Here is a 227,678-nt window from a genome sequence, read left to right on the forward strand (position 1 = left end):
GCAGCCAGCTAAGCTTTTCCTCGTGCGCGACATGCAAGGTCGGGCTGAGTACTTCGGGATTTTCCAGTGTCGCGACGTAGAGATGCATCACATCCGACATCACCGTCGACCGGAAGGATATCGGTGTGCCGCAATGGGGACAAAAGCTGCGCTCGACCCCGGGGGAGGAGTTGAAGCGTTTCGGTTCTTCCCCGATCCAGCGCCAATTGCCGTCGCGCACGCCGAAATAGGTGGTCATCGGAGCGGCGCATTGGCGACGGCAGCTGTCACAATGGCAGGTGACACAGGACAGAACCGGAGGATCAACCTCGTATCCAATCTTGCCGCACAGGCAGTGTCCGCGCATGTCACCCCACTTGTTCTTGCTGTCAGATCAGCAGTTCGGCACGTTGACGGCCAACCCGCCCAAAGATGTTTCTTTGTATTTCTCGTGCATATCCTCGCCGGTCTGGCGCATCGTTTCAATGGCCGCGTCCAAAGGCATAAAGTGCTTGCCGTCGCCACGCAGGGCCAGCGAGGCCGCCGAGACGGCCTTAATCGCGCCCAAGCCGTTACGCTCGATACACGGCACCTGCACAAGGCCCGCGACTGGATCGCAGGTCATGCCAAGGTGGTGTTCCAACGCGATCTCGGCGGCATTTTCAACCTGCTCAGGCGTACCGCCCATCACGGCGCACATGCCTGCCGCAGCCATGGCTGACGCGCTGCCAACCTCGGCCTGACAGCCCGCTTCAGCGCCCGAGATCGAAGCGTTGAACTTGACCAGACCACCGATGGCGGCGGCGGTCAGCAGGAAATCCTCGACATGGCTTTCGGACGCGCCGGGCACGTGATCGAGGTAATAGCGCAGAACTGATGGCAGCACGCCCGCCGCGCCATTTGTAGGGGCGGTGACAACCTGCCCACCGGCTGCGTTTTCCTCGTTCACGGCCATGGCGTAGACGCTCATCCAGTCGTTGATCGTATGCGGGGCATTCAGGTTCATGCCGCGTTCTGCCAGCAGGGCATCGTGGATGCCCTTGGCGCGGCGGCGCACGCTGAGGCCGCCGGGTAGGATGCCATCCGTTTTTAGCCCACGCTCGATGCAGTCATTCATGACCTGCCAAAGACGCGCTGTGCCTTTGGCAAAGCTATCCGCGCAACCGCGCGCGATCTCATTTTCACGCTTCATCTGAGCGATGCTTTTACCGTTGTCTTTGGCCATTTGCAGCATTTCGGCGGCGGATTTGAACGGGAAGGGCACAGGCGCACCTTCGTCAGTTGCCTTGCCTTCGGCCAATTCCTCTTCCGTAAGAACAAATCCTCCACCGATGGAGTAGTAGACCTGACGCAGGATGACATCGCCTTGTGCGTCAGTGGCCATCAGGATCATACCATTGGCATGACCGGGCAGATTGTTGTCGTAGTCGAAGATCAGATCGGCTTTGGGATCAAAGCTCAGCGTCGGCAGGCCTTCGGGTGTCACCGTATGGGATTCTGCGATAGCTGCCAGTGTGGCTTCGGCCTTGTCGTTGTCATAGGTGTCAGGCACAAACCCGGCGAGGCCCAGAATGGTAGCGCGGTCGGTGGCGTGGCCGACGCCGGTAAAGGCCAGCGAGCCGTGCAACGAGCCGCGCAGGCCCGAAAACTCGAACGGTGAGGCGCGCATCAGGTCAAGGAATCGTGCGGCGGCCACCATCGGACCCATGGTGTGGGAAGAAGATGGGCCGATGCCCACCTTGAACATATCGAAGACAGAGAGAAACATATCAGGTAGCTGAGCCTTCTGGAGGGTTGGCGTAGGTCGGCGAGGTGAAGGGAGTGACCCCCAGCCCCTCGGCGGCAATAGCTGCGCGGGTCGACGGGTTTGATTCTAGCTGCATCAGGATTTTTTGCAGATAAGGCGTGTCGGCGAGTTGATACCAGCTGCGGTCCGCCTTAGCGGGATAAAGCGCCATCCAGCGCATCATGCAGGCGACATATATCGTCAGGACTGAAGGGTGATCAGCACTGAACCAGTCGGGCGCTTTTTGGGCTTGAGCATCCAGCAGATTCAGGTGCTGCCGCAGCCGCGGGTGGATGCCGGAGCGTAGTGTATCGGCTTGATCTGCCGCGATGTATTTTTCGGCATAGAACAGGATTCGCAGATCGGCATGCAGGGTATTCGAGGCGAAGAACAGCCACTTCAGGAATGCCGCCCGATCAGGGCTGACCTGTGTCGGGGCTAATTGCCCATGCGTATCAGCCAGCCACAGCAGGATTGCGGCGGTCTCGAAGATCGGACCCTGGGGCGTCTCCAGCACCGGGATCAGCCCGTTCGGATTCAACGCCCGATACGCCGCACTATTCTGTGCATCGCGGGCGCGATCGACCAATACGGTCTCATAGGGCAGGCCCATCTCTTCCAGCGCCAGTCGGATCACCAGCGAGGCGTTGTCGGGGGCGTAGTGCAGGCGGTATGGCGATTCCATGGCGACTATCTAGGGGGTCTGGCGATCACAATAGAGGCTGATTGCGACGTTTCCTATCGGAAACGCGTATTTCAGCGACATGTTAGCACAGGTGCGGAGTGTTTTGCCTCTCGCAGTTGCGCGGGGCATTCCGTATAAGTCTGGCAGTATTCTTGGGGGAAGCTGCCATGACCAGAGACTTGTCGCCCATCGACAAAGCGAAATACGTTGCTGCCTGTCGCGCCGCCGATCTTGTTCAGGACGGGATGCGTGTGGGATTGGGGACAGGCTCGACCGCCGCATGGTTGGTGCGCCGCCTGGGTGAACGGGTGCGCGATGGAGGGTTGAAAATCAAGGGCGTTCCGACGTCGACCGCGACGGCGCAATTGGCGCGGGAAGAAGGGATCGAGGTCGTCTCGCTGGACCAGGCCGGCTGGTTGGACCTGACAATCGACGGCGCGGATGAGTTTGATGGCGAGTTCAACCTGATCAAGGGCGGTGGTGCTGCGCTGTTGCAGGAAAAGATTGTGGCCACAGCCAGCGATCAGATGGTGGTGATCGCGGATGCAGGCAAAGAGGTTGAGACGCTGGGCGCATTCCCTTTGCCGGTCGAGGTGATCCCGTTCGGCTGGCAGACCACCCGCACCCTGATTGAAGAAGCGCTGGACACGATGGATGTGCTGGGCACTTCGGTCACGCTGCGGATGAACGGTGAGGCACCCAAGGTTACGGATGAGGGCAATCACATTCTGGACCTGCATCTCAAGCGGATCGGCAATGCCCGCCAACTGGCACTGGTGATGAATCAGATCCCGGGTGTGGTCGAAAATGGGCTGTTCATTGATATCTGCGACAAGGTTGTCATTGGTTATGGCGATGGCCGGGTCGAATTGCGTGATATCAATGAGGGTACAGTCCTGACCGATATGCTGGGCGACGGCGGGGACAACCTGTTTTCTGATCTGGCGGACTAAAGATCAGGCAGGTGGCGCGATAAACTGCAGAAGAAAAATCACTATTTCCCGCGTCAGGGGTTGGCAGTTCAGGATTTGCGCCCAGATATCCAGTGAATTTTGGCCACGCGGAATAAAAGGAACTCGTACATGAGCTTTGACTATGATCTGTTCGTCATCGGAGGCGGCTCGGGCGGAGTTCGCGCGGCACGGGTGGCGGCGGGTGAAAACGGCGCCAAGGTGGCTCTGGCGGAAGAGGATCGTTACGGCGGAACCTGCGTGATCCGTGGCTGTGTACCCAAGAAGCTGATGGTTTTCGCTAGCGAGTTCGCGGATACGGTTGGGGACGCGCAGGCTTATGGCTGGGACATGCAGCCGGGTGCGTTCAACTGGAACACTTTCAAAGTTAAGCTGCACGCAGAGCTCGATCGGTTGGAAGGTATCTACCGCAATATCCTGAAGAACAATGGTGTCGAGAGTTTCGACCAGCGCGCCCATGTCGTTGATCCGCATACGGTGGAACTGGCTGATGGTACCCGCAAGACAGCCAAGCATATTCTTGTCGCAACGGGCGGTCGTCCGGTTGTACCCGAGTTCCCCGGATCTGATCTTGCGATCACCTCGAATGAGATTTTCCACCTGGAGGAACTGCCCGAATCCATGCTGATCGTTGGCGGTGGATATATCGCCTGTGAATTTGCCGGGATCATGAATGGGATGGGGGTCAAAACGACTCAGTTCTATCGCGGGGCGCAAATTCTGCGGGGCTTTGATGATGAGGCGCGCGGGCTGATCAGTGAAGAGATGTGCCAGAACGGCATCGACCTGCATCTGGGCACCAACGTGCTTGAGATGAAAAAGCAAGGCGACAAAATCTGGGTGAAGGCCACAAATGGCTCCGAGCAGCTGTTCGACGTTGTGATGTATGCCACGGGTCGCGCGCCGAATGCGGATGATCTGGGGCTTGAGGCTTTGGGCGTCGCGCGCGGTCGCAAGGGTGAGATCATCGTGGATGAGTACAGCCAGACAGGCGTGCCCTCGATATTTGCCATTGGTGATGTAACCGATCGGGTGAACCTGACCCCTGTGGCGATCCGCGAAGGCATGGCCTTTGTCGAGACCGTCTTTAAAGGCAACCCAACGCCCGTTGATCACGAACTGATCCCGACCGCGATCTTTACCCAGCCGGAAATGGGTACTGTGGGCCTCAGCGAGGAAGCGGCTGCGGAACAGGAACCGATTGAGGTTTATGCGACCTCATTCAAGCCCATGCAGAAGGCGTTTGCCGGAGGCACACAGCGCGTGCTGATGAAGCTGATCGTGTCGCAAGAGACGCGGAAAATACTCGGCTGTCACATCGTTGCGCCGGGCGCGGGTGAGATGATCCAACTTGCCGGAATTGCCGTAAAGATGGGTGCCACCAAAGAAGATTTCGACCGTACGGTTGCAGTTCATCCGGTGATGGCCGAAGAACTGGTGACAATGCGGCAACCTGTGCGCACGGCTTGATTTGCAAGCGCGCGCACACACGTTACAAGGGAACCCGTGATCACACGGTCCAACACAAGGGAAAAGATACATATGGCGGGCAACAGCGGCGGCCCCTGGGGGGGCGGAGGCTCATCCGGAGGCGGAGGAAATCGGGGTAATAACGGGGATGGGCGCAAGCCCCCCGAAGGTGACGGCCCGCAGATCCCCGAGATCGATGAGCTGATGAAAAAGGGCCAGGAACAGCTGCGCGTCCTGATGGGCGGTCGTGGCGGCGGTGGCCGTGGTACAAATGGTTCGGGCGGCGGCGGTGGCCCCGCGTTTACCAAAGGGACCGTTGCGATCGGTCTGTTGGTTGCGGCAGGTCTGTGGGGGCTAGCAAGCTTTTATACAGTCAAACCCGAAGAACAATCTGTCGAACTGTTTCTGGGTGAGTTCTCGGCTGTCGGAAATCCGGGTCTGAACTTTGCGCCTTGGCCGTTTGTGACCGCCGAGGTCATTCCGGTCACCCGCGAACAGAACGAAGACATGGGCGGTGCCCGTGGCAGCGACGATGGTCTGATGCTGACCGGTGACGAGAATGTAGTCGATATCGACTATCAGGTTGTCTGGAACATCAACGACCCGGCGAAATTCCTGTTCAACCTGCGTGATCCGCGCCAGACGATCCGCGCCGTGTCTGAATCGGCGATGCGTGAGATTATTGCCCAAAGCGAGCTGGCGCCGATCCTGAACCGGGATCGTGGTATCATTGCTGATCGCCTTCAGGAGCTGATTCAGGAGACAATGGACAGCTACGATTCGGGTGTGAACATCGTTCGTGTGAACTTTGACAAGGCCGACCCACCGCAGGACGTGATTGCCGCGTTCCGCGACGTTCAGGCCGCCGCGCAGGAGCGTGACAGGTTGCAGAATGTCGCTGACGCCTATGCCAACCGCGTTCTCGCTGAGGCGCGTGGTGAAGCCGCGCAGGTACTGGAAGAGGCTGAAGCTTATCGTGCCCAGCAGATCAACGGTGCACAGGGTGAAGCCAGCCGCTTTAGCGCGGTTTTGGAGGAATATTCCAAAGCACCTGATGTGACCCGCAAACGTCTGTATCTGGAACGCATGGAGCAGGTGCTGGGTGATGTGGACAAGATCATTCTGGATGAAAACTCGACAGGATCGGGGCAGGGCGTTGTGCCTTATCTGCCGCTCAACGAGTTGCGCCGTAACCCTGCAGGGGAGAGCAACTGATGCGTAAGACAACGTTTATTCTGCCGATCATCTTTCTTGCGATAGTCGGTGTTCTGTCCTCGATCTTCATCGTGGACGAGCGTGAGCGCGCTCTGGTTCTGCAATTTGGTCGCGTTGTTGCGGTTAAGGAAGATCCGGGGCTGGCATTCAAAATCCCGCTGATTCAGGAAGTGGTACGGTATGACGACCGTATCCTGTCGATTGACGTTCAGCCGCTGGAAGTGACGCCTCTGGACGATCGTCGTCTGGTGGTCGATGCCTTCGCACGCTACCGGATTTCTGATCTGGAACAGTTCCGTCAGGCCGTTGGTGTCGGCGGTATCCCGGTTGCCGAGGATCGTCTGGACCGCATTCTGCGCGCCGAAACCCGCGAAGTACTGGGTTCGGTTTCGTCCCGTGACATCCTCAGCTCGGATCGTGCCGCACTGATGCTGCGTATCCGCAACAGCGCGATTGCACAGGCACGTGCGCTCGGCGTGAACGTAATCGACGTGCGTCTGAAGGCGACCGATCTGCCGCAGGCCAACCTTGAGGCGACGTTTGACCGGATGAAGGCAGAACGTGAACGTGAAGCGACCGACGAACGCGCCCGCGGTAACGAAGCCGCGCAGCGTGTGCGCGCGCAGGCCGACCGGACCGTGGTTGAACTGGTTTCCGACGCCAACCGTGAGGCCGAGATCATTCGCGGTGAGGCGGATGCCGAACGCAACGCGATCTTTGCCGAAGCCTACGGCGCCGATCCGGAATTCTTTGAATTCTACCGGTCGCTCACTGCTTACGAGAACGCTCTGCAAGGCAGCAACAGCTCGTTGATCCTGAGCCCGGACTCGGAGTTTTTCAACTACCTTGCTTCTCCGACCGGGCGTCGGGCACCGGCAGCTGCGGCCGCTGAGTGATGGGCATGATCCTTCTGGCCTTCGGGCTGGTACTGATTGTCGAGGGGCTGGCCTATGCGCTGGCCCCTTCGCTTATTGAACGCATGCTTGAGGCGCTGCGCGCGTTGCCGGAACAGGCGCGGCGGCTGGTCGGGCTGCTTTGTGTGGTCAGTGGGCTGGTGCTGCTGTGGGGCGCATATCAGGTCGGTTTTTGATGCGATGGTTTCACGCACCGGTGATTTCCCCGCGATCCCGAGTTGCGGGCCGGGACAAACTGACTACATTGGTTGCAAAGAAGGGCATCCGGGTGATGCCAACAGAGAATTAGTCAACAAGGAGACCCCAAGTGCAGGCTAAGGCGCGCAGTGTGTCCGTCCGACGGGACGATTTTGTTATGAAGATGCGGCTGATGTGGCTGACCTTAGTGGGGGTGCTGCTGGTTTTGGCTCAATCGGTGTCCGCGCAGGCGCGGGGTGATAGCCTGGCGCCGCTGGCTGAACAGATTAGCCCTGCGGTAGTCAATATCACCACGTCGACACTGATCGAAGGCCAGACTGGCCCGCAAGGGATCGTGCCAGAGGGCTCACCATTCGAAGACTTTTTCCGAGAGTTTCAGGATCGCAATGGCGGGGACAATGAAAATCGTCCACGTCGCAGCAATGCGCTGGGCTCGGGCTTCGTGATCTCGGAAGACGGCTATATCGTCACCAACAATCACGTGATTGCCGAAGCCGATGAGATATTGGTCGAGTTTTTTCCCGGTGATGGCCAGCCCGCGAAAGATTTGGTTGCCAAGGTAATCGGCCGGGACGAAAAGACCGACATCGCGCTGCTGAAAGTCGAGGCGGAAGGGCCGCTGAAATACGTGCAGTTCGGTGACAGCGACATTGCCCGCGTGGGCGATTGGGTGATCGCGATGGGGAACCCGCTGGGGCAAGGCTTTTCGGTGTCAGCAGGGATTATCTCGGCCCGGAATCGGGCACTGAGCGGGTCATATGATGACTACATCCAGACCGATGCTGCGATCAACCGGGGCAACTCGGGTGGGCCGCTGTTCAACATGAATGGCGAGGTGATCGGCGTAAATACTGCGATCCTGTCGCCCAATGGTGGCTCGATCGGGATTGGTTTCTCGATGGCTTCGAACGTGGTGATCAAGGTCGTTGATCAACTGCGTGAGTTCGGGGAGACCCGCCGCGGTTGGCTGGGCGTGCGCATTCAGGACGTGACCGAGGATATGGCCGAGGCGATGGGGCTGGACAAACCCGGAGGTGCGTTGATCAGCGATGTACCGGACGGCCCGGCAAAAGAAGCGGGCCTGCTGGCCGGAGACGTGATCATCAGCTTTGATGGCGTCGAGGTCGAGGATACACGCGGCCTTGTGCGGCAGGTGGGAGAGACCACCGTTGGCAAATCTGTGCGTGTGGTCGTGCACCGTGATGGAGGCACCCAGACCGTGCTGGTGACGCTGGGCCGCCGCGAAGACGCCGAACGTGCCGAGAACGGCGAAGAGCCGGAAGCCGAAACGCCGACGGAGGAAGACAAGGATATTCTTGGCCTGACCATCGCTCCGCTGGGGGATAGCCAGCGCGAGGAATTGGGTCTGGATGCCGATGCCGAAGGATTGTTGGTGACCAATGTTGATGAATCCTCGGAAGCCTTTGAAAAGGGTCTGCGCGCCGGTGATCTTATCACTGAGGCGGGGCAGCAGAAGGTGACTTCGATCACTGATCTGGAGACGCGGATGGATGAGGCGCGTGAAGCAGGACGCAAATCTCTGTTGCTGCTGGTGCGGCGGGGCGGGGAACCCCGGTTCGTAGCGCTGAGCCTAGAATAATAAACTCAGCGAACAGATCCGAAATTAGAAGGTCGGGATATATTCCCGGCCTTTTTCATACTTCGTTAAGAAAAAAGCCATATGCCGGGGAAGGCATATGGCTCTGTACAGGGAGAGGTCGGTGGACAGATATCGGGGATGATAAAACCGACCTCCTACGGTAACGGGATTGACCTTAGGGCAATGTTAAAGCTGCGTATGTGAAGCGGATCACATCTGTGCCGAAAATTTAGATTAAATCGGATTCGGCCAGTTGCCGCAGCGCGTCAAAGTCGTGGATCTGCAGCCCGCCGCGCGAAGCTTCGACGACATTGTCGCGTTTCCATGTCGAAATGGTCTTTGACACTGCCTCACGCGTCGCACCGACAAATTCGGCCAATTCGCTCTGCGAAAGCGTGATACGTGCCGTTGGGCTGTCCTGTTGTCCTGCCAGGTGCAAAAGCTTGCGCGCCAGTCGGATCGGCATCGGCAGGAATACCTGCTCGTTCAATTGAGCGCCCATATAACGCATGCGAAGACCGGCCAAGCGGATCAGATCCACCGCAAGGTCAGGATGTTCCCGGATCTGCGCCATCATGTCTTTCTGGCGAACGCGCAGGACTTTGGAGGGCTCAGCTGCTGTTACGGTTGCGGTGCGGGGACCGCTATCGAACAACGCGATTTCCCCGAACACCTCACCTGGGCGCATCATGCTGAGAGACAGCTTGCGCCCGCTCGACGCAAGAAATGACACTTCGAGCGCACCGGAAAGAATGGCATAGAGCGCATCGCCTTCATCGTCCTGCTCGAACAGGACATCGCCCCGATCCAATGTGACTTCGGTGGCCTGGGCTGCCAACATGGTGCGCAGCTCTTCAGAGGCTTCGGACAGGAATCCACTGTTGGGAAATGCCATCATTCGGGCGCTGATCTCCGGGGTTGAGTGGTGCGGGTGGTGACCCAACTTTTCACAGCTTCAAGCTTAAGCCAAGAAATTTTGTTAGCTTGTTACGCTTGGGCAAGAACAGTTATTGCTTGTCGGGATCATCCATATAGCTTTGCAGCAGGTTGAACTGCATCATCAGAAACGCCATCAAGGCAATGGGAAAGCCGAAGGTTTCGATCTTGACCCATAGGTCCGTTGACATCGTGCGCCAGACCAATTCATTGGCTGCGGCCAGTACTGCGAAACAGGCACACAGACGCCGGGTGAGGATCATCCAGCCCTCGTGCTGCATGGGTAGCATCTCGTCCAGAACATATGCCAGGTAGGATTTCCCCTGCAAAAGCCCGATCCCGAGGATGGCGGAAAAGAAGCCATAGACCAGCGTTGTTTTCATCTTGAAAAACCGCTCGTCATTGAACCACGCGGTGAGGCCGCCGAAGAAAATCACCATGAATGCGGTGAAAATCTGCATCCGGCTGAGTTTGCCCGTCAGGTACCAGAGGATGCCCATGGCAGCCAGCATCAGCGGCACGAACAGGATGGTGGCGACGATGAACCCAGAATACTCGGTGCCGCCGATCACGAAATTGTCATCACGCAGGCGCAGGTAGATGAAGAAGAAGGCCAGTGGGGGGCCAAGTTCCAGTACCTGTTTGAGGAATGGGTTGATGTCTTTTTTCTCTGCCATGATTCCAACCTGCTGCTTACCCGCCCATTTCAACTATTACTGCGCCGAGTGCAATCAATGCCATCAACGCAATGCGTCTGGGGCCGACAGTTTCTTTCAGCACCAGCCAGCCGATGAGTGCTGCGAAAACGGTGGAGGTTTCGCGCAGGACCGCCGCCTCTCCGACCTTGTCCAGTCGCGTGGCCAGCATGATGGCACCGAAGGACATCGGCGCGATGATGCCGCCCGCGAACCCGCGAAGCATCAGAGGTCCAAGCGCAGGGCGGTGGATCATTGCGCGGTATCTGAGCGCAGCATAGATCGGCATCGCGGCCCCGTCGATCATGAAGAACCACGCAAGGAAGGTGAACGGGTCGGCCGTAGCGCGGATACCGTAGGCATCATAGGTCGTATAGAGCGCCACGAAGAGGCCCGTGACGACCGCCAGCACCAGCGCGATTTGCAGCGTATCTCGATTGGTCTCAAGGTAGCGCAGGTTATAGGCGGCAAGGCCGAAGATACCCGCAAGAAGCGTCGCCACTCCAAGCCATTGGATGGCCGAGAAGGTTTCACCGAACAAAAGATAGGCTCCGATCACAGTGAAGAGCGGGCCAGTACCGCGCACGACCGGATAGACAACGGTATAGGAGCCTTTGGTGTAGGCCATCGCCTGCAGCACCTTATAGCCGATATGTATCAGCCAAACGACGCCAAAGATCGGCCACATGTATGGTTCGGGCCATGGCACGATAAAGAAGGCGAATGGCATCGCCATAAGGCAGTAGCAGGCATCGATCGCCCCGCGCGACATCCACGGGTCGTGGCGACCTTTTTGCAGTGCACCGAAAACCGCATGCAGAAAGGCCGCCATCAGCGCGAGGGCGAGGGCGAGTTGGTGGCCTGCTTCGGTGCCTTCGAGGGAGATCAGCCAGTCGCTCAAATCGGGGCTTTCGCTTGGGCGGAGAGAGTGGGGGGCTGTCTGCCCCCCACGCCCCCCGAAGGTATTTTCGGCCAGATGAAGGGGCGGATCAGGATTGTAGGCCCGTAAGGGCGGCGGCGAATTCTTCGGGATCAAACGGGGCGAGGTCGTCGATTTGCTCACCTACACCAATGGCGTGGATCGGAAGGCCGAACTTGTCGGCGAGGGCGACCAGCACGCCGCCTTTGGCGGTTCCGTCCAGTTTGGTCATCACGAGGCCCGAGACATCGGCCAGTTTGCGGAAGGTTTCGACCTGACTGAGGGCGTTTTGCCCGGTGGTGGCGTCCAGCACCAGCAGAGTGTTGTGCGGTGCGGTGTCGTCAACCTTGCGGATGACGCGGACGATTTTGGCCAGCTCTTCCATCAGGTCGGCGCGGTTTTGCAGGCGGCCTGCTGTGTCGATCATCAGCAGGTCGGCACCTTCGTTCTGCGCTTTGGTCAGCGCATCAAAGGCCAGCGAAGCAGGGTCGGAGCCTTCGGGGGCGGTGAGCACTGGAACGCCTGCGCGGTCGCCCCAGACCTGCAATTGCTCGACGGCGGCGGCGCGGAATGTGTCTCCGGCGGCGATGACGACTTTCTTGCCGGCGGCTTTGAACTGGCTGGCAAGCTTACCGATTGTCGTAGTTTTGCCCGAACCGTTGACGCCAACAACCAGCACCACTTGCGGGCGCTTGGGGTAGATCGGCATTGGTTTGGCCACGGGTTCCATCACGCGGGCAACCTCCTGCGCCAGCAGCTGTTTGATTTCCTGGGTCGAGAGTTTGCGGCCAAAGCGCCCCTCGGCCATGTTGGACGTAACGCGCAAGGCGGTGTCGACGCCCATATCCGAGGCGATCAGAAGCTCTTCGAGTTGCTCCAGCATGTCGTCATCCAGCGTGCGGCGGACAACGGTCTTGGATTCATTTAGGCCGAACAGACGACCCATCAAACCCTTGGATTCTGGAACCTCTGGGGGTGGAGGCGCCGGTGTGGGATCAGCCGGGATCGGAGCGGGAGGCTCGACCGGTTGGGGCGCGGGCGTGGGTTCAGGTACTTCGGGAACCGGTTGCGGTTCGGGCTCTGGTTCGGGGATCACCGGATCAGGATTTGGGGTTTCCTCGCCGCCATCCTCGACAATTGCATCCAGCCCCTCTTCGAGGCGCGATGAGGATTTGAACAGCTTGTCCTTGAGCTTTGAGAAAAACGCCATTTTTGATCTCCGCAGGTGTTCCCCTCACCTAATGTGGATTGAAGGCAGTTGCAAAGGGTCAGGTGAAGGCGATCAGAAACCCGGCTTGGGCAGCCCAGTAAAGCGGCCAGACCAGATAGGGCGTAAGCTTCAGGGTCGGGTGATTGGCAGGTAGCAGGAACTTTTCAGTCGCAAGCGCCAGGTCCGAGGCGATGAAGGCCATCGCGGCGGGAAGGGCCCAGCGTAAGGCTCCAGTTTCGGGAAGGGCAAGAACGGTGATGCCCATGCCCAGGATGATTGGAATATAAGCGAGGACGGGGATTTTGAGGTCTCCGGCGCGGGGGGTGAGCAGCGTGGCCATAACGATGCCCAGGATGATCAGGGACCAGAAGATCGCGGGGTGGTCGAAGATCAGTTCAGGGTTGCTGCTGGGGCTCATCAAAAATAAGGCGATATAGGCCAAATGCCCCGCAGCAAATGCACCGATGCCTGCCATGAATGTGCTGTCGTTTTCGCGTGACAGAAGGGCATCGCCTATCGCGCAGAAGGTGAGGGCGAGGATCAGGAGCCATGGCGCGCTTGCCAGTATGGCGACGCCTGCCAGCAGCACGACCGATGCTGTTTTCAGCGTGCTACGCAGGGTGCTGGCCGGGCGCGTGGTAAGTGGCAGGTAGGTCAGCGCGCAGGCCGCCGCAATCCAGAAAAGAAGTGTCGTCATGGTGCGTCCCCGATGTTTTTGAGGCAATCATCGCCATGATCTCGGCCGTGCATCAAGGCGTGACGTGGAGTTATCTTGCCGATCGTCGCGATGTGGAAAGGTTGAATGGCACTTGTGGGCAGCTTCTGACACAGTGTGGCCATGATCCGAACTTGCTTGATTCTACTGACCCTTGCCTCACAGCCCGTTGCGGCGCAGTCGCCTCTGTCAGGGCCTGAGTTTGATGCGTATACGCGTGGAAAAACCTTGTATTACGGGTTCGATGGGCAGGCCTACGGAGTCGAACGGTATCTGCCAGACCGCCGAGTCATCTGGTCATTTCTGGATGGCAATTGCATGAACGGAGTATGGTACGAGCAGGAAGATCAGATCTGTTTCATCTATGAGGATCAACTGGCGCCGCAATGCTGGGTTTTCTGGCAATCTGGGGGCGGATTGATCGCGCAATTCGAGGGCGATCCGACCGCGACCGAGCTGTACGAGGCCGAGGATATTGGCGAAGAGATGTTGTGCTACGGACCGGATGTCGGGGTCTGAAATGGTCGCAGGTCTTCATAGTCCAGCATGATGTGATGTTGAAACGCGGGCCTTTCGGTTAGCCGTTCATAGTATCGACGCAAATGCGGTAACGGAGCGCGGACGATGTCGATATCGTAGTAGCGGTAAAGGACGTGGCCGAACTGTATATCCGCCAGTGTAAAATGCTCACCCGCAAGGAACGTGTTTTGGTCCAGCTCCTTGTCTGCGATTGCCAGTTTGATTTCCAAATCGCTGACGGCCCGATGGATCGCTGTTTGGTCCTGCTGTTCAACGGGTGTTCGCACAATTTGCCAGAACACCGGAACGGTGAACGCCATCGCCACGTTGAGTTTCGCCCATTCGGCCCATTTGTCGATCGTGGCGCGCCGGGTAGGATCTGAAGGCCAGAATGCCTGATCACCATATTGGGTGGCCAGATATCGCAGGATGGCGCCGGTTTCCCAAAGCGGTGGGTTGTCGCCATCTTGCAGGACGGGGATGGTTTTGTTTGGGTTCAGTGCCCGAAACGCTGCAGTGTCCAGCCCGCCGAAGCGATGGCCAAGATCGTGACGCTGGCATTCTAGGCCAAGCTCACCCACGCACCACATTAGGGCCTGAACGTTCGAGGATGTTTTACGGCCCCAGATCGTCAACATCGGTCAGAACAACGATCCCTGATCAGGAGGTGCCTGTTTGGATTTCTTGGGTGGCGCCTTGCCCGCAGCCCCGGTGCTGAGGCGACCGTCAGCGAATTCGATCTCAAGAACAGCGTGACCGGAGGCTTGAGCTTTGGTTGTGATGACCTCTCCTTCGGCGCGCACGACGGCGTAGCCACGCCCGAGCGTCGCCTTGTAGCTCAGCGTTTCACGTAGGCGGTCGGTGGCGTCCATCTGCTGGCGCAGGCGGTCCAATCGCGTGGATTGCCCGGTGTTCAGGCGTTCGGATAGGCGATTCAGAGCGTCGCGCCGTGTTTCCAGCTCGCGCTGGATCGGGCGCAGTGACAGGCGTGAGGACAGGTTGCGCCAGCGATCGCGGCGGGTTTCGACAAAGCTGCGCAGGGTCGAGGGGCGCAGGCGGGCCGCACTGTCCAGCAGTTTGACGCGGCGGTTCTGAACACCCCGGATCAGCGCGTTGGGCAGGCGTTCCGAGATTTGGTCGAGCCTTTGGCGCGGGCTTTCCAGCAGTGTATCGGGGCGGGGCAGGGCTCGGGACAGGTCGCGCAGACGCTGGCTGCGGCGTTGCACGGCATCCGTGGAGGCGCGCGACAGGCGGGCCCCTTGTTCGTTGGTCCAAGCCAGCAGTTCCATGCGGACCGGTACGGCAAGTTCGGCAGCGGCGGTTGGCGTAGGCGCGCGGCGGTCCGAGACATAGTCGATCAGGGTGGTGTCCGTCTCGTGCCCGACGGCCGAGATCAGCGGGATTTCTGAGGCTGCAGTCGCGCGCGCGACGCTTTCTTCGTTGAAGCCCCAGAGGTCTTCTATGGACCCACCGCCGCGCGCGACGATAATCAGGTCGGGTCGCGGGAGGGCCCCGCCCGGTGTGAGTTGATTGAAGCCTTCGATGGCGCGGGTCACTTCGGGGGCACAGTTTGCCCCCTGAACCGCGACGGGCCAGATCAGTACTTTGCGCGGGAACCGATCACGCAGCCGATGCAAGATGTCTCGGATCACCGCACCGGAGGGCGAAGTGACAACGCCGATGATCTGCGGCAAGTAGGGCAGGGGTTTCTTGCGTTCAGCCGCAAACAAGCCTTCGGATTCGAGCTGCTTTTTGCGCTTTTCCAGCAATGCCATCAGCGCGCCTTGCCCGGCGACGGCGACTTCATCGACATTCAGGTTGTATTTCGACTGGGCTCCAAAAGCTGTCAGGCGCCCGGTGACGACAACCTCGAGGCCTTCTTCGGGAACAACTGAAAGACCAGAAATCTGCCCTTTCCAAGTTGTGCAGGCCAGCACGTTCCGGTCGTCCTTTATGTCGTAATACAGATGACCCGAACGGGCCTTGAACACGCGGCCCACTTCTCCACGCACACGGATTCGGCCAAAGGTGCCCTCGAGCGTGCGCTTCACCTCGCCTGAGATGTCCGAGACAGTGTATTCGGGGGTGTTCTGACCCGGAATCGGGTCATCTAGCAGGTCGGACATTTCAGCGCCTTGTGTCAAATCTCTGCGCAGCTTAGAACGCCGCGCAGGCAAGGCCAAGCAGATCGGAGCGTTTCATGAATATCCTCATTCTCGGCAGCGGTGGACGCGAGCACAGTCTGGCTTGGGCGGTGATGCAAAACCCCAAATGTGATCGCCTGATTGTGGCGCCGGGGAATGCCGGGATCGCCCAGATCGCAGAGTGCGCGGCGGTGGACATTGAGAATGGCGGTGCTGTGGTCAACTTTGCCGAGGAAAACGCGATTGATTTCGTGATCGTTGGCCCCGAAGCGCCTTTGGCCGCAGGGGTCGCTGACCGGCTGCGCGAAGCGGGTGTGCTGGTTTTCGGGCCCTCGGCAGAAGCGGCGCGGTTGGAGGCCTCAAAAAGTTTCACCAAGGAAATCTGTGACGCATCCGGCGCGCCGACGGCGGCTTATGCCCGGTTCGCCGAGGCTGAGCCCGCCAAGGAATACATCCGTGCGCAGGGGACCCCGATCGTGGTCAAGGCCGATGGGCTGGCTGCCGGGAAGGGCGTGATCGTTGCGATGGACGAGCAAACCGCCCTGAACGCGATTGACGACATGTTCGGCGGAGCCTTTGGTGGCGCGGGGGCCGAAGTGGTGATCGAGGAGTTCATGGAGGGCGAGGAGGCGTCTCTGTTCGTGCTCTGTGACGGAGAGGATATCCTGTCGATCGGCACAGCGCAGGATCACAAGCGCGTCGGCGAGGGCGATACCGGGCTGAACACTGGGGGGATGGGCGCCTATTCTCCGGCCCCGGTGCTGAGCGCCGAGATCGAGGCCCTTGCGATGGATCAGATCGTGCGCCCGACGGTGGCCGAGATGAAGCGGCGCGGGACACCGTTTCAGGGTGTGCTCTACGCCGGTTTGATGATCAAGGATGGTCAGCCCAGGTTGGTGGAGTACAACGTGCGGTTCGGAGATCCCGAATGTCAGGTACTGATGATGCGCCTTGGCGCTCAGGCCATGGACCTGATGCACGCGGCGGCCGAGGGTCGCTTGGCTGAGACGCGGGTGAACTGGGCCGACGATCACGCCATCACGGTCGTGATGGCGGCAAAGGGGTATCCTGGTTCTTATGAAAAAGGCACTGTGATCAACGGCCTGGGTGATCTGGCCGAGGATAGTAGCAACATGGTATTCCACGCGGGGACAAAAGCGGCTGAAGGCAAGGTTCAGGCCGCGGGTGGCCGCGTTCTGAATGTGACTGCGCGTGGGGAAACGCTGAAAGACGCACGCGACCGGGCGTATGACATGGTTGAAGGTGTTGATTGGCCTGAAGGGTTCTTCCGTCGCGACATCGGCTGGCGCGCGCTTTAACTCAGTAGTCGGGCTGCGCCCGGCTTGATGATTTCGGGGCGAGGGGCCAGCCCCTCGCGCTCCCCGAGGTATTTATGGCCAGATGAAGATCGGATCAGCACTTTAGTGCGTTGGCCAGATCTTTGAGACTGTTGAGTGGTCCGAGGTCTTTTTGTCGCCAGCCTTTGCTGTACGAGACGCCTATGATCCGCGACCAGTCGGCGCTGGCGAGGATCAGCTCAGGGTGCGTTTCGCATTGGCGCAGACCGCCTGAAATAAAATCTTCTCCGATCCTGTGATTGGTAAGGCCAGGGATTGTCGCGATTTCAATGAGTTCACCGTCTTTGTAACGCCAGATGCGCAGAGTTTTCGCAAGGTGTGGGCGGTCGACATAGGCGATCTCGACATGTCCATCACCATCCAGATCGGCGGCACCGATGGGGGCGAGCCAGCGGTTGCGCGTGCCGATATGGGGGGTGGCGGCGATTTTTTGACCATTGACGTCATAGATCGCCAGTTGAGCACCCGTATGCTGCTGGGTCTCTACAACGATGACTTCGGGCAACCCGTCCTGATCGATATCGGCCAGGCGTGGGGCAAGATCTTCGAATACGCGGTCTTCAGGCAGACGTATTGTAACGGTCGAGCGTTTGGAGCTATCGACTTTTCGCCGCGCCGCCGAGGAAAGACTTGTACCGACGCCGATTTCCAAAGCACCGTATTCGATGGCGTCGCCAAGCACCCCATGGGCGTAGCGTGTTGTTGGTTCCGTGAAGCGAGCAGATACTTTGGTTTCGCCGCTGGCTGCGGGCATATTCCCCGTTAGCCAAATGCAAACCATCAGAACAGCGCCGCGCGCCCGACGCTGCCAAAGGCGGTTGGGCTGGCGCGGCGCATCAGGGTGCATCAGATCTGCTTTTCGGGCATCTGCACAACCAGACCATCCAGCGCGTCGGTGACCTTGATCTGACAGGTCAGGCGCGAGCGGGTCGGGTCGGGTTCATAGGCGAAGTCCAGCATGTCTTCTTCCATGTCGTCCTTGGCGGGGATTCTCTCGACCCAGTCAGGATGAATATAGACGTGGCAGGTCGAGCAGGCGCAGGCGCCACCGCAATCGGCCTCGATGCCGGGAATGTTGTTGTCACGGGCCCCTTCCATGACTGTCAGTCCGTTGGCGACCTCGACTGTGTGTTCGGTACCGCCATGCTCGACATAGGTGATCTTTGCCATTGCGTGCGTCTTCCTTTTGCATGTGTCGGAGTCTTCATTAGTGAAGGGCGCTTGGTCTTTCCAGCATCATCTGCATCTCATGATGCCACGTCTGGACATTCCTGTAGGTTGTTCCCTATATGTTCTCACGCTTGTTGCCTCTATTTTCCCTGCGGATTCAAACTGGGACTGTCCATGCCCACCTGCTTGCCTGCCCATTATCCGGCTGAACAATCCGTCATAGAGGGCGCTGATGGCAGTGGCCGGGCTGTGATCCCGTGGCAAAGGCTTGGGACGACCAAGTTGTGAATTTGTCAAGCTGGAGGATGAGATGGACATCGTAAATGTGTTGGTCTGGAGCGAGATCTGCGAACGCTTCCGCCGTACCTTGAACTCGGGACGCCTACTAAGGATCACGAGCCGGATGCAGCTGGTGAGTTTGGTGACCCATATGATCGCGCATATCTAGGGCAAGCAATATGCTTTAATGCAGGGGCAGGAGGAACAGGCTAGCGGCAAACAGGGCCCTTGCCGCGGCGAGCAGTATCTAAATGAAAATGCCCCTTATGATTGTGGTCCGCGTCGGGGCCAAGCACCGTTCCGAACAATCCGCATGCACCTGTGTGAAGTTCGCGCATAACGTCGCTTGACCCTTCGTCGCCCCAGCCGTCAAGCACGGTAATCACGGTGCCATCCATCAATATGAAGGACGAAATATCAATCGCGCGCCCTCGTGCATGTTCAGAAATCCGTGCGCCCGGTTGATTGTTCTGTGTCTTGCACGCATAATGACCAGCCAAACGTATTCCTTTCAGGCCGCCTCCTTGGTCCGCAAAGGCCGGTTTGGCCGTATTCTCCAACCATGTCTTCAGCGTAATGGCCGTCTTGCAATCCATCAATGCCAATTGGCTGAGAAAGATGTTAGACACCATGCGGATAAGCACTGGATCGGCTATGCCGCACCCCCGAAACTTACCTGTAAAAGGCTTTCGGTTCTCGCCGAGTATGGTCCAGTCGCCACATACCGCACCGCGTTGACGCATACGATCTCGCCCGATTTCAATCTGACGAAATTTGCAGGGGCGCAGTCGTGGTCTGGCGGAAACCGTCAACTCTCGTTCAGGAGGCCCATCGACAGCTTCTTCTATGATCACGTCTAGTTCAACGGGCGGTTCAAGGGCGACAAGTTCGTGAGGTTGCGCCTGCTCGGGTTCCTCGCAATCCGGTGCGGCACTTGCAATACCCGCGCATATGATAAACGAAAGGGCTAAAACTCGCATGCAGTTACTCGTTCCCTTGCAGGTCCGATCAATTGCATCCTTATCTGTCTCGGTGCCCCTGCGTTGGGCGCATCGGATGGGGCTGAATAATATCCTATTTCTGTTCAAGATGACAGTATAGCAGCGAAGTCCTACTGCTTGAACAAATTGCTTTGCGCCTGCTTGTCCCGGTTATCGCCACGCAACTCCGCATGTAGTGCGCGACCTGCCTGAACGCCCGGGCGGGCGCTCATCATGTCCAGCCAGCGGGTAAAATGCGGTTTATCCTCCAGCACTTGTTGCTGACCTTCCCACAGGCTGGCCCAGCCCCAGATCGACATGTCGGCGATGGAGTAGAAATCGCCGGCGACGTATTCGTTTTCGGCCAGCCTGCGGTCGAGCACGCCGTAGAGACGCCCGACCTCACTGCGATAGCGGTCTTTCGGATAGGAATGGTCTTGTGGCGGGTCTAGATGTGGAGCGTATTTCAGGAAGTGATGCGCTTGGCCGGCCATCGGGCCTACGCCGCCCATTTGCCACATCAGCCATTCCTCGACTGCGATCCTGTCACGTTCGGTATTGCCGTAGAACCGCCCGGTCTTGCGGGCGAGGTACATCAGGATCGCGCCGCTTTCGAACACCGAAACAGGCGCGCCGTCAGGGCCGTCCGGGTCGACGATGGCGGGCATACGGTTGTTAGGTGAGATCTTCAGAAATTCAGGGTCGAACTGGTCGCCCTTGCCGATGTTGATTAAGTGGGTTTTGTAGGGCAGCTCCATCTCTTCCAGGGCGATGGACAACTTCCAGCCGTTGGGCGTGGGCCAGAAATAGAGATCAATCATGGGGCCTCCTTGAGTTTGGGCGATCATGAAGCTTTCTGCACAAACGGCAAGAGCGCGCGTGGCCGTGTTACGAAAGCGTGACCGGTGATCAGTCGGGCTTGACGTGTTCCGGGGCGGGGCGTAAACGCATCTTCATTCATGTGGCGATTTGTTACCGGATTGCGGGCCACGTTAAACAACACCGCTAAAAGGTCAGGATGAAAGACCCCTTTCGCTTGGCCGCGTCTGGGGTTTTTTGTTTGCCTCCAATGCGGGGCTGAAAGGAATGAGATGAGCGAGAGCTGGAACAAACGCACCCAAGCCGTCCATGGCGGCATCCGTCGCAGTCAGTACAATGAGGTTTCTGAGTCGATCTTTCTGACGCAGGGGTTTGTCTACGATACCGCCGAGCAGGCCGAGGCCCGGTTTATCGAAAGCGGCCCGGATGAGTTCATCTATGCCCGCTACGGCAACCCCACCGTGTCGATGTTCGAGCAGCGTATCGCAGCTTTGGAAGGCGGCGAGGATGCGTTTGCCACCGCTTCAGGTATGGCCGCTGTGAACGGTGCGCTGACTTCGATGCTGCAGGCGGGCGACCATGTGGTTTCAGCCAAGGCGCTTTTTGGGTCCTGTTTGTATATCCTCGAAAACATCCTGACGCGTTATGGCGTTGAGGTGACCTTTGTAGACGGCACCGATCTGGACGCGTGGGAGGCCGCGATCCGGCCTGACACCAAGGCAGTGTTTTTTGAATCCATGTCGAACCCGACGCTTGAAGTGATCGACATCACGTCCGTGTCGAGGCTGGCCCATGCGGTGGGTGCGGTTGTAATCGTGGACAACGTGTTCTCGACACCCGTGTTCTCGCGCGCGATCGAACAGGGAGCCGACGTGGTGGTCTATTCGGCGACCAAGCATATCGACGGGCAGGGCCGGGCGCTGGGCGGCGTGATCATCGGCACCAAGGAATTCATCCGTGGCACGGTCGAGCCTTACATGAAGCACACCGGCGGTGCGCTTAGCCCGTTCAGCGCTTGGATCATGGTCAAAGGTCTTGAAACCATGGCCCTGCGCGTAAACGCCCAAGCCGACAGCGCGCAGAAGATTGCAGAAGCTTTAGAAGGGCATTCTGCACTGGAGCGGACACTGTATCCCGGGCTGAGAACCCATGCGCAAAACGCGTTGGTGCAAGAGCAGCTGGGCGGCAAGGGCGGCACGGTTCTATCGCTGGACATCAAGGGCGGCAAAGCGGCGGCGTTTGCTTTCCTGAATGCGCTGACGATCCCTGTGATCTCGAATAATTTAGGCGATGCCAAGTCGATCGCAACGCACCCGGCCACCACAACGCACCAGCGTCTGAGCGACGAACAACGCGATGAGTTGGGTATCACGCCGGGCCTGATCCGACTTTCGGTTGGGCTTGAGGATGCCGGTGATTTGCTTGCGGATATCCAGCGCGCGCTAGACGTATCTCAGGGCTAGTGATGCGCCGGGAATGCATCATCAGGCGGATGTGATCCGCCTGATCCGGCGCATTTGGTTGTAAAATGACGATTTCTTGCCTCGAATTTCGATCCGGACTGCTATTCCGCGCGTATCGTTCAGGACTGGTAATTAAACCTCGGTGGTATATAACCGTCGGCCTAGCAAGGGATCCGTGCCAATGAACATTCATCCGCGCGACATCAACGAGACACCCGATCACGATCAGGCCGCAGCAGCGCTCAAGGTGCTGCGCGAATGGGCGAAATCAGCCTCGGCGGCCGAGATCAGTCAACTTGACCCGGCAATTGCGCAGCTTGTCCCGGGGCTGTTGCCGTCAAACTATCCGGCCCTGTCGCGCGAATATCCCCACGAGTTCGAGGCGGATGCAGCCTATAAGGCCACATTGCCGGATCTGCAAAACGGTCCGTCCAGCCTGATCCGGGGTTCGAAGCAGCAGATCCAGCATGTCGGCATCTCGAATTTTCGCCTGCCGATCCGGTTCCATCGCAAAAGTGGTGCCGAGCTGACACTTGAGACCTCGGTCACCGGGTCTGTCAGCCTTGAGGCCGAGAAGAAGGGCATCAACATGTCTCGGATCATGCGGTCCTTCTACAAGCACGCCGAGCGCACCTTTAGTTTTGAGGTGATGGAGGCAGCGCTGAACGACTATCTGACTGATCTGGATAGTTTGGATGCGCGCATACAGATGCGGTTTTCCTATCCCGATCGGATTGAGAGCCTGCGTTCGGGCTTGTCCGGATACCAGTATTACGACATCGCGCTGGAACTGGTTGATCAAGGCGGAGAACGTCTGAAGATTATGCATCTGGACTATGTCTATTCGTCCACATGCCCCTGTTCATTGGAACTGAGCGAACACGCGCGCGCAACCCGCGGGCAGCTGGCGACGCCGCATTCCCAGCGCTCGGTGGCGCGGATTTCGGTGGTTATCGATTGCAACGCCGATTGTCTGTGGTTCGAAGATCTGATCGCGCTGTGCCGCCGCGCGGTGCCAACCGAAACTCAGGTGATGGTCAAGCGCGAAGATGAACAGGCCTTTGCCGAACTGAACGCTGCCAATCCCATATTCGTGGAAGATGCCGCGCGTCTGTTCTGCGCCGAGCTGCAGGCCGATCATCATGTCGGCGATTTCCGTGTGATCGCCAGCCATCAGGAAAGCCTGCACAGCCATGATGCGGTCTCGATTCTGACCGAAGGTCCAACCTTCGAATCCGCGAGCCTGGACCCGCGTTTGTTCACGACGCTGTTTCATGTGGGCTGATTGACCCCGCGGAAGCTGCTGGAAAAACAGTCAAAAATCCTGCATGGGCGCTTTTTTGCCGCAATGCAGCAGGAAATGCTGCATCTGCACCCTGAATTGCGCTAGATTGTCCCCGAGTGCAGCTGCTGCGCATCCGTAAAAACCGGGTCGCGCAGCCCGAAAGGAAACCGGGACGTGCAACGCCTTGGACCGCCAACCTGCAAATCCGCCCGGACGATTGGGGCGGGCGGGGTCCTTTACTCATCTACCCGCTGCCTCGGTTTTATCAGGAGAGACATGCAATGAATCCGATTACTCAACCACTTGAGTTTCAGGCAGCCGCCATCCGGATGGCCGGTTACGCAATGGCCAGTCAGATGGAGATCATGCAGATCATGACCCGCGCGGCTTTTGATCTGCCGATGACACCTCTGCACGGACTGAAGACAGCCGAGGCACCCGCACCGGTTGCCCGCGAAGTGGCGACACCAGCAACGCGAAAGCCAGCCAGACCGGCTGCAAAAGCCAAGGTTGCAGTAAAGCCTAAAGAGGCGCCGAAACCCAAAGCAGCACCAAAGCCGAAGGCGGCGGCTAAGCCTGCGGCGGCACCAGCGCCGAAAACGGCGGCTCCTAAGGTTGCGGCCGCTGCACCCAAGGCGGCCCCGGACGCCAAAACGGCTGTGAAAGCAGCACCGGCGAAGGCCAACGTATCTGCGAAATCCGCCTCGAAAGCGGCCAAGCCAGTATCAACGGCGGCCAAGCCGGTTGCGGAGTTTAAATCTTCCGCACAAGCCAAGGCACAACCGGCAGCCGCAGCGCCGAAAGCATCAGCAAACACGGCAAAAGCGGCGCCCAAGGCACCTGCGGTAGCTAAGCCCGCCCCGGCAAAAGCTGCGCCTCAGGCCAAAGCGGCTCCGAAACCTGCCGCTGCAAAACCTGCGACGAAGAAACCCGCAGCTGCGTCGGCTGAGCAGGCCAAACCGGCACCGCGTCGTGCACGCGCCCCGTCGAAGCCACCCGCGATGCCGGGCGTTGAGATAAAATCCGACAGTTAACACGGATCATCTGCTTGACACCGTCGGGCTGGCGCGCCAACGCTGCCCGTCATGATGGATCTTCGCCCGGTCGGATATGTGATTGGCCTGCTGGTCGCCATTCTAGGGGCGACCATGCTGCTGCCCATGCTTGTCGACATGATCGAGGGGCGGGGCGAGTGGCATGTTTTCTTTGAAAGCGCGGTCATAACACTGCTGACCGGCAGTGTTCTTGCGATGAGTTGTTCCAACGGAGTGGGCGAAGGTCTGACCATCCGTCAGACCTTTTTGCTGACCTCGGGTGTCTGGGTGGCGTTGCCGGTTTTTGGCGCAATTCCGTTTCTGTTCGGCGAAACTGAACTGCGTTTCGTCGATGCCTATTTCGAGGCGATGTCGGGGCTGACCACCACAGGTTCAACCGTGATCTCGGGGCTAGACGAACTGCCACAGGGCTTGTTGCTCTGGCGGGGCGTTTTGCAATGGTTGGGGGGCATCGGAATCATCGTCGTGGCGATGGTGTTCCTACCCGAGCTGCGCGTTGGTGGGATGCAGATTTTCCGCTCGGAAGGGTTTGAAACCATGGGAAAAATTCTGCCCCGCGCGCAAGAGATCGCCGGGCAGATTTCCTTGATCTACGTATTTCTGACGGTGGTCTGTGCATTGGTCTATGCCGGTTTCGGCATGAGCTTTTTTGACGCCGTCGTACATGCCATGACCACAATCGCGACGGGCGGGTTTTCAAACTATGACAGCTCTTTCGCCCGGTTTTCGGGACCTCTGGAATATGCCGCTGCCATCTTCATGATCCTCGCGGCGCTGCCATTTGTGCGGTATGTGCAATTGGCCAATGGTCACACAAGCTCGTTGTGGAAAGACAGCCAGATTCGGGCGTTTCTGGCAACCATCGTGGTTCTGGTTGTGATCATGTCGATCTTCCTGACTTCGGTCTTTCCGCATCATTGGGAGCAGGCGTTCCGCGAGTCGCTGTTCAACATCACATCGATCATTTCGGGCACAGGGTACGCGAGTGTCGACTATATGGGCTGGGGCAGTTTTCCGGTCATGTTGTTCTTCCTGATCGGATTGATTGGCGGTTGCGCGGGGTCCACCGCGTGTTCGATCAAGGTGTTCCGCTATCAATTGCTGTTTGCGTCGATTAAAACCCAGCTCAGCCGAATTCGTTCGCCGCATGGTGTGTTCGTGCCGCGCTATGATGGACGACCGATCAGTCGCGACGTGCTGACCTCGGTCATGAGTTTCTTCATGTTCTTTGCACTATCGATGGGGGTTCTGTCGTGGGCGCTGGCCCTGACGGGGTTGGACTTTATCACCTCGGTATCGGGGGCCGCGACGGCACTGGCTAATGTTGGGCCGGGACTGGGGGAACAGATCGGGCCAGCAGGCAACTTTGCGGGGCTGAATGACGGTGCCAAGTGGCTGCTGACGATCGGGATGCTGGTCGGACGCCTTGAACTGCTAGCTGTCTACGCAATCTTTACCGTTCAATTCTGGAGAGGCTAATGAAACGACCCCTTGGGGCGCAGATCTCGCACATGCTTAAGGATCGTGGCGTTGACGTGATCTTTGGCATACCGGGCGTGCATAATCAGGAGATGTATCGCGGTATCGAAGAGGCCGGGATCACGCATGTTCTGGCCCGACACGAGCAGGGGGCCGGTTTCATGGCCGATGGATTTGCCCGCGCGTCTGGCAAGCCGGGGGTGGCCTATGTGATCACCGGACCGGGCCTGTGCAACATAATGACGCCGATGGGGCAGGCTTATTCGGATTCGGTGCCGATGCTGGTGTTGTCTTCTTGTCTCGAAGAGACACAAGCACTGCGTGGCCAATTGCATCAGATGAAGGATCAACGCGCTGCGGCCGAGACAGTTACAGACTGGTCCTGTCAGGCGAACGATGCCAAGGCTGCCTATGGTCTGATCGAGCGCGCCTTCGAAGAGTTTGAGCTGTCGCGCCCGCGACCGAAACACATTCAGGTACCCATCGCGCAATTGGAGGCCGAGGCAGCGCCTGCACCTTTTCCAAACCAGCCTGCCTTGCGCAACCAGACTGTTCCACCGGATGTGGCACCGGTTCTGTCGCTGCTGAATATCGCGCAGCGGCCGTTGTTCATATTAGGCGGCGGGTGCCGGTCTAACCTTTGGCGACAGATCCTGACCCAGTTGGGGGCGGCGTGCTTCACGACATATGCCGGTCGCGGGCTGGCCGGGTCCGATTATCCGCTGGATTTCGGATCGATGCTGCCACGACCGGGCAGCGCCAAAGTAATTGCCTCGGCTGATCTTGTCGTTGTTGTCGGTGCTGAATTGGGCGAGGTTGATCTGTGGCGCCATGATCTGGGCCACAACGCAACTATGGTGCGTGTTGATCTGGACCCGCAAGTGCTGTCAGACCACCATCGTGCGGCTGTCAAACTGCAGGCAGATGGTGAGAGTTTTGCGCATGCGCTGTGGGCAGTGTCCGATCAGGTAAAACCATCCGCTGGTTGGTCTGCGGACGAGGTGCGCGAGGCGCGCGCGCGCTGGCGGGCCGAGGTAGATGCCGAGCGCCCGGGCATTGTCCCCGTGGTCGATGCACTCAGGGCGGCCATGCCCTTGGATACGATGATTTATTCGGACATGACCCAATTCGCGTATGTCGCGAAAGAAGTCTGGGACATGGGCTTTCCTTATCATTGGCACCACCCGACTGGATTTGGCACGCTGGGTTACGCCCTGCCAGCCGGGATCGGTGGTGCAGTAGCACGGCGGGGCAAACCCACAGCGGTCATCGCGGGTGACTATGGTTTTCACTACACAATGCAAGAGCTTGGGGTTGCTGTCGAACTCGGCCTGCCGCTACCCATCATTCTGTGGGACAATGGTAAACTCAAAGAGATTGAAGAGAGCATGGTGCGCGGACAGATCGCGCCCAATGCGGTGATCGCGCGAAACCCGGATTTCTGCAAACTGGCCGAGGCGTTCGGGGCGCTGTCAGCTGCACCGAAGACGCTGGACGAGATGCAGGACGCAGTGCGCGCCGCCTTTCAGGCCGAGGTTCCCACATTAATACGGGTCACACCGGATATCCTGTAAACCTATGAAAAAAGGCGTGCACCTTCGTGCAGCGCCTTTTCCCTGAACCTGATTGTTCAGTCCCAGCAGTGCACCAGAACGGTCATTCCGTTGGCTCTGCGGCTCAGTTCGTTGGGTGAAATCTGGGCTGAGCCTTGCGCGGGCTGACCTGAGATGCCCGCCTTGGTCAGAACCTCGGTCAGACGTGCCACATTCGCCGCAAGGCTGACCGAGTCGGGCAGGGTACGCCCATCGGAAGGGGCAGGTAGCAACATGCCAACAACGCTGCCGCTATCGTCAAAAACAGGTCCTCCCGCGTCGCCGGGCTGGGCGGACAGTGCAAGGCGTTTGACGCCATCTTCTCCATTCAGGCCGCGGATATCAGCGATTTCGCCAAAGGTCAGAGTAGGGGCACCCAACGCGCCTTCGTAAGAAAAGCCCGAAACAGCGACCTGAGACTGAATACGCGGAACGCCCGCGCGGAACTCGGCAACACTGATCGGGGCAAGGGTCTGGCTAGGACGCAGCACAGCGACACCAAGGTCGGCATCCTGCCAAGCCAGCTGAACCTCTTGGTCACCGTCCAGCGTGATGCGGGTGCAGCTTTCAGCGGCCTCGGTGACCGTCAGAACCGTACCATCAGCGTCGGCGAAGAAGCCCGATCGCGATAGCCGCGGTTTGCGGATTTGCAGTCCAGACATCAAATCGATGCGCTGGTCAGCATCCGCTCCGGCACCGGCATCCAGTACGGCATCGGTCGTGGCAAAGCTTGCACGCATCGCGGCCAAAACTCGAGCGCGGCGAGCCTCATCCCCGGCAGGCCAGACCAGCGTGAAACCTTTGATCTTGCCGTCTTTCAGAGCCGCTTGCGTGAACGAGGTCATGCCATTTCCGCGCCCTTCAATCGTGAAGCTGTTGCCACGCAGGCTGCGCTCACCGTCCAGAGGAACGATTTCAAGCGACTGCATCACTTGATAGAGCGCCCGCAGGGTTGCGGCAGAGCCTTCCTGCGAGATCAGCAGCGCCTTGGTGTCCAGATCAGAAGTGGGGTTGAAATGGGCAAAGGGTGCCTCGTAACGGTCAAAGCCCAAGACGCCCATTGGCATATCCAGTTCGATCCCGGCTTGCGGGTCGGAATAGCGTGCCATCCCGACGCTGATCAGTGGAGCGTTGTAGTCATCCATCAGGGTTTTGCGCTGCAACGTGGTCAGAACGCCAGTCGCGTCGAACCCGTTGGAACGTTGCCAATCGCCCATCGAGCGGCGGGTGCCCTGACCAAAGGCTCCGTCAATTGTTGAATTGTAGAACCCGGCTGCCTGCAACGCGGTTTGCAGATCTCTGCGCTCTTGCGTGGTCAAAAGGCGTTCGCCCTGCAGAGCCTGCGAACGGGTTTCATCTGCGTCCTGCAGGGTAAGACCGGCCAAGGGCTGCTCTGGTTGCGGCTCGGGCTGGATCGGGGCGGTGACGACGCCGCGGTTCAGGATGTTGGCACCGATGGGCCAGAACTGTTGCCCCAGCGCGCTGGAGAATGCGATGAAACTGTCCGATGGGATCTGACGCTCGGCCCGGTAAACGCGCAGCACCTGTTCGGCGTCGTCGCGTAAATAGGGCCCGATAACAATGGCATACCAGCCGGAATTCAGCCGAAACCCGTTCACATCGGGCAGCGCGTTCGCATAAACCTGCGCCCGTTCCTGCGCCTCGCGCAGCGACGGCTGTGCCTCGATCTGAACAAAGACGCCCGCATCTTGCTGGGCAAAAGCGGCGCGCAGGCCGAAGAGGATAAAGAATGTAATAACCGTAAATACGCGTGTCATTGTCTGCCCGTGTTCTGCAGTGTTTTCACTTTGGCGCAGATTACGCGGAATCGCGGTCCGATTGCCATGCCCGGAATACGGGGAATTCTGTGTGTGGCCGCTCAGCGACAGAGTGGCCGATTGGCCCGTTGACGCCCTTGGATGCCTTGCATAGGAAGGGCCGAACTTACCGGAACCGGGCGCCCCGCGCGTCCAAGGGAAATGTCATGACCGAACCCAAAAGCGCACCACGTTCATTTCAAGAGATTATCCTAAGGCTTCAGTCCTATTGGGCGTCGAAAGGTTGTGCGATCCTACAGCCCTATGACATGGAGGTCGGCGCAGGTACGTTCCATCCAGCAACCACGTTGCGCGCTTTGGGGTCCAAGGCTTGGTCAGCGGCCTACGTTCAGCCCTCGCGTCGCCCGACAGACGGACGTTATGGCGAAAACCCGAACCGGTTGCAGCATTACTATCAATACCAGGTGCTGATCAAACCCAGCCCGCCGGATCTGCAAGAGCTGTATCTGGGCAGCCTTGAGGCCATCGGCATCGACATGGATCTGCACGACATCCGCTTTGTCGAGGATGACTGGGAAAGCCCCACTCTGGGTGCTTGGGGTCTGGGATGGGAGGTCTGGTGTGACGGCATGGAAGTCAGCCAGTTCACCTATTTCCAGCAGGTCGGCGGCCATGACTGTGCGCCGGTTTCGGGTGAGCTGACCTATGGTCTGGAACGTCTGGCCATGTATGTGCTGGGCATTGATCATGTGATGGATATGCCGTTCAACGATCCGCAATCACCCAGCCCGCTGACCTATGGCGACATCTTCAAGCAGACCGAAGAGGAATACGCCCGCTGGAACTTCGATATTGCCAATACCGAGGTCCTGCTGCGTCATTTCGAAGAGGCTGAAACCGAATGCGCGACCATTCTGGCGCAGGAACATGACGACCCGAAGACGGGCAAGCGCATCATCATGGCGCATCCCGCATATGATCAGTGCATCAAGGCCAGCCACATCTTCAACTTGCTGGACGCCCGCGGGGTGATTTCGGTTACCGAAAGACAGGCCTATATCGGCCGCGTTCGCGCATTGGCCAAGCAATGCGCCGATGCGTTCGTGCAGACCGAGGCTGCCGGGTTCGAAGCTTGATGCAGCGCCTAGGCCAGTCCGGGCAACAACGCCTTCAGGCCGTCTGCGATCATGCTGATTGCGATAGCCGCAAGGATCATGCCCATGAAGCGGCTCATTATCACTCGGGCATTGTCCGACAGCCGCTTAGCCAACGCCGATGCGTTCCAGAACGTGATCAAAAGCAAGGCCACCACGAACAGAAATACACCTGCATAGACAACGGCTTCGACCGGGGTTTTGATGTGGTGCGCATAAAGGATCAGTGTTGTGATTGTTCCGGGGCCGACCAGAATGGGAAAAGCCAAGGGATAGAACGCAACGGTCTCGGGCGCGGGATAGGATTTCTTTTCTCCGTCGGTTCCGTGATGCGAGCTGCTCTGGTTCCCGTTCAGCATGTTCAGGCCGATCATCAGTACAACAAGGCCACCGGCGACGCGCAGGTCATCGACGCTGATGCCAAAGAGCCCAAGCGCGTGACTGCCGATCGCAGCGAAGGCGCCACCGAGGATCGTGCAATAAAGCGCAGTCTTCACAGCCACTTTGCGTTGATCCGAAATGGGCAGGTCTTGCGTAACACTCAGGAACACAGGCAAGTTGGTAATCGGATTCATGATTGCAAAAAGCGCGCCAAAGAATCCGACGGCAAGAGTGGTTTCCATGCGAGTAGCCTCGTTTCTGACCGTACTGCTTGGGAACCTGTCTTATTTTCTATGAACTTGAAAGAGGTGGCGTAAACGATGACTGGAAAATTGGTTGCGCTAATCCTTCTGATTTCTGGAGTTCTGGCCGGTACTGGCATGTATTACCTGCAGGTTTATGGGTTCTATTATGAGGTAGAACCGCGCCCGGGCCAGGATGTGGTCCTGCTGGCGCAAGGGGCGGAAGCGCCCGAAGCCATCGCCTATACTGGGTTTAAGGCCATTGACGCCGACAGTTCTCCGATCCGGTATCGGGCCTGTTTCGAAACCGAGTTGAGGCCGGATCAAATGGTGGATTTTACCCCTGTCGAGAACCCCGAGCCATTGACCGCGCCAGGGTGGTTTGACTGCTACGACGCAGTTGCGCTGGCCGACGTATTGAAATCGGGTCAAGCACAGGCTTTCTTGGGCACCAAGAACATCCATTATGGTGTCGACCGGATCGTTGCCATTACACAGGATGGTAAAGGCTACGTCTGGCATGCGCTGAACAATTGCGGTGAAAAGGCCTATGACGGCACGGTTGTGGGCGAGGAGTGCCCACCCAGGCCCGAGGGCTGATGCAGATGGGGATGGTCGTTGAGATACCGGAGTTCCTGACAGCAACGCTGGGCTTTGCGGTCTATCTGCTGGGGGCAGAGATCAACGCCCGTGTCGCACAATTGCGCAGCTTCAACATCCCCGAGCCGGTAACCGGGGGCCTTCTGGCCTCGCTCGTGGTATTGGCGCTGTATCTTGGTTTCGGCATTGAGCTATCCTTTGGCTTGACCGCACGAGACTTTCTATTGGTTCTGTTCTTTGCCGGGATTGGTCTAAATGCCCGTCTTTCCGATTTGATTGCGGGCGGCAAGCCTTTGCTTTTGCTTCTGATTTTGACGCTTCTGACCATCGTTGCGCAAAACGTGATCGGCGCTGCGGGGGCCGCGATGTTCGGTTATCCGGCGCAAGCCGGGGTGCTGTTCGGGTCTGCTGCGCTGATCGGGGGGCACGGAACCGCGATCGCCTGGGCCCCCGAAGTTGCGGGCGCCACCGGTTTGAGTGGCGCAACCGAGTTGGGGGTGGCCGTGGCCACATTGGGTCTCGTGCTGGCCGCTCTGGTCGGGGGGCCGATTGCGCGGCTGCTGATCGAGGGGCGCAATCTCAGCCCCGAACGCCCCGGGGAAGAGCATACGGTGGGCCTGCCCAATGAGGTCGACCAGAAATCCGAGATTGATCATCTGACAATCATGCGGGTGCTGCTGTATCTCAACCTCGCGATCATTTCAGGCGCGATCCTGAGCGAAGCAATCAGCGCCGCAGGGCTGAAACTGCCGTTGTTTGTGCCCTGCCTTATCATGGGGATCGTGATTGCCAATCTCCGCGCCATGTTCGCGCCGAATGCCAAGCCGGTCTCACGCACGCCCTCGCTGGCGCTGATCTCGGAATTCGCGCTTGGTGCATTTCTGGCGATGTCGCTGATGAGCCTTCAACTGTGGACCATCGCCGAACTGGGCCTTGCGATTGCGGTGATCATGACCGCCCAGACCCTGTTTGCCGTGGTGTTCGTGATCTGGGTTCTGTTTCCGTTGATGGGATCGAATTACCGCGCCGCCGTTCTGGCCGCCGGGTTCGGGGGGTTCGCTCTGGGTGCTACCCCCACAGCTATCGCAAATATGACCGCCGTAACCAAGCGATATGGCCCGTCGCCTATTGCCTTTATCGTACTGCCCCTTGTATCCGCATTCTTTGTGGACATCGCCAATGCCATCGTCATCCAGACGATTGTAAATTTCTAAGGACCGAAAATGCCCGACCTGCTGATCGAACTGTTTTCCGAGGAAATCCCCGCGCGCATGCAGACTCGCGCCGGTGAAGACCTGAAAAAGCGGATCACCGATGGTCTGGTCGAAGGCGGTCTGACCTATGCCTCTGCCGCTGCACTGACGACGCCGCGTCGCCTGACGCTGGCGGTTGAAGGCCTGCTGGCGGAAAGCCCGACAATCCGCGAAGAACGCAAAGGCCCAAAGGTCGGCGCGCCTGACAAAGCCATCGAAGGCTTTCTACGCGGCGCGGGACTGACCCGAGACCAGTTGGAAGAGCGCGACACGCCCAAAGGCGAAGTGTATTTCGCCACCATTGAAAAGGCGGGTCGTCCAGCAGCTGAAATCATCGCCGAGGTCTTAGAAGCTACCATTCGAAACTTCCCCTGGCCCAAATCCATGCGCTGGGGGGCTGGATCGATGCGGTGGGTACGGCCCTTGCACTCGATCCTGTGCATCCTGACCGATGAAGCAGGCGCGCAGGTCGTGCCGCTTGCGATCGAAGGGATCACGTCCGGTGATACGACTGAGGGCCATCGTTTCATGGCCCCGAACCGGTTTACGGTGACCTCGTTCGAGGATTATGCCGCCAAGCTGAAACGCGCCTTCGTGGTGCTGTCGCCCGAAGAGCGCGCCGAACATATCTGGAACGATGCCCAGAACATGGCCTTCGCCGCCGGTCTGGAAGTGGTCGACGACAAGGGTCTTCTGGCCGAGGTAGCCGGTCTGGTCGAGTGGCCTGTTGTGCTGATGGGGCAGATCGACGAGGAGTTTCTTGAACTGCCGCCCGAGGTACTGCAGACCTCGATGAAAGAGCATCAGAAGTTCTTTTCTGTGAAGAACCCCAAGACGGGGCGGATCGAGCGCTTCATTACCGTCGCCAATCGCGAGACCGCCGATAACGGCGCGACCATTTTGGCGGGGAACCAGAAGGTTTTGTCGGCCCGTCTGGCCGATGCGAAATTCTTCTGGGAGAACGACCTGCGCGTTGCCAAGTCGGACATCGCCCAATGGACCCGCGCGTTGGAGAATGTGACTTTCCACAACAAGCTGGGCACTCAGGCGGAACGCATCGACCGCATTGCCGCGCTGGCCCGAGAACTGGCCCCGGTGGTCGGGGCGGATGCGGATCAGGCCGAGAAAGCCGCGCGTTTGGCCAAGGCTGATCTGAACTCCGAAATGGTCTATGAGTTCCCTGAACTTCAAGGGCTTATGGGGCGATATTACATCGATGCGGCAGGCGAGGATGCCGCAGTGGCCGCCGTTGCGCAGGAACATTACTCGCCGTTGGGGCCGTCGGATGATGTTCCGACCGCACCGTTGTCTGTGACAGTGGCGCTAGCCGACAAGTTGGACACGCTGACCGGGTTCTGGGCGATAGATGAGAAACCCACGGGTTCGAAAGATCCGTTTGCTTTGCGTCGTGCGGCGTTAGGGGTAATTCGACTAATCGTGAATAATGATCTGCGTCTTCGGTTGGACCGTTTTTTCGATAGTCAACTGGTTCGATCAGAACGCGCTATCAATGAGGCTTTGCCCGAAGCGAATGTCCGCGATCTCCTGGAAGAAATCGCAAAACATGGTGTCTATGGTGCTTCATTCCAGACTGTCAAAGAAAAGCTTGAAGGATCGCCCGCAGCAGCATTTCTTGAGCTTGAGAAAAAGGTTCCTGACGCGTCTGACGATCTTCTTTCTTTCTTCCACGACCGCCTCAAAGTCTTCCTCCGAGACGAAGGCATCCGCCATGATGTCATCGACGCTTGTATCGCGATGGAGGGGAATGACGACCTCAACCTCCTGGTCAAACGCGCCCGCGCTCTGAATGCGGTGATTGCGACCGAGGATGGAGAGAACCTCGTGCAGGGGTTCAAGCGTGCGAACAACATCCTGTCTCAGGCGGAAGAGAAGGATGGAGTCGAATACTCTTACGGCGCGGATGTGAAGTTTGCTGAAACTGACAGCGAAAAGGCACTGTTTGCAGCGCTTGACGCGGCAGAGGCCAAGATCGATCCCGCGCTGAAGGCCGAGGATTTCCCGACAGCGATGGCGGCAATGGCCGAACTGCGCGGGCCGGTGGATGCGTTCTTTGAGGACGTGCAGGTCAATACCGATAATGACATTCTGCGCCGCAACCGTCTGAACCTGCTGAGCCAGATCCGTAAGGTCTGCTCTAGCGTTGCTGATCTGACGCGTATCGAGGGATAACGCCCTTGCGCCAAGGGCGCAGGGGCTTATGCTGCGGTGAAACCAAAAGGTGCCGCAGTGCAGAATAATCCGCATACCACGCTTATCACTCCAAAAGCGCCCGTTGCCGCCAATACCCATGGTGGCCGGGCGAAGTGCCTGCAACGACTGGTCAGGCTGGACATGCCGGTGCCGCGGACCGTGGCCCTTTCTTTTGACGCGGTGCAGCGAATTGCCAAGGGCGACATTCCCGACATCGCGGCCATTCTGGAACAGTTCGACGCCGAGTCATTGCTGTGTGTACGGCCCAGTTCGGAAGATCCTGACTGGGGTGGACCGGGGGCGGTGCTGAATATCGGCATGAACGATGCCCGATATCTGGATCGGTCTGCGGAAATGGGGGCGGATGCGGCGGCGGCGCTATATCTGCGGTTTGTGCAGAGCTATGCGCTCCATATTGCGCGTCTGGACCCAGATGTATTCGATACCATCGAGGCGGACGGGCGCGAAGGGCTGAGCTTGTCCCTGCGGGCGTACGAAGACGAGACGGACGAGGCCTTCCCGCAGGATCGTGGAGAGCAGCTGATCGGTGTTTTGCGCTCGATGGCACGTGCCTGGGACGGCACCTCGGCTCGCCTGCTGAGGCAGGCCAAGGGTGCACCTGCGGATGCCGGTTTGGGTCTGGTGATTCAAGAGATGATCCCGGGCGTCGGGCAGGGCGAATGTGGTTCGGGCGTATTGCAACTGATCGATCCAGCGACGGGTATGCCCCAGATCACGGGTCGCTATCTGAGCCAGAGCCAGGGGCGCGATGCGCTGGGAGAAGGTGTCGCCGCGCTGTATCTGGAAAAGGATGAACGCGGTCAATCGCTGGAAGATGTGGCGCCCGAGGCTTTTGCCGATCTCAAGGCCCACGCAGCGTTAATGCGCGAAAAGCTGCGCGAAGAGATGCAGGTCGAATTCGTGGTGCAGAACGGCAAGGTGCATATTCTGGACGGCGTGCGGGTTCCGCGCGGGTCGCGGGCCGGGATGCGGATCGCGGTGCGCTTGGCCGAAGACGGGATCATTCCGCCGCAAGAGGCCGTGATGCGGATCGATCCGCATTCGCTGAATGAACTTCTGCACCGGCAGGTCCATCCTGAGGCCGAGCGTGATGTGCTGACCACAGCCATCGCGGCCAGCCCCGGTGCAGCGACCGGTCGAATTGTCTTTACGGCTGCCGAAGCGCAGGCCAGCGCCGCGCGGGGGGAGCCCTGTATTCTTGTGCGCCGTGAAACCTCGCCCGAAGATGTGCGCGGAATGCATGCCGCAGTAGCTGTTTTGACCGAAAAGGGCGGGATCACCAGCCATGCGGCGGTGATTGGCCGTGGTCTGGGTTTGCCGTGTATCGTCGGCGCGTCCGAGATGCGATTCCAGACCAAGAAAAAGCTGCTAAGCGCACCGGATGGGCGTGTGTTCAAGACAGGCGATATTCTGACCATCGATGGGACTTCTGGTCAGGTATTGGCTGGACAACCCGAGATGCTTGAAGCGGCGCTGGATGATTGCTTTCAGACACTGATGAGCTGGGCCGATGCCGAGCGGGACATCGCCATCCGCGCCAACGCCGATACACCCGCTGACGCGCAAACTGCACGAAACTTTAAAGCAGAAGGGATCGGGTTGTGCCGAACGGAACACATGTTCTTCGATCCCGGTCGTTTGACCGTAATGCGCGAAATGATCTTTGCGCAGACCCCATCTGGACGCGCTGCTGTGTTGGAACGGTTGCTGCCGATGCAACGGCAGGATTTTGTGCAGTTGTTCCGGATTATGGAGGGGCAGCCGGTCTGCATCCGCCTGTTCGATCCGCCCTTGCACGAGTTCCTGCCCACTACGCGCACCGGTCAGCGAGAGCTGGCTGAGGCGCTGGATTTGCCAATCTCGGATGTCGAACGTCGGGTCGAGGCGATGAGCGAGTACAACCCGATGCTGGGATTGCGCGGGGTTCGTCTGGGTGTCACCGTGCCGGAAATCTACGACATGCAGGCACGCGCGATCTTCGAGGCGACGGTTGAGGCCAGCAAAGAAGGTGCCCCTGTCGTGCCCGAGGTCATGATCCCGCTGGTCTCGGCCAAGCGCGAGGTTGAACTGGTCAAAACACGCATCGATACTGTAGCGGCCGAGGTTGCCTCGGAGCAGGGGCAGGAGTTCGACTATCGATTGGGAGTGATGGTGGAAACGCCTCGGGCCTGTCTGCGCGCGAATGAGATTGCGCCACATTCCGCTTTCCTAAGCTTTGGAACAAACGACCTGACCCAGATGACCTACGGATTGTCGCGCGATGACGCGGGGCGGTTCATGTCGGCATATGTCCGCCAAGGCGTGTTTGGCGAAGATCCATTTCACGTTCTGGATGCAGATGGGGTAGGTGAATTGCTGAAGCTGGGGGCCGAGCGCGGGCGCCAAGCCCAACCAGACGTTACGCTTTCTGTCTGTGGCGAACATGGTGGTAACCCCGAATCAATCGCAATCTGCAGGTCACTTGGATTCGACTATGTGTCCTGTTCTCCTTTCCGGGTTCCTGTCGCTCGGCTGTCTGCCGCTCAACTGGCGATTTCGTCCAAACTTGGGGGTTGACTAACTGTCTCCTACCTAGAAATAGTGGCGTAAGAAACGTTCCGCTGTCGATAATAATTGGCGGCGTGAGCGGTTTTTCTCTTGCATTTTTTTCAGAACTGGACGTCTCGCTTCGTCTGGGGTATTAGCCTCGTCGCGCCCGCCGGGGGAGGGTATGGCGCGTTTGTGCCTGTGCGAGGTTATCTGATGAGACGCTACATAGTGGCTGTTGCCGTGGGGGCCGCAGCCTTGCTACCGAGTTTGTCCTTTGCCGATAGGCAAGGCGATACAAAATCTGTTGAGTTGGTCACACGTAACGAGTTGCCAGCACAAAGCTTCCGCGATTACCTGAAACTGTTTAAGCCGCGTAAGGCGCCGGAAAAAGTCGAAATCTCCTACACCAAAGCCTGGCTGGACCAGCAGCCAAAGGCGACCGGAGATGAAAATTTCCGTTGTCTTGCCGAAGCGCTGTATTTCGAGGCTCGCGGTGAAAGCGTACGCGGTCAGTTTGCAGTGGCCGAGGTTATCCTGAACCGGGTTGAAAGCGGTCGCTTTCCGGATTCACTGTGCGGTGTGATCAAGCAAGGAACGGGCAAGAAATATCAGTGCCAGTTCACCTACACCTGTGACGGGCAGAAAGAGATTATCAACGAAAAACGCGCTTATGATCGCGTTTCGAAAGTCGCCCGTGCCGCAATCGATGGTGTAGCTGAAGAGATGACCGCAGGTGCCACGCACTATCACACCAAGGCAGTGCGCCCGTCCTGGTCCCGCGTCTATAAAGAAACGGCGCGTATTGGCGTGCATATCTTCTACAAGCACAATTATCGCACGGCCAGCAACTGATTGACGCACCAGCGCTGGAAGGGTGCTGGCAACAGGCGTTTTACCAACTATGTTGCGAGCCAGGAGGCTCGCAATGACCATAACACGCCGACAGTTTCTGCAATCGACCCTGGCCTTGTCGATGATACCACGCGTGGCGATGGCATCTGCCACCGAACTGGTGGCACAGACTTCCCTCCAGCAGATCGCGCCCCAGGGATATCCGGAAACTCCGGTCTGGAGTTATGGCGGCGGTGTTCCGGGCGCGGAAATCCGTGTTCCGCAGGGGGCTCGGGTACGCCGCAAGCTTGTAAACATGCTGCCGCAACCAACGACCGTTCACTGGCATGGCATCCGGATCGACAATGCGATGGATGGAGTGCCCGGCCTGACGCAGGAAGTTGTGCAGCCAGATTCCAACTTTGAATATGATTTCGTGGTGCCGGATGCGGGAACTTATTGGTATCATGCGCACAACCAATCGATGGAGCAGGTCGCGCGTGGGCTTTATGGCCCTTTGATCGTCGAAGAAGCCAGCGGACCCGATGTTGATCAGGACCTGACCTTAATGCTGGACGATTGGCGCCTTGACACCGAGAGCGCAAAGATATCCAGCGATTTCGACAATGGTCATGATCTGAGCCATGCGGGTCGGCTGGGCAACATTGTAACGGTGAACGGAGAGTTTGACCCTTCTTATCCGGTGCAGGCGTCTGAACGATTGCGATTGCGGGTGATCAATGCCGCGAATGCCCGGGTATTCGACGTAGCGCTCGACGGGCTTGCTGGTTGGATTGTTGCGCTTGACGGTATGCCGCTTGAGGTTCCATTGCGAGTTGAGAGCAGTTTTCCTTTGGCGCCTGCGCAGCGGGTTGACTTGATCGTTGATGTCTCAGCGGAATCCGGCCAGACGGCAAGTATTGTGAGTGTAGAACGGGATGGCGCTTACGGACTCGTCAAATTTGATGTGTTCGGAGTAGCATCGCGTATTGCTGATACAAAAGTTAGACCGTTGCCAGCAAACCGAATGCCCGAAATTGAACTGCAGAATACACCTCTGCATCGTATGACGATGCAGGGGGGTGCAATGCGCTGGCTGGAGAGCGCCAAATTGGGCGATTCCGAGCTGTCGGGGCGCGAGTTGGCTCAGCTTGGACGATTCTGGGCTTTGAACGGATATGCAGAGCGGCCAGATGATCCGTTTCTGGATGCGCGATTGGGATCAGTTCATCGGATTGAATTCGCAAATGAAACGGCGTTTCCACATGCGATGCATCTGCATGGACACCATTTTCGCATTATCCTGCAGGACGGTACACTGGGGCCGTGGCGCGACACTGTTCTAGTCGATCGAGGGCAGGTGCGGCAAGTAGCGTTGGTAGCTGACAATCCGGGCAACTGGCTGTTGCATTGTCACATGCTAGGCCATGCGGCATCGGGTATGATGAGCTGGTTCCGGGTCACGTAACGCCGCATTCCGTAGCTGGAAAGGCGTTTGCTGCGATGCTATACGCCCGCGAAACGCCTAAAGTGGGCTGATCATCAGTCCACCGAGCCCGAAAAGGTCCGCCGCATGAGCTCTGAAATCCGTCTTGCCTTTGCGCACCCGTCCGAACGGTCCGAGGCTACCGCCGCGCGCGGTGCGCTGGACCGCATTTCGCTGCGCGATCACATCGTTGAGGTCGAGATCGGGGCGTTTCAGGCCGAACGCGGTACCACGCAACGGATCTGCTTTAACATCGTGGTCGAGGTGCGCCCGCTGACAGACCCCATCGATGATGACGTGGATCGTATTCTGTCTTACGACCGTGTAACCGAAGCGATTGCGTTCGAGTTGGCTGCTGAACGGCTGAATTTGCTCGAGACACTGGCAGATCGCGTGGCGGAGCGCATTCTGCTTGAGCCTCAGGCTGTAAGAGCTTTTGTCCGCATTGAAAAACTGGATCGTGGACCCGGCGCGCTTGGCGTCGAGATCGTGCGCGGCAAGGATGCGGTACATCATGATGTGGCCGAAGAAGAGCGGCCACATCCACGGTTGGTCTTTCTGTCGAATGCAGCGATTTCATCAGGTAATCTCACCGGCTGGATCGACCAGCTTGAGAATCGCCAGCGCCCGCTGATCCTGTGTGTTGGGGCGTCTGATCTGGATGTGCCGCAGACGGGTCACGCAATGACCCAACGCCGGATAGATCTGTTGGCAATTGAACAGAACGCCTGGGTTCTGGCTGCGCGCGATCACCGTTGCGTGGTCGTTTCAACGCGGACCGAGTTGGATTGGGCGATGAAAAACGGCCAGATTTGTGTTTGGGCACCCTCCAAAATTGTTCTGGATGCGGTCGATGGCCCCTCAGCCGCGCCGTCTGACGCGGTGGCGCTGGCGGCTTGGTTCGCAGCAACCTTTGAAGCCAGCGAGATGCTGGTTATTGGCGGAGACCTGCCCGAAGCCCCCAAAACGCCATTGCGCGCAGTTCCGGTGCAGCAGGCGCAACTGTGACCGTCTATTACCGCCCATTGGTCCAGCATGGGAGCACGCGCGTCGACGGGGCGGTACCACTAGCAGGGCAGGTGCTGTGGTTCTCACAGGCCGAACGGATTGAGCGCGGGCAAAGCACCCAGATCGTCGATGCCGTTGAAATCCCAAAGGAACAGCTGGATCGTCTGACCTGCGCGCGTCCAGCGATTGCCGGACTTGATATGGCACGAACGCAGATCATGGGCATTCTGAATGCCACGCCGGATAGCTTCTCGGATGGGGGGCTGCATAACTCGGTCGAGGCCGCTCGGACCGCTGCCGCCGACATGGTAGCGCATGGTGCAAGTATTCTGGACATTGGCGGCGAATCCACGCGCCCGGGCGCTGATTTTGTGCCTGAAGACGAAGAGATTGCCCGCACACGCCCTTTGATTGAGGCAATTCGGGGCGAGACAGATGTGTTGATCTCGATCGATACTCGCAAGACCGGTGTTGCCAAGGCGGCTCATCTGGCAGGTGCGGGACTGATCAACGATGTGTCGGGATTTACCTTCGATCCTAAACTTGCACCATTTTGCGCGCAGATTGAGGCTCCGGTTTGTGTGATGCATATGCAGGGTGATCCGACCACGATGCAGGATGACCCGCACTATGACAATGTTCTGCTGGATGTTTACGATTTCCTTGAGGGGCAAATCGCGCATCTAGAAGGACTGGGGCTCAGCCGCGATCTGATTGTCATCGATCCGGGCATCGGGTTTGGCAAGAATCTGGACCACAACCTGACGCTTCTGCGCAATCTCAGCCTGTTTCACGGGCTTGGCTGTCCAATCCTTCTGGGCGTTTCGCGCAAGGGATTTATTGGTCAGGTCGGCAAAGAGCCGCGCAAGGATGCCCGCGCGCCGGGGTCAATCGCGGTTGCTCTGGCGGGAATATCACAGGGTGTGCAGATTGTACGGGTACATGACGTGGCCGAGACGGCTCAGGCCTTGCGTCTATGGGCCGCCGTCCGGTAATCCGGGCAAAAGGAATTTTCAGGAGACCGACTTATGCGCAAGCTGTTTGGAACCGACGGGGTGCGGGGCACCGCCAACACGCACCCTATGACGGCGGAAATGGCTTTGCGGATTGGCGCGGCTGTGGGGCGGTATTTCCGCCGCGATGCCTCGGGCGTACACCGTGTTGTTATTGGCAAGGATACGCGGCTGTCGGGCTATATGCTGGAAAATGCGTTGACGGCAGGTTTGACCTCGACCGGTATGAACGTGCTGCTGCTGGGGCCGGTGCCGACGCCTGCGGTGGGGTTGATGACCCGCTCGATGCGCGCGGATCTGGGCGTGATGATCTCGGCTAGCCACAATCCGGCGATCGACAATGGAATTAAATTCTTTGGGCCGGACGGGTTCAAGCTGTCCGATCAGGCCGAGATTGAGATCGAGCGGCTGATCGAAGAAGGCGTAAGCCCCGCACAGGCGCAGAATATTGGTCGTGCGCGTCGGGTTGACGATGCGCGGTTCCGTTATGGCGAGCGCGTGAAATCATCGCTGCCGCGCAATCTGCGCTTGGATGGGCTGAAGGTCGTGATCGACTGCGCCAACGGTGCCGCGCACCGTACTGCGCCGGAAGTTCTTTGGGAGTTGGGAGCAGATGTGATCCCGGTCGGCATCGCGCCGAACGGCAAGAACATCAACCTCGGATGTGGCTCAACCCAGCCTCGTGTTGCGGCCGAAACCGTGGTTTCACACGGCGCCGATGTAGGTATCTGTCTGGATGGGGATGCCGACCGCGTCGTTGTGATCGACGAAACTGGCGCTGTCGCCGATGGGGATCAGTTGATGGCTCTGTTGGCGACCGCGTGGTCCCGCGCGGATCAGTTGAAAGGCGGCGCCTTGGTGGCCACTGTGATGTCGAACCTCGGGTTGGAGCGGCACCTGGCCGGGCAGGGGCTGCGTCTGGAGCGGACTGCCGTTGGCGACCGCTATGTGGTTGAACGGATGCGCGAGGGTGGTTTCAATCTTGGTGGCGAACAGTCAGGTCACATCGTGATGAGCGACTATGCCACAACCGGCGACGGTCTGATGGCGGGGCTGCATTTTCTGGCAGAGATGGTGCAATCCGGCAAGAAAGCCTCGGACCTATCGCGCCAGTTTGAGACGGTGCCGCAATTGCTGAAGAATGTGCGCTTTAGCGCGGGGCAGGCCCCGCTGGAAGCGGCCAGCGTCAAAAGCGCGATTTCCGAGGCCGAGGCGCGTCTGAATGGGCAGGGGCGTTTGCTGATCCGCAAATCGGGCACGGAACCTCTGATCCGGGTGATGGCGGAATGCGAGGATGCCGCACTGCTGACCCAAGTGGTCGATGGGATCGTATCCGAGGTTGAGGCGGTGACGGGTTAACGCCCCAGTAGCATTTTCTGCAGAGTGAACCACTGGCTGATTGCCAGCCCGGTTAGGATCATGGCAAGCGCGATATAGAACCGCAGCGGCAGGGCTTCGGATAGAATCCAGGCCCCGAACACCATCGACCAAACGGGCACCTGATAGTTCACCAGCGTCAGAAAGACGGACCCGGCGCTGCGGGTGATGGATACTCGCAGCAGGGTGGCGAAGGCCGTGGGGACAAGGCCCAGAACGATCAGGGCCAGACTGGGGCGCGTTCCCTGCCACGAGGGAAGCCCCTCGGTTAGCAGCATGATAGGTATCAATAGTACTGCGCCAACCAGCAGCGTCAGGGCTGCCAGAGCCATCGGTTCAATCGGAGGGCAGCGGCGGGTCAGGATCGACGAACTGGCGTAGCACAAGGCTGCCGTGACGCAGGCCATTTGCGCCAGTGGCTGCGTACCCTGACCCAATTGCGCCAGACCGGGCCCGATCAACACAAGCGCGCCAGAGAAGCCAAGGCAAACGCCGACCAGACGCCGTAGGTTCATAGGCTCATCCGAAAAGAAATGTGCCAGCGGCAGAACCATCAGCGGAATCGCCGCCATGGACAGACCCGCAAAGGCCGAAGGGACAAATTGTTGCCCCCAGCTTAACAGCATGAAGGGAACCGCCGTCGACAGAATGCCGATGAAGAAAATCGAACTCAAAAGGGCTGGTGTCAAACTCGGAATACGCCGTCCGGTAAGGCGCATCAGCACCAGCAGCATAACGGCACCCAATGTGGTGCGCGACGTCGCCACGGTGACCGGTCCATAGCCTTCCAGCGCCATGGCAACCACCATGAACGTCCCGCCCCAGATGAGGCCCAGCGTGAAAACACCGCTCCAATCCTGTTTTGTCGGTTGTTGAACCATTCCATCCACTTATCCCGCGAATCTGACGGTGTCACGCGCTGATATTGACATTAGGTAAGTCATTACTTACCGTAAGCTATGGCTTACAAAGAAGTGCTTTCGGCTTTAGGGGATTCGACCCGTCGCAAGGTATTTGAGGAGGTGGCGGAGCGCCCCAGGGCGGTTGGTGATCTGGCTGCGGATTTGCCCGTAAGCCGCCCGGCGGTCTCGCAACATTTAAAGGTCTTGTCCGATGCCGGACTTGTCGTTTGCAGGGCTGAGGGAACGCGCCGCATCTATGCCGCCCGACCCGAGGGGCTGGCAGAACTGCGCGCCTGGCTCGAGCAATACTGGTCGGACGTGTTGGAGAGTTTCGCCGCCGAGGTAAACGAAGGACGAGATGCATGATCGAACCAATCATCAAGACCATTGTTGTGAACGCAGCGCCCGAGCACGCCTTTGATGTTTTTGTAAATCGCATTGCCAAATGGTGGCCATTGGATGGGCACGCTGTCTCAGCGGCGCAAGGCAAGCCTGCGCTGGCAGTTGTGATCGAACCTCATGTCGGCGGTGCGGTTTATGAAACCATGTTCGATGGCACCCGCGCTGATTGGGGCAAAGTGTTGATCTTCGAACAGGGGGCTCGCCTGGCCTTCAGCTGGCACCCCGGCACCAACACCGACCGCCCCACGCGGGTTGAGGTCCGGTTCGCAGCCCACGGAGCCGGGCATACCACGGTCACTCTGACCCATTCGGGCTGGGAAGTCTGGGCATCTGAGGCGTCGGACAAACGCACCGGTTACGACAGTGGCTGGGATTATGTTCTGGGCGAATGCTACGCAAATGCTGTCACCAAATGAAAAGGGCGGCCACCGGGGCCGCCCTTTCGCTGACATTTGTCAGACTTAGTTCTTTTCTTTGTCGACCATTTTACCAGCCGAGATCCAGGGCATCATGGCGCGCAGTTTTGCACCGGTTTCCTCGATCATGTGCTCATCGTTCGCACGGCGCGACGCTTTGATGGTCGGTTGGCCTACAGCGTTCTCCAGCATGAAGTCACGGACGAATTTACCCTGCTGGATGTCGTTCAGAACCTCTTTCATACGCGCTTTGGTCTCGTCGTATTTCAAAATACGCGGGCCGGTGACGTACTGGCCATATTCTGCCGTGTTCGAGATCGAATAATCCATGTTGGCGATGCCGCCTTCATAGATCAGGTCAACGATCAGCTTCACTTCGTGCAGACACTCGAAATATGCCATCTCGGGCGCGTAGCCGGCCTCAACCAGCGTTTCAAAGCCGCAGCGGATCAGTTCAACCAGACCGCCGCACAGAACAGCCTGCTCACCGAACAGGTCGGTTTCGCATTCCTCGCGGAAGTTGGTTTCGATGATGCCCGAACGGCCGCCACCGATGGCCGAGCAGTATGACAGGCCGATTTCCAGCGCTTTGCCGGTCGCGTCGTTGTCGACCGCGACGAGGCAAGGAACGCCGCCGCCTTTGGTGTATTCGCCGCGCACGGTGTGGCCGGGGCCTTTGGGGGCCATCATGATAACGTCCACGCCTTCTTTCGGCTCGATCAGGCCAAAATGGACATTCAGGCCGTGGGCGAACGCGATGGCAGCGCCCGGCTTGATGTTGTCGTGGACGTATTTCTTGTACGTCTCAGCCTGCAGTTCGTCAGGCATGGTGAACATAATAACGTCGCACCAGGCTGCGGCTTCGGCGATGCCCATCACCTGCAGGCCTTCCGCTTCGGCTTTCTTGGCCGAGGGGGAGCCTTCGCGCAGGGCGATGACCAGGTTCTTGGCGCCCGAGTCGCGCAGGTTCAGCGCGTGGGCGTGGCCTTGCGAGCCATAGCCCAGAATCGCCACTTTTTTGTCTTTGATCAGGTTGATGTCGCAATCGCGATCGTAATAGACGCGCATTTCGCCGGTCCTTTCAGTTTCGGTTGATGTGCTTCTATCCTGCGTGATTGCTATTGGCGATAGGGTTTGGATTGGGTATTTGACAAATAGATGAAGAATAATTCTTCTAGTGAACAAAATGTGAAAAAATCATGCTTGATGATGTTGATCGACGTATACTACGCCACTTCCAGGCCGAGCCAAGCCTGACAACGGCAGAATTGGCTGAGCGATGCCGCATCACTTCGGGCGTCTGCTGGCGCCGGATCGAAAAGATGCAAGCGGCAGGAGTGATCGAGGGGCAGGAAGCCGTTATCGACTGGGCCGCCTTGGGCTATGCGGTCGAGGTCTCTTTGCGGATAACGCTGGACAAGACGCAGGCACGGGCGTTCGACGAATTCACGGCGGCGGCGCGGAACGTGGCCGAGGTGATCGAGATCCAGACCTTCCTTGGCCGGGTGGATGTGCGCCTATCGGTGTTGGCGCGAGATATGGCGCATTATCAACAGGTCTATCGCGATCGCATTCTGACCCTACCGCATATCGCCGATATCGAAGCCCTTATGCATATCGCCCGAGTCAAACGGGATGAGGTGTTGCCGGTATGATCGAACTGGATGAGATCGACCGCAGAATTCTGCGCGCGCTGGTGCAGGACGCGACCCAAAGCGCGGGAGCTCTGGGGCGCCGCTTTGGCTTATCGCAGCCCGCGACCTGGCGGCGTATTCGTCGACTGGAAGAAGCAGGCGTGATCAAGGGGCGGCGGCTGCGTCTGAATGCCGAGGCCCTGGGTTTTGGAGTGACCGTCTTTCTCGGCGTGAAACTTGCGCGAAAAGGGCAGGTCAGCCTTGAAGATTTTGAACGTGCCGTCAGCGCCATTCCCGAGGTGCAGACGGTTGAGCATGTGCTGGGTCTTTATGATTATCGCTTGCGCGTCGTGGCGCGGGATCTGGCAGACTTCGAACGGGTTCTGCGCCGAAGGGTGATGACCTTACCAGGGGCCGGAGAGGTCGAAGCCAATGTACTGCTGAGCGAAGAACGCCTGCCCGGGCCGATCGGTTAGTATTTAGTGCGGATGCGGAACCCCGGATGATGGGTCATGCGGGCGAAAGTCATCGGCTGCCCGTCCTTCCACGTGGTCCGTTCCAGCTGAATCATCGAAGTGCCAGTGGTCGTGCCCATGAAATCAGCTAGACGATTGTCCGCCGAGATCGCGCAAAAGGCGATTTCAGCTTCGGTGAACGGGGCAGCATTCAACAACCATTCGTGTGGGCCACTTTTGTTGAGGTCGGCTTGCTCGACCTCGGGCACGGCTTCGATATTGATCCAGCGTTCTTCAAGCTGGAAGGGGCGGTTGTCTGCATAGTGCATGCAGATCACGTGCAGAACGCGCGCGTCCGGTTCGACATTCAGTTGCGAGGTCAGCCAGCCGGGGCTGTAGACCACGTTCCGTTCCACCAGAGCATAGCGATAGGCTGAGTTTTGGTTCTCAACCGCTTGTCTCGCAAGTGAAATTTCAAGCTTGGCTTGTTTGCGTGGTTCTTTCTTGACCCGCGTTCCGCTTTTGCGCTTGCGCTCGACAAAGCCCTGTTCGGCGAGCTCCCTCAGCGCCCGGTTCACCGTGGCGCGGGCACAATTGAACTCTTCCGCTAATTGGGTTTCGGTGGGTAAAAGCGAGCCCTGAGGCCATATGCGGGATTCAATCCGCCGCTTTACCTCGTCTCGAACGACTTGAAAACTAATCCGCTTTTGCGCAGTCACGAGTAAAATTATCCGTTCTTGTTCAAAGTGTGTGTATCTGTTCAGAAACACGCTAGGGTGTAAAGGGGACCTGACTCTGGTTGGCGTCATTTCTGCTAATTGTGGCATGTAAAAACTCAAAATGAAATTTTTGGCTGTGGGTTACTTTGGGTCAACTTCAGGCCGCGTTTGACGCTTTACCGAGCGCGCAAGACAAGGCAGAACAAAAAGGACCCAATAGAAAGGATGCGTCATGCCGGCACTACTGAATACTGTTGACCCGGGCGGGCTGGAGGAGTTCTCGGTGGTTTTTACCGACCGTTCTCTGAACCATATGTCTGCAAGTTTTCAGCGAGTCATGCGCGATATTTCGGCAATGCTGCGTGAAGTTTACAATGCTGAAGGCGTTGCGGTCATTCCCGGCGGAGGCACCTATGGGATGGAAGCCGTCGCGCGACAGTTTGCGCGGGATGCTGATGTGCTTGTCGTACGCAATGGGTGGTTTTCATATCGGTGGAGTCAGATCATCGAGTCAGGTGATCTGACATCGTCGACCACCGTTCTCAAAGCGCGTGAAACCGGCAATTCCAGCCCGTCACCTTTTGCTCCGGCCCCGATTGATGAAGTTGTGGCGACAATCCATGAGAAACGACCGGGTATTGTCTTCGCGCCGCATGTTGAGACCTCGGCCGGAGTGATTCTGCCTGATGATTATGTGACAGCGATGGCCGCTGCTGCGCATGAGGTGGGGGCGTTGATGGTGCTGGACTGCATCGCCTCGGGCTGTGCCTGGGTCGATATGAAGGCCACCGGAGTGGATGTGCTGATCTCGGCTCCGCAGAAGGGGTGGAGCGCAACGCCATGCGCCGGTCTTGTCATGCTATCCGAACGCGCCGAGGCGCGGCTGGCAGAAACCTCATCCGATAGCTTTGCGATAGATTTGAAGAAATGGCGCCAGATCATGCAGGCCTACGAGAATGGCGGCCATGCCTATCACGCCACCATGCCGACGGATTCTCTGCTTTCCTTCCGCGACACAATGGCCGAGACGCGCGCGTACGGCTTCGAAAAGCTGCGCGCGGCGCAATGGGCGCTGGGTGATGGCGTCCGGGCCTATCTTAGGGACAAGGGCGTCATGTCGGTTGCTGCCGAAGGGTTCGGCGCGCCGGGTGTGGTGGTCAGCTATACAGCAGACCCCGAAGTGCAGAACGGCAAGAAGTTCGCGGCCCTGGGCATGCAGATCGCAGCCGGCGTACCGCTGCAATGTGACGAACCCGAAGGGTTCAGCACCTTCCGTCTCGGCCTGTTTGGCTTGGACAAGCTGTATGATGTTGACGACACGATTGCGCGCCTGAAACGGGTTCTGGATCAGGTGCTGTAATAGCGTGGCGGGCAGAAGCCCGCCCTACGGTTCAGCGGACGCCGAGGCCCATTTGCATTAACGTCTTGCGCACGGGTGGTAGGGAATAGAGCGCATTCAGCCCCATCGCTCGTGCGTCGCGCAGCGGACGCGCTTCGATCATCGAGGCGCGGTTCAGCAGGTCGATGCCTTTGACGCGCAGTTCGATCTCGGTATGGCGGGCCTTGTGATAGGAATCCAGCATCTGCGCATCGCCTAAGCCCTCGGGCCGGGCTTGCGTCAATTCCAGCAAGCAGCGCAGATCGCCCAACGACATGTTCAGCCCCTGCGCACCAATAGGTGGCACCACATGCGCGGCCTCGGCCATCAGCGCGATGCGTTCACCCGACAACCGTTCCGCCGACTGGCTGATGATCGGCCAGATCGTCCGGCGCGAGGCCAATTTCAGCGGTCCGAACAGCCCGCAAGAGCGTTCGGTCATGGCGGCTTCGAACTCGTCGGATTCAAGGTTTAGCAGTTCAACGGCACGTGGCCCACGTTCCATCCAGACAATGGCCGAGGACGGCTGGCCTTGCCAGTCGGGCAGGGGCACCAAAGTGAACGGCCCGCCCGAGCGGTGAATCTCGGTCGAGACATTGTCGCGCGGGATAGGATGTGTGACGGCGAAGGCGAGGGCCTTTTGGCCGTAGCGCGTGGTATGAACATTGATCCCGGCAGCTTCGCGCATTGGTGAACTGCGCCCGTCGGCGGCGATTACCAGTTTGCAGCGGATGCGGGTTCCGTCGCTCAGGCCGACCCGCGCCTCATTGGTGCGGGTGAACAGGCTGACCGTGCCGGTGCCCGGGCGGAAATCGACATTTGGCAATTCGGCCAAGCGTACTACCATCTCGCGGCGCAACAGCCAGTTGGGCAGGTTCCATCCGAATGGCTGGTCCGAGATATCGGCGGCGTTGAAATCACGCACGACGCGCGGTTCAGGCACATCTCCGCCCGCATCTACGATGCGCATGATCTGCAGGGGCGCGGCGTGGGCATCCAGTTTGGCCCAAAGCCCGCATTGTTCCAACAGACCGTGGGCAGGCTGCAAAAAAGCGGTGGTACGCAGATCCGATCCGTCCACGTCCCGCTCGGTGATCGGAGGGGTGGGATCGACGCAGACTACGTCGAACCCGGCAGCGCCAAAGGCGGCGGCGGCGGTCAATCCGGCGATTCCGCCGCCGGAAATCAGGATGTCACAGCTGTCAGTCATGAGTATGTCTCCGTTGCCGCAGACACTAGTGCTGTTGCGCGGTGGGCGCCAAGTGACATCCTGTCTCGTGCTTTATCCCCGAGAGATCAAAATCAGGACAAGGAACATCGTCGGCACCAGCATCAGGGCGGGAATATAAAGACCCGGCAGGCCGAACAGAAGGATGGAACAGCCCCACATGCTGACCAGCGCCGCGGCTGTATAATAAAGGTCTTCAGCTTCGGCATTGGCCGCGTCTCGGGCCATCCAGCCAAACACGGGAATTGCAAACAAAAGGCGCTGCCAAAGAGGCAGGCGCTGCGGCATCTCAAGCGCGGTCATTGGGGTCTCCGATTCTGTTCGTCGCTGAGCAGCATATGGGGTCAATTCTGCACCTGCGAAACGAACAGATCGTCGCAGTGTGACAGCCTATCGCAGGCGACCCAGAAACCCGGTCAGATCATCGGTGTGATGGTGAATATGGTCAGCCTCGTGCGGGTCAGGCGCGACGTGCACGGTACGCATTCCCATCTCGTGCGGGGCGGCCAGATTGCGTGGATCATCTTCGAACATGGCGGCTTTCGCTGTATCGATTCCATCCTGCGCAAAGATCGCCTCGAACGCGGCTTTTTGCGGCTTGGGACGATAGCCTGCGTGTTCTACGCCATAGATCGCGTCGAACAGCCCATTCAGACCGCGTGCCGCCAGAACGCGCTCGGCATAAGGTGCAGATCCATTGGTATAGACAATGCGTCGCCCGGGCAAAGCGCGGATATGTTCCGCCAGCGCAACATCGGGTTCCATATGGCTCATGTCCACCTGATGCACGGCGTGAAGATAGGGATCGGGGTCCAGATCGTGCTCTGCCATCAGGCCCGCGAGTGTCGTGCCGTATTCGCGCCAGTAATGCGAACGCAACCGGTCGGCCTCGGGGCGGTCGACGCCGATAGCTTGCACGACGTAATCCGTCATCAGCACTTCGATCTGATCGAACAGGCGCATATGCGGCGGGTAAAGCGTGTTGTCTAGATCGAACACCCATTGGGTGACATGGAAAAAGGCAGGTTTGACCATGCTTTGGGTTTAGGGCGATGGGCTGCGGTTTTCAATGCCGCACTTGATCGGGGGGGCGTGTGGCGGCTAGACAGGTCCGAACGAGGAGACAATTCAGCCGATGCCCCAATCCAAACAGTCCAATACGGACGCCTATAGCCTTATTCTCGAAGCGATAGACGTCGGTGTCTACAAGCCTGGTGATCGGCTGGTGGAAAGCGAACTGGCCGAGCGGTTTGGCGTTTCGCGTACTCCGATCCGCGAGGCGCTGCAGCGGCTGGAAACGCAGTCGTTGCTGGAACGGGACGGGCGGTCGTTGATCGTGGCCTCATTGGACCACAACCAGATGGCCGAGCTTTATGTTGTCCGGCGTGAATTGGAAGGGCTGGCCGCACGTCTGGCCGCAAAACACGCAACCGAAGAGGAAATTCGGGTCCTTCGGGACATGGTGGTGGCTGACAATGAGTTGATCGGAGATCCTGTTGCGCTGTCGCGGGCCAACCGGAGATTTCACGAACAGATTCACCTGGCTTCGCATAACCGCTATCTGGTGCAGCAGCTTGATCTGGTGCATCGGACCATGGCCTTGATGGCGACCACATCGCTGGCCGCAGAAGGGCGTGGCGAGATTGCGCAGAGCGAGCACAAAGGCATCGTGGACGCGATTGCGGCGCGAGACGAGGACGCGGCGGCCAAGGCGTTGCAGGATCACATTTCGGTCGCTTTCATGACGCGGCTGAAACAGGATGCGATCCGGCGCGAGAAATAGCGGCCTCACGTTCCTCGACCGCATGGCCGTGCTGGGTCTTGTCCCAGAAGAACGGATTGACCGCCAGTTCCCACAGGCCTTTGTAGGCCGCCAACACGCCCAGCGGATAGTAAAGCACCATGGTCGGCACCCAGGGTAGCAGGAACCTGCGTTTGCCTGCGATGACACCGCAGATACCCACCAATAGGTTGGCGGCTTCGGCGACGAGAAACAGAACCACGCAGGCAGTCAATAAACCGGGTGTCAGGATTGGTTGATACAGGTGGGGCAGCCCGAAAAAGATGGGCCAGAACGCCCACAAAAGCGGGGCCAGAAGGAATTGGCCCAGTGTTCCCAGAAAAAAGGCCTGTAAGCCCAAAAAGCGCAGCAACCCCAGATCGCGCAGCAATTGGCGTGGTGCGCGCATATGCACCAGATAGGTGACCATGAACCCTTTCAGCCAACGCGAACGCTGCTTTACCCATGGCCAGGCGCGAAAGTTCGCCTCTTCATAGGTCGTGGTGCTGACGATCTCGGTCCGATATCCGGCACGGCTTAGGCGGACACCCAGATCGGCATCTTCGGTGACATTATGGGCATCCCAACCGCCCAGTTCGACCAGCTTGTCGCGGCGAAAAAAGAAGGTTGTGCCGCCCAGCGGAACGACCAGACCAATTCGCGCGATGCCTTTCAGGACGACGCGAAACCAGCCGCTGTATTCGATGCTAAAACAGCGCGACCGCCAATTGGTGCGCGGATTGTAGTAGTCTAGAATACCTTGCAGGCACACCACTTCCTTTGGGGCGTTCGCGAAATGGCGGACAACGGTTTCAATCTGATCGGGTTGCGGGGCGTCTTCGGCATCCCAAACGCCCAAAATCTCTCCACGGCAGAAATCCAGGGCATAGTTCATCGCACGGGGCTTGGTAGTCAGGTCACCCCGATCCGGCACAACAATGGCGCGCATCCAGGTTGGCAGTTCTATTTGCCTGAGCGCCTCATTGGTTACGTCATCCCGCTCTTCCAGCACCAAAATGACATCCAGCAACGCTTTGGGATAGGTCAGGCGGCGCAGCCGGGCGATCAGGTCATCGGCAATCTCGCGTTCCTTATATAGCGGCACAAGGATCGAGACGCGGGGTAGGCGAAGTGACTCAGAGGTCTTTGTTGTTGGCTCAGATTTTTCTCGCCATAGATAAGCAATGAGCCCCGAGAGCCTGAGAGACAAGAACAGCCCCAGAGTCAGCAGTGCAAAGCCCAAAAGAAGGCCGAGGCCAACTATTGGGAAACAAACACAGAGTGCCGCGAACAGGATAAATCCAATGATCGGCCCACGGCGCGTCTGGGTCGACCAATTCCTGCAGCTTTGCCGCGCCTCAACGCGAGTTTCTGCAGCTTGTGCCAGCGGTTGAGCATATTGACAGGCGATGGCGGCATCGATCTGCTCGGGTCCTGCCAGAACCGGGATGATCGTGTAACCGTGGCCTTTCAATGCGTCTGCCACTGCGTCAAATGTATCTGGCCTGGCTGTAGCGATCAGCAGGATTGGCCCCACACGCATCCAGGGCAGTACATTGTGCTTCAACCAAAACTCGACCGGTTCGAGCAAGCAGAGGTCTGCGGCAGGTGGTACCTGCGCAAGATCAGCGATCTGAAGGCCGGTTTGGTCAGACAGCGCCGAGAGGACCTGCGCACGGCTGGCCCATCCTTCACTGACCAGTATTTCCCCCAATGGCGCGTTCTGGAATACTTGCATCCGCAGGGCGCGCGCCAACTGGTCGGATGTGATGATGCCTTGTTCGACGAGACATGTGCCGAGCGGTTTGCGCGAATGCGGCCCGGGCACAGGCTGCGCCAGTGTCTGACGCTGGAGATTCAATTCGACCATAACGAAACCCTGCCGCATGTAACATCCGGCAGGGTTGCTTAGTCAGGGTTAACACACGGTTAACGCTGTTGAATTCGCCTTTAAGCTTGTGTTTTTTGATCCGCCATCGCGGCGGCAAAGCGTTCGAACAGGTAGAAACTGTCCTGCGGGCCGGGTGACGCTTCTGGATGATGCTGCACCGAATAAACCGGGCGACCCGTCATGCGGATACCGCAGTTCGAGCCGTCAAACAGAGAGCGATGCGTTTCGACTACGCCATCGGGCAGTGTTTCCGCGTCCACGGCGAAGCCGTGGTTCATCGAGGTGATCTCGACCTTACCGGTTTCCATATCCTTGACCGGATGATTGGCACCATGGTGGCCGTGGTTCATCTTGATCGTCTGCCCGCCAAGCGCCAGTGCCAGCATCTGATGACCTAGGCAGATGCCAAAGACAGGCAGATCTGTTGTATCCAGCACTTCCTTGATCATGGGAACTGCATATTCGCCGGTAGCCGCCGGATCGCCGGGTCCGTTTGACAGGAACACTCCGTCCGGCTTGTGTGCCAGCACCTCCGCGGCCGTTGCGGTGGCGGGCAATACGGTTACGTCGCAACCCGCCGAGGCGAGGCAGCGCAAGATGTTGCGCTTGGCACCATAGTCGATCGCGACCACCTTGTGCATCGGAGCTTCCTGACGCTGGTAGCCATCGGGCCAAGCCCAACGCATCTCATCCCAGCGATAGCTTTGGGCGCAGGTGACTTCTTTGGCCAGATCCATCCCTTCGAGACCCGCAAAACTACGCGCTGCAGCAATCAGGGCTTCGATATCGAAGTTTCCCTCGGGATCATGAGCCAGCGCCACGTGCGGTGCGCCTTGCTGACGGATCGCCCGGGTCAGGCGGCGGGTATCGACGCCGCCGATTGCGATGCGACCACGGCGGGCCAGCCAGCTTTTTAACTCTTCTACAGCGCGCCAATTCGACGGCTCGGTCGGGTCCCATTTGACGACCATCCCGGCTGCCACCGGGTCGCCGGTTTCGTCATCTTCGGGATTCACTCCGACATTGCCGATATGCGGGAAAGTGAAGGTCACGATCTGGCCCGCATAAGAAGGATCGGTCATGATCTCTTGATAGCCCGTCATGGCGGTGTTGAAACACAACTCGGCCTCGGTTTGACCGGTTGCGCCGAAGCCCACACCGTAAAACAGGGTTCCATCGGCCAACGCCAGACATGCGGTGGGCTTGGACGGGGCGTTCTGGGCCATGGCGCGACTCTCCTGCAAGGTAAACGGGCGCATAACTAAGTGGGTTATACGCTAGGGTCAAGTCTGTTCAAATTTTGGGCTATTGTTAAAAATCAATGAGTTACAATTAATGTCCACTGTTGTACCAACCTTTTTGTTTCGATATGGTCAGGGTTCCTTTGCCATGGGGATGGACAGACCATATGGATATGCGATCACGGGTGAACTCTGCCCTGAAGCAAGCTATGAAAGACAAAGCCGCCGAGCGTCTTTCGACACTGCGCCTGATCAATGCGGCGATCAAGGATCGAGATATTGCTTCGCGCGCCTCTGACAATGAAGAGACCAAAGGCTGCGGCGATGCCGAAGTGCTTGAAATTCTGGGTAAAATGACCAAGCAGCGCAAGGAAAGCGCACGCGCCTACGAAGAGGGTGGACGCCTTGATTTGGCCGAGCGGGAACTGCGCGAGGTTGAGGTGATTGAGGAATTCCTGCCCAAACAGCTGGACGACGACGAAGTTAGCAAGGCCATTCAGACCGCCATCACGTCTACTGGGGCGGGCTCAATCCGCGATATGGGCAAGGTGATGGGCGAGTTGAAGTCGCGCTATACCGGTCAGATGGATTTCGGCAAAGTAGGACCGATGGTCAAAGATCATCTTTGCGCTAACTCGAACGGCGCTTAATCACGTCGATTTGCGCAGTTTCTGACTCAGATCATCAAACAGCGCGATCCGCTCGTCCTCGGACAGGAACGCGCCGATCTCAACTTCGCGCCCATCGCCGATCAGCGTTACGTAATGGGGTACCGGACCACCGCTGGTGTGCATTTCAGGACGGGCCCAATAGCGGTTGCAGGTCCATTCCTGATCGCCCTTGTCTGGGTGGTGGTGCACAAGGTGGGCTTGCGTCTGGCCTAAGGTCAGAACCTCGAACACGCTGCGCGCGCGATAGTTTGTCTGGATTGCCAACCAGAGGCCCAGAACCGTCAGCAGTAGGAACGGCAGCAGACCCCACAGGACGATCGAACCCAACATCGCCAGCAGCGGGATCAGTCCGAACAGGAACACCGACAAGATGACGGTCATTGCACCACGTGGTGGCAAGGAGTTGTGCGGCCAAAGCCGCAGTTCCTGTTCAGCGTCCGAGTTTTCTGTCCATCGATAAGGCATGGCGGGAACCTAGCTCAGACCGGCGCAATGTCGAAGCAAAAATCAGTCAGACAACGTGGCCGACGCGGACCCATGACAGGGCATCGTCAAGCCGGTCATCACCCCAGAACACTTCGTCGCGGACAACAAAGCTGGGTGCGCCGAAAACCCCCAGTTTGATGGCCTTGTTTGTCTCGTCCTCCAAGGCTGCAACAGCGTCCGGGCTGCGGGCACGGGCAAGCATCAGGCGTGGATCTTGTTGGCACCGAAGCAGGGCTTCGGAAATGGCGCTTTCGCTACCGGCCTCAATCCCGTCCTCGAACCAGATCCGATAAAGATTTTGCGTGAACCCGGCGCCCCAGCCGTCCTGCATGCCCAGCAAAGCCACCTGATTTGCCAGCGCCAGGTCAGAAATTGGATAGGGGGCGGGAAGTTTGGCGTGGATGTGATATTTCGCGGCGCGCCGCTCAATATCGCGCCACATATAGGCCGACTTCACCGGTTTGCCCGCGAAGGGTATATTTTGCTGTTCCGACATCACCGTGCGCACGTTGAAGGGGCGCCAGGTTACTGTCGCATCGTTTTCTTCGCACCAGCCATCCAGGCGCGTGATGGTCAGAAAACTGTAAGTGCTGCCGATTGAATACCAAAAGTCGATCTCGGGCATAGCAAGGCTCCTGTCAAAAGGGGCTTTGCCAACCAGAATACCGCAAAACGGAGGTTTTTTCGATCTTTGCCCAATTTAAATGGTCAAAGTAACGCTTTATCGATGGGTTCTGTCGGCTGAGGGGCAGTGCCACAGGAAGTCATCTGGCGCAGGTCGATTTCGATCATGCGGCAGATGGACGAGATCGGAACATCGGTTACGTCGCCTTCGAACGGGTCCTCCATCGAGGCGCTGACCCGTTCAGTCACGAAGAAAATCCAGCAAACCAACGCTCCGATCGGAGCAAAGACTGCCCAGTCAAGCAGAACGGATTTTGTTACCGAGTAGCCCATGCCAGCGGTGATCGAGCGTTGGTCATTCAACGCCAGCAGTAACATGAAGATAAAAATATAGCTGAAGATGCGTCCGACCTCGGCGACCTGCCGTGGGAAGGGGGTATTCTTGATACGTTCGCTTTGGCCTTGCGCGTCTGCTAACCGTGCTAGCCGGTTCATCAGCGCCACATGCCAATAGGGGTCGATCTTGCCGGATTGCGCCAGTGATGAAAGCCGCTCACCCTGAAGAAACAACAGGTACGCGGCACGGTTGGATTTCCCTTCGAGCAGAGGCATATCAGCCGCCAGTTGGGTATCGCGCCAGCATTCGGGTTCCTGATGCAGCGCGATTTTGTCCACGACCGGTTTGTGCCCGAACATCCACGGGCGGCGGGCACGTCCATGCGTTGCGGGCTGGCGCAGCTGAAATGCCAGCATGTTGAGCCAAGCGATATGACGTTCCAGCAATTCACGCCGTATCTCGGGCGCAAGCGGCGTGCCGTCAGCCTGAACCAGATTGCTGATCGTGTTGCCCCAATCGCGACTGGCGTTGACGATGTCCCCCCAGATCTTGCGGGCCTCGACCCAGCGGCCATAGGCCGAGGTGTTCTTGAAACCCAGAAAAAATGCCACTGCCAAACCCAGCATCGTGACCGGTGGGCTGGAGTTCGAGATCAACTCAAGCGGAGTAACTTCATCCACTAGTTCAAGCGGGAGTATCCAGGCCATGACGATGCAAATGAACCCGGCAGAGCCTTTGACCAGTTGCCGAAGTGTGATGCCGTGATGGAGAATCATGTGGCGCGCACCCGTCTTAGATTATGCTGTTTTCGCAAATACTAGCGGCCTGATCTTTGGTGCGTCTACGTGTTGGGTGCAGCAAGTTGCGGACTGGGGGCGTAAAAAACACAAAGCCCCGCACGGGGCGGGGCTTTGCTGAATTTGGTTTGGATGGCGGGATTAGTGCGCGTGGCCCTTGTCCCAGTCTTCCTGCTTGGGCAGCTGCTCGAACGTGTGTTCAGGCGGCGGCGTGGGCAGGGTCCATTCCAACGTATCCGCGTATTCGTTCCACGGGTTCGGGCGTGTCTCTTTCGCACCACGCAGCAGGGCGTAGATCACGATGCCGAAGAACAGCAGGAACGAGGCGAACGAGATGAACGCACCAATCGACGAAACGAAGTTCCACTGAGCAAACGCTTCAGGGTAGTCGATATAGCGGCGTGGCATGCCCTGACGGCCCAGGAAGTGCTGCGGGAAGAAGGTCAGGTTGGCGCCGATGAAGAACAGCCAGAAGTGAACCTTGCCCCAGAACTCGGAATACTGACGGCCCGTCATCTTCGAGAAGTAGAAGTACACGCCAGCGAAGATCGCGAAGACGGCACCCAAGCTCATCACGTAGTGGAAGTGCGCAACGACGTAGTAGGTGTCGTGATAGGCACGGTCCACGCCGGCCTGCGACAGCACAACGCCGGTCACACCACCAACGGTGAACAGGAACAGGAAGCCGAAGGCGAACAGCATCGGGGTTTTGAACTCGATCGAGCCGCCCCACATGGTCGCGATCCACGAGAAGACCTTAACGCCGGTCGGAACCGCGATGACCATCGTGGCCAGCATGAAGTAGGCCTGCTGGCGCAGCGACATGCCAACGGTGTACATGTGGTGCGCCCATACGACGAAGCCCAGCACACCGATCGCGATGATCGCCCAGACCATCGGCAGGTAGCCGAAGATTGGTTTGCGCGCGAAGGTCGCGATCACGTGGCTGATGATGCCAAAGCCGGGCAGGATCACAATGTACACTTCCGGGTGGCCAAAGAACCAAAGGATGTGCTGATACAGGATCGGATCGCCGCCACCGGCCGGATCAAAGAAGGTGAAGCCGAAGTTGCGGTCCATCAGCAGCATGGTGATGGCGCCTGCCAGAACCGGCAGCGACAGCAGAATCAGCCACGAAGTGACGAAGATCGACCAGCTGAACAGAGGCACCTTGAACAGTGTCATGCCCGGGGCACGCATATTCAGGAAGGTGGTGATCATGTTGATCGCGCCGAGGATCGAGGAGGCGCCCGATACGTGCACGGCGAAGATCGCAAGGTCCATGGACATGCCGCCTTCGGTCGTCGACAGCGGTGGATACAGAACCCAGCCAACACCTGAACCAAGCTGGTCATTACCACCGGGGCTGAGCAGCGAGGCGACGCCCAGCGAGGTGCCAGCGACATACAGCCAGAAGGACAGGTTGTTCATCCGCGGGAACGCCATGTCCGGCGCGCCGATCTGCAACGGCATGAAATAGTTACCAAATCCGCCGAACAGGGCAGGGATGACCACGAAGAACATCATCAGAACACCGTGATAGGTGATCATCACGTTCCAGAGGTGACCGTTGGGGGTACATGGATCGGCCATGAAACCTTCGAGGCACATATACTGAACACCGGGGTGCATCAGTTCGAGCCGCATATAGACAGTCATCAGAACCGAGATCAGACCGGCAAGGGCCGAAAAGACCAGGTAGAGAATCCCGATGTCCTTGTGGTTGGTCGACATGAACCAGCGGGTGAAAAAGCCGCGCTGATCTTCATGCTCGTGACCATGAATGGCCGCGTCTGCCATTAGGTGCCTCCTGTTGCAACTGTACCGCGCAGTCGGACCTCTCCAACGCGCGGGATTCCTGCTGGTTTTAGATTGCGAAGGGGCGACCTTCAATGGTCGAGTTTGATCTGGATCAAGATTAATTGTCGCGGGCAGACTTTGCTGCGCGAGAATCTGACCTCGGATGCGAGGGATTTGGGGATTCAGTCCGCGATTACAAGTGGTGACGGGGAAACCCGCTTGACCCGCATCAAGCGGCGGCTCAGAACAACGGGTAAGTCCAACACCGGAGGCCTGTAATGACCGCTTATGATCCCGAAAATGTCTTTGCCAAGATCCTGCGCGGAGAAATCCCGTCAAACCGTGTGTATGAAGACGACGGCACCGTCGCGCTGATGGATATCATGCCCCGGGCGGACGGGCATTTGTTGGTGATCCCCAAAACCCCCTGTCGCAACATGCTGGATGCAACGCCCGAGCAACTGGCAGCGGTGATGGCGACGGTACAGAAGATGGCTCACGCTGTGAAAGAAGCGTTTGACGCTGATGGCGTCACCGTTCAGCAATTCAATGAGGCCGCAGGCGGGCAAGAGGTATTTCACCTTCATGTGCATGTATTGCCGCGCCACGAGGGCGTCTCGATACGCCCGCCCGGTAAAATGGGCGATTTTGACCTGATTGCTCAACACGCCGACAAGATCCGCGCGGCACTGACCTGATCCACCTTCGAAGCGAGCTGTCGCAGGCGTCGTGATCACCAAACGCATGGAGCACGACACTTGCGTAACAGCGCTGCTCGTCGCAGACCTGAGGAATACGGATCAGTCTTGTTCCATTCATTTCAGGCGTGCGATCCGGATTCGTAGATATTCAGGCAACTGTTCGGCGATTTCATTAGCCCGGTTCAAGTTTTTCCATTTGCAGCTTCGAGCGTGAGCAAGGCCTCTAATTGGGTCAGCGGCTGGCCAGATCTTGGCCATGCCTACGCATTGCAACCGCCGCAGCGCGGTTTCGTCATAGCGGCGCCGACTACCCGCGGTAGGTTCGAACGGCGGTAGAAGTCCAGAACCGGATCGTAGGTGCTTTGAATCCAGTGCGAAATGAGGGAGCCCCGATTGCATTCATTTTCGAAAACACCCCCTTGAACCTCTAGTCACTAGAGGAATTATTTAGCATGGTGATTCAGAAAATAGGACTCACTAAAATGGCTCATCAGCATTCCCACAAAGGGCACAGCCACGCGCATGTTGATCCGCAGGCCGGAGATGCGCGCGTTGCCTGGGCCATCGCGGTCAATATGTTCTTGACGCTGGCACAGATTGTGGGCGGGGTTATTTCAGGTTCGCTCGCCTTGATTGCGGACGCCTTGCACAACCTGTCAGATGCGATTGCGCTGGTCATCGCATTCTTTGCCCGTAAGATCGCTCGTCGACCCGCAAACGCGCGTATGAGTTACGGGTATGGCCGGGCCGAGGTTGTAGCGGCGCTGGTTAACTACACAACACTGATCGTTCTGTCGGTCTATCTGCTGTACGAAGGCGTAATGCGGTTTGTCGAGCCCGAGCCGGTTAATGGCTGGATCGTTGTCTGGATCGCTGGGATCGCATTGGTCGTCGACCTTGTCACCGCTATGCTGACCTATTCCATGTCCAAGGACAGCATGAATATTCGTGCGGCATTCCTGCACAATGTGGCCGATGCATTGGGGTCTGTCGCCGTGATTGTCGCAGGTACCGCTGTAATTGTCTTCAACTGGACTTGGGTCGACCCAGCGGTCACCATCATGATCTCACTTTACATCCTTTGGCACGTCAAATCCGAGATCGGTGAAACCATACGCGTTCTGATGTTGGGCGCGCCAACAGAATTGGATCCGGAAGAGGTCGCCACAGCCATTGAAGGCGTATCGGGCGTGGCAGGAGTTCACCACATCCATCTGTGGAGCATGCAGGAGCGTGAGCCCGCGCTGTCGGCGCATCTGGTCATCAAACCCGACGCACAAGATAGTGCCGAGGATATCCGGGTGATGGTCAAGCAGGTTCTGCAGAACAAGTTTGGGCTTGGTCATGTTACGCTTGAAATCGAAGCCAGCGGGCACGCTTGCGTCGGATCAACCCGATTTGGGCATCAACAGATTTAGGGGCCTAAAACGAGAATTGCCGTTCCGATATGGGGTCGGAACGGCAGACTCGTAACCAAACACTTTCACGGATTTCGCAGGGCAGCCCTGAGATCACCGGTTAACACACCACTCACTCATGAACGGTCATTACATACTATGTGGTCAAATGGCGTTTGTAAGGAGAGGATGTGAAGAATCCCTGAATTTGAGGCGAATTGAGGCCATTCAAAGGAATTTTCTGAATGATTTTCGAAACAGAGTGCCCCAAATACTAGCATTGTCTTTTGCGTATTCTGGCCAGATCTGTCCGAATACGTGGAATCACCTATAAACTAGGCGCCTTCGGTGGCGAAGACCTCATCAAAGGTCTTTTTTAGCGCAACATCGACGTCATCCATGGTCACCGGCAACCCAAGATCGACCAGTGAGGTCACCCCGTGTTCCTGAATTCCGCAGGGCACGATACCGGTGAAATGGGACAGGTTCGGCTCGACATTGATTGAGATACCGTGAAAGCTGATCCATTTCCGCAGGCGAATGCCGATGGCCGCGATCTTGTCCTCGGCTGGCTGGCCGGTGATCGTCAGCGGCTTGTCTTGCCGTTGCACCCAGACGCCCACGCGGCCGTCGCGGATCTCACCGGTGACATTGAACTCGGCCAGAGCCGTAATCACCCATGCCTCAAGCTGCTGCACAAAGCGGCGCACATCATGACCGCGTTTGCCCACATCAAGCATGACGTAAACAACGCGCTGACCGGGGCCGTGATAGGTGTACTGTCCACCGCGCTTGCTTTCATAGACCGGAAAGCGATCCGGATCGGTCAGATCTTCACGCTTGGCAGAAGTCCCAGCGGTATAAAGCGGAGGGTGTTCCAACAGCCAAATGCATTCGTCCGCCTCACCCGCTGCAATCGCAGCAACGCGCGCCTCCATGAAGGCAGTGGCCTCGTCGTAGTCGATCAGCCCGTCGGTAGTCTTCCATTCCATGCTCGTTCCTTAGACCGTCTGCGGGGCAGGGGGAAGGGGTCAGGCGGCCTCGGCCAGGCAGCGTTGCAGGACCTGCGCATAAGTGTCCGTGCCCTGTGCGCCGGTCAGCAGATATTTCCCTCCAAACACCATCGAAGGCACGCCCGAGATGCCTCGGCTGGTCCAGAAATCTTGTTTTTCACGCACCGGTTGGGCATGCGCACCTGATTCAAGTGCGGTTCGCGCCGCCTCCGGGTCGAGCCCGGCCGCCTCGACCGCGCCCATCAACACCTCGACGTCAGAGACATCCTGTTGCTTGGTGAAATAGGTTTCGAACAGGGTCAGTTTCAGCGGATGCTGACGCCCCTGTTTTTCCGCCCAGTCAAGCAGTTGATGCGCGGCAAAGGTGTTCACGATTCTGCTGTCATCAGTGAAATTGAAGGTGAACCCAAGTTCAGTGCCCAACGCAGTCAACCGCTCGCGCACCTGCTGGCTTTGTTCGGGCGTCGAGCCATATTTCTCGGCAATATGCTCACTCAGATTCTGTCCCTCTGGCCCCATGTTGGGGTTCAGTTCGAACGGATGCCAGCGCAATCGGGCCAGCACATTCTCTTGCTTCAGTGCGGCATCGAGTTGACGAAAGCCGACAATACACCACGGACAGACCACATCCGAGACGACATCAATCTGCACTGTAGGGCGGGGATCGGGCGAGGGCATGGCTGCTCCAGATTGCATTGTATCGCGGTTAGATATGGCTAAAGCACGTGATTTCAATCGGCTGTGTTTTTGCCTCTTCACATCGCGCGGCTCAGCGTCTATACGCCCCTCTACCAAGTCATTGGCAGTGCGGTCGTGGCGGAATTGGTAGACGCGCAGCGTTGAGGTCGCTGTGGGGTAACACCCGTGGAAGTTCGAGTCTTCTCGACCGCACCAACATCCTGAGATCTTTACCCGAAATTGTCAGGTGAGACGGGCGCCCTGTTGGTTGAAGCGATAGGTTCGATCATGGGCGTAACCGAAATGGACGGATTCACCAGCGTTGACCTGATGCTGGCCGAACAGGCGCGCGGTTATCTGGTGGTCTTGCATCATCGCGATCACGTTTGTGTCTCCACCCAGATGCTCAACATGGGTCACGTTTGCGGTCAGGGGGCCTTCGTCGGATAAGTACAAGTCCTCTGGGCGGATGCCCAATGTTGTGTCCGCGCTGTCGCCGATTACGCTGGCGGGGAAGAAATTCATCGACGGAGCGCCAAGGAAACCCGCGACGAACTGGTTGGCGGGGTTATTATATAGCTCCATCGGGCTGCCAACCTGTTCAACGCGCCCGTCGCGCAGGACGACGATCTTGTCGGCGAGTGTCATCGCCTCGGTCTGGTCGTGGGTGACGTAGATCATCGATGCATCGAGCTGCTGATGCAGGTTGGCGATTTCCAGTCGCGTATTCATACGCAGGGCGGCGTCCAGATTGGATAAAGGTTCGTCAAACAGAAACAGTTTGGGTTCACGCACAATGGCACGCCCGATGGCGACACGTTGGCGCTGGCCGCCTGACAGTTCTGAGGGGTAACGGTCGATATAGGGCTCAAGGTTCAGCATCTTGCTGGCCTTGGCGACGCGTTCTTCGATGACCTGCTTACTCTGGCCTTCCTGTTTCAGTGCCAGCGACATGTTCTTGCGCACATTCAGGTGGGGATAGAGTGCATAGCTTTGGAACACCATCGCGATGCCGCGTTTCGAGGGCGGCGTAAGGTTCATCACCTCTCCGCCAATGCGCACTTCGCCCGAGGTCACGTCCTCCAGCCCCGCGATCACGCGTAGCAGGGTGGACTTGCCGCAGCCGGAGGGGCCGACGAAGACGACGAATTCTCCGTCTTCGACTTCGATGTTAATATCTTTCAGTACCTCGACAGTGCCGAAGGACTTGTTCACGTTTGTCAGCGTCAGGGCGGTCATGTGCGTGCCTCTTTCAGCGAAATGGGTTGGCTAGTGCGGATGCTTTCATCGGCAGCTAGACAGATGGCCAGCGATTGCACGGCGTCGTTCATATGGCGGGTCAGGTCGATGTCCTCGGCGATGGCGCGCAGCATATAGGCTTGTTCGGCATCGCAGAGCTGCTGATGGCCGGGCTCATCGGGCATGTAGATTGTCTGGTCGCCATCGGGGCGATGGACCAGAAGGCCGCCAACCTTGGTGTGTCCGTCGATATCGGCGGATGCGCCCTTGTTTCCATCGGTGATCGAGACCGAGCCGTTGGGCGACACGATGTCTTTCACGAAGAACGCGGTTTCGGACATCATCGGGCCCCAACCGGCCTCATACCAGCCGACCGAGCCATCCTCGAAGACCACCTGAAACTGGCCGTAGTTGTACATGTCTTCGGCGATCTCATCGCTTAGGCGCAGTCCCATGCCGTGGACTCGCACGGGGTCGGAGTCAGTGATCTGACACATCACGTCGACATAATGCACACCGCAATCGACGATGGGCGAGGTGGTCTGCATCAGAGCTTTGTGTGTTTCCCACTCGGCCCCGCTGCTTTGCTGGTTGAGGTTCAGGCGGAACACATACGGCCCGCCGAGGTCGCGCGCCTCGGAAATAAGGCGCATCCATGAAGGGTGATGGCGCAGGATGTAGCCGATGACCAGTTTGCGTTTGGTTTCAATGGCTTTCGCGACGACTCGTTTGGCATCTGCCACAGTGGTCGCTAGCGGCTTTTCGACAAATACATGCGCCCCGGCCTCCATCGCCGCGCAGGCGAAATCGGCGTGGCTGTCGGAGTAGGTCGCCACGACCACCAGATCGGGCTTGGTTTCAGTCAGAGCTGCCTGAAAATCTGAATAAGCCGGATAGCCTGACAGGTCAGGATGATCCACGCGGCCAGACCGGTTCACCAGCCCCACGACTTCAGCGTCCGGGTGGTTGTGGTGGGCCAAAGCGTGGCTCAGCCCCATATTGCCGAGGCCAGCGATCAGAACTTTGGTCATTTGACAGCTCCTGAAGTGATGCCGCGGATCAGTTGGCGCGAGAAGATGACATAGAGCACCAGCACCGGCAGGATCGCCATGCTGAGCGCCGACAGAACCGCGTTCCAGTCGGTGACGAACTGGCCGATAAAGACCTGGCTGCCCAGCGTCAGTGTTTTGGTTTCCTCGGCCGGGGCAAGGATCAGCGGGAACCAGAGGTCGTTCCAGATGGGGATCATGTTGAACACGGCCACGGTCGCCATGGCGGGGCGGACCAGCGGTAGGACCAATCGGAAGAATATGGTGTATTCGGACAGCCCATCGACGCGGCCTGCGTTCTTCAGATCGTCCGAGACTTGCCGCATGAATTCAGACAGGATGAACACCGCCAGCGGCAGACCTTGCGCGGTATAGACAAGGATCAGGGCCCAAAGGGTGTTCACCAAACCGGTTGCCACCATCATCTCAAGTATCGCCACGGTGCCGATGCGGATCGGGATCATAATCCCAAGCGCCAGATAGAGGCCCATCAGAGTGTTGCCCTTGAATTTGTATTCGCTCAGGGCAAAGGCGGCCATGGCGCCGAACAGCAGAACGAAGGCCAGCGACACCACGGTCACGATCAGCGAGTTTTGGAAATAAAGGAAGAAATCCCCTTGTTTCATCACCGTCTGGTAACCGATGAGAGAAAAGCTTTCGGCATCGGGCATGGCGAGCGGCTCGCGGAAGATCGAGCGTCGGGTTTTGAAGCTGTTGATGATGATCACGAAGACCGGGAACAGGGCGATCAGGGTATAGAGGATCAGCGCCCCGTGCATGGCAGCCGTGTTCAGCGGGTTATGGCGTGCTTTGTTCATGCGTTCACCCTCACAGCTGATACCGGCGCATCCGGGTCTGGATGCCGAAGAGGTAGATGCAGACACCCACAAGGATGATCGCGAACATGGCGCCTGCGATAGCGGAGCCCATATGCGGGTCGCCCAGTTGCAGTTGGAAGCCAAAGAAGGTGCGGTACATGAAGGTGCCTAGGATATCGGTTGAGAAATCCGGCCCTGCCAGCGCACCTTGCGAGACGTAGATCAGGTCGAACGCGTTGAAATTGCCGACGAATGTCAGGATCGAGATGATGCCAATCGAGGGAATGATCAACGGCAGCTTGATCTTCCAGAACGCCGAAGCACCGGTGATGCCGTCTATTTCTCCGGCTTCAAGGATCTCTTCAGGGATCGACAGCAGGGCGGCGTAGATCAACATCATCGGGATGCCGACGAATTGCCAGACCGAGACAAGTGCCAGTGTTGTCAGCGCGTATTCTTCCTTGCCCAGCCATGGTGCAAACAGCGACTTCAGACCAATGGCGTCCAGCATTGAAGGTGCGATGCCCCAAAGCGGGGACAATATCAGCTTCCACGCGAAACCGACGATCACAAAGCTCAGAATGGTCGGAATGAAAATTGCGGACCGATAGAGCGCGGCAAACCGCAAGCGTGGATGCGACAAAAGCGCGGCCAAAGCGATACCGATGGGGTTCTGAACCAGCATGTGGATCAGGAAGAACCAGAAGTTGTTGCCCAAAGCGTTCCAGAACTGCTCGGACCAGATCGGATCGAAGAACAGGGTGCGGAAATTCTGCAAGCCCACGTAGATACGTGTCTGATCAACCTCGGTGAACAGTGCGAGGCGCAGTGTGTTAAACAAGGGGAAGATCATCACTGCCGTGTAGACCAGCACCGCAGGGGCGAGGAAAACGGCAATGTGCCAGCGTATGCGGCGGGTCTGCATGGGAATCTCCGGGGGAAAGGTCCGGACGCGACGCGGTAGCCGCGTCCGGTGTGAGTGGCCTAGGTGTTACTGATGCGGTGCGTACCAGCTGGCCAGACCGTCTTGCAGTTGCTGACCCAGCGCTTCGGGTGTCTCGGCACCCTTGATGGCTGCAACGGATGCACCCCAAGTCTCGTTTTCGAGGTTCGGTGTGCCGCGCGACAGGATTTGGTAGGTCGAGCGGATTGTGCTTTCGCACTCATCCCGCCAACCGACGATTTCCTTGGCCAGTGGGTCTTCCAACTCGACCGGAGTGCTGGACAGCGGGAAAAAGCCGGGTAGGGCGTTTCCGAAGATGCTGGCGAACTCTGGGCTGGCGACCCACGCCAGGAAGGTGCGCGCAGCTTCTTGGTTTTCGCTCGCCGCGTTCATGCCTATGCCGATATCGGTGTGGTCCGAAATATAGCAGGTATCGCCCGCGTTCTGGACCGGTGGCTTAAAGGCGCCCATTTCGAAATCGGCCTGCGTGTTGAAGCCCGAGATTTCCCAGCTGCCTGCTGGATAGACCGCTGCACGACCCAGCGTGAACAGGTTCTGGCTGTCGGGATAGGTTTGCGCTTCATACCCGTCGCCGAGATAGTCGGCCCACTTGGCCAGTGTCGCATACGGGGCGACCCACTGGGGGTCGGTCAGCTTCTGCTCGCCTTTGATCAGCGCCTGACGACCTTCTTCACCTTTCCAGTAGTTTGGGCCGATATTGTTATAGCCCATCGTTGCGGCTTCCCACTGGTCATTGGTGCCCATCGCCATCGGGATATAGGTACCGTCTTCCTTGATCTTATCGAGGGCGGCAAAGAACTCAGCTTCGGTAGTTGGAACTTCGATGCCCAACTCATTGAACGCATCTTTGTTGTAGATGAAGCCGTGAATCACAGACGCCATCGGGACGCAGAAACTGGCAGAACCGTCATCGGTTTGCCACGCAGATTTGGCCACGTCCGAGAAGTTTCCCATGGCCTCAAGATCAGACAGATCGGTCAGGTGCCCCGACTCGTATAGCGCAAGCGAGGCATCAAACGGACGGCAGGTAATCAGATCGCCAGCCGATCCGGCCTCGAGCTTTGAGTTTAAGACAGCGTTGTATTCTGCCGGTGCAGAGGGCGAGAATATTACTTTGATGCCGGGATTCTCGGCCTCGAACGCCGGAATGATCTTTTCCTGCCACAACGCCAGATCGTCGTTTCGCCAACTTTCGATGGTCAAAGTGGCCTCTTGCGCATAGGCGCTTGTGACCAGCGCCGTGCTCATCATGGCAAGGCTCAGAACTTTGCGTGTCATTTGATATCTCCCAGGTTGATGGTTTCTTGGTTTTGTTTCATCCGCTCCAGCGCAGGGCGGAGGTGATCGTCGGTGTTGCTTAGCATTGCTTGCGCCGCGTCCAGGGACCCTGCGCCTACAGCCAAAAGGGCCGCGCATTTGAGGTTGCCCTCTGCCGCAGTCAACGCCTTTGTAGCCTGCGCGGAGGAAACACCGGTCAACTGACAGACGATCCCGTTGGCTCGGGCGCGTAGCTTGTCATTGTCAGCGCGCAAATTGATCATCATGCCGTCCTGAATATGCCCCAGTTCCATCGCCATCAGCGTCGAAAGCATGTTCAGTGCGATTTTCTGCGCTGTACCAGCGCCCATGCGGGTAGAGCCCGAGATCAGTTCAGGTGGTGTGGAAAGCAGGATTGGATGGTCAGAAAGCTGCAACAGTTCGGTGCCCCCGTTATTGGCAATGCCGATAACTGTGGCGCCTCTGTCCCGCGCGATCCGCGCTGCTGCGGTTGTGTACGGTGTGGTTCCGCTGGCCGAGACGGTGATCAAGGTGTCTTTGGCAGAAAGATCGGCCAGGTCTCGGGCAAGGCTGTCGGTGGCATCTTCGACATCTCCCGGCATCTCTACCCCTGAGGGCAATCCACCTGCCATGTGGATGCGAATCTGGCGGGCTGGTATCGAAAAAGTTCCCCCCAGTTCCAGCGCATCCGAGGCGGCCATCAAGCCGGAAGAGCCTGCCGCCAAATAGCGCAAAACCCCGCCCGATCGGATGGATTGCGCCATAGCTTTTGCGCCTGCGCAGAGGGTGGGCAGCGAGGAAAGCGGGGCAGCGGCAGCGTCGGCTTGCGAGCGGGCCAGCAGCTCGGCCACTTCAGTCAGCGGTCGGGCGTCAAGTCCGATCGCGTCTTGATGTAGCTGTTCGGTAACTGGCTTGGTCACGTGATTCTCCCCCGAGATTTTGAATATCATACCTTTTAGATACCATTAGTCTACCATTTTATTTTTACGCCCATTATTTTCAAGATTTAGATGAATATTACTGCGTTATAGCGTAATTTGGTCTTCAAAATTAGAAATAGGTATTATAAAGGTATCTCTATGAGTCGTCCTTCTGATACCATTGTGCTGGCCGCTGATGGCGGTGGAACACGCTGCCGTCTTGCTGTTTCAGACGGCTCTGCGGTTCAGTGTGTCGAGGTTGGTGCGGCAAATATATCAACCGATTTTGACGCAGCCTGCGCTGAGTTGATGCAAGGAATTGCTGCTTTGGCCCGACGTGCCGGACTAGAGGCAACTCAAATCGCTCGTGCGCCAGCCTACTTGGGGCTGGCCGGTATCACGGGGCGCGCGCTGGCTGATCGGCTGGCAGAAAAGCTGCCATTTGACCATGTTCTGATTGAAGATGACAGGCCCGCCGCATTACGTGGTGCGTTGGGTTCGAAAGACGGTTTCGTAGCGCATTGCGGAACGGGTTCTTTTCTGGCGGTCCAGAATGGGGATCGCAGGTCATTTGCCGGGGGCTGGGGACCTGTTCTCGGAGATCAGGCCTCGGCGCAATGGGTTGGGCGGCAGGCTTTGGCCCGTACGCTTGACTGTGTGGACGCTCTGAAGCCTGCGTCTGAATTGGCGGACAGCCTGTTGTCGCGTTTTGATGGCGCTGCTGGGATTGTCAGGGCCGCCTCCAAGATGTCGCCTACCGAGTTCGGAGCGCTGGCGCCTGTTGTCACGCAACACGCAAAGCAAGGGGATGCGCTTGCGCTGTCGATCATGGAGGATAGTGCGCAGTATTTGGCGGATCAGATGTTGGCGATGGGCTGGTTGCCCGGCCTTTCGATCTGCCTGACCGGCGGCATCGGCCCGCAATATGCGGAATTTCTGCCTGCGCCAATGCAACTGGAATTGACCGCCCCACTAGGTGATCCGTTATCCGGTGCCATCGCGTTGGCCCACGCCTTTCAAAAGGAGACCCGACATGAGCGTTGCTGACTTCCTGCGGCCCGAGGGTTGGCTGGGTCAGACTGCCGGTCCGCGTTACGTGCAGTTGCGGCAGCGGCTGGAGCAGGGGATCGAAGAGGGTATTCTGGCCCCGAACAGTTCGCTTCCGCCCGAGCGCGAGATTGCCGAACTGACGGACCTGTCGCGGGTGACGGTCCGCAAGGCGATTCAGGAACTTGTGCGCAAAGGCGCGATTGAACAGCGGCAAGGCTCGGGGTCATTCGTGCGTCAAGCGGTTGCACGGGTTGAGCAGTCGCTGTCGCACCTGACCTCGTTTACCGAAGACATGGAGAGGCGCGGTTTTGAAACGACATCAACCTGGTTGGAGCGCGGAATATTCCTGCCGTCACCTGATGAAATGCTGGCGCTGGGCCTATCGGCGAGTGATCAGGTCGCCCGCATTCATCGTCTGCGCGCGGCTGGCGGGCGACCGATGGCGCTGGAACGCGCGGCGTTGCCGCTGGATATATTACCTAACCCGACTGAGGTTACCGGATCGCTCTACGCCTTTCTCGAACACTCGGGCAATCGCCCGGTGCGTGCGATCCAGAAAATCTCGGCCATCAATCTCGAAGCAACCGAGGCTGGATTGCTGGACGTTGCTGAAGGTACGGCGGGGCTGCGCATTCAGCGGACCTCGTATCTAGAAAGCGGGCGCGTTGCTGAACTGACCCGATCCATCTATCACGGCGATGCCTACGATTTCGTAGCAGAGCTGCGTCTGTCAACCTGAAAGGCGGGGCTCATGTCCAGCGATACAACTCAAATGCGGCAGGAAATCAATGAGATACCTTTTGCCGTTGATCGGCTTCTCACTGATGGGACCACGGCGATTACAAAGACCGCAAGCGCGATCCGCGCGCACGATCCCGGCTTCCTGATTTCGGTTGCGCGAGGTTCGTCGGACCATGCCTGCAGCTATCTGAAATACGCTTCGGAACTGCTGCTGGGCCTGCCCATGGCCTCGGTTGGGCCGAGCGTGAAATCGATCTACGGGGTCGATATGCGATGCCCCGGGGCGCTGTGTATTTCGGTATCCCAATCGGGTCAAAGCCCCGATATCGTACAGCTGACGAAGTCCCTGACAGAAGGCGGCGCGTATTCGGTGGCGATCACGAACGATACCACGTCTGCACTGGCCCAGAACGCCACCTCGGCTCTGCCCATCCTTGCAGGCCCCGAGCTTAGCGTGGCTGCCACCAAGACTTTCGTCACCTCTCTGGTCGCCGGGCTTTGGTTGCTGGCCGAGGTCAAGGGCGACGATACCTTGCTGGCTGCAATTCACAAATTGCCGGAAGATTTATCGCGGGCGATCACCTGCGATTGGAGTGCGGTGGTCGAGGCAGTCGATGGCCAATCCCTGTTCACTCTGGGGCGGGGGATGTCCTGGGCGATCTCGAATGAGGCGGCGTTGAAATTCAAGGAAACCTGCCAAATTCATGCGGAAAGCTATTCCTCGGCCGAAGTTCTGCATGGCCCGGTTTCGATCGTGGATCAGGGCTTTCCGGTGATTGCGTTCTCGTCCGGAGACGCGGCTGAGGCCAACATCGCCGAAGTCGCCGATGCGCTCGCAGCTAAGGGCGCAAAAGTCTTCGCAACGACCAATCAGGTGTCTGATGCCGTGAGGCTACCACATGTCCGCACCACGCACTGGATGACAGATCCGGTAGCCTCAATCGCTTCGTTCTACGGTATGGTCGAAACTGTGGCCAAGCGCCGGGGCATCAATCCCGATGCACCGCGTCACCTGCGGAAAGTGACGGAGACGGTATGACCGATGCGACGATCACCTTCGCGGGCGGGCCTATCTTTGATGGTAAAACCCTGAAGGACGGCCACGCCGCCCGTTTCGTCGGCGGGCTGCTCGACAGTATTTTGCCCGAAGCCGAGTTGCCTTCGGATGAGATGGTTCAGGATCTGTCGGGCGATATTTTAAGCCCCGGCTATGTAGATTTGCAGGTGAATGGCGGCGGAGGCGTCATGTTCAACGACGATCCATCGGTCGAGACATTACAGCGTATTGCGGCGGCTCATCGCAAGCTTGGCGCGACGTCGATCCTTCCGACGCTGATCACGGACACGCCCGAAAAGACAACGGCTGCCATTTCTGCTGCTTCTCAGGCCATTCAGCGCGGAGTTCAGGGGATTGTCGGCTTGCATCTTGAGGGGCCGCATCTCTCGGTGCGACGCAAGGGCGCGCATGACGGCGGGCTGATCCGCCGGATGCAGGACGCTGATCTTGCACAGCTGATAGAAGCGGCAGGGGCGTTGCCTGCATTGATGGTTACGCTTGCGCCTGAAAGTGTCACGATTGCTCAGGTCGAAACGCTCAGCAAGGCGGGGGTCATCGTGTCGTTGGGGCACAGTGATGCCGAGTTTCAGACCTGCGTGGCTTACGCACAGGCGGGCGCGCACTGCGCCACCCATTTGTTTAACGCGATGAGTCAGTTGGGCAACCGCGAACCGGGGCTGGTTGGCGCAGTCTTGTCCAGCGGTGCGATGTCTGCCGGGTTGATAGCGGATGCAATCCATGTTCACCCGCAGACGATGCGCGCCGCCTTTGCAGCTAAACAGGGGCCGGGGCATCTGTTTCTGGTGAGCGACGCGATGGCCGTTGCTGGAACGGATCTGCAGGAATTCAAGCTGGAAGGGCGTGTCATCCAACGTGAAAACAGCAGGCTGACCTTACCGGATGGAACCCTGGCCGGGGCCGATCTGAACCTGACCACCGCGCTGCGCGTGTTGACAACGGATGTCGGCGTTTCACTGACGGACGCCTTGGCAGCGGCCACACGCATTCCGGCGGATATCATTTCCCAGCGCTCAATCGCGTGCCTGAACTTGATCTCGCAGGCCATTCGCATTTCTCCGGATTTGTCGCAGGCCCGTCCGGCGGTTGCTTAATTCGTGTTGCAACAAATTGCGAAACAGCGCGTTTTTCACATCTCGCCTCAACTGTAGCGGTTGTGTAAGACCTTAGGCGAACGTGGTTTGGGAATGTCTGTATGTATCAGATAATTGGAATAGTTGGCAGGGCATTGACCACCCGGATCGCGCAATGATCCAAACGCGTGGCGTTTTCATTGGTCAGCGTACGGATTGTTTGGGCGCGCGCCTGCTGATGATCCTGACCTGTATCCGTCTGGCCGAAGACTTTGGGACAGACTACCGGGTGAACTGGTTCCCGCAAGGCGCCGATGCGCCGGAGTTGGATCATCCCGAGGAGTTATTCACCAAAGACTGGATGGATGCGCATTTCCTTGATCAGGCAGAGTTCGACACGATAAGCGCGACCGCTCTGCCAATTTGGGCCTTCCAAAACGATCCATCACCCGAGCGGCTGATCGACCATTTGGCGTCTGGCCGTTCGGTTCTGGTCGAAGAAGCGAGCGAGATATTTGCCTTCCCGTGGGAAGATATCGAAACCATCCGTCCCCGCTATCGCGATTTCATACATAGCGTTGGATTTGTGGATGAGGTTCGTCAGATCATGGATCGCGCGGATCAGAAGCTCTCGGGGCAGGGGGTTTCGGCTTACCACATTCGGCGCGGAGAAATCCTGAACGGATTACCATGGAAGCATTCGATCTGGCCCGCCAAGATCGAACCTGACGAGTTTTACGAGGCCCATCTGGAGAAATCCAAGGGCCAGACGGTGATCATGTTTTCGGATCAGCCAGAGGTGATAGGCCGTTTCAAGCAACGGTTTCCGGAGCTCATGCAGATGTCGGATATCGCTGATCTGTCGGCTCTGACCCGGGCGCAGCGGGACTTTCTGGAGCTTTTTGCGATGTCACGGGCGGATCAGGTGATCGCGCCACACATATCTGGCTTTTCAATGGCTGCAGCCCGGATTTCGGGGCAGCAGCGTAAAGTGTTCCGCGATGTATTGTCCAAGGATGAGATGCAGGCGGCCAATGCGCGGTTCATCGAACGGGTTGCGAAGGGGCCATCGGCCTTTCTGAATCCCTCAGAGGCGGCGCATATCTATTCAAAGGCGGTGCAACATCTGTCAGCGCAGGATCGCTGCGAAGAGGCGTATGATAGTGCGAAACCTATTCTGGACGCCGGGGCCGACAACGCCTTTATGCCACTTCTGCAATCCCTGAACTGTTTTTACCTGTCGAAGTGGCAGGAAAGCGAGGCACATGCCAAAGAGGGATTGCAGAACCCGCATCTCTGGCCCGAAGACTATTCTGTTTTGTGCGCGTTGCGCGGCGCTGTTCTTGGCATGCAGGGCAAGCGCGGTGCGGCGACGCTGCACTTTGCTAAAGCGTTCTGGTCCAAACCCTTACGGCCGGATGTTGTGGTGCTGGGGTCCAGAATGCTCTACCGCGCCCAACTTGCGCTTAGGCTAATGCCGCCTGTGGATTGGTCGTTGCAGAAGGTCGTTCGGCAACGCCGGTTTGCACCGTTCAATAACCTGTATCTGGTTCAGCGTAAGGTTGTCGTCAGGCGTCCTTGCAACTTCGATTTCATACTCTTGGACTGGGCCGAGCTGGCGCTGGATCAACGCGCAAGTCGTATCTTTGATCACCAACAAAGATTGGAAGCGCTTTCAACCTCACTCGATGAGGTTCACGACGTACCAGCAGACGACCCGCGATTGTTGGGCGCGAGGGTGATACTACAGAGGCATCTAGGGGAAATATCCGGAGCTCAGGCGATCGATAAAATCCGCCAGATCGTGGCTGGAGTGCCGGAAAGTGCCTTGTACCAAAAGCGGCTGTCCGAACTTTACGAAGCAGAAGGCGATACCGAAGCTGCGCATCGAACGATGGCTGAGGCGCTGGCTTGTGACCCGGAAAGCCCGTTTCTCATGTTCGCCATGGGTCGCTTGCTTGAGCGGACGGGCAAGATCGGGCAGGGCGAGAAGCTTATTCTGAAAGCTGCCGATCTTGATGACGTGACCGTCGTTATTCAGGGCATGGCGGGCCAGATACACATGCGGCGCGGGAACAAGAACAAGGCACGTCCCTATCTTGAGAAAGCGCGCGATCTCTATCCGCCTCACAAGCGCTTTTCCAATCAGCTGAACCGGCTTTCGGGTCAGGCCTGACGCTAATCCAGCGCGACCTCTTGCCGTAGTTTTCCGGTTGTCTTGTCGAAGATCAGAATCCGATTGTCCTCGGTCACGACCGCATACCAGTTGTTGCCGATGGTCAACGCTTGCGCTTTTGCGCCGTCCGGAAGTTCGATCTGGTCGGGCAGCTTCGGAGTGCGGTCCGATAGGCGGATGACAATCAGGGCGAATGTCACTAGAACCCCGCCAATCATTACCGCGGTCAACAGCATGACCATCCGCCGCAGCAGTCGAAGCTGCGGTGTTTCCTGCGGTTCCTGAGGTTCGGAAGGAACAGTCATGGGCACCCGCCTGATAGAGTTTCATATCGCGGCCGCTCCGCCGCCCCGCCTTGATAAGGCGCTTGCGCGGGATGTGCCAGCGGAAGAGAACCTGTCGCGCACCCGGCTGGCCCGACTGATCAATGAGGGTGCCGTCACCGTTGATGGAGTCGCCGTAGAAGACCCCAAAGCCAAGATAGCCGAAGGTGCGCAGATCGGGATCACCGTGGCCGAGGCCGAGGACAGCCACATCGGTCCCGAAGATATCCCGCTGGAGGTCGTCTATGAGGATGACGATCTGATCGTAATCAACAAACCTGCGGGAATGGTGGTACATCCGGCTCCGGGGTCTCCGAACGGAACGCTGGTCAATGCGTTGCTGCATCACTGTGGCGATGATCTTTCAGGGGTGGGCGGCGTCAAGCGTCCGGGCATCGTGCACCGGATCGATAAGGAGACCAGCGGATTGCTGGTGGTGGCCAAGTCAGATGCGGCGCATCACGGGCTGGCCGCTCAGTTCGAGGCGCATAGTGTCGAGCGTTATTATCGCGCGATTTGCTATGGCTTGCCTGATGCCAATGATCCACGTCTGCGCGGGATCAAGGGTGTCAGCTTTGAGCCGGGCAACATCATGCGTCTGACGACTCAGCTGGCACGGCACAAGACGGATCGGCAAAAACAGGCCGTCCTGTTTCACGGTGGGCGTCATGCGGTGACGCGCGCACGGATTGTCGAGGTTTTTGGATCGCCGGGCAGCCTTTCTCTGATCGAATGCTGGCTTGAGACGGGCCGGACGCATCAGATACGTGTCCACATGGCCCATGCCGGCCATGGACTTGTCGGAGACCCGGTGTACGGCGGAAAGCGCAAACTGGCCGCGCGCGCATTCACGTCTGAGGCCGCCGAGGCGGTGCAGACTTTCCCGCGCCAAGCGCTGCACGCAGCAGTGTTGGGCTTCGAACACCCGGTATCGGGCCGGGCATTGCGGTTTGAGGCTCCACTGCCGCAGGATATGGCGGAGCTGCTGGAAAATCTTAGAAAGCCACTGAAATAAACTGCAAAGGCTTGTGAAAAAGGCCTTTTCAGCTTTCCTTTACATGGGGTTAATCTCAGACTGTTAACAGATCCTCTTGAATACACTGGGTAGCGTACCCATATCCCATGTTAAGGGCTTAAACATTTGTCCAAGGGGCGGAAATAAATGGCAAATTACTCAAATCTTCCGGCGCCGACACCCGAGGGTGGGCTGAACCGCTATATGCAGGAGATTCGCAAGTTTCCTCTGCTGGAGCCGGAGGAAGAATATATGCTGGCCAAGCGCTGGGTCGAGGAACAGGATACCGAGGCCGCGCATAAAATGGTCACGTCGCATCTGCGTCTGGCAGCCAAGATCGCCATGGGATATCGCGGTTATGGCCTGCCGCAGGCCGAGGTGATTTCCGAAGCCAATGTGGGCCTGATGCAGGCGGTCAAGAAATTTGACCCCGAAAAAGGCTTCCGGCTGGCGACCTATGCCATGTGGTGGATCCGCGCTTCGATCCAGGAATACGTCCTTCGGTCGTGGTCGATGGTGAAACTGGGTACAACATCGGCGCAGAAAAAGCTGTTCTTCAACCTGCGTAAAGCAAAGGCACGCATTGGCGCGCTGGAAGAAGGTGATCTGCGTCCTGAAAACGTGGCCAAGATTGCAGAAGACCTCGGAGTGACCGAGGAAGAAGTGATCAGCATGAACCGTCGGATGTCCGGTGGCGATGCTTCGCTGAACGCGACCGTGGGGTCCGAAGGCGAAGGCACCATGCAGTGGCAGGATTGGCTGGAAGATGAAGATGCCGATCAGGCTGGTGACTACGAGGCGCGCGATGAATTGGAAGCCCGGCGCGAATTGCTCGCTGCTGCGCTGGATGTTCTGAACGATCGCGAGAAAGACATCCTGACTCAGCGCCGTCTGATGGACCAGGCTGTTACGCTGGAAGAGCTGAGCACGCAGTACAATGTCAGCCGTGAACGTATTCGTCAGATCGAAGTGCGCGCGTTTGAGAAGCTTCAAAAGAAGATGCGTGAGCTTGCGCGCGAAAAAGGTATGCTGGGTTCAAACTGACCCCAGACAGATATCAGCCCGCCATATGAGCGGGCTGATTTTTTTTGTTATGCGAAAATGAAATCGGACTCGGACAGGTGGCTTGCCCAGACGCCTGATAGATAGATGCTGTCTCCGTCGTCCAATTCGATCTTGGTCCCGAAGAACTTACCGTCGATATCGGCTTCGATGTCCTCAAAGCTGGTAATGCCATCGTATTCGGACAGGTCGATCTTGTCCTTGCCGACGCGGAAATCGACAATCCAGTCGTGACCGTCGCCTTCATCGAACACAAACGTGTCCTTACCGCGCCCACCAAAGAGTTTGTCATTGCCTTCGCCGCCGTCGATGATGTCTTTCCCTCGGCCTCCGAAGATTTTGTCATGGCCTTCATCGCCACGCAGAATATCCTTTCCGCGCCCCCCGAAGATTATGTCGTTCCCGGCACCGCCAAGCGCCACATCATTGCCCGAGCCGGTGTTGATCACGTCATTGCCACCATCACCGTGAACAAAGTCTTTGCCGCGTCCGGTAAAGATGAATTCATCGCTGCTGTCACCCAGGATAAAGTCCGTGTTCTTTTTGCCCAGAATGCCCGACACCGAGACGGGTAGAAGTACGCCGTCAAGTACGTGAATGATACCGTTTGACGCATCCACGTCGAACGCGATCAAGCCGGGATCGTCGATGCCCGGATCGGCATCGCCCAGACTGGGGGGATCGCTTTCAAGGTTCAGTTCGACTGACGACCCAAGCAGAGTTTGGATTTCAGCCCCGTCGCCTAGACCGACCACTGTGGTGCTGTCGAACTCACCATCGACCACGTGATACTTCAAAATGTTGGTTAGCAAAGGGATGGGGTCTCCGCCGCCAAGCAGGGTGAGCGCCTTGATGATGTGGCCTAATGCTCCAGCCTCGTCATCCCCTTTATACCCAAGTGTTTGTGCCAGAGTAATAAAGGCGGCGTCATTTGGGGCAAAGACGGTCAGTTCTGCCTCAGGATTGTCCAGCGTTTCCGCCAGCCCGGCTGCAATCACCGCTTCGCGGAGAATGTCGAAATCCTGATTGTCGCTGTCAAACGTTCCGGGATCACCGCTTTTTAGCACTGTTCCTGTAATCGTATGTGTTGCTGGCATTTCAGTAAGCCTCCCACCCTGTTTGCCGTTGCTCCGGATGTTGCCAGAGCGCCATCCGAGCATGATCCAGTCGATGTTTGAGCTACGGCGGTAGTATCAGACTGGATCAACAAAACTGATTTGCGAGGGCAGGTTTGACGCCGATCGATTTTAGATTATCGATATAAAGTATAAGGTTATCGGGGTTTTTTAAACTCATCAAAAAATTTACAGAGGCGTATGATTTTCAAATAGATAGAGAAAGGACTGACTTATTGGCAGGTGGTTGATAGACAGATCAGGAACTGAATTACATAGAACTCGTCCCGGGCGGGTTACATCAATTTTTAGGGGGCGCGCATGCATAAACCGGTCAATTGGGGTGTTCTGGGTGCAGCCAGATTCGCACGACAACACATGGCGCCCGCCATCCATGCGGCAGAGGGCGCGCGGCTGGCGGGGTTGGCGACCTCGGATCCGGCCAAGGCCGAGCCCTTTGCCAGATATTGCCCTGATTTGAATGTCTACAACAGCTATGAGGCATTGCTAGCCGATCCTGAGATTGAGGCGGTGTACATCCCGCTGCCCAACCATCTTCACGTCGAATGGAGCCTGAAGGCGCTGGATGCGGGCAAGCATGTGCTGTGCGAAAAGCCGATGACCATGCGGGCCGATGAGTTTGACGCGCTGATCGCAAAGAGGGACCAGACGGGTTTGCTGGCTGCCGAAGCATATATGATCGTGCATCACCCTCAGTGGCATCTGACCCGTAAACTGATCGCAGACGGAGCGATCGGCCGGCTGGTCCATGTCACCGGGGCGTTCAGCTATGACAACCGGGCGGACACGGGCAACATCCGCAACCGTGCGGAAACCGGTGGGGGCGGGCTGCGTGACATCGGGGTGTATGTTATCGGCAGCGCTCGGTTTGCGACTGGGCAAGAGCCGGTCTCGGTCAGCGGTGCGATCCGGTGGGAAAATGACGTGGATGTCTTCACCGAAATACGCGCGCAGTTTCCCGAATTTACCTATTCCGCCTACGTCTCAACACGCATGCATCCACATCAGGAAATGGTGTTTCACGGAGAAGGTGGCATGATCCGTTTGACTGCTCCGTTCAATGCCCGTGTGTTCGGCGAGGCGCGGGTTGAACTGCACCGACCGGGCCTTGAAGTTCTGGTGCCCCGGTTTCCTGCGGACAACCACTATCAATTGCAGGTCGAAGCGTTCTGCCAATCGGTTCGCGAAGGGGTTGAATATCCCTGTTCGTTGGAATTCGTGAGGGGCACACAAGAGGTTATCGATCAGGTCTTTGACGCCGCCGTTTCGCTCTAGCTTGCCACTCCTGTGGTGTCTCGCGTATCCTGTCCCGACCGGATCAGGAGGGCTAAATGGCGGGCGGCTGGGCGCGCGATGGCGCGGTGAGTGAACAGATCGAAGCTTCGATTTCCGATGAGCTGGCACGGATGCAGGCGCAAAAGCGACCTGTGGGCGAAAGCCTGACACATTGTGCTGAATGCGAAGAACCGATCCCCGAAAAACGCCGCCTTGCTCTGCCCGGCGTAAAGCTGTGCCTGGACTGTCAGCAAGAGCGTGACAGCAGCTTCAAATCCCGCGGCGGGATCAATCGGCGGGGTTCGAAAGACAGTCAGTTAAAATAACGCGAGGAGCACCCGGTGAAGGATCAGCCGCAGAGATCAGTACTGCAAAACGGGTTGGTTCTTGGGTTCCTAGCCGCGTTTCTATGGGGCACGCACAGCGTTATCGTGCGATATTTGACTAGTGATCTCGGCGGGTTACAGATTGCCGTGTCGCGCCTGTTCATTGCTGCTTTTGCGATTTACTGCATGTTGCGGGTGATGGGCGCACGGGTTTCAATCCAGTACAGGGATTGGAACTTCCGGCTGGCGGTGTTGTCGACGGTCGTGAATTATATCCTGTTCCATATTGGGCTGGAACATACAGGTGCCGCGAATGCGATGGTGCTTGAGAATACCGCGCCGTTTTTTGTGTTGATATTCCTGTATTTCTTCGCGGATACCACCGTTGGCCGGACTGATGTATTGGCAACCCTGCTGGCGATCCTCGGTGTGTTTCTGACCGTCTATCGGGATTTTCAAGGCGGGGGAGAACCCCTGCTGGGCGATCTGATGGAAATCGGGGCGGGACTTAGCTGGGCGGTGTTCCTGATTTCCAGCAGCCGCGCGATGCAGTCATCGGAGACCACTGCCGAAAGGTTGAACTTCCTGTTTGGCATCTTTTTGTGTTCGGGCGTTTTGCTGGTGCCACTGGCGGCTTTTTCTATTCAGATGCCCACCGCAAACGATGTGATCTTCTTGATCCTTCTGGGCGTTTTACCCACCGCGCTTGCCTATTATCTTTGGTACGAGGCCGCCGCCCGCGTGTCGACATTGACGGCAACGTTGCTATTCGCCGCCTCGGTTGTGTTTACCTTTGTCAACTCGGCACTGTTCCTGGGCGCAACGATCACACCGCTTTCGATTGTTGGCGCGGTATTGATTGTCACGGCCATTTTCGTGACGACGATGAAATCAGCCAAAGAGAAATGAGGCAGCCATACAGGCTGCCTTTCAACATTAGCTTTCCATCGCTTCCAGTTCGTCAATAAAGCCCGAGATCATCGACAGGCCTTTGTCCCAGAACTCAGGATCGCTGGCGTCCAGTCCGAACGGGGCCAGAAGCTCTTTATGGTGCTTGGAGCCACCGGCGCGCAGCATTTCGAAATACTTGTCCTCAAACCCGTCCGCACCGCTTTCGTAGACCGAATACAGCGCGTTCACGAGGCCATCACCGAAGGCATAGGCATAGACGTAGAACGGCGAGTGGACGAAGTGCGGGATATAGGCCCAGAAGGTCTCGTACCCCTCCATGAATTCGAATGCGGGGCCAAGGCTTTCAGCCTGAACGCTCATCCAAAGGGCGTTGATGTCGTCTGGTGTCAGCTCACCCTCACGACGGGCGGCGTGCAGTTTGCATTCGAAGTCGTAGAAGGCGATCTGGCGGACGACTGTGTTGATCATGTCCTCGACCTTACCGGCCAAAAGCACCTTGCGCTGCTCCGCTGTCTCGGCCTGATCCAGCATTTTGCGGAAGGTCAGCATTTCGCCGAACACGCTGGCGGTTTCGGCAAGCGTAAGCGGTGTGGACGATAGCATCTCGCCCTGATCTGCGGCCAGAACCTGATGCACGCCGTGGCCCAGCTCATGCGCCAGGGTCATTACGTCGCGTGGTTTGCCCAGATAGTTGAGCATCACGTAAGGATGAACTTCGGTGACTGTGGGGTGGGCGAAGGCGCCGGGTGCTTTGCCGGGCTTCACTGCCGCATCGATCCAACCTTTCGAGAAGAATGGGGCTGCAATTTCACCCATGCGCGGATCGAAGGCGTTGTAGGCGTCCATCACCGTCTTCTCGGCCTCGGACCAATCGACGATGCGGGTGTCCTCCATCGGCAACGGAGCATTACGGTCCCACACTTGCATCACGTCCAGACCAAGCCATTTGCGTTTCAGTTCGTAGTAACGATGGCTCAGCTTGGGGTAGGCGGCCACAACGGCCTCGCGCAGGGCTTCGACCACTTCGGGCTCGACATCGTTCGACAGGTGACGACCGGTCTGGGCAGATGGCATTTTGCGCCAGCGATCAACGATCTCTTTTTCTTTGGCCTGCGTGTTATGAACGCGCGCGAAGGTTTTGATGTTGCTTTGGAAAACGTTGGCGAGTTCGCGCGCTGCGGCTTCACGCTTGGCGCGATCCTGCTCGGTCAGCAGGTTCAGCGTACCTTCGATGTTCAGCTCTTCACCATCGACGGTGAAGGTCAGGCCCGCGATTGTTTCGTCGAATAGGCGTTCCCACGCGTCGCCGACAACGCCAAGGTCGTGCAGGAATTTTTCCAACTCATCAGACAGTTGATAGGGTTTCATCGCGCGAATGCGACGGAACACGGGCTCGTATCGCGCCAGATCGGCATTGGCGGCAAAATGAGCAGCCAGCGCGTCATCGTCGATGCGATTCAGTTCCAGCGTGAAGAACACCAGAGGCGTGGTGAAGACGGTGATCTTCTCCTGCATGTCAGACAGGAACTTGGCGCGATCCGCGTCGGTGGTCAGTTGGTAATAGCGCAATCCGGCAAAGGACATGATCCGCCCGGCGATGGCGTTGATCTTTTCGTTGCGCAGCACGCAGGTCAGTAGGCCAGCTGCGTCCAATTCGGCCAGCTTACCCTCATAATCAGTGGCAAAGGACGCACATTCGCCCTCCAACCAGTCCAGATCGCGGGCCAGTTCGGGTGCATCTTCCGAGGCATAGAGGTCCGTCAGATCCCATTCCGGCAAATTGCCCAGATCATCGGCACCGCCGCCTGCATTTGCATCACGGACGGGAAAGGGAAGGTCGCGCATGGAACACCTCGAATAATCTGCGTTGGCAAACATTTAGGCGCGGCACGTCCGGATCACAAGCAAGCTGTCTGGTCAAACCTTAATGACAGGGCTCGGGTTTTGGTTTCGCCGCGGCTGCCGCGAAATGTGCAGCAAGTTGATCAAAGACCGGCCCGCGCACCTCGGGTGCCTCCATCAGAACTTCGTGTTCGCCGTTGGGAATCTCGACCAGAGTACCGCTAGGCCAGTTGGCCATACGTGCCCGAATGGCCTTGCGGTCCACGATCTGTTCATGGCTACCCAAGAAGGTCAGGGCAGGGATCTCGGGCGCGGCCTGTTCCACCAGCCAGGTGCATTCATCCAGCGCCTCGCGCAGCCAGATGGTAGACGGTGCGCCCAAAGCAAGTTCAGGGTGTGCGGCCAACTGATCCTGCATCATTCGGTACATCGCCGGATCGCGTGTCAGCACGTTTCCTTCGAAGGGCTGTGAGGCCACATAGCTCTCTAGCGTGGTGGTGGGCGGGGTTTTCTCGCCCAAGCCCAAGCGTGGCCCCCAATAGGCAGTTAGCTGGCTGAGTGGCTTCATGATTGGTGTAAAGAAAATCCCCCACATCGGGCCCGTAAAGGCGCAGGCCGCAAAATCAGCCCCCTCCAAAACGGCGCGAAGCCCGATAGCTCCGCCCATGGAATGGCCTATGACGTACCAGGGCTTGGGCAACTCCAGTTGTTCGGCCAGTTTCAGTATTGAGCGAACGTCGTGCTGGTAATCGGTGAATTGTTCGACATGACCGATCCGCGGATCATCCAGCAGGCGATCTGCAAGCCCTTGCCCGCGCCAATCGACCGCGAGACTTGCAAAGCCCCGGTTCACAAATTCCTTGGCGGTATCACCATATTTTTCGATGTATTCCGTGCGACCGGGGAAAAGCATCACCGTGCCGTGCGCATCGCCGTCGGGCAGCCAATGTGCCACGCGGATACGTTTGCCATCTTCGGTGATCAGCCAATGCGCCGCACCATCGGCAGGGCCGCCGGCCACGTCTTCGAATAAGGGGGCCGGCGAAAACTCCATCAGGCCAGCACCGAGGCGAGTTTCATGGCAATTCCCATGTCTCCGTCAACGCTCAGCTTGCCGGACATGAACGCACCGGTTGGGTTCAGGTCGCCGCTGAGAATCTGTTCAAAGGTGTCCGCATCGGCGCTGAGGGTCACATCAGCATCTTCGTCGCTTACCCGCGCACCGCTTGCATCCAGAATGATAGAACCCAGATCGGCAATGGCAAATTTGGCTGACGCATCGAAATCGCCGCCCGACAGTTTCTCATTCAATGCCGCCGCGGCTTTTTCCAGAATATCGCTCATGGTCTTCCTCATATTGTTCATGCGCCGTGAATGGACATCCCCGGTCGCTACGCTACACTGACCATTGTTATGGGTATTGCAATCACCAATCTCAAACGTACCGTCGCGGCACTTGCCGTCATAGTCACGTTTTCCACCAGTTGCATCGCGCAGCAGGCGGATTCTCGGGACGAGGCATCACTGTTGCAGCAACTGGCGCAATCGACGCCCGAACAGGCCATCGGATTGGATCGGCAATTGCAGGCGCTGTGGTCACAATCAGGTTCGGCTTCAGCGGATTTGCTGTTGGAACGCGGACGCGAAGCGCTGGATGACGGGGATGTCGAGGCCGCGCTTGATCATTTGACGGCGCTTACCGATCACGCACCCGAGTTTGCCGAGGGTTGGCATGTGCGCGCTTCGGTTTTCTTCGGCATTGACAGGTTTGGCATGGCTGCGGCGGATCTTGAACAGGCATTGACCCTGAATCCGAACAACTACGACGCTATTTACGGCCTTGGCCTCATCTTTGAGATCGTGGGCAAGCCAGAACAAGCACTTGAGGCCTATTCACGTGCGCTGGCTATACATCCCCATCATGAAGAAGTAACCAATGCCGTGAATCGGCTGAAGCCTCAGGTTGAAGGCAAGGCGCTGTAAGTCTCAGGGCGCAGGGGGCAAAGGTGAGCGGGTCATCCCGAATCGTGGCCGTACTTGGCCCGACGAACACAGGTAAAACTCACTACGCGATTGAACGTATGCTGGGGTACCGGACCGGTGTCATCGGTCTGCCGCTGCGGCTGCTCGCGCGCGAGGTCTATGACAAGATTGTCGCTATTCGCGGTCCGTCTGTTGTGGCGCTGGTGACAGGCGAGGAACGGATCGTACCGCCGCGCACACAATACTGGGTCTGTACAGTTGAGGCGATGCCAGAAGGCATGGGCACTGATTTTGTGGCGATTGACGAAATTCAGCTTTGCGTGGATCCCGAACGCGGCCATGTCTTTACTGATCGCCTGTTGCGGTCGCGCGGCACCAATGAAACGCTATTCCTCGGCTCTGACACCATGCGCGGCCCCATCGCGGCCCTTGTGCCCGAAGCGCAGTTCATCCGGCGTGAACGGATGTCTCAGCTGGTCTATTCTGGTTCGAAAAAGATCAGCCGAATGCCTGCACGCAGTGCGATCGTCGGATTCTCGGTCGACAATGTCTATGCCATCGCCGAGCTGCTTCGTCGCCAAAAGGGCGGGGCGGCGGTCGTCATGGGGGCGCTCAGCCCTCGCACGCGGAATGCGCAGGTTGACCTCTATCAAAACGGTGAGGTTGATTATCTGGTGGCTACGGATGCCATCGGAATGGGGTTGAACCTGGATGTGAACCATGTGGCGTTCTCATCTCTGACCAAGTTTGATGGCCGCCGAATGCGGCCTCTGGCCCCCAACGAGTTGGCCCAGATCGCAGGACGGGCCGGGCGCGGAATGTCGGATGGCACGTTTGGTGTGACGGGCGAGGCTCCGCCGCTGGATGAGGGCGTAGCCCAAGCCATTATGGACAGCCGGTTCACGCCTATGAAAAAGTTGAATTGGCGGAATGCCGCTTTGCGGTTCGGCTCAATCGACGCACTAATCGACTCGCTTGAGATCAGCCCAGACAATGAGCACCTGATCAAAGCGCGGCCAGCTGACGATCTGAACGTCCTGAAATCTCTGTCCCAAGTCACCGAAGTCGTTGCCCGTGCCAGCGATGGACCGTCGATCCGTTTGCTATGGGATGTGTGCAGAATCCCCGATTTTCGCGGCATCAGCCATGCCGAACATGCCAGCCTGCTTGAGGTGATCTATGGCCATCTGCATGAGCGCGGAAGTATCCCCGATGATTTCATGGCGCGGCAAATCCGCCGTATCGACCAAACCCATGGCGACATTGATGCATTGTCCAAAAGGTTGGCATATATTCGCACTTGGACATATGTTGCGCAACGAAACGGTTGGGTGCGTGACGAATCCCATTGGCGCGAGGAAACGCGCACTGTAGAAGACAGGCTGTCGGACGCTCTTCACGACCGTTTGACTCAGCGATTTGTGGACCGGCGCACGTCAGTGTTGCTGCGCCGGCTCAAACAGAAGGAGGCCCTTTTGGCCGAAGTAAATGACAAGGGTGAAGTGACCGTCGAAGGTGAATTCGTCGGTCGTCTGGAAGGGTTCCGGTTTACCCCGGACAAAAGCGCGCAGGGGACTGAAGCGAAAGCCTTGAAGTCAGCCTCTCTGCAAGCACTCGCGCCGCAATTCCATCTGCGTGCCGATCGCTTCTACAATGCGCCCGATACCGAAATTGATTTCACCGATCAGGGTGGCCTGATGTGGGGCGAGTATGCCGTGGGCAAACTTGTTGCCGGTGCCGAGCCTCTCAAGCCCGTGGTCGAGGTTTTTGTCGATGAGGCCGCCGGGCCGGACGTGGAACAGAAGGTTCAGCGCCGCCTGCAGCATTTCATCGACCGCAAAGTGGCAGCCCTGTTCGAGCCGCTGCTGAACCTGTCGCGGGATGAAGAATTGACGGGCCTGGCGAAGGGCTTTGCCTTCCGTATGGTCGAGTCGTTGGGCGTCCTGCCCCGTGTGCAGGTTGCGCAAGAGGTCAAGGATCTGGATCAGGACGCCCGTGGTGCGCTGCGTAAACATGGCATCCGGTTCGGTCAATTCACCATCTTCATGCCGCTGCTGCTGAAACCCGCGCCAACGCGCCTGCGTCTGGTACTTTGGGCATTGTCCGGTGGCTTGCAGGAGTTCCCCGAAGCACCACCTCCGGGTCTGGTTACCGTTCCGGTCGCCAAGGACGCGCCGCAGGGCTATGACATCATGTGCGGCTACCGCGATGCGGGCGAACGCTCAATCCGGATCGATATGCTGGAACGGCTGGCCGACATGCTGCGGTCCGAGGATAGCCGCGGTGGGTTCGAAGCCAAACCCGACATGTTGTCGATTACCGGCATGACCTTGGAACAGTTTGCAGACCTGATGCAGGGACTGGGTTACAAGGCCGAACGCGGCGAACGTGAGAAGGCCAAACCGGTCCCCACGGAGCAGCCTGTGGCGGAAGCCGAGGAACAACCCGTCATCGATGAGACACCGACCGCAAATGCCGAAGCGGATGACGTCGGTATAACCGCCGAGGCGTCAGCCGAAGCCTCCGAAAGCACCGAGGCGGCAGCAGAGGCTACGGCCACTGAGAAATCAGCAGAGTCCAAATTGGATGAGCCCGAAATTGAGGTGTTCTACACCTTCACTTGGGGGCGCCAACGTCAGCAAAACCGTGGTCCGCGTCGCGAGCAGGGGCAGGGCAAGGGCAAGCCGCGTGGTAAACCTCAGGGCAAGCCGCATGGCAAGAAGGGGGGCAAGCCTCAGGGCGCCAAGACCTTCTCGTCACGGCCACCCAAAAAGGAAAAGGCAATCGATCCCGATAACCCATTTGCGGCAGCGTTGATGGGTCTGAAGGACGGCAACTGATCCGCGATGGCCGAGGCCAAGCTGCGGATCGACAAATGGTTGTGGCAGGCGCGGTTCTTCAAGACCCGTAGCCTGGCCGCCAAACAGGTCAGCGGCGGCCATGTGCGTCTGAACGGAAATCGGGTGCTGAAACCGGCGCAAGCCGTGGCACCCGGAGATGTCCTGACCTTTCCGCAGGGGCGTATTGTTCGGGTTGTACGTATCGAAGCGCTTGGCGTGCGTCGCGGCCCGGCCCCCGAGGCGCAAGCTTTGTACTTTGATATGACCGAAAAGCAGGACGTATCGCCCAAGAATCCTGCGTTTGAGGGAAAAGGTCGTCCAACCAAGAAAGAAAGACGCGCGCTTGATCTTTCTCGCATCCCAAAGGGGTGATCTGACCTTGAAGCGGCGGTCAGACTGGATTAGCTAGTCGCCAAAGCGCAAACGGGAAATCCAACATGACCTACGTTGTCACCGAAAACTGCATAGGCTGCAAATACACCGACTGTGTCGAGGTTTGTCCGGTGGATTGTTTCTACGAAGGTGAAAACACATTGGTCATTCACCCCGACGAATGCATTGACTGCGGTGTCTGCGAACCCGAATGCCCCGCCGACGCCATCCGCCCGGACACCGAGCCGGGGATGGAGCAGTGGGTCGAATTCAACCGGAAATACTCGGAAATGTGGCCGGTGATCGTGACCAAAAAAGACCCCTTGCCCGAGGCCGAGGAACGCGACGGCGAAGAAGGCAAGATGGAGAAATATTTCTCGGAAGCCCCCGGCGAGGGCGGTTGACCGATTCGGCAGCCGGTTACCGTTCATTTGGCATCAATCTGTGCATTAATTAGTTGAGGTAGAAAGGGAATTTCCCATTTACCTTGGCGCGGTCTTTTGAGTGTCGCAAATTTGTGATATACTAGGGACCGAATGATGACTGTGATTGGGATGTGCTCCGTAAGTATGCTCGCTTTGGAGTTCTGAATTTATGACAAATAAGCCGCCTGACGGGGCCATGCAGGGCCTCGGCTGTGGTGCTTTTGTCGTCTCATATCCCGATCAGTAATGAAGGATGAATATGAATGTCGAAATCGAAAAAGCTTGAGTTCCGCCCGAACGATTATGTCGTCTACCCGGCTCATGGCGTAGGTCAGATCGTGTCAATCGAAGAGCAGGAAGTTGCAGGCTTCTCGCTTGAGCTGTTCGTGATTTCTTTTGAAAAAGACAAGATGACCCTGCGGGTACCAACCAACAAGGTCACCGAATCCGGTCTGCGGTCGCTTAGCTCGCCGGATGTTATCAGCCAGGCAATGAAGACGCTTAAAGGCAAGGCCAAGGTCAAACGCGCCATGTGGTCGCGCCGGGCGCAGGAATACGAGCAAAAGATCAACTCGGGTGACTTGATCTCGATCGCCGAAGTGGTCCGCGACCTGCACCGCACCGACGACCAGCGCGAGCAGAGTTATTCCGAGCGTCAGCTTTACGAAGCCGCGCTGGAACGTCTGACACGCGAAGTGGCCGCAGTTTCTGGCGCCGATGAGATTTCGGCTGCCAAACAGGTCGATGAGGTTCTGACCTCACGCGCAGCCTGATCGCGTTCAAGCCAATTTAAGGGTCGTCCCGATATCCGGGGCGGCCCTTTTTCGTGACTAGGCGCTTGGTCTTGTGGTGTGTGTCGGGTATTTTTCTGTAACTGCAGGAAGATACGGGGACATGATGAAGCAAACTGTCAAGTTTCTCTACATCAGCCACGAGCCGGTCTCGGTCTGGTTTCGCTATGGGCTGATCCTGTTCGATATCGCCTCGATCATCTTTTTTGTCTCCACGGCGAATATCCCGCACGGGCCTGGGCTGACGGCGGCAAGTTTGGGTGTCGGGCTGATCATCCTAATGGATTTCTCCGCGCGGATGTGGATTTCCAAAGACCGCTGGAAACTGCTGCGCCAGATTTACACGATGGCAGACATCGTTGTGATCGTGTCGCTGCTGCTTGACCCGTTCCTGACCGGCAATCTCGCGTTCCTTCGGATATTGCGCGCGTTGCGGCTGATCCATTCCTATCATCTGCTGCGGGATTTGCGCCGAGATAGTCCTTTCTTTCGAACCCACGAGGACGCGGTGATTGCGGCGATCAATCTGATGGTCTTTGTTTTTGCAACCTCGACTGCAGTACTGGTCTTTTTCGTCCCCGAAGATGCGCAGACCCCCTATATCGACGCGCTTTATTTCACTATGGCGACCCTGACGACAACGGGGTTCGGAGATATCACGCTGGGCACACCAGCGGGAAAGCTGTTTTCCGTTTTCATCATGGTTGTTGGCGTGGCGTTGTTTGTCCGTCTGGCGCAGGCAATCTTCATGCCGCAGAAAGTGCGCTACAAATGCCCAAGCTGCGGCCTGTTCCGGCACGATCCGGATGCTGTGCATTGCAAACACTGTGGCGCGACGCTGCGCATTGAAACCGGTGGGGCGTCTTAGATTGAGGCTGTCAGCGCCAGGAGGAAGGTGATTTCCGAGACCTGCTGCGTGGCCCCCAGAATATCACCGGTTTGGCCACCGATCTTGGTCTTGGCGATGCGAGCGACAAAAGCCGCTGCAAGCAGGGCGCAGAGCATCGGCGTGATGGCTGATCCACCCAGCAGCAATAGCGACAGGACGATAGCCAGCACGATACCGGCCAGCACCGCAGACAAGGGGGGCGCACCAACCGAATGGCTCAGCCCCGATTTGCGAGCGTTGGGTAGCGCGCGCATCAGCACGGGCATCACGGCGCGTGAGAACAGGCAGGCGGCCAATATGCCCGTCAACAGACCCGCACCGATCAGTGCCATGACAGCAGCAATTCGAAGCAGTTGGCCCAGCAACAGGGCCAGTACGCCGTAAGTGCCGATATGGCTGTCCTTCATGATCTCCAGTCGACGTTCGGTTGTGAAGCCGCCCCAAAGCCCGTCGGCCGTATCGGCTAGCCCGTCTTCGTGCATCGCTCCGGTTGCGATGATCAACGTGGCGACCAGCAGGGCGGCGGTGGCAAGGGTTGGCAGCTGCGCCCAGATTGCAATCCAGGCGACGCCGCAAGCCAGCGCCCCCACAACAAGCCCGGCAAGGGGATGGGCCCAAGCCGCACGCGACTGGCGGGTGAACGCTTGATCGGGCAGGGGTGGCAGGGGCAGGCGCGTCAAAAGGACCAGAGCCAGCGGGATATCCCACAGGGAAAACGGGGCGGTGTCGTTTTTGGTCACTCCCAGGCCTTTCCGGGTCTTGTTGCTTTGCCAGCATTGGTTAAACACACACAACCACTCTGATGCAACGAGGCTTTCCATGCTGCCCGAACTCAATGACCTGAACAGTTTCCGCAATGCGCTGACCGGCGCACCCGGTCCGGACACCGCTGCCAAGCAGGGCGCGGAAGAGCGCAACGGTCAACTAACCAAACCGCCCGGCGCGTTGGGGCGGCTTGAGGACCTGGCGATTTGGTATGCAGGTTGGCGCGGGGATGCGCGGCCTCGGATCGATGCGCCGCAGGTCATCGTGTTTGCGGGCAACCATGGCGTAACTGCTCAAGGTGTCTCGGCGTTCCCGCCCGAAGTGACGGTGCAGATGGTCATGAATTTCGAACATGGCGGCGCGGCGATCAACCAGTTGGCAAAGGCTGCGGGCGCGAAGATGGACGTGCACGCGCTGGAGCTGGACCGTCCGACCGCAGATTTTACCCAAACCCCCGCGATGAGCGAAGAGGAATTTCTAAGCGCACTGCGCACAGGATGGCAGGCGGTTGATCCGCAGGCCGATCTGCTGGTTGTTGGAGAGATGGGGATCGGAAATACCACGCCGGCTGCCGCCATCGTTTGCGCGCTATTTGGCGGGGATGCCGCCGACTGGACCGGGCGCGGGACCGGTGTGGATGATGCCGGACTGGCGAATAAAACCCGGGTTGTTGCGGAAGGCGTCGTTCTGCATGGTCAGGGCGATGGACTTCATATTCTAAGGTGCCTCGGCGGACGCGAGATTGCGGCTATGGCTGGTGCGATAGCCGCCGCGCGCGTATTGCGGATACCGGTCATTCTGGATGGATTCATCTGCACCGCAGCTGCAGCCTGTCTGGCGCAGATTTCGGAAACAGCGCTTGATCACACCATCGCGGGCCACCAAAGCGCCGAGGGCGCGCATGCCGCGATGCTGGGCAAGCTCGGCAAGGAGCCATTGCTGACCCTCGGCCTGCGCTTGGGCGAGGGCTCGGGCGGGGCGTTGGCGATCAACATTCTGAAAAGCGCGGTTGCTTGCCATTCCGGCATGGCGACATTCGCTGAAGCGGGTGTGTCGGACGGTTAAGCCGACTTCTTGGCGTGTTCCTCGGCCAGTTCCAGCAGCGCGGTTTCCAGATCTTTTTCCAGTTGCCGCGCACGCTCGATGTATTTCTTGTTTTCGGCTGTGGGCATGCCGGGGATCCACAGTTCTGCAAGCTCGCGCACCGATCCCCGGTCGTGGTGATAAAAGGTTTGTTCAGCTTGTGCGGCCTCGTATTCACTGAGGCCAATGTTCTCCAAAACATAGCGGCCCGCGCGTAGCGATCCGTCGAACATCTCGCGGACAATGTCGTTGGCCCCGGCCTGATACAGTTCATAGACATGGTTGCGGTCGCGGGCGCGGGCGATGATGTGCAGATCGGGCCGCTGGCGGCGGGCATATCCGACGAGACGGGTGACCTGTTTGTAGTCATCCATGGCCGCGACAAGGACCGCTGCCTTTTCGATTCCAGCAGCGCGCAGCAATTCGGGGCGAGTCGGGTCGCCAAGGAAGCCTTTGACACCGAACCGTCGCATCAGCTGGATCGTTTCGATATCGTGGTCCAGAACAACTGTTTTAAACCCACTTGCCTGTACCAGCCGGTTGACGATCTGCCCAAAGCGACCGATCCCGGCGATGATGACAGGGCCTTTTTCGTCGATCTGATCGGGTTCAACCTGCGGATTGCTCTCGCCGAGAAAGCGCGAAAGTACGTCGTAGACGATAAACAGAAGCGGTGTGATCAACATGGTCAGCGCAATGATCATCAACAGTTTTTGCGACAAGCCCGGCGGAATCACGTTCTGCTGCGTAGAAAACGCCAGTAAGACAAAGCCGAATTCGCCGGCCTGGGCCAAACCCAGCGTGAACAGCCAGTGATCGCGCCCGCGCAGCTTGAAGGCGCGCCCGACGATGAACAGGATGATCCCCTTGGCCAGTATGACCAGCAAGGCCAAACCGATCAGGTCAAACGGGTCGGCGAAGAAATACCCGATATCGATCCCAGCGCCCACGGTGATGAAGAACAGGCCCAGCAACAGCCCCTTGAACGGCTCAAGGTCGCTTTCCATTTCGTGTCGGAACTCCGAACTGGCCAGAACCACTCCGGCCAGAAACGCGCCAAGAGCGGGCGACAGGCCCACAAGGGTCATCAGGAACGAGATGCCGACCACGATCATTAGCGCCAGTGCCGTATACATCTCGCGCAGGTGGGTGGCGTGGATGAAACGGAACAGTGGGCGGGTCAGGTAGATGCCGGCCAATACGACAAACGCGACGGCGCCAATGGTGACAAGCGTAACGGCCCAGCCGGGCAGACCTTCGACCAGCGAGAGTTTGGCGTGATAATCCGCGTCTTTGGCTATGCCTACGCCACGGCTGATGGAGCCGTCATCTTCGATGTGGATACTTGCGGGCAGGGCAAGCAGCGGCAGGAAAGCTAGGATCGGGATTACGGCAATGTCCTGCGTCAGCAGGACCGAGAAGGTCGCTCGACCTCCGTTGGTTTGCATCAGGCCCTTTTCGGACAGGGTCTGCAGCACGATTGCCGTGGAAGAAAGCGACAAGGTCAATCCAACCGCCAGCGCCACCGACCATTGATGACCCGCATAGAACGCCACAGCTGCGATTGCTGCGGTCGACAGGCCGACCTGCAGCCCGCCCAAGCCTAACAATTTGTCCCGCATATCCCACAAGGCACGGGGCTCAAGCTCGAGCCCGATCAGGAACAGCATCATCACGACGCCGAATTCGGCCACATGCTGCAGGCTTTCCGTCTCGGCCCCGACAAGGCCCAAAATTGGGCCAATGGCGATGCCCGCAGCTAGGTAACCAAGCACCGATCCCAGACCCAGACGGGCGGAAAGCGGCACCGCGATCACCGCAGCTGCCAGATAGATCGATGCCTGATAAAGGAACTCGTTCATTATTGTCCTCTTAAATCCGCTCAGGTCGGGAGCGGCGCGTCGCGTTTCAATTGGTCCATTACGATCTGGCTTTGCACCCGTGCAACTGCAGGATGCGGCAGGATCACTTCGTGAAGCAAGGTATTGAGTGCGGATAAGTCGTCACAATAGACGTGAAGCAGATAATCTGCCTCACCTGTCATCGTCCAGGCGCTGGTGATCTCGGGGCGGGTGTTGACCATGCGGGCGAAGCCTGCGGATTGTTCGGGACCATGAGTGCCCAGATGCACCTGAATGAACCCCTGAACCTGTAGCCCCAGCCTCAGCGGGTCCAGTCGTGCGGTGTACCCTGTGATGTAACCCTCGGCCTCAAGGCGCTGTCGGCGACGGCCCGCCTGACTGGCGGATAGATTCAGCACATCACCCAATTGCTGCGACGTCAGATGCGCGTCGCGCTGCAAAGCTGCGAGTATTCCGATATCAATCCGATCCAGCACGTGCGGCGTTTCCTCAAGATTTGCAATCAATATGCGGAAAGTACGCATCTAAACTTAGTTTATACGAAAACAATGCGCAGAAACAGCACTCATTAAGGCGTATTTTTGAGTCAGCAAAGAAATTCCTGTTTTCCGAGGAGACGCGCCATGGGTCCTTTCCCGCATAACGCCCCGAAATCTGTCATCAGCGAAGAAAACCCAGCCGGTACCGACGGGTTTGAGTTTGTTGAATTCGCACACCCCGAGCCGCAAGAGCTGCGAGACCTGTTTGCGCGAATGGGCTTCGACTATGTCGGCTATCACCGCGACACCCCCAAGGTCGAGCTTTGGCAACAGGGTGATGTAACCTACATTCTGAACGCGGATCCTGATAGTTTTGCAGCCAAATTCGTGGCCGAGCACGGCCCCTGCGCCCCTGCCATGGGCTGGCGCGTTGTTGATGCTCAGAAGGCTTATGAGCACTCGATCGCCAAAGGGGCTGAGCCCTATGATGGCGCAGACAAGACCATGAACGTTCCGGCGATCAAGGGCATTGGTGGTTCGCTGATCTACTTCATCGATCAGTATTATGACACCTCGCCCTACAATGAGGAATTTGAATGGCTGGAGCAGTCAAAACCGCGCGGCGATGGGTTCTACTATCTCGATCACCTGACCCACAACGTATTCAAGGGCAACATGGACAAGTGGTTCAAATTCTACGGCGACCTGTTCAACTTCCGTGAAATCCGCTTTTTCGACATTCAAGGTAAGTTCACCGGGCTTTACAGTCGCGCGTTGACTTCACCTTGTGGTCGCATCCGCATTCCGATCAATGAAGATCGTGGCGAGACCGGACAGATCGTCTCCTACCTGAAGAAGTACAACGGCGAAGGCATCCAGCATATCGCGGTGGGCAGCGACGACATCTACGCCTCGACCGATGCCATTGCCGAGAAGGGTCTGAAGTTCATGCCCGGTCCGAACGAGGCCTATTATGACATGTCTTACGACCGTGTGTCCGGCCATGATGAGCCCAAGCATCGGATGATGAAGCACGGCATTCTGATCGACGGCGAAGGTGTAGTTGATGGCGGTGAGACCAAGATTCTGCTGCAGATCTTTTCGAAAACAGTCATTGGCCCGATCTTCTTTGAGTTCATTCAGCGTAAAGGGGATGACGGGTTTGGTGAGGGCAACTTCAAAGCCCTGTTTGAATCGATCGAACGCGAGCAGATCGAGTCGGGTGAAATCTCGGCAGCCTAAACATGAATCAATGAAATCAACCGAGCGCCGTGTCTGACCGACATGGCGCTTTTTCTTTACCCGCGCGGCATCTTGAGCGTGATGTTCTTGCCGCGCTTCTGATAGCGCAACTCGCTGTCGCCGATGGCGATGACATTACCTCCGTCGATGCGATCGCCCACCTTCAGCTTTTTGTAGCGTCCGCTGGGCAGGCGGACCAAAGCACGGCGGTTTGCCGGGGTGCCGTACACGCCGATTAGGTTCAATTTGCGCAGGTTAATCGCGTTGTCGATGGTTGCTTGTCTCGCAACTGACGCGGAAGACGGAATTTTGGGATTGACCGTTCTGGGCTGGAACGAACCAACTTCATCGGCATTACTGGCCACATTTGCGGTCGAGGCCAGCGCTGCACTCCCAGAACTAGGTTGCCGTGTCGCGCGCGCCGTGATGCTGGCAGGCCTGATTTTTGGACGGGGTACCCGTACAACAGCCAGCGCAGTCGGGGTTTCATCGACCTGCGGAGGGGTTTGCAGAGACTCGGGCCGCAGCTTAGGCCGGACCGAGGCCAGCTCTTGCCGGGATCGACCGCCAAGTTGCTGGCGTTCGAATTGATCCACCAGATTTTCCGGGCGTGGCCGTGGGCGAAACGCCGCGAGTCTCTCATCGACCTCTTCTATGACAACGGGTTCTGTTTCGAACCTGGTTGGGGGTTCGGGGGGCACGGATGCGGGACGACCCAGATAAACCATCACACCGGCCGGGTTCAGCGTGCCTTCGGCACTTGGCGTCACAAGTCCGCGTTCATCCAGGTTGAACCGCTGCCCCGCTTGGCCTGGCAAAGAGATCGACTCAAAAGACGCATCTGTGTCGAGGCTGGCAAGTTCGGGTAGTGCGACGGAATCGGTCGACAGGTCCGAGCGATCGACCGATGTGAGATATTGATTATCCACGCCAGCCACAGGCGCTGGCTCCAGATCTGAAGGTTCAACGGGGGCGGTGCCGGTAAACTCACGAAACTCGGTTCTGCTCTCTGGCAGATCAGCGATGTCTTCGACCGGCTCCGGTTCAATCTTCAGTGCCTCGAGAATGGCCTCGTCCGTGGGGGTGAGCACCGGTTCTTCCTCTGCCACTTCAGGTTCTTGTGGGAGGCTTGCGATCTCGGTTTCCTGAGGTTCGGGTTGTGCCTGCGGTTCTGCAGTTGCAGTTTCTGGCTCTGGCTGCAGCTCGGGCTCTAACGGTTCGGCCACTTCGACAATTACGGGGTCAGAGCTGTTGTAAGACCAGACACCCAGCAACATTCCAACCACAACCGACGCTGCGATCGCAGGAATTGCAAAGCGTTTCAGATCCGTTCCTGTCTTGGCAGACGAGGGCGGTGCTTTGGTAGCAGGCTCAAATGCAGGGGGGGCAGCATCTTCAGCGATGGCGTGAACCGGTATGTCCGGCGTATCAACGGGTTTGGGGGCCGCAATCACAGCGTCCTCATCCACAATGATCGGCAGTTCCAGAAATGGCGCGTCCAAAGTATCGTTGCCGGTTGCGCTGACCCAGAATGCCTCGGGGATAAAGCCATGATCGGTGGCAAATGCGCTGGCTTCGTCCAGCGTTTGCTGGGCCACAGCGGCAACCGGGGTCTCAGTCCCCACGTCGCCCGCGACATAAGCCAGCTCTGATAGCTCATAGGGCGTGGCTGCGGCCAACGTATCCTTGACATTTTTCGCCGCTGCTTCGGTGTCCAAACCATCGGTGTCGACAACCAAGCGGCGCACCTGATCTGATGGAATCACAAGCTTGCAACTCAGGTCATTTTCCAGCGCGAATCCCTGATCCCGAAGGGCCTGCATCTGGTCCGCGAAATCCGACGCATCTAACGGAACGGTACCAATGCAGTACCAGTCTCCATCCGACTGATGATGCAAGGAAATGCCGTTTTCAGAAAATGACAGCGCAAAGGCGGGTTTCATAATCGCGATGAACCATAATTGTCGGCTTTTATGCAAACGCTTAGATGTCTGCCCGCCGAGATTAGAGCAGGAACTCGCCGAGGGAAAGAAAAAGGCACGTTTCCCCCTTGCCGTGTACGGGCCTGACCACCCATCTTGAGGGCAAGCATCAAGGAGGGATCATCTTGAAGACACTTGCTTTTTTGGCCGCCATGGCCGCTGCCACCGCGACGCTGCCCGCCCATGCGGAAGAACGTCGCATCTCGGTCAGCGGGACCGGTACGGCTCTGGTTGCACCCGATATGGCAACGATAACACTGGGCGTGACCAATCAGGATGCGCAGGCATCGGTAGCGATGCAGGCGACCTCGGACGCGGTGACGCAGATCCTCAAACGACTGGACGAAATGGGATTGGAGGCGCGCGATGTTCAGACGCGCGATCTTTCGCTTTCACCGGTCTGGTCGGGGCGCAGCAATTCCAGCAATGAGCCACCCAAGATCACTGGGTTCACCGCGTCCAACCGCGTTTCGGTACGCGTGCGGGATCTGGATAATCTGGGCCAGATCATGGATGCGGTCATCAAGGACGGTGCCAATGATTTCGGCAGTCTGAGTTTTGGCGTGCAAGAGCCCAAACCGCTTGAGGCTGAAGCACGGGCCAAGGCTGTGGCAGATGCGACCGAGAAGGCGCAGCAACTAGCGCAGGCGTCCGGGGTTACGCTGGGTCCCGTCCTATCGATCAACGACCACGGCGGTGGTGTTCGCCCGATGGCTCAGATGCGCGAGATGGCTATGTCGGACGCCGGTGGCGTGCCGGTCGCAGGCGGAGAGATTTCCGTTTCGGTCAATATCGCGATGGAGTTCGAAATCGCGGAGTAATCTACGATCCAACCCGGGCTTGCAGCGGTTGGCGCTGCCGGCCCGATGCATCGAAATTCCCCGGCGCAAGCCAGTTCTCGAATGCCGCGCGAATGCGCGGCCACTCGCTGTCGATAATCGAAAACCACGCCGTATCCCGGTTGCGTCCTTTGTAATGTGTCGCCTGCCGGAAGACGCCCTCGAACGTGAAACCCAAACGTTCAGCTGCGCGTTTTGATGGCGCGTTCAGGGCGTCGCATTTCCATTCATAGCGGCGATAACCAAGCTCATCGAACACACGGCGCATCATCAGATACATAACCTCGGTCGATTGCGGTTTGCGCTGGAGCAGGGGAGAGAAGTGGATATGGCCTACCTCGATTGAACCCGCTGCTGGTTCGACCCGAAGGTATGAGGCCATCCCCACGGGTACCTCATCCGCGTCGAGCACTGTATGAAACATCGGGTCCGCATCCACGCAGTTTGACTGCGCCCATGCGGTGAAATCAGCCTCAGAGTCGAACGGGCCGTAGGGCAGATAAGTCCAATTGTGGCCGTCCGTATCGTTGGCAAACGCCCGGTACAAGCCGGGCGCGTGCCTGTTTACATCCAGTGGCACAACGGAACAGAACCGGCCCTGCATCGGTGTGTAAGGCGGGGTGGGGCGAGGAAACTCGCCCGCGACCGGCAAACCGATGGGTTGACCCAGTTCATTTGTGTTGTGCCCGGTCATCGGATCAGGCGCTGGCTTTGGACAGAGCCTGATCGAGATCAGCGATCAGATCGTCTGCATCCTCGATCCCGATGGACACGCGCACCACTCCAGGGCCTGCGCCTGCAGCTTCCTGCTGCTCGGGCGTCAACTGACGGTGTGTGGTCGAGGCCGAGTGGATGATCAGCGACCGTGCGTCGCCAAGGTTGGCCACGTGGCTGAAGATCTCAAGCGCGTTCACCAGCTTTACGCAGGCGTCATAGCCGCCCTTGACCGCAAAGGTGAACAGGGCGCCCGCGCCGCGCGGGTAGTGCTTTTTTACCCTGTCGCTATAAGGCGAGGATGGCAGGCCAGCATATGTCACGTAATCCACACGGTCGTCTGCCTCGAGCCACGCTGCTATTTTCTGCGCGTTTTCGACATGGCGCTCCATCCGTAGCGATAGCGTTTCTATCCCCATCAGCGTGTAATGCGCCGCCTGCGGGTTCATCGTCATGCCCAGATCGCGCAGACCGATCGCGATGCCGTGGAAAGTAAAGGCGAGCGGGCCGAAGGTCTCGTGGAATTTCAGGCCGTGATAGGCGGGTTCGGGTTCGCTGAGCGAAGGAAACTTGTCATTTGCCGACCAGTCGAACTTGCCCGAATCCACGATGCAGCCGCCGGTCACGGTGCCGTTTCCGGTCAGGTACTTGGTGGTCGAATGCACGACCAGCGTCGCGCCCTGTTCAATCGGGCGGCACAGGTAGGGTGTGGCCGAGGTGTTGTCGACGATCAGCGGAATGCCTGCTGCATCGGCTAAATCCGCCAGAGCACGGATATCAGTGACATAGCCGCCAGGATTGGCGATGGATTCGCAGAACACCGCGCGGGTGTTTTCGTCGATAGCGGCCTTCACAGCGTCCAGATCATCGGTATCAACGAATTTGGCCGACCAGCCGAAACGTTTGATCGTCTGGCTAAACTGCGTCACCGTCCCACCGTAGAGGCGGGTCGAGGCGACAACATTGCAGCCCGGCCCCATCAGCGGGAACAGCGCCATGATCTGCGCTGCGTGTCCCGAGGAACAGCAGACCGCACCGACACCGCCTTCAAGCGTCGCCACACGTTCCTGCAGCACCGCAACAGTCGGGTTGGTCAGTCGCGAATAGATAAAACCCACTTCCTGCAGGTTGAACAACGCGGCGGCGTGTTCCGCGTCGCGAAATACATATGCCGTGGTCTGGTAGATCGGTGTCTGGCGCGCGCCTGTGGCAGGGTCGGGGCGGGCCCCGGCGTGAATTTGCAGCGTGTCAAAACCGTAGGTGGGTCCATCAGACATCGAGGAAATCTCCTGTTGGAATGTGTGTTGCTGAATCTCTAGGACATTGGCTCGCCCGGCACAATGTCCGCGTCACCGCAGCCAAAGCCCCTTGGACTTGATCGTTTTGCGAATGACCTGTTCGCGTGCGGGCAGGTTGTTTCGGTCGAACAATGCCCGGATCTTCGCACCCTTGCGCTGTATCACCAGCTTCTTCAGTGGATCATAGCCTTTGAGCACTTTTTTGATCTTGTTCGGGGCCACGACGGTTTCCAATACCTCGACCACATGATCGCTTTCGCGGGCGTAGAGCATCGGGAACAGGCGATAGTGGCAGCTGACCGACCCATCCAGCAGGCCCTCGGGCAGGGCATCCCGTCCGCCACCGAAGGAATGGATGACCAGCGGCAAGGCGATCTGATCTAGCCACGGGTTCAGAACTTGCCCGGTCAGTTCGGGGATTTCCTCGTCGCGAATGGTGCGGGCATAGCCCATAAACCGCTCACCAAATTGGCGGGGGCATTTGTAGAAGAAATAACCGGCGTTAAAATACAGGTAGCGCCGCCAATAACCCTCGGGCTGGCTGGGATCGAGAGAGCTTTCGAAATCCAGCCCGAACCGGTCATACAGTGCGCGCCAGATACCCTCATATCCTGGGCCGTAGAGCGTGGGTTTGGGCCATGTTCCCTCGACCCGAAGTGAGGCGCCGGGCTGTTCGAAATCGAACGGGACGTCGGAAATTTCGCCGGTGATCAGAGTGTCGGAGTCGAAGAAGACAAAGGGCTCACCCTCTGGCATCGCCAGCAAAGCTTCGATCTTGTTGCCATTGGGATAGCTCGAGCCAAAAGCATGAGACTCAAAAGGCAGAATCTCGGCACCCAGATGCTGCAGGGCTTCAAGAACTTCGGCATCCTGAATGCTGGGGTTCTGAGGCCAAAGAGGGCCAGGCTGTGGCACCCCCACGAACAGCCGACCTTTGAACCCTGATGAGCTGTGGCGCAGCGAGGCGGCGAAAAGCAATGCCTCGAATTGCAGCCGGTTGTTTTGCCCGATGATGAGGATGTTAAATGTCGCCGGGCTTGCCTGCATCGTGTTGCGCTTTCTGATCGGGCCGGTATTCGGCCGCTGCCTCAACCGGAAGTACAACAAGCTGTGAAGGGCGTCAAAACCCCAAACATGACCGGTTTGCAAATCCGGCTCGTGCTCACATCTAATGTGACAGCAACGCATGAGGATTGCAGATGCGGTTCAATGCAGATTTCACACAGCGGGTCGCCGTTCACTTTGATCAGACCGAATGGGTCGCGTCACCGGCTGCTGGCGTCGAACGCAAGATGCTGGACCGCATTGGCGAGGAAGTGGCGCGTGCCACAACCATCGTGCGCTTTGCCCCCGGCAGCGCGTTTTCGTCGCATACTCATGACGGGGGTGAGGAATATCTGGTGCTGGACGGAGTGTTCCAGGATGAAACCGGAGATTTCCCTGTCGGCAGCTATGTACGCAATCCCCCGACGTCCTCCCATACACCCTCGGCCAGCGAAGGCGCGACTATTCTGGTCAAATTGCATCAGTTCGACCCCGACGACCGCACCGAGGTTCGGCGCTCGATCAACGGGGGCGGAGATATCGATTTGTTCAAGGATGTGCATGAGGATGTCCAGGTGCAAACCTGGGGCGCGGGCGAACATATTGAATTGGACGCCGATAAGGGGTTTGAGGTCTTTGTTATCGAAGGTGGCTTTGCCGAGGCGGGCGAAGAATTTGGCACTTGGGACTGGTTGCGCTTGCCGCCTGGATCACGCTTTGCTGCTGTAGCAGCAGAGGGCGGAGCCCGTGTTTGGATCAAATCCGGCCACCTGGGTGGGATGGTCTGAGCCACCGCTGCCAACAAAATAGGCAATTTCTGACTGAATCCGGGCCATTCCGCCCGGATTTTTCATTTTTTGACCATTTGGCAAATTTTACCAATTGATAAAAAATCAGATTGTGGCAAGCTGGGGTCCATAACAAACATATCTACAGGGAGTAGAGTGATGGCACAGGGCCAGATGGCACCCGGGATCGTCTCCGGGCGGCTTTCCAGCGATGAGCTGACCTCGAATTTCACCGATCTGCATCCGCCACTGGCCCCGCACGAGGCCGCCGTGGCCGCCGATCGATGCTATTTCTGCTATGACGCGCCATGTGTGACGGCATGTCCTACGGATATCGATATTCCGTTGTTCATTCGCCAGATTCAGGCCGGGCAACCGCAAGCGGCAGGGCAGACCATTCTGGAGCAGAACATTCTGGGCGGCATGTGTGCCCGGGTTTGTCCGACGGAGACGCTTTGTGAAGAGGCTTGCGTGCGTGAGACGGCCGAAGGCAAGCCGGTCGAGATCGGACGTCTGCAGCGTTATGCAACCGATGATGTGATGGCCTCGGGTGCGCATCCGTTCGAGCGCGCCGCATCAACCGGCAAGACAATTGCCGTAGTTGGGGCAGGGCCCGCCGGTCTGGCCTGTGCGCATCGTCTGGCGATGCAGGGGCACGATGTGGTGATCCACGAAGGCAAGCCCAAGCCAGGCGGTCTGAACGAGTACGGGATTGCGGCGTATAAATCTACCAATGATTTTGCACAGGCCGAGGTCGATTGGCTGCTTAAAATAGGCGGGATCGCGATTGAGACCGGTTCGATTCTGGGAGAGACGATTTCTCTGGAAGGGTTGCAGGAGAACTATGACGCTGTTTTCCTGTCAATAGGACTTGCGGGGGTGAACGCACTGCGGGCTGATGGGGTCGATAAAGACGGGGTGCGCCCGGCGGTCGACTTTATCTCGGATGTGCGACAGGCCAGCGATCTGGTTGATCTACCTGTGGGTCGCAATGTCGTTGTGATTGGCGGTGGTATGACTGCCGTAGATGCGGCAGTGAAATCGAAACTGCTAGGCGCTGAGCACGTCACCATCGCCTATCGCCGAGGTCGCGACGCGATGGGTGCAAGCCGGTACGAACAGGATTTGGCGTCGTCGCATGGTGTTCGGATTCTCTGCAATGTTCAGCCGGTGGCTATTCACGGAAATGGTGCCGCAGCAGAGATCGAATTGGAGTATACTGCTAGCCATGATGGTCGACTGACCGGAACGGGTGAAACTGTCCGTGTGCCCGCCGATCAGGTTTTTAAGGCCATCGGTCAGACGCTTGACGGTGCGCCGGAAGGCCTAACGCTGGATGGCAATAAGATTGCCGTGACCGGGGCGGGACGCACTTCAATGACCGGTGTGTGGGCTGGCGGAGACTGTGCGGCAGGAGGCGAAGACCTGACCGTGACCGCCGTAGCCGAAGGTCGCGATGCCGCGATGGATATCCACGCTGCTCTGAGCGCGTGAAACTCAAAGACAAAGATGCAGAACTGCATCAGGGAGGCCGGATAAATGGCTGATTTAACATCAAACTTTCTTGGAATATCAAGCCCGAACCCGTATTGGCTGGCCTCCGCGCCACCGACGGATAAGGAGTACAATGTTCGCCGCGCCTTCGAGGCCGGATGGGGCGGCGTAGTGTGGAAGACCTTGGGGGCCGAGGGGCCTCCGGTCGTGAATGTGAACGGCCCACGCTATGGCGCGATTTATGGCGCGGACCGCCGGTTGTTGGGGCTCAACAACATCGAACTGATCACAGATCGGCCGCTTGAGGTGAACCTTGAGGAAATGGCCCGCGTAAAGGCGGATTATCCAGATCGCGCCCTGATCGCCTCGATCATGGTGCCCTGTGAAGAGGCTGCTTGGAAGGCCATTCTGCCGCGTGTGGCTGAAACCGGTGCGGACGGGATCGAGCTGAATTTTGGCTGTCCGCACGGGATGAGCGAGCGGGGTATGGGGTCTGCCGTCGGGCAGGTGCCGGAATACATCGAAATGGTGACCCGTTGGTGCAAACAGTATTACGACCGCCCAGTTATCGTGAAGCTAACGCCGAACATTACGGATATCCGCAAACCTGCGGCGGCGGCGAAGAATGGGGGCGCGGATGCGGTATCGCTGATCAATACGATCAACTCGATCACCAGTGTCAATCTGGACACGTTCAGCCCCGAACCCTCGATTGACGGTAAAGGCAGCCATGGTGGCTACTGCGGACCGGCGGTGAAACCAATCGCGTTGTCGATGGTGTCCGAGATTGCGCGGGCCAAAGCCACGCATGGGCTACCGATCTCAGGCATCGGTGGCGTCACCACTTGGCGCGATGCAGCAGAGTTTATCTCGCTGGGTTGCGGCAATGTTCAGGTCTGCACTGCAGCGATGACCTATGGGTTCAAAATCATCGATGAATTGACGGCTGGCTTATCAGAATGGATGGATGAGAAAGGCTATGCCAATATCGACGAAGTGATCGGACGCGCAGTGCCCAATGTGACGGATTGGCAATATCTGAACCTCAACTACATCGCCAAAGCGAAGATCGATCAGGATCAGTGCATCAAATGCGGTCGCTGTTTTGCAGCCTGTGAAGATACCAGCCATCAGGCGATTTCGATGTCGGCGGATCGGGTGTTCGAGGTTATCGACGAGGAATGCGTGGCCTGCAATCTTTGCGTGGATGTGTGCCCTGTAGAGGGGTGTATTTCCATGGAGCCGATGGCCGCCGGAGCGGTTGATCCGCGCACAGGCAAGGTCGTTGATCCTGAATATGCCAATTGGACGACACACCCCAACAACCCCATGGCGAAAGCGGCGGAGTAGTCAGAGATTTTTCGTCGAAAAATCTTGGCGGAGAAAATTCGACGAATTTACTCAGAACAGAATGTCGATGGGTCCGTTGTGGCAGATGATGACATATTGATTGGCGGTGCGGATCAAATGGTATCCGCGCCGTTTCACTTCTGCCTGAAAAGCCGCGTGACCAACCTCGCGTTCGACCCAAGCAACTGAGCGTCGTACAACAGCTCCCGTTCGAGCAGATCGGGACGAGAAAAGCTGGGTGATCCAAGGCTCGGGATCTGAGCGATACGTCTTCATGCTCCGAGCTTTTCTCAAAAGGGTTAAGTGTCTCTTAAGGTGTAAGCAGTTTTCGATAGAGCGTTTCCACGAACGGAACTGCGCCTTCGAATGGGTCTTCTTCCCCAAGAATTGCCCGGACTTGAACATCGAAATCCGCATAATGCTGTGTCAGTGCCCAGATCGAGAAAATCAGATGATAGGGATGGACTCGTGCAATTTTGCCCTGAGCCATCCAGCTTGTCAGAATCGTGGTTTTTTCATCGACCAGTTTTTTGAGATCGCTGGACAAAGCTTCATGAATGCGCGGCGCGCCCTGAACAAGCTCATTGGCAAAGAGGCGGCTCTCGCGCGGCAGGTCGCGGCTCATCTCAAGCTTGCGTTGGATATAAGACAGTATTTCTTCCAGCGGGTCGCCATCCTCATTCAACGCGTGCAGGGGAGCGAGCCAGACTTCAAGCAGACCCGACAACAGGGCTGTATGGATCGCTTCTTTCGATGGAAAATAATAGAGCAGGTTGGGCTTGCTCAGCCCCGCCTCGGCTGCAATTTGGTCGACGGTTGCGCCGCGAAAACCGTGGGCTGAGAACACATTCAGGGCCGCCTCGAGAATCGCTGCTCGGTTCTTTTGCTGAATCCGGGTTGGGGCGCGGTCTTTGGGCATGTTCACCTGTTGTCCTTTTTTCGGCCAGTTGGGCGTCAATTATGTCGAAAATTCCGGCAGGCCACTGCAATTTCTTGACTGATGTCGAACCCGTGATAGCGTGAGTTTGACCAGATGGTCAAATCAAGACACCAAAAGCGAGCCAAATCGCAAGCAACAGGGAAGAACAAGATGGCAGCTCCGGCGCAGAATCTCAGGATCAATGGCGACAGGTTATGGGACAGCCTGATGGAGATGGCCAAGATCGGCCCAGGCGTCGCGGGTGGGAACAACCGTCAGACGCTAACGGACGAGGACGCCGACGGGCGCGCGCTGTTTCAGAAATGGTGCGAGGATGCCGGTTGCTCGATGGGGCTGGACCAGATGGGCAATATGTTTGCCCGACGAGAGGGAGCGGACCCCGAGGCTCTGCCGGTTTATGTAGGGTCGCATTTGGATACGCAGCCCACAGGTGGCAAGTATGATGGCGTTCTTGGCGTGCTTGGTGGGCTGGAGATCATTCGCACGCTGAATGACTTGGGCATCAAGACCAAGCACCCTATTGTGGCCACCAATTGGACCAACGAAGAAGGAACGCGATATGCCCCGGCGATGTTGTCTTCGGGGGTGTTTGCCGGAATGCACACTCAGGACTGGGCTTATGCACGTGAGGATGCCGAAGGAAAGAAGTTCGGGGATGAACTGAACCGCATCGGTTGGCGCGGCGATGAAGAGGTTGGTGCGCGCAAGATGCACGCTTTCTTTGAGTTGCACATTGAACAGGGCCCGATTCTGGAAGCTGAAGGTAAGGATATTGGCGTTGTAACCCATGGTCAGGGTTTGAGCTGGACCCAGGTTACCGTGACCGGCAAGGATGCGCATACTGGGTCTACACCGATGCCGATGCGCAAGAATGCCGGGCTGGCGATGGCGCGTATTCTTGAGAAAGTGGACGAGATTGCATGGTCGCATGCACCTCATGCCGTGGGTGCGGCGGGGCATATCGATGTCTATCCGAACTCACGCAATGTGATCCCTGGAAAGGCAGTGTTCACGGTCGATTTTCGCTCGCCCGAGTTGGACGTGATCACTGATATGGAGAACCGTCTGCGAGTCGCAGCTGAAGATATCGTCGAAGAGATGGGGCTGCAGATCGAATTCGAGAAAGTGGGCGGTTTCGATCCGGTGAAGTTTGATGAAGGTTGCGTGGCGGCGGTGCGCGATGCGGCTGAGCGGTTGGGGTATTCGCATACGGATATCATCTCGGGCGCCGGGCATGATGCCTGCTGGATCAACCGGGTAGCGCCAACGGCGATGGTGATGTGCCCATGCGTTGATGGGTTGAGCCATAATGAAGCTGAGGAGATCAGCAAGGATTGGGCTGCAGCCGGGGCGGATGTTCTACTGCATGCGGTCGTCGAGACGGCTGGGATCGTGGAATAGGGGGCTCTGCCCCCGTCGCCCGATGGGCGGCTCCCCCGGGGTATTTTTAGCCAGATGAAGCAAGCGGCGCAGACCGCATCAGGGAGTTTAACATGAGCACTGTAATCAAGAACGGAACCGTTGTGACCGCTGATCTGACCTATAAGGCGGATGTAAAGGTCGAAGGTGGTGTGATTACTGAGATTGGGCCGGACCTGCGAGGTGATAAGGAACTTGATGCATCGGGCTGTTATGTCATGCCCGGAGGGATCGACCCGCACACGCATCTGGAAATGCCGTTTATGGGAACCTATTCCAGCGATGATTTCGAAAGCGGAACACGCGCAGCGCTGGCAGGCGGGACCACGATGGTTGTGGATTTCGCGTTGCCTAATCCGGGCGAAAGCCTGTTGGACGCCCTGAAGCGTTGGGACAACAAGTCTACGCGCGCGAACTGTGATTATTCGTTCCATATGGCGGTGACCTGGTGGGGCGAGCAGGTGTTTGACGACATCAAAACCGTCATCGAGACGCGTGGCATCAATACGTTCAAGCATTTCATGGCCTATAAAGGCGCGCTGATGGTGAACGACGATGAGCTGTTTGCTTCGTTCAAGCGTCTGGCCGAGTTGGGTGGCACCGCGATGGTTCATGCCGAGAATGGCGATGTGGTTGCAGAACTGAGTGCGAAGCTATTGGCAGAAGGTAATACCGGGCCAGAGGCGCATGCCTATTCCCGCCCGCCACAGGTGGAAGGTGAGGCAACCAACCGCGCGATCATGATCGCGGATATGGCGGGCGTACCGCTCTATGTGGTGCATACTTCCTGTGAGGAGGCGCATGAGGCTATTCGACGCGCCAAGATGCAGGGCAAACGGGTTTGGGGCGAGCCTTTGATCCAACACCTAACATTGGATGAAAGCGAGTATTTCCATCACGATTGGGAGCATGCGGCACGGCGAGTCATGAGCCCTCCGTTCCGGAATAAGCAGCATCAGGACAGCTTGTGGAACGGTTTGCAATCGGGAACTCTGAGCGTCGTGGCCACGGACCATTGCGCCTTTACGACCGAGCAGAAACGATATGGCGTGGGTGATTTCACCAAAATCCCGAACGGGACCGGAGGGCTGGAGGATCGGATGCCGATGCTTTGGACGCATGGGGTGAATACCGGGCGATTGACGCCGAATGAGTTCGTGGCTGTTACTTCAACTAACATCGCCAAGATATTGAATTGTTATCCGAAAAAAGGTGCGGTTCTCGTGGGAGCGGATGCTGATCTGGTGGTTTGGGATCCGGATAAGGCCAAGGTGATCTCGGCTGATACGCAGCAGTCGTCGATCGACTACAACGTCTTCGAGGGCAAGGAGGTGCGAGGGCTGCCTCGGTTCACGCTGACCCGCGGTGCGGTGGCTGTACATGATGGCGAGATTCAGACTCAGGAAGGGCACGGTAAGTTCGTGGCACGTGAGGCCAATACCCATGTGAACAAGGCGCTGAGCACCTGGAAAGAGTTGACAGCGCCCCGGCCTGTTGAGCGGACAGGTATACCGGCAACGGGAGTATAAACCCCTTGGGTCGCCTTTCTGGCGACTCGGGTCTGAGCTTCTTCAAGGCAATGGAATGAATACAGAAAATACTACTCAGCCCGTTATTGAGGCAAGGCAGCTGGATCTTACATTTCAGACGAATGATGGGCCTATTCATGCGCTGAAAGATGTGAACTTGTCGATTGGCAAGGGGGAGTTCGTTAGTTTTATCGGCCCCTCGGGCTGCGGCAAGACGACGTTCCTGCGCTGTATCGCAGCGCTGGAAACACCGACCGGCGGGACCCTGACCGTGAATGGCATGACGCCTGACGAAGCACGGCGAAAGCGCGCTTATGGGTATGTGTTTCAGGCGGCCGGGCTCTACCCGTGGCGGACCATTGCAAAGAACATCAAGCTGCCGCTTGAGATCATGGGCTATTCCTCCTCCGAGCAGGAGGAACGCGTTAGAAAGGTTCTGGAACTTGTTGATCTTGATGGATTTGGCGGTAAGTTCCCCTGGCAGCTCTCGGGCGGGATGCAACAGCGGGCCAGTATCGCGCGGGCCTTGGCATTTGATGCGGATATTCTGCTGATGGACGAGCCGTTCGGTGCGCTCGATGAGATCGTGCGCGACCATCTGAACGAACAGCTTCTGGCATTATGGGCGCGCACCGAGAAGACCATCGGTTTCGTGACACATTCGATCCCCGAAGCGGTGTATCTCAGCACCAAAATCGTGGTAATGAGCCCTCGGCCCGGCCGGATCACGGATGTGATCGATAGCCCTCTGCCGAAAGAGAGGCCTCTGGATATCCGTGACACGCCCGAGTTTATCGAAGTCGCCCACCGCGTGCGAGAAGGATTGCGAGCGGGTCATGGGGATGATGTGTGATGGCGGATAAAGGCATCAGACGGGCATCCCGCGAAGATGTGGGGGATTGCGCGCGCATCATCGCGACTTGGGCCGCGCAGACCGATTGGATACCCGAGGAATTGCCAGAAGAAAAGCTGGCGGATCTGATCCTTGAGGCGTTTCCGAACAGGGACATCTGGATCGCAGGTGATCCGATTGATTGCTATTTGTCTGTCGATCCGGTCGAACATAAGGTTGGTGCGCTGTATTGTTTGCGCACTGGGCAGGGCATCGGCAAGCAATTGCTGGATAAGGCGAAGGAGGGGCGCGACCATCTTTGGCTGACTACACATGTGCCAAATGTCGACGCGCAACGGTTTTATCGGCGCGAGGGCTTTGTTGAGACGGGAAGAGAGCCTCCGGTACCACCTGACACAGTGCCTGTCATTCGGATGGAGTGGCACGCATGAAGCAGATCATTGCAGTCCTCACCGTGATCGCCGCCATTGTCGTTGTCTGGTACGCGGCCTGTATTCCTATGAATATCAAAGGGGTTCTGACCGAACAGGAGCGCGCGGGTGCTGAAGTCCAGCCACCTTCAGCCAAGGATCGCCGGGACATGGGGGAGATCGGTCTGGCCTTGAACAACGCGTTTGCAGTCCCAGCTACATGGGAGCAGGACCGCCCGCGGCTGCCTGCACCGCATCAAGTTGGGATTGAGCTGTGGGAAACCACGATTGAGAAAAAAATCACCTCGAAACGCTCTCTGATTTATCATGGCTGGGTCACGCTGAGCGCCACGATGCTGGGTTTTGCTATCGGAACCGGGTTGGGCATCCTACTGGCGGTCGGGATCGTGCACAGTCGGGTGATGGATCTGTCGGTGATGCCCTGGGCGATCGTCAGCCAGACCATTCCTATCATTGCGCTGGCTCCGATGATCATTGTCGTTCTGTATTCTGTCGGGGTTCAGGGGATCATTCCTAAGGCGATCATTTCGGCGTATCTGAGTTTCTTCCCCGTCGTCGTAGGCATGGTAAAAGGGTTGCGCAGCCCGGATGCTATGCAGTTGGATTTGCTGCGAACCTACAATGCCAGCCGTTCGCAGGGGTTTTGGAAACTGCGCCTGCCGGCCTCGATGCCCTATCTCTTCACATCGCTGAAAATTGGCGTCGCTGCTTCGCTGGTCGGGGCCATTGTTGGAGAACTGCCGACCGGGGCTGTTGCCGGGTTGGGTGCACGGCTGCTGGCCGGTAGCTACTATGGCCAGACGGTACAGATCTGGTCGGCGCTGTTTGCTGCAGCCATTCTCGCCGCCTGTCTCGTCGGGTTGCTGGGGCTGATCGAGCGGACCGTCCTGAAACGAATGGGGATGGCACAATGATACCTATTCTTGGTGCAATCGCAGTCTGGTTATTGGGCTGGTGGGTGAACAGCCGTCTGGCCAGCGGACCCTATTCTGACACACGGATGGTGCGGATTCTTGCGCCCCTGATCTTCGGTCTGACCGTGATTGGCATCTGGGAACTGGTGGTGCGTGGACTAGAAGTGCCCTTGGTCATCCTGCCCGCACCATCAGTCATCTGGGACCGTTTCTGGGACAGTTTGCCGACACTTTGGGCTGACTTTGTTCAAACGATCATCAAGGGAGCACTCAGCGGCTACATCATCGGCTGCGGTTCGGCCTTTCTCATGGCAATTGCCGTGGATAGATGGGATTTCCTGCGCCTCGGGCTTCTTCCCGTCGGCAACTTCGTTGCAGCGCTGCCTATCGTGGGCACCGCACCCATTCTAGTGATGTGGTTCGGGTTCGACTGGCATTCCAAGGCGGCGGTCGTCGTAGTGATGGTGTTCTTCCCGATGCTGGTGAACACGGTGGCAGGGCTGCGCGAAGCCACAACGATGCAGCGCGATCTGATGGAGACCTATGCCGCCACCTATTGGCAGAGCTTCCTGAAACTTCGCCTCCCCGCCGCGATGCCGTTTATTTTCAACGGGCTAAAGATTTCTACCACTCTGGCGCTGATCGGCGCTATCGTGGCTGAGTTCTTTGGCTCCCCGACATTGGGCATGGGCTTTCGGATATCGACCAGCGTCGGGCAATTGTCGCTGGATATGGTGTGGGCCGAGATCGTAGTGGCCGCGCTGGCGGGGACGGCCTTCTATGGCGTAGTGGCGATGATCGAAAAGGCGGTGACCTTCTGGCATCCGTCGCAGCGAGGATAAAGGAATAATTCAACAGACCCCATAAACGGGGCAAACATAAGCAACTAGGAGATATGAAGATGAAGAAGCTACTCAGTGGGGCGGTTGCGGCCTTTAGCCTGGCAGCCAGTGCGACACTTGCTGCGGATGAGGTGACACTGCAATTGAAGTGGGTCACGCAAGCGCAGTTTGCGGGCTATTATGTGGCAAAAGACAAAGGGTTCTACGAAGAAGAGGGGCTGGACGTCACCATTCTGCCCGGTGGTCCTGATATTGCGCCCACACAGGTGATCGCAGGTGGTGGAGCAGACGTTACGGTGGAATGGATGCCGGCTGCACTTGCTGCGCGCGAAAAGGGTCTGCCTCTGGTGAACATCGCGCAGCCTTTCAAGAGCTCGGGCATGATGCTGACCTGCTGGAAAGATGCGGGGATTGCCTCGCCCGAAGATCTCAAAAATCGCACGCTGGGAGTCTGGTTCTTCGGCAACGAATTCCCGTTCATGAGCTGGATGAGTCAGCTGGGAATCGGCACCGATGGCAAAAGCGACAGCGGTGTCGAAGTGCTGAAACAAGGCTTTAACGTCGACCCGCTGCTGCAGCGTCAGGCCGATTGCATCAGCACCATGACCTACAATGAGTATTGGCAGGTCATTGATGCCGGTGTCACGCCTGAAGAACTGGTAACCTTCAAATACGAAGATCAGGGCGTCGCCACGCTTGAGGATGGTCTATATGTGCTTGAAGAAAATTTGAGCGATGCGGCCTTCACCGACAAGATGGAACGGTTTGTCCGTGCCTCGATGAAGGGTTGGAAGTACGCCGAAGAGAACCCGGATGAAGCCGCCGAGATCGTTCTCGAAAACGATGCGACCGGTGCCCAGACCGAGGAGCATCAAAAGCGCATGATGGGCGAGATTGCCAAGCTGACCGCAGGGTCGAACGGGGCGCTGGATCCAGCCGATTTCGACCGCACGGTTGATACCCTGCTGGCGGGTGGATCTGATCCGGTTATCACCAAAAAGCCTGAAGGGGCATGGACACATCAGATCACCGACGCTGCGCTGAACTGAACCAGCTACAGCAAAAGACGTGCCAATCAAACGCGGCCCTGACGGGGCCGCGTTCTTAGTTTTGAATGTCGAATTTGTGCCTGTACTTGCTGGCCAGAACCTTTAGTATTTCCCTGTAATTTATAGCATTTTGTCACAGCATACGGCATGAATGGTAGGAAATGCAGGGATTTGCATCAGAATTCACTCAGGCGCTCTCGCTGATCCTCGAAGGGGATGCAGAGCTGTGGGCAATTGTGTTGTTGTCGCTGCGTGTTTCGATCTTTGCTGTTCTGATTTCGGCGGTCATCGGGATGCCTATTGGGGCAGCTTTGGCCGTTGCGCGGTTTCCGGGACGGCGGGCGCTGATTATCCTTGTGAACGCTCTGATGGGGTTCCCACCAGTTGTCGTCGGTTTGCTGGCCTACCTGATGTTATCCCGATCCGGTCCTCTGGGGGTGCTGGAACTTCTCTACACTCCCACCGCAATGGTCATAGCGCAGGTGGTGCTGGTGACGCCGATCATGGCCGCACTTACCCGGCAGGTAGTCGAGATGCTGGCCGAAGAGTATTCTGAACAGCTTCGCTCGCTCGGCGTATCGCGGTTGGCTTCGATCCCGGTGCTGTTGTGGGACGCGCGTCTGGCTCTGGTCACCGCATTACTGGCCGGGTTTGGCCGGGCAATCGCCGAGGTAGGCGCAGTGATCATCGTAGGCGGCAATATCAATCACGTGACGCGCGTGATGACGACCACGATTGCGCTTGAGACTTCGAAGGGGAACTTGGCGCTGGCGCTGGCCTTGGGTGTGATCCTGATCGGTTTGGCCGTGGCGGTAAACGCGATGGTCAGCGCATTGACCCTGCGGGCCGAGCGGGAAGGGCTGCGCCATGCGTGATGTCGTGACCGAGGTGCCAGGCATGTTAGAGGTCCAAGGGTTGCACATTGCACGCGAAGGCAAGGTGCTGCTCGATGTCCCGCATTTGTGCCTGGATGGCGCGGGTCCGACCATGATCTTGGGTCCAAACGGCGCTGGCAAAAGTCTGTTGCTGCGTTGTCTGCATGGTCTGATTCAACCCGACAGCGGGCGTGTCTGTCAGGACGGTGTTGTGTTGAATGCAGCCCACAAAGCGCGGCAGGCGATGGTGTTTCAAAGCCCCGTGTTGCTGCGCCGCTCGGTCGCGGCCAATCTGGACTTTGTGCTAAAGCGGAAATCGATGCCCCGTGCCTTGCGCGGGCATCGTATCGAAGCTTTGCTGGCCGAAGGAGGACTGGATGGTAAAGCACGTCAATCCGCGCGCTCGCTGTCTGGTGGCGAGGCGCAAAGGTTGGCGATCCTGCGCGCGTTGGCCTTAGACCCCAAGACCTTGTTCCTGGACGAACCCACCAGCGCATTGGATCCAAGTGCTATGCAGATGATCGAACGGATGGTCTTGCGCGCCTCGGCCCGGGGTGTGCGCATCGTGATGGTGACGCATGACATCGGGCAGGCGCGGCGCCTGGCATCTGACATCGTGATGATGCAGGCAGGGCGTGTGGTGGAACACGGAAGGGCGCAGCAGGTTCTGGAAGCCCCCAAAAGCAACGAGTCGCGCCGGTATCTGGCTGGCGGTCTGGTAACCTGATTAACAGAGATGGAGACTTCGAATGATCCCTGATTTCGTTCGGGCATCAATTGTCGCGCTTGGGCTGACCGCAGGCGCAGGTTTGGCCGAAGAACCCTTTATCGTTGTGCAATCAACGACCTCGACGCAGAATTCGGGTCTGCTGGACTATATCCTGCCGGGGTTCGAGGCTGAAACAGGTATCGATGTACGCGTTGTAGCCGTCGGGACCGGTCAGGCAATCAGGAACGCAATCAACGGGGATGGCGATGTTCTTCTGGTTCATTCCAAGCCCGCCGAAGAGCAGTTTGTGGCAGACGGTTGGGGCATCGAACGGTTCGATGTCATGTACAATGATTTTGTATTGGTTGGCCCGAAATCTGATCCAGCCGAAATTGCCGGTGGCAACGACATTGTAACCGCTTTGACCGCTTTGGCCGAAGCGAAACTGCCGTTTGCCTCGCGCGGTGATGATAGCGGCACTCACAAAGCCGAGATGCGCTATTGGGAGGCGACCGGCATTGACCCGACGGAGGCCTCGGGGACTTGGTATCGCGAGACCGGATCGGGGATGGGGGCAACGCTGAACGTGGCCAGCGGCATGGACGCGTATGCTCTGACCGACCGGGCGACTTGGTTGTCTTTCGGAAACCGGGGCAATCTGGAGGTCTTGGTCGAGGGCGATCCGCGCCTGTTTAACCAATATGGTGTAATCCTCGTGAACCCTGAAAAGCACTCCGGCGTTCGCGCCGCTGCCGGGCAAAGGTTTATCGACTGGCTTATCGGCCCTGATGGACAGGCGGCGATTGCGTCTTACACGCTGGATGGTGAGCAGTTGTTTTTTCCAAACGCACAGTAAGTTCGCCTCGGGTTGGCGCAACAAGGAATGGACGACGGATCAGCCACTGGCGCCGTTGTGGTGGATCCGACCCAGATTTGCGAGATCATAGCCGCCTAGTTCATCAGCGCGTTCGGTAAAACGCTCGGATTTCAAAAACCGGGTCAGCGTCTGCATGGGGGCCTCGAAGAAGGCGCGGCGCCAGATTGCAAGGTCCAGACGCTCGGAATGGGTGGGCACGAAACTCAGCCCGTACGGGCGCGCCAATGCACCGAGGCCAAAACCAACCTCTGCCTTGCCGTCACGCAGGGCGGTGGCCAGCTCTTCTTCGGTGCGGGCGCAAACGGGCAGGGTGTTCAGATCATCACGACCCAGACCGTGGGCGTCGAGCAGTGCATCGAACAGACGCTGGCTGGCGGCGCTGTCTTGCCGCAGAATGATCCGTCTGCCTTTCAGATCCTGAAACCCCGAGATGTCCGAAGTGCCGGGTGCCAGCAACAGGCCGCGCTGCCGGTTGGCAATCTGGTAGAGGATCACAGGTGCCTCGCCCATCGTGTCGCGCAGGGTCTGAGTGTTGAAGCCTTCCGGTTCGTGGATATGCAAGGCCGCCGCCTGTGCGCTGCGCTCCGCAAGACGATTCAGCCCGTCGAAAGACCCATCATAGTAAGTCGCAAGCCCAGAGCCGCTTTCCCGCAAAGCCCAGTCCAGCAGGGGATCGTGGCTACCTGCCACGATCGGCGGCAGGGGTGGTTCGACGACATCGGGGCCAGAGCGTGAGGCGTTGAGCCACGCTATGATCTCGGCTTTTGGGAACAACAGCTTGCCCATGGCGCGTACACAGGGGATTTCGCCCGAGGATGCCAGATCATAGGCCTTCCGCTCACCAATGCGCAGCAGATCCGCCAATTCGCGGGTGGTCAGGTATTGCGGCATTCAGTCGAGGCGTACAGCCGAACCGGACGTCTTGTCGGCGGCGCTGAAACCGAATTGATCCAGCGTGTAAGGAGCGGCGACAGTGATCACGACCATCGCGGCGACGGCGGTCAGAAAGGCTTTCATGTTCTCCTCCGGCTCAATCCTGCGGTGCGGTGGCGCTGCGCAGGAACGCGACCAGATCTAACCGGTCCTGTGCTTGCGTGATCCGCTGCATTGGCATCTTTGACCCCGGAATGTAGTGGTCCGGGCCTTCGTCGAAAAGAGCATTTATTGTCTCTTCATTCCAAATAATATCAGAGTCTTGCAGCGTATCCGAGTACAAATAATCGGGCAATGTGCCCGCCTTCCGCCCAAAGATGTCGTGCAAGGTAGGGCCTGCACGTCGACCCCCATCCGGCGTCAGGCTGTGACAGATCGAACATTTGCGCGCAAATTGCCGTTCTCCGTTGCCCATCTCGCTTGGGTCTTTCAGAAAGCTGGGTTCGGCAGCGGCCATCTGTTCGCGATCGCCCAGTGCTGAAACGGGCCAGCTGTACATTGCCTCATCAATGCCGCCTGCGTGAAGATTTTGACCATCGGCAGAAAAAGCGAGCGCCCAAACCGGACCGCGCAAGGTGGCACGGAAATCTTGTGCAATGCGCCATTCAGCCGTGTCGATGACCATTATAAAGCCCTCACCATCGCCGACAGCCAACAGCTTGCGATCGGGGCTCAATGCCATGGCGAGGATCGGGCGCCGATCCAACGTAAAGTCATGTTCTTCTTCGGTGGTGAGGCTCAGGATGCGTGTCACTCCATCGACGGTACCGTAGGCGATCCAGTTGTCTTGTGCGTTCAGGACCAATTCATTGATGCCAAAACCATGCTCGATCAGGCGATTTGTTTCCTGACCGCTGGCGACATCCCAGATACGCAACGCTCCGTCGACACCTGCCGAATAAAGCTGCTTTCCGTCCGGCGTAAAAACAACTGCATTCACCCCGCTGCCGATTGGCCCAAGCAGGGTCGGCTCGGACCCGTCCACCGGCCACAGGCCGATGGTGCCATCCCAGCTGGCCGTCGCGATATGAGTTTTCGACGCTGCAATGCCGATAATCTTGCCTTTGTGCTGCCCGACTACATCGCCGCCGGGCCAGCGGCGGAGGGTGAAGTCATCCCCGGCAGAATAGATTGCAGTGCCATTGAAAACGACCGAGTTCACTGCCGCTTCGTGCCCCTCCAGCCATTCCGGTGTCTGTCCGGTCCAGAGACCGACCGAATTGTCGAAACTGGCCGTTGCGATACGCCCATCCGGTGCCGAAGCGATCCCCATGATCGGCCCGCCATGGCCTTTGAGCGTGAAAAACTCGGACCAGGCGGGCAGGGGGGTCAAAACAAGCGCAAGAGCGAGCCAGCGCATCTATTCTGCAGGTGAGGCCGCTGCCTTGCCCGCCTCTTTTTCTTGCACCTCTTCCAGCCACAGCGAGTGGTGCTCGCGTGCCCATTGTTCTTCGACTTCACCGGTGCCCATGGCGTCAAACGCACCCTCCATGCCAACCGAGCCAAGGTAGATATGGGCGATGATGATGGCGATGAACACGTAGGCGACCATGACATGCCAGACTTGGGCATATTGCATCTCTTCCTGCGGTGACATCTGCACTGGCAGGTTCAGACCCAACGCCTGCGGAATACCTGTCGAGTTGGCGATTGAGAAGGTTTTGGCGAACATCGGCAGCTCGAACGGGAATAGCAGCGACAGGCCTGACAGGCTGATAGAGACACCCAGTAGAATGCAAGCCCAGAAGATTATCTTTTGACCCGCATTGAATTTCTTGGCTGGTGGATGGCTGTCTTTGGTGAACAAGCCCCCTCCGGCGGCCAACCATTTCAGGTCGGTCTTGTTGGGGATGTTATGGGCAATCCAATTTATGGTGATGATTATCAGTCCCAGCATGAAGGCCCATGCGAGGTTGTTGTGAAGCCACTTGCACCCTTGCGCGATAGTGGCGAACCCTTCTTTGCCAAAGACCGGGATCAAGAAATCGCGGCCATAAAGGGTCAGCAGGCCTGTGATGCCGAGCACAAGGAACGACCCGGCAAAGAGCCAGTGACCGAAACGTTCGAAACTGTTGAAACGAAGGACCGTGCGGCCGGTTTTTTCTCCGTCGATGCGGATTTTTCCTCGGATCAGAAAGAAAAGCACAATGATCGCAAGCATTCCGCCCAGAATGTAGGTTCCATATTCACGCAACAGGCCAGTTCGGAAGTTCAACCACCACATGCCGCCGTCTTGAATCAGCACGCTGTCCGCAGGTCCCTGGGATGAAACGGTGACGTCCGCAGATCCGTAACGCAGCGCGCGGTAGACGTCACTGTCAGAGGCAACACCACGGGTGCCGAACTGTCCCAGCAGGCCTTCAACATTGCCCTGACCGGTGTTTTCAGACCTGTAGCTGTTGTCGACCTTCTCGCCACGCTGGCGGGCCAGAATGTCCTCAAGCGTGGTCGCGCCGCCGGTTGTAGACCGGTCGGTCGAATCCGCAGGGGCGGCCCCCTCACTGGTTTGAGCGCCCGCAACTTGGGTCAGCGTTAGCGAAAGCAGGAAAGCGATGAATAAGCGCAACATCGGAACCTCAATAAAAATCCAATGCAGGATGACCCACATCTGCGGGTCATCCGTTTTGCTTTGGTAGACGGGGTCAGCCGTCTTTCTGATCGTAGGCCGTGCCCCAACCCCAAGCGCCCGAACCAAATCCGCGCGCGACGACACGCTCACGGTAAATAGCCGAGACCACGTCGCCATCGCCGGCGAGCAGGGCCTTGGTAGAACACATCTCGGCGCAGATGGGCAATTTGCCCTCTGCGATCCGGTTGCGACCGTATTTGGCGAACTCTGCGGTCGAGTGCGTTTCCTCGGGGCCGCCAGCACAGAAGGTACATTTGTCCATCTTGCCTCGCGATCCGAAGTTGCCCGCCTGCGGGTATTGCGGCGCGCCGAAGGGGCACGCATAGAAGCAATAGCCGCAGCCAATGCACAGGTCCTTGGAGTGCAGGACGACCCCTTCTTCGTTCTGATAGAAGCAGTCGACCGGGCACACCGCCATGCAGGGCGCATCCGAACAATGCATACAGGCCACCGAGATCGAGCGTTCACCCGGATTGCCGTCATTGATCGTCACCACCCTGCGGCGGTTGATGCCCCACGGCACCTCGTGCTCGTTCTTACACGCGGTTACGCAGGCGTTACACTCGATGCAGCGTTCAGCGTCGCAGAGAAACTTTGCTCTAGCCATTATCGTCCTCCTTACGCTGACCAGATTTTGCAGAGAGTCGCTTTGGTCTCTTGCATCTGGGTCACTGAATCATAGCCATAGGTCTGGGCGGTGTTGGTACTTTCACCCAGCACATAGGGGTCTGCACCAGCAGGATACTTGTGCCGCTGGTCTTCGCCCTGGAAATGGCCGCCAAAGTGGAAGGGCATGAAGGCGACACCGGCACCGACCCTGTTGGTCAGCATCGCCATCACCTTGACCTTGCCGCCTTCCGGACCTTCGACCCAGACCTGCGATCCGTCACGAATACCAAGGTTATTGGCATCGCGCGGATTGATCTCGACGAACATGTCCTGCTGCAGCTCGGCCAGCCACGGGTTCGACCGCGTCTCATCGCCGCCACCTTCATATTCGACCAGACGACCAGACGTGAGGATTATCGGGTAATCCTTAGAAAAGTCGTTCTTTTGAATCGACGCATAAAGGGTAGGTAGACGATAGGCCTGACGGTCATCGTAGGTTGGATAGTCCTCCACCAGATCGCGCCGGTTCGTGTAAAGCGGCTCGCGGTGCAGTGGGATCGGATCCGGGAAGGTCCATACGACCGCGCGTGCCTTTGCGTTCCCGAAGGGCGCACAGCCATGGGCAATCGCGACCCGCTGGATACCGCCGCTAAGGTCGGTTTTCCAGTTGGTCTCTGGTCCCGCTACGGCGTCGATGGCCGCACGTTCCTCAGCCGTCAGGTCACCGTCCCAGCCAAGGTCCATCAGCATCTGCATCGTGAATTCCGGATAACCATCCTGAATTTCCGAACCAACGCTATAGACCCCTTCGGCCAGCAGGTTGTCGCCGTCACGTTCCACTCCGAAACGGGCGCGGAAGGTCAGGCCACCTTCGGCCACCGGTTTGGACATATCATACAGGTTTGGTGTCCCAGTATGACCCATCTCAGCCGTTCCCCAGCAGGGCCAGGGCAGACCGTAATATTCGCCGTCGTTTGGTCCACCGATGGCTTGCAGCGTGGTTCTGTCGAACGTGTGCTGGTTGGCCATATGGCTTTTCAGACGTTCCGGCGACTGACCGGTATAGCCGATGGTCCAGAGGCCCGAGTTGAACTCACGCGTGATGCTTTCAACATTCGGGGTTTCGGGATCTTCCATCTCGATATTGCGGAAGAACCGATCCGCCCAGCCGAACTTGTTGGCGAACTTGGCCATGATGACCTCGTCCGGCAGGCTTTCGAACAGAGGTTCGACCACGCGGTCCCGCCACTGCAGCGATCGGTTCGAGGCCGTGACCGAGCCGCGGGTTTCGAACTGCGTACAGGCGGGCAGCAGATAGACGCCATCGGTGCGGTCATGCAGCACGGCCGAGACGGTGGGATACGGGTCGATCACGACCAGCATGTCCAGCTTCTCCATCGCCGTCTTCATTTCCGTCATCCGGGTCTGCGAGTTGGGCGCGTGGCCCCACAGAACCATGGCGCGGACATTGTTGTCCTGATCCATGTTAGCTGGGTCTTCGAGAACACCGTCGATCCAGCGGGAGACCGGGATGCCGCGCTCATTCTGCAGCGGTTTATCCTTGCCCTCCTTATCCTTGATCGTGGCGAACTGGCCTGCAAGCCACTCGGGCTCTTCACCCCAGACTCGTGCCCAGTGACCCCATGCGCCTTTGGATAAGCCATAGTAGCCGGGCAGGGTGTGGGACAGAACACCAAGGTCCGTCGCGCCTTGCACGTTGTCATGGCCGCGGAAGATGTTGGTGCCACCACCCGAGGTGCCCATGTTGCCAAGCGCAAGCTGAAGCACGCAGTAGGCGCGAGTGTTGTTGTTGCCGTTGGTGTGCTGCGTACCACCCATGCACCATACAACGGTACCGGGGCGGTTGTTCACCATGGTCCTTGCGACGCGGCGCAGCTGCGAGCCGGGCGTGCCGGTGACACGTTCAACCTCATCCGGGTTCCACTTGGCAACCTCTTCACGGATTTGGTCCATCCCCCAGACACGGGTGCGGATAAACTCTTTGTCCTCCCAGCCGTTGTCGAAGATGTGCCACAGGATACCCCAGATCAGAGCGACGTCGGTACCGGGGCGGAAGCGGACATATTCATCCGCATGGGCCGCGGTGCGCGTAAAGCGCGGGTCACAGACGATTAAAGGCGCATTGTTCTGCTCTTTCGCACGCAGGATATGCAGCAGCGAGACGGGGTGCGCCTCGGCCGGGTTACCACCGATGATGAAGATGGCCCGGCTGTTGTGCATGTCGTTGTACGAATTGGTCATGGCGCCGTAGCCCCATGTATTCGCAACACCCGCGACAGTGGTCGAGTGGCAGATACGCGCCTGATGGTCCACGTTGTTCGTGCCCCAATAGGCGGCGAACTTGCGGAACAGATAGGCCTGTTCGTTATTGTGCTTCGCAGACCCCAGCCAGTACACGCTGTCCGGCCCGGATTCTTCGCGGATGCTCATCATGCCATCGCCGATCTCGTTGATCGCCTCTTCCCAGCTGATGCGCTTCCACTCGCCACCTTCCTTTTTCATCGGATATTTCAGGCGGCGCTCGCCATGGGCGTGCTCGCGGACCGAGGCCCCCTTGGCGCAGTGTGCACCCAGATTGAATGGGCTGTCCCAGCCGGGTTCTTGCCCGATCCAGACTCCGTTCTGTACCTCGGCAACGACCGTGCAGCCGACCGAGCAGTGAGTGCATACGGATTTGATATTCTCAACGGCGGTGTTTGCCGCTGTCTGGGCACTGGCGGGTGTCACGGTTCCACCCGTGGCGCTGATCGCGGCAAGGCCGCCGATCGTCAGGCCCGAGCCACGCAAGAATGCGCGGCGATCGACGGTTTTCTCGCCGACCTGGGACAGGATACTTGTCCGCTGGGGGCGTCTCGCAACCCCGTTGGTCTTTTTCCTAAGCATTTCTTTCCTCCCTTGCTGGCCATGTAACCCATGGCTGGCTTGGTACTTCGCGAAACCGACTTCAGGGCCAATCGCAACCGTCAGTCGGGTATGACTACGTCCGGGTCAGAACCGGGCGCTGTCGAGGTATGCGCGCGTGTGCGCGGTGTCCTGCATCCGGGTTTCGTCCGTCGGCAGTTCGGCTGCTTCGGCTTTCCCAGACAGGCTGGCGGCGGCTACAGCAGCGGGCGCTGCGGTTCCGGCCAGTTTCAGGAAGTCGCGGCGGGTTGCGCCTTCTTCCTTGGTCTTGCTCATGGGCTCCTCCTGTCCCAATTGCGGTTTGGTGCCTAAAGGCACCGGCGAGTGGCGGGCTAGGCCGCCGTCATTCGAAAGGCTTCACGTTCGATCTCCATGAACACCCGACCAGCCGTGCCGACCGAGGCGTAGAGAACCGAGTTCTCGGCACCTTCCAAATCCGAATAGAAATGCGCGGCCCATGGCCCGATATGTTTGCTCCAGAACGCCTTTTGATCTTCCAGCGTGGCGGGCGCGCCGAACCGACCGACGATCATGCCCGCCATCATTTCCATTAGCGAGGCGATGTTGTCTTCGGGTTCATATACATTCTGCGCCCGGGTGATGCCCCGCGCGGCCATGTCATTGCGCAGCTGCGCCAGGGGTTTTTCGTTCAGAAATCCCGTCAGGTAGAAAGAGGCATAAGGCAGCAGTTCGCCTCGGCCCAATCCGATGAAAAGTGCGTTGAATTCGCGCTCTGCGGCGGCAGGCTTGGTCACCTTGGCCACCCGTGCCATTGCCTGAATGGCCTGACCTAGATCCGAGTCATCACCGCTTAGCCCGGCCATCTGATCCAAAAGCAACTGATCGGGTGGACCGGCCAATAGCAGGCCAAGAAAATTATAGAAATCCGCACGCAGACGATCCTCAGTTGAGATATCCAATGTTTGCGCGTTGTCTGCGGTCATAGAGTTATCCTTCGAATTCGAATTTCATACGGCGTGGAGCAGGGGTGAGTTCGATTTCCTCTGGCTCTTCCATTTCAACCATCTGTGGGGCTTCCGGTTCTGGTTCGACGGCGTTGATCGGTTCTTCACCTGACTCGATCGCCTCGGGCATGTCAGCTTCTGTTTCTGCTTCGGACATTTCTGCCTCGGCAGCGAGCGCTTCGACATGCGCCAACATACCCTTGCCAACCTGATACGCGGTCTGGATGTTCTCAATCACGCAAGCCGCATCGGTATAATCCTCGCCGTAATCGACCAGCCCGTCGACATTGGCCAGAACAGGATTTAACCGCCATAGGCGCCGCAAGGCGCGGCGGCGCAGACGGTCAGGTACAGCTTTGGCCATGAAGCCCGAGACATCATCGCCGGCTTCCAGTGTATCGGGATCGGGCAGATCAAACTCGACCAGAATTTCAGCGTCGCTTTTTTCCTCCAGCTCAGCTTGCCGCGTTGTGATGATCTGTTCCTCTGCGGCCAGAGCTTCTTCTTCGGTCTCGGCCTGAACGGCGGCCTTGCGGCGGGACCAGAAATCGCGGGCCTGGGTCATTGCAGCACCCGACGCGGAGCCCGGTAGACATCTGAATCCTGCCGGATTCGTGCATCGCCCTTGCCGTCTTCCACCAGATCGGTGCGTTTCTTGTCCCGTTTACGTTTTATGAACACCTCGTCCTGATGATGCTGCAGGGTGAAATCGCGGAGCCATGCAATCAACCCTTCGGTCATCGGAATCTTCTCAACGATCTCTTCGCCGGTATCCGCATAATCCTGCCCCTCGAACGGTGAGGCGGTGATCAATACGGCATTCAGGGGTGTTTCGCCTTTCAGCTCATCCCGCAAAACCAGGTACAGCGAAGGTTGACCGTCCGACAGGTTGACCATGTAGGCTTCGGTTTCATCGGCCCAGAGGGTGAGGGGCAGGGAGGCTGCATGGTATTCGATGGCCTCACCTTCACGTCGCAACTCTTGCCAGTCGGCAGGCTTTGCACCTGGCAAAACAGCAACCGCGCGCCAGTTCCAACGCGCCCAGCGTGTCACCCCGGGTGTTCTGCGCACGACGACGCCAATTGTCATTTCAGTCCGGCTTGCGGCCTTGGCCACTGGCTCCTCCCCGGAAGGCTCTCCCCTGCCTTCCATTGATGTACTATGTTACATAAATTGGCGACCTGCCAAGTCTAGTTTCGCCTAATATGAGACATTCACTTAGAGTTTATTCCCAACTTCAGGTTTTGATGGCGATTTGTGATGAAAAATAATGCACATATCGGGATTTTCTCTGATGCTTCGCATTGCCTCGGCGCGGATTGGGTCTAAGCTGCTGATGGGGCAGAACGCAGCGTCGGGAGGGGAAATGGCCAGCAAGCTCATATTGTGTGATTGCGAGGGGACGCAGTCCCTGAACGCAGATGGTATTTCTGCAGCCTGCGATACGGAGTGCTCGAAGGTGCATACCGCCCTTTGTACGCGCCAGATTCAAACTGCCGCCGAGTTGATGACGGGCGATGAGCAGGTGGTGTTTGCCTGCGCTCAGGAAAGTGCAGTTTTTAGCGAGCTTGCCGAGGAACTGGGTGTTGAAGCGCCCGGATTTGTCGATCTGCGCGACCGAGCTGGCTGGTCCGAACAGGGGACCGATGCAACCCCCAAAATGGCTGCGCTCGCGGCTGAGGCATTACTGCCGCAGCCAGTGACCCCAAGTTTCGATGTCATCAGTGAAGGAACCTGCTGTATTGTCGGGCCTGGAGAGGTTGTCTTTCCGTTGGCCGAACAGCTGTCCGCTGTGTTGGCCGTGACTGTGCTTTTGGTTGACGATGCAGAACCGCTAAGCCGCAACTATGACGTTGCGCGCGCACGAATACGCAGACTGACCGGCGCGCTGGGCGGATTTGTTTGGCATCTGGATCAGGTGCAGCAACTAGATCCCGGTGGACGCGGAGAATTTGGTTGGAGCGCACCCCGTGACGGTGCAACGTCGCGTTGCGACATTGTCGTTGATCTGACCGGAGCAACACCTTTGGTAAACGCCCCCGAAAAGCGCGAGGGGTACTTGCGCGCTGATCCTCGCGATGCGGTGGCCGTCGCGCGTCTTGCTTTTGAAGCGGTGCAACTGGTCGGGACCTTTGAAAAACCGCTCTATGTCCGATTGGATGAGACGCTTTGCGCCCATTCGCGAGCGGAACAAACGGGGTGTTCAAACTGTCTGGACGTCTGCCCGACCGGTGCGATCACACCGGCTGGCGATCATGTAGCCATTGATCCGATGATTTGCGCCGGGTGCGGTGCGTGTTCGGCGTTGTGCCCGTCGACTGCTATCACATATGAAGATCCTCCGGTCTCGGCGGTATTGTCGCGGATGCACATACTGGCCCGGACCTTCCGGCGCGCGGGCGGCGTTGCACCGCGATTACTAGTGCACGATGCCCATGGGGCGCAGATGATCCGGATGGCGGCCCGGTTTGGACGAGGACTGCCAGCGGATGTCATTCCGCTGGAGCTGAACGTGGTTTCGGGCTTTGGACATGCCGAGATGCTCGCAGCGCTGGCGCATGGCTTTGCGCGCGCCGATATCCTGATTAGCCCTAAGACCGAACGGGACGCGCTTGATCGTGAATTAGAGCTGGCTCGGGCTATCGCAGTGCAAGACGCACTGAGTCTGATTGATGAAACCGACCCGGATGCGCTGGCAGATCTGCTTTATGCGCAGAATGTTCCGCAGCCATTGGCCGATCCGGTGCTTCCACTGGGTAATCGTCGTCAAATAGCGCGTCTGGCGGCGCAAGCTTTGAACCCGGAGGTCGAGGTGCCGCTGGCCCTGCCCGAGGGCGCGCCTTATGGCGCGATTGCGGTGAATACCGACACCTGTACACTGTGCCTGAGTTGCGTGTCCCTTTGCCCATCGGGGGCGCTGATCGATAACCCGGACAAGCCGCAGTTGAATTTCCAGCAGGACGCCTGCCTGCAATGCGGGATTTGCCGAACGATCTGCCCAGAACAGGCGATCACACTAGTGCCCCAGCTTGATCTGAGCGACCAAGCGCTGTCACAACAGGTGGTGAATGAAGAGGAACCCTTTGAATGCGTCGAATGCGGCGCAGCGTTTGGCGTTAAATCAACGGTTGAGCGGATCATGGAAAAGTTGTCGGGCACACATCCGATGTTCGCGACCTCGGATCAGGCGCGGATGATCCAGATGTGCGACAATTGCCGGGTGAACGCCCAGTTCCATAGCGCTGACAATCCGTTTCAATCCGCCCCCAGACCACGGGTTGTCACAACGGATGATTACCTTTCAAAGCGCAAGGATCACTGAAGTTGCAGTGGCGCGCCCAGATCGGCGGCGCGCATGGCGGTCACGAAAGCCAGAATTGCTTCGAGGTCATCCAGGCTCATCTCGACCGGATGGATCGGCGAGGGGCGCTCGGGCGGGAAAGGTTCGGTGATGCCCTCGATCTGCGTGAAAGCTGGGTGTGGGTTCAGGGCAAAGAACGCCTGAAACCGTTCCGACCAGTCGGGCATTGCGCGCAGCACTGCGAAAGACGGGGTCGAACCCAGCCCGTTCATCCGATTCTTTGGGCCAATTACGTGGCACCGGCCACAATGGGTCATCGACAGATCTTCGCCAAGCAGCGCGTTTCCGTCGACCACGACCTCTTTGGTAACAGTGGCAGTTTCGAAACTTGCGCTAAAGGGCGTGCCCTCGTCGGGGATGAAGTTTTCAACCGTCCGTCTGCCAATGTCGGAAAGTAGCCATTCACGAAACCTTACCTGCTTGGCGCTGTCGTCGATTCGTAGATGATAGACCACCCCGTCACGGGCAAAGACCGGATCGCCGGGCGAACTCGGGGCCAGTGACATGACGCCGCTTTCATCCGCAACAACACGTATTCCGGTCTTGAGAGAAAAGCGCGGAAGAATATGTTGCAAAAGACCTGAGTTTGTCACCTCATCCGGGGCGGCAAGGCCCAATGCCTCTTGCGACCAAGAGGGGGTGGCGGTGAGCGTCAGGCTCAGGCACAACAGGACAAAGCGCATGGTTAAGCCTAACGGTGGCTGACCCGATGCGTCAAATGTACAAAATGAGACGGAGACACATGCAATGAGCGGCGACTATATTCTGTCGATACGCAAGGCGCCCAGCGCGGGGCGGATCAAGGGGAAGACGGCATGAGCATCCGTGATGCAGTTCTAGCGAACTTAAAGAAGATTACCGATCCTGTTTCTGGTCAGGATATTGTGAGCGCGGGTATCGTGCGTGCATTGAATGTTGAAGGTGATACCGTTCGGTTTGTGCTGGAGATCGATCCCAAACAGGCCGAGAAGATGGAGCCCGTACGCGCCACAGCCGAACAGGCGGCGCAGATGGTTGATGGTGTTTCCAAGGTCTCGGCAATGTTGACCGCGCATTCGGACAAGGCGCCGCCTGATTTGAAGCCCAAGCCCAAGCCCTCACAAACCGGACCGCAGGCCGTTCCCGGTGTGGACCGGATCATCGCGGTTGCGTCGGGCAAGGGTGGCGTGGGCAAGTCCACCGTGTCGGCTAACCTCGCCTGCGCGCTGGCTGCTGAAGGCCGTCGCGTAGGCCTGTTGGACGCAGACGTATATGGCCCTTCACAACCCCGGATGCTGGGTGTGTCGGGGCGACCGGCCAGCCCAGATGGCAAGACGATCCTGCCGCTGCGCAATCACGGTGTCACCATGATGTCGATGGGGTTAATGACCAACGAAGGGCAGGCGGTTGTCTGGCGCGGCCCCATGCTGATGGGCGCCTTGCAGCAGATGATGAGTCAGGTGCAATGGGGCGCATTGGATGTGTTGATCGTTGATCTGCCCCCCGGAACCGGCGATGTGCAACTGACGCTGAGCCAGAAGTTTCAGGTGGATGGAGCCATTGTCGTCTCAACCCCACAGGATGTTGCTTTGATCGACGCCCGCAAGGGGATCGATATGTTCAACCAGCTCAAGACGCCCATTGTTGGGATGATCGAAAATATGTCGACGCATATTTGCTCGAATTGCGGACACGAAGAACATGTCTTTGGCCATGGCGGTGTTGCCTCAGAAGCCGAGGCGCTGGGCGTGCCATTGCTAGGGGAAATTCCGTTGCATCTGGATATCCGAGTTGCCGCCGACGGGGGTGCCCCCATCGTTGTCAGCAAACCTGACAGCCCGCAAGCCGAAGCCTTCCGCAAGATCGCCCGCGACATGATTGCCAAGGGCAACGCGTGACCCAGCCGGTCTTTCCCCCATTGCTCAAAGGGCAACCTGCCAAGGCTGGCGAAGACCCGTTCGAGCGTGCCCAGGCGATGGCAGCGCTGGGCTGTGACGCGGGAACTGTGGTCCACAATATTCAGGCGGATCGTCTGCGCGTTGCGATTGTATTCGCGCCCGAGGTTCCGTTGCAGGATGCTATGGCGATGCTGCCGCTTTGTGCTGTCGGGTTCCAGAATGCGCTGGGAGCGCTGGCCCCGCCCGAGGTCGCGGTGCACTTGGGTTGGGATGGGCTGATCTGTGTAAACGGTGCAAAATGTGGGACAATAAAAGTCTCAGCCTCGTCTGCCGAGGTGGATGAGGTTCCCGATTGGCTGATCGTTGGTTGGGAACTGGCCTTGCTTCAAACCAGCGATGCACCGGGGGAAACACCGGATGTTACCTCGCTCTATGATGAAGGATGCGCCGAGGTTTCTGCGACGCAGTTGGTCGAGAGCTGGTCGCGTCACATGTTGACCTGGTTGAACCGCTGGAGCGAGGACGGTAACGCGCCGCTTCACGCAGAGTGGATGGGGCTGCTGCGCGGTGTCGGAGAACCTATTGGAGAAGGGGGTGTCTTTCTGGGCACGGACGAGCGCTTCGGTATGCTGATCCGCGACGGCGCGGACACACATTTACGCCCGCTGACAGAATTATTGGAGACCGCCAGATGAAACTCGCCCGTGCTATCCATTTTGATGAAAGCGATATGAACGTGTTTCATTCACCCGCAAGAACCGGTGAATGGTGCATCTCGGGCGGATTCGAGTTTTCGAACTGGAGTGAGGCTGATCTGGAAGGCAAGGCGCGTCAGGCCTTTGCCAATGGATGGCTGGGGCTTGAAACCTTCGGGCGCGTTACATTTGTTGCCGTCACACAAGTCGAGCAGGCCGAGATTGACCAGATCACGCAATATCTGGCCGAGCATTTCGTGCAATTCTACGGCGCGCCTTCGGTTGAAGCCGCGTTAGAAGTGGCGCAGGCCGAAGTCTCACATATGTCCGAGCTGTGCGAAGATCATGCCCCGAACACATTGCTGACCGTCGCCCGAGAGCTGACGGGGGCAGGGGTGCACGAGGCATTCCGCGTGATCGCCCCGCAAGAGACGCAACTTGAAGCGTTGGCCGTCCACGGCTCGCTGGACGATTAGATCAGATCGGCGAAGCCGCCGAATTGTCCGCGCTTGAAGATCAGCCCTTGACCTGGGCGATGCATGACCTGTTCAACATGACCAACAAGGATCAGGTGGTCACCTGCCTCATGACGGGCCGACAGGCGGCAATCGAAGCGGGCGAGGCATTCCGCAAGTCGGGGGCGTCCGGCGTCATCCTCCTGCCAATCCGCATGGGAAAAATCGAACCCGTTTCGCGCGAATTGCAATGCTTGGTCGTGCTGGTCCTGCGCCATTACGTGGATCGCGTAATGTTCGCAGTTGTGGAACGCGTCGTACCGGTTCGAATCCCGATCAAGACACCACAGGACCAGCGGCGGGTCCAGCGATACAGACGCAAATGAGTTCACCGTTATTGCTGCGGGGCCCTCGGAGGTATTTGTGGTCACAACGGTGACGCCGGTGCCGAAACAGCCCAGGGCCTCGCGAAAGGCAAGGCTTTGCTCGGGGCTGGGAATGAAAGTTTTTTCCGTCATCGCGCGCTCGTACATGGGCCTGTCTCAGGTGCCACGCGACGCCGGGATTGTCCACGGAAAGCTGCGGTGATTTTAGGAATTTCTGGTCAGTTCAGGTCTTCAAGCAACCGTCCGTGTTTGCGAGTCTCGGCGATGACGTCGCCAAAGGTCACCAAATTACGGGCCGTAAGCATCGGTAGCATCCGAACCAGCACTTCGGCGGTCGCGACGGCATCACCCAAGGCCGTGTGACGCAGGGCTTCGGGAATTGTTATGCCAAGCCGTTCGCAGACAGCGTCCAGCGTATGCGTTTCGCTTGCCCCGAACAGCACCGCCGACAGCAGGACCGTATCCAGAATGGGGTGGCTCCATTCCACCCCCATACGCTCGGCATGGCGGCGCAGGAAAGCCATGTCGAATGGTGCGTTATGGGCAACAATGACGGCATCCCGGGCAAATTGGTGAAAGCTGCGACCGGCCTCGGCAATATCAGGCGCACCCTGAACCATCCGGTCGCTGACCTTATGCACTTTGGTTGAAGCTGGGGGGATCGGGATGCCGGGGTCGACCAGGGTATCAAGCCGTTCGCCTTCGACGATCTTACCCTTTACGACGCGCACCGCACCGATCTGTACGATCTCATCCTTATGCGGGAGCAGGCCCGTGGTTTCGGTGTCAAAGACCACGAAGCAGAGGTCCAAAAGAGGTCTATCTTCAAACGCGTCATCACCGGGTGTGTCGAGAAGTTCGAAATCGTAAACCAGCGGGCGGGCCGCGTCGGGGTCGATCTGCGCAGCACTGTCATCGAAAACCAGCATGTAACCAGGGGCATCGCCCAAGGGTTTCATACGGGCCGAATAGGATTGCCGCCCATCAACACTGGTCAGCGTGCAATGGACGTCTTTCCCGGTCTTGACCAGCTTCGCATAAGAATCCGTCAGGCCCGTCGCTTCGAGGTAGTCAAAAAGCGAGGCGTTTAGCCGAGGATGTGCGATCTGTGCCAACACCTCAGCCGCCTGCGCGTCATATAGAACGATCTGATGCTTCGGTCCGGCCAAAAGCATTGCAACCGGAATCTCGGTCAGCAGCGCCGTTAGACGTTGTTTTTCCGAGGCCAGATGGGCCGTTTCCGCGGCCACGGCCTCAGCCGTGGTCATGGCGTTGGCAGCCAGTTGTTCGGCCAGTCCAGCGGCGGCGGGGGCCAGATCGCCCAAATAGCGCGCCGCCTGAAGGTCCAGATCCGTGCTGACCCCGGCGTGTGCGCGCGCCCGGAGTTGGGCCGAGAGCCGCTCGATCGGTTTTGCAACGTTATCATCAAAAAGAAGCCAGACTCCGGCAACTAGCGCCAACATTCCAAAAGCGATCAGTATCTCTGCGAAGATGAACGCATCCATAAGGGCGGGATCACTTGCCCTCTGATAACCGACCCACAAAGCCAGGGTGCTGATGATCAGCCCTCCTGCCGCAAGTAATAGGAAGAACAGGAACACCCTCAGGCGCAGGCTCAGATGGTTCAACATAGTCAGACCCCGCAGGTTGCCTCGATTACCGGATCTTCAGCGTCGATCTTGATCCAGCTGGCGTTCAGCAAACGTCCGTCATCGGCGAATTCGGCCCCGTCTGCCAGGTTGGCGCGGCTGTTTTCGGCGCAGTTTACAGCGACCGGCATCTTCGAGACCGGTGCCCAGCGACCAAAAAAGTAAAGATCGACCAGACGCTCGTCCGGCAAATTGGCATTGGTGCGTACCGATGTGGCGTCGATCGCAGCAAAGCGATCGACAAAGGGCACGGCGTACGTCCAAGGGCGATAAAAGGCGCGGCTTTCCACCTCCTGCACGATGGTGAGGCTGTCGGGCAGTTGGTCGCGCGTACGGTCATACCAAGAATACTCGCTGGTAATCGTCATACCGATCATCCCCGCACCTGCCGCAACCGGCGCGGCCCATTTGGGCAAGCGGCCCCCGGTCAGCTTGTTCACCACCATCACGACACCCGCAAAGGCAAAGCCTGCAAAAATCGTGCCGATCAGTTCCAGAAACATGTGATTTCTCCGTTCATTTCCAGTTTCTTAACCCAGCATTCCTTTGCCATGGCCAACCGCTGATTGCATGGTTTTTACCACGACAAAGGCATCGCGGAGATGACTTCGCTCAAAGTCCGACAATTCAGTGGGTGGCAGGTAATTGTCCGGTGCACCCCCGGATTTGACCAGACGCACTTGATGTTCCAATCGGGTCTCAGCGATCAGGTCATATGCGTCCAGTAAATCGCGTGCGCCAGACGCGCTGAGCACACCCGCAGCCTCGGCGGCGCTAAGACGGGCGCGGGTGTTCGCTTCGGTTAATTGTCCCTGCAGGCTGTAGATGCGTGCCAGATCCACGACAGGCACCACGCCATTATGCTTGAGGTCGAGCGTATTGCGATGCTCACCCGAACGTATGGTGGCGAATCCACGCAGCAGGCCCAGAGGAGGCGTGTGTTTCAGTGAGTTCGAAATCATATGCGCGACAAAGATCGAATTCGCATTGGCTGCCGCCAGTGTATCGGCCTGCAGGTCGGTGAACAGATCGAAGGACCCTCCGATGGGCCGCAGGTCAAACATCACCGAGGCCAGCATTTGCGCCTCAGGGTTGGGTTTGGCGATCCAGCCATTGAAATACTCGCGCCAGACACGCACGGGCTGGCACCAGCGAGGGTTGGTCGCCATCATGTCACCGGGGCAATAGAAATAACCGCAGGTATCCAGCCCGTCTGAGACGAATTTGGCCAGAGCAGCGAAGTAGGCCATATCACCGTCTGCCACACTGTCATCAAGCATCAGGCAATTGTCCTGATCAGAAACTCCGGTCTGTTCCTGCCGTCCTTGCGAGCCGCAAGCAAGCCACAAGTAGGGCACTGGCGGCGCACCCAGTTCAGCCTCAGCCAGTGCCAGCAACCGCCGCGTCGCAGTGTCTGCGATGTCGGTGATCAGCCGTGTAACGATCTCGTGCCGGTTGCCACCCGCGACGAGTTGGACCAGCAGTTGTGGTATCTCAGCGGTGACTTGAGCCATCTCTTGCGGGCTGTCGGCGCGGGCAATTCGTCCTACCAACTCGGCAGAATTGACCGCCTGATAGCGGGTGAGATCGGTTTGGGTTACGATTCCGACCAGCTTACCGGCCTCGGAAATTGGAATATGACCGATGCCACGTTCCATCATCACGTGTAATACGTCCGAGCCGATATCTGTCGGGGCAAGAATGATTGGATCGGCGGTCATGATCGCCGAAACCGCGGTGTCAGCGGGCATCGCCTCGGCGACGTATTTGCCGGAAATATCGCGGAGGGTTGCGATACCCAACAATCTGTCCCCTTCGGTCACGCAAAGCGATGAGATATGGCGGTCGCGCATGATCTGCGCGGCGTTTTGAACCGGAGTATCGGGCGGGCAGGTGGCAGGGTCACGAGCCATCAGCACATCAATTGCACTGGTAGCCAGGCTTTGCGGTCCGCTCCGCCCACCGCGTGAACGGTTAAAGAACTTGGACACCACATCGTGACCTTCGATCAGGTTTTTCACAAGGTCTGGCGGCAACACGATCAACACTGACGGCGTGTGCGCGCGCGCATGTGTGGCGGCTTTGCCGTCCTTCAGCAATCCGCGCTCACCAAAAGAATTGCGCAATCCCAGATGCGAAACGACAGCGCCGTTCTCATCGGTAATTTCTACCTGTCCTTCATAGATCACAAAGACGCCGGGCAGAGCGTTGCCCAACTGGTAAATGCAGCCATCGGCATCGAATTCGCGCACTTCGATCTGCTTGGCCAGATCGTCCAAAGCATCATGGGGCAACGAGTCATAGGGGTGTACAGACTTCAGAAACCGGGTGATTTCGTCATGGGACAGGGGCATTTACGCTCTCCGGAGTTCCGAATAAAAAATCCCGCCCGGTGGTGTGCCGGGCGGGAACAGTAAGTCGAAAGATGCGATCGAAGACAAGAGCCGCCGACCGCATCACACTCAGTGATCCTGAGCTGCGCCCGCACCACGGGGAATGCGAATGCTTTCGACCATATCTTTGATCTCCTGCGGAGTCTCTTTGGTCATACCGGCAACGACGTAGGCGACGCCGAAGTTGATCATCGCACCGATGGCGCCGAACGAGGTCGACTTGATCGGACCCAGAAGCGGATCAGCATCGGTGAACGAGTTGGTGCCCGGAATGAACAGCCAGCCCTTATGCAGGAAGATGTAGACCAGGGTTACGGTCAGACCAGCCAGCATACCTGCAACCGCGCCGGTGTTGTTGATGCGGGTCGAGAAGATCCCCATCATCAGCGCCGGGAAGATCGAGGCAGCCGCCAGACCAAAGGCCAAGGCCACGGTTTGTGCCGCAAAGCCCGGAGGGTTGAGACCCAGGTAGGTTGCAACAACGATGGCTACAGCCATTGCAATCCGTGCCGCCAGAAGTTCACCCTTTTCAGAGATCGACGGGTTGATTGCACCTTTGACAAGGTCATGGGACACAGCCGACGAGATCGCCAGCAGCAGGCCCGCAGCGGTTGACAGAGCAGCCGCAAGACCACCAGCAGCGACCAGACCAATCACCCAACCTGGCAAGTTGGCAATCTCAGGATTGGCCAGAACCAGGATGTCGCGGTTGAACTTGGTCAGCTCGTTACCGACCCAGCCTTTTTCTTCGGCGATTGCAGTCATCGCCTCGGATTTGTCGTTGTAGTACTGGATCTTGCCGTCGCCGTTCTTGTCTTCCCAATCCAGCAGACCGGTTTTCTGCCAAGTGGCCATCCAGTCGTAACGCGGATCATTGTCGATTTCCTCAACCGAAACAGCGCCACCTTCGATGCCACCATTGGGCCACATCATGTCGGTGATGTTCAGGCGCGCCATTGCACCAACAGCAGGAGCCGTCAGGTACAGCAGAGCGATGAAGACCAGCGCCCAGCCTGCCGACCAACGTGCGTCAGACACTTTGGGAACGGTGAAGAAGCGCATGATGACGTGCGGCAGACCAGCTGTACCGATCATCAGCGACAAGGTGAACAGCACCATGTTCAGCGTGTTCGAGTGGTGGGCCGTGTAGTCGTTGAAGCCCAGCTCGGTCACGATGGCGTCCAGCTTGGTCAGCAGGGGTTCACCGCTGGCGGTGTCACCAAACAGACCCAGCGCCGGAACAGGCGTGCCGGTCAGCTGCAGCGAGATAAAGATGGCCGGGATGGTATAAGCGGTGATCAGCACGCAGTACTGAGCGACCTGAGTGTAGGTCACGCCCTTCATCCCACCAAACACTGCGTAGGCAAACACAACGCCGGCGCCGATCAGCAGACCTGTAGTGTTGGACACTTCGAGGAAGCGGCCAAAGGCCACGCCAACACCGGTCATCTGACCGATCACGTAGGTCACCGACGCAACGATCAGACAGATAACCGCCACGATACGTGCGGTCTGGCTGTAGAAACGATCGCCGATGAATTCCGACACGGTGAACTTGCCGAACTTACGCAGGTAGGGCGCAAGCAGCAGGGCCAGCAGCACGTAGCCACCGGTCCAACCCATCAGGAAGGTCGAGTTGTCGTAGCCGGTAAAGGCAATCAGGCCCGCCATCGAGATGAACGAGGCCGCAGACATCCAGTCCGCCGCTGTCGCCATACCGTTGGTGACCGGGTGAACGCCGCGACCGGCGGCATAGAATTCCGATGTGGAACCCGCACGGGCCCAGATCGCGATGCCGATGTAAAGCGCAAAAGACGCGCCCACAAACAGCAGGTTGATGGTAAACTGATCCATGCCGATTACTCCTCGTCCACGCCGTGCTCAGCGTCGAGCTTGTTCATGCGCCAGGCGTAGTTGAAGATCAGCACCAGAAAGACCAGGATCGATCCTTGCTGAGCGAACCAAAAGCCCAGATCTGTACCGCCAACGGCGATGCCGGACAGCAGCGGACGCAGCAGAATGCCGAATCCAAACGACACCAGCGCCCAAATCGCGAGGCTGATGTAGATGAGGCGCAGGTTGGCCTGCCAATAGCCCTTGTCGGCTTCGGCAGTCTGCGCGGAGTTTGTTGAATGATCCGCCATCGCGGGTTCCTCCTTCGCTTCCCTCATTGGCGGCCCATTGCCCAACTCCTCCAGTGCGGTGGGCCGCTTCTCGGTTGTGCCAAACGCCCCGTGACGTCAGGCATAACTTCTCTGGTCCGCCAAGGCGGGTCCATTGAAGTATTCTGATTTAGGATCAAAGCCCTAGGGCTTATCTCCTCCCCTTATTTCATGACCTCGCCGACAATCCCTTGAAGGTCTTGCGCGATGTCGTCGATCTGACCCATGGCATCGATGCCTTTCAGCACACCTTGGGCTTGATAGTAGTCAATCAGCGGTGCGGTCTGCGCGTGATAGGCCGCCAGACGCGACGCGACCGTCTCGGCATTGTCGTCGGCGCGGCGTTTGAATTCTGTGTGACCGCACTTGTCGCATTTGCCGTCTTCGACGGGCTGCTTGTACGTGTCGTGATAGCCCTCACCGCATCCAGCGCAGGTGTAGCGACCCGAAATCCGCGTCACCATCTCGGCGTCTTCAACTTCAAGGCTGATGGCCGCGTTGATCTTCTGATCTGAAGACGCGAGCAGACCATCAAGCGCCTCGGCCTGGACTGTGGTCCGGGGGAAACCATCCAGTATGACGCCCTTGGCGCAGTCCGGTTCCGCCATGCGGTCGCGAAGGATCGCGATGACGATGCCGTCGCTAACAAGATCGCCCGCCTCCATGACCGCTTTGGCAGCATTACCAGCCTCGGTACCTGCGGCGACCGCGTCGCGCAGCAGATCACCGGTGCTGAGTTGTACAAGCCCGAACTTCTCTTCAAGCATACGAGCCTGCGTACCCTTCCCGGCGCCCGGAGGGCCGAGAAGGATCAGAACAGCGGGGGATATGGTCGTGGCAGCGTCCATCACATCCTCACTTGTTTGCCCGGTTTTCGATCAGGTCTTCGACCACTGACGGATCGGCCAGGGTCGACGTATCGCCAAGCGAACCAAAGTCGTTCTCGGCAATCTTGCGCAGAATTCGGCGCATGATCTTGCCCGAGCGAGTCTTGGGCAGGCCGGGGGCCCACTGGATCACATCAGGCGAGGCAATCGGGCCGATCTCGGTCCGGACCCAGGTGCGCAGCTCTTTCAGCAGCTCATCCGACGGCTCGCGGTCATTCATCAAAGTGACATAGCAATAGATGCCTTGCCCTTTGATTTCATGGGGGTAACCAACCACAGCGGCCTCGGCGACGGCGGCATGGGCGACCAGCGCGCTTTCCACCTCGGCCGTGCCCATCCGGTGGCCGGAGACGTTGATTACATCATCGACGCGGCCAGTGATCCAGTAATCGCCATCCTCATCGCGACGGCAGCCATCGCCGGTGAAGTAGTAGCCTTTGTAGTCCGAGAAATAGGTCTTCTCGAACCGCTCATGATCGCCCCAGACGGTGCGCATCTGACCGGGCCAGCTGTCTTTGATGCACAGAACACCCTCAACGCCATTTCCCTCGATCTCAACACCGGATTGCGGGTCCAGAACCACCGGCTGGATGCCGAAGAACGGTTTCATCGCCGAGCCGGGCTTCATCGCGTGCGCACCGGGCAGGGGGGTCATCAGGTGACCGCCGGTTTCGGTCTGCCACCAGGTGTCAACAATCGGGCATTTACCTTTGCCAACAACTTCATTGTACCAGTTCCAGGCTTCCGGGTTGATCGGCTCGCCGACTGTGCCCAGCGTCCGGAGATCGCTCAGGTCGCATTTCTCGACGAACTCGGTACCCTGACCCATCAGAGCGCGAATTGCCGTCGGAGCGGTGTAGAACTGGTTCACCTTGTGCTTTTCGCACACCTGCCAGAAGCGTGATGCATCCGGATAGGTCGGCACGCCTTCGAACATCAGGGTGGTCGCGCCGTTGGCCAGTGGTCCGTAGACGATATAGCTGTGACCGGTGACCCAGCCGACATCGGCGGTGCACCAGTAGACGTCGCCTTCATGGTAGTCGAATGTGATCTCATGCGTCATCGCGGCATAGACCAGATAACCGCCGGTCGTATGGACGACACCTTTGGGCTGACCAGTCGAACCGGAAGTATAGAGAATGAACAGCGGATCTTCGGCATTCATCTCAGCGGGTGCGCAATAGTCATCCGCTTCAAGCGCCATTTCGTTGTAATCATAGTCGCGGCCATCGATCCAAGTGGTCTGCCCAGCGGTGCGTTTGACCACCAGACATTTCACGCTGTCTTTGCAGTGCAGCAGGGCCGCGTCTGCGTTGGACTTCAGCGGAGTCTTTCGGCCACCACGTGGTGCCTCATCGGCGGTGATGACGACCTTGGCATCACATCCGTTGACTCGGGCTGCCAACGCATCGGGTGAAAACCCAGCAAATACAATCGAATGGATTGCTCCGATCCGTGCACAAGCCAGCATCGCATAGGCTGCTTCAGGGATCATCGGCAGATAAATCACAACGCGGTCACCTTTGCGCACGCCCATCGACTCGAGAATATTGGCCATGCGACAGGTGCGACGGTGCAATTCGGCGTAGGTAATGTGCTGAGCTTCGTCGTTTGGATCATCCGGTTCCCAGATGATCGCTGTCTGATCGCCGCGCGTATTCAAATGACGGTCAAGACAGTTGGCCGAGACGTTTAGCGTGCCGTCCGCATACCAGTTGATACCAACCGAACCAAAATCATAGCTGACGTCTTTGACCTGAGTATAAGGCTTGATCCAGTCAACGCGCTTGCCTTGCTCATCCCAGAATGCTTCGGGGTTGTTGATCGACGCAGCGTACATATCTGCGTATTTGTCGGCGTCGACATGCGCACGGGCGACAGTTTCTGCGGATGGCGGATATGTCTTGGCATCTGCCTGGGCAGCGGTAGTCATCTTTGAGGCTCCTCCCTCTGGACTGGATTACATGGGACCGATTTTGCCAGCCGATTAGGCAATGTCGATCCGGTTCCTCCCCAAGTTGAATAATACGGGGATCAGAAAAGAAATAAATAAATTGCCATAATCCTTGGATTTCTTTGTAAAGAAATTTCATTTTCGGCACTAACATTGTAAATAATTTTGAAATTGTGCGTAATATACACCTTAAATCAGTAAGATAGCTGTAATGACCTAAGTGCTCATTGGCATGTGTCTGGGGCTTTGGCCGATAGCTTCACTTTAATCTCGAAGTCTGGTGGCGATAACACCACTTCTCCTCGCAGGGGTTGGCAGCTTCTAGACTTGGCGCTAGCTTCACAAACAAGCATCCCGATAGGGGGCGCAACTAAGGGAGATACCACTATGAAAAAGATGTTGAGCGGTGCGGCTTTTGCCGCCCTGAGTGTGGCGTTTGTCACCGAAGCAGCCGCGACCGAATGGAATGCCTCGGTCTGGGGTAAGCGCCGCGCATTTACCGAGCATGTTGAGAAACTGGCTGAACTGGTGAACGAAAAAACCGGCGGCGATTTCACCATCAATGTTAGCTATGGCGGATTGTCGAAGCCCAAGGAAAACCTGGATGGAATCGAGATTGGCGCGTTCGAGATGGCGCAGTTCTGTGCGGGCTATCACCGCGATAAGAACCGCGCGATCACCGTTTTGGAACTGCCCTTCCTTGGCGTAAACACATTGGATGAAGAGGTGGCCGTCAGCCACGCAGTCTACGATCATCCAGCAGTCAAGGACGAGATGGCGCAGTGGAACGCGCGCATCATCATGACTTCACCGATGCCTCAATATAATCTTGTTGGTACCGGTAACCCTCGTGATGAGCTTGCCGAGTTCGACGGTATGCGCGTACGCGCAACTGGCGGTTTGGGGCAAGCATTTGAAGCAGTTGGTGGCGTACCTACGTCCGTGCCTGCGACCGAAGCCTACAATGCGATGGAATCTGGCGTGGTCGATACCGTGGCCTTCGCTCAGCATGCGCATTTGTCATTCGGGACGATCAACGAAGCTGACTGGTGGACGGCCAATCTGAATCCTGGAACGGTAAACTGTCCGGTGGTGGTGAATATCGACGCTTATGAAGCGCTGCCAGCCGAACATCGCGAAGCGCTGGACAGCTCGATTAATGAGGCTATCGATCACTATCTGGCCAACTACGGTGGACTGCTTGAAAAGTGGGATGGCGTGCTGGCAGAGAAAGGCGTTGAAAAGGTCGAGATTGACGATGCCGTGCTTGAGGAGTTTCGCGCCAAAGCCGCTGATCCTATTCGCGCGAAGTGGATCGAAGACATGACCGCCCAGGGTCTGCCTGCGCAGGATCTTTATGATCTTGTGCAATCGACGCTGCAACAGCAGCGCGGCGGTAACTGATCGCCACAGCCGGGTGTCATTAGGCACCCGGCATCTCCTTCAATCAAAGGAATGCTGAGATGGCAGGACATGCCACGGTGCTTGAGGATGGCAGTCTTCTAAGCCGGTTGGATCACCGTTTGTTACGTCTAGAGCGTTTTATGGCGCTGATCAGCGGTTTCGCGGTTTTCGGGCTCATGGTGCTAGCTGTTGTGTCAGTCAGCGGCCGAAACGCCTTAAACGCGCCTTTGCCCGGATATGTTGACTGGATTGAACAGGCGATGCCCCTGATCGCGTTTCTGGGTATTTCGTTTGTGCAGCGCGATGGCGGGCACATCCGAATGGATATCGTTATCTCGCGCCTGAAAGGGCGGGCGCTGTGGTTGTTCGAGCTGATCTCGGTTCTGCTGATACTGCTGCTGATGCTGGCGCTGGTTTGGGGTAGTTGGTCCCACTTTGACCGGTCCTTTGACTTCGGCGCTCCGATGTGGAGTCGCGACAGCTCAATTGATATCGGGATTCCTATTTGGCCAGCCAAGCTGCTGGCACCCGTTGCTTTTTCGGTGCTGTGCGCCCGGCTAATCTTGCAGGTCTGGGGCTATGGACGCGCCTTCATGCTGGGGCTCGAGGCACCGGTGGCCGTACCGCTGATACAGGATGCCGCCGCACAGGCTGCAGCCGAGGCCGAACAATTCGAAGGACGTAACTGACCCATGGACACGATTGATATCGGCCTTTGGGTCACTGCCGGACTGTTGGTTCTTGTCGTCACTGGCATGCGGGTGGCATTTGCTGCAGGTCTGGCAGGGTTGGTTGGCCTTGTTTGGATATTCTGGGCAAAGTTTGGGTATGATCCCGAGCGGTTTGGTAAGGCACTGACGGTGGCCGTCAAAACGGCTGGCCAGGTGCCACATTCCAAGGTGGCGTCTCATACGCTGAGCCTGATCCCAACATTCATCCTGATCGGCTATCTAGCCTACTACGCTGGCCTGACCCGCGCCTTGTTTGAGGCGGCAAAACGCTGGGTGGCATGGGTGCCTGGCGGGTTGGCCGTTTCAACGATTTTTGCGACCGCCGGTTTCGCCGCCGTATCAGGTGCATCGGTCGCCACATCAGCCGTCTTTGCGCGCATCGCCATCCCTGAAATGCTGGCCGTCGGGTATAACAAACGTTTCGCCGCCGGTGTGGTTGCCGCTGGCGGAACCTTGGCCTCGCTAATCCCCCCATCCGCGATCCTTGTGATTTACGCCATCATTGTCGAGCAGGATGTGGGAAAACTGCTGCTCGCAGGCTTCATCCCTGGCGCGTTTTCGGCGGTGATCTATGGCTTGCTGATCGTCGGTATCGCCGTGATCTTCAAGTCCGTCGGACCGCCGGTCACCGGGTTTACCTGGAAACAACGATTTGCTGCTCTTCCGGGCGCACTGCCCATTGTGGCGGTGATCCTCATCATTATCTGCTTTGTTTACAACCCTTTCGGCGACAAGGCCTGGGGCACCCCGACCGAGGGCGGGGCCATCGGGGCCTTCATCGTGTTCTGCTTTGCCCTGATCCACGGCATGCGCTGGCCTGAATTCAAATCGGCCTTGCTTGAAACCGCCAAACTGACCGCCATGATTTTCGCGATTATTTGGGGTGTTTTGATCTACGTGCGCTTTCTTGGTTTCGCAGATCTGCCGGGGGCGTTTTCCGACTGGATCACTTCGCTCGAAATGTCGCCTATGTTGATCCTCATTTGCATCCTGCTGGCCTATGCCGTGCTGGGCATGTTCATGGATGCGATCGGTATGCTGCTCTTGACACTTCCGGTTGTGTATCCCGCCGTTATGGCCCTGAACGGAGGCGAGGCTGTCAGCGCAGCAGACAGCGCCTTTGGTATGCCCGGGCCGATGTGTGCGATCTGGTTTGGTATCTTGGTGGTCAAAATGGCCGAGTTCTGCCTGATCACACCTCCTATTGGTCTAAACTGTTTTGTTGTCGCAGGCGTGAGGCCCGATCTTAGTGTTCAGGATGTCTTCAAAGGTGTAACGCCGTTCTTCATTGCCGATGCTCTGACCATCGCACTGCTGGTGGCCTTTCCAGGGATTGTTCTCTACCTGCCATCGCTTGCGGGATAAGAAAAAGCCCCGGCCAAAGGCCGGGGCACAGTTTTAGAAGTGCGGGTTCTTTATCCTGCCCGCATCAACATCCCAAACAGATCCCGCGGGTCGTCAGGGTCTGCCAGCATATCCAATGCCTCATAGAAATCAGTGCCTTCAATCGCGCTTTTGATGTAACGTAGTGCCGAGAAGTCCTCGATCGCGAAGCCGACACTGTCGAACAACGTGATCTGTCGATCATCGGTGCGCCCTGTGGCTTGTCCGGTCATAACTTCCCATATCTCGGTGACAGGGTGATCATTCTCCAGAGCTTGAATTTCACCTTCGATCCGCGTTTGCTCGGGGTATTCTACAAAGATATTCGAGCGCAGAAGGATATCGCGGTGCAGTTCGGTTTTGCCGGGGCAATCACCGCCAATCGCGTTGATGTGCACACCGGGGCCGACCATGTTGTCGGTCAGGATGGTGGCGTATTTCTTGTCAGCGGTGCAGGTCGTTATGATCTGAGCGCCTTCGATCGCGTCCTCCGGCGTTTTGCAGGGCACGACCGTCAGCCCTTTGCCCTGCAGATTGGCTGCACATTTCGCCGTCGCGTTCGGGTCTGTGTCGTAGAGCCGGACCGTATCGATTCCGCACATGGCTTTGAAGGCGAGGCACTGGAACTCGGATTGCGCGCCGTTTCCAATCATCGCCATCGTCGTCGCGGATTTGGGCGCGAGATATTTGCCGACCAGCGCAGAGGTTGCCGCTGTCCGCAAAGCAGTCAACATCGTCATTTCGGTCAACAATGTCGGGTAACCGGTATAGACATCAGCCAGCAGGCCAAACGCGGTCACGGTCTGCAGGCCCTCAGACGTGTTCTTGGGATGCCCATTGACGTATTTGAACCCGTACGCCTCACCATCCGAGGTTGGCATCAGTTCGATCACCCCATGTGGTGAGTGGGCCGGGATGCGGGGCGTTTTGTCAAAGCTCTCCCAGCGTTTAAAATCGGATTCGATCTGCGCGGCAATCTGCGTGATCATCTGTTCGACCCCGATGTGATGGACCAGACGCATCATGTTGTCGACGGATACAAATGGCACGAGGGCCTTATCAGAAGGTTGCATCAAAGACTCCTATCGGCGGGAAAGATGGATACCAGCGATCATACAACGTACGGATCCACCGGCTGTTTCAATTGTGGGAACCGAGAGCGGCAGTGGAGTTGCACTGGCTTCGATGATCGCGACTTGAGCAGGTGTAAGAGCCTGTAGCGCTCGGCTAGACAACGCCAGGACAAGACCATCATTGCCACTAAGCTCAATCGCGTTTCCTGCAAAATCTGCAATCTGCTCATGGGACAGATCGATGACAGTACGGCCAGATTCCTCAAGCCGTGCCCGAACTGTTGCCCGACGTTCTGGGTTGGAAATCATGTCCAAACAGATAAGGGCGTAGTGCGTGCCGATCCCCATCAGGACATTGGTGTGATAGACATCACGGCCTTCAGCGTCCTTTGCATCAAAGGCAATCGGCTCATAGTTGAAATGCGTACAGAAACGCTCCAACAACACCGGATCGGCGCGGTTGGATCGAACAGTGTAGGCAATACGGCCCACGTGATCCAGAACCATTGCGCCAGTGCCCTCAAGCGCGAGGTCGTCCTGTTCGAGGCCGGAATAGTCGATGACGTCTTGCACTCGATATTCCCGCTTCAGTAACTCAATTACATCTGAGCGTCTTTCGCGTCTGCGCGATGGAACGAACATCGGATAAACAGCGACATGACCGCCTGGATGGGTCGAAAACCAGTTGTTTGGGAACACGCTGTCGGGTGTGTCACGTTCGCCTTCGTCGTCAAACACATGAACGGTCACACCAGCAGCGCGAAGCTGTTCTACTGCTTTGTCATGCTCATCCCGCGCGGCAGCAGACGTCGCTGCAGCAGATCGATTTGCCAGTGTTTGAAATGCATTGTCGTCGCGGGTTTCAGGATTCGACGCAAATGCGTGCGGGCGCACCATCACGACAGCTGAAGGAGATTGAAGAGAAATCATCAGAAGCTCCGGGTTGGGCGATCGAAGATGCGACGACCCATCAGCGAGGCTGCAAGATCGACCATCAATTTTGCGGTTCGGCCGCGCTCATCCAGGAACGGGTTCAGCTCGACGAGGTCCAGCGAACAAACGAGACCGCTTTCATGCAACAATTCCATGACCAGATGCGCCTCGCGCTCGGTTGCGCCACCTGGGACAGTGGTTCCAACCGCAGGCGCAATCGAGGGATCAAGGAAGTCCACATCCAGCGAGACATGCAGGATGCCGTTTGCTGCGCGTACTTTGTCAAGGAAGGCCAGTAGGGGTGTCTTGATCCCGTGCTCGTCGATGCTGCGCATATCGGCGAGCATCGCGTGATCTTTTTCCAATGCCGCACGTTCGGCGGGATCGACCGAGCGCAGACCGATCATACCGACGCGATCCGTTGGGATCGGCGATATCAGCGGTGGAAAGGCGTCAAAGCCTGACTGGCCAGTGAAATAAGCGACCGGCGTTCCATGCAAATTGCCGCTGGCCGTGCTGCTGGGCGTATGAAAATCGCTATGTGCATCCAGCCAGAGCACGAAAAGAGGGCGCCCGATACGGTCTGCATGTGCCGCCATTCCTGCCACCGTGCCCATCGACAGGGCGTGATCACCGCCCATGAAAATAGGAAGGCCTTCAAGCGCGGCCTCTTGTGCCGTGCGGCTTAGCGCCTGTGTCCAGCCCACGCATTCCGGTAAAGAGAACAGATGGGTGTCTTCCGAAATGTCGACGGCATCTGGTCGCGTGTCACCGATGTCCGACACAGAATGCCCGAGATCTGACAGCGCTTGGGCGAGACCCGCGACCCGATAGGCATCTGGACCCATCCGACAGCCTTGGCGGTGTTTGCCGGCATCCATAGGCGCTCCGGCGAGAATGATGTTCATTTTGCTCATAAGTCTATCTATCGATACGATATGAGTTGAGAAAAGAGATCAAATTGGTCAAAGTGAATTGGCTAATTCCGATTTGGTAATCACGCATGGACGAACTGGACAATCGCTTATTGAACGCACTGCACAGGGACGCTCGGGCATCGTTGTCGGAACTGGCTGAACTGCTCGGGGTGACCCGAACAACCGTGCGCAGCCGACTAAAGCGGCTTCAGCAGTCTGGCGAAATCGTCGGCTTTACCGTTGTGACACGGCAGGGCGTATCGGAAAGCCCTGTTCGTGGATTGATGATGCTTGAGATCGCAGGCCGCGGGACCGAGCGGATCAGATCGCGAATCGCTGCGATGCGTCAGGTTCGGGCGGTGCACTCAACCAATGGAAGTTGGGATCTGATCGCAGAGATCGGAACCGATACACTGGATGAGCTTGATGAAGTCCTGTTCCAGATCCGTCGGATGGAGGGCGTTACACGATCTGAGACCAATCTGTTGCTCTCGACACGCAAGGGACGCTCGTGACGCGTTGGCCTAGGCCCTTTGCCGGATGGAAAATTCGTGCAAAGCTTTGAATTGACACTGATCTGAGGATCGCGGGGCAGGGGCGAACGGAATGACGACACAGCCGACAACGGAAGAGACACGCGCCGTACGTCTGGCCGAGTATGTGACAGGGCTGTTGGAAAAGCCACTGGTCAAGATTGCGGTTCCGTTGCTGATTACAGGAATCGCGCTTGCGGTTCTGCATGACCTCTCTGCGCATGTGAAATGGTCAGATATCCAAAGCGATATCGCAGCGAAACCATGGAAATTCATGTTTTTTGCGATGTGCTGGACGGCTTTCAGTTTTCTGTCGCTTTCGTTCTACGATGTGCTTGCCGTGCAGAGCGTCGCCGATGGAAAAGTGCCTTTGCCCGTCGCAGGGATGGCCGGAGCAAGCGGCTATGCGGTATCGAACTGCCTGGGATTCTCCTATATCACCGGCACCGCGATCCGATACCGTATCTATGCGTCGCTGGGGCTTGATCTTGGCCGCGTGGCCGGGGTGATCGCGACCTCTTGGGTGGCGTTCTGGATGGGACTGATCCTGCTTTTGGGCCTGTTGCTTACAATACACCCGGATGGCATTTCCAAGGTCCTGCCGATCAGTGAAACGACGGAAACTGTGATCGGTCTGAGCATGTTGGCGGGGCTTGCGGTCTTGTTTGTCTGGCTTTCAAGCGGAGGGCGGCGATTGGCCTATGGCGGGTTTGGGTTCAACCTGCCGGGCGGCAAGCTGGCAAGTCTGCTGACAATCGCGGCGGTAGGCGATCTGTTCGGCGCTTCAATGGCGCTGTATGTGCTCATGCCGGACGATCTGGGGGTTGGCTACCCGTATTTCTTCGCGGTCTATATAGGCGCAATAGCGGTGGGTATCCTTAGCCATGCACCGGGTGGAATCGGTGTGTTCGAAGCCACTCTGATCGCTGGTCTAGGGGCGTCGGGCCGGTCTGATGTGATCGCTGCGCTTCTGCTCTACCGACTGGTCTATACGTTCCTTCCGTTTGCCATCGCCAGCCTGTCGATCGCGGTCGCGTCGGTGCTGACACAGCGCCATCGCATCGGGGGCGCGGTCACTTGGGTCTATCGCGCAATTCGCCCCATTGTCCCGATGGTGGCTGCCGGCGTCGCGGCTGTGGCAGGAGTTATCCTGTTGGTTTCAGGGGCTTTGCCTTCCAGTACGCAGAACCTTGGCGTACTGCGAGAGGTTTTGCCTTTGTCATTTGTCGAGGCATCTCATCTTGCAGGCAGCGCCGTGGGTGTCCTACTGCTACTTGTCTCACGTGGTCTATTCCGCAAGCTCTATCGGGCATGGGTTGTTGCCATGCTTTTGATGGTGGCAGGTTTCTTCGCCTCGCTCGCCAAAGGGCTTGATACGCATGAAGCCCTTTCATTGCTGTTCACGATTGGCCTTTTGGCGATGTTTCGGGGAGCGTTTTACCGGGTAAGCGGTGCATCTATCTTTCGGTTAAATATCCCTTGGCTGGTCAGCGTCGTCGCGTTGCTGGCGGTGATTTTCTGGATTGGATTGTTCGCTTATTCCCATGTCGAATATCAAAACGCGCTGTGGTGGGACTTTGCCTGGAGTGGAGATGCCTCGCGATTCCTGCGGTCCAGCCTCGTGGTGGCCGTGATCGTTGGCATCGTGGCGGTGAACTCGCTGTTCGGCCGTGAAATCCCCGCGCCGGTTAGGACTGAAATCCCCGAAGTTGTCGAACGTCTCGTGATGGAGAGCGAAGACACCGAATCCCAGATTTCGCTGACCGGTGACAAGCAATTCCTGATCTCGCCTGACGAAACCGCATTCCTTGCCTATGCCGATACTGGCAATGCGCTGATCACCAAAGGAGAGCCTGTGGGTGATGAGCAAGCGGGGCAGCAACTGATCTGGCAATTGCGAGAAATGGCCGATCGCGAAGGCAAGCTTTGTGCGTTTTACAGTGTATCGACCAAATATCTGCCGACATTCCTGGACCTCGGCCTATCGATCCTGAAGATCGGAGAAGTGGCCCGCGTACCGCTGCAGAATTTTTCGCTGGACGGAAAATCGCGCAAACGGTTCCGGCAGGCGAAGAACAGGGCCGAGCGTGAGGGGTACAAGTTCGAAATTATCCCCAAGGAACAGCTTGCACCGGTGTTGCCCGAACTTCGTCAGATCTCGGACGATTGGTTGGCGCAAAAGGCAGGTGAGGAAAAGGGTTTTGCCTTGGGCGGCTTTGATGATGCCTACCTTTCTTATTTCGACCATGCGGTTCTGCGGGATGAGACGGGCAAGATCATGGCCTTCGCCAACCTGTTTCAAGGCGGAAATAAATCCGAACTGTCTCTGGATTTGATGCGTTATGAACCGGACAGCCCCAGCTTTGTCATGGATGCGCTGTTTGCTGAGATGATGGTCTGGGGGTCCGAGCAGGGATTCCACTGGTTCTCACTGGGCGCAGCGCCATTTTCAGGGATCGAAAACCGGCAGTTGGCCTCGCTTTGGAATCGGATCGGTGGGTTCGTTTATGAACATGGCGAACAATTCTACCACTTCGAAGGCCTGCGCGCCTTCAAGCAGAAATTCGATCCGGAATGGAGCCCCAACTATCTAGCCAGCCCCGGCGGGTTGGCCGCGCCACGTATCCTCTACGAAGTTAACATCCTGATCTCGGGCGGCCTGCGCGGGTTGACGAAATAGGCCTTAGTTCAAGCTGGCGCGTGTTGGCGTTTTCTCCAACAGATCACCCCAATCGGTGCGATAGGCCATCTCGGCCAGCACCGTCTCGGGTAGGAATTCCTGATTCTGCCGAATCTGCCAACCACCACCCAGACCTTTGTAGATCGCGACCAGATTCGAAGAGACCTCCTGCCGGGCCTCGATCAGGTTCGCCTGCGATCGTAGTAGCGCGGTCTGCGTGTTCAGGATACGCGAATAGCTGGCGATGCCGTCTCGGTACTGATCGACCGCGATTTCAGCCGCCTTGCGCGAAGCTTCGACGCTGCGCTGATAAAAGGTGACCTGTTTGCGCGCCTGTGCGTAAGCAACCATCGCGCTTTCGACCTCGGAATACGCGGTCAGAACGGTATTCTGATAGTTGGCGATCAACGCTTGATAGGCGGCATCCTGCGCGCGGACATTGTTCTTGATGCGGCCATAATTCAGGACGTTCCAGACAACGCCTGCGCTAGCCAATCCTGTGGCGCTGTTGGTGCTGAACAGATCGCGCCCACCCGAGGCTTGCAATCCGATCGATCCGGACAGGATGAATTGTGGATAGAGATCAGCCAACGCGATCCCCACCTGCGCCGATTGGGTGGCTGCCGCCAATTCGGCGGCGCGGACGTCAGGCCGCCGCCGTAGCAATTCGGCAGGGACTCCCACAGCTACGTTGCTGCGCCCTGTTGGAATGCGACCCGAGTTTCCGATCAAGCCAGTCATCTGGGAAGGGGTTTTGCCCAACAGAACCGCCAGTGCGTTCTTGGCTTGTTGGATATCGCTTTCCAACTCGGGCACGAGTGCCTTGGTGTTGTTGAGCAGGGCAGTCGATTCCTGCACATCCAACTCGGTTGTAACGCCGTTGTTGAAGCGCAGCTGAGTGAGATCTGCCGATGCCTGCTGAATCGTGATGTTTTCCCGCGCGATGCGCAGAGCCTCTTGCAACGAACGGATGTTGATATAAAGCGCCGCTACGTCCCCGGTCAGCGTGACCAGTGCGTCGTCATAATTAGCAACCTGCAGTGCCAGGTTCGATCGCGCGGCCTGTACGCCGCGACGTTGCTGGCCCCATACGTCCAGTTCCCATTGCGCATCAAACCCAACTTGCGAAGTCGAGAATTCGGTGTCCAAGGGAATGATTCGCCGGATGTCCGAAATCGGCCCAAGATTGTCGCTGATCTGTCGGCGTTGGAGCGAACCGCCCACGGCCTGCGATTGCGGGTAGAGCTCTCCGAATGCGATACCAAGTTGCGCGCGGGCCTGAAGTACGCGGGCACCTGCAACCTGTAAGGTCAGGTTCTGCGCATAGGCTTCTGCGATCAGTTTGTTCAGCGTCGGGTCGTTGAATGTCTCCCACCAGCGCACAACCGGGGCGCTGCGCGAGGTCAGGCCGCTCTGGCCCGCGCTGGGGTTGTTGACCTCCATCCATTGCTTCACGACCGGAGAGTTGGGGCGCACAAAATCAGGCCCCACCGGCGTACAGGCGGTGAGGGTAGCGGCGCAAAGGGCAGTGCCTAACAACCGGCGGAGTGTCATCGTACGCATCCTCAGATATCCAGTGGCCGGATGAAGTTGGCGAAAGAATAGAGGCGAATGTTGATGCGCCTCAGAAATTCAAAGCTTTTTCCCATGCCGGTGTAAATCGCCACCGCAGCGTGGCCACCTGCAGGAAAAGTATGCCCCTCAGGCACATCGACCGAGATCTGAACAGCGATCCGACCGGGCAGTTTTGGCAGCTCAAAGCCGGGCAGGCGGCCTGAGGGCAAGTATTGGCCCTGACGTGTGGCCCACCAGACCGCCTCAACCTTGCCGGTCAGAATTTCTCCGGGATAGAGGTCCAGAGCAACTTCGACTGGTTGGCCGACCTCGACAAATTTCAGGTTCTGCTGGCGGAAGGTGGCTAGAATATAGGGGTCTTCTTCGGTGACAAAGCTGGCAATGGCACCCAGACGAATTTCCCCCACAACCATCCCCGGGCGGGCCTGTTGCGAAACGATCATGCCATTTTCGGGGGCGTAGATCGTTGTGTTGTCGAGAAAATACTCGGCCTCGGCCAGCTGCGCCTCAGCCTCAATAATGCCCGTATTCACGCCGTCGATCTGCGAATCCAGCGCAAGGTTGGCCTTTTCCAAATTGGCCTGAGCTTCCTTAATCTTCGCCTGATCTTCCGCGACCTGTTCGTTCCAGCGGTCAAGTTCGTCCTGACGGGCACCTCCGGCGGGAACGAGATTCTCGTATCGCGCTTGCTCGGTCAGCGCATAGGCCAACTGCGCGTTTGCGCGTTCGACCGCTTCACCAGCGGCGATGACATCCTGTTCAAGGATCTTCGCGTTTTGCTGCGCCGCCACCAGCTGTGCATTCGCCTTGTCCACGGCCAGCGAAAACACCGTGTCGTCGAACTTATACAGCGGATCGCCCTTAGTGACCCAGGTGTTGGGCTCGACCAAAACCTCGGACAGGATTGTGGGCTGAGTCAGACGCGGGACGATCTGGATGGTGGAGCGCACGACGTGGCTGTCGACGGAAAAGGGTTGAAAGAAGCGCAGCGCGACCAAAAAGATCAGCAGCAGATGAGCGCCGACCCAGAATGAGACGATCCCCCACATGATGTTGAATTTCAGCCATTGCACCTTGAAGAAGATGAACCAGACAAAAATAATGTAGAAAAGCGTGATGCCTAGGGCGACGAACATGAGTGCTGAATTCCTTTGGCCTTAGGCTTGCTTTGTTTCGTCGGTATCAAGTGGGTCCTGGTATTCCGGTTTGACTGTACCGCCCAGACGCTTGATCTCATCCCTGATCGCCTTGCGTTCTTCATCAGGACCGCGGCGCATGTCGACGGTGACGCCGTCGTGAAACGCCCAGATAAAGGCATGCACCCAAGGGACAATCGCCAAAAATCCCATCCATCCCATGATCTTGACCGCTTCGGCATGGGGGTGATTGCGTTTGATCGCGATACGTCCGGGCAGGCCCATTATGAATAGAAACAACGCCATCACCGCTGCCAGCAGCAAGATAAGTGCCACAAATGTCAGATAGTCATAGTAGCCCAGCGGCTGCCCCAAAAGTCCCATGCTCGCGCCTCCTGTTGTTGGAAACTGTTCCATCCTCGGGCGCTGTTGTCCAGCTAATCAATCACTTTCTGGCTGATCGGAAGGATGCATCAGCATTCAATAATTTTGGTGTTCCAGTCTATGCACTTCTGATGGAGGTCGCCGGGCAGCGGTAGATCAGTATAAACCATATCAACATCGGATAATGAGGCGATGCGTGCGGGCGCGGTGCGCTGAAACTTTGAAGCATCCGCTACTAGGCTGATCTGCCGGGCTTGTTCAATGATAGTTTGACTGACCAGTACTTCTTGGAGATCGAAATCCATTAGATCCCCATCCGCATCCAATGCGGAACAGCCGATAATCGCGTGATCGAATTTGAACTGGCGGATGGTCGAGACCGCAAGATTCCCGACCAACCCACTATCTGATCTGCGCAGCACACCGCCTGCAACGACGATCTGGCAATCGGGGTTATCGGCCAGGATATTGGCAACGTTCATATTGTTGGTCACGACCATTAGGTTTTTGTGTTTCAGCAATTGGCGGGCAACGGCCTCGGTCGAGGTGCCTATGTTCATAAAGATCGAGCTGCCCTCGGGGATGTCGGCCGCGCAGCGTTCAGCGATGCGTGTCTTGGCTTCATTGTTCAGGGCGCGCCGGTCTTCGTATCCAATATTAGACACGCCAGAACGCAGAACGGCACCCCCGTGAACCCGATCCAACTTACCAGCTTCTGACAGTTCAGTCAGGTCACGGCGAATGGTTTGAACCGTCACCTGAAAGCGCTCGGCCAGTCCTTCGACAGTAACGCGGCCCTCTTGCTCGGCGACTAAAAGAATGTCCGATTGGCGAAATGATAGTGACATGGGCGGTCCTGAGTTCCGGTGTTTTCGTTTTTGTTCTAATTTTGCGGTTAAGCAAGGGAATTCGTTAGTTGCACTTATTAATACTCGTTGTTTCAGCTAAAAACGAACATTATCGAAAAATAAAGTTGACGATACGAACCATCATACTGCTAATGCGCTTGAAACTGCCACGTTGGGGAATCAATTGGATATGTCATCGGACAGCAGCCAAGTTACCGATCTTTTTGTGATCGGCGGGGGTATAAATGGGTGCGGTATCGCACGTGATGCGGCAGGTCGGGGCCTATCGGTCACCTTGGCGGAAATGAACGATCTGGCCTCGGCGACGTCGTCAGCCTCGACCAAACTGTTTCATGGCGGGCTACGGTACCTGGAATTTTTTGAATTTCGTTTGGTGCGTGAAGCGCTGGTCGAACGCGAGACCTTACTGCGCGCTATGCCCCATATCAGTTGGCCCATGCGTTTCGTGCTGCCCTATCACGCCGATATGCGTTTTGACTCTGAAACGCCGACCTCACGGTTGCTCAGTACGGTGATGCCATGGATGCGCGGGCGTCGTCCTGCCTGGCTAATACGGCTTGGCCTGTTTTTGTATGACAATCTGGGCGGTCGCAAAATCCTGCCGGGTACACGTTCGCTGAACCTGCGCGCGGCACCCGAGGGGGCTCCGCTGCAAGACAAATTTGAAACCGCCTATGAATACTCGGACTGCTGGGTCGAGGATTCGCGGCTGGTGGTTTTGAACGCCCGCGATGCCGAGGCACGCGGGGCCAAGATCATGGTCAGGACCGAGGTTCTTTCGGCTGAGCGGATCGATGAACTGTGGCAGGTTACGATCCGGGATCGGGATAGCAGCAAGACCGAAACCGTCCTTGCGAAGATGTTGATCAATGCGGGCGGACCTTGGGTAGGTGACATCATCCAGACCAAGATCCGGGTCAATTCCAGAGAAGGCGTCCGTCTGGTGCGTGGCAGCCATATCGTGACACCCAAGCTGTTTGACCATGACAAGTGCTATTTCTTTCAGGGCGAAGACGGGCGCATCATCTTTGCGATCCCGTACGAGCAGGATTTTACCTTGATCGGAACCACGGATCAGGATCATTCTGACCCCTCCGAGCCTCCGATTTGTACGGAGGCCGAGCAGGAGTATCTGTGCGCTTTCGCATCGAATTACTTCGCGAAGCCCGTTACCCGTGAAGATATTGTCTGGACCTATTCAGGCGTCCGTCCGCTATATGATGACGGCGCAAGCAGTGCCACGGCGGCTACCCGCGATTACACGCTTAAAGTTGACGCCGAGAGCGGGGCTCCGGTGTTGAATGTCTTTGGTGGTAAAATCACCACCTACAGACGCCTCGCGGAAAGCGCGCTGGAGAAGATTGGAGAGCATTTCCCGGATCTTGGCGGACCATGGACCGCAGGCGTCCCATTGCCCGGCGGGGATTTTCCGGTCGACGGCATGCAGGATTTGATCGGGAAACTGATAGCGGAGTACCCGTTCCTGACCGATTTTTGGGCCCGTCGATTGATCCGGGCCTATGGCACCGAGACCTGGGACCTTCTGGGTCCGGCAAAGGATCAGAGCGATCTGGGTGACGATTTCGGCGCGACGTTGACCGAGGCCGAACTGGTTTGGCTGATGGACAAGGAATACGCGCGCACCGCTCAGGATGTTGTGTGGCGGCGCAATAAGCTGGGTCTAAGGCTCAGCCTCGAGCAGATCAGCCGGATAGACGACTGGATGGCCAAACGGTTAACTGACTAGCGCGGATCAGACGACCCGTACAAAAAAAAGAAACGCCCCGCAGATGTGCGGGGCGTTTTGCGATTTCAATGCCAGCCCTACGCAGCTTCCTCTGACGGTTCCGGATCCTTCTTGCTGCCTTTGACCCACTCGCGCAGGCTCTGCATCACAGCGTACAGGACGGGAACCAGAATGACCCCGAACAGAGTGGCTGCCAGCATACCGCCGAACACGGCAACGCCGATGGCCTTCTGGCTGGCAGCTCCGGCCCCGTTCGCGGCCAGCAGGGGAACCACGCCCAAAAGGAAGGACAGGGCGGTCATCATCACAGCGCGGAAACGCTGATATGCGGCTTCGGCCGCGGCCTCCTTGATTGACAGCCCCTTGGCCCTTTGCTCCATCGCGAATTCGACGATCAGAATCCCGTTCTTTGACGCAAGCCCGACAAGCATGATCATCCCGATCTGCGTGTAGAGGTTGATGTCGCTGCCAACGATTGCCACCGCTGCGACGGCACCGAACAAGGCCACGGTCACCGACATTAGGATCGAAACGGGCATCGTCCAACTTTCATATTGGCCGACAAGGAACAGGTACCCAAACAGGATCGCCAACCCAAGGATCACCACGACCAGACCGCCCGAGGCCAGCTGCTGCTGCGCCGTTCCGGTCCATTCATAGGCATAGCCGGGGGGCAGGGCGGTCGCCGACTCCTCGGTCATGACATTGATGGCGTCACCGGTGGAGAGCCCCGGTGCCGGAACCGCTGTTACAGTGGCCGAGCGGAACAGGTTATGCCGCTTTAGCAGGACCGGACCCAGCACGTTCTCGATATCGATCAGCGTGCCAAGCGGTACCATCTCACCTTTGGTGGAACGTACATAAAGCTCTGAGATATCATCGACCTTATTCCGATACGAGCCTTCGGCCTGGATCATTACGCGGTAGACACGACCAAACAGGTTGAAATCATTTACATAATACGAGCCAAGCTGCGCTTGCATGGTCTGGAAAATCTCGGCCACCGAGACTTGCAGGGTTTTGGCCTTTTCCCGATCCAGATCGACAAACAATTGCGGCACGTTCGCGCGGAAGGTGGTATAGGCTTGCGCAATCTCAGGCCGCTGGTTTGCGGCATAGACATAAGACCCAACGGCCGAGGCCAGATCCTGCGGCGAGCCGCCACCGGTCTGCTGCACTTCCATTTCGACCCCTGCAGACATACCAAGGCCCTGAATGGGTGGCGGGTTGAACGCAACAATCGATGCGGCAGACTCACCATATGCAATTGCCAGAACCTGGTTCAGGATCGCATCCGCACTGAGCTCGGGTTCCTGCCGCTCTTCCCAGTTGGTCAGGTTGACAAAGATGGCTGCGCCATTGGTAGTGGTCCCGTTCAACAGCGAGAACCCATTGACCAGAACGGTACTGGATACGCCGGAGATCTGTTGAATCTGTTCATCGATCCGCGCAGAAACCGCCTCGGTCCGTTCAAGCGTCGCCGCATCGGGAAGCTGGATATCAACGAACAGATATCCGTTGTCTTCCAGCGGAATAAACCCTTTGGACGTGTTGCCCATGATGGTCCCGGTGCCCGCCGCGAAGGCCGCAATGATCCCAAGCGAAATGACCGGCAGGATCAGTAGCTTCCGCACAATGGCGACATAGCCGCTGCGCATGCCGCCGATAAATCCCTCGAACACGGCCAGCAGCCCCTTGGGCGGTCCTGAACGCGCCCGCAGCACCAGCCCGCAAAGGGCCGGTGAAAGCGTCAGAGCGTTGATCGACGAGATCACAACAGCGGTCGAGATCGTGACGGCAAACTGCGAATACAATCGCCCGGATATGCCGGGCATGAACGTCACCGGCACGAACACGGCCAGAAGCACCAGCGTGGTTGCGATGACAGGGCCGGTGATCTGGCCCATGGCCTTGCGGGTTGCCTCGGCAGGGGAAAGGCCTTCGTTGGCGATGATACGCTCGACGTTTTCCACCACAACGATCGCGTCATCCACAACGATCCCGATGGCCAGCACAAGCGCGAACAGAGAGATCGTGTTCAGCGACATGCCAAAAGCCAGCAGGAAGGCAAATGTCCCGATCAATGAAACCGGAATGGCCACCGCTGGAATGATCGTCGCCCGCCAACTGCCAAGGAAGATGAACACAACTGTGATCACCAATATGAATGTCAGGATGAGGGTCGAGACCACGTCATTGAGCGACTGTTCCACGAAATCCGTCGTATTGAATGGAACATCGTATTCGACATCAGTGGGAAAGGATCGTGACAGGCGCTCAAGTTCGGCCTCAACACGTTCGGACACCGCAAGGGCGTTTGCGCCGGGGGCCTGATAGATGCCGATAACGGTCGCAGGAACGCTTTCGAAATAGCCCGAGGCGGAATAGAACTGCGCCCCCAATTCAACCCGCGCAATGTCTTTGACGCGCACAATCGCACCGGCTTCGCCTGTGCGGATTACAATATCTCCGAATTCATCGGCCGAGGTCAGGCGGCCTTTGGTCTTGATCGTGTACTGAAAGGTTTGTCCTTCAGGCACAGGAGGCGACCCGATTGAGCCCGCAGAGACTTCGATATTCTGTTCGCGGATGGCATTGATCACATCACCCGGAGTGATTGACAGCGCGGCCATCTTGTCCGGATCCATCCAGATCCGCATGGCGTATTCCAGATTGGTCAGAACATCCGCTTTACCCACGCCCTGAACCCGCGCCAGAGCGTCTTTCAAGTTGATTGAGGCATAGTTCGACAGGAACACACTGTCATATGTGCCATTGGGCGAGGTCAGCGTGACCAGCAACAACATGTTGGTTGACGCTTTTTGCGTGACAACACCGGATGAAGTCACTTCGGACGGCAGCGATGCCATCGCCTGTGCCACACGGTTCTGTACGTTGACCGAGGCGATATCGGGGTCGGTGCCCACCTCGAACGTAACGTTCAACGAATACGAACCGTTATCCGATGAGGTCGACGTCATGTAGATCATGTCGTCCACACCGTTGACCTGCGCCTCGATCGGGGCGGCCACGGTGTTTTCCACGGTTTCGGCATTTGCACCTGTATAGGTGGCCGTTACGCTGACCACCGGCGGCGTGATATCGGGAAACTGCGCAACCGGCAGAACCAGATAACCGATCCCGCCCAAAATGGTCAGGACCAGCGAAATGACAAGCGCCAGCTTGGGCCGGCTGATAAACAGGGCTGAGAACATCAGTTATTCTCCGGCTGCTCGGACGCAACGACTGCATCAACGGCGACGCCGGGGCGCACGCGTTGCAGGCCTTCGACGATGACGCTTTCGCCTTCGCGCAGGCCATCTGTGACGATAATCGCCGAATCCACGGTATCTCCGGTTGTGATATAGCGTTGTTCAACCATCTGCTTGTCATTGACGACCAGAACGAATTCGCCGCGCTGATCACGCTGCAGCGCTGCTTGAGGGATCAATACCTGCAGCGTCGGCTCAAGCGCTTCGATCTGAACGTTTACGAAGGCACCATCAACGAGCAGACGCTTGGCATTGTCGAATTGAGCTGTGATCGTAATGGCTCCGGTCAGCGGATCAATGCGGTTGTCGACAAAAATGATTTCGCCGGTTTCATCCAGCTCAGTACCGTTCGGCAGAGTCACATGAACATTCGGGCTTTGGCTGCTTTCAGCTAGCGTGGCCGGGTCTTCACCAAATTGTTCAAGAACCGACGTGAACTGCTTCTCATTCAACGAAAAATTCACATAGATGGGGGCTTCGCTGACCAGGGTGACAAGCGGCGGATTGTTGGGGCCCACAACATCACCGACACTGGTTTCCACGCGGCCGATGCGGCCCGAAAACGGGGCGTGGATCTGTGTGTAGCTGAGATCAAGCTCGGCCTGTTGGATCGCTGCATTGGCGGCTTTGACCTCGGCCTCGGCGACCAGTTCATTGGCTCGGGCAATGTCACGTTCTGATTCCGGTGTAGCGTCGCGCTTGTACAGCTCTTCCTTGCGGGCGAGATCGACTTTGGCCAGTTCAAGGTTTGCCTGCGCCCGGTCCAGATCGGCTTTACGCGCCTCAAGCGTGGCTTCGTAAAGATCCGGTTCGATCGTGAACAGCAGGTCATCCTCATTCACCGGAGAGCCATCGTCGACGTTCTGGCTGTCCAGGAAACCACTGACGCGCGCGATAATATCGACCTTGTCGATTGCCTCGGCCCGTCCAATGAAGGTGGCCTGATCGGTGATCTCTTCGGTATAAGCTGCGGCGATCGACACCTTGGGCGCAGGGGCATCGCCCTGATCCTGCGCGACCGCTATCTGAGGCAGGCTGGAACATGCAAACAAAGCGGCAGAAACGCCTAGTGCCCTGAAATAGCCGCGTGGGCGGAGTGCTGGCTTCTTAAATGCAAGGGACATGTTGGCGCCTCGTTCAAAGTAAAGATTGCACAACCGGGCAACAGAAACCCCCGGATGAGTCGATTGATTTTATAGGCAGGATGGCGGGTTTGACGCAGTTTCTCAAGCGTGTTGAGGTAATGCGTTGGCAAGAATCGACCCGAAATTTCTTTCCAATCTGCAGACTTAGCCTGCATCCGCAGGCGTTTATCTGCCCGATGTCAATTGGGGCGGGCGAATTTTCTCTGCCAAAAACCAGCAGCGGAGACGTTTCAGGGCTCCGCTGCGGCATTCATAAATCGAATTTTGTTGTTATTCACGCGTTCCCGCAAACCGATTCTGCCAGTCTTCGCGCTGTTCGTCCGTGATTTTGGCAAACAGCACGTCGGGAACCGAAAATTCATGGCCAGCGGGCAGGGCGCGCAGCGCGGCATCGATATCTTCGGGCCAGCTGGTATCGAGTGTGTTCATCGCGCTAAGCATTTTTGCAGACGCATCGGGAATGAACGGCGCGCTCAGAACTGCATAGAGGCGGATCAGGTTCAGCCCCAGCCGCACCTGCGCCGCAGCCTGTGCAGGATCTTCCTTAAAGGTAGACCATGGTGCGGCAGCCTGCAGATACTCGTTGCCCGCGACCCAGATCGCTCGCAGCTCTTGCGCGGATTTGCGCACTTCCATCGCTTCCATGTGGCCTTCGTAGGCACGTACTCGTCTAGTAAGCTCAGCAATCAGGGTCTGTTCACGTTCGCCATACGCACCACCTTCGGGCACTGCTTCACCGAATTTCGAGCGGCAGAACTTAGTGATCCGGCTGACAAAGTTACCCAGAACATCCGCAAGATCTTTGTTCACCGACTGCTGGAAGTTCTCCCATGTGAACTCGCTGTCGCTGCTTTCCGGCGCATGGCTTAGCAACCACCAGCGCCAGTAGTCGGCGGGCAGAATGTCCAGCGCTTGATCCATGAACACTCCGCGGCCCTGTGAGGTCGAGAATTGGCCACCGTCATAGTTCAGGTAGTTGAATGATTTCAGGTGGTCGACCATCTTCCAGGGCTCGCCCGATCCCAGAATGGTGGCCGGGAAAGACAGGGTGTGGAAGGGCACATTGTCCTTGCCCATGAACTGAACGTAACGCACATCTTCTGCGCCTTTGTCGGTGCGCCACCAACGTTCCCAATCGGCATCAGACTTACCATTGGCGTCGGCCCATTCCTTGGCGCAGGCGATGTATTCAATGGGGGCATCGAACCAGACATAGAAGACTTTCCCTTCCATGCCGGGCCAATCTTGATCACCTTTCTTGACTGGTACACCCCAATCCAGATCGCGGGTAATGCCGCGATCCTGCAGGCCGTCGCCATCATGCAACCATTTCTTGGCGATCGAGGTTGTCAGGATCGGCCAGTCTGTCTTGCTGTCGATCCACGCGTCCAACTGATCTTTCATTGCGGATTGACGCAAATACAGGTGCTTGGTCTCACGCACCTCAAGATCGGTCGAGCCGCTGATCGCGCTGCGAGGCTCAATCAGGTCGGTCGGGTCCAGTTGTTTGGTGCAGTTCTCGCACTGGTCGCCGCGTGCGCGATCATAACCGCAATTGGGGCAGGTGCCTTCGATATAGCGGTCGGGCAGAAAACGGCCATCGGCGTTGGAATAAACCTGCTTTTCGCTGACTTCCCGGATCAGCCCGGCCTCATCCAGTTTGCCAGCGAAATGCTGGGTCAGTTTACGGTTCTGATCGCTGGACGAGCGGCCAAAGTGATCAAAGCTCAGGCCAAAGCGCTTGGCAATATCGGCCTGTACTGCGTACATGTCAGCGCAATATTCAGCCACCGGTTTGCCCGCTTTGGCGGCGGCCAGCTCGGCCGGGGTGCCGTGCTCGTCGGTTGCACACAGGAACATGACCTCGTTGCCCCGGCCGCGCTGATAGCGAGCGTACAGATCGGCAGGCAATTGCGAGCCGATCAGGTTGCCGAGATGTTTGATCCCGTTGATGTAAGGGATCGCCGAGGTGATGAGAATTCGGGCCATAATGCGCTTCCACGTATCTGTCTGCGCGCCCGTCTACCTTATGTGGCCAGTAAGCAAAAGCCCGCATTCATACACGCTTGAATTTAACGGGTATTACTACGCGACTTCGTGCATTCCCTGGAGTTTGTGTCGCGTTCGTCAGCGATTTCGCCCCGTGCGTACCAATGGTGTATGATGATCAGGAGAACCCAGCTTAGGGGGAATTTCATTATGCAGAGTTTATGGTTGGGCTGCTGTGCCGCCGTTGCAGCTATTGTATTTACCGCCAGCGCCATCGCCGACCAGAGCGCCACAGATGATCCGGTGCATGCTTTTGACCACGCTATGCTCTCGATCTTTCACCGTGGCCAGGATGCGCTGACGGCTGAAACCCGGCCCGTCATGATTATCGCACGTGATGTCACAGTCATGACCGAAGACGGAGAGGCGAGCTATCCAAGGGATGCGCCAACCTATCAACATCTGAAGTCCACGTCGCATGTTGTGTTGGGATTGATTGGGGCGGTGACTCCATGGCCTGATGAAAATATCGATGATGAGCGCTGGAAGGCGGAGTTTGCAATTATCATCAATGAGATAGATGTATTTCTTGCGGCATTGGACGAACTGGACATAGCCAAGGACGACTTGGCGAGCCAGCGCAAAATGCTCGAAACAGCCCGGGCATTTGCTCAAGGTGCACTCGACAAGGATCAGATCACACGTGAAGCGGTTTCGCAGGTGATCAACGACATGCGGCCCATCTGGGCAGAGAATATGGAGAAATCTGCACGTGCGGAGTTGAACGCACTTCATTCCGCCGTGTCCGACGCACGCGCAGCCATGAGCGAAGAGGAGTGGACCAAGATGTATGTCGTGCATCACGGCGGCTCAAGCGTCAAAGACGTCAATGTCGTGCTACTGTACCTACAGCGCGTGATGCCGGAAAAGGTTGCTGCCGGGCAGGTTCTGTTCGCTGAGAACGCACACGGGAACGACGCGTTGGCCGGATATGCCGGATACGTTCGAATGCAGAGGCATGTTGGTGCATGGGTGTTCGGGGACCCTGAACGGATGCGGGTTGACCTGCTGGGATATGAGGCGGGATCGATCCTGGATGAAATGATCCCGGCACCACCGCCAAAGCCCACCGATTAGAGAATTACTCCAGCAGGTGTGAACAGGTGATACGTTTCGCACGGGCGAAAGAAATTGAGCTTAATGTCATGGTTGCAGATTGTAACTGACATTTGGATGTAAATAACCTCAGGTTGAAACACAGAATCACAACCTCTTGAAATTGTAGCAATGACTTCCCATTTGTAGTGTATACAAAAGTATACAATAACGAGGGCAATCTGCTGATGTTCGACTTTTTACTAGAGGGCGCATTTGTGCCCTTTACCTTGGCGCTTGCGCTTTTGTTCGGTCTTCTGGGCCTTGAACTGATCGCATTGGTTTTCGGGGGAAGTCTTCTGGCAGGCGAGGGCGAGGTTGATCTGGACATGGTCGACGCGCCCGATCTGGACGTCGCCGACTTTGATCTGGATATCGACGCCGACATCGATCTGGGTGACTTGGAACTGGCCGAAATTGAAACCGATGTGCCTGTGGCTACGCCCGTCGGCCCGTTTGGCTGGTTGGGCATTGGCAAGATGCCATTCATGATCTGGCTCGTTGTGCTGCTGGCTGGTTTCGGCCTGAGTGGCATAGGCCTGCAACTGGCGCTGCGTGATCTGCTGGGCTTTGACTTACCTGCATGGTTGGCCGCGATTCCGGCCGGAGTATTCGGCCTATGGTTCGCACGTGGCTTTGGTGGTGTCTTCGCTCGCCTCCTGCCCAAAACCGAAACCGAAGCGATGTCGGAACGGATGCTGGCCCGCCGCCGTGGCGTGATCACTCAGGGTATCGCATCGCGAGGCCGTCCAGCCGAAGTCCGCGTCATGGATCGCTTTGGCAACACGCACTACCTGCGCGCAGAGCCGTTGCAGGACAAAGATTCGCTGGAGCAGGGAACAGAAGTCCTTGTTCTGCGTGATCGACGGCGCGACCGGTTCGTTCTGGTTCGCATGTCAGTTTAACCAAAAAATCTTAACCCCAATCCGGAGGATATTGCATGGAACTATCATTCCTGGCCATTACAGTTGTGACTATTTTAGCCGTACTCTTGTTCATAGGCCTTGTACTTGGCCGCCTTTATCGACGCGCCACGCGCGAGATCAGCCTGGTGAAAACCGGCGCGGGTGGCAAAAAGGTCATTATGGATGGCGGCGTCATCATCGTACCGTTGCTACACGAAGTCAGCCCGGTCAACATGAAGACTCTGCGCCTTGAGGTGCAGCGCAATGGTGAGGCCGCGCTTATCACCAAAGACCGGATGCGTGTCGACGTGGGTGTCGAATTCTACGTCTCGGTGATGGCGACTGAAGAGGGCATCGCGCGCGCCGCGCAAACGCTGGGTGATCGCACCTTTGACGTTGAGCAACTGCGTGAGATGATCGAAGGCAAGCTGATCGACGGTCTGCGTGCCGTGGCCGCTCAGATGACCATGGATGGTCTTCATGAAAACCGCGCCGACTTTGTGCAGGAAGTGCAGAATGCGGTGTCCGAGGACCTGCTTAAGAACGGTCTTTCGCTGGAGTCCGTCTCGCTGACCGCGCTGGACCAGACCCCGTTCGAGGCTCTGGACGAGAATAACGCCTTTAACGCCGTGGGTATGCGTAAGCTGGCCGAGGTGATCGCCATATCCAAAAAAGAACGCGCGCAGATCGACGCCGAGGCCGAGGTTGAGGTGCGTCGTGCGGCGATGGAAGCGGAGCGTCAGAAGTTGCTGATCGAACAGGACGAACAGCAGGCGCGCATCGAGCAGGCGCAGAAGGTGGAAACTCTTCGTGTGGCGCAAGAGGCGGAGATCGCTGCGCGAACTGAAGACTCGGTACGCGAAACCGAACGCGCCCGGATTGCCCGTGAAGAGGCCATTCGTTCCGCCGAGATTGAGCGCGAGCGCAAAATCCGCGATGCCGAGATCGCCAAAGAGCGTGAGATCGAAGTCGCGGAACAGGAACGCCAGATCATCATCGCGCAGAAATCCGAAGAGGAAAGCCGCGCGCGCGCATCCGCCGATCTGGCTCGAGCCGAGGCGACCAAAGCAACCGAAGCCGTGGCTACGGCGCGCGAAGTGGCCGAGGCCGAGCGTCAGAAGCAGATTGTTCTGATTGAAGCCACCCGTGAGGCCGAACGTCAGGCCACCGCGATCCGTTTGTCAGCACAGGCCGAGAAAGAGGCCGCCGCAGACCGCGCCGAAGCCCGCCGCGAGGAAGCGCAGGCCGAAGCAGACGCGCTGAACATTCGCGCCGAGGCCAAGAAGAACGACATGCTGGCCGAGGCGGAAGGTAAGCGTGCGATCGTAGAGGCGGACAACGCCCTGTCACCTGAGCAGATCCGGATGAAGGTCGACTTGACCCGCATTGAAACCATGCCCTCGATCATCTCGGAAATGGTCAAACCGGCCGAAAAAATCGACTCGATCAAAATCCATCAGGTTGGTGGGATCGGAGCTGCCAATGGTGGTGGTGTTTCAAGCGATGAAAAGCCGGTTGTCAATCAGGCGTTGGATTCGATCATGGGAATGGCCGTGCAGATGCCAGCGCTCAAGAAACTGGGCGAAGAGCTTGGCTTGTCCATGGAGAACGGCGTCGGGGGCGTGGTGAACGGTGCGCTTGAGAGCACCGTGGACCCAGATGAGGTGGTCGACGTGGTCGAGGGCCATGGGCCAGCGGTCCAGCAGTAAAACAGAAGGGCCGGGATTTCCCGGCCCTTTTTCATTGCTTTTCGCGAGAACCCTTGAGCAGCCTGCCGATGGTAAAGGATGTGCGCGGAGCATAGACATAATTCGTCCGTTTCTCGGGCGTCGGGCGCGAGCGCATACGGGCGAGGCCAAAAACAATAAGAAACACATGACCCAATGCAACAAAAGCAAACAGGGCTCCGGGGCCGAATTGCTGGATCAACGTGGATGAGATGTAGGGCGATGCAATCGCCCCCAGCGCGTACCAGAACATCAAGGCCGCTGCCAATTCAACGCGTTGTTCGGTCGTGGCAAAATCATTCGCATGCGCCGAGGAAACCGAGAAAATCGGAAACGTGGTCAGGCCAAAGAACCCGGCGGCCAGCATAACGCCGACCGTTCCAGTTCCGCTAGCCAACATCGTGACACCGCAGCTTAGCACCGCTGCCACGGATAGCCAGATCAGCACCCAGCGTCGATCATACTTGTCTGCGAGCCAACCCAAGGGGTACTGGGCCAGTGCGCCGCCCAGAACGAAAGAGGCCAGAAAGAATGCAATCTGATCTACGCCCAGTCCGACCTCCTGACCGTATACCGGGCCGACCATGCGCAATGATGCCGAACTGAGCGCAGCCACGATAACGCCCGCCACAGCCAGTGGTGAGCTGTGCCAGGCCAGCTTGGGGCGCAGGCGCGGGGTGTCCGGTGTCTTGGGTTGGCTGGCGCGAGTTAGGGCCAGCGGCAAGATCGATGCACAGCATAGGATCGCAAGCAGGTTGTATGAAACGTAAGAGGCGGGTGGCAGAACAGCAATGATAAGCTGTGCACAAAGCGAGGCCCCCATATCGGCGATACGGTAGGTGCCCATCGCGCGGCCACGGGTTTCGTTGGTGACCTTGGCGTTAAGCCAAGCCTCGATCACGGTGTAACACCCAGCGACACAGGTTCCCGACGCGATACGCAGAGCGGCCCAGACATAAGGGTTTTCAGTCAGCGTATGCCCCAGCAACCCCATCGCGCCCAAAGCGGTGCAGACCGCAAATGCGCGCGAGTGCCCGACGCTGCCCATAAGCCGCGGAGCCCACCAGCAACCAACAAAGAACCCAATGAAGTGCGATGACCCCAGCAGACCGATCTGTTCGGTCGAAAAATCAAGCGTCAGCCCCGAGATTGCATCCAGCGGACCAACACCACCCGTTGAGAGCTGCAGCAGAATGACCGAAAGAAAGAGGGCGGCAAATGAAATGATCGTACGCATGATAGGTGCAACTTGACCTTGTCGCCACGAAATGCGCGCGCCTAATCGACGCCCTGACGTCGTTTTTTGCCTTTTTGTGGTTAATCCTGCCGGATGATTTCGGCGTGGATGTCCAGGCCGATCGTGGGTTGTACAAGATCAGGATATCCAGACGCGCCAAACTCATTTCGATTGATCGCCCCCTCTAGCCGGATGGACAGGGTGTCCAAATCATCCACCGCGCTTCCCGGTCTCCGATACAGATTGGCGCTCAAAGTCACCGGACGCGTGATACCGCGCACTGTCAGATCGCCGGTCACGGTTGCACCTTCCGAGATACGGCCAGTGGGTCCCAGCTGAATCTTGGTCGTGATGAAACGGATGGTGGGGTATTGGGCAGCGTTCAACACACTTTTTCCCAACATCGGACCTCGGGCAAATGGTAGGTTCGTCCGCGCCCGGGCCACGTCCAGCACGACATCGACCCGGCTGTTTTGCAAGCGATTGGTATCAATCAGAATTTGGGCCGACTGTACTGGCATCGTGCCCGTCTGAAGCGCGCCGGACAAATCATAGGTGAAGCCAACGGAACTGCGCGATGCTGCCAGCGCATATGGGGTGAGGGCGGCCATCGCTGCCCGTGCCATTGGTAACGCGCAAAGGCTTGCAATCAGGCTGCGTCGGGTAAGGTTCCTCATGCCATCGCCGTGCGACCGCGCGGGCGCGAGCGTTTCATGAGCATCAGCACGATTGCGATGTTCAGCCCGTTCCAAAGGATGCCATTGATGAAAGCAAGCTGATAACTGCCAGTCACGTCGTAGATCCAGCCCGACATCCAACCACCCAGAGCCATGCCGAGGATAGTCATCATCATGACAAAACCCACGCGCGCGCCGGCCTCTTGCGGGGGCATATATTCGCGTACAATCAGCGCGTAGCTGGGGACGATACCACCCTGGGCCAGCCCGAATAGCATGCTGACGACATAAAGCGAAACCATCCCATCATAAGGGAGAAACAGGAACAGAGCGATACATTGCAGGACCGAGCCAATCAGCAGTGTTGAAAGCCCTCCCAACCGGTCCGCGACAAGCCCCGAGATGATGCGGCTAACCACGCCGCCCAACAGCATCAGAGACAGCATCTCGGCCCCAACGGCCGGGCCATAGCCCAAGCCCACACAATAGGAGACAATATGGACCTGAGGCATCGACATGGCCACGCAGCAGCCGATACCAGCCAGCCCGAGGATGTACTGCAGGGCGCGGGGTGAAAAGCCGACGCTTTGTGCTTTGACCTGTGCTGCCGCTGCTGCCGTGCCATGCGCCTCGACGGGGACCTGTCTGCGCAAAAGCAGGGACAGAGGAATGACGGCGACCAGGGTGATGACGGCGAGACTCAGATAAACCTGCTGCCACCCGTCGCGCTGCAGAATGCCCGACAGCAGCGTGGGCCAGATCGCGCCCGACAGGTAGTTGCCACTGGCCACCAGTGCCACGGCAATCCCTCGCCTGCGCATGAACCAATGCGAGATATCGGCGATCAGCGGTCCAAATCCGATTGACGTGCCGAGCCCCAGCAGAAGATGCGCAACCGACAGCAGCGCAATATTCGGCGCAAGGGTTGCCAGCAGATAGCTTACCGCGCTCAGCACAGCGGCGCCGATCAACGCCATTGTCACGCCCAGTCGGTCCACCAGCTTGCCCAGCCACATGTTGCCGAAGGCAAAGCCGATCATGGCGAGCGTATAGGGCATCGACGCCGCGGCTCGGTCTGCGCCAAACTCGGCCTCGATGGCGGGCATGACGACGATCACAGCCCACATGCCCACATTGACCACGGTTGCGATGGCCAGGGTGATCAGCAGGCGAAGCCACGAATATCGGCTGTCATGGATCGGGTGTGTCATGCCGGCACGCTAGGGGGCAAGTCCGGTTTTGGCCAGTCACAAGTTATGTGATCATCGGGGCGTCTTCGGATTTGATCTGCTTTAACTGCAGTCCGCAATGAGGAGCAGCCCGCGTCACGTGCCAACTGGCCGGGGGCAGGGCGCGGGCGCGGCGGCGGGTCAGACACCAACTGCAGGCCTCGTCCCGATAGGTGGGCACCATATGCCAGCGCGTCTCAATCCCCTGTGCGCCACCATCGTCAGGCGTCAGCAATAGCCCCAGCGGAGCCTGTCCCGATATGCCGCCCTGTTCGGCAGCCAGATGCATCCGCCGGACCGGGGTCAGACCCGGCGGGCCGGGCAAATCGCCAATGACCAACGGGGCGGCACCGCTGCGCAAGGCTTCTTCCATGCACCACAACAGGTCTTCGGGTTTGTCAGGGCGGATCAGCAGAAACCGGGACGGATCGGCAAAAGGCAGCATGCCCTCGGGATGTAGCTGCGCCACCTCCCAAGCCGGGGCAATCCACATCACTGGCCCTTGAGTCTGCCCCGCCACCCACAGAGCAAAGCTACGCCGGGCAGGGCCGCAGGCTTCGTGTACACGGGCCAGTTGCAGACTGATCTGTGGGTGCAGGGCCACCCCGGGTGGGGTGCGCGCGGGCTTGCGGCCAAGAAGATTGGTGGACATGCTGATCAAATTAGCATGTTCTCACTTTGTTCTCAATTGAGGAATGCGGTCAACGCGACAGGATTAGACGCCCATCTGCGAACTGGATGTTCGAAAAGCGGTGCAGATACGCCATCCCTAGCAAGGATTGACCCAGATCGCCTTCATTGACTGAGGCCAGGATATCGCGATCGGTGATGGGGCCCAAAGACAGGCTGTCCAGCCGAACCGGCGCTGTACGCACAATGCCATTGGCCGTCGAGGCGCGACCGAGATAGTTCAATTGATCCGTATCGATTCCAATTCGTTCGGCATCTTTCGGGCTGATGACGATATTGCTGGCCCCGGTATCGACCAGAAAGGTCACCGCTGTGCCATTCACCAGCATTGGTAAATAGTAGTGTCCATCATAAGAGCGGGGCACTTCAATCCGCTGATCAGTTACGGTCAGTTGCGGGGTCGGGCTGACGGTTGAACGGATGTCATCCCACAATCCGACAACGGCAATGACACCGATAAAGATAAACACCCAAGCCGCGACCTGCTGCATGGTTTTGCCCAAAGACTGACGGTTCTGAGTGATAAACCACATCAACAGGACCGCACCCAGCAAAACCAGATAGGTCAATCGCCCAATATCGTAGCCGTCCATTCAATCACCCGAAATCAGTTTTCTCATACCAATATGGTGTTTCAAGAGGCGAAACCAAAGGCTTTGAGGCCATCAAGAATGAACTGAACCGACAGTGCAGCCAGCAGCATACCCAGCAGCCGTGTCAGCACGTTCAGCCCGGTTTTACCGAGAATACGGGCGATCATGCCGCCGGCCAGAAAGAACACAAATACAACCAACATGACGGCAAGCATAACAGCGCAGGCCGCTGCGATCCCAGGGACGCCCGGGTTTTGTCCGGCCAAAAGAATGATTGTTGCGATCGATCCAGGGCCCGCGATCAGGGGTATGGCCAGGGGGAAAACCGAAGGGTCAGAATGATCTTCTTCCTCGGCGCGGTCCTCGCGGCGTTTGGTACGGCGGTCGAACAGCATGTCCAGCGCAGTCAGAAACAAAAGCGCGCCACCTGCAACGCGGAAGGCTTCCATCGAGATGCCGACGAATCCAAGAACCGCTTCACCAAAAGCGGCAAAGGCGATCAGGATGAAAACCGCGGTCAGGCAGCTGCGAATGGCAATCTTACGGCGTGTGGCCGCATCCATGTCCTGCGTCAAGGCAACGAAAATTGGCGTGGTTCCGAAAGGGTCGATCACCACAAACATCGTGGTGAAAGCCGTTATGAAAAAGGCCATGTCGATCATGCTGCGCTCTCTGCCTGTTCCAACCGTTCTGCGGCGGCGACCCATAGGGCTTCAGCCTTTTGCATGGCTTCGACCACCTCGGCGAATTTGCGGTTCCAGGTTTCCAGATCGTTGATCCGGTCATCTTCATAAAGCGCAGGATCCGCCAGCTTGGCAGAAAGCTTGTCGTGCATATCGGTCAGTTTCTCGACCCGGTCTTCGCATTTGCGCAGATCCGCACGCAGGGCCAATACGGTCTCGCGTGATGCACGTTTGGGTTTGGGCGCCTGTAGTTTATCTTTGACCGGTTTCTCGCGGGCCAGCAAAAGAGCGCGATAGGCCTCAAGATCGCCATCGAATGGCTTCACGGTGCCATCCGAGACCAGCCATAGCCGATCAGCGACAAGCGACAGTAGATGCATGTCGTGGCTGACCAAGATGACCGCGCCGGAATAGGCAGTCAGTGCCTCGACCAACGCTTCGCGGCTTTCGATGTCCAGATGGTTCGTCGGTTCGTCAAGGATCAGCATATGCGGCGCGTCGATGGTAGCGATCAGCAGCGACAAACGCGCTTTTTGCCCGCCAGAAAGACGCCCGACTAACGTTTCCGCCTGATCCGCGTTCAATCCGAACCCCGCCAGACGCGAGCGCCACTTGCCGGGCGCCTCATTGGGGCGTAGGCGGCGCAGGTGATCCAATGGTGTTTCGTCAACATGCAGCTCATCTACTTGATGCTGCGCGAAATAGCCGACGCGCAGCTTGGAGCTTCGGGTCATTTTACCCGCCATCAGGGGTAGGCGGTCAGATAGCAGTTTCGAAAGGGTCGACTTGCCCTGACCATTCTTGCCTAGCAGAGCGATGCGATCATCCTGATCAATACGCAGGTTCAGTCGTCGCAGAACCTCGGTCTCACCATAACCGGTTACCCCTCCTTCAAGTTGAATGATCGGTGGCGACAGTTCTTCTGGCTCGGGGAATGAAAAGGCGCGCAAAGCCGCCTCTTGCGGAGTTGAAACCAGTTGGATGCGCTCGATCATCTTCAAACGAGACTGGGCCTGTACGGCCTTTGACGCCTTATAGCGGAAACGATCCACGAAACTTTGCAGATGTGCGATGCGGGCCTTGGCCTTGGCGTTTTCCGACTCTGCTTGTGCCAGACGTTCAGCGCGACGTTCGGCAAACTTGTCGTAGGGAACCGCGTAATATGTCAGCTTGCGATCTTCGAGATGCAGAATTGATCCGACGGCGCGGTTCAACAACCCCCGGTCGTGGCTGATGATGATGACGGTGTGAGGGTATTTGGCCAGATAGCTTTCAAGCCACAACGCGCCTTCTAGGTCCAGATAGTTGGTCGGTTCGTCCAGCAGCAGCAGATCAGGCTGTGAAAACAGCACTGCCGCCAGCGCCACGCGCATGCGCCAGCCGCCTGAGAAATCAGAACAGGGTTTCAGCTGATCCTCATCGTCAAAGCCCAGTCCTTTGAGGATCGAGGCTGCCCGAGCCTCAGCTGACCAAGCATCAATATCAGCCAGCCGTGTCTGGATTTCAGCAATGCGGTCCGGATCTATTGCGCTGTCTGCTTCGGCCATCAATGTGCTGCGTTCCACATCCGCGGCCAGAACCGTGTTGATCAGCGAGACATCCGAGGACGGCACTTCCTGCGCCACGCCCCCGATCCGCGCACGTTTGGGCAGGGATATATTGCCTGATTCCAGCGACAGCTCGCCCCGGATCAACCGAAAGAGCGTCGTCTTTCCGGTACCATTGCGCCCGACAAGGCCGACCTTGTGGCCATCGGGAATGGTCGCACTGGCCCCGTCGAACAGAGGACGCCCTTCAACGGCGTATGTGATGTTATCGATCCGTAGCATGAGGCGCTCTTATCAGAGCATCCAAGACGCCGCCAGAGGTCACCATGTTCAAGCCAGAAGCAATGTGTTAGCGCTGTTCCGGTTCGTCTTCCAAACGGTTTCGATATGCGTGCGGCTCAATCTCCTCCGACCCTGATAACTCTGATCTTTGCAACGGCGCTCTCGGTTCTGACACTGAACATGTTCCTGCCGTCGCTGGCGCATATGAGCGAAGATTTCGGCGTGGATTATGGCCTGATGAACGTGGCCGTCGCAGGGTACCTATTTGTCTCGGCGGTCTTGCAGTTGATCGTCGGGCCGCTGTCGGATCGCTACGGGCGAAGACCTGTCTTGTTGATCGCGATGGTCATATTTGTCGCCGCATCAATTGGATGCGTCTTAGCCGAGTCAATCTGGGTTTTCCTTTCGTTTCGGATGATTCAGGCGGCGGTGGTGGCCGGGCCGGTGCTGTCGAGTGCTTCGATCCGCGACCGATATCCACCAAACGAGGCCGCCAGCAAGCTGGGTTATGTCGCAATGGCCATGGCACTGGCACCGATGCTTGGGCCAATGCTAGGCGGCGCGCTGGATATGCTTTTTGGTTGGCGGGCCGGGTTCGTGCTGTATTCGCTGCTTGGGGCAGGGGTGCTGTTGCTGCTTTGGGCTGACATGGGTGAAACCAACACCAACCGCTCGTCGACTTTCGCGGCGCAGATGCGGGAATACCCGCATTTGTTCCGCGCGCGTAGGTTCTGGGGTTACGCCTTATGCGCCGCGTTCTCCATCGGCGGTTTTTTTAGTTTTATCACCGGCGCGCCATTGGTCGCCGCAGCCTGGTTCGACCTGAGCCCAGCAATGCTGGGTCTGGGCATCGGTATCATCACGGGCGGGTTTATGGTCGGCAACTTTGTCACCGGGCGCATCGCAAAGCGCACCCAGCTGACGACAATGATCTTGTTCGGTCGGGTAGTGGCGTCGGTTGGGCCATTTTGCGGGCTGCTGCTGTTCATCGGCAATATGGGCTCGGTCTGGGTGTTTTTTGGATCCGCCATCTGCGTTGGTTTCGGAAATGGTTTGACCAATGCAAATGCCTCGGCTGGGGTGATGTCGGTACGTCCGAAACTGGCCGGCAGTGCGGCTGGATTATCAGGCGCCTTGATCGTGGCACTGGGGGCTGTCTTGACCATGATGACCGGGACGTTTGTAAGCCCTGAAAACGGGCCATATCTGGTGCTGAGCATGATGTGCGGCAGCAGCTTTGCGGGTCTTTTGGCAGTGCTCTATGTCCGCCGGTTGGATCGTACCGACCCGCTGCCTGATGCGATCTGAGTGATAAACGATCATAACGCTTTTCATGAGACAAATACCATGTTAGGCGGCGCGCGATGGATTTCGGCGCGGGTATCGCGCCCTTAAGTCAAGGAGAGGCCAATATGGCACTGGAACGCACATTCTCGATCATCAAACCCGATGCAACCCGCCGCAACCTGACTGGCAAGATCAATGCCAAGTTCGAAGAAGCTGGCCTGCGCATCGTTGCGCAAAAGCGCATCCACATGACCAAAGCTCAAGCTGGCAAGTTCTATGACGTGCACGCCGAGCGTCCATTCTATGACGAACTGTGCGAATTCATGTCGTCGGCCCCTGTTGTTGTTCAGGTTCTGGAAGGCGAAGGTGCCATTGCCAAGAACCGTGAAGTCATGGGTGCAACCAACCCTGCAGACGCAGCACCTGGCACCATCCGCGCCGAGTTCGCTGAATCGGTCGGTGAAAACTCGGTCCACGGTTCGGACGCTCCGGAAACTGCCGCGGTTGAGATCGCCTACTTCTTCTCGGGCATCGAACTGGTCGGTTAATCGGCCGTCAGATCACAGCTTTAGGCCGTACCCCATATCGGGTGCGGCCTTTCTTATGAGGGCAGGGCTCAAGAGTGTTTGTCCGCATTGCTTTAGTCGACAGGAGCGAAATGCCGTCATGAGCACAAACAAACGCATTGTTCTTTCCAGTGATCACGCTGCAATCGACCTCAGGCAGGCTATCTCTGCTTACGTTGAATCCCAAGGTTGGGAGGCCGTAGATATCGGTCCGACCACATCGGAAAGCACTCATTATCCCGAACACGGAGCCGCCGCCGCGCGCCTCGTGGCATCGGGTGATTGTCGCTTTGGTATCATCCTGTGTGGCACCGGGCAGGGCATCATGATAGCGGCCAACAAAATCAACGGCGTCAGATGTGGTGTTTGCAGTGATGTCTTTTCGGCCCAGATGATCCGGCAGCACAATGACGCAAACATGCTCTCGCTGGGGGCGCGGATTCTCGATGAAAAGCAAGCACTGGAAATCACGGCTGCTTTCCTGACATCCGAATTTGAAGGTGGTCGCCACGCAATGCGGGTCGATATGATCGGGGCGCTCGAAGCCTAGTCTGCCGCCAAATCCTTGGCCGATATACGCACGCCCAAAGCATCAAGATCGGCAATCATCTGATGCTTTGGTGCTATGCTGACTCCGGCCTTGATCGCATCGAACCGTTCGCGCAAGGCCTTCTTTTCCTCGCCCTTGCAGTCATTCCAGGGGCGACCTTGCAAGCCCATGACCAATACATAATAGCCGATGAAATGAGGGCGCGTTCCGGCCTGCAATAGGCGCGAATAAGCCTCGTCTGCTCCCAACGCGCGCAACTCCTGAGCTGTCATAATGCCCGCTCGTGCGCAGGCTTGTTCGAATGCCGGGCCAAGATTGCGGATGGAGGAGATCGGATCAGACATGCCTTGTCTTATCCCGCCCGAAGCGGCCTGTCACCCGCTCAAGGTTGTTTGCGGCTTCCCTTTCCGCTACCCAAGCATTGGAGGGGTCAAGAATGAACGATCTAAGCCTAGAGAATGTCGCGCAAAATCTGGACCTGATGAACCCGCCCGAGGGGTTTGTCGACGACCCGTTCCCCTTTTACGATGCACTGCTTGAGCATGCGCCAGTATTGCGACAGCCGGACGGTTCCGTGTTGTTGTCACGCCATGCGGATCTGGATGCCATTTATCGCAACACGACGCTTTATTCCTCGGATAAGGAGGCGGCGTTTGGCCCTAAATTCGGTGTTGGCTCGCCGTTATTCGAACATCATACAACTTCATTGGTGTTCTCCGACCCGCCTTTGCACACGCGTGTGCGCAAGATCATGACCTCAGCCCTGACGCCCCGGGCAATCGCGCGGATGGAGCCAGGTCTGATCGAAACCGTTGATACGCTGCTGGATGATATGGCGGGCAGGGGGCAGGTTGACCTGATCGCGGATTTTGCTTCGACCATTCCGATCCAGATCATCGGCAATCTGCTGGATGTACCGATGAACGAACGCGCGCCTCTGCGCGATTGGTCGTTGGCCATCCTTGGTGCTTTGGAACCCGCTTTGACAGAAGCTCAGCTGGAAAAGGGCCACACTGCTGTTCGCGAATTCAAAACCTATCTTCAGGATCTTGTTGCCCGTCGTCGCGCAAATCCGGGAGATCCGGAAACAGATGTTCTGACACGTCTGATCCGAGGCGAAGGCGCGGACGAGATGCTGAGCGAGATTGAGCTTCTGCAAAACTGTATCTTTATCCTGAATGCGGGTCACGAAACGACCACCAATCTGATCGGCAATGGGCTGGCGCTGCTTCATGACTATCCAGAACAACGCCAAAGACTACTGGAAGATAGCGAATTGATTGCCCCGGCGGTTGAAGAGGTCTTGCGCTTTCGGTCACCCAACCAATTTGGCAACCGGGAAACCACGGAGGACGTTGAAATCCGAGGACATCAGATCGCCAAAGGAACGAACCTGCATCTCTGTATCGGGGCAGCGAACCGTGATCCCGAGGTGTTCGCCGACCCGACCCGATTTGACATCACACGCAAGCCGAACAGGCACCTGGCCTTCGCGGGCGGGCCGCATGTCTGCGTTGGCCTGACTTTGGCGCGCCTTGAAGGTCGTGTTGCACTGGATCGATTGCTGAAGCGATTTCCCGCTTACCAGATTCAAGGAAAACGGGTGCAGGGTGGTCGCATTCGGTTTAACGGATACGCGTCGTTGCCTGCAGTTATGTAATTAGATCAACGCTCTAGTAGATGTTTTTCATGCAATTACGAATTGCGTGACAACTTCAGGGTTGTCTCAAGCCCTGGTTTACGATTGCGCGCCAGAAATGTGCCGCCGTGCATATGTGAAATTGCCGCCACAAGCGCCAGTCCAAGGCCGGCATTCCGCCCGGTCCTTGCAGGATCAAGCGTGACAAACGGCATCTGCAATCGGGGCAGATCGCTTTCTGGTACGCCAGGGCCCCGGTCGCGAACGCTGAGTAACGCATAGTCGCCGTCGTCTCGAATTTCGATGGTGATCGCTGTGCCGGGCGGGGCGTAGCGCATGGCGTTTTCAAGAAGGTTCGACAGTGCTTGAGACAGCAGAGGGCGATGGCCTTGGATTGGGTCCGCGTTTCCAACGACCTCAAGTCGGATGTTCTGATCAGACGCGACAGGTTCGTATAACTCAACCACGTCACCGACCAGTTGCAAAAGCTTTACCGGTTCAAATTGTTCGCGGCCCAGACCGGCCTCGGCGCGCGAAATCTCGGTCAGTTGGCTGAGAACGCGCAGCAGGTGATCAATCTCGCCGGTCGCGCGCGCCATGTCGATCTCGCGATCTTGATCGCTTTTGCCGGGCTCAGCCAGGGATTCGACCCGTTGCCGCAGTCGCGACAGGGGAGAGCGCAGGTCATGAGCAATCGAATTGGAGGTTGTGCGCAGGTTGCTGATCAGTTCTTCAATACGATCCAGCATGTTGTTCAACGTGCCCGCGACCTGATCGAATTCATCGCCCGTGCCACGTAGAGGCATGCGCAGAGCTAAATCGCCGGAAACGATATTGTCGGCTGTATTGGCGATGTCTTTCAGTCGTGAAAACACCAGCCGGGTCAGCAGCCAGCCGGTCAACAAACTCAGCGCCAATGCAGTGGCAAGTGCCAGTGCAACAGACCGGAACAGAACCCGGTCGAATTGCTGTCTGGCCAATGAATCACGCCCGACAAGCAGCCTTTCGCCACCCGGCAGCCGGACCGAAGCGGCAGAGATCGGGACATATTGATCCGTATCTTCTTTGCGAAGCTGAAGGTCGACCCAGCCGCTACCCGGAGTTATCCCTTCCGGCCAATGCGTCAGGTTGCCCGCCAGTTTCGTGCCTTGCCGACCTGTCAGCAGGTACAAGGCATCCCGCTCAGCCGCTGTCGGCAAACGGCGGTCGATGGCAGAGATCAACCCGATCATGCCACGCCGTTCATATTCATCTGCGAGGCCCGTAAGCTCGGCCTGAACGACCGAACGCGTCTCGCCTGAAATCGTGCGATTGGCCGTAAAATACACCATCGTCAGAACGGTCGCCGTCAGCAAAGTGCTAAGCACCATGCTGGCCAGAACCAAGCGAGTACGAGAGTTTTTCAGCGACAGGCGCAGGTTATCCATCCGAAACCATGTATCCGGCGCCTCGGACTGTTTCAATCACCGGGTCAGCTCCGTCTTCATCAAGCTGGCGGCGCAGTTTCGAAATATGGACGTCGACCACGTTGGTGTTCGGGTCAAAGTGGTAATCCCACACACCTTCAAGCAACATCGTGCGCGAGACGACGCGGTTTTTTCGGCGCAGAAAGAACTCCAGAATTTGAAATTCGCGCGGGGTCAGGGTGATTTCACGACCGTTGCGCGTGACCTTGCGGGTCAACAGATCCATTTCGAGATCGCGGCAGGCAAGGGTCGGCGTTTCTTCGGCTTCTTGCGGTCGACGCAACAGGGCTTCGATCCGGGCATGAAGTTCCTGGAATGAAAATGGTTTGACCAGATAATCGTCTGCGCCCGCGCGGAGGCCTTTGACTCGCTCGTCCACTGCACTCATGGCGGTTAACATCAGAACAGGTGTTTTCAACCCAGCCGCACGCATTGACTTAATCAGTGATAACCCGTCCAGCCCGGGAAGCATTCGGTCCAGTACGACCGCATCAAATCCGCCGTCAGTTGCGTGGTACAGGCCTTCGCGGCCATCTGATGCGACTTCGACAACATAGCCTTCTTCACCAAATCCCTTGGCAATGAAGTCCCGTGTGTCTTGGTCATCTTCAACGATCAACAAGCGTCTGCTCATGGTCAGGGCTCCTTCCCAATGGGATTTAAACACACATACTCTTTGAAAAAAACATGCCGGGTGCAAAGGTGCACCCGGCTGTTCCGGCGGCACGTGGACAATCCGTGCCTGCCAGAATAAGCGCTCCAGATTTCCCCATCATGTGGCGCGCTTAGGTGTAGGGTTAGGCGATTTCGACCGCGACGAAGATCTGGTTGCCACCGCGATTGATCAAAACCAGAGCTGGATCCGTCTTTTCGTTCTCCAGCGCTTCTTTCAAAGCGTCTGGCGTAACGGTATCCAGATTGCCCAGTCGAACGATCACATCACCACGCTGCAATCCGGCCTTGGCCGCAGGGCTTTCGGGCTCCAGATCGGTGACAACAACACCATCGACGTTCTCGGCCACGCCAATCTCGGCGCGGGCGGTTTCGGTCAGCGGTGCCACGGTTACGCCCAGCGACGTACCTTCGAACTTGTCTTCAACCACGCTATCGGTCGCCGCCGAGGCTGACTGATGCTGACCGATTGCCAGTTCGATCTGTTCTTCTTTGCCATTTCGAAGAACAGTCAGCGTGCTATCAGTACCTACCTTGGTCGTGCCAACCAGGATCGGAAGATCGCTACTGGAATCAACGGCTTCGTTATTGAAGGTCAGGATCACGTCACCTTGCTGCAGTACGCCATCGGCCGGGCTGTCAGGTACAACATCCGATACCAGTGCACCTGTTGCCGTATCGATACCCATCGCAGCAGCCAGTTCGGGGCTGACATTCTGGATCGACACTCCCAACCAACCGCGGCTGACCTCGCCGTCATCGCGTAGATCAGCCGTGATGTGATCTACAATATTCGAAGTCACCGCAAAGCCGAGTCCGACTGAGCCGCCGCTGGGCGAATAGATCGCCGAGTTCACACCGATCACCTCACCATCCATGTTGAATAGCGGACCACCCGAGTTGCCTTTGTTGATTGCAGCATCGGTCTGGATGAATTCGGCGTAGGGGCCTTCCGAAATATTGCGCCCCTTCGCGGAAACAATACCGGTCGTAACAGTTGCATTCAGGCCAAACGGGTTGCCGATGGCGACGACGTCCTCGCCCACACGAATGACATCGCTGTCACCCATTTGAACGGCTTGCAGGTCTTCTCCTGCGTCGATTTTAAGCACGGCGATGTCCGTAAGCGGATCTGTACCAACGATTTCAGCTTCGAACGTGCGGTTATCGCTCAGACGTACGGTCACTTCGCTGGCGTTGTCGACAACGTGGTGGTTGGTGACGATGTATCCTGCCTTATCCAGCACAAAGCCTGATCCCAAACCCTGGCTGGGGCCTCGCTGCGGCATGTCAAATCCTTCAGGACCGCCGAACCGCTTAAAGAACTCGCCAAAGGGATGGTTTTCGAGGTCGAACTCCTGACCTTGTGTGGGGCGCGGTTTGGCATCTTGCTTGGCGGTGATCGTGACCACCGAAGGCGAGACGGTTTCGACCAGATCGGCCAGAGCCTCGTCTGCCATTGCGGGCAGGGCGGTGGTGGCCATCATGGCCGCACCCAGTGCGGTAGCTCCCATCCAGCTGGATGTGCGTGGAATAAGCAGTGAGGATTTACGGATGCTCATTTTGACTCCTGTCTATTTCGGCGGTTGATCCCGCGCATTGAGACAGGAGATGCACTGGCAACCTTGGGATATCCTGAGAGAAATATTAAGAAACCTTAATTTCGCCACGTTTCGCCGCTTTAATGACTCCGTTCAACGTGCTCGGGTAGCAAGAATCAGCTTGGGTGCTATGTGGCGAATCGGTGGATTGTTGCCGATAAAGTCAATAATTTCGAAAAAGCATTGAATTGATTCATTTTTGTTAACAAAGAAACGACGCTTTTGCGGTCTCAAAAATACTTCTCCTAAAAGTTGCGTGAGATGGAGTGTTCAAATTTCGAACACGCCCGTCGGTGCCTTTGAAATAGGTAAGTTAGCCGTATTCTAAGTGCGCAACTGACGGAAACTTCTGGAAAAAGTATAAGTCGATGCAACCATTGGTAGAATCCAGAGTGTTGCATTGTTGCTCAAAAGCCAGTGCCCCTGCGCTGAAATTTACCATTTCATCCAATTTTACATTGTTTGAACGCATCGGATCAGCGACATTAGAGTTGCCCAAGTGAGGGGGGCCTTAGGCACTAGGGGGTGCCAAAGGCGCATCTCAGTCTCCATAGCGCTGAGCGGCATGTTAACGAGGGGGTCTTGTTTAGGTTCAGCAGCACAACGTCGGGAAGCCTGATTGGCGATCTGACCGCGCTTTAGAGATTGGTGAAAGTGGTAGTCCTGTTTTTGGGCATGCGACCCGGTCATTATTGACCGGGTCGCGTTTATTTGAGGGGCTGCTTTTGCGGTCGGCCCGCATTCCAACGGGTCCAATCGGCGGGTGTATCCAAATCAAGCAGCGCATTCTGGGCGGGCAGGCGATGCAGATGAACCTTGCCCTTGTAGCGTTGGACGACAATCTGCGCGCCGCTGTCACCGTTCAGTTCCGAAAGCTCTGAAAATAGAGAGCGATCAAAGACGACAGGATGGCCGGGAGCGCCTTCGTCAGTAGCCCCACGCCATATCAGATTGTCAGGGTGGGTTTTGACTGATCGGAGAACGCTGTTCAGGTCTTGGGTTGTGAGGTCCGGAAGGTCCGATAACAGGATCATGACCGCAGGTGCATTTGTTGGAACGGAGGCCATTGCGCCCCTCAAACTGGCATTCATGCCTTCTTGCGCATTTGGGATTTCGACCAGTTGAACATCGAGGCCCTCCAGCACCGTATATCGGGGATGTGGGGCCGGGGGCAGGGCGATGATAACGTGACCTGCGGCAAGCGCCCGCTGAGCCACTCGGCGCAGAAGCGGCACGCCTTCAATCGGTTGCATTAACTTATCAGCACCACCCATGCGGCTGGATTGCCCGGCAGCGAGCAGGATGATGGGAATCTGGGTCATTTCGCAAGCATGCCGTCGGTGGATTAATAAGTCATCCCCGCATTCTTGCGCCATCGGGATCGAAAAGTGGGGTCGTGATGACACGCGCTTTGTGCATCTGACCTAGAATTTCAATTTCAACCGCACGTCCCTCGGTGGCCTGTTCAGTCGGGAGGAACCCCATGGCAATCGACTTGCCCGCAAAGTGCGAATACCCACCAGATGTACAGAAGCCGACAACAACGCCGTCTAACCAGATCGGTTCGTACGCGTTTACATCTGCATCTGCCGCGTCGACCTCAAAAGCCACCAAGCGGCGATCAGCGCCAGATGCGCGCTCGGCCTCGGCCGCTGCTCGGCCTATGAAATCGCTGCTCTTGGAGAATGAGATTAACCGATCCAACCCGGTTTCTGCCGCTGTATAGTCGGGTGAAAATTCTCGCATCCACGAGCCAAAGAACTTGTCCAGACGCAGACTCATCATTGCGCGCATGCCAAATGGGGTCATGTCATGAGCTTGACCCGCTTGCCACAAACTCCACCAGAGTTGCCGTTGGGCCATTGGGTCGCAATAAATCTCATAACCCAGATCGCCGGTATAGCTGACACGCTGAACGATGCAGTCGGTCATGCCAATTGTCATCTCGCGCAGGTCGAGGAACCTGAGCGAGGTGACTGCTTCTCGGGTGCAGGCCGACAAAACCTCGGTGGCCTTGGGGCCTGCGATCTGAAACCCATTCAACCGGTCGCTGATGTTCTCGATGCCCACGCCATGGTCCTGGTTTTGCAGGAACCAGCGCATATGAAATGCCTGACTGCCGTATGAGGCGGTCAGGTGAAAAAGGTCGTCGCCCAAGCAGGAGACGGTGAAATCCCCGATCAGCTTACCTTTATGCGACAACATTGGCGTCAGTGAAACGCGGCCTGGTTTGGGTATGCGGCCCGCCATGATGCGATCCAGCCATGCACGAGCACCGGCACCGGTAATACGGTATTTTCCGAAATTGTGGACTTCGTTGATCCCAACACCTCCACGCACGGCACGAACTTCGCGGCCGGTGGCCTCAAAGGCGTTGGAACGGCGGAATGAGGGTGTCTCGAAATCCGGTTCATCGCCTTGGGCAAAGTAGTTTGGTACTTCCAGCCCGTATTGCTGCCCCCAAACGGCACCGAGATCGCTGAAGATGTCGTACATTGGTGTGGTTCGGTTGGGACGCGCTGCAGGCAGTTCCTCGTTCGGATAAGCGACGCTGAACCGCTTCTGATAGTTCTCGATCACCTTGGGGCGCGTATAGCCCGGGCCGATCCAATCGCCAAACCGCACCACATCCATGGCAAACACATCGCGTTCGGGTTCGCCTTCGATCATCCATTGAGCAAGGGTCAAGCCAACACCACCGCCTTGGCTGAAACCGGCCATGACACCGCAGGCTGACCAGTAGTTCCGCACGCCAGGCACCGGACCGACCAGAGGGTTGCCATCCGGGGCAAAGGTAAACGGCCCATGGATGACGGATTTGACACCCGCCTCAGCGAGAACAGGGAAGCGTTTGTAGGCGAATTCGATGCTATCGGTGATCTTGTCGAAGTCATCGGGCAGCAATTCATGGCCAAACTCCCACGGGGTGCCGTCGACCGCCCAAGGCTTGCAAGGCTGTTCGTAGAAGCCGATGCACAGTCCACGCCCTTCCTGCCGCAGATAGCTTTCGCCAGCGGGGTCCATCACATGCGGGTGCTCGCCACCTGCGTCGATGATGGCCTCGATCTCGGGTATGTTGTCGGTGACCAGATATTGATGCTCCATCGGATGCAACGGGAAATAGATCCCGGCCATCGCACCGACCTCGCGCGCCCACAATCCGCCCGCATTGACGATATGTTCGGCGTGAATTGTACCCTTGTCGGCCACCACGTCCCAAGTTCCGTCCGGGCGCTGGTTCGTCTCGCGCACCATGCAATGTGTTTCGATCGTAGCCCCACCCATACGCGCGGCCTTGGCGTATGCGTGTGTTGTACCCGACGGGTCGAGATGCCCGTCCAGCGGATCATACAGCGCACCAAGGATCCCATCGGTGTTGGTGATCGGAGCGATCTTCTTGATCTCCTCTGGCCCGACGATCTCGGTCTCAAGACCCATGAATCGATGCTTGGCGCGTTCGGCAAGCAACATGTCGAACCGGTCTTGATTGTCGGCCAGCGTGACGCCGCCGACGTGGTGCAGGCCGCACGACATGCCCGTGATCTCTTCCAGCTCTTTGTACAGCCGGATGGTATAGCCCTGCAGGGCGGCCATGTTTGTGTCACCGTTCAGGGTGTGAAACCCGCCCGCCGCATGCCAGGTCGAACCGCTGGTCAGCTCAGACCGTTCCAGCAGCATCACATCCGACCAACCGAGCTTGGTCAGGTGATAGAGGACCGAGCATCCGACAACGCCGCCTCCGATAACTGCGACACGGGTGGTGGTTTTCACGATGTTTCTCCCTCGGCTTTTGGCCGAGCCTGCCGAGGGCTCTGGCGTATTACTGTTCCGTTCGCGACACCGCGCGTCGTTTGCTGAATACGCGCGCTGTAGGGCTTAGAGAGGACGGACCTTGAGGGCCGTGATCCTGTTGCCTTCGCGGGCCGTGACCTCAAACCGGAAACCGTGGAACGAGAATACTTGGCCCACAATGGGGATCATCTGAGCCTCGTGGATCACCAACCCGGCCAGCGTGTTGGCTTCTTCATCCGGCAGCGACCAGTCAAGCGCGCGGTTTGCGTCGCGGATGGTCATCGCGCCTTCGACCAGATACTGGCCGTCGTCAGATCGGGTAACGGGGACATCTTCGTCGATGTCGAACTCATCTGCGATCTCGCCCACGATCTCTTCCAGAATATCTTCCAGCGTGATCAGTCCGCGCAGCGATCCGTATTCGTCGACAACCAAGGCAAAATGGCTGTGCATCCTAAGAAACTCACGCATCTGGTCGTCCAGGGTGGTGGTTTCGGGCACGAAATAAGGATCGTTGGCAACCTTCGCGATGTCGAAATTCTTAAGCCGCTCTGGATCACCATCCGCGCCACCTACCTGCGCATACATTGCGCGAAACAGGTCTTTGGCGTGCACGACACCCACGATGTTTTCCTGTTCTTCACGGAACACAGGCAGGCGGGTGTGCGGGCTTTCCAGACATTGTTTCAAGATCGCTTCGGGTTCGTCATCCGCATCGATCATCTCAATATTCGAGCGATGAAGCATGATCTCTTCCACCGCGCGGTCGCCAAGATCGAGCGCGCCCAGAATACGGTCGCGATCTTCTTTTTCGACCACACCTTCGGAATGGCCCAGTTGCAATGCGCCAGCGATTTCTTCACGGACTGCAAGGATGTTGCTATCAGGGTCGATCTGTACGCCGAACAGGCGCAATACACCGCGCACCAGCAGTCGGACGGCAGCCACCACCGGAGAGAACACCGTTACGACGACGCTGATAACGGGTGCCACCAAGGCGGCGGCTTTTTCAGCGTTGGTAATCGCGTAGGTCTTGGGCAGCACCTCGGCAAAGATCAGCACCAGAAGGGTCATCACGAGCGTCGCCAGCGCCACACCGCTTTCGCCGAACAGTCGGGTAAACAGGGCGGTCGCCAACGAAGCGGCAAGGATGTTGACAAGGTTGTTGCCGAGAAGGACCGAGCCGATCAGACGTTCGTTATCATCGGTGATTTCCAGCGCTTTTTTCGCCCCGCGCGAGCCTTTGTCAGCCTGCGCTCTCAGCTTGCCGCGCGATGATGCGGTCAGCGCAGTTTCAGAGCCCGAGAAAAAGCCCGATAGGACAAGGAGAAGAAGAATGGATCCTGTCGTGATCCAGAATGCGCCATCAAGCAGAGAAGGAGTGGGTTCCATTGGTCCTAGGTTGTTCGTGTTGCTGCATTCGTTATGGGGGTGTGGGCCCGACCAATCAAGGGGTTAGCCCTGATCTGTGGTGTCGTCTTTGGCCAGCGGGTGGTGTTCCAACACCAGTTCCGACAGGCGTTCATCCAGAACATGCGTATAGATCTCGGTCGTCGCCACATCTGCATGGCCCAACAGCGTCTGGATCGATCGCAGATCCGCGCCATTGGCAAGCAGGTGCGTCGCAAACGCATGGCGTAGCGTGTGAGGTGTGACTTTTTCAGGCGAAACACCGCCTTCGATCGCCAGTTCCTTGACCAGCAGAAAGAAGCGATGCCGCGTCAAGTGCCCGGACTTCCCGCGCGACGGGAACAGGAAACGCGACGCTTGCCCCCCTTTGGAAATGGCTTTTTCCTCGGCCGTATCGCGGGCTTGCAGCCAGTCTGCCAACGCCTCGCGGGCAGGGGGGGACAGCGGAACCATCCGTTCTTTTCCACCTTTGCCGAGGACCAGCAGCATGCGGGGATCACCTCTGGCCGAACTGACCGGCAGCGATACCAGCTCTGTCACCCGCATTCCCGTCGCATAGAGCAGTTCCATCAGGCACGTGTTGCGGGTTTTGTCTGCGACGGAGCGGCCCGTGCGCCGCGCTGCTGCAAGCAGGCGGTCAACTTCGGGCACGTCCAGTGTCTTAGGCAATCGCTTGGGGCGCCCTGGTCCCTTGATCTGGATGGCCGGGTTGCTTTCGCGCCAGCCTTCTTCGAAAGCAAATCGATACAATTGTTTGATCGCCGACAACCGCCGTGCCCTTGTCGAGCGCGACAGGCCCTGCGCATCGCAATCGATCAGGTAACCTTCGATCCGATCGCGATCCGCTTCGGAAAAGCCCGATTTCCGACGCGTCAACCAATCAGAGAAATCTTTCAGATCCCGGCCATAGGCGAGCAGGGTGTTGGTGGCGGCGCCAAGCTCAGCAGCTTGCGCTTCGAGGAAGGTGGAAACCCACAGCTCCTGAGACGCGGGCGCGGTCATGCTCAAGCCCCGTTCAAGATCATCAATTGCAAGGCGGCCCGACGTGCGGTGTCTTCAAGACCCACGCGGCGGAACGCAGCGATTGCAGCGGTCAGGTCGACCAGATTGCCGCGCGCGCCATGGGCGAACAATTGCATCGTTTCCAGAATGGCTTCGCCCAATTGATCGTTGCTCAGAAGCCCGTCGATATCCGAAGGGATGGGCGCGGACCAGGCAAAGCCCTGCGAAATGGCATCCGCCAGAGGGGTTGGTGACGGTGCGCGCTGCGGATCGCCCTGCGCCAGGGCGGCCAGAAACATATTCGCATCGGAACCTTCGGGCACATCTTGCGCCGCGTCTTCATAAAGCTCGGACAACAGCAGAATACGCCACCGCAGATTCTCGGCGGCCGAACCAGATAGTTTCATTGCTGCCAGACGCGGGGCAAAAAGTTCGGCAAACGGAACCTCAAGCCCGACGGTTTTCATCTGAGCCCAGACCTCAACAAGAGTTTTGGAAACCGCCTCGGGATTTCCGGTTTCCAATGCGGTTTCGAACCGTTGGATGGCGGCCACGCGATCCCACACGGCGCCCGAAGCAGCCGGCGAACGTTCGGTATATAGGCCAAGCAACTGATTGGGTGTCAGCGCCCCAATCCGCGTCAATCGTTCAGCAGCTTCGACCTGGGCTTTCCAGCCCGCCACATCGCGCAGATCGGCATTGGCGAACGCCCGTGGCAGTGAAGCCGTGGGCAAACGTTCACCAATGGCTTCGAACAGACGGAACGTAAGCGGATTCGGGTCTTCGGGCTGAGGAAGATACTCAGCCCCTTCGAACAATTCCGGGCTGAGAAAGCGATCGAGCAACGCAAGCTGGTCTTCGGGCAGCACCTGCAGCGCATGAGCGGCTTCGAGTGTCAGAGCAGCTGACGCCCAATCTCCACGACGGGCCTTGCAGAATATTTGCGCTGCGTAATCCCGAGACAAATTCGGCTGCGCGATCAGCGCCGTACAACTCCGGTCTTCGTCACCCGTCAGCAACGTCGCATCGAACCAGCGTTTGAAACGAGCTTGCGTATCGGTCGGACCGGCCAGTTGAACCAGAGACTGTACCGGATCGGATGCGCCCAATTGCATAAGGCGGTCCAGTCGCGCCATAAGCAATTTGTCTTCTGCCTGTCCTCCGCTTGGGGGACGTGCCTCGGAAAGGAGCAGGGTGAACAGCAGCCGTTGCATTGCGGGGTTGGACTTGACCCGCACCTGCCCGATCAGTTCCGCCAGACGATCCGCATCGCTGTTCTGCCACAAGTTGACCGGCAGACCCGTGACGGAAGAGGCCACCAAACCCAGCGGAGGCGACAGCGCCTCAAGCGGGGTGACCTGCACGTCCGGCTGTAACCCTGTCTGGGTGACAGGTGGCTCTAATAGCACTGTGCCCGGCAGATTCTCAGGCGGGTCGGTCAGCCAGTCGATGATCGACAAGGGCTCAGTCGATTGTGCCTGCGCAGTTCCGGCCAGAAAAAGCGCCAGAAGAGAAGTCTTAGTCGGCATTCAAGATGACCGGTTCGCGGACTTCACTTTGAGGAGCGGAAAAGTCCGCACCAAAATACGGCCCGACATAGGCATACCCAACCAGCCCGATGAAACACAGGCAGATGAGGTAAATCAGGAACTTGATCAAACGGCCCATGGGTGAACGCTGCCTCAATTTTTGCTTTTGCCCAAGTTATAACTAGCATTTTTCTTAAGATCACGTCATTCACGACGAAATGAGCGAAATTAAGCATAACACGGTGCGTTCCGACACAGCGGCGCAGTTTCAACTGCACAAAACCGTCGTTTTGGTCGGAATGATGGGGGCTGGAAAGACTGCGGTGGGCCGGGCTCTGGCGGCTCGGCTCGGCGTTCCCTTTCTCGATAGCGATTCCGAGATCGAATCGGCGGCCAACATGACCATCCCCGAGATCTTTGCCCGCGATGGTGAGGCGTTCTTTCGCAGCAAGGAAAGTCAGATCATCGGGCGGCTTCTGGACGAGGAAAAAGGCATCCTGTCGACTGGAGGCGGCGCGTTTCTGGCAGACGGCAATCGAAAAATGATCTCAGATCGCGGTGCATCTGTGTGGTTGCGGGCCGATCTGAACGTGTTGTGGAATCGCGTCAAACATAAAGACACGCGCCCGTTGCTGCGTACGGCAGACCCGTATGCAACGTTGCGCGGTTTGTACGAGGCGCGCGTGCCGATCTATGAGCAGGCCGATCTGGTGGCTGACTCAGATGGCGAAACCGCAATCGAAGATATGGTGGATCGGGTGATCGCTGCATTGGTGACGCGCCCTGATATTTTGGAACGAATTTAATGCATCAAACCGTACATGTTGATCTGGCCGAGCGTTCTTATGATGTAGAGATCGGCCCCGGCCTTTTGGCGCAATCTGGGGAACGGATTGCTCCACTGATAAAGCGTAAGCGTGTCGCGGTTCTGACGGATGAGACTGTCGCGGGCCTGCATCTGGATGCACTGCGTGAAGGCCTGGCCTCAGCCGGGATCGAGATGAATGCTCTGGCATTGCCAGCGGGTGAGGCCACCAAAAGCTGGCCGCATTTTGAGCGCGCGGTAGAATGGTTGCTGGCGGAGAAGGTCGAACGGAACGACATCGTCGTTGCGCTAGGTGGGGGTGTGATCGGTGATCTGGCGGGATTTGCTGCAGCAGTGATGCGGCGCGGGGTGCGCTTTGTTCAGATACCGACCTCGCTGCTAGCACAGGTCGACAGCTCGGTTGGCGGCAAGACCGGGATCAATGCGCCACAGGGCAAGAACCTGATTGGAGCGTTTCACCAGCCGTCACTGGTGTTGGCCGACACGGACGTGCTGGGCACGTTACAGACGCGGGACTTTCTCGCTGGATATGGCGAAGTCGTCAAATATGGACTGTTGGGCGATGCCCAGTTCTTTGAGTGGCTTGAAGATAACGGGCCTCTGTTAGCATCCGGCGACATGGCTGCGCGCGTGCAGGCCGTCACACGCTCGGTTCAGATGAAGGCCGATATCGTCGCGCATGACGAGACCGAGCAGGGCGACCGGGCGCTGCTCAATCTGGGTCATACTTTCTGCCACGCGCTTGAGGCTGCAACCGATTATTCTGATCGATTGCTACACGGTGAAGGTGTCGCCATCGGCTGTGCGCTGGCGTTTGAAACTTCTTCTCGGTTGGGGCTTTGCCCGCAAGAAGATCCAAGCCGTGTCAGGGCGCATTTGCGCGCCATGGGCATGAAGACTGATCTGGCCGATATTCCGGGTGAACTGCCGGATGCAGAAACATTGGTCGATCTGATGGCGCAGGACAAAAAGGTCGTGGATGGCCAGTTGCGTTTCATTATGGCACGAGGCATCGGGCAGGCATTCGTCACTTCAGAAGTGCCGCGCGAGACAGTGGTCTCGGTGCTTGATGATGCGCTGGCCGCCTGCTGAGATTCAGCGCCCCTGGATTACCATCAGCTCGCCGATGTTTTCGCGGGTGATATAGCCAACCATGTGTCCCGATTTGGTACAAACAGCAATTGCGGGTGCACCTTTATGCAGGCCATTCAGAACTTGGTCCAATCCGCTGGTGAGTGCGACTTGTGGTATGTTCTTATCCATAATCGACGCTGCAGGCTCGGATCGGGGATGGTCGCTTGCTAACGCTGCGAACAGTCGGTCACGGGTGACAAAACCCAAAAGGCTGCCATCCTCGGCCAAGACCGGAAACTCGTGCTGGGTCGTATGAATGACCGCTTGAGCCGCCGTCGCCAACGTATCATCGGGCGACAACGCCTTGAACTCGGTGATCATCGCATCCCGGGCCTTCACACGCCGCGCAACCGAGCGTAGCGCAACGTCTTGGTTTTCGGAATTCGCGGCAATGAAGACAAAGACGGCGATCAGAACCAGTATCGGGTTGCCAGAGGTCAGCCCCAGAAAACCAAGCCCTACCGCTACGATCTGACCGCCAAGGGCGGCGATCCGCGTTGCCTTGGCACGTTCCATCTTCATACATAGCAAGGCGCGGAATACACGCCCGCCGTCCATCGGAAATGCCGGGATCATGTTGAAGGCCGCCAGCAGCAGATTCACATAGGCCAGACGGCTCAGTAGGTTTGTGCCTGCCGAGTCGATCTGGGCCAGCGATCCAAGTTGTATCCCCGCGCCTAAAACCACGAGGATGGCCCAGATGACGACGTTTACGGCCGGGCCTGCTAAGGCGACCCAAACCTCCTGCATCGGTTTTTCTGGCATCCGCTCAAGACGTGCCAGTCCACCGATTGGCAGCAAAGTGATATCTGGGGTGCGAATCCCGTATCGCCTTGCCATTAGCGCGTGACCGAATTCATGCGCCACGACACAGGCAAACAAAGCCAGAACGAACAGGATGTTGTTGAGCGCAGCGGGCCAACCGCCGCTGGAATACGCTGCAAAACCAACCCAGGCGAGCAGCAGGAAGAAGGTGACATGGACCCTCAGTTCCGAGCCGAGCAATCGGCCAAGTGAGAAGGACCATGCCATGTTGTTTCTCCGTTTGGTTTAGAACGGAATCTCGTCGTCATCGATGCCGCCGGATGCAGGGGCAGGGGCGCTGGACTGACCGCCATAGGGTTCACCATAGCCTCCTCCGGCCTGACCACCGCCATAGCCACCACCGCCGCCACCGCCTTCTCCGCGGGCATCCAGCATAGTCAGCTCGCTGCGATAAGGGCGCAGGACAACCTCAGTCGAATAGCGATCCTGCCCCGACTGATCCTGCCACTTGCGGGTCTCTAACTGGCCCTCGACATAGACTTTGCTGCCTTTACGCAAATACTGCTCGGCAACGCGAACCAGAGGTTCCGAGAAGATGGCGACTGTGTGCCATTGGGTTCGATCCCGACGCTCACCAGTGTTGCGGTCTTTCCATGTCTCTGACGTTGCGATGCGCAGGTTGCACACCTTACCACCGTTCTGGAACGACCGCACCTCGGGGTCGGCACCGAGATTGCCGATCAGAATGACCTTGTTGACTGAACCCGCCATATATTCCCTCGTTTTACTCTGACTGGATGGCGCCCGAATCTGGCGCTGTATTCTGGTGCTGACCCTATACGGGCTACGACTTGGTTGAAACATGATTGATCGTGCAACGCTGAGTAGGAAAACATTAGGACTGTCTTAACCAAGCTTTCATTTCCGGCTGATTTAACTATAATCTGATTGGTTGTTGAGGGTGCAGGATTGGCATTAATGCGTTTTCTGGTCGGCGGTATCTCGGTATTGGGTCTTTGTCTGACGTCGTTCGCGACGCAGGCAGAAACGCTGTCCACCAAGAATCGCAAGGCGATATTCCTCAAGCAATCCAAGGTTTTGGATAATCGGGCCGCTACGCAATATCGCGGCTCTGAACGGCTTAAACCCAAGACCGAGCGTGGGAAATTCGTCAAGCGTTACTCTGGTAACTATCGAGGCCAGTATCTGGATCATGCCAGAAAAGCAGCGCGGCAACATAACGTGCCGGAAGAACTTTTCCTGCGACTTGTTCAACAAGAAAGCGGGTGGAACCCGAATGCCAAATCCCACAAAGGGGCCTTGGGTCTTGCGCAACTGATGCCCCAGACCGCGCGGCTGCTTGGCGTCAATCCGCACGATCCGATCCAGAATCTGGAGGGTGGTGCGCGTTATCTTTCCTGGCAATACCGCAAGTTCAAGTCCTGGCGCCTTGCACTGGCAGCTTACAATGCAGGGCCCAAAGCAGTTGAAAAGCACGGCGGAATTCCACCCTACAAGGAAACCCAGAACTACGTAAAAGTGATCTGGGGGGGCTAGCTGCGCCGCAGCGTGTCTGTTTCTTGATCTACCGCCAAACGCTGTCCTAGTCTGATTGGATAACTTTTCGGACTGGTGCGTATTGCGATGATCCAAGATCGACCCAACATACCGCCCGAAACAATGGCGAACTGGCAGCGTTTGGTCGACCTTGTTTCGCAGCTGGCCGATGTGCCCGCCACTTTGATCATGAAGACCGAAGCGCCGGATCATGCGGTTCTGATCACATCGGATCATCCAGAAAACCCATACCCGGTCGGCATGAATTTTCGACTGAACCCGAAGCTCTATTGTCAGGGCGTTCTGGAACGCGACGGCGAATTTGTTGTCGAGGACGCAACCTGTGACCCGGCTTGGAGCGACAATGAGGACATGGAGCATGGAATGTCCTTCTATATCGGTTTTCCGCTGAAGTGGCCGGATGGTTCGGTATTCGGAACAATCTGCGTCTTGGACCGTCACCGCAATCGCCGAGCCTTGTTGTTTCGTGAAGGTTTGGCACAGTTTGCGCGCATGGTTGAATCGGATTTGACTTTGATCCAAGAGGTTTACCTGCGCCGAGCGCTGGAAGTGAAGTTGAATGAAACTCTGGCGCAACTGGAGCACCGCGTTGCGGCGAGGACGCGGGAGCTGCAGGAAACAAACACCGCGCTACGGGTGCTGTTGACCAGTTTGGACGACGATCGGAAAGACCGGGATCAGGATATCGTAGATCAGGTTCGCACGATGGTGTTGCCATATCTGGACAAGTTGCGCGGGCTATTGACCGAAGGCGACGCCTCGCAAGTTTATCTGGAATTGGCCGAGCGTAATCTGCAAGAGATTACTTCAATGATTTCCGACAAGCTTTCGGATGCGTTTTCGGTCATGACGCCGACCGAGATCGAAATTGCTCAGCTGGTCATGTCGGGCAAAACCACGAAAGATATCGCCCGGGCGATGTCGCGCGAAACTTCTACAATTGATTTTCATCGTAACAATATTCGTCGAAAACTTGGCCTCGAAGGCCGTGACCAGAACTTGCGAAGCCATCTTTTGTCGATTTCGTGATTTCTGAATATGGGGATTTCCCCCATATTCCCCCCCGATTTTTCTGATCTGAGCAACCTGTGCCACGCGCGCTAGGCTGGTCGCAAGGGTGCGGACCAAGCCGGGCCTTTTCAACTCGGGAGGATAAAAAATGGATCGCAAAGATCTGAAACCCACAATTCTAAACGGAGAACGCGACACATTGGCAAGTGGTCTGTCGCGTCGATCGTTCTTTATGGCTGCCGGGGCCGCCGGTGTCGGTGCAGGGGCCTCACTGTTGGGTAGCAAACCGGCCGAGGCGCAATCGCAGGCCTGGCTGCAGCCTGGCAATAATAACCACGTAATCGATCTACAGGGCTCGACTGGTCAGGCAAGCACGGGAGCGGTTGGAATCGATTATTACGGTCACTGCGCGATTAAAATCACCTCTCCAAACGGAGCGACCGTGTTGTTTGATCCTTGGCGCGATGATCCCTCCGGCGCATGGGGCCTGTGGTTCCGCAACGAGTTCCCGCAGATCCCAGTTGATATCACTATGTCCACTCATGCTCATTTTGACCATGACGCTATCGAGCGGCCAAGTTCCACAATGGTTTTAGACAGGATGGCGGGCAATTTTGAATTTGCTGATCTTAAGATCACAGGTTTTGCTGACAAACATGCCTGCGTTGCGCCGGGTTGGTACGAATGGACCAACGCCTTGGCCGAGTTTGGCGCGGAAGCTTGTCCGCCCAACAACGTCGGACATATGGATATGGTGGTCTACCTTGTCGAAACCGGAGGCATTCGCACCTTGATCTGGGGCGACAACCGCCACAATCCGCCTCAGGAGTTCTGGGATGCTATAGGACAGGTAGACGTGCTGACTTTGCCCGTCGACGGATCGGAACACATCCTTAGCTTCGATCAGGGCAAGGATATTGTCGCCAAGCTCAAGCCCAAGATCATCATCCCGACGCACTACCTCAATGAGGTTACGTCATACACGCTTACGACGCTGCAGGCCGCAGACGATTGGGTCAAAAGCCAGCAGAGTTACAAGATGCTCGACAGCGCCAGTCTCAAACTGGAAGCCGGAGATGTGGCGGGTATGAACCAGGAGTTCATGCACTTCGGCAACAACGTGATGACGGGCTGATTACGATCAGAAACTGCCACTCACCCACGACCTGCGTCGCCTGTCTCCCCACTAAACGTGACGCAAATTGAAAGGGCCGGTCTTTGACCGGCCCTTTTCTTTCGTTTGCGCGGATTTATTCGGCCGCAATTTTGATAACCGGCTCCATTTTGGCCAGAATGTCTTCGGCAAGGTGACATTTCACCTGATGACCATCCGCAAGTGTTTGCACCGGAGGCACATGGGATTCGCATCGCCCATCCGGCACTTCTGATTTCCAACGACAGCGTGTTTGGAACGGGCAACCCGGCGGCGGGTTCATGGCCGAGGGGATATCGCCCTCAAGCACGATGTGCTGCTTTTCGATCGATGTGTCCGCGATTGGAACCGCACTTAGCAATGCCTCAGTGTAGGGATGATAGGGTGGGCTAAAGACCTGATCGGTGGTGCCCAGTTCAACCACATGCCCCAGATACATCACCATTACACGGTCACTGAGATAGCGCACGATTGAAAGGTCGTGACTGATGAACAGCAGCGTGGTTTTGTGCTCGCGCTGAATCTCCATCAACAGGTCCGTAACGGCAGCTTGTACGGATACGTCCAGCGCCGAAACCGGTTCATCCGCAACCACGATCCGTGCATCACCGGCAAATGCGCGGGCGATACCGACGCGCTGCTTCTGACCGCCTGAAAGTTGGCGTGGCATCCTGTCCGCGAAGGCGCGGGGCAATTTCACGAGATCCAGCAGTTCCAGCATCCGCTTCTTGCGATCCGCCTCGGAGTCACCGACACCAAAGATTTCCAGCGCCCGGATAATTTGACGGCCTACGGTCATCGACGGGTTCAGCGTGTCGAACGGGTTCTGAAACACCATCTGCACTTCGCCAACGGTCTTGGCGTCGCGTTCTTCGATGGGCACGTCCTCGATATTGCGATTGTCCAGCAGGATCTGCCCGTCGGTGGCCGTTTCCAGCCCCATCAAGACCTTCGCAAAAGTGGATTTGCCGCAACCGGATTCGCCGACAATGGCAAGCGTCTCGGATTCATGCGCTTCAAAGCTTAGCGTCTCATTGGCCTTGACCACTTTGGTCTCACCACCGCCGAACAATGCATTCGCAGCCACCTCATAGTATTTCTTGAGGTTATCCATTTTCAGAACAGTCCGGCCAATCTCGCCTTTCTCTTTCTGCTCACCAACGGTGATTGGCGCGTTCCAGTCGATTTCCTGGAATTTCAAGCATCGCGTATGGTGTCGGTCGTTGCCCGGTACCGCCTCCATCAGGATATCCTTGGCGTCACAGCGGCCTTCTTCGAAATAGTCGCAGCGCGGACCAAAGTTACATCCCGGAGGCCGCTCATGGGGCAGGGGAAAGTTCCCAGGTATGGCGACCAGTGGGCGCGAGTTCTTGTCGGCGCCCGGCAGCGGGATCGAGCGGAACAGCGCCTGCGTATACGGGTGCTGCATCTCGTCGAATACATCCTTGATCGAGCCACGCTCGACGGCCTCACCTGAATACATCACGCACAGCCGGTCGCAGGTTTCCAGCACCAGACCCAGATTGTGCGAAATGAACAGCATCGAGGTGCCGTATTTCTTGCCCAGATCCTTGACCAACTCGACCACGGCGGCCTCGACCGTCACGTCCAGAGCGGTTGTTGGCTCATCCAAGATCAACAAGGCAGGTTTCGACATCAGCGCCATCGCAATCACGATCCGCTGCTGCTGACCGCCTGACAGCTGATGCGGGAACGAGTTCAGCATCCGCTCAGGGTCGGGCAGGCGTACATCGGTGACCACTTCCAACGCACGAGCATAGGCCTCTTCTGCACCAACACCCTCATGAATCATTGGCACTTCCATCAGCTGTTTGCCGATCTTCATCGCCGGATTCAGCGATGCCATCGGCTCCTGGTAGATCATCGCGATTTCATTGCCACGAATGTCGCGCAGCTCCTCAGTGGTCATTTCACCCAGATCACGCCCCTTGAACTTGATCGAGCCACCGACGATGCGGCCATTCTTGCCCAAATCCTGCATGACACCCAACGCTACGGTAGATTTCCCACAACCTGATTCACCCACCAGACCGACGGCTTCGCCGGGTTGCACACTGACCGAGAAATCCATCACGGCAGGGATCTCACGAAGGCGGGTAAAGAAGGAAATCGAAAGCTTGTCGATCTCCAGGATTGGCCCGTCATAATCCGCCAGTTTGTTCATCTTATTACTCCTCGCGAGAGTCCGGGGGTTCCCCTTCATCTGGCTAAAAATATCTCGGGGGTCCGGGGGCAGAGCCCCCGGCCTCGATCACAATCAGTCCTTCAGACTTTCTTCGCGCAGACCATCCGCCAGCAGGTTCAAGCCAAGAACCAGCGACAGCAATGCCAGCGCGGGCGGCAGTGCGGGATGTAGATAGATCGACAGAAGCTTGCGCCCCTCGTTGATCGTCGAGCCCCAGTCGGGGCTTTCCGGTGGCAGCCCCAGCCCGAAGAAACCCAAGGTTCCAAGCAGGATGGTCGTGTAGCCGATGCGCAGGCAGAAATCGACGATCAGCGGGCCACGCGCGTTGGGCAGGATTTCCCACAGCATGATGTACCATGGACCCTCGCCGCGCGTTTGGGCCGCAGCCACATAGTCGCGAGTTTTGATGTCCAGCGCCAGTCCGCGTACGATGCGGAACACGGTCGGAGAGTTCACGAAGACCACCGAGACGAACACCACCAGAATACCGCCTGGAATATCGAACAGATCAAGGTAGGTCGGCAGACCCCAGATGCGGTAGCTGTCGGTGTTGATGATGTAGCCACCGGTCGAAATCAGCGACAGGTAGAGCCAGAGCGCAACACCCAGAACGCCGATCAACAAAGGCGTTCGAAAACTGGGACGCGTATAGAAACGCGAATTCAGCAGAACGCCGAGGAAGATGATCGGGAACACGAATAGGATCGCCGCCATATAGTTCGGCACGCCGGTCGCTACGATCTCGGGCGTGACCAAAAGGTAGAACAGCAAGATAACGGGAAAAGCCAGGATCAGGTTCGCGAGGAATGACAGGAGCGTATCCAGACGCCCGCCATAGTAGCCTGCGGGTAAACCCAGAGTGATACCGACCATGAAGGCAAACATCGTCGCCAGCGGCGCGATCTGCACGACGATCCAAGCACCTTTAACCATACGGCTAAAGACGTCGCGCGCGAGGTTATCTCCACCCAGCAAATACCAAGCGTATTGACCGTCCTCCAGATTGGGAAGCGGGGTGCCCGGCACCTTGTTCTTCATACCCGAGACCTGCGATAGGGGATCGTGGGTTACGATCAGATCGAGTGCGCCAAATATGCCGGTGAACACCCAGAACATCACAAGGCCAAAGCCGATCATCCCAATGGGGCTGTCGAACAGCTTGCCATAAAGGCCCAGCTTGCGCTTGAACGCAATCGACATCGCATAAAGGATGATCAGCGACAGCCAGACGGGCAGAAACTGCTGAGAGATAGCGCCGATGATGCCAGCACTGGTCCCCATCAGGATGCCAAGGACAATGTACGCCACCGCGATTCCCACACTTGCCAAAAAGCTATAGCGCAGCGCCGATTGTATCAGGATTCTCAGGCCAGAGCTCGAAATGAGCGTCCCATCGGCATTCACAATCATCTGATCTTCGGGCAGCACGATACTTGCCAGCATCCAGACAACGATGGACAAAAGCATCAGTCCCAACGCAATCATCAACAGCGGGTTCAGGAAGGCGATAGAGCCGGTCCAGGTAAGTGGTTCCATGATCTATCCCTCCTTACGAAATGCGGATGCGCGGGTTGAGGTAGACATAGCCGATATCCGAGATCAGCTGCGTCACCAGCACCACAAAGACCGACACGACCGAGATCGCCAGCAGCAGCTGGATGTCATTGTTGCCCGCTGCCTGTACAAGCGCCCAGCCAAAGCCCTTGTAGTTAAACAGGGTCTCGACGATCACGACACCATTCAGCAGCCATGGGAACTGCAGCATAATGACTGTAAAGGGCGCGATAAGCGCGTTGCGCAGCGCGTGTTTCATGACGATATTCGGGAATGACACGCCTTTCAGACGCGCCGTCCTGATGTATTGCGCCGTCATCACCTCGGTCATTGAGGCGCGGGTCATCCGGGCGATATAGCCCATCCCGTAAAGCGCGATGGTCAACACTGGTAGGAAGAAATTCTCAAATGTCGGGTTCTCCATCGCCTGAGTGGCGGTGCCTTTGAACCATTTGAGTCCGACGGCGGAGGATGTGAAGATCGCTATGAAGATAACGCCCGAGACGTATTCTGGGGTCGCCGTCGTCGTGATGGCAAAGGTTGAAAGCGTCCGGTCAGTGGCCGAACCTTCCTTCATCCCGGCCAGGATGCCCAGAATGAGTGCCGAAGGGACCATCAGCAGCATCACCCAGAACATCAGCCGTCCGGTCAGTGCCAGCCGGTTGCCAACAACGGTAGAGACCTCTTCCTTGAAGACAGTTGAATATCCCCAGTACCCCTGCAGGATACCGCAGAAATTCGGAGATTCCTCGGCAGTTTTGCCTGGCAGGATACATCTACCCTGAACGGTTCCGTCCTCATTTGTGTGTCTGAACGAGGGCAGGACACCCAGCCATTCACCGTATTTGATCGGCGTGGACTGGAGGTAGCCGTTTTTCTCTAGATAGCTTTCGACCTGTTCATCAGACATCCGGAAATTGCCCTGCGTCTTCGCAAGCTTTTCCAGGTTCGGGTAGAGATTGGTAAGGAAGAAGACCAGGAATGTCAGGCACAACGCTGTAAGCAGCATAATCCCCACACGCCTTAGAATGAAAAGTCCCATGTTAGCCCCTGTTGATCGGCTGGCGTGACAGGCATTTCGCCCCACGCGTTGCTATTATTCTGGTCGCCGTATTGAGGACGAAGGGCCGCGCCAGTTCGGCGCGGCCCTTGTAGGTTTCGGCTTAGGAAGTCAGGCCGAACTTATAAAGCTGCGGCAGGTCCGCAATGTGCTTTTCGACACCGACCATATTATCGCGGTGGTGACGCATCGCGGTCCGCCAATAGGGCTGGATGACCACGCCTTCGTCGATCATGATCGCCTGCAGTTTCGCCATCACCTCGCGGCGCATATCGACATCCGCGATCGAGTTCGCCTCGGCCAGCAGCTTGTCGAACTCTTCGTTGGCAAAACCAGATTCGTTCCAAGCGACACCCGACTTATACGCCAGTGCCAGAACCTGCGTGCCCAGCGGGCGGTGGTTCCAGTTGGTCGAGGAATACGGGTACTTGGTCCAGTCGTTCCAGAATGTCGAACCGGGCAGAACCGTGTGCTTTGCCTTGATGCCCGCATCGTTCAACTGAGCCACTACCGCAGCCGTGGTATTGCGACGCCAGTCATCGTCGATCGACTGCACTTCGTGTTCGAAATCGCCCATACCCGCTTCGTCCATCAGCGCCTTTGCGCCTGCCGGGTCGTAAGGGATACGCGTCACAGCCGAGTCGTACTCGGGGTGCATCGGGCCTACATGACAGTTGTCGGCAGTGATGCCGTAGCCGGACATGCCAAGTTCAAGGCAGACGGCGTTGTCGACTGCCATGGCAAGGGCCTGACGGACCCTCTTGTCGCCATAGATTTTGTTGCCATCGGCGTCTTCAGCCAGCTGGTTGGGGCGTATGACAATGGTAAAGCCCGATGGGATTTCCGAGCGGACAAGGCCAATACTGTCAAAGATGTCGACAAACTCGCCAACCGATTCCCAGTTCATATCGATCTCTTCGGCCTCATAGGCGGCCAGGAAAGCGGCAGGGTCAGTGCCATAATCGATGAATTCGATCCGGTCGATATAGCCGCCTTTACCAGCTTCGTAGCCCCACCAGTCAAAGCCTTCGTTGCGGACCAGAACGCCCTTAACGCCGACCTCATGGCTTTCGGGCATCATGAAACCCGTACCAACTGGGTTGGACAGCATATCATTTGCATCAAAGCTGCTGTGTACGATTGCACCCGGATAGTCTGCCATGCCGGGGATGATCGTGATATCCGGCGCGTTGCACTTCAGCTTGACTGTATGCGAGTCGACAACGGTGATGGCGCCATCTGCGGCTTTCTGAGTGCTCTCATCCATCAGTGAGGCCATGCGCGAGGCCATCGAGTTCCCTTCCAGAGACCCGTCGCACCAACCTTCGATATTGCGAGCTACGTCTTCGGCAGTGAAATCGTCACCATTGTTCCACTTCACACCTTTGCGGACGTTCAGCGTGTATTCAGTGGCGTCATCATTGGCTTCCCAGCTTTCCAGCAGCATGGGTTTGAACGAGCCGTCATTATTGTATTCGACAAGATATTCCAGCCAGCCAGCCGTGAAGGTTGCGATCTGCGTCCAGTCATATGTGCGCGGGTCTTTCAGTGCGCGCACTTCCATTTGATAGCGGATGGTGCCGCCACGCTGAGGTTCGGCAGCGGCTGCCGGTGATTGCAGGCCAATCATGCCATATGCCGTCGGTACAGCAACGCCCAGCGCGGTTACACGGGCCAGAAATTCACGACGGCTCAGATTGCCCTCACGATATTCCTTGGCGTGCATCTCTGCCGCCCAATGCATCGGCTTTCCGTTGATTGTCTGGTTTTCCATAGATGTCTCCCTGTGACACATAATTTTTTTTAGATTTCGTGTTTCTGATTGATAGAGCCGGGCACTACAGGGACCGTTTGGTCTCGGTTGGTAGGGCCACGGGCTTGGATTTACGATTTATCAACATCCCCATAGCCGCATTCGGCACCAGTTTTTTCCCTGCGTCAATGTTGGAAATCGTCATAGATGGTACAAAAACGACATCCGGGCAGAAAGTGAGGTTCGGAAAGTTTCAATGTGAAAGGAAACGAGACACGTTGTGACGGATAGATGGATACATATCTATCTCTCACCATGGTGCTGATTAAGGCGTTGTTATTTTGGGCTTTATCGTATCCGGCGGCTGCAACCTTCAACGCGCTGCGTCAAGGTGATGCCAGAACTTCATGCGCGCACGGAACCATGTGCGTTGGCGCTTGGCAAACTGACGTGTCGCGATCGTCGCTTTTTCGCGCGCCTCATCCAGTGTCATGCGGCCGTCCAGGTAGCCCATTAGCTCCGGAACGCCGATCGCTTTACAGGAGGGAAAAGAGGGGTCATAGCGATCGCGCATGGCCTCCACTTCCTCTATAGCTCCTTGGTCCAACATCAGGTCGAACCGTCGGTTGATGCGATCCAGCAGCCAGTCTTTTCTGGCGTCGAAAACAATCGGCACCGTGTTTTGAATATCCAGTATCGGGGCGGGGGTGTCAGCCTGCCAATCCGAAAGGGATCGCCCGGTTGCGTTCTGAACCTCCCAGGCGCGCTGAACACGCGCGCGGTTTTGGGTGTCGATCCTCTGCAGGGTCAGACCGTCCAAACCCGCGATTAGTTCTTGCAACGGCAACTTATCCGCGTGTTCCCGGATTTCCGGCGGGGTTGCGGGGATATCGGCCATCCCCTCGGTCAGAGCTGTGAAATACAGACCGGTCCCTCCGACGATTATCGGACGAGGGCGTTGCGACAGCATCGGCGTGACCTCTCGCAGCCAATGACCAGTCGAATAGGTCTGGTCATAGGCAACATGCCCATACAGACGGTGCGGTGCGCGGGCCTCATCCTCGGGCGAGGGGCGGGCCGAGATAATACGCCAGCAGTCATAGATTTGACTGGCATCGGCGTTGACAATCACGCCTCCGAAACGCTCGGCGATCAACAGCGCCAGCGCCGATTTACCCGAGGCAGTGGGCCCGGCGATCAATACAGGTTTGTCATCGGGAATCGACGGCAATTGCGCCAAAAGCCGGTTCTCAGAGTTGTCGGCCATGACTGGTTGCCCCGTTCCTGACTATCCGCATTGAACCTGCGGAGGTTTTGCTTCATTTTGCGCCGGAAAATAACCCCGTGCCAGCCCGGAGCGCAACATGAGCCTTTCCCCTTCCGTCGAGACCACCGAGACCCCAAAAACAACATATGACCGTGTCATGTTGAAGATTTCCGGCGAGGCGCTGATGGGAGATCAGGGATTCGGACTGCATCCGCCCACCGTTCAGCGCATCGCGCGAGAGGTCAAATCGGTTCATGATCTTGGTGTTGAGATTTGCATGGTCATCGGAGGTGGCAATATCTTCCGTGGTCTGTCTGGATCTGCGCAGGGGATGGAGCGTACGACAGCCGACTACATGGGCATGCTGGCGACTGTCATGAACGCGCTGGCGATGCAATCCGCTCTGGAGGGGGTAGGGGTCTTTACACGTGTAATTTCGGCCATTCGGATGGATGAGGTGTGCGAGCCCTACATTCGCCGCCGTGCTGTTCGTCACCTTGAGAAAAAGCGGGTTTGCATCTTTGCCGCAGGAACCGGGAACCCCTATTTCACCACCGATACCGCTGCGACTCTGCGCGCTAACGAAATGGCGTGTCAGGCGATCTTCATGGGCAAGAACGGTGTGGATGGCGTTTATGACAAAGACCCCAAGGTACACTCGGATGCAGTGCGCTATGATCAGGTTTCCTATGACGATGTTTTGGCCAAGCGGCTGCGCGTAATGGACGCATCGGCCATTGCGTTGGCGCGCGACAACAATCTGCCACTGATCGTCTTCGGTCTGGATGAACCCGGCGGGTTCCGCGGCATCCTGGCGGGTGAGGGGACTTATACCAAAGTTCAGGGCTAATGCTGATTTGAACAACACTGAGCCGGGCATCTCTGCCCGGGATTTTCCTACTTAAAAGAAACTAAGCCCCGCGTGGGCCAATGTCTTCGTCAGTGCACGCATTGCGTGGCGGCAAAAAATACCATTAACGCAATCACTTGACCCAACCTTCTACCTCTGGCTATCTGGCCGGGTCTGCTGGTGGTGATGGGGCCATCATGGGGGCTGCCGTCGATCCTTACCCGTTCCAAGGACCTGCGGCTGGGCTGGAAGACCTGCCTTGTTTTCGGGGATGTCCGGACTTTGCGCTGGCAACAACCCGGACTGTAGTGCATGATAAGGGAGAGAGATGCGATGGGCGCTCTTGATATTGAATTCGTTCGGGCACAGTTCCCGGCCTTTTCGGAACCCAGCCTTCAAGGACAGGCCTTTTTTGAGAATGCAGGTGGATCCTATACCTGCAAACCTGTGCTTGATCGGTTGAGCCGGTTCTACACCCAGCGAAAGGTTCAGCCCTACGCGCCCTATGAGGCGAGCCATGCGGGGGGCGTGGAAATGGACGAAGCACGAGCGCGACTTGCCGCGATATTGGGGGTGGAAACAGATGAGTTGAGCTTTGGCCCTTCGACGACGCAGAACACCTATGTACTGGCTCAGGCATTCCGGCAGTGGATGCAGCCGGGCGAAGCGATTGTCGTGACCAATCAGGACCACGAAGCAAACTCGGGGCCCTGGCGGCGATTGGCCGATGAGGGGATCGAAATTCGGGAATGGAAGATTGATCCGGAGAGTGGGTCTTTGAACCCGCAAGATTTGGAGAATTTGCTGGACGAGAAAGTGCGGCTGGTGTGCTTTCCGCATTGCTCGAATGTCGTTGGGGAAATCAACCCGGTCACCGAAATCACCGCGATCGCCCATGCTGCGGGTGCTTTTGCCTGTGTCGACGGGGTCTCTTACGCACCGCACGGGTTCCCCAATGTCGGTGATCTGGGCCCAGATATCTATCTGTTTTCCGCCTACAAAACCTATGGCCCGCACCAGGGTTGCATGGTTATTCGACGAGCTCTGGGTGAATTACTGCCCAACCAAGCGCATTATTTCAACGGCGACACTCTTTTTAAGCGGTTCACACCAGCCGGGCCTGACCATGCTCAGATCGCGGCCAGCGCAGGCATGGCGGACTATGTGGACCTACTTTGTGCCCATCATGGAGGACCGGAAACAGGAGCTTCGGCAAGGGGGTCCTTTGTGCATGATCTGATGCGGGAACACGAGGTCGCTTTATTGCAACCTCTGCTGGACGCGGTCAAAGACCGGAACGCTCTACGCCTGATCGGACCGTCTGATGCCAGTCGGCGCGCACCGACGGTAGCTTTAAGTCTGAATAAGAAGGCCGAGCCTGTTGCTGCCGAGCTTTCCAAACACGGTATCATGGGGGGTGGCGGTGATTTCTACGCACATCGCCCGTTGCAAGCGATGGGCGTTGACGCAGAACAAGGGGTCTTGCGCCTTAGCTTTACACACTACACCACTCGACAGGAAATTGATCAGCTTTTGGAGGCGCTTGACCGCGTTTTGTGATCCAGTTTCTGCGGCGCTTCGTAGTTCGAAGAAAACATGGGGCGGACATGGATTTTGATCATTCTCCGATCATTTTGTGGTTCAGGCGCGATCTTCGGTTAGGAGATCATCCGGCGCTGAGCGCGGCGGTGCAATCAGGTCGACCCATCGTGCCCGTATTTGTTCTCGATCATCAGGTTCAGACTTTGGGTGCCGCGCCGAAATGGCGCCTTGGTCTGGGCCTTGACGCTTTTGCCGGCAGGCTTGAGCAGCTTGGCAGCAAGTTGATACTGCGCCAGGGTCAAGCACTGGATGTTCTTTGTGAACTGGTCAGAGAAACTGGGGCAGGCTCCGTATTCTGGACGCGGGCTTATGATCCGGAGGCGATCAACAGGGATACCCAGATCAAGGCTGCTTTGACCGAACAGGGGATCCAGGCACAGTCTTTTGCTGGCCTGCTTTTGTTTGAGCCTTGGACGATCGCCACCAAAACCGGCCAGCCGTTTCGGGTCTTCACTCCGATGTGGCGATCAGTGCAGGGGCGCGAAGTCTCTTTGCCCGAGCCCGCGCCCACGCGGCTTATGACGCCGAAAACTTGGCCTGCGTCCGATCAATTGTCTGATTGGCGACTGGATCGGGATATGCAGCGCGGGGCCGCAGTGGTCCGCCCGTTTGTCCACCCGGGCGAAAATGCGGCGCTGGACCAGTTGGATGCGTTTCTAGAACGTATTGATCAGTATCGCGAACAGCGGGATCAACTGGATCAATCTGGAACCTCTGATCTTTCAGAATACCTTGCACTGGGCGAGATCGGGCCGCGTACAATCTGGCATCGGGTGCAAATCGCCGACCAAACCGGGGCGCATGGTGGTGAAGGCTATCTGCGTCAGCTTGTGTGGCGTGAGTTCGCATATCACTTAATGTACCACTGGCCGCATCTTCTGAGTGCCAATTGGAAGCCTGAATGGGACGCATTCCCTTGGAATACTGATCCCGACACGCCCGAAGTGCGCGCGTGGCGCCAGGCAAGAACCGGAATTCCGCTTGTCGATGCAGGTCTAAGACAAATGTATGTCACCGGACGCATGCACAATCGGGCTCGGATGATTGTCGCGAGTTATCTGACAAAGCATCTGATGACGCATTGGAAAATCGGCGCAGACTGGTTCGGGGATTGCCTGATCGACTGGGACCCAGCTGCAAATGCGATGGGATGGCAATGGGTGGCCGGTTGCGGCCCTGATGCCGCACCGTATTTCCGTATCTTCAATCCCGACACACAGCGCGAGCGGTTTGATCCAAACTCAGGTTTTGTGCGTCGCTGGATTGCCGAGGGCCAATCCGAGCCGCCATCGACCGCGCTAGCCTATTTTGATGCCGTGCCGCGATCATGGGGGCTTTCTCGTGACCAGATGTATCCCGCACCGGTGGTGGGGCTGAAGGAAGGCCGCGCCCGTGCGTTGGGCGCGTATAATGCCGGAAAAGACCAGTAAGGAACTGAAAACTTGCCAGAAACCGAATCCCGTCCTAGCTTTGACCCGCAACCGCAGAGGGGAGAGCGGATGTTCCTGACGAGCACCGAAGGGCAGGAAAACCTGCCGAGATATTTTACACAAGTCTTCAAGATGCTGAAGAGGATGGAGCGCGGCCGACTTGACATCGCGCTGCCCGACGGACGCATTTTCCGCGCGGATGCGCCACAACCAGGCCCCGTGGCACATGTGGACATCCACGACCCGGACGTCTTTTCCCGGCTGGTGCGCGAGGGAGAGCTGGGCTTCTCGGACGGCTACCTTGAAGGCGATTGGAGCACACCGGACCTACGCAGTTTCATGGACCTCGTGCATCTGGGAACTGAGACGGTCTACGATGATTTTACCGGACAGTTTCTAGTGCGAGCCTATGAAAGACTGCGGTTCTGGTTGCATCGTAACAACCGGTCGCAGGCGAAAAAGAACATCTCGTATCACTATGATCTCGGCAATGACTTCTATGGCCTGTGGCTGGATGACACGATGACCTATTCCAGCGCCATATTTGAAACGGGTCAGGAAAGCCTCGAAAAGGCGCAAACTGCGAAATATGCCAGCCTGGTGGATGAAATGGGGGCCAAACCGGGGGATCATATCCTTGAGATCGGGTGCGGCTGGGGTGGGTTCGCCGAATATGCCGCGAAAGAGCGTGGGCTGCGCGTCACCGGGCTGACCATTAGCCAAGAGCAGTTGAAGTTTGCTAGAGAGCGAATTGAAAAATCGGGACTTTCTGATCTCGTGGAGTTCAAGCTACAGGACTACCGCGATGAGCAGGGTCAATATGATGGAATTGCCTCGATCGAGATGTTCGAGGCAGTCGGTCAGAAATACTGGCCCGCATATTTCAACACGGTCCGTGATCGGTTGAAGCCTGGCGCCCATGCCACTTTGCAGATCATCACGGTCGCGGATCATCGCTGGGACATTTACAAGAACGGCGTTGATTTCATTCAGAAATACATCTTTCCCGGTGGGATGCTGCCCGCACCGTCAATCCTTAGAGATCAGATCGATCAGGCGGGGTTGACCATTGTACGCTCAAAAGAGTTTGGCAAAAGCTACGATCTGACCCTGCGACGCTGGTACGAGACATTCAATGCCAAGTGGGATCAGATATCGGAGATGGGGTTTGATGAGCGTTTTCGCCGCATGTGGAATTATTATTTGACCGCATGTGGCGCAGCCTTTGACACCGGTAATTGTGATGTGACACAGATCACGATAGCCAAACCCAGTTGAAGAACGGAAAAATCGAATGCCTACAGCCTCACGTCTCGTCGCCGCGTTGTGTCTGCTGGTGATCGCGTTCCTTGTGTCGGGCATGATTATCGATAACGGGGAAGAGGGTAAGGACTATGGTTATTTCACTTACGTGAACATAATCCTGGGTTGGATCTGCGGCTGGGTTGTCATGGGCAAACGTGCTGGCCGTGGCTGGACCGCGGCCGTCAACAACGGTTTAACCGGTGTAGCGGCGCTGGTGTTCTGGGGGCTGTTCGTTCAGGGCACCTACGAGATGTTCAGTCAGGCGATGCGCCATCGGTTTGGTGGTCCGTTTGAGGCTCTGCTTGCCATCTTTCAGATCGGGATTGGCTATGGTGAACAGCTTCTGGCACCGGAAATTCTGCTTACGCTGGGTTTTGGTGCTGTTCTCAGCGGGATACTTACCGAAATTGCCTTTCGCCGCTGGCGTTAAATCTGATCTGCCAATTCGGGGCCTCTGCTTTGTCCAATCTGTTTTTCTATGGCACTTTGCGCCATGTCTCTTTGCTGGAACTCGTCATGGGTCGCAGCGCAGGCAATTTATCGGCGATGCAGGCTGTTTTGCCGGATCACGCCGTATACGCGGTTCAAGATCAACCCTTTCCAATGATTGTCACCGAAAAGGGCAGTAAGGCCAGTGGCGTTCTGGTGCAGGGCCTAGGTGACGTCGAGCGTAGTCGATTGGCCTTCTATGAGGGCGGGTTCGAATATGAACTGCGCCCGGAGACAATCGTGACTGAGGATGGAAAAGAACATCAGGCCATGGTGTTCTTTCCGGATACTGATATTTGGAAAAAAGGCGCACCGTGGGATCTTGAAACCTGGATCAGGGATTGGGGTGCGCTTTCGGTGTTCGCGGCTGACGAGGTGATGGCCCATTATGGAAGAGTCGATGCCTTGGACATCGTGCGCAGCTTTCCAGCTATACGAACACGCGCCTGGGCCAGATTAGCGGCAAGACAACGTGGAACGGGGGATGAGCGGAGCGTTGCGGATGACGTGATCGTTCATGACCGCAAGCACGCCTATATAAATTATTTTGGGATGGATGAAATTGAACTGCAGCATCGTCAGTATGACGGTGCCATGAGCTCGGTGCTGCATCGCAGCGGGTTGATGCAAGGGTCTGCAGTGATCGTCCTGCCTTATGATCCGGTGCGCGATACGGTGTTGCTGGTAGAGCAATTTCGCGCGCCCGTGTTCCTGATCGACGACCCCGAGCCGTGGATGTGGGAGCCTGTGGCTGGTATGATCGATCCGGGCGAAACACCTCAGCAGGCGGCCACCCGCGAGGCCATGGAAGAAGCGCAGATTTCACTATACCAACTGGAATATGCAGGTGGTGCCTATTCATCCAGCGGATCGTCAACAGAATATGTTTATCTCTATGTCGGTCTTGGGGATCTGACTAGTACGGTTGAAAGCGGTGGCCTCGCTTCCGAAGGTGAGGATATCCGCAGCAGAATTCTGCCGTTTGATGAATTCATGAGCATGGTAGATGCTCATGTTTTCAAGGATCTGCCGCTTCTAACTCTTGCTTATTGGTTGGCGCGGAACCGCGATCGACTGCGCGCTAAGTCATCCCTGCTTGTGATCGCGTCAGGGCACCTGTAAATCTGCTGCAATACCATATGACAAGAGGATGCCATGCGCATTGCACGAGACCTTGCCGACGCTGTCGGTAAAACACCTTTGATCCGGCTGCGTCGCGTCAGCGAAGAAACGGGATGCGAGATTCTCGGCAAGGCCGAATTCATGAACCCGGGTCAGTCCGTCAAAGACCGTGCTGCGTTGTTTATCATCCGCGATGCGATAGCGCGCGGTGATCTGAAACCCGGCGGCACGATTGTTGAGGGCACGGCCGGGAATACCGGCATCGGTCTGGCGCTGGTTGGTGCCTCGATGGGGTTCAAGACGGTGATCGTCATTCCTGAAACCCAATCCGAAGAGAAAAAGGATATGCTCCGCCTGGCGGGGGCTCAGCTTGTGCAGGTGCCTGCGGCGCCGTACCGTAATCCCAACAACTTTGTGCACTATTCGCGCCGTCTGGCCGAGCAGTTGGCTCAAACCGAACCAAATGGCGCGATTTGGGCCAATCAGTTCGACAATGTCGCCAACCGTCAGGCACATGTGGAAACCACTGGTCCCGAAATCTGGGAGCAGACCGGCGGTAAAGTCGATGGCTTCATCTGTGCCGTTGGATCGGGTGGTACTCTGGCCGGGGTGGCTGAAGCGTTGCAGCCCAAGGGTGTCAAGATCGGTTTGGCTGATCCGATGGGGGCGGGGCTCTATTCCTTCTACACTACGGGTGAGATCGCGATGGAGGGTGGTTCTATTGCCGAAGGTATCGGACAGGTGCGGATTACCAAGAACCTCGAAGGGTTCACCCCTGACCATTCCTGGCAGATTACCGATAGCGAAGCGCTGCCCTATATCTTCGATCTGCTGCGCGAAGAGGGTCTGGTGATGGGCGGGTCAACCGCGATCAACATTGCCGGTGCCGTCCGTTTGGCGAAAGAACTGGGGCCAGGGCACACCATTGTTACGATTTTGTGTGACTACGGCACCCGCTATCAATCCAAACTGTTCAATCCTGAATTCCTGCGTGAAAAGGAACTTCCCGTGCCCGATTGGATGACCGATGCGCCGCGCAGTATTCCTGGCGTGTTTGAGGACGTGTGATGCTGCAACAGGTCCGCCTGTGTCTGGTTCTGGTGCTATTCTGCCTGATTGGGTTGGGCGGGATCGCCTCTGCCCAACTTACTGATCGGCAGAGCGAGTATTATCAGGGCTGGGTCAGCACGGCGGATCGGGCGGAATCTGTTATTCGCGCGAACCGTGCATCCAATGCAGCATTAGAGAATTTGCGTTCGGAAATAAATGAGTATCGCGAAGACTTTAACAAAGCGCGGGGTGCCAACACCGATCGTATTCAGACGCTGGAAAGCCAACTCAAGGCGCTTGGCCCAAAGCCGGCTGAAGGGGAAAGCGAGGCCGAAGACATTGCCAAGCTGCGCGCGCAACTCGAAACCCAGTTGAACAGTTTGCGTGTTCCCCGCATCATCTCGGAAGAGGCTTTCAGTCGCGCGAATGGGCTGATCAGCGAAATTGATCGGATCGTCCGGGACAGACAAAAGAAAGAGATGCTGAAACGCGGGCCGTCGCCGCTCAACCCCGTCTATTGGGGACCAGCCTGGGTCGACATCAAAGAGGCGACGCACAGTCTTATTAACGAAACCATCGAAAACTTGCGCTCTGATGTGGTGCGCGAACAAATCCGCGAGCGCGGTCTTGGCATTCTCGTGCTGTTGGTTGTTTCAGCAGTTCTATTGCTGTTTGGGCGCAAATGGTCCGAGAAAGGCGGCGAATATCTCCGCTCGCTAGGAGGTAGCGGCAGCGGGGTTTGGACCTTTATTGTTTCGCTGTTGCGCATTCTTTTGCCTTGGTTGGGCGTGTTGGCGTTGGTCACCGCCGTCGTGCTAACTGGCGTGCTGGGCCTGCGCGGTACACTTTTGTTCCAGCAAATCCCCTATTGGGCCGCGATTATCTTCTATTTTGATTGGATCGGCCGGCAGGTCTATCTGATGGGAGCGGCGCAGAACTTCCAAAGACTGTCCGCAGGTAAAATCAGAGAATTGCGGGTTTATATCGACCTGTTGGCGGTCATGCTTATTCTGCACGAGCTGGCGCAATTGTTCGAGCAGATCGAGAATATCTCGGACGCGACCCGCGCCGTTGTTGGCTTCCCGATCGTTGTGGTATCGGCCCTTCTTTTGCTGCGTGTGCGTCAGGTCCGCCAATCAGAGCCTCAGCAAGAACAGACAGACCAAGAAGCTACCCGCCGTGGCGCAGGGTTCAGCCAATTGGTCGAGTTCCTGCGGCGCGCCTTGTTCATGCTTGGGATTGCGACTCCAATCCTGGGGGCTTTCGGATACATTAACGCCGCCGAAGCTATCGTATTTCCTGCCATCAAAACGCTGGTTCTGATTGCAGCTCTGGTGATCGTGCAGCGATTTATCGGTACAGTGTATGGCTGGCTTTCGGGGCAGGGCGACGCCGCGCGCGATTCACTGTTTTCGGTTCTGGTCGGGTTCGCGCTTGCCATTCTGGCGTTGCCGATATTAGCGCTTTACTGGGGCGCGCGGCAGACGGATCTGCTTGAAGCTTGGTCGCGATTGTTGCTGGGGTTCGATATTGGCGGGGTTACGATTTCACCCAGTAACTTCCTGACGTTCGTTGCCATTTTCGCCATTGGATATACGCTGACCCGTTTGCTGCAAAGCGGGCTGCGCAATTCACTGCTGCCGAAGACCAGCATTGATCCCGGCGGGCAGAATGCTATCGTGTCGGGTACCGGATATGTCGGAATTTTTCTGGCGGCACTGATCGCCATCATGGTTGCCGGTTTTGACCTGTCCTCGCTTGCGATCGTGGCGGGTGCTTTGTCGGTCGGCATCGGTTTCGGTCTTCAGACCATTGTATCGAACTTTGTCTCAGGGATCATCCTGCTGGTTGAGCGTCCTATCTCCAAAGGTGACTGGATCGATGTGAACGGTATGATGGGATATGTGCGCGATATCTCAGTCCGGTCGACGCGGATCGAGACGTTTGACCGGACGGATGTGATCGTTCCCAACTCGGACCTGATCAGTGGGGTGGTTACGAATTATACCCGGGGCAATACGATTGGCCGAGTGATCGTGCCTGTAGGCGTCGCCTATGGTACCGATACCCGCAAGGTCGAAACTATTCTGGGCGAGATCGCAAACGGGCACCCGATGGTTCTGGCCAATCCCGCACCCAGCGTAGTGTTCCAGGGCTTCGGTGCAGACTCGTTGGATTTCGAAATCCGCGCGATCCTGCGGGATGTGAATTGGGTGCTGTCTGTCAAATCCGACATGAACCACGAGATCAATCGCCGGTTCGTTGAGGAAGGCATCGAGATCCCGTTCGCGCAGCGTGACCTGTGGCTCCGTAACCCTGAGGTGCTGACGGGTCAGTCCGATCCGTCCAATGATGCTTCTGCCGTGGATGACGATCTATCACCCCATGCGCCATCGACAAAACCAGTGGACATGACAGCAGACGATCTGGACGCGGCAGGGGATCAGGACGGCGAGGGCGACAACCACTGAGCGTGATGCGATCGGCATTTTCCCGCAAATGGTTATCGGACTGTTTCATTTTGATGTAGTCTGAAGTCATTTGCAGGAGGAATTTTGATGGTTACATTTTCACACAGCCTCGCGCGTATTGCCGTCTGGAATCTGGCCGGCTTCAATCCAGTAAACACAAGTCTGGGAATTCCAGCCAGCAGTGACCGGGTCACCCATCAAATCGAAGGGCTGGCCCTGCTGGACGCCGAACTGATCACTCTGGTCGAGGTCAGCCCCATCGAACATATCGATCGGCTGGCCTTGGGTCTGGCCGATAAGGGGCTGGACTATCAGGTCAAGATCCTGCCGCAGCCCAACGGCAATATCCATATCGGGTTTCTGCACAAACCGGGGGTCTCGGTGACAGGTTTGCAGCTGATCGACGGCTCGGAAGGTGACGATCCCGGCGGACGTCAGGCCCTGATCGCCGATGTCGAGGTCGGCAAATTCAAGGCCAAGCTGATCGCTGTGCATCTTAAATCCGGACGAGACCGGCCCGAGCAGCAGATACGTGACAGCCAATGCAGGATTATCGGAGACAAGATCGCCAAGATCCGCTCGACCCCCGGTCTGACACAGCGCACGATCCTTCTGATGGGTGATTTCAACATGATCCCCGGTCAGGACGTCAGCAATTTCCACCATCTTGGTGGGGATGACATGATGGACTTTGTTTCGTGCTGGGATCTGCAAGACCGATTTTCGCATATTCTGGATAGGGGTCGCGCCAATTTGCTGGACGGTTTTGCCGTATCACGCACTTATTCCACCGATTATGTCCGCGGCAGCCTGCGACTGTTTCCAATGCACTGGACCATGAATATGGGGCGCGAGGCGTTCAAGGATGAGGTGTCGGATCATCTGCCATTTGTTGCCAGCTTTCGTATTTTCTGACCCGTCCATTTTTGCGAAAGGGGCCTTGCGCTCGGTTCAGAAATTCGCATAAGTCACCTCTACCGGAGAGGTGGCCGAGTGGTCGAAGGCGCACGCCTGGAAAGTGTGTAGGCGGGAAACCGTCTCCAGGGTTCGAATCCCTGTCTCTCCGCCATATGCCCTATGAAATCTGAGTTGCCTTGCGGTCTATGCGAGACTGTTTTGTGCACGGCTTTCAATGTGAAGTGTCGTGCACAATGCACCGGATTGATGAGATTTGACTCAATCTGACAACAAGGCGATGACTCGATCGGTTTCGGGTCTTCGTCGCGATGCCACTGGCACTTGAACCGCTAGAGCACGCCCTGTCGGGCAGGATTGCGCATGGGCCGTCACGAGTGCACCAGATTTCAATGGCTCTTCGAGTAAGCATAGGTGCCCCATTAGCACGCCAGCCGCGGCCTTGGCCTCTTCCACGGCAAGGCTGTAAAGCGAAAACTGCGGGCCAGTTTTGACATCTGGGACCTTACAACCTGTGCTTCGCGACCATGTGGACCAATCGCTGCTCCAAGTCTGATCGTGCAACAAGGGAGTGCCTTGAAACCCGTTGTTGCCGGTCACCCGATCCAGCAGAGCAGGCGCGCAAACCGGTTGGGTTTCATCCTCGCACAGCACAATTTGGTCAGGTGCTTCGTCCAAGGTCGCGAAGAAGATCGCCAAATCGAACATCTCACGCGACAGGCTGGGTGGTGTTTCCAGCGCCGTGACCGAAAAATTGATATGCGGAAAACACTCTCTGATCCGGCGCAATCGTATGGGCAACCAGAGTTGGGCAACAGCAGGCAAGGCGGCGATGTGAAAATCGGCATTTGGCTTGAGGTTCCGCAAGGCCCGAGCGGCATCGCCCATCTGATCAAAGGCTGTGGTGAAGACAGCGACAAGTGATTGACCTTGGGGCGTCAGTTCAACCCCTTGCGCGTTGCGGCGAAAAAGCGGCGCACCTGCCCAACCCTCCAACGCCTTTACATGCTGTGAGATCGCACCCGGAGAAACGTTCAGCTCTTCCGCCGCCGCGACAAAGCTGACGTGACGCGCCGCGGCCTCGAACGCCCTCATTGCATTTAGCGGAGATCCCTTGGGGCGTTTGGGGGCGACACTCATTGATCTAGCCTTAGTTTTTCTACGCCAAGAAATAACAATTCTGCTTTGCGGTGTCACGCGAAAGCCGCCAAACTGCGAAAAACAGGAGGATGTCAGATGACACTTGTACAAAGAGACTGGGTGCCTGCCGCAAGCGAAACCCTGATTCAGGATATCGCGAACAAGGCCGCATCGACGTCGTCTGGCGATTTACTGGCCCGGATCGAGAATCTGGCAGAGGAAAACCGGCGCATTCACGAAAAAGAGTGCTTCAATCTCAACCCGGCGACAAATGTCATGAACCCAAGGGCCGAGGCACTTTTGTCGTCAGGCATCGGGTCCAGACCATCGCTGGGATATCCCGGTGACAAATATGAAATGGGGTTGGAGGCGATCGAAGAGATCGAAGTCATCGCAGCAGAGTTGTGTGCCGATGTTTTCGACGCGCAATTCGCCGAGGTTCGCGTGCCTTCGGGCGCAATTGCCAACCTCTATGGTTTTATGGCGACCTGCAAACCCGGTGATGCGATAATCGCTCCGCCAGCATCGATTGGTGGCCATGTGACCCATCATTTGGCGGGGTGTGCGGGGCTGTTTGGCCTGCGCACTATTGAGGCCCCCGTCAATGCGGATGGGTATACCGTTGATCTGGAACGCTTGAGGGCATTGGCGAAGACCGAATGCCCCAAGTTGATTACGATAGGCGGCAGTCTGAATCTGTTTGAGCATCCTGTCGCCGAGGTGCGTGCCATAGCAGATGAAGTTGGCGCAAAGGTCATGTTCGACGCCGCCCATCAGTGCGGTATCATCGCCGGGCGTGCATGGGCCAACCCGCTGAAGGATGGGGCGCATTTCATGACCATGAGTACTTACAAAAGCTTAGGCGGACCGGCCGGGGGGCTGATTGTGTCGAACGATGCAGAAATCGCCCGGTCGCTGGATGCAATTGCTTTCCCCGGCATGACAGCCAACTTTGATGCAGCCAAAACGGCTGCACTTGCCGTCACGATGCTGGATTGGAAAGAGTTCGGACCAGCCTATGCAGATGAGATGATTGCGATGTCCAAAGCACTTGCTGCCGCGTTGGATGCGCAAGGTGTTTCGGTCTTCGCGGGTGGAGAGGGTTTCACCAATTCGCATCAATTCGCGGTACTGGCAGCGCCGTATGGTGGCGGTCAGACTGCCTCCAAACTGCTTCGTAAATCCGGGTTTCTGGCATGTGGCATCGGATTGCCAGTTGAGCCGGTGGAAGGCGACATGAATGGCTTACGGATCGGCACGCCCGAGCTGGTCCGGTGGGGTATGACAGCAGGAGATGCAGAGCGTCTGGCAGAACTGATCCGACGTGGCTTGAGCGGTGAATCCGTTCTATCCGAGGTATCTGGATGGCGCGCTGAGTTCGACAGGCTGCATTTCGTGATTTGAACGAGCTGCGGCCAATCAGGCAAAGGCCCAGATTGGCCGCTCGCTCAGAAACGCGGTTTAACCGTTATCTGCTTCTTTCAGACCTTCGATCTGAAGGTCGAAACCTTCCTGAATGTGGCTGGTGAAAGTCTCCAGCGCTTCGGTGACATCACCCGTCGCAATCGCGTCAACAAGGGTCAGGTGGTTTCCGAGCGATTTGGAGATATCGACGTTTTCAATCGCTGAAAACAGATGGAACGCCATCGCTTTGCCCCAGATCATATCGAACATATCGATCAGAAATTTGTTGCCCGCCTCAACCATGAAGGCACGGTGAATGCGCCGGTTTGCGATAAAGTAGTCTCGGGTCGTCGGCTGGCTCAGATCTTCTTCGCGACGAATGAGTTCGCGCAATCGATCAAGAACCTCTGGTTCAGCGTGTACCGCAAGTATGCGCGCGGCTTGACCTTCGATGGCTGCGCGTGCCTGGTATAGTTGCCGAACCTCGGTCTGGTCCATGCGCGCCAGTCGAAATCCGCCGCTGGCGGCCACTTCCAACACGCCTTCAGTCTCCAACCGCATGAGCGCTTCGCGTACAGGCGTCCTGCTGATGTTCAACTCGGCGGCCAACTTTTCCTGCACTAGCCGATCTTCACCGGTGATCTCGCGACTCATGATGGCTTCGACCAGTTGGTCATAGACCTCGTCCGCCAGGCGTCTGCGCTGTGTTTTGATTTGTTTCAGAGCCACTCGGAGCCTCTCTTTCTGTCCTTCATGAATTCTGTATTCAATAAAACAACTGCTGCCAAGGCGAATGGGGTTGCTATTTTTCGTGTACTGTATACAGTATACAGGAAAGAATGAACAGGGAGCTCTTCATGTGTGGAATTGCTGGTAGAATACTGGCCGCGTCCGGGAAGGTTGGGGCGGATCTTGTTGACCTGATGGATGCGCAGGAACATCGAGGCGCCGACAGCACTGGCTTCGCCGTTTATGGTTTGCCACGAGAAACGGGATACGTTTTACGCGGAATGGGATTCGACAAGTCTCAACAGGATGCGGATCTCTCCGCGTTTGAAACGATATTGCGTGAACACGGAAGCAGCTTTCTGTCTGACCCCCAAATCGTAACGGACCAAAGTCGTCACTATTGCTTTCGGATGGAAATTTCAGACCCAAGGAATCTTCAAGCCTGGGTCGCGGACGCGGATGAGCTGACAGACCGCATTGAAGTTCAATCCTGCGGCCGCAGTCTTGAGATCATCAAGGATATTGGTGGTGCCGAAGCCGTGGCAGAAAAGCACGGCGTTCGCGAGATGATAGGAACACATGGGCTGGGGCATGCGCGGCTTGCTACGGAAAGTTCGGTATTGCCTAACGCATCGCATCCGTTCTGGGCGCGCCCATTTTCGGATGTCGCGATCGTACATAACGGGCAGATCACCGATTACTTCACCTGGCGCGATAAGCTGACCCGAATGGGATATCGGTTCTTGACTGAGAATGACAGCGAGTTGATTGCCGTCTGGGTTAGCGACCAGATGAAGGCGGGCCTGACCATGGAGCAGGCGCTAAAGAAGTCCATTACCTCTATCGATGGTGTGTTTACCTACATGATCGCAACGCCAAACGGGATTGGGTTTGCGAAAGACCGATTTGCAATGAAGCCTCTGGTCGTCGTCAACCGCAATGGCGATCTGGCGGCTGCGACCGAAGAACAAGCGGTCCGCCGGGTGATGACCGAGGAATGCGATGTGATCAACTACGACGGCCCGTCGCTGACCGGTATCTGGGGCGTCGGAAACCGGAGTTTGGCGGCATGAATGAGGTGGCTGCAGAGATGGATGAGATCGTCATCGAAGTCGGCAAGCGACATATCCGCGAGGTCAATCGTGAGATAATGGAAGCCTGCACAATGGGTCGGCCGATCCGCGTGGTAGATACGCTGTCTCGTCATAATTTGGGCGTGGGTCTGCCAGACAATGTGGATATCACATTTGAGGGCTCTGTGGGGTACTATTGCGGCGGCCTCAACACCGGGGCGAACATCACAATTGAGCGCAATTGTGGGTGGGCCGTTGGCGAAGGTATGGCCAAAGGGCACATCACTGTCGGTGGCTATGCCGGTATGTCCTGTGGTGCTGCGATGATCGGCGGCACGATCCATGTCAAAGGCGATGCGGGTCCAAGGGTGGGCGTTGCGATGAAAGGTGGAAACATCGTCGTCGAAGGAAAGATTGGCTATCAATCCGGCTTCATGGCGCATTCCGGTCGGATCATAGCGCTTGGCGGAGCGGGGGAATCCTGTGCTGATGCGCTTTGGGAAGGTGAGGTCTGGGTAGCTGGCGAGGTCGACAGCCTAGGTGTGGATGTCGACGTGATCGAACCGACTGCTGAAGAAGTGGCCGAGGTCGATGCGATCCTCGACCCGCTCGGGCTTGTCGACAGTTCGCGAAATTGGCGCAAAATGGTTTCGGGCCAGCGTCTTTGGTATTTTGAAAGCAGGGACGCAAGCGCATGGCTCATGATCTGAGTAAACCTTACGAATATCCGTTCGATGTTGCCTCGGAAGAGGAAATCAGGTTCCGCGATGCGGGAGCGATCGACGGCCGCCCGGCTGGCGTTCCTTCGTCGTATGATGAAGGAGGTTCGACCCGCTGGACACCCGAGGCGATCTCGGAAGTTCACGCGCTGGCGCAGCTTGGGCGCTATCAGGTACGTGGATACAACACGTTCAACAAGCAATTGCCGACCTTCGATGATCTGACATTCGTTCCAGCAACGATGACCCGCCTGCCGCTGGAAGGTTATCGCGAGAATTGCGATACGACGACCGTTCTGGGTGGAGGGCGCGGCCTTGTGGAGCGCCCACTTGAATTGAAGATCCCGATCTACATCGCTTCAATGTCCTTTGGTGCTTTGTCGGCATCGGCCAAGGCATCGCTGGGTTATGGGGCCTCGAAAGTAGGAACCATGACTTGCACGGGTGAGGGTGGCATGCTGGAAGAGGAGCGCGAAGCCTCCCAACGCCTGCTCTATCAGATGTCACCCGCGCGGTATGGTGTGGATCTGGATCATCTGCGCCGCGCGGATGCCTTGGAACTTGTCGTGGGGCAGGGTGCGAAACCCGGAACCGGGGGTCTGTTGCTGGGTATGAAGGTCAGCCCGCGCGTCAGCCAGATGCGAACTTTGCCCGAAGGCGTGGATCAGCGATCTACGATCCGCCATCCCGATTTTCTCGGCGCTGATGATTTGGCAGTGAAGATTGAGGAATTGCGCATCGCCACCAACTATCAGGTGCCAATCTTCATCAAGATGGGTGCGACACGTCCCCGGTTTGACGTGGCAGTTGCTGCCAAAGCGGGTGCAGATGTTGTAGTAGTTGATGGTGCCGAAGGTGGCACCGGCGCGTCTCCGGAACTGTTGTTAAACCATACCGGTATCCCAACGATGAGCGCTATTCGCGCTGCGCGTGAAGCATTAGACGAATGTGGCATGACCGGCAAAGTCTCTCTCGTGGCTGCCGGTGGCATTCGGTCCGGTGTGGACGCCGCGAAGTGTCTGGCCCTCGGTGCTGACGCTGTGATGATCGGCAACGCGGCCATGGTTGCGCTAGGGTGCAACAGTCCGCGCTATCTCGAAGATTACGCGGCCTTGGGAACATCCCCCGGTGCCTGCCACCATTGTCACACAGGTCGCTGCCCGGTCGGGATTGCGACGCAGGATGAAAGTCTCGAAGCTCGTATGAACCCTAATGCAGGGGCAGAGCGCATTGCGCGCTATCTGACGGCCATGACCATGGAGATTACAGCGCTTGCGAAAGCCTGCGGAAAGTCCTCGGTACACAATCTGGAAACCGAAGACTTGCGTGCGCTTAGCTTTCAAGCGTCAGCTTTCACTGGGGTGAAAATGGCTGGAATTGACAGGGCTTTTGACTGGTGAAAATCGCAGTTCTTGAGTTGACTAGCCACCCGCTGCCATTGTTGGAGGGAATGCCGCGGACTTCACAGCAGATACAGGAGTGGATCGCCCCACACCTACCGGAAGCCGAGTTCGTAGTAGTCGGGGTTGTTGATGGAGAACCGCTCCCAGACGAGAGCGATTTCGACGGTGCTATAGTCGGCGGATCTGAATTTGGCGTTTATGATGACACGGATTGGATGCAGCCGCTACGTGCCTTCCTGGACCGTTGTCGAGAAATCCGAAAACCAGTCTTTGGTATCTGTTTCGGTCATCAGATCATGGCTGACGTCTATGGTGGTCAGGCCGAGAAAGCCGAGGTAGGCAATGTCGTTGGCGCACGGCCCTTCGACTATGGCGGAGATAGCGTGGATGCATATGTCTGGCATCAGGATCAGGTGACAAGCATTCCGGACTCGGCTCGGGTGACCGGATCAGCGGGCCACTGTCCAGTTGGTGCACTGGATTATGATTTTCCTGCCCGCTCTGTTCAGTTTCATCCCGAATACAAGGCGCATCACTTGCGCGATCTGTTCACTAGAGGTCGAGAGGTGCTTTTGTCAGCTACGGAGGCGGATGATGGGATGTCCTCGATCAACGCGGCAAAGGTGCCGGACGATATTGCAGCGCTTCAAGCAGTAGAGCTTTTTCGCGGTGCATACGTCCCTGAACAATAAGCGTTTGAGCGAACGGCTCTTGATCCTAATCAAGTCCAGCCAAGCCGCATTTTGTATACTGTATACGCAACCGGTTGGGAGATTTGGCAATGACGGGATACAAGGATTTCTTTGAGAGGATTGCGCGGATTGTGAATGCTCCACGCGAGGGAAGTATCAGCGATCTGGAGCTATCGGATCTCGGCCTGTCCCGCGCTGACTTGGCCATGTTGCGCTCTGGCGCGCCCAACGCGCGAGAGCGTATACTCTCGATGGCTAGTCAGTTTGGCCTGAGTGAAGATGATCTTAATGCCCATCCTGAGCTTGGCCTTGAGTTGGCGGAAAAATGTGGACATTGTCGCCAAGCAAAGACCTGCCGAGATGCAATTCGATCAGGTGTTCGCCTGCCTCAGGAAAAGTGCCCGAATTCAGGGCTCTATGCGGCGCTTTCAGAAGGTTAACGCCCGCTTGGACTTTCTTTTGGGCTCAGCTTTCTTCGACCAGTGATCTTGAAACGATCAGCCGTTCCGAAATCCTTCATTCCAACACCGGCCGCAAACTCTGCAAAAACCGGCGCGTGTTTGAACAGATGTCCCGAGCAGCCTCCGGCGAACAGCACGTTTTCATGCTCGGGGTGCCAGTCGACAATAAAGTGCGTGTCAGGTGTCAGGATGATCTGGTTGAATTTGGAATCCACCACCCGCTCACCTTCAAGGCCCGGAAGACGATGACGGATGTAGCTGCGAGTGCGTCCTAGCGTTTCCTGTCGGATTAGCCTTTCGTCATTGTCCAGATCGATCTTGTCCGGGATGACGACCGCGGCTTTCACGCCTGAACCTTCGGATGAGGGTAGCCCGAATGAGCCCTGACCATGATCGATCCAGCAGGGCATCCGGCTCATATCGAACTCCTCGGACCCATCTGGCGTTGAGGTATAGAGGACATTCACACCAACCACCGTCGATATCGGCTTGATCGTCCTGGGGAACATATCCGCCATCCAGGGGCCGGTCGAGACAATGATAAGATCGGCCTCAAGCGGCTTTCCATTCAGCATTGGGCGCTCTGATCCATCGGTGGTCACGCGACCGCGCTGTACGATCCCGCCCGCTCGACGAAACAGTTCAAGCCCGGTCAGGACGCAGCGATGCGCCATCAGCATTCCGGCTTCGGGTTCGAACAGGGCGTATTCGATGTCAGGAACGCGAAACTGCGGAAATCGCGATTCGATGTCCTGCCGCCCGAACTTGTAGTAGGGCACACCAACGCGGTCGAAGGTTTCGGCTGTGGCGTTCTCCCAGTCGCAATGACCGCCTGTTGCAAGAATCAGCGCACCGCATTCATACATCAGGTTCTGGCCGCTCTCGGCTTGCAGTTCCAGCCAGCGCAGGCGGCTTTCGCGGGCCCAACGTGTATAGAACTCATCCCGCCCGGAAATCGCACGGATGACACGGTTGTAATCCGTTGAAGATGCACGGGAATGTCCCGGTTCCCAGCGATCTATCAAAGTCACTGCCTCACCACGTCGTTGCAGTGTAAGCGCCGTCATGACGCCGACGATGCCGCCTCCGACAACGATGACCGAGTTCTTGGACATGATGCAGATTTTCCTTGTTTATCGATTGTCTTTGTGAATACTGTATACAGAATACAACAATTATAAAGCCAAAAAACAGGGAGAGCGCATCAATGAGTTCGGGATTTGATCTGCCCGAAGGTACGCACACCGTCATACTCGGTGTGGGTGACCTCAACGGCATCATGCGCGGCAAGCGCATTCCGGCCAGCCACTGGGACCACGTCTGCAAAAGCGGCAATGCGCTGTCGATTGCATTGATGGCGATCGATATGACGTGCGACGTCTGGGATACGCCTTATGTCAATTTCGACAACGGCTACCCCGATATGCACGTCTTCCCAATGACCCAGCCCGTCGCTGTGCCGTGGGAGCCAGGCGTCGCTGTTTGTTTTGGTCGGGCGGAAGGTATGGACCACAAGCCTGTACCGATCGATCCGCGTCAGGCGTTGGTGCGTCAGGTTGAACGGGCCCGCGAAATGGGGTTCGAGGTCAATGTCGGCACTGAACTTGAATTCTATCTACTGGATCCGGAGACCGGACAGCCGCGCGATAGCGGGATTCAGGTCTACGGTCTGGGCCGCGCCGCGCGTATGGAGCACATCGTTGGACCGATCCGTCAGCAGATCAACGAGTGCGGTATCCCAATCGAGCAATCGAACCCCGAATACGCTGCGGGTCAGATTGAGGTGAATATCCGTTACGGCGAAGCGCTGGCAGCGGCAGATCGTGTCGTCTTGTTTAAGTCGCTGATCCGCCAGCTGGGCATCGCCCACGGCTATCTGGCAACCTTCATGCCAAAACCGTTCTTCGATCAGTCCGGCAACGGCTTCCACACACACTACTCGCTTTGGAAAGACGGCAAGAACGTCTTTGCCGATAACGGCAAGATAAACGATACCGGCAAATCCTTCATCGCCGGGCTCCAACAACGCATGTGCGAAACGGCAATCTGTGGCAGTGGCACCGTCAATGGTTATCGACGCCGTCAGCCTTATACTTTCTGCCCGATCAACACGAGCTGGGGTTATGACAACCGGACCGTTGGTATTCGGGTCATTGAAGGATCCGACAGCGCGGTGCGCGTAGAAAAACGTGACGCTGGTGCAGATGCCAATCCCTACCTTCTGCTGGCAGCCGAGATAGCAGCGGGGCTGGACGGGATCGAGCAGGGCCTGGCTCCGTCAGAACCGACAACCGGCAACGGTTACGAAGAAGGGATCGGCGATCCGATCCCAACCGACTTGCCAACGGCGATCGAACTGGCGCGAGGATCCGAATGGCTTCGCGATCTCATGGGCGAAATGCTGTGGGAGTTGGTTCTGCAGCAGGCTGAGCGCGAGCTTGAATTCTTCAATCAACAGGTCACTCCGGTTGAGTTGGACCGTTACCTGAGGACCTTCTGATGCATTTGGGCAAGGTCGTCGGGACCGTCACAGCCACGGCCAAAGACGCAAAACTGGTTGGTACGAAACTGCTGGTGACGGATTTGGTCGATAGCAAAGGCAAGGTGATCGAACCGGCGCGGGTCGCCGTCGACACCTGCGGTGCCGGGGTGGGGGATACGGTTCTGCTGGTCAACGGCTCGGCGGCGCGTATGGCCGCCGGTCTGTCCACCGCGCCCGTCGATCTGGCGATCATCGCGATTGTGGATCGCGTGTCCACGACCTGAACCAAGAACACCAAACATCTAAATTTCTTTGGAGGAACGAAAAATGGCGAAACCAGTGGCGGGGCAAATGGCCCTGGGCATGATCGAAACGCGCGGACTGGTCGGCGCGATCGAAGCGGCAGATGCGATGGTCAAGGCGGCCAGCGTTTCGATTGTTGGCCAAACCAAGGCTGGCGGAGGCCTAGTCACCACCCTTGTGCGTGGTGAAGTCGGCGCAGTCAAAGCCGCCGCGGATGCCGGTGCGACAGCGGCAAACAAAGTGGGTGAAGTCGTATCCGTCCACGTGATCGCGCGCCCACATGATGAACTTGAGGCCATAATCGACAGCCTTGGTGCTGGCTCTGCGGCTTAATCCGTCTGTCTTGAGGAGACGCTATGTCAGCCGGTTTCGAGGAATTCACACGTGCAGCGACACGTGGCTCAACCCGGGGTGCACCTGAACATCCCAAGCTCGACCGGATATCGGTGTTGGGCGGCGGGGCTGATGCACGCCTGTTGGCCGCTCTTTGCCTTGCCGAAGGGGCTGAGGTCACCTTGTTTTCGGCCTATGGGGCCGAACTGTCGCTGTTGGCCCAGTCCTCGGGCATTTCGCTTCGCGGTGAAGGTCCGGTCGGGACCTATCAAGTCGATCGGGATGGGCCGTCGGTGCGCACAACCGCTGAGCTGGATGCAGCGGTGCGCGATGCACAGGTGATATTCCTGACCGGACCGCTTCACAAACAGCGCACTTATGCGATGGTGCTGGCCGATCACCTCAGCGACGGGCAAATCTTGGTCCTTGCGCCGGGACGATCTTTGGGGGCTGTGGAAACAGCCTGGCTATTGCGGATCGGAGGCTGCGCGGCGGACGTCACGCTGGTTGAGGTTCAGGGTCTGCCATACTGGTTCCGTTCCGAGGGCGCAGCTTTGACGCTTTCGCAGGCGGCACCGATGGCTGCGGCAACCTTGCCGCGCGGTCGGGAAGAGGTTCTGGACGCCGTTTCCGCCTATTTGTCCAACGTTCAGGCGGTCGACTCGGTTTTGTCGTGCGGCTTCAACGATCTGTCGGCCGCAGTCGAGATACCTGCGCTGATCCTCGGCGGTGCCGCAATGGGGACAGGTGGTCCTGACATTCCAATGGGTGGTGTTCCGCTTGAGGATAACCAGACGTTTGCGTCTCTGATTGGTCCGGACCAGACAGAGGTCATTCAGGGGCTTGCAGACGAACGGCGACGCATTGCTGCGGCGTTTGGAGTTCGTAATCTGCCGGAGACAGGGCAGTGGATAGCCATCTTTGCCGGCGCCGAACGTGGCTCGGGCACGCGTCCGATCCCGGATCAGCAAACGTCGCGCGGTATGATGCGGGATGGTGTGTTGGGCTCGCTTGTACCTTTGGTCTCAGCGGGTGAGCTTGCGGGTATCCCGAGCCCGCTGACGAACAGCCTGATCGCGATGTCCGACCGAATTTTGGGGGCGGATGTGGCTGCCGCCGGACGGCGCCTCGAAGCCATAGGGGTTTCAGCGGGCGACGTTGATCAAGCGCGCCGTATCTTTGACACCATCGTCACCGGAGCTTCTTGATGGATGCAGATCTGAAATCAATCGCCGCCGCACGGCGTGCCGCAGATAGCGCTTTCGAGGCTTATCGCGCCTTTTTGGGCACTGACCCGGCGCAGGTAGACGCAATAGTCGACGCCATGGCGCGCGCCATCGAGCCCGAGGCCGAACGGCTGGGGCAAATGGCCGTCGAGGAAACCGGATATGGGAATGTGCCGGACAAGCGCGTCAAGAACCTGTTCAACGCGCTTTCAGTCGCGGATTATCTAAGAGATGTGACAACGCTGGGATTGCTTTGGCGCGATGATGCGACAAAGATCGCAGCCTTCGGTGAACCGATGGGCGTTGTGGCAGCTCTGATCCCGGTGACGAACCCCACTTCAACGATCATCTACAAAGTGCTTTCTGCGGTGAAGGCAGGCAATGCGATCGTGTGTGCGCCGCATCCGCGTGGTGTGAGTTGTGGCTTCGAAACGGTGCGAATTATGGCGCGCGTGGCTGAACAAATGGGTGCGCCCAAGGGTCTAATCCAATGTCTGGATTCCGTGACAATTCAGGGCACAGCCGAGTTGATGAAACATCGCCGCACCTCGGTTGTGATGGCAACCGGTGGTCCGGCCATGGTCAAAGCGGCGTATTCCAGCGGCAAACCCACGCTCGCGGTCGGTGCGGGCAACGTGCCGTGTTACGTACACAAGTCGAAAGCTCGCGATCTGGCGGAAGTCGCCGAGATGATCGTGACGTCGAAGAGCTTTGACTACGGAACCGCCTGCGTCAGTGAGCAGGCCGTCGTCGCTGATCCCGAGATCGCACGTGATTTGCGCCACGAGCTTAAATTGAAAGGTGCCTATTTCTGCACACCGGCCGAAGCGGATCGTCTTGCCGGGGTGATCTTCAAAGGCGTGCAGGCCATGGACCCTGAGAAGGTGGGGCAAAGCCCGCAGGCGCTAGCGGATGCTGCCGGTTTTTCCATCCCACCACGCACCCGGTGCCTTGTTTCGGAAGAGACTGAAGTAGGTTGGCAGCGCCCGCTGTCTGCAGAAAAGCTGAACCCCGTTCTGGCGTTCTACGCGGCGAAATCCACAGACCATGGGATCGAGCTGGCGCAATCCATCGCCAAGTTCGAAGGGTGGGGTCATTCCTCGGTCATCCATTCGGACGACCCTGAGATCGTGGCCCGTTTTGCCACCGTGCCGACGGGTCGGGTACTGGTGAATACACCGGGCATCATGGGCGGTATGGGATATTCGACTGATCTGGAACCATCCTTCATGCTGGGCACCGGCACGTGGTCAGGTTCGATCACTTCGGACAATGTGACAGCCCTGCATCTCATCAACATCAAACGGGTTGCCTACGAAAGCAGGCCCTGGCGCGACATTTACGAGGAGTATGGCGCATGAGCGAGATTACCATCCGGGCGCTGATGCAGATCGACAACCTGCAACCAAAATTCGCCGCCTATAACGGTGCGACGGTGCAAGGGTCGGTGCCCTTGTCCGGGG

216 protein-coding genes, 2 tRNA genes and 1 riboswitch (2 of these 219 running past the window's edge) are annotated in these 227,678 nt (G+C 57.5%); of the genes, 112 read left to right on the plus strand and 106 right to left on the minus strand.

Annotation, left to right across the window (positions count from 1 at the left end; genetic code table 11):
• The 3 genes in view from ACR0JG_RS08820 to ACR0JG_RS08830 are tightly spaced (at most 27 nt apart) and all read right to left on the minus strand, a layout consistent with a single transcriptional unit that may run on beyond the window.
• Positions 1–346, minus strand: the 5' portion of a protein-coding gene (locus ACR0JG_RS08820) for a GFA family protein (RefSeq protein WP_480569138.1). It extends 71 nt beyond the left edge of the window; 346 of the gene's 417 nt are visible here — the first part of the coding sequence; it begins with the start codon at positions 344–346; its stop codon lies off the left edge, out of view.
• 27 nt (positions 347–373) lie between these two features.
• Complete coding sequence (locus tag ACR0JG_RS08825; RefSeq protein ID WP_170511074.1) at positions 374–1,747, minus strand: L-serine ammonia-lyase; 1,374 nt, start codon at positions 1,745–1,747, stop codon at positions 374–376.
• 1 nt (position 1,748) lies between these two features.
• A complete protein-coding gene (locus tag ACR0JG_RS08830; protein WP_480569141.1) occupies positions 1,749–2,450 on the minus strand; it encodes a glutathione S-transferase family protein in 702 nt (233 codons plus the stop codon).
• Between the two features lie 167 nt (positions 2,451–2,617).
• Here ACR0JG_RS08830 and rpiA point away from each other — a divergent pair, with 167 nt between their 5' ends.
• The 6 genes from rpiA (at position 2,618) to ACR0JG_RS08860 (ending at position 8,818) form a co-directional block, all read left to right on the plus strand.
• Positions 2,618–3,403, plus strand: a complete 786-nt coding sequence (gene rpiA, locus ACR0JG_RS08835) for a ribose-5-phosphate isomerase RpiA (RefSeq protein ID WP_170421048.1) — start codon at positions 2,618–2,620, stop codon at positions 3,401–3,403.
• 129 nt (positions 3,404–3,532) lie between these two features.
• On the plus strand, positions 3,533–4,891 hold the full coding sequence (gene gor, locus ACR0JG_RS08840) for a glutathione-disulfide reductase (RefSeq protein ID WP_170393558.1): 1,359 nt from the start codon (positions 3,533–3,535) through the stop codon (positions 4,889–4,891).
• Between the two features lie 72 nt (positions 4,892–4,963).
• Entirely contained in the window at positions 4,964–6,106 is a 1,143-nt protein-coding gene (gene hflK, locus ACR0JG_RS08845) for an FtsH protease activity modulator HflK (protein ID WP_170393723.1), read from the plus strand.
• A complete protein-coding gene (gene hflC, locus ACR0JG_RS08850; RefSeq protein ID WP_170393556.1) occupies positions 6,106–7,002 on the plus strand; it encodes a protease modulator HflC in 897 nt (298 codons plus the stop codon). Before hflK ends, hflC begins: the two co-directional genes overlap by 1 nt.
• The gene (locus tag ACR0JG_RS08855) at positions 7,002–7,196 is read left to right on the plus strand and encodes a DUF2065 domain-containing protein (protein ID WP_170393554.1); all 195 of its coding nucleotides are present in this window, start codon (positions 7,002–7,004) and stop codon (positions 7,194–7,196) included. The genes hflC and ACR0JG_RS08855 overlap by 1 nt, the downstream gene beginning before the upstream one ends.
• A 179-nt stretch (positions 7,197–7,375) precedes the next feature.
• Positions 7,376–8,818 carry a Do family serine endopeptidase gene (locus ACR0JG_RS08860; protein ID WP_480503421.1) on the plus strand — a complete coding sequence of 481 codons (1,443 nt, stop codon included), beginning with the start codon at positions 7,376–7,378 and terminating at the stop codon, positions 8,816–8,818.
• A gap of 229 nt (positions 8,819–9,047) precedes the next feature.
• Here ACR0JG_RS08860 and ACR0JG_RS08865 read toward each other — a convergent pair whose 3' ends face one another.
• The 5 genes from ACR0JG_RS08865 to ACR0JG_RS08885 form a co-directional block, all read right to left on the minus strand.
• Positions 9,048–9,716, minus strand: coding sequence for a Crp/Fnr family transcriptional regulator (locus ACR0JG_RS08865; RefSeq protein ID WP_170393550.1), 669 nt, complete (start codon positions 9,714–9,716; stop codon positions 9,048–9,050).
• A 109-nt stretch (positions 9,717–9,825) separates the two neighbouring features.
• Positions 9,826–10,431, minus strand: coding sequence for an inner membrane-spanning protein YciB (locus tag ACR0JG_RS08870; protein WP_170393548.1), 606 nt, complete (start codon positions 10,429–10,431; stop codon positions 9,826–9,828).
• A 16-nt stretch (positions 10,432–10,447) separates the two neighbouring features.
• Entirely contained in the window at positions 10,448–11,350 is a 903-nt protein-coding gene (locus ACR0JG_RS08875; RefSeq protein ID WP_170393546.1) for a DMT family transporter, read from the minus strand.
• 88 nt (positions 11,351–11,438) lie between these two features.
• The gene (gene ftsY, locus ACR0JG_RS08880; protein ID WP_480569144.1) at positions 11,439–12,578 is read right to left on the minus strand and encodes a signal recognition particle-docking protein FtsY; all 1,140 of its coding nucleotides are present in this window, start codon (positions 12,576–12,578) and stop codon (positions 11,439–11,441) included.
• Positions 12,579–12,636: 58 nt separating this feature from the next.
• Entirely contained in the window at positions 12,637–13,275 is a 639-nt protein-coding gene (locus ACR0JG_RS08885) for a lysoplasmalogenase family protein (RefSeq protein WP_480569147.1), read from the minus strand.
• A gap of 141 nt (positions 13,276–13,416) precedes the next feature.
• Here ACR0JG_RS08885 and ACR0JG_RS08890 point away from each other — a divergent pair, with 141 nt between their 5' ends.
• Positions 13,417–13,812 carry a hypothetical protein gene (locus tag ACR0JG_RS08890; protein WP_480569150.1) on the plus strand — a complete coding sequence of 132 codons (396 nt, stop codon included), beginning with the start codon at positions 13,417–13,419 and terminating at the stop codon, positions 13,810–13,812.
• Here the strand turns inward: ACR0JG_RS08890 and ACR0JG_RS08895 are convergent.
• Positions 13,788–14,450, minus strand: a complete 663-nt coding sequence (locus ACR0JG_RS08895) for a glutathione S-transferase family protein (RefSeq protein ID WP_480569152.1) — start codon at positions 14,448–14,450, stop codon at positions 13,788–13,790. The genes ACR0JG_RS08890 and ACR0JG_RS08895 overlap by 25 nt on opposite strands.
• Before the next feature lie 3 nt (positions 14,451–14,453).
• Entirely contained in the window at positions 14,454–15,938 is a 1,485-nt protein-coding gene (xseA, locus tag ACR0JG_RS08900) for an exodeoxyribonuclease VII large subunit (RefSeq protein ID WP_480561773.1), read from the minus strand.
• 74 nt (positions 15,939–16,012) lie between these two features.
• On the opposite strand from xseA, the gene purD reads away from it, so the two are divergent.
• Positions 16,013–17,275: a phosphoribosylamine--glycine ligase gene (purD, locus tag ACR0JG_RS08905; RefSeq protein WP_480561771.1), complete on the plus strand. Its 1,263-nt coding sequence runs from the start codon at positions 16,013–16,015 to the stop codon at positions 17,273–17,275.
• A 94-nt stretch (positions 17,276–17,369) separates the two neighbouring features.
• Here the strand turns inward: purD and ACR0JG_RS08910 are convergent, their stop codons facing one another.
• Together ACR0JG_RS08910 and ACR0JG_RS08915 are read right to left on the minus strand one after the other, a co-directional pair.
• A complete protein-coding gene (locus ACR0JG_RS08910) occupies positions 17,370–18,068 on the minus strand; it encodes an FG-GAP repeat domain-containing protein (protein WP_480438415.1) in 699 nt (232 codons plus the stop codon).
• Between the two features lie 92 nt (positions 18,069–18,160).
• Positions 18,161–18,484, minus strand: coding sequence for a 2Fe-2S iron-sulfur cluster-binding protein (locus ACR0JG_RS08915; RefSeq protein WP_170510621.1), 324 nt, complete (start codon positions 18,482–18,484; stop codon positions 18,161–18,163).
• A gap of 310 nt (positions 18,485–18,794) precedes the next feature.
• Between ACR0JG_RS08915 and ACR0JG_RS08920 the strand changes: the two genes are divergently transcribed.
• Complete coding sequence (locus ACR0JG_RS08920; RefSeq protein ID WP_170404964.1) at positions 18,795–18,932, plus strand: error-prone DNA polymerase family protein; 138 nt, start codon at positions 18,795–18,797, stop codon at positions 18,930–18,932.
• A gap of 40 nt (positions 18,933–18,972) precedes the next feature.
• Here the strand turns inward: ACR0JG_RS08920 and ACR0JG_RS08925 are convergent, their stop codons facing one another.
• Together ACR0JG_RS08925 and ACR0JG_RS08930 are read right to left on the minus strand one after the other, a co-directional pair.
• A complete protein-coding gene (locus tag ACR0JG_RS08925) occupies positions 18,973–19,743 on the minus strand; it encodes an extensin-like domain-containing protein (protein WP_480569155.1) in 771 nt (256 codons plus the stop codon).
• 131 nt (positions 19,744–19,874) lie between these two features.
• Positions 19,875–20,564, minus strand: coding sequence for a glutathione S-transferase N-terminal domain-containing protein (locus ACR0JG_RS08930; protein ID WP_480569158.1), 690 nt, complete (start codon positions 20,562–20,564; stop codon positions 19,875–19,877).
• A gap of 130 nt (positions 20,565–20,694) precedes the next feature.
• Positions 20,695–20,772: riboswitch (SAM riboswitch) on the plus strand.
• Between the two features lie 62 nt (positions 20,773–20,834).
• On the opposite strand from ACR0JG_RS08930, the gene metZ reads away from it, so the two are divergent.
• From metZ to ACR0JG_RS08955, 5 genes are all read left to right on the plus strand, one after another.
• On the plus strand, positions 20,835–22,025 hold the full coding sequence (gene metZ, locus ACR0JG_RS08935; RefSeq protein ID WP_170596012.1) for an O-succinylhomoserine sulfhydrylase: 1,191 nt from the start codon (positions 20,835–20,837) through the stop codon (positions 22,023–22,025).
• Between the two features lie 181 nt (positions 22,026–22,206).
• A complete protein-coding gene (gene folE2, locus ACR0JG_RS08940) occupies positions 22,207–23,310 on the plus strand; it encodes a GTP cyclohydrolase FolE2 (protein WP_170563343.1) in 1,104 nt (367 codons plus the stop codon).
• 281 nt (positions 23,311–23,591) lie between these two features.
• Entirely contained in the window at positions 23,592–24,344 is a 753-nt protein-coding gene (locus tag ACR0JG_RS08945; protein WP_480569161.1) for a hypothetical protein, read from the plus strand.
• A 51-nt stretch (positions 24,345–24,395) separates the two neighbouring features.
• Positions 24,396–25,844, plus strand: coding sequence for a TrkH family potassium uptake protein (locus ACR0JG_RS08950; RefSeq protein WP_170393516.1), 1,449 nt, complete (start codon positions 24,396–24,398; stop codon positions 25,842–25,844).
• Positions 25,844–27,418 (plus strand): thiamine pyrophosphate-binding protein, encoded by a 1,575-nt coding sequence (locus ACR0JG_RS08955; protein ID WP_480569164.1) that lies wholly within the window; start codon positions 25,844–25,846, stop codon positions 27,416–27,418. Before ACR0JG_RS08950 ends, ACR0JG_RS08955 begins: the two co-directional genes overlap by 1 nt.
• Positions 27,419–27,474: 56 nt before the next feature.
• Here the strand turns inward: ACR0JG_RS08955 and ACR0JG_RS08960 are convergent, their stop codons facing one another.
• Positions 27,475–29,214, minus strand: coding sequence for a serine protease (locus ACR0JG_RS08960; RefSeq protein WP_480569167.1), 1,740 nt, complete (start codon positions 29,212–29,214; stop codon positions 27,475–27,477).
• A gap of 206 nt (positions 29,215–29,420) precedes the next feature.
• Between ACR0JG_RS08960 and ACR0JG_RS08965 the strand changes: the two genes are divergently transcribed.
• The gene (locus tag ACR0JG_RS08965) at positions 29,421–30,350 is read left to right on the plus strand and encodes a glycine--tRNA ligase subunit alpha (RefSeq protein ID WP_480569170.1); all 930 of its coding nucleotides are present in this window, start codon (positions 29,421–29,423) and stop codon (positions 30,348–30,350) included.
• A gap of 8 nt (positions 30,351–30,358) precedes the next feature.
• Here the strand turns inward: ACR0JG_RS08965 and ACR0JG_RS08970 are convergent, their stop codons facing one another.
• Entirely contained in the window at positions 30,359–30,991 is a 633-nt protein-coding gene (locus ACR0JG_RS08970; protein WP_170626061.1) for a MarC family protein, read from the minus strand.
• Positions 30,992–31,069: 78 nt separating this feature from the next.
• Between ACR0JG_RS08970 and ACR0JG_RS08975 the strand changes: the two genes are divergently transcribed.
• From ACR0JG_RS08975 to glmM, 9 genes are all read left to right on the plus strand, one after another.
• Positions 31,070–31,591, plus strand: coding sequence for a DUF6446 family protein (locus ACR0JG_RS08975; RefSeq protein WP_480569173.1), 522 nt, complete (start codon positions 31,070–31,072; stop codon positions 31,589–31,591).
• 5 nt (positions 31,592–31,596) lie between these two features.
• On the plus strand, positions 31,597–32,805 hold the full coding sequence (gltS, locus tag ACR0JG_RS08980) for a sodium/glutamate symporter (RefSeq protein ID WP_170596125.1): 1,209 nt from the start codon (positions 31,597–31,599) through the stop codon (positions 32,803–32,805).
• Positions 32,806–32,814: 9 nt separating this feature from the next.
• Positions 32,815–35,034, plus strand: a complete 2,220-nt coding sequence (gene glyS / locus ACR0JG_RS08985) for a glycine--tRNA ligase subunit beta (RefSeq protein WP_480569176.1) — start codon at positions 32,815–32,817, stop codon at positions 35,032–35,034.
• Between the two features lie 36 nt (positions 35,035–35,070).
• Complete coding sequence (locus tag ACR0JG_RS08990) at positions 35,071–37,632, plus strand: putative PEP-binding protein (protein WP_480569179.1); 2,562 nt, start codon at positions 35,071–35,073, stop codon at positions 37,630–37,632.
• Positions 37,633–37,818: 186 nt separating this feature from the next.
• Positions 37,819–38,457 (plus strand): cell wall hydrolase, encoded by a 639-nt coding sequence (locus ACR0JG_RS08995; RefSeq protein ID WP_170393504.1) that lies wholly within the window; start codon positions 37,819–37,821, stop codon positions 38,455–38,457.
• A gap of 73 nt (positions 38,458–38,530) precedes the next feature.
• On the plus strand, positions 38,531–39,904 hold the full coding sequence (locus tag ACR0JG_RS09000; RefSeq protein WP_480569182.1) for a multicopper oxidase family protein: 1,374 nt from the start codon (positions 38,531–38,533) through the stop codon (positions 39,902–39,904).
• A 105-nt stretch (positions 39,905–40,009) separates the two neighbouring features.
• Positions 40,010–40,930 carry a dihydroneopterin aldolase gene (locus ACR0JG_RS09005; RefSeq protein ID WP_480569185.1) on the plus strand — a complete coding sequence of 307 codons (921 nt, stop codon included), beginning with the start codon at positions 40,010–40,012 and terminating at the stop codon, positions 40,928–40,930.
• The gene (folP, locus tag ACR0JG_RS09010; protein WP_480569188.1) at positions 40,927–41,925 is read left to right on the plus strand and encodes a dihydropteroate synthase; all 999 of its coding nucleotides are present in this window, start codon (positions 40,927–40,929) and stop codon (positions 41,923–41,925) included. The genes ACR0JG_RS09005 and folP overlap by 4 nt, the downstream gene beginning before the upstream one ends.
• Before the next feature lie 33 nt (positions 41,926–41,958).
• Positions 41,959–43,302 (plus strand): phosphoglucosamine mutase, encoded by a 1,344-nt coding sequence (glmM, locus tag ACR0JG_RS09015; protein ID WP_170662194.1) that lies wholly within the window; start codon positions 41,959–41,961, stop codon positions 43,300–43,302.
• On the opposite strand, the gene ACR0JG_RS09020 is transcribed toward glmM, so the two are convergent.
• The gene (locus ACR0JG_RS09020; RefSeq protein ID WP_170405007.1) at positions 43,299–44,201 is read right to left on the minus strand and encodes a DMT family transporter; all 903 of its coding nucleotides are present in this window, start codon (positions 44,199–44,201) and stop codon (positions 43,299–43,301) included. The two genes, glmM and ACR0JG_RS09020, sit on opposite strands and share 4 nt — an antisense overlap.
• A 78-nt stretch (positions 44,202–44,279) precedes the next feature.
• Here ACR0JG_RS09020 and ACR0JG_RS09025 point away from each other — a divergent pair, with 78 nt between their 5' ends.
• Complete coding sequence (locus ACR0JG_RS09025; RefSeq protein ID WP_170731886.1) at positions 44,280–44,588, plus strand: metalloregulator ArsR/SmtB family transcription factor; 309 nt, start codon at positions 44,280–44,282, stop codon at positions 44,586–44,588.
• Positions 44,585–45,040, plus strand: a complete 456-nt coding sequence (locus ACR0JG_RS09030; RefSeq protein ID WP_480569191.1) for an SRPBCC family protein — start codon at positions 44,585–44,587, stop codon at positions 45,038–45,040. Before ACR0JG_RS09025 ends, ACR0JG_RS09030 begins: the two co-directional genes overlap by 4 nt.
• A 45-nt stretch (positions 45,041–45,085) precedes the next feature.
• Here ACR0JG_RS09030 and ilvC read toward each other — a convergent pair whose 3' ends face one another.
• Positions 45,086–46,108, minus strand: coding sequence for a ketol-acid reductoisomerase (gene ilvC / locus ACR0JG_RS09035; RefSeq protein WP_170393489.1), 1,023 nt, complete (start codon positions 46,106–46,108; stop codon positions 45,086–45,088).
• A 131-nt stretch (positions 46,109–46,239) separates the two neighbouring features.
• On the opposite strand from ilvC, the gene ACR0JG_RS09040 reads away from it, so the two are divergent.
• Together ACR0JG_RS09040 and ACR0JG_RS09045 are read left to right on the plus strand one after the other, a co-directional pair.
• Positions 46,240–46,695 (plus strand): Lrp/AsnC family transcriptional regulator, encoded by a 456-nt coding sequence (locus ACR0JG_RS09040; RefSeq protein ID WP_170393487.1) that lies wholly within the window; start codon positions 46,240–46,242, stop codon positions 46,693–46,695.
• The gene (locus ACR0JG_RS09045; RefSeq protein ID WP_170393485.1) at positions 46,692–47,150 is read left to right on the plus strand and encodes an Lrp/AsnC family transcriptional regulator; all 459 of its coding nucleotides are present in this window, start codon (positions 46,692–46,694) and stop codon (positions 47,148–47,150) included. Before ACR0JG_RS09040 ends, ACR0JG_RS09045 begins: the two co-directional genes overlap by 4 nt.
• Here ACR0JG_RS09045 and ACR0JG_RS09050 read toward each other — a convergent pair.
• Positions 47,147–47,848, minus strand: coding sequence for a GntR family transcriptional regulator (locus ACR0JG_RS09050; protein WP_170393483.1), 702 nt, complete (start codon positions 47,846–47,848; stop codon positions 47,147–47,149). The two genes, ACR0JG_RS09045 and ACR0JG_RS09050, sit on opposite strands and share 4 nt — an antisense overlap.
• Positions 47,849–48,080: 232 nt before the next feature.
• Here ACR0JG_RS09050 and ACR0JG_RS09055 point away from each other — a divergent pair, with 232 nt between their 5' ends.
• Complete coding sequence (locus tag ACR0JG_RS09055; protein WP_480569194.1) at positions 48,081–49,208, plus strand: aminotransferase class V-fold PLP-dependent enzyme; 1,128 nt, start codon at positions 48,081–48,083, stop codon at positions 49,206–49,208.
• Between the two features lie 31 nt (positions 49,209–49,239).
• Here ACR0JG_RS09055 and ACR0JG_RS09060 read toward each other — a convergent pair whose 3' ends face one another.
• The 3 genes from ACR0JG_RS09060 to ACR0JG_RS09070 all read right to left on the minus strand — a co-directional run bounded on the left by ACR0JG_RS09060 (position 49,240) and on the right by ACR0JG_RS09070 (position 51,489).
• A complete protein-coding gene (locus ACR0JG_RS09060) occupies positions 49,240–50,436 on the minus strand; it encodes a UbiH/UbiF family hydroxylase (protein ID WP_480569197.1) in 1,197 nt (398 codons plus the stop codon).
• 72 nt (positions 50,437–50,508) lie between these two features.
• On the minus strand, positions 50,509–50,757 hold the full coding sequence (locus ACR0JG_RS09065) for a hypothetical protein (RefSeq protein WP_170405023.1): 249 nt from the start codon (positions 50,755–50,757) through the stop codon (positions 50,509–50,511).
• Between the two features lie 87 nt (positions 50,758–50,844).
• On the minus strand, positions 50,845–51,489 hold the full coding sequence (locus ACR0JG_RS09070; RefSeq protein ID WP_480569200.1) for a pyrimidine 5'-nucleotidase: 645 nt from the start codon (positions 51,487–51,489) through the stop codon (positions 50,845–50,847).
• A 100-nt stretch (positions 51,490–51,589) separates the two neighbouring features.
• Here ACR0JG_RS09070 and ACR0JG_RS09075 point away from each other — a divergent pair, with 100 nt between their 5' ends.
• Complete coding sequence (locus tag ACR0JG_RS09075) at positions 51,590–52,237, plus strand: GntR family transcriptional regulator (RefSeq protein ID WP_170393473.1); 648 nt, start codon at positions 51,590–51,592, stop codon at positions 52,235–52,237.
• Here ACR0JG_RS09075 and ACR0JG_RS09080 read toward each other — a convergent pair.
• Together ACR0JG_RS09080 and carA are read right to left on the minus strand one after the other, a co-directional pair.
• Positions 52,194–54,122, minus strand: coding sequence for a glycosyltransferase family 2 protein (locus tag ACR0JG_RS09080; RefSeq protein ID WP_480569203.1), 1,929 nt, complete (start codon positions 54,120–54,122; stop codon positions 52,194–52,196). The genes ACR0JG_RS09075 and ACR0JG_RS09080 overlap by 44 nt on opposite strands.
• A gap of 62 nt (positions 54,123–54,184) precedes the next feature.
• Positions 54,185–55,351, minus strand: coding sequence for a glutamine-hydrolyzing carbamoyl-phosphate synthase small subunit (gene carA / locus ACR0JG_RS09085; RefSeq protein WP_480569206.1), 1,167 nt, complete (start codon positions 55,349–55,351; stop codon positions 54,185–54,187).
• Positions 55,352–55,533: 182 nt separating this feature from the next.
• On the opposite strand from carA, the gene ACR0JG_RS09090 reads away from it, so the two are divergent.
• Positions 55,534–56,016, plus strand: a complete 483-nt coding sequence (locus ACR0JG_RS09090; RefSeq protein WP_170393469.1) for a GatB/YqeY domain-containing protein — start codon at positions 55,534–55,536, stop codon at positions 56,014–56,016.
• On the opposite strand, the gene ACR0JG_RS09095 is transcribed toward ACR0JG_RS09090, so the two are convergent.
• From ACR0JG_RS09095 to ctaD, 4 genes are all read right to left on the minus strand, one after another.
• Positions 56,017–56,502, minus strand: a complete 486-nt coding sequence (locus ACR0JG_RS09095; protein WP_480569209.1) for a DUF2244 domain-containing protein — start codon at positions 56,500–56,502, stop codon at positions 56,017–56,019.
• Positions 56,503–56,548: 46 nt separating this feature from the next.
• Complete coding sequence (locus tag ACR0JG_RS09100) at positions 56,549–57,148, minus strand: 2-hydroxychromene-2-carboxylate isomerase (protein WP_170393465.1); 600 nt, start codon at positions 57,146–57,148, stop codon at positions 56,549–56,551.
• A gap of 83 nt (positions 57,149–57,231) precedes the next feature.
• Positions 57,232–58,191 carry a bestrophin family protein gene (locus tag ACR0JG_RS09105; protein WP_480569212.1) on the minus strand — a complete coding sequence of 320 codons (960 nt, stop codon included), beginning with the start codon at positions 58,189–58,191 and terminating at the stop codon, positions 57,232–57,234.
• 231 nt (positions 58,192–58,422) lie between these two features.
• Positions 58,423–60,081 carry a cytochrome c oxidase subunit I gene (gene ctaD / locus ACR0JG_RS09110; protein ID WP_170393460.1) on the minus strand — a complete coding sequence of 553 codons (1,659 nt, stop codon included), beginning with the start codon at positions 60,079–60,081 and terminating at the stop codon, positions 58,423–58,425.
• Between the two features lie 102 nt (positions 60,082–60,183).
• Between ctaD and ACR0JG_RS09115 the strand changes: the two genes are divergently transcribed.
• The 3 genes from ACR0JG_RS09115 to ACR0JG_RS09125 all read left to right on the plus strand — a co-directional run bounded on the left by ACR0JG_RS09115 (position 60,184) and on the right by ACR0JG_RS09125 (position 62,200).
• Entirely contained in the window at positions 60,184–60,360 is a 177-nt protein-coding gene (locus ACR0JG_RS09115) for a hypothetical protein (RefSeq protein ID WP_480569215.1), read from the plus strand.
• Complete coding sequence (locus tag ACR0JG_RS09120) at positions 60,360–60,779, plus strand: HIT family protein (RefSeq protein ID WP_480569217.1); 420 nt, start codon at positions 60,360–60,362, stop codon at positions 60,777–60,779. Before ACR0JG_RS09115 ends, ACR0JG_RS09120 begins: the two co-directional genes overlap by 1 nt.
• 485 nt (positions 60,780–61,264) lie before the next feature.
• The gene (locus tag ACR0JG_RS09125; protein WP_480569220.1) at positions 61,265–62,200 is read left to right on the plus strand and encodes a cation diffusion facilitator family transporter; all 936 of its coding nucleotides are present in this window, start codon (positions 61,265–61,267) and stop codon (positions 62,198–62,200) included.
• Positions 62,201–62,514: 314 nt separating this feature from the next.
• Here ACR0JG_RS09125 and lipB read toward each other — a convergent pair whose 3' ends face one another.
• Both lipB and ACR0JG_RS09135 read right to left on the minus strand, forming a co-directional pair.
• Positions 62,515–63,171, minus strand: a complete 657-nt coding sequence (lipB, locus tag ACR0JG_RS09130) for a lipoyl(octanoyl) transferase LipB (RefSeq protein ID WP_170645863.1) — start codon at positions 63,169–63,171, stop codon at positions 62,515–62,517.
• Between the two features lie 39 nt (positions 63,172–63,210).
• Positions 63,211–63,870, minus strand: coding sequence for a DsbA family oxidoreductase (locus ACR0JG_RS09135; protein ID WP_480569223.1), 660 nt, complete (start codon positions 63,868–63,870; stop codon positions 63,211–63,213).
• Between the two features lie 129 nt (positions 63,871–63,999).
• Here ACR0JG_RS09135 and ACR0JG_RS09140 point away from each other — a divergent pair.
• Positions 64,000–64,086, plus strand: a tRNA-Leu gene (locus ACR0JG_RS09140).
• Positions 64,087–64,113: 27 nt separating this feature from the next.
• On the opposite strand, the gene ACR0JG_RS09145 is transcribed toward ACR0JG_RS09140, so the two are convergent.
• From ACR0JG_RS09145 to ACR0JG_RS09170, 6 genes are all read right to left on the minus strand, one after another.
• Positions 64,114–65,109 (minus strand): ABC transporter ATP-binding protein, encoded by a 996-nt coding sequence (locus tag ACR0JG_RS09145; RefSeq protein WP_170405045.1) that lies wholly within the window; start codon positions 65,107–65,109, stop codon positions 64,114–64,116.
• Positions 65,106–66,140, minus strand: a complete 1,035-nt coding sequence (locus ACR0JG_RS09150) for a Gfo/Idh/MocA family protein (protein WP_480569226.1) — start codon at positions 66,138–66,140, stop codon at positions 65,106–65,108. Before ACR0JG_RS09150 ends, ACR0JG_RS09145 begins: the two co-directional genes overlap by 4 nt.
• Positions 66,137–66,976: a carbohydrate ABC transporter permease gene (locus ACR0JG_RS09155; RefSeq protein WP_170421113.1), complete on the minus strand. Its 840-nt coding sequence runs from the start codon at positions 66,974–66,976 to the stop codon at positions 66,137–66,139. The genes ACR0JG_RS09150 and ACR0JG_RS09155 overlap by 4 nt, the downstream gene beginning before the upstream one ends.
• A gap of 10 nt (positions 66,977–66,986) precedes the next feature.
• Entirely contained in the window at positions 66,987–67,901 is a 915-nt protein-coding gene (locus ACR0JG_RS09160; RefSeq protein ID WP_170421115.1) for a carbohydrate ABC transporter permease, read from the minus strand.
• A gap of 66 nt (positions 67,902–67,967) precedes the next feature.
• Positions 67,968–69,218, minus strand: a complete 1,251-nt coding sequence (locus ACR0JG_RS09165) for an ABC transporter substrate-binding protein (RefSeq protein ID WP_170405048.1) — start codon at positions 69,216–69,218, stop codon at positions 67,968–67,970.
• Entirely contained in the window at positions 69,215–70,138 is a 924-nt protein-coding gene (locus ACR0JG_RS09170) for an N-acetylmuramic acid 6-phosphate etherase (RefSeq protein WP_170421117.1), read from the minus strand. The genes ACR0JG_RS09165 and ACR0JG_RS09170 overlap by 4 nt, the downstream gene beginning before the upstream one ends.
• A 159-nt stretch (positions 70,139–70,297) precedes the next feature.
• On the opposite strand from ACR0JG_RS09170, the gene ACR0JG_RS09175 reads away from it, so the two are divergent.
• The 5 genes from ACR0JG_RS09175 to ACR0JG_RS09195 all read left to right on the plus strand — a co-directional run bounded on the left by ACR0JG_RS09175 (position 70,298) and on the right by ACR0JG_RS09195 (position 76,253).
• Complete coding sequence (locus ACR0JG_RS09175; RefSeq protein ID WP_480569230.1) at positions 70,298–71,185, plus strand: glucosamine kinase nucleotide-binding domain-containing protein; 888 nt, start codon at positions 70,298–70,300, stop codon at positions 71,183–71,185.
• Positions 71,172–71,927: a GntR family transcriptional regulator gene (locus ACR0JG_RS09180; protein ID WP_170393434.1), complete on the plus strand. Its 756-nt coding sequence runs from the start codon at positions 71,172–71,174 to the stop codon at positions 71,925–71,927. The genes ACR0JG_RS09175 and ACR0JG_RS09180 overlap by 14 nt, the downstream gene beginning before the upstream one ends.
• Positions 71,928–71,939: 12 nt before the next feature.
• Positions 71,940–72,968 (plus strand): SIS domain-containing protein, encoded by a 1,029-nt coding sequence (locus ACR0JG_RS09185; protein ID WP_480569233.1) that lies wholly within the window; start codon positions 71,940–71,942, stop codon positions 72,966–72,968.
• Positions 72,965–74,098, plus strand: coding sequence for an N-acetylglucosamine-6-phosphate deacetylase (gene nagA / locus ACR0JG_RS09190; protein ID WP_223118203.1), 1,134 nt, complete (start codon positions 72,965–72,967; stop codon positions 74,096–74,098). The genes ACR0JG_RS09185 and nagA overlap by 4 nt, the downstream gene beginning before the upstream one ends.
• Before the next feature lie 154 nt (positions 74,099–74,252).
• Entirely contained in the window at positions 74,253–76,253 is a 2,001-nt protein-coding gene (locus tag ACR0JG_RS09195) for a tetratricopeptide repeat protein (RefSeq protein WP_480569236.1), read from the plus strand.
• A 2-nt stretch (positions 76,254–76,255) separates the two neighbouring features.
• On the opposite strand, the gene ACR0JG_RS09200 is transcribed toward ACR0JG_RS09195, so the two are convergent.
• On the minus strand, positions 76,256–76,558 hold the full coding sequence (locus ACR0JG_RS09200; RefSeq protein ID WP_170563212.1) for a DUF6476 family protein: 303 nt from the start codon (positions 76,556–76,558) through the stop codon (positions 76,256–76,258).
• Here ACR0JG_RS09200 and ACR0JG_RS09205 point away from each other — a divergent pair.
• A complete protein-coding gene (locus ACR0JG_RS09205; protein ID WP_480569239.1) occupies positions 76,557–77,591 on the plus strand; it encodes an RluA family pseudouridine synthase in 1,035 nt (344 codons plus the stop codon). The two genes, ACR0JG_RS09200 and ACR0JG_RS09205, sit on opposite strands and share 2 nt — an antisense overlap.
• A gap of 147 nt (positions 77,592–77,738) precedes the next feature.
• The gene (rpoH, locus tag ACR0JG_RS09210; RefSeq protein WP_170393423.1) at positions 77,739–78,635 is read left to right on the plus strand and encodes an RNA polymerase sigma factor RpoH; all 897 of its coding nucleotides are present in this window, start codon (positions 77,739–77,741) and stop codon (positions 78,633–78,635) included.
• 47 nt (positions 78,636–78,682) lie between these two features.
• Here the strand turns inward: rpoH and ACR0JG_RS09215 are convergent, their stop codons facing one another.
• Positions 78,683–79,750: a fasciclin domain-containing protein gene (locus ACR0JG_RS09215; protein WP_480569242.1), complete on the minus strand. Its 1,068-nt coding sequence runs from the start codon at positions 79,748–79,750 to the stop codon at positions 78,683–78,685.
• A gap of 339 nt (positions 79,751–80,089) precedes the next feature.
• Between ACR0JG_RS09215 and ACR0JG_RS09220 the strand changes: the two genes are divergently transcribed.
• The 3 genes from ACR0JG_RS09220 to ACR0JG_RS09230 are packed head-to-tail and all read left to right on the plus strand — an operon-like array spanning position 80,090 to position 82,299.
• Positions 80,090–81,064, plus strand: a complete 975-nt coding sequence (locus tag ACR0JG_RS09220) for a Gfo/Idh/MocA family protein (protein ID WP_480569245.1) — start codon at positions 80,090–80,092, stop codon at positions 81,062–81,064.
• Positions 81,065–81,120: 56 nt separating this feature from the next.
• Positions 81,121–81,390 carry a DksA/TraR family C4-type zinc finger protein gene (locus ACR0JG_RS09225; protein WP_170393417.1) on the plus strand — a complete coding sequence of 90 codons (270 nt, stop codon included), beginning with the start codon at positions 81,121–81,123 and terminating at the stop codon, positions 81,388–81,390.
• Positions 81,391–81,405: 15 nt separating this feature from the next.
• Positions 81,406–82,299, plus strand: coding sequence for a DMT family transporter (locus ACR0JG_RS09230; RefSeq protein WP_170393415.1), 894 nt, complete (start codon positions 81,406–81,408; stop codon positions 82,297–82,299).
• A gap of 27 nt (positions 82,300–82,326) precedes the next feature.
• Here the strand turns inward: ACR0JG_RS09230 and ACR0JG_RS09235 are convergent, their stop codons facing one another.
• The 3 genes from ACR0JG_RS09235 to ACR0JG_RS09245 all read right to left on the minus strand — a co-directional run bounded on the left by ACR0JG_RS09235 (position 82,327) and on the right by ACR0JG_RS09245 (position 85,488).
• Positions 82,327–84,147 carry a M3 family oligoendopeptidase gene (locus ACR0JG_RS09235; RefSeq protein ID WP_480569248.1) on the minus strand — a complete coding sequence of 607 codons (1,821 nt, stop codon included), beginning with the start codon at positions 84,145–84,147 and terminating at the stop codon, positions 82,327–82,329.
• 79 nt (positions 84,148–84,226) lie between these two features.
• Positions 84,227–85,198, minus strand: a complete 972-nt coding sequence (locus tag ACR0JG_RS09240) for an alpha/beta hydrolase (RefSeq protein ID WP_170405086.1) — start codon at positions 85,196–85,198, stop codon at positions 84,227–84,229.
• Positions 85,198–85,488: an SCP2 sterol-binding domain-containing protein gene (locus ACR0JG_RS09245; protein WP_170393409.1), complete on the minus strand. Its 291-nt coding sequence runs from the start codon at positions 85,486–85,488 to the stop codon at positions 85,198–85,200. Before ACR0JG_RS09245 ends, ACR0JG_RS09240 begins: the two co-directional genes overlap by 1 nt.
• Positions 85,489–85,518: 30 nt before the next feature.
• Between ACR0JG_RS09245 and ACR0JG_RS09250 the strand changes: the two genes are divergently transcribed.
• The 6 genes from ACR0JG_RS09250 to ACR0JG_RS09275 all read left to right on the plus strand — a co-directional run bounded on the left by ACR0JG_RS09250 (position 85,519) and on the right by ACR0JG_RS09275 (position 91,423).
• Positions 85,519–86,127: a tetratricopeptide repeat protein gene (locus ACR0JG_RS09250; protein ID WP_170405089.1), complete on the plus strand. Its 609-nt coding sequence runs from the start codon at positions 85,519–85,521 to the stop codon at positions 86,125–86,127.
• A gap of 23 nt (positions 86,128–86,150) precedes the next feature.
• Complete coding sequence (locus ACR0JG_RS09255) at positions 86,151–88,967, plus strand: helicase-related protein (RefSeq protein ID WP_480569250.1); 2,817 nt, start codon at positions 86,151–86,153, stop codon at positions 88,965–88,967.
• A gap of 6 nt (positions 88,968–88,973) precedes the next feature.
• Positions 88,974–89,339 (plus strand): RNA-binding S4 domain-containing protein, encoded by a 366-nt coding sequence (locus tag ACR0JG_RS09260; protein ID WP_170393403.1) that lies wholly within the window; start codon positions 88,974–88,976, stop codon positions 89,337–89,339.
• 65 nt (positions 89,340–89,404) lie between these two features.
• Entirely contained in the window at positions 89,405–89,743 is a 339-nt protein-coding gene (gene fdxA, locus ACR0JG_RS09265) for a ferredoxin FdxA (RefSeq protein WP_010439399.1), read from the plus strand.
• Between the two features lie 284 nt (positions 89,744–90,027).
• Entirely contained in the window at positions 90,028–90,537 is a 510-nt protein-coding gene (locus ACR0JG_RS09270) for a CarD family transcriptional regulator (RefSeq protein ID WP_010439402.1), read from the plus strand.
• Positions 90,538–90,661: 124 nt separating this feature from the next.
• Positions 90,662–91,423: an ion channel gene (locus ACR0JG_RS09275; RefSeq protein ID WP_480571072.1), complete on the plus strand. Its 762-nt coding sequence runs from the start codon at positions 90,662–90,664 to the stop codon at positions 91,421–91,423.
• On the opposite strand, the gene cobS is transcribed toward ACR0JG_RS09275, so the two are convergent.
• Entirely contained in the window at positions 91,420–92,184 is a 765-nt protein-coding gene (gene cobS / locus ACR0JG_RS09280) for an adenosylcobinamide-GDP ribazoletransferase (protein ID WP_480569253.1), read from the minus strand. The genes ACR0JG_RS09275 and cobS overlap by 4 nt on opposite strands.
• Positions 92,185–92,263: 79 nt before the next feature.
• Between cobS and cobT the strand changes: the two genes are divergently transcribed.
• Complete coding sequence (cobT, locus tag ACR0JG_RS09285) at positions 92,264–93,274, plus strand: nicotinate-nucleotide--dimethylbenzimidazole phosphoribosyltransferase (RefSeq protein ID WP_480569256.1); 1,011 nt, start codon at positions 92,264–92,266, stop codon at positions 93,272–93,274.
• Here the strand turns inward: cobT and ACR0JG_RS09290 are convergent.
• Both ACR0JG_RS09290 and ACR0JG_RS09295 read right to left on the minus strand, forming a co-directional pair.
• On the minus strand, positions 93,271–95,154 hold the full coding sequence (locus ACR0JG_RS09290; RefSeq protein WP_170393396.1) for a monovalent cation:proton antiporter-2 (CPA2) family protein: 1,884 nt from the start codon (positions 95,152–95,154) through the stop codon (positions 93,271–93,273). The two genes, cobT and ACR0JG_RS09290, sit on opposite strands and share 4 nt — an antisense overlap.
• A gap of 20 nt (positions 95,155–95,174) precedes the next feature.
• A complete protein-coding gene (locus ACR0JG_RS09295) occupies positions 95,175–95,678 on the minus strand; it encodes an Lrp/AsnC family transcriptional regulator (protein WP_370644441.1) in 504 nt (167 codons plus the stop codon).
• 99 nt (positions 95,679–95,777) lie between these two features.
• On the opposite strand from ACR0JG_RS09295, the gene hppD reads away from it, so the two are divergent.
• Complete coding sequence (gene hppD, locus ACR0JG_RS09300) at positions 95,778–96,875, plus strand: 4-hydroxyphenylpyruvate dioxygenase (RefSeq protein ID WP_480569259.1); 1,098 nt, start codon at positions 95,778–95,780, stop codon at positions 96,873–96,875.
• A gap of 56 nt (positions 96,876–96,931) precedes the next feature.
• Here the strand turns inward: hppD and ACR0JG_RS09305 are convergent, their stop codons facing one another.
• Complete coding sequence (locus ACR0JG_RS09305) at positions 96,932–98,818, minus strand: hypothetical protein (protein ID WP_480569262.1); 1,887 nt, start codon at positions 98,816–98,818, stop codon at positions 96,932–96,934.
• 164 nt (positions 98,819–98,982) lie between these two features.
• On the opposite strand from ACR0JG_RS09305, the gene ACR0JG_RS09310 reads away from it, so the two are divergent.
• Positions 98,983–99,678: an SIMPL domain-containing protein gene (locus tag ACR0JG_RS09310; RefSeq protein WP_170731912.1), complete on the plus strand. Its 696-nt coding sequence runs from the start codon at positions 98,983–98,985 to the stop codon at positions 99,676–99,678.
• 1 nt (position 99,679) lies between these two features.
• On the opposite strand, the gene ACR0JG_RS09315 is transcribed toward ACR0JG_RS09310, so the two are convergent.
• The 3 genes from ACR0JG_RS09315 to ACR0JG_RS09325 form a co-directional block, all read right to left on the minus strand.
• A complete protein-coding gene (locus tag ACR0JG_RS09315; RefSeq protein ID WP_170731914.1) occupies positions 99,680–100,390 on the minus strand; it encodes a GNAT family N-acetyltransferase in 711 nt (236 codons plus the stop codon).
• Between the two features lie 4 nt (positions 100,391–100,394).
• Positions 100,395–101,687, minus strand: a complete 1,293-nt coding sequence (locus ACR0JG_RS09320; RefSeq protein ID WP_170405113.1) for an O-acetylhomoserine aminocarboxypropyltransferase/cysteine synthase family protein — start codon at positions 101,685–101,687, stop codon at positions 100,395–100,397.
• A 72-nt stretch (positions 101,688–101,759) separates the two neighbouring features.
• Complete coding sequence (locus ACR0JG_RS09325; protein ID WP_480569268.1) at positions 101,760–102,755, minus strand: hypothetical protein; 996 nt, start codon at positions 102,753–102,755, stop codon at positions 101,760–101,762.
• A 152-nt stretch (positions 102,756–102,907) separates the two neighbouring features.
• On the opposite strand from ACR0JG_RS09325, the gene ACR0JG_RS09330 reads away from it, so the two are divergent.
• The 3 genes from ACR0JG_RS09330 (at position 102,908) to preA (ending at position 106,384) form a co-directional block, all read left to right on the plus strand.
• Positions 102,908–103,540 carry a cupin domain-containing protein gene (locus ACR0JG_RS09330; protein ID WP_480569271.1) on the plus strand — a complete coding sequence of 211 codons (633 nt, stop codon included), beginning with the start codon at positions 102,908–102,910 and terminating at the stop codon, positions 103,538–103,540.
• Between the two features lie 159 nt (positions 103,541–103,699).
• A complete protein-coding gene (locus ACR0JG_RS09335) occupies positions 103,700–105,034 on the plus strand; it encodes an NAD(P)-dependent oxidoreductase (protein WP_480569274.1) in 1,335 nt (444 codons plus the stop codon).
• A gap of 45 nt (positions 105,035–105,079) precedes the next feature.
• Positions 105,080–106,384 (plus strand): NAD-dependent dihydropyrimidine dehydrogenase subunit PreA, encoded by a 1,305-nt coding sequence (gene preA, locus ACR0JG_RS09340; RefSeq protein ID WP_170626034.1) that lies wholly within the window; start codon positions 105,080–105,082, stop codon positions 106,382–106,384.
• Positions 106,385–106,435: 51 nt separating this feature from the next.
• Here the strand turns inward: preA and ACR0JG_RS09345 are convergent, their stop codons facing one another.
• A complete protein-coding gene (locus tag ACR0JG_RS09345; RefSeq protein ID WP_170610226.1) occupies positions 106,436–106,660 on the minus strand; it encodes an N-(5'-phosphoribosyl)anthranilate isomerase in 225 nt (74 codons plus the stop codon).
• Positions 106,661–106,694: 34 nt separating this feature from the next.
• Positions 106,695–107,303 (minus strand): TetR family transcriptional regulator C-terminal domain-containing protein, encoded by a 609-nt coding sequence (locus ACR0JG_RS09350; protein WP_170393378.1) that lies wholly within the window; start codon positions 107,301–107,303, stop codon positions 106,695–106,697.
• 171 nt (positions 107,304–107,474) lie between these two features.
• Between ACR0JG_RS09350 and ACR0JG_RS09355 the strand changes: the two genes are divergently transcribed.
• From ACR0JG_RS09355 to ACR0JG_RS09400, 10 genes are all read left to right on the plus strand, one after another.
• Positions 107,475–108,725, plus strand: coding sequence for a Zn-dependent hydrolase (locus tag ACR0JG_RS09355; protein WP_170405131.1), 1,251 nt, complete (start codon positions 107,475–107,477; stop codon positions 108,723–108,725).
• A gap of 92 nt (positions 108,726–108,817) precedes the next feature.
• On the plus strand, positions 108,818–110,272 hold the full coding sequence (gene hydA, locus ACR0JG_RS09360) for a dihydropyrimidinase (protein ID WP_170393377.1): 1,455 nt from the start codon (positions 108,818–108,820) through the stop codon (positions 110,270–110,272).
• Positions 110,273–110,327: 55 nt separating this feature from the next.
• Entirely contained in the window at positions 110,328–111,125 is a 798-nt protein-coding gene (locus ACR0JG_RS09365) for an ABC transporter ATP-binding protein (protein ID WP_170393376.1), read from the plus strand.
• Positions 111,125–111,556: a GNAT family N-acetyltransferase gene (locus ACR0JG_RS09370; RefSeq protein ID WP_480569278.1), complete on the plus strand. Its 432-nt coding sequence runs from the start codon at positions 111,125–111,127 to the stop codon at positions 111,554–111,556. The genes ACR0JG_RS09365 and ACR0JG_RS09370 overlap by 1 nt, the downstream gene beginning before the upstream one ends.
• Positions 111,553–112,470, plus strand: a complete 918-nt coding sequence (locus tag ACR0JG_RS09375) for an ABC transporter permease (protein WP_480569281.1) — start codon at positions 111,553–111,555, stop codon at positions 112,468–112,470. The genes ACR0JG_RS09370 and ACR0JG_RS09375 overlap by 4 nt, the downstream gene beginning before the upstream one ends.
• Complete coding sequence (locus tag ACR0JG_RS09380; protein ID WP_480569284.1) at positions 112,467–113,312, plus strand: ABC transporter permease; 846 nt, start codon at positions 112,467–112,469, stop codon at positions 113,310–113,312. Before ACR0JG_RS09375 ends, ACR0JG_RS09380 begins: the two co-directional genes overlap by 4 nt.
• 59 nt (positions 113,313–113,371) lie before the next feature.
• The gene (locus tag ACR0JG_RS09385; RefSeq protein ID WP_170393369.1) at positions 113,372–114,361 is read left to right on the plus strand and encodes an ABC transporter substrate-binding protein; all 990 of its coding nucleotides are present in this window, start codon (positions 113,372–113,374) and stop codon (positions 114,359–114,361) included.
• 161 nt (positions 114,362–114,522) lie between these two features.
• Complete coding sequence (locus ACR0JG_RS09390; RefSeq protein ID WP_480569287.1) at positions 114,523–115,236, plus strand: ABC transporter permease; 714 nt, start codon at positions 114,523–114,525, stop codon at positions 115,234–115,236.
• The gene (locus ACR0JG_RS09395; RefSeq protein ID WP_170817653.1) at positions 115,229–115,963 is read left to right on the plus strand and encodes an ATP-binding cassette domain-containing protein; all 735 of its coding nucleotides are present in this window, start codon (positions 115,229–115,231) and stop codon (positions 115,961–115,963) included. Before ACR0JG_RS09390 ends, ACR0JG_RS09395 begins: the two co-directional genes overlap by 8 nt.
• Positions 115,964–115,985: 22 nt before the next feature.
• Positions 115,986–116,801, plus strand: a complete 816-nt coding sequence (locus tag ACR0JG_RS09400; protein WP_480569290.1) for an ABC transporter substrate-binding protein — start codon at positions 115,986–115,988, stop codon at positions 116,799–116,801.
• Positions 116,802–116,840: 39 nt separating this feature from the next.
• On the opposite strand, the gene ACR0JG_RS09405 is transcribed toward ACR0JG_RS09400, so the two are convergent.
• The 10 genes from ACR0JG_RS09405 to ACR0JG_RS09450 all read right to left on the minus strand — a co-directional run bounded on the left by ACR0JG_RS09405 (position 116,841) and on the right by ACR0JG_RS09450 (position 125,996).
• Complete coding sequence (locus tag ACR0JG_RS09405) at positions 116,841–117,713, minus strand: substrate-binding domain-containing protein (protein WP_480569293.1); 873 nt, start codon at positions 117,711–117,713, stop codon at positions 116,841–116,843.
• Complete coding sequence (locus tag ACR0JG_RS09410; RefSeq protein WP_255612119.1) at positions 117,714–117,839, minus strand: hypothetical protein; 126 nt, start codon at positions 117,837–117,839, stop codon at positions 117,714–117,716.
• Positions 117,840–117,852: 13 nt separating this feature from the next.
• Positions 117,853–119,115 carry a c-type cytochrome gene (locus tag ACR0JG_RS09415; RefSeq protein WP_480569296.1) on the minus strand — a complete coding sequence of 421 codons (1,263 nt, stop codon included), beginning with the start codon at positions 119,113–119,115 and terminating at the stop codon, positions 117,853–117,855.
• Complete coding sequence (locus ACR0JG_RS09420) at positions 119,116–120,324, minus strand: formate dehydrogenase subunit gamma (RefSeq protein WP_170735239.1); 1,209 nt, start codon at positions 120,322–120,324, stop codon at positions 119,116–119,118. It abuts the gene before it with no gap.
• Between the two features lie 73 nt (positions 120,325–120,397).
• Complete coding sequence (gene fdh3B, locus ACR0JG_RS09425; RefSeq protein ID WP_037307340.1) at positions 120,398–120,991, minus strand: formate dehydrogenase FDH3 subunit beta; 594 nt, start codon at positions 120,989–120,991, stop codon at positions 120,398–120,400.
• Positions 120,992–121,002: 11 nt separating this feature from the next.
• Positions 121,003–123,897, minus strand: coding sequence for a formate dehydrogenase subunit alpha (locus tag ACR0JG_RS09430; RefSeq protein ID WP_170393362.1), 2,895 nt, complete (start codon positions 123,895–123,897; stop codon positions 121,003–121,005).
• Positions 123,898–124,002: 105 nt separating this feature from the next.
• Positions 124,003–124,191, minus strand: coding sequence for a ubiquinol-cytochrome c reductase iron-sulfur subunit N-terminal domain-containing protein (locus ACR0JG_RS09435; RefSeq protein WP_170393361.1), 189 nt, complete (start codon positions 124,189–124,191; stop codon positions 124,003–124,005).
• A gap of 56 nt (positions 124,192–124,247) precedes the next feature.
• Positions 124,248–124,859 carry a molecular chaperone TorD family protein gene (locus tag ACR0JG_RS09440; RefSeq protein WP_170393360.1) on the minus strand — a complete coding sequence of 204 codons (612 nt, stop codon included), beginning with the start codon at positions 124,857–124,859 and terminating at the stop codon, positions 124,248–124,250.
• A gap of 4 nt (positions 124,860–124,863) precedes the next feature.
• Positions 124,864–125,445, minus strand: a complete 582-nt coding sequence (locus tag ACR0JG_RS09445) for a DUF3306 domain-containing protein (protein WP_480569300.1) — start codon at positions 125,443–125,445, stop codon at positions 124,864–124,866.
• The gene (locus ACR0JG_RS09450) at positions 125,442–125,996 is read right to left on the minus strand and encodes a DUF3305 domain-containing protein (RefSeq protein ID WP_480569303.1); all 555 of its coding nucleotides are present in this window, start codon (positions 125,994–125,996) and stop codon (positions 125,442–125,444) included. Before ACR0JG_RS09450 ends, ACR0JG_RS09445 begins: the two co-directional genes overlap by 4 nt.
• Before the next feature lie 250 nt (positions 125,997–126,246).
• Here ACR0JG_RS09450 and ACR0JG_RS09455 point away from each other — a divergent pair, with 250 nt between their 5' ends.
• A complete protein-coding gene (locus tag ACR0JG_RS09455) occupies positions 126,247–128,202 on the plus strand; it encodes a 4Fe-4S binding protein (protein ID WP_480571075.1) in 1,956 nt (651 codons plus the stop codon).
• Here ACR0JG_RS09455 and ACR0JG_RS09460 read toward each other — a convergent pair.
• Positions 128,196–128,924 carry a cytochrome c family protein gene (locus ACR0JG_RS09460; protein ID WP_223118175.1) on the minus strand — a complete coding sequence of 243 codons (729 nt, stop codon included), beginning with the start codon at positions 128,922–128,924 and terminating at the stop codon, positions 128,196–128,198. The genes ACR0JG_RS09455 and ACR0JG_RS09460 overlap by 7 nt on opposite strands.
• A gap of 132 nt (positions 128,925–129,056) precedes the next feature.
• Here ACR0JG_RS09460 and ACR0JG_RS09465 point away from each other — a divergent pair, with 132 nt between their 5' ends.
• The 3 genes from ACR0JG_RS09465 to ACR0JG_RS09475 are packed head-to-tail and all read left to right on the plus strand — an operon-like array spanning position 129,057 to position 131,289.
• Positions 129,057–130,118 carry an Mrp/NBP35 family ATP-binding protein gene (locus tag ACR0JG_RS09465; protein WP_170405176.1) on the plus strand — a complete coding sequence of 354 codons (1,062 nt, stop codon included), beginning with the start codon at positions 129,057–129,059 and terminating at the stop codon, positions 130,116–130,118.
• Positions 130,115–130,813, plus strand: coding sequence for a biotin/lipoate--protein ligase family protein (locus ACR0JG_RS09470; protein ID WP_480569308.1), 699 nt, complete (start codon positions 130,115–130,117; stop codon positions 130,811–130,813). The genes ACR0JG_RS09465 and ACR0JG_RS09470 overlap by 4 nt, the downstream gene beginning before the upstream one ends.
• Complete coding sequence (locus tag ACR0JG_RS09475; protein ID WP_480569311.1) at positions 130,810–131,289, plus strand: DUF6505 family protein; 480 nt, start codon at positions 130,810–130,812, stop codon at positions 131,287–131,289. The genes ACR0JG_RS09470 and ACR0JG_RS09475 overlap by 4 nt, the downstream gene beginning before the upstream one ends.
• Here the strand turns inward: ACR0JG_RS09475 and ACR0JG_RS09480 are convergent.
• The 8 genes from ACR0JG_RS09480 to acs all read right to left on the minus strand — a co-directional run bounded on the left by ACR0JG_RS09480 (position 131,286) and on the right by acs (position 140,678).
• Positions 131,286–131,786: a flavin reductase family protein gene (locus ACR0JG_RS09480; protein ID WP_170595890.1), complete on the minus strand. Its 501-nt coding sequence runs from the start codon at positions 131,784–131,786 to the stop codon at positions 131,286–131,288. The genes ACR0JG_RS09475 and ACR0JG_RS09480 overlap by 4 nt on opposite strands.
• A gap of 86 nt (positions 131,787–131,872) precedes the next feature.
• Complete coding sequence (locus ACR0JG_RS09485) at positions 131,873–133,285, minus strand: 3'-5' exonuclease (RefSeq protein WP_480569316.1); 1,413 nt, start codon at positions 133,283–133,285, stop codon at positions 131,873–131,875.
• Between the two features lie 2 nt (positions 133,286–133,287).
• The gene (locus ACR0JG_RS09490; RefSeq protein WP_170393351.1) at positions 133,288–133,806 is read right to left on the minus strand and encodes a hypothetical protein; all 519 of its coding nucleotides are present in this window, start codon (positions 133,804–133,806) and stop codon (positions 133,288–133,290) included.
• A gap of 27 nt (positions 133,807–133,833) precedes the next feature.
• Positions 133,834–135,657 (minus strand): DUF294 nucleotidyltransferase-like domain-containing protein, encoded by a 1,824-nt coding sequence (locus tag ACR0JG_RS09495; RefSeq protein WP_480569319.1) that lies wholly within the window; start codon positions 135,655–135,657, stop codon positions 133,834–133,836.
• A 108-nt stretch (positions 135,658–135,765) separates the two neighbouring features.
• Positions 135,766–137,550 carry a sodium:solute symporter family protein gene (locus ACR0JG_RS09500; protein ID WP_170393349.1) on the minus strand — a complete coding sequence of 595 codons (1,785 nt, stop codon included), beginning with the start codon at positions 137,548–137,550 and terminating at the stop codon, positions 135,766–135,768.
• Positions 137,551–137,555: 5 nt separating this feature from the next.
• Complete coding sequence (locus ACR0JG_RS09505; RefSeq protein ID WP_010439512.1) at positions 137,556–137,840, minus strand: DUF4212 domain-containing protein; 285 nt, start codon at positions 137,838–137,840, stop codon at positions 137,556–137,558.
• 182 nt (positions 137,841–138,022) lie between these two features.
• The gene (locus ACR0JG_RS09510; protein WP_170393348.1) at positions 138,023–138,706 is read right to left on the minus strand and encodes an adenylate kinase; all 684 of its coding nucleotides are present in this window, start codon (positions 138,704–138,706) and stop codon (positions 138,023–138,025) included.
• A 7-nt stretch (positions 138,707–138,713) separates the two neighbouring features.
• Positions 138,714–140,678 carry an acetate--CoA ligase gene (gene acs, locus ACR0JG_RS09515; RefSeq protein ID WP_223118173.1) on the minus strand — a complete coding sequence of 655 codons (1,965 nt, stop codon included), beginning with the start codon at positions 140,676–140,678 and terminating at the stop codon, positions 138,714–138,716.
• Positions 140,679–141,086: 408 nt separating this feature from the next.
• On the opposite strand from acs, the gene ACR0JG_RS09520 reads away from it, so the two are divergent.
• From ACR0JG_RS09520 to ACR0JG_RS09530, 3 genes are read left to right on the plus strand one after another with little or no spacing between them, the layout of a single operon-like run.
• Entirely contained in the window at positions 141,087–142,103 is a 1,017-nt protein-coding gene (locus ACR0JG_RS09520; protein ID WP_480569322.1) for a C4-dicarboxylate TRAP transporter substrate-binding protein, read from the plus strand.
• A gap of 59 nt (positions 142,104–142,162) precedes the next feature.
• Entirely contained in the window at positions 142,163–142,792 is a 630-nt protein-coding gene (locus ACR0JG_RS09525; RefSeq protein WP_170393345.1) for a TRAP transporter small permease subunit, read from the plus strand.
• A 3-nt stretch (positions 142,793–142,795) separates the two neighbouring features.
• Complete coding sequence (locus ACR0JG_RS09530) at positions 142,796–144,199, plus strand: TRAP transporter large permease (protein WP_480569326.1); 1,404 nt, start codon at positions 142,796–142,798, stop codon at positions 144,197–144,199.
• 50 nt (positions 144,200–144,249) lie between these two features.
• Here ACR0JG_RS09530 and ACR0JG_RS09535 read toward each other — a convergent pair whose 3' ends face one another.
• From ACR0JG_RS09535 to rocF, 3 genes are read right to left on the minus strand one after another with little or no spacing between them, the layout of a single operon-like run.
• Entirely contained in the window at positions 144,250–145,293 is a 1,044-nt protein-coding gene (locus tag ACR0JG_RS09535) for an ornithine cyclodeaminase (RefSeq protein ID WP_480569329.1), read from the minus strand.
• A 6-nt stretch (positions 145,294–145,299) separates the two neighbouring features.
• The gene (ctlX, locus tag ACR0JG_RS09540; RefSeq protein WP_170393342.1) at positions 145,300–146,220 is read right to left on the minus strand and encodes a citrulline utilization hydrolase CtlX; all 921 of its coding nucleotides are present in this window, start codon (positions 146,218–146,220) and stop codon (positions 145,300–145,302) included.
• Complete coding sequence (gene rocF / locus ACR0JG_RS09545; protein WP_170510828.1) at positions 146,220–147,140, minus strand: arginase; 921 nt, start codon at positions 147,138–147,140, stop codon at positions 146,220–146,222. The genes ctlX and rocF overlap by 1 nt, the downstream gene beginning before the upstream one ends.
• Before the next feature lie 86 nt (positions 147,141–147,226).
• On the opposite strand from rocF, the gene ACR0JG_RS09550 reads away from it, so the two are divergent.
• Positions 147,227–147,655 (plus strand): Lrp/AsnC family transcriptional regulator, encoded by a 429-nt coding sequence (locus ACR0JG_RS09550; RefSeq protein WP_170393340.1) that lies wholly within the window; start codon positions 147,227–147,229, stop codon positions 147,653–147,655.
• 91 nt (positions 147,656–147,746) lie between these two features.
• The gene (gene mprF, locus ACR0JG_RS09555) at positions 147,747–150,353 is read left to right on the plus strand and encodes a bifunctional lysylphosphatidylglycerol flippase/synthetase MprF (RefSeq protein WP_170405209.1); all 2,607 of its coding nucleotides are present in this window, start codon (positions 147,747–147,749) and stop codon (positions 150,351–150,353) included.
• Positions 150,354–150,356: 3 nt separating this feature from the next.
• On the opposite strand, the gene ACR0JG_RS09560 is transcribed toward mprF, so the two are convergent.
• The 4 genes from ACR0JG_RS09560 to ACR0JG_RS09575 all read right to left on the minus strand — a co-directional run bounded on the left by ACR0JG_RS09560 (position 150,357) and on the right by ACR0JG_RS09575 (position 154,296).
• Entirely contained in the window at positions 150,357–151,907 is a 1,551-nt protein-coding gene (locus ACR0JG_RS09560; RefSeq protein ID WP_480569334.1) for an efflux transporter outer membrane subunit, read from the minus strand.
• Between the two features lie 11 nt (positions 151,908–151,918).
• Positions 151,919–153,064, minus strand: a complete 1,146-nt coding sequence (locus ACR0JG_RS09565; protein WP_170393337.1) for an HlyD family secretion protein — start codon at positions 153,062–153,064, stop codon at positions 151,919–151,921.
• Positions 153,065–153,085: 21 nt separating this feature from the next.
• Positions 153,086–153,448 carry a DUF3302 domain-containing protein gene (locus tag ACR0JG_RS09570; RefSeq protein ID WP_170393336.1) on the minus strand — a complete coding sequence of 121 codons (363 nt, stop codon included), beginning with the start codon at positions 153,446–153,448 and terminating at the stop codon, positions 153,086–153,088.
• Positions 153,449–153,537: 89 nt separating this feature from the next.
• Complete coding sequence (locus ACR0JG_RS09575) at positions 153,538–154,296, minus strand: DeoR/GlpR family DNA-binding transcription regulator (RefSeq protein ID WP_480569337.1); 759 nt, start codon at positions 154,294–154,296, stop codon at positions 153,538–153,540.
• Between the two features lie 190 nt (positions 154,297–154,486).
• Between ACR0JG_RS09575 and glpD the strand changes: the two genes are divergently transcribed.
• Entirely contained in the window at positions 154,487–156,064 is a 1,578-nt protein-coding gene (gene glpD / locus ACR0JG_RS09580) for a glycerol-3-phosphate dehydrogenase (protein ID WP_480569340.1), read from the plus strand.
• 77 nt (positions 156,065–156,141) lie between these two features.
• Here glpD and ACR0JG_RS09585 read toward each other — a convergent pair whose 3' ends face one another.
• The 3 genes from ACR0JG_RS09585 to metG form a co-directional block, all read right to left on the minus strand.
• Positions 156,142–159,279, minus strand: a complete 3,138-nt coding sequence (locus tag ACR0JG_RS09585; RefSeq protein WP_480569343.1) for an efflux RND transporter permease subunit — start codon at positions 159,277–159,279, stop codon at positions 156,142–156,144.
• Positions 159,279–160,460, minus strand: a complete 1,182-nt coding sequence (locus ACR0JG_RS09590) for an efflux RND transporter periplasmic adaptor subunit (RefSeq protein WP_170393332.1) — start codon at positions 160,458–160,460, stop codon at positions 159,279–159,281. The genes ACR0JG_RS09585 and ACR0JG_RS09590 overlap by 1 nt, the downstream gene beginning before the upstream one ends.
• Before the next feature lie 291 nt (positions 160,461–160,751).
• Positions 160,752–162,470, minus strand: coding sequence for a methionine--tRNA ligase (metG, locus tag ACR0JG_RS09595; RefSeq protein ID WP_480569346.1), 1,719 nt, complete (start codon positions 162,468–162,470; stop codon positions 160,752–160,754).
• Between the two features lie 210 nt (positions 162,471–162,680).
• Between metG and ACR0JG_RS09600 the strand changes: the two genes are divergently transcribed.
• The 3 genes from ACR0JG_RS09600 to ACR0JG_RS09610 all read left to right on the plus strand — a co-directional run bounded on the left by ACR0JG_RS09600 (position 162,681) and on the right by ACR0JG_RS09610 (position 166,239).
• Positions 162,681–163,607, plus strand: a complete 927-nt coding sequence (locus ACR0JG_RS09600; protein ID WP_170610270.1) for a hypothetical protein — start codon at positions 162,681–162,683, stop codon at positions 163,605–163,607.
• A gap of 206 nt (positions 163,608–163,813) precedes the next feature.
• Complete coding sequence (locus ACR0JG_RS09605; RefSeq protein ID WP_480569350.1) at positions 163,814–164,530, plus strand: OB-fold-containig protein; 717 nt, start codon at positions 163,814–163,816, stop codon at positions 164,528–164,530.
• Positions 164,531–164,565: 35 nt separating this feature from the next.
• A complete protein-coding gene (locus ACR0JG_RS09610; RefSeq protein WP_480569353.1) occupies positions 164,566–166,239 on the plus strand; it encodes a flotillin family protein in 1,674 nt (557 codons plus the stop codon).
• A 31-nt stretch (positions 166,240–166,270) separates the two neighbouring features.
• Here ACR0JG_RS09610 and ACR0JG_RS09615 read toward each other — a convergent pair whose 3' ends face one another.
• The 7 genes from ACR0JG_RS09615 to ACR0JG_RS09645 form a co-directional block, all read right to left on the minus strand.
• Positions 166,271–167,494, minus strand: a complete 1,224-nt coding sequence (locus tag ACR0JG_RS09615) for an MFS transporter (protein ID WP_170393328.1) — start codon at positions 167,492–167,494, stop codon at positions 166,271–166,273.
• Between the two features lie 80 nt (positions 167,495–167,574).
• The gene (locus ACR0JG_RS09620; RefSeq protein ID WP_170405236.1) at positions 167,575–168,171 is read right to left on the minus strand and encodes a YceI family protein; all 597 of its coding nucleotides are present in this window, start codon (positions 168,169–168,171) and stop codon (positions 167,575–167,577) included.
• Positions 168,168–169,382 (minus strand): MFS transporter, encoded by a 1,215-nt coding sequence (locus ACR0JG_RS09625; protein WP_170510795.1) that lies wholly within the window; start codon positions 169,380–169,382, stop codon positions 168,168–168,170. The genes ACR0JG_RS09620 and ACR0JG_RS09625 overlap by 4 nt, the downstream gene beginning before the upstream one ends.
• 43 nt (positions 169,383–169,425) lie before the next feature.
• Entirely contained in the window at positions 169,426–170,052 is a 627-nt protein-coding gene (locus ACR0JG_RS09630) for a hypothetical protein (RefSeq protein ID WP_170465450.1), read from the minus strand.
• A 49-nt stretch (positions 170,053–170,101) separates the two neighbouring features.
• A complete protein-coding gene (locus tag ACR0JG_RS09635) occupies positions 170,102–170,683 on the minus strand; it encodes a retropepsin-like aspartic protease family protein (RefSeq protein WP_480569356.1) in 582 nt (193 codons plus the stop codon).
• A gap of 41 nt (positions 170,684–170,724) precedes the next feature.
• Positions 170,725–171,345: a MarC family protein gene (locus tag ACR0JG_RS09640; RefSeq protein ID WP_170393323.1), complete on the minus strand. Its 621-nt coding sequence runs from the start codon at positions 171,343–171,345 to the stop codon at positions 170,725–170,727.
• The gene (locus tag ACR0JG_RS09645; RefSeq protein WP_480569359.1) at positions 171,342–173,195 is read right to left on the minus strand and encodes an ABC-F family ATP-binding cassette domain-containing protein; all 1,854 of its coding nucleotides are present in this window, start codon (positions 173,193–173,195) and stop codon (positions 171,342–171,344) included. The genes ACR0JG_RS09640 and ACR0JG_RS09645 overlap by 4 nt, the downstream gene beginning before the upstream one ends.
• A gap of 105 nt (positions 173,196–173,300) precedes the next feature.
• Between ACR0JG_RS09645 and ACR0JG_RS09650 the strand changes: the two genes are divergently transcribed.
• The 3 genes from ACR0JG_RS09650 (at position 173,301) to rpiB (ending at position 175,598) form a co-directional block, all read left to right on the plus strand.
• On the plus strand, positions 173,301–174,503 hold the full coding sequence (locus ACR0JG_RS09650) for a multidrug effflux MFS transporter (RefSeq protein ID WP_480569362.1): 1,203 nt from the start codon (positions 173,301–173,303) through the stop codon (positions 174,501–174,503).
• Between the two features lie 104 nt (positions 174,504–174,607).
• Positions 174,608–175,030: a nucleoside-diphosphate kinase gene (gene ndk, locus ACR0JG_RS09655; protein ID WP_008757405.1), complete on the plus strand. Its 423-nt coding sequence runs from the start codon at positions 174,608–174,610 to the stop codon at positions 175,028–175,030.
• Positions 175,031–175,148: 118 nt separating this feature from the next.
• A complete protein-coding gene (rpiB, locus tag ACR0JG_RS09660; protein ID WP_170563093.1) occupies positions 175,149–175,598 on the plus strand; it encodes a ribose 5-phosphate isomerase B in 450 nt (149 codons plus the stop codon).
• Here rpiB and ACR0JG_RS09665 read toward each other — a convergent pair.
• Complete coding sequence (locus tag ACR0JG_RS09665; RefSeq protein ID WP_170563089.1) at positions 175,595–175,942, minus strand: TfoX/Sxy family protein; 348 nt, start codon at positions 175,940–175,942, stop codon at positions 175,595–175,597. The genes rpiB and ACR0JG_RS09665 overlap by 4 nt on opposite strands.
• A gap of 92 nt (positions 175,943–176,034) precedes the next feature.
• On the opposite strand from ACR0JG_RS09665, the gene ACR0JG_RS09670 reads away from it, so the two are divergent.
• Positions 176,035–177,258, plus strand: coding sequence for a cytochrome P450 (locus ACR0JG_RS09670; RefSeq protein ID WP_480569366.1), 1,224 nt, complete (start codon positions 176,035–176,037; stop codon positions 177,256–177,258).
• Between the two features lie 35 nt (positions 177,259–177,293).
• On the opposite strand, the gene ACR0JG_RS09675 is transcribed toward ACR0JG_RS09670, so the two are convergent.
• The 9 genes from ACR0JG_RS09675 to ACR0JG_RS09715 all read right to left on the minus strand — a co-directional run bounded on the left by ACR0JG_RS09675 (position 177,294) and on the right by ACR0JG_RS09715 (position 188,848).
• Positions 177,294–178,664, minus strand: coding sequence for a sensor histidine kinase (locus ACR0JG_RS09675; RefSeq protein ID WP_480569368.1), 1,371 nt, complete (start codon positions 178,662–178,664; stop codon positions 177,294–177,296).
• Positions 178,657–179,337 carry a response regulator transcription factor gene (locus tag ACR0JG_RS09680; protein ID WP_170393316.1) on the minus strand — a complete coding sequence of 227 codons (681 nt, stop codon included), beginning with the start codon at positions 179,335–179,337 and terminating at the stop codon, positions 178,657–178,659. Before ACR0JG_RS09680 ends, ACR0JG_RS09675 begins: the two co-directional genes overlap by 8 nt.
• Before the next feature lie 163 nt (positions 179,338–179,500).
• Positions 179,501–180,937 (minus strand): Do family serine endopeptidase, encoded by a 1,437-nt coding sequence (locus tag ACR0JG_RS09685; RefSeq protein WP_480569370.1) that lies wholly within the window; start codon positions 180,935–180,937, stop codon positions 179,501–179,503.
• A gap of 746 nt (positions 180,938–181,683) precedes the next feature.
• The gene (locus ACR0JG_RS09690) at positions 181,684–182,298 is read right to left on the minus strand and encodes a nucleotidyltransferase family protein (protein ID WP_170645923.1); all 615 of its coding nucleotides are present in this window, start codon (positions 182,296–182,298) and stop codon (positions 181,684–181,686) included.
• Positions 182,299–182,329: 31 nt separating this feature from the next.
• Positions 182,330–184,747 carry a GcvT family protein gene (locus ACR0JG_RS09695; RefSeq protein ID WP_480569373.1) on the minus strand — a complete coding sequence of 806 codons (2,418 nt, stop codon included), beginning with the start codon at positions 184,745–184,747 and terminating at the stop codon, positions 182,330–182,332.
• A gap of 105 nt (positions 184,748–184,852) precedes the next feature.
• Positions 184,853–186,160, minus strand: a complete 1,308-nt coding sequence (locus ACR0JG_RS09700) for an HlyC/CorC family transporter (protein WP_170393312.1) — start codon at positions 186,158–186,160, stop codon at positions 184,853–184,855.
• A 63-nt stretch (positions 186,161–186,223) separates the two neighbouring features.
• Positions 186,224–187,180 (minus strand): site-specific tyrosine recombinase XerD, encoded by a 957-nt coding sequence (locus ACR0JG_RS09705; RefSeq protein ID WP_480569376.1) that lies wholly within the window; start codon positions 187,178–187,180, stop codon positions 186,224–186,226.
• 2 nt (positions 187,181–187,182) lie between these two features.
• Positions 187,183–188,709: a hypothetical protein gene (locus ACR0JG_RS09710; protein ID WP_480569379.1), complete on the minus strand. Its 1,527-nt coding sequence runs from the start codon at positions 188,707–188,709 to the stop codon at positions 187,183–187,185.
• Positions 188,699–188,848, minus strand: coding sequence for a hypothetical protein (locus tag ACR0JG_RS09715; protein ID WP_170510340.1), 150 nt, complete (start codon positions 188,846–188,848; stop codon positions 188,699–188,701). Before ACR0JG_RS09715 ends, ACR0JG_RS09710 begins: the two co-directional genes overlap by 11 nt.
• Before the next feature lie 79 nt (positions 188,849–188,927).
• Here ACR0JG_RS09715 and ACR0JG_RS09720 point away from each other — a divergent pair, with 79 nt between their 5' ends.
• Both ACR0JG_RS09720 and aroB read left to right on the plus strand, forming a co-directional pair.
• Entirely contained in the window at positions 188,928–189,515 is a 588-nt protein-coding gene (locus ACR0JG_RS09720; protein ID WP_170510337.1) for a shikimate kinase, read from the plus strand.
• The gene (gene aroB, locus ACR0JG_RS09725) at positions 189,515–190,627 is read left to right on the plus strand and encodes a 3-dehydroquinate synthase (RefSeq protein ID WP_480569382.1); all 1,113 of its coding nucleotides are present in this window, start codon (positions 189,515–189,517) and stop codon (positions 190,625–190,627) included. Before ACR0JG_RS09720 ends, aroB begins: the two co-directional genes overlap by 1 nt.
• Positions 190,628–190,630: 3 nt before the next feature.
• On the opposite strand, the gene ACR0JG_RS09730 is transcribed toward aroB, so the two are convergent.
• Both ACR0JG_RS09730 and ssb read right to left on the minus strand, forming a co-directional pair.
• Positions 190,631–191,701, minus strand: a complete 1,071-nt coding sequence (locus ACR0JG_RS09730) for a site-2 protease family protein (RefSeq protein WP_170595835.1) — start codon at positions 191,699–191,701, stop codon at positions 190,631–190,633.
• Between the two features lie 18 nt (positions 191,702–191,719).
• Entirely contained in the window at positions 191,720–192,205 is a 486-nt protein-coding gene (gene ssb, locus ACR0JG_RS09735; protein WP_480569385.1) for a single-stranded DNA-binding protein, read from the minus strand.
• Positions 192,206–192,412: 207 nt separating this feature from the next.
• Between ssb and ACR0JG_RS09740 the strand changes: the two genes are divergently transcribed.
• The 3 genes from ACR0JG_RS09740 (at position 192,413) to ACR0JG_RS09750 (ending at position 195,158) form a co-directional block, all read left to right on the plus strand.
• Positions 192,413–192,991: a lytic transglycosylase domain-containing protein gene (locus tag ACR0JG_RS09740; RefSeq protein ID WP_170421251.1), complete on the plus strand. Its 579-nt coding sequence runs from the start codon at positions 192,413–192,415 to the stop codon at positions 192,989–192,991.
• Positions 192,992–193,078: 87 nt separating this feature from the next.
• Positions 193,079–194,041 (plus strand): LuxR C-terminal-related transcriptional regulator, encoded by a 963-nt coding sequence (locus ACR0JG_RS09745; protein ID WP_480569388.1) that lies wholly within the window; start codon positions 193,079–193,081, stop codon positions 194,039–194,041.
• 130 nt (positions 194,042–194,171) lie between these two features.
• Positions 194,172–195,158: an MBL fold metallo-hydrolase gene (locus ACR0JG_RS09750; RefSeq protein ID WP_480569391.1), complete on the plus strand. Its 987-nt coding sequence runs from the start codon at positions 194,172–194,174 to the stop codon at positions 195,156–195,158.
• A 115-nt stretch (positions 195,159–195,273) separates the two neighbouring features.
• Here ACR0JG_RS09750 and ACR0JG_RS09755 read toward each other — a convergent pair whose 3' ends face one another.
• From ACR0JG_RS09755 to miaA, 5 genes are all read right to left on the minus strand, one after another.
• Positions 195,274–197,361, minus strand: a complete 2,088-nt coding sequence (locus ACR0JG_RS09755; protein WP_170393301.1) for a dipeptide ABC transporter ATP-binding protein — start codon at positions 197,359–197,361, stop codon at positions 195,274–195,276.
• A gap of 93 nt (positions 197,362–197,454) precedes the next feature.
• A complete protein-coding gene (locus ACR0JG_RS09760; protein ID WP_480569394.1) occupies positions 197,455–198,918 on the minus strand; it encodes an ABC transporter permease in 1,464 nt (487 codons plus the stop codon).
• A 13-nt stretch (positions 198,919–198,931) separates the two neighbouring features.
• Positions 198,932–199,978 (minus strand): ABC transporter permease, encoded by a 1,047-nt coding sequence (locus ACR0JG_RS09765; RefSeq protein ID WP_170393299.1) that lies wholly within the window; start codon positions 199,976–199,978, stop codon positions 198,932–198,934.
• 121 nt (positions 199,979–200,099) lie between these two features.
• Positions 200,100–201,770 carry an ABC transporter substrate-binding protein gene (locus ACR0JG_RS09770; RefSeq protein ID WP_170393298.1) on the minus strand — a complete coding sequence of 557 codons (1,671 nt, stop codon included), beginning with the start codon at positions 201,768–201,770 and terminating at the stop codon, positions 200,100–200,102.
• A 352-nt stretch (positions 201,771–202,122) separates the two neighbouring features.
• Entirely contained in the window at positions 202,123–203,016 is an 894-nt protein-coding gene (miaA, locus tag ACR0JG_RS09775; RefSeq protein WP_480569397.1) for a tRNA (adenosine(37)-N6)-dimethylallyltransferase MiaA, read from the minus strand.
• A gap of 97 nt (positions 203,017–203,113) precedes the next feature.
• On the opposite strand from miaA, the gene pyrH reads away from it, so the two are divergent.
• From pyrH to ACR0JG_RS09830, 11 genes are all read left to right on the plus strand, one after another.
• Positions 203,114–203,866 (plus strand): UMP kinase, encoded by a 753-nt coding sequence (gene pyrH, locus ACR0JG_RS09780; protein ID WP_480569400.1) that lies wholly within the window; start codon positions 203,114–203,116, stop codon positions 203,864–203,866.
• Between the two features lie 137 nt (positions 203,867–204,003).
• Positions 204,004–204,213, plus strand: coding sequence for a hypothetical protein (locus tag ACR0JG_RS09785; RefSeq protein WP_480569403.1), 210 nt, complete (start codon positions 204,004–204,006; stop codon positions 204,211–204,213).
• On the plus strand, positions 204,200–205,426 hold the full coding sequence (locus ACR0JG_RS09790; protein WP_480569406.1) for an aminotransferase class V-fold PLP-dependent enzyme: 1,227 nt from the start codon (positions 204,200–204,202) through the stop codon (positions 205,424–205,426). Before ACR0JG_RS09785 ends, ACR0JG_RS09790 begins: the two co-directional genes overlap by 14 nt.
• A gap of 47 nt (positions 205,427–205,473) precedes the next feature.
• The gene (locus tag ACR0JG_RS09795; RefSeq protein ID WP_480569409.1) at positions 205,474–206,898 is read left to right on the plus strand and encodes a cryptochrome/photolyase family protein; all 1,425 of its coding nucleotides are present in this window, start codon (positions 205,474–205,476) and stop codon (positions 206,896–206,898) included.
• Positions 206,899–206,967: 69 nt separating this feature from the next.
• On the plus strand, positions 206,968–208,176 hold the full coding sequence (locus ACR0JG_RS09800; protein ID WP_480569412.1) for a class I SAM-dependent methyltransferase: 1,209 nt from the start codon (positions 206,968–206,970) through the stop codon (positions 208,174–208,176).
• Positions 208,177–208,192: 16 nt separating this feature from the next.
• Positions 208,193–208,633: a TrgA family protein gene (locus tag ACR0JG_RS09805; RefSeq protein ID WP_170405320.1), complete on the plus strand. Its 441-nt coding sequence runs from the start codon at positions 208,193–208,195 to the stop codon at positions 208,631–208,633.
• 29 nt (positions 208,634–208,662) lie between these two features.
• Positions 208,663–209,814, plus strand: coding sequence for an NUDIX domain-containing protein (locus ACR0JG_RS09810; protein WP_480569415.1), 1,152 nt, complete (start codon positions 208,663–208,665; stop codon positions 209,812–209,814).
• Positions 209,815–209,847: 33 nt separating this feature from the next.
• Complete coding sequence (locus ACR0JG_RS09815) at positions 209,848–210,882, plus strand: cysteine synthase A (protein WP_170393289.1); 1,035 nt, start codon at positions 209,848–209,850, stop codon at positions 210,880–210,882.
• On the plus strand, positions 210,882–213,335 hold the full coding sequence (locus ACR0JG_RS09820; protein WP_170393288.1) for a DUF3772 domain-containing protein: 2,454 nt from the start codon (positions 210,882–210,884) through the stop codon (positions 213,333–213,335). Before ACR0JG_RS09815 ends, ACR0JG_RS09820 begins: the two co-directional genes overlap by 1 nt.
• 87 nt (positions 213,336–213,422) lie before the next feature.
• The gene (locus ACR0JG_RS09825; RefSeq protein WP_480569418.1) at positions 213,423–214,250 is read left to right on the plus strand and encodes a GMP synthase; all 828 of its coding nucleotides are present in this window, start codon (positions 213,423–213,425) and stop codon (positions 214,248–214,250) included.
• Positions 214,251–214,314: 64 nt separating this feature from the next.
• Positions 214,315–214,404: transfer RNA gene (locus ACR0JG_RS09830), tRNA-Ser, on the plus strand.
• A 107-nt stretch (positions 214,405–214,511) separates the two neighbouring features.
• Here the strand turns inward: ACR0JG_RS09830 and ACR0JG_RS09835 are convergent.
• Positions 214,512–215,390 carry a LysR family transcriptional regulator gene (locus ACR0JG_RS09835; protein WP_480569421.1) on the minus strand — a complete coding sequence of 293 codons (879 nt, stop codon included), beginning with the start codon at positions 215,388–215,390 and terminating at the stop codon, positions 214,512–214,514.
• 96 nt (positions 215,391–215,486) lie between these two features.
• On the opposite strand from ACR0JG_RS09835, the gene ACR0JG_RS09840 reads away from it, so the two are divergent.
• A complete protein-coding gene (locus ACR0JG_RS09840; protein WP_480569424.1) occupies positions 215,487–216,794 on the plus strand; it encodes an aminotransferase class I/II-fold pyridoxal phosphate-dependent enzyme in 1,308 nt (435 codons plus the stop codon).
• Positions 216,795–216,851: 57 nt separating this feature from the next.
• On the opposite strand, the gene ACR0JG_RS09845 is transcribed toward ACR0JG_RS09840, so the two are convergent.
• Positions 216,852–217,523 (minus strand): GntR family transcriptional regulator, encoded by a 672-nt coding sequence (locus tag ACR0JG_RS09845; protein ID WP_170405336.1) that lies wholly within the window; start codon positions 217,521–217,523, stop codon positions 216,852–216,854.
• A gap of 128 nt (positions 217,524–217,651) precedes the next feature.
• On the opposite strand from ACR0JG_RS09845, the gene ACR0JG_RS09850 reads away from it, so the two are divergent.
• From ACR0JG_RS09850 to ACR0JG_RS09870, 5 genes are all read left to right on the plus strand, one after another.
• On the plus strand, positions 217,652–218,596 hold the full coding sequence (locus tag ACR0JG_RS09850) for a class II glutamine amidotransferase domain-containing protein (RefSeq protein ID WP_480569427.1): 945 nt from the start codon (positions 217,652–217,654) through the stop codon (positions 218,594–218,596).
• On the plus strand, positions 218,593–219,306 hold the full coding sequence (locus tag ACR0JG_RS09855) for a GltB/FmdC/FwdC-like GXGXG domain-containing protein (protein WP_480569430.1): 714 nt from the start codon (positions 218,593–218,595) through the stop codon (positions 219,304–219,306). Before ACR0JG_RS09850 ends, ACR0JG_RS09855 begins: the two co-directional genes overlap by 4 nt.
• Positions 219,291–220,715 carry an FMN-binding glutamate synthase family protein gene (locus ACR0JG_RS09860; RefSeq protein WP_170393281.1) on the plus strand — a complete coding sequence of 475 codons (1,425 nt, stop codon included), beginning with the start codon at positions 219,291–219,293 and terminating at the stop codon, positions 220,713–220,715. The genes ACR0JG_RS09855 and ACR0JG_RS09860 overlap by 16 nt, the downstream gene beginning before the upstream one ends.
• Positions 220,712–221,410 (plus strand): type 1 glutamine amidotransferase, encoded by a 699-nt coding sequence (locus tag ACR0JG_RS09865; RefSeq protein ID WP_480444164.1) that lies wholly within the window; start codon positions 220,712–220,714, stop codon positions 221,408–221,410. Before ACR0JG_RS09860 ends, ACR0JG_RS09865 begins: the two co-directional genes overlap by 4 nt.
• A gap of 89 nt (positions 221,411–221,499) precedes the next feature.
• Positions 221,500–221,850 carry a hypothetical protein gene (locus tag ACR0JG_RS09870; protein WP_170510714.1) on the plus strand — a complete coding sequence of 117 codons (351 nt, stop codon included), beginning with the start codon at positions 221,500–221,502 and terminating at the stop codon, positions 221,848–221,850.
• Here the strand turns inward: ACR0JG_RS09870 and ACR0JG_RS09875 are convergent.
• Positions 221,847–222,986: an FAD-dependent oxidoreductase gene (locus tag ACR0JG_RS09875; protein WP_480569433.1), complete on the minus strand. Its 1,140-nt coding sequence runs from the start codon at positions 222,984–222,986 to the stop codon at positions 221,847–221,849. The two genes, ACR0JG_RS09870 and ACR0JG_RS09875, sit on opposite strands and share 4 nt — an antisense overlap.
• A gap of 92 nt (positions 222,987–223,078) precedes the next feature.
• Here ACR0JG_RS09875 and ACR0JG_RS09880 point away from each other — a divergent pair, with 92 nt between their 5' ends.
• The 6 genes in view from ACR0JG_RS09880 to ACR0JG_RS09905 are tightly spaced (at most 43 nt apart) and all read left to right on the plus strand, a layout consistent with a single transcriptional unit that may run on beyond the window.
• Positions 223,079–224,371 (plus strand): glutamine synthetase family protein, encoded by a 1,293-nt coding sequence (locus tag ACR0JG_RS09880; RefSeq protein WP_170405351.1) that lies wholly within the window; start codon positions 223,079–223,081, stop codon positions 224,369–224,371.
• A complete protein-coding gene (locus ACR0JG_RS09885) occupies positions 224,371–224,637 on the plus strand; it encodes a EutN/CcmL family microcompartment protein (RefSeq protein ID WP_170610362.1) in 267 nt (88 codons plus the stop codon). The genes ACR0JG_RS09880 and ACR0JG_RS09885 overlap by 1 nt, the downstream gene beginning before the upstream one ends.
• A gap of 43 nt (positions 224,638–224,680) precedes the next feature.
• The gene (locus tag ACR0JG_RS09890; protein ID WP_170393275.1) at positions 224,681–224,989 is read left to right on the plus strand and encodes a BMC domain-containing protein; all 309 of its coding nucleotides are present in this window, start codon (positions 224,681–224,683) and stop codon (positions 224,987–224,989) included.
• A 23-nt stretch (positions 224,990–225,012) separates the two neighbouring features.
• On the plus strand, positions 225,013–226,197 hold the full coding sequence (locus ACR0JG_RS09895) for a hypothetical protein (protein WP_480569436.1): 1,185 nt from the start codon (positions 225,013–225,015) through the stop codon (positions 226,195–226,197).
• On the plus strand, positions 226,197–227,576 hold the full coding sequence (locus tag ACR0JG_RS09900) for an aldehyde dehydrogenase family protein (RefSeq protein ID WP_480569439.1): 1,380 nt from the start codon (positions 226,197–226,199) through the stop codon (positions 227,574–227,576). The genes ACR0JG_RS09895 and ACR0JG_RS09900 overlap by 1 nt, the downstream gene beginning before the upstream one ends.
• Positions 227,573–227,678, plus strand: partial view of a BMC domain-containing protein gene (locus tag ACR0JG_RS09905; RefSeq protein WP_480569443.1) — the beginning only. Its footprint extends 518 nt past the window's final position; the window shows 106 of its 624 coding nt (coding positions 1–106); the start codon lies at positions 227,573–227,575; its stop codon lies off the right edge, out of view. The genes ACR0JG_RS09900 and ACR0JG_RS09905 overlap by 4 nt, the downstream gene beginning before the upstream one ends.

It is taken from the genome of Ruegeria sp. AD5, from assembly GCF_056542345.1.

Bases quoted from the DNA above. Each gene is read 5' to 3' on its own strand.
- ACR0JG_RS09105 (WP_480569212.1), bottom strand. From the start codon at position 58,191: ATGGCCTGGATACTCCCGCTTGAACTAGTGGATGAAGTTACTCCGCTT.
- ACR0JG_RS09710 (WP_480569379.1), bottom strand. From the start codon at position 188,709: ATGCCGACTAAGACTTCTCTTCTGGCGCTTTTTCTGGCCGGAACTGCG.
- ACR0JG_RS09720 (WP_170510337.1), top strand. From the start codon at position 188,928: ATGAGCGAAATTAAGCATAACACGGTGCGTTCCGACACAGCGGCGCAG.
- ACR0JG_RS09295 (WP_370644441.1), bottom strand. From the start codon at position 95,678: ATGCGTACTTTCCGCATATTGATTGCAAATCTTGAGGAAACGCCGCAC.
- metZ (WP_170596012.1), top strand. From the start codon at position 20,835: ATGAGCGAGAGCTGGAACAAACGCACCCAAGCCGTCCATGGCGGCATC.
- ACR0JG_RS09160 (WP_170421115.1), bottom strand. From the start codon at position 67,901: ATGCAGACCCGCCGCATACGCTGGCACATTGCCGTTTTCCTCGCCCCT.
- ACR0JG_RS09235 (WP_480569248.1), bottom strand. From the start codon at position 84,147: ATGCGCGACCTTCCCTTTCCCGTCCGTGATGCAAATGCAGGCGGCGGT.
- ACR0JG_RS09715 (WP_170510340.1), bottom strand. From the start codon at position 188,848: ATGGGCCGTTTGATCAAGTTCCTGATTTACCTCATCTGCCTGTGTTTC.
- ACR0JG_RS09135 (WP_480569223.1), bottom strand. From the start codon at position 63,870: ATGCCCTCGCCCGATCCCCGCCCTACAGTGCAGATTGATGTCGTCTCG.
- ACR0JG_RS09420 (WP_170735239.1), bottom strand. From the start codon at position 120,324: ATGTTGCGCTTATTCATCGCTTTCCTGCTTTCGCTAACGCTGACCCAA.
- ACR0JG_RS09005 (WP_480569185.1), top strand. From the start codon at position 40,010: ATGAGCTCTGAAATCCGTCTTGCCTTTGCGCACCCGTCCGAACGGTCC.
- rpiA (WP_170421048.1), top strand. From the start codon at position 2,618: ATGACCAGAGACTTGTCGCCCATCGACAAAGCGAAATACGTTGCTGCC.
- ACR0JG_RS09080 (WP_480569203.1), bottom strand. From the start codon at position 54,122: ATGCGGCAGGGTTTCGTTATGGTCGAATTGAATCTCCAGCGTCAGACA.
- ACR0JG_RS08885 (WP_480569147.1), bottom strand. From the start codon at position 13,275: ATGACGACACTTCTTTTCTGGATTGCGGCGGCCTGCGCGCTGACCTAC.
- ACR0JG_RS09805 (WP_170405320.1), top strand. From the start codon at position 208,193: ATGCCTACAGCCTCACGTCTCGTCGCCGCGTTGTGTCTGCTGGTGATC.
- gltS (WP_170596125.1), top strand. From the start codon at position 31,597: ATGGGGATGGTCGTTGAGATACCGGAGTTCCTGACAGCAACGCTGGGC.
- ACR0JG_RS09060 (WP_480569197.1), bottom strand. From the start codon at position 50,436: ATGACTGACAGCTGTGACATCCTGATTTCCGGCGGCGGAATCGCCGGA.
- ACR0JG_RS09380 (WP_480569284.1), top strand. From the start codon at position 112,467: ATGATACCTATTCTTGGTGCAATCGCAGTCTGGTTATTGGGCTGGTGG.
- ndk (WP_008757405.1), top strand. From the start codon at position 174,608: ATGGCACTGGAACGCACATTCTCGATCATCAAACCCGATGCAACCCGC.
- ACR0JG_RS09150 (WP_480569226.1), bottom strand. From the start codon at position 66,140: ATGACCAAAGTTCTGATCGCTGGCCTCGGCAATATGGGGCTGAGCCAC.
- ACR0JG_RS09240 (WP_170405086.1), bottom strand. From the start codon at position 85,198: ATGGAGTTTTCGCCGGCCCCCTTATTCGAAGACGTGGCCGGCGGCCCT.
- ACR0JG_RS09325 (WP_480569268.1), bottom strand. From the start codon at position 102,755: ATGCAGGCAAGCCCGGCGACATTTAACATCCTCATCATCGGGCAAAAC.
- ACR0JG_RS08930 (WP_480569158.1), bottom strand. From the start codon at position 20,564: ATGATTGATCTCTATTTCTGGCCCACGCCCAACGGCTGGAAGTTGTCC.
- ACR0JG_RS09630 (WP_170465450.1), bottom strand. From the start codon at position 170,052: ATGTCCACCAATCTTCTTGGCCGCAAGCCCGCGCGCACCCCACCCGGG.
- ACR0JG_RS08865 (WP_170393550.1), bottom strand. From the start codon at position 9,716: ATGATGGCATTTCCCAACAGTGGATTCCTGTCCGAAGCCTCTGAAGAG.
- cobT (WP_480569256.1), top strand. From the start codon at position 92,264: ATGCTGCCCGAACTCAATGACCTGAACAGTTTCCGCAATGCGCTGACC.
- ACR0JG_RS09635 (WP_480569356.1), bottom strand. From the start codon at position 170,683: ATGGACGGCTACGATATTGGGCGATTGACCTATCTGGTTTTGCTGGGT.
- ACR0JG_RS09045 (WP_170393485.1), top strand. From the start codon at position 46,692: ATGATCGAACTGGATGAGATCGACCGCAGAATTCTGCGCGCGCTGGTG.
- ACR0JG_RS09290 (WP_170393396.1), bottom strand. From the start codon at position 95,154: ATGAACGAGTTCCTTTATCAGGCATCGATCTATCTGGCAGCTGCGGTG.
- ACR0JG_RS09620 (WP_170405236.1), bottom strand. From the start codon at position 168,171: ATGAGGAACCTTACCCGACGCAGCCTGATTGCAAGCCTTTGCGCGTTA.
- fdh3B (WP_037307340.1), bottom strand. From the start codon at position 120,991: ATGGCTAGAGCAAAGTTTCTCTGCGACGCTGAACGCTGCATCGAGTGT.
- ACR0JG_RS09870 (WP_170510714.1), top strand. From the start codon at position 221,500: ATGACGGGATACAAGGATTTCTTTGAGAGGATTGCGCGGATTGTGAAT.
- ACR0JG_RS09825 (WP_480569418.1), top strand. From the start codon at position 213,423: ATGGTTACATTTTCACACAGCCTCGCGCGTATTGCCGTCTGGAATCTG.
- ACR0JG_RS09800 (WP_480569412.1), top strand. From the start codon at position 206,968: ATGTTCCTGACGAGCACCGAAGGGCAGGAAAACCTGCCGAGATATTTT.
- ACR0JG_RS09820 (WP_170393288.1), top strand. From the start codon at position 210,882: ATGCTGCAACAGGTCCGCCTGTGTCTGGTTCTGGTGCTATTCTGCCTG.
- ACR0JG_RS09790 (WP_480569406.1), top strand. From the start codon at position 204,200: ATGGGCGCTCTTGATATTGAATTCGTTCGGGCACAGTTCCCGGCCTTT.
- ACR0JG_RS09885 (WP_170610362.1), top strand. From the start codon at position 224,371: ATGCATTTGGGCAAGGTCGTCGGGACCGTCACAGCCACGGCCAAAGAC.
- ctlX (WP_170393342.1), bottom strand. From the start codon at position 146,220: ATGATTTCTCTTCAATCTCCTTCAGCTGTCGTGATGGTGCGCCCGCAC.
- folE2 (WP_170563343.1), top strand. From the start codon at position 22,207: ATGAACATTCATCCGCGCGACATCAACGAGACACCCGATCACGATCAG.
- ACR0JG_RS09270 (WP_010439402.1), top strand. From the start codon at position 90,028: ATGTCGAAATCGAAAAAGCTTGAGTTCCGCCCGAACGATTATGTCGTC.
- nagA (WP_223118203.1), top strand. From the start codon at position 72,965: ATGACCGATGCGACGATCACCTTCGCGGGCGGGCCTATCTTTGATGGT.
- glmM (WP_170662194.1), top strand. From the start codon at position 41,959: ATGCGCAAGCTGTTTGGAACCGACGGGGTGCGGGGCACCGCCAACACG.
- ACR0JG_RS09895 (WP_480569436.1), top strand. From the start codon at position 225,013: ATGTCAGCCGGTTTCGAGGAATTCACACGTGCAGCGACACGTGGCTCA.
- ACR0JG_RS09225 (WP_170393417.1), top strand. From the start codon at position 81,121: ATGGCGGGCGGCTGGGCGCGCGATGGCGCGGTGAGTGAACAGATCGAA.
- ACR0JG_RS09055 (WP_480569194.1), top strand. From the start codon at position 48,081: ATGCCGGCACTACTGAATACTGTTGACCCGGGCGGGCTGGAGGAGTTC.
- ACR0JG_RS09500 (WP_170393349.1), bottom strand. From the start codon at position 137,550: ATGGATCAGTTTACCATCAACCTGCTGTTTGTGGGCGCGTCTTTTGCG.
- ACR0JG_RS09180 (WP_170393434.1), top strand. From the start codon at position 71,172: ATGAGCGTTGCTGACTTCCTGCGGCCCGAGGGTTGGCTGGGTCAGACT.
- ACR0JG_RS08890 (WP_480569150.1), top strand. From the start codon at position 13,417: ATGATCCGAACTTGCTTGATTCTACTGACCCTTGCCTCACAGCCCGTT.
- ACR0JG_RS09570 (WP_170393336.1), bottom strand. From the start codon at position 153,448: ATGGGACTTTTGGGGCAGCCGCTGGGCTACTATGACTATCTGACATTT.
- ACR0JG_RS09680 (WP_170393316.1), bottom strand. From the start codon at position 179,337: ATGAGCAGACGCTTGTTGATCGTTGAAGATGACCAAGACACACGGGAC.
- ACR0JG_RS09410 (WP_255612119.1), bottom strand. From the start codon at position 117,839: ATGAAAGCCTTTCTGACCGCCGTCGCCGCGATGGTCGTGATCACTGTC.
- ACR0JG_RS08830 (WP_480569141.1), bottom strand. From the start codon at position 2,450: ATGGAATCGCCATACCGCCTGCACTACGCCCCCGACAACGCCTCGCTG.
- ACR0JG_RS09795 (WP_480569409.1), top strand. From the start codon at position 205,474: ATGGATTTTGATCATTCTCCGATCATTTTGTGGTTCAGGCGCGATCTT.
- ACR0JG_RS09375 (WP_480569281.1), top strand. From the start codon at position 111,553: ATGAAGCAGATCATTGCAGTCCTCACCGTGATCGCCGCCATTGTCGTT.
- ACR0JG_RS09155 (WP_170421113.1), bottom strand. From the start codon at position 66,976: ATGAACAAAGCACGCCATAACCCGCTGAACACGGCTGCCATGCACGGG.
- ACR0JG_RS09480 (WP_170595890.1), bottom strand. From the start codon at position 131,786: ATGACGGAAAAAACTTTCATTCCCAGCCCCGAGCAAAGCCTTGCCTTT.
- ACR0JG_RS09730 (WP_170595835.1), bottom strand. From the start codon at position 191,701: ATGGCATGGTCCTTCTCACTTGGCCGATTGCTCGGCTCGGAACTGAGG.
- ACR0JG_RS09705 (WP_480569376.1), bottom strand. From the start codon at position 187,180: ATGACCGCGCCCGCGTCTCAGGAGCTGTGGGTTTCCACCTTCCTCGAA.
- ACR0JG_RS08975 (WP_480569173.1), top strand. From the start codon at position 31,070: ATGACTGGAAAATTGGTTGCGCTAATCCTTCTGATTTCTGGAGTTCTG.
- ACR0JG_RS09205 (WP_480569239.1), top strand. From the start codon at position 76,557: ATGGGCACCCGCCTGATAGAGTTTCATATCGCGGCCGCTCCGCCGCCC.
- ACR0JG_RS09740 (WP_170421251.1), top strand. From the start codon at position 192,413: ATGCGTTTTCTGGTCGGCGGTATCTCGGTATTGGGTCTTTGTCTGACG.
- ACR0JG_RS09670 (WP_480569366.1), top strand. From the start codon at position 176,035: ATGAACGATCTAAGCCTAGAGAATGTCGCGCAAAATCTGGACCTGATG.
- ACR0JG_RS09665 (WP_170563089.1), bottom strand. From the start codon at position 175,942: ATGTCTGATCCGATCTCCTCCATCCGCAATCTTGGCCCGGCATTCGAA.
- ACR0JG_RS09550 (WP_170393340.1), top strand. From the start codon at position 147,227: ATGGACGAACTGGACAATCGCTTATTGAACGCACTGCACAGGGACGCT.
- ACR0JG_RS09520 (WP_480569322.1), top strand. From the start codon at position 141,087: ATGAAAAAGATGTTGAGCGGTGCGGCTTTTGCCGCCCTGAGTGTGGCG.
- ACR0JG_RS09465 (WP_170405176.1), top strand. From the start codon at position 129,057: ATGAGCATCCGTGATGCAGTTCTAGCGAACTTAAAGAAGATTACCGAT.
- ACR0JG_RS09145 (WP_170405045.1), bottom strand. From the start codon at position 65,109: ATGACCGCCCTGACGCTGACAAACGTGAACAAGTCCTTCGGCACTGTC.
- ACR0JG_RS09455 (WP_480571075.1), top strand. From the start codon at position 126,247: ATGGCCAGCAAGCTCATATTGTGTGATTGCGAGGGGACGCAGTCCCTG.
- ACR0JG_RS09755 (WP_170393301.1), bottom strand. From the start codon at position 197,361: ATGAACAAACTGGCGGATTATGACGGGCCAATCCTGGAGATCGACAAG.
- ilvC (WP_170393489.1), bottom strand. From the start codon at position 46,108: ATGCGCGTCTATTACGATCGCGATTGCGACATCAACCTGATCAAAGAC.
- hflK (WP_170393723.1), top strand. From the start codon at position 4,964: ATGGCGGGCAACAGCGGCGGCCCCTGGGGGGGCGGAGGCTCATCCGGA.
- ACR0JG_RS09350 (WP_170393378.1), bottom strand. From the start codon at position 107,303: ATGCCCAAAGACCGCGCCCCAACCCGGATTCAGCAAAAGAACCGAGCA.
- ACR0JG_RS09650 (WP_480569362.1), top strand. From the start codon at position 173,301: ATGCGTGCGGCTCAATCTCCTCCGACCCTGATAACTCTGATCTTTGCA.
- ACR0JG_RS09125 (WP_480569220.1), top strand. From the start codon at position 61,265: ATGGCTCATCAGCATTCCCACAAAGGGCACAGCCACGCGCATGTTGAT.
- ACR0JG_RS09605 (WP_480569350.1), top strand. From the start codon at position 163,814: ATGTTCGACTTTTTACTAGAGGGCGCATTTGTGCCCTTTACCTTGGCG.
- ACR0JG_RS09860 (WP_170393281.1), top strand. From the start codon at position 219,291: ATGGCTCATGATCTGAGTAAACCTTACGAATATCCGTTCGATGTTGCC.
- ACR0JG_RS09575 (WP_480569337.1), bottom strand. From the start codon at position 154,296: ATGTCACTATCATTTCGCCAATCGGACATTCTTTTAGTCGCCGAGCAA.
- ACR0JG_RS08965 (WP_480569170.1), top strand. From the start codon at position 29,421: ATGACCGAACCCAAAAGCGCACCACGTTCATTTCAAGAGATTATCCTA.
- ACR0JG_RS09260 (WP_170393403.1), top strand. From the start codon at position 88,974: ATGGCCGAGGCCAAGCTGCGGATCGACAAATGGTTGTGGCAGGCGCGG.
- ACR0JG_RS09040 (WP_170393487.1), top strand. From the start codon at position 46,240: ATGCTTGATGATGTTGATCGACGTATACTACGCCACTTCCAGGCCGAG.
- ACR0JG_RS09195 (WP_480569236.1), top strand. From the start codon at position 74,253: ATGATCCAAACGCGTGGCGTTTTCATTGGTCAGCGTACGGATTGTTTG.
- ACR0JG_RS09485 (WP_480569316.1), bottom strand. From the start codon at position 133,285: ATGTTGAACCATCTGAGCCTGCGCCTGAGGGTGTTCCTGTTCTTCCTA.
- ACR0JG_RS09495 (WP_480569319.1), bottom strand. From the start codon at position 135,657: ATGCCCCTGTCCCATGACGAAATCACCCGGTTTCTGAAGTCTGTACAC.
- ACR0JG_RS08910 (WP_480438415.1), bottom strand. From the start codon at position 18,068: ATGCCCGCAGCCAGCGGCGAAACCAAAGTATCTGCTCGCTTCACGGAA.
- ACR0JG_RS09020 (WP_170405007.1), bottom strand. From the start codon at position 44,201: ATGGTTCAACAACCGACAAAACAGGATTGGAGCGGTGTTTTCACGCTG.
- ACR0JG_RS09530 (WP_480569326.1), top strand. From the start codon at position 142,796: ATGGACACGATTGATATCGGCCTTTGGGTCACTGCCGGACTGTTGGTT.
- lipB (WP_170645863.1), bottom strand. From the start codon at position 63,171: ATGGAATGGAAGACTACCGACGGGCTGATCGACTACGACGAGGCCACT.
- ACR0JG_RS08825 (WP_170511074.1), bottom strand. From the start codon at position 1,747: ATGTTTCTCTCTGTCTTCGATATGTTCAAGGTGGGCATCGGCCCATCT.
- acs (WP_223118173.1), bottom strand. From the start codon at position 140,678: ATGACTACCGCTGCCCAGGCAGATGCCAAGACATATCCGCCATCCGCA.
- ACR0JG_RS09100 (WP_170393465.1), bottom strand. From the start codon at position 57,148: ATGCCCGAGATCGACTTTTGGTATTCAATCGGCAGCACTTACAGTTTT.
- gor (WP_170393558.1), top strand. From the start codon at position 3,533: ATGAGCTTTGACTATGATCTGTTCGTCATCGGAGGCGGCTCGGGCGGA.
- ACR0JG_RS09075 (WP_170393473.1), top strand. From the start codon at position 51,590: ATGCCCCAATCCAAACAGTCCAATACGGACGCCTATAGCCTTATTCTC.
- rpiB (WP_170563093.1), top strand. From the start codon at position 175,149: ATGAGCACAAACAAACGCATTGTTCTTTCCAGTGATCACGCTGCAATC.
- ACR0JG_RS08960 (WP_480569167.1), bottom strand. From the start codon at position 29,214: ATGACACGCGTATTTACGGTTATTACATTCTTTATCCTCTTCGGCCTG.
- ACR0JG_RS09025 (WP_170731886.1), top strand. From the start codon at position 44,280: ATGGCTTACAAAGAAGTGCTTTCGGCTTTAGGGGATTCGACCCGTCGC.
- ACR0JG_RS09445 (WP_480569300.1), bottom strand. From the start codon at position 125,445: ATGACCCAGGCCCGCGATTTCTGGTCCCGCCGCAAGGCCGCCGTTCAG.
- ACR0JG_RS09585 (WP_480569343.1), bottom strand. From the start codon at position 159,279: ATGTTCTCAGCCCTGTTTATCAGCCGGCCCAAGCTGGCGCTTGTCATT.
- ACR0JG_RS09560 (WP_480569334.1), bottom strand. From the start codon at position 151,907: ATGACACTCCGCCGGTTGTTAGGCACTGCCCTTTGCGCCGCTACCCTC.
- ACR0JG_RS09000 (WP_480569182.1), top strand. From the start codon at position 38,531: ATGACCATAACACGCCGACAGTTTCTGCAATCGACCCTGGCCTTGTCG.
- ACR0JG_RS08950 (WP_170393516.1), top strand. From the start codon at position 24,396: ATGATGGATCTTCGCCCGGTCGGATATGTGATTGGCCTGCTGGTCGCC.
- ACR0JG_RS09405 (WP_480569293.1), bottom strand. From the start codon at position 117,713: ATGCCGCAATACCTGACCACCCGCGAATTGGCGGATCTGCTGCGCATT.
- glyS (WP_480569176.1), top strand. From the start codon at position 32,815: ATGCCCGACCTGCTGATCGAACTGTTTTCCGAGGAAATCCCCGCGCGC.
- ACR0JG_RS08955 (WP_480569164.1), top strand. From the start codon at position 25,844: ATGAAACGACCCCTTGGGGCGCAGATCTCGCACATGCTTAAGGATCGT.
- ACR0JG_RS09095 (WP_480569209.1), bottom strand. From the start codon at position 56,502: ATGCCTTATCGATGGACAGAAAACTCGGACGCTGAACAGGAACTGCGG.
- ACR0JG_RS09215 (WP_480569242.1), bottom strand. From the start codon at position 79,750: ATGCCAGCAACACATACGATTACAGGAACAGTGCTAAAAAGCGGTGAT.
- rocF (WP_170510828.1), bottom strand. From the start codon at position 147,140: ATGAGCAAAATGAACATCATTCTCGCCGGAGCGCCTATGGATGCCGGC.
- glpD (WP_480569340.1), top strand. From the start codon at position 154,487: ATGTCATCGGACAGCAGCCAAGTTACCGATCTTTTTGTGATCGGCGGG.
- mprF (WP_170405209.1), top strand. From the start codon at position 147,747: ATGACGACACAGCCGACAACGGAAGAGACACGCGCCGTACGTCTGGCC.
- ACR0JG_RS09745 (WP_480569388.1), top strand. From the start codon at position 193,079: ATGATCCAAGATCGACCCAACATACCGCCCGAAACAATGGCGAACTGG.
- pyrH (WP_480569400.1), top strand. From the start codon at position 203,114: ATGAGCCTTTCCCCTTCCGTCGAGACCACCGAGACCCCAAAAACAACA.
- ACR0JG_RS09435 (WP_170393361.1), bottom strand. From the start codon at position 124,191: ATGAGCAAGACCAAGGAAGAAGGCGCAACCCGCCGCGACTTCCTGAAA.
- ACR0JG_RS09475 (WP_480569311.1), top strand. From the start codon at position 130,810: ATGAAACTCGCCCGTGCTATCCATTTTGATGAAAGCGATATGAACGTG.
- ACR0JG_RS09305 (WP_480569262.1), bottom strand. From the start codon at position 98,818: ATGAAACCCGCCTTTGCGCTGTCATTTTCTGAAAACGGCATTTCCTTG.
- carA (WP_480569206.1), bottom strand. From the start codon at position 55,351: ATGGCCCAGAACGCCCCGTCCAAGCCCACCGCATGTCTGGCGTTGGCC.
- ACR0JG_RS09175 (WP_480569230.1), top strand. From the start codon at position 70,298: ATGAGTCGTCCTTCTGATACCATTGTGCTGGCCGCTGATGGCGGTGGA.
- ACR0JG_RS09400 (WP_480569290.1), top strand. From the start codon at position 115,986: ATGATCCCTGATTTCGTTCGGGCATCAATTGTCGCGCTTGGGCTGACC.
- ACR0JG_RS09395 (WP_170817653.1), top strand. From the start codon at position 115,229: ATGCGTGATGTCGTGACCGAGGTGCCAGGCATGTTAGAGGTCCAAGGG.
- xseA (WP_480561773.1), bottom strand. From the start codon at position 15,938: ATGTCCGACCTGCTAGATGACCCGATTCCGGGTCAGAACACCCCCGAA.
- ACR0JG_RS09070 (WP_480569200.1), bottom strand. From the start codon at position 51,489: ATGGTCAAACCTGCCTTTTTCCATGTCACCCAATGGGTGTTCGATCTA.
- ACR0JG_RS09065 (WP_170405023.1), bottom strand. From the start codon at position 50,757: ATGACCGCGCTTGAGATGCCGCAGCGCCTGCCTCTTTGGCAGCGCCTT.
- ACR0JG_RS09345 (WP_170610226.1), bottom strand. From the start codon at position 106,660: ATGAAGACGTATCGCTCAGATCCCGAGCCTTGGATCACCCAGCTTTTC.
- ACR0JG_RS09275 (WP_480571072.1), top strand. From the start codon at position 90,662: ATGAAGCAAACTGTCAAGTTTCTCTACATCAGCCACGAGCCGGTCTCG.
- ACR0JG_RS09880 (WP_170405351.1), top strand. From the start codon at position 223,079: ATGAGTTCGGGATTTGATCTGCCCGAAGGTACGCACACCGTCATACTC.
- ACR0JG_RS09460 (WP_223118175.1), bottom strand. From the start codon at position 128,924: ATGCGCTTTGTCCTGTTGTGCCTGAGCCTGACGCTCACCGCCACCCCC.
- ACR0JG_RS09700 (WP_170393312.1), bottom strand. From the start codon at position 186,160: ATGGAACCCACTCCTTCTCTGCTTGATGGCGCATTCTGGATCACGACA.
- ftsY (WP_480569144.1), bottom strand. From the start codon at position 12,578: ATGGCGTTTTTCTCAAAGCTCAAGGACAAGCTGTTCAAATCCTCATCG.
- ACR0JG_RS09645 (WP_480569359.1), bottom strand. From the start codon at position 173,195: ATGCTACGGATCGATAACATCACATACGCCGTTGAAGGGCGTCCTCTG.
- ACR0JG_RS09835 (WP_480569421.1), bottom strand. From the start codon at position 215,390: ATGAGTGTCGCCCCCAAACGCCCCAAGGGATCTCCGCTAAATGCAATG.
- metG (WP_480569346.1), bottom strand. From the start codon at position 162,470: ATGGCCCGAATTCTCATCACCTCGGCGATCCCTTACATCAACGGGATC.
- ACR0JG_RS09610 (WP_480569353.1), top strand. From the start codon at position 164,566: ATGGAACTATCATTCCTGGCCATTACAGTTGTGACTATTTTAGCCGTA.
- miaA (WP_480569397.1), bottom strand. From the start codon at position 203,016: ATGGCCGACAACTCTGAGAACCGGCTTTTGGCGCAATTGCCGTCGATT.
- hydA (WP_170393377.1), top strand. From the start codon at position 108,818: ATGAGCACTGTAATCAAGAACGGAACCGTTGTGACCGCTGATCTGACC.
- ACR0JG_RS08945 (WP_480569161.1), top strand. From the start codon at position 23,592: ATGAATCCGATTACTCAACCACTTGAGTTTCAGGCAGCCGCCATCCGG.
- ACR0JG_RS09900 (WP_480569439.1), top strand. From the start codon at position 226,197: ATGGATGCAGATCTGAAATCAATCGCCGCCGCACGGCGTGCCGCAGAT.
- ACR0JG_RS09890 (WP_170393275.1), top strand. From the start codon at position 224,681: ATGGCGAAACCAGTGGCGGGGCAAATGGCCCTGGGCATGATCGAAACG.
- ACR0JG_RS09220 (WP_480569245.1), top strand. From the start codon at position 80,090: ATGCATAAACCGGTCAATTGGGGTGTTCTGGGTGCAGCCAGATTCGCA.
- ACR0JG_RS08855 (WP_170393554.1), top strand. From the start codon at position 7,002: ATGGGCATGATCCTTCTGGCCTTCGGGCTGGTACTGATTGTCGAGGGG.
- ACR0JG_RS09505 (WP_010439512.1), bottom strand. From the start codon at position 137,840: ATGGCGGATCATTCAACAAACTCCGCGCAGACTGCCGAAGCCGACAAG.
- ACR0JG_RS09565 (WP_170393337.1), bottom strand. From the start codon at position 153,064: ATGTTCGTCGCCCTAGGCATCACGCTTTTCTACATTATTTTTGTCTGG.
- ACR0JG_RS09365 (WP_170393376.1), top strand. From the start codon at position 110,328: ATGAATACAGAAAATACTACTCAGCCCGTTATTGAGGCAAGGCAGCTG.
- ACR0JG_RS09525 (WP_170393345.1), top strand. From the start codon at position 142,163: ATGGCAGGACATGCCACGGTGCTTGAGGATGGCAGTCTTCTAAGCCGG.
- ACR0JG_RS09440 (WP_170393360.1), bottom strand. From the start codon at position 124,859: ATGACCGCAGACAACGCGCAAACATTGGATATCTCAACTGAGGATCGT.
- ACR0JG_RS09815 (WP_170393289.1), top strand. From the start codon at position 209,848: ATGCGCATTGCACGAGACCTTGCCGACGCTGTCGGTAAAACACCTTTG.
- ACR0JG_RS08860 (WP_480503421.1), top strand. From the start codon at position 7,376: ATGAAGATGCGGCTGATGTGGCTGACCTTAGTGGGGGTGCTGCTGGTT.
- ACR0JG_RS08925 (WP_480569155.1), bottom strand. From the start codon at position 19,743: ATGCGAGTTTTAGCCCTTTCGTTTATCATATGCGCGGGTATTGCAAGT.
- ACR0JG_RS09760 (WP_480569394.1), bottom strand. From the start codon at position 198,918: ATGGAACCACTTACCTGGACCGGCTCTATCGCCTTCCTGAACCCGCTG.
- ACR0JG_RS08920 (WP_170404964.1), top strand. From the start codon at position 18,795: ATGGACATCGTAAATGTGTTGGTCTGGAGCGAGATCTGCGAACGCTTC.
- ACR0JG_RS09685 (WP_480569370.1), bottom strand. From the start codon at position 180,937: ATGAGCATCCGTAAATCCTCACTGCTTATTCCACGCACATCCAGCTGG.
- ACR0JG_RS09690 (WP_170645923.1), bottom strand. From the start codon at position 182,298: ATGACCCAGATTCCCATCATCCTGCTCGCTGCCGGGCAATCCAGCCGC.
- ACR0JG_RS09335 (WP_480569274.1), top strand. From the start codon at position 103,700: ATGGCACAGGGCCAGATGGCACCCGGGATCGTCTCCGGGCGGCTTTCC.
- ACR0JG_RS08895 (WP_480569152.1), bottom strand. From the start codon at position 14,450: ATGTTGACGATCTGGGGCCGTAAAACATCCTCGAACGTTCAGGCCCTA.
- ACR0JG_RS09415 (WP_480569296.1), bottom strand. From the start codon at position 119,115: ATGCGCTGGCTCGCTCTTGCGCTTGTTTTGACCCCCCTGCCCGCCTGG.
- preA (WP_170626034.1), top strand. From the start codon at position 105,080: ATGGCTGATTTAACATCAAACTTTCTTGGAATATCAAGCCCGAACCCG.
- ACR0JG_RS09165 (WP_170405048.1), bottom strand. From the start codon at position 69,218: ATGACACGCAAAGTTCTGAGCCTTGCCATGATGAGCACGGCGCTGGTC.
- ACR0JG_RS09200 (WP_170563212.1), bottom strand. From the start codon at position 76,558: ATGACTGTTCCTTCCGAACCTCAGGAACCGCAGGAAACACCGCAGCTT.
- ACR0JG_RS09370 (WP_480569278.1), top strand. From the start codon at position 111,125: ATGGCGGATAAAGGCATCAGACGGGCATCCCGCGAAGATGTGGGGGAT.
- purD (WP_480561771.1), top strand. From the start codon at position 16,013: ATGAATATCCTCATTCTCGGCAGCGGTGGACGCGAGCACAGTCTGGCT.
- ACR0JG_RS09355 (WP_170405131.1), top strand. From the start codon at position 107,475: ATGGCAGCTCCGGCGCAGAATCTCAGGATCAATGGCGACAGGTTATGG.
- rpoH (WP_170393423.1), top strand. From the start codon at position 77,739: ATGGCAAATTACTCAAATCTTCCGGCGCCGACACCCGAGGGTGGGCTG.
- ACR0JG_RS09490 (WP_170393351.1), bottom strand. From the start codon at position 133,806: ATGTTTCTGGAACTGATCGGCACGATTTTTGCAGGCTTTGCCTTTGCG.
- ACR0JG_RS09390 (WP_480569287.1), top strand. From the start codon at position 114,523: ATGCAGGGATTTGCATCAGAATTCACTCAGGCGCTCTCGCTGATCCTC.
- ACR0JG_RS08915 (WP_170510621.1), bottom strand. From the start codon at position 18,484: ATGGCAAAGATCACCTATGTCGAGCATGGCGGTACCGAACACACAGTC.
- ACR0JG_RS08970 (WP_170626061.1), bottom strand. From the start codon at position 30,991: ATGGAAACCACTCTTGCCGTCGGATTCTTTGGCGCGCTTTTTGCAATC.
- ACR0JG_RS09245 (WP_170393409.1), bottom strand. From the start codon at position 85,488: ATGAGCGATATTCTGGAAAAAGCCGCGGCGGCATTGAATGAGAAACTG.
- ssb (WP_480569385.1), bottom strand. From the start codon at position 192,205: ATGGCGGGTTCAGTCAACAAGGTCATTCTGATCGGCAATCTCGGTGCC.
- ACR0JG_RS09840 (WP_480569424.1), top strand. From the start codon at position 215,487: ATGACACTTGTACAAAGAGACTGGGTGCCTGCCGCAAGCGAAACCCTG.
- ACR0JG_RS09770 (WP_170393298.1), bottom strand. From the start codon at position 201,770: ATGGAAAACCAGACAATCAACGGAAAGCCGATGCATTGGGCGGCAGAG.
- fdxA (WP_010439399.1), top strand. From the start codon at position 89,405: ATGACCTACGTTGTCACCGAAAACTGCATAGGCTGCAAATACACCGAC.
- ACR0JG_RS09250 (WP_170405089.1), top strand. From the start codon at position 85,519: ATGGACATCCCCGGTCGCTACGCTACACTGACCATTGTTATGGGTATT.
- ACR0JG_RS09510 (WP_170393348.1), bottom strand. From the start codon at position 138,706: ATGGACGCTGCCACGACCATATCCCCCGCTGTTCTGATCCTTCTCGGC.
- ACR0JG_RS08870 (WP_170393548.1), bottom strand. From the start codon at position 10,431: ATGGCAGAGAAAAAAGACATCAACCCATTCCTCAAACAGGTACTGGAA.
- ACR0JG_RS09875 (WP_480569433.1), bottom strand. From the start codon at position 222,986: ATGTCCAAGAACTCGGTCATCGTTGTCGGAGGCGGCATCGTCGGCGTC.
- ACR0JG_RS09030 (WP_480569191.1), top strand. From the start codon at position 44,585: ATGATCGAACCAATCATCAAGACCATTGTTGTGAACGCAGCGCCCGAG.
- ACR0JG_RS09600 (WP_170610270.1), top strand. From the start codon at position 162,681: ATGCAGAGTTTATGGTTGGGCTGCTGTGCCGCCGTTGCAGCTATTGTA.
- ACR0JG_RS09385 (WP_170393369.1), top strand. From the start codon at position 113,372: ATGAAGAAGCTACTCAGTGGGGCGGTTGCGGCCTTTAGCCTGGCAGCC.
- ACR0JG_RS09855 (WP_480569430.1), top strand. From the start codon at position 218,593: ATGAATGAGGTGGCTGCAGAGATGGATGAGATCGTCATCGAAGTCGGC.
- ACR0JG_RS09675 (WP_480569368.1), bottom strand. From the start codon at position 178,664: ATGGATAACCTGCGCCTGTCGCTGAAAAACTCTCGTACTCGCTTGGTT.
- ACR0JG_RS09590 (WP_170393332.1), bottom strand. From the start codon at position 160,460: ATGTCCCTTGCATTTAAGAAGCCAGCACTCCGCCCACGCGGCTATTTC.
- ACR0JG_RS09090 (WP_170393469.1), top strand. From the start codon at position 55,534: ATGGATATGCGATCACGGGTGAACTCTGCCCTGAAGCAAGCTATGAAA.
- ACR0JG_RS09330 (WP_480569271.1), top strand. From the start codon at position 102,908: ATGCGGTTCAATGCAGATTTCACACAGCGGGTCGCCGTTCACTTTGAT.
- aroB (WP_480569382.1), top strand. From the start codon at position 189,515: ATGCATCAAACCGTACATGTTGATCTGGCCGAGCGTTCTTATGATGTA.
- ACR0JG_RS08995 (WP_170393504.1), top strand. From the start codon at position 37,819: ATGAGACGCTACATAGTGGCTGTTGCCGTGGGGGCCGCAGCCTTGCTA.
- ACR0JG_RS09850 (WP_480569427.1), top strand. From the start codon at position 217,652: ATGTGTGGAATTGCTGGTAGAATACTGGCCGCGTCCGGGAAGGTTGGG.
- ACR0JG_RS09430 (WP_170393362.1), bottom strand. From the start codon at position 123,897: ATGCTTAGGAAAAAGACCAACGGGGTTGCGAGACGCCCCCAGCGGACA.
- ACR0JG_RS09625 (WP_170510795.1), bottom strand. From the start codon at position 169,382: ATGACACACCCGATCCATGACAGCCGATATTCGTGGCTTCGCCTGCTG.
- hflC (WP_170393556.1), top strand. From the start codon at position 6,106: ATGCGTAAGACAACGTTTATTCTGCCGATCATCTTTCTTGCGATAGTC.
- ctaD (WP_170393460.1), bottom strand. From the start codon at position 60,081: ATGGCAGACGCGGCCATTCATGGTCACGAGCATGAAGATCAGCGCGGC.
- ACR0JG_RS09640 (WP_170393323.1), bottom strand. From the start codon at position 171,345: ATGATCGACATGGCCTTTTTCATAACGGCTTTCACCACGATGTTTGTG.
- hppD (WP_480569259.1), top strand. From the start codon at position 95,778: ATGGGTCCTTTCCCGCATAACGCCCCGAAATCTGTCATCAGCGAAGAA.
- ACR0JG_RS09315 (WP_170731914.1), bottom strand. From the start codon at position 100,390: ATGACCGGGCACAACACAAATGAACTGGGTCAACCCATCGGTTTGCCG.
- ACR0JG_RS09120 (WP_480569217.1), top strand. From the start codon at position 60,360: ATGACCGCTTATGATCCCGAAAATGTCTTTGCCAAGATCCTGCGCGGA.
- ACR0JG_RS09320 (WP_170405113.1), bottom strand. From the start codon at position 101,687: ATGTCTGATGGACCCACCTACGGTTTTGACACGCTGCAAATTCACGCC.
- ACR0JG_RS09750 (WP_480569391.1), top strand. From the start codon at position 194,172: ATGGATCGCAAAGATCTGAAACCCACAATTCTAAACGGAGAACGCGAC.
- ACR0JG_RS09765 (WP_170393299.1), bottom strand. From the start codon at position 199,978: ATGGGACTTTTCATTCTAAGGCGTGTGGGGATTATGCTGCTTACAGCG.
- ACR0JG_RS09185 (WP_480569233.1), top strand. From the start codon at position 71,940: ATGTCCAGCGATACAACTCAAATGCGGCAGGAAATCAATGAGATACCT.
- ACR0JG_RS09615 (WP_170393328.1), bottom strand. From the start codon at position 167,494: ATGCGTACGATCATTTCATTTGCCGCCCTCTTTCTTTCGGTCATTCTG.